The sequence below is a fragment of the Allobosea sp. P5_A5 genome (genome assembly GCF_056400625.1).
Genome location: NZ_JBFUKY010000009.1, coordinates 1 through 189,529 on the forward strand (window position 1 = coordinate 1; position 189,529 = coordinate 189,529).

At 65.4% G+C, this 189,529-nt stretch carries 182 protein-coding genes and 2 tRNA genes; 90 read left to right on the forward strand and 94 right to left on the reverse strand.

Annotated features, from left to right (window positions below; genetic code table 11):
• A partial coding sequence (locus AC1DR6_RS17115) for an HAD family hydrolase (RefSeq protein ID WP_476830461.1) occupies positions 1-350 on the forward strand: 350 nt, incomplete at its 5' end.
• A 44-nt stretch (positions 351-394) separates the two neighbouring features.
• Complete coding sequence (locus AC1DR6_RS17120; RefSeq protein WP_476830462.1) at positions 395-2,593, forward strand: FAD-dependent oxidoreductase; 2,199 nt, start codon at positions 395-397, stop codon at positions 2,591-2,593.
• Between the two features lie 35 nt (positions 2,594-2,628).
• Here AC1DR6_RS17120 and AC1DR6_RS17125 read toward each other — a convergent pair whose 3' ends face one another.
• The 8 genes from AC1DR6_RS17125 to AC1DR6_RS17160 form a co-directional block, all read right to left on the reverse strand.
• Entirely contained in the window at positions 2,629-3,126 is a 498-nt protein-coding gene (locus tag AC1DR6_RS17125; protein WP_476830463.1) for an Lrp/AsnC family transcriptional regulator, read from the reverse strand.
• Positions 3,127-3,206: 80 nt separating this feature from the next.
• Positions 3,207-4,535: an aspartate aminotransferase family protein gene (locus AC1DR6_RS17130; RefSeq protein ID WP_476830464.1), complete on the reverse strand. Its 1,329-nt coding sequence runs from the start codon at positions 4,533-4,535 to the stop codon at positions 3,207-3,209.
• A 166-nt stretch (positions 4,536-4,701) separates the two neighbouring features.
• Positions 4,702-5,823, reverse strand: coding sequence for a phosphotransferase (locus AC1DR6_RS17135; RefSeq protein WP_476830465.1), 1,122 nt, complete (start codon positions 5,821-5,823; stop codon positions 4,702-4,704).
• A 229-nt stretch (positions 5,824-6,052) separates the two neighbouring features.
• On the reverse strand, positions 6,053-6,820 hold the full coding sequence (locus AC1DR6_RS17140) for an FkbM family methyltransferase (protein WP_476830632.1): 768 nt from the start codon (positions 6,818-6,820) through the stop codon (positions 6,053-6,055).
• Positions 6,821-6,911: 91 nt separating this feature from the next.
• Complete coding sequence (locus AC1DR6_RS17145; RefSeq protein WP_476830466.1) at positions 6,912-8,066, reverse strand: NAD(P)/FAD-dependent oxidoreductase; 1,155 nt, start codon at positions 8,064-8,066, stop codon at positions 6,912-6,914.
• Entirely contained in the window at positions 8,063-9,427 is a 1,365-nt protein-coding gene (locus AC1DR6_RS17150) for an FAD/NAD(P)-dependent oxidoreductase (RefSeq protein WP_476830467.1), read from the reverse strand. Before AC1DR6_RS17150 ends, AC1DR6_RS17145 begins: the two co-directional genes overlap by 4 nt.
• Positions 9,420-9,728, reverse strand: a complete 309-nt coding sequence (locus AC1DR6_RS17155; protein WP_476830468.1) for a (2Fe-2S)-binding protein — start codon at positions 9,726-9,728, stop codon at positions 9,420-9,422. Before AC1DR6_RS17155 ends, AC1DR6_RS17150 begins: the two co-directional genes overlap by 8 nt.
• A 94-nt stretch (positions 9,729-9,822) precedes the next feature.
• Positions 9,823-10,647, reverse strand: a complete 825-nt coding sequence (locus AC1DR6_RS17160) for an IclR family transcriptional regulator (protein WP_476830469.1) — start codon at positions 10,645-10,647, stop codon at positions 9,823-9,825.
• A gap of 123 nt (positions 10,648-10,770) precedes the next feature.
• On the opposite strand from AC1DR6_RS17160, the gene AC1DR6_RS17165 reads away from it, so the two are divergent.
• The 6 genes from AC1DR6_RS17165 to AC1DR6_RS17190 all read left to right on the forward strand — a co-directional run bounded on the left by AC1DR6_RS17165 (position 10,771) and on the right by AC1DR6_RS17190 (position 18,146).
• Positions 10,771-11,544 carry an enoyl-CoA hydratase/isomerase family protein gene (locus AC1DR6_RS17165; RefSeq protein ID WP_476830470.1) on the forward strand — a complete coding sequence of 258 codons (774 nt, stop codon included), beginning with the start codon at positions 10,771-10,773 and terminating at the stop codon, positions 11,542-11,544.
• Between the two features lie 71 nt (positions 11,545-11,615).
• Positions 11,616-12,683, forward strand: a complete 1,068-nt coding sequence (locus AC1DR6_RS17170) for an ABC transporter substrate-binding protein (RefSeq protein WP_476830471.1) — start codon at positions 11,616-11,618, stop codon at positions 12,681-12,683.
• A gap of 20 nt (positions 12,684-12,703) precedes the next feature.
• The gene (locus tag AC1DR6_RS17175) at positions 12,704-13,762 is read left to right on the forward strand and encodes an ABC transporter ATP-binding protein (RefSeq protein WP_476830472.1); all 1,059 of its coding nucleotides are present in this window, start codon (positions 12,704-12,706) and stop codon (positions 13,760-13,762) included.
• Positions 13,759-15,513, forward strand: a complete 1,755-nt coding sequence (locus AC1DR6_RS17180; RefSeq protein ID WP_476830473.1) for an ABC transporter permease subunit — start codon at positions 13,759-13,761, stop codon at positions 15,511-15,513. The genes AC1DR6_RS17175 and AC1DR6_RS17180 overlap by 4 nt, the downstream gene beginning before the upstream one ends.
• A gap of 13 nt (positions 15,514-15,526) precedes the next feature.
• Complete coding sequence (locus AC1DR6_RS17185; RefSeq protein ID WP_476830474.1) at positions 15,527-17,062, forward strand: class I adenylate-forming enzyme family protein; 1,536 nt, start codon at positions 15,527-15,529, stop codon at positions 17,060-17,062.
• 1 nt (position 17,063) lies between these two features.
• On the forward strand, positions 17,064-18,146 hold the full coding sequence (locus tag AC1DR6_RS17190) for a hypothetical protein (protein ID WP_476830475.1): 1,083 nt from the start codon (positions 17,064-17,066) through the stop codon (positions 18,144-18,146).
• 40 nt (positions 18,147-18,186) lie between these two features.
• Here AC1DR6_RS17190 and AC1DR6_RS17195 read toward each other — a convergent pair whose 3' ends face one another.
• Complete coding sequence (locus tag AC1DR6_RS17195; RefSeq protein ID WP_476830476.1) at positions 18,187-18,627, reverse strand: hypothetical protein; 441 nt, start codon at positions 18,625-18,627, stop codon at positions 18,187-18,189.
• Between the two features lie 117 nt (positions 18,628-18,744).
• On the opposite strand from AC1DR6_RS17195, the gene AC1DR6_RS17200 reads away from it, so the two are divergent.
• Positions 18,745-18,975, forward strand: coding sequence for a hypothetical protein (locus AC1DR6_RS17200; RefSeq protein ID WP_476830477.1), 231 nt, complete (start codon positions 18,745-18,747; stop codon positions 18,973-18,975).
• 39 nt (positions 18,976-19,014) lie between these two features.
• On the opposite strand, the gene AC1DR6_RS17205 is transcribed toward AC1DR6_RS17200, so the two are convergent.
• Both AC1DR6_RS17205 and AC1DR6_RS17210 read right to left on the reverse strand, forming a co-directional pair.
• Positions 19,015-20,976, reverse strand: coding sequence for a hybrid sensor histidine kinase/response regulator (locus AC1DR6_RS17205; protein WP_476830478.1), 1,962 nt, complete (start codon positions 20,974-20,976; stop codon positions 19,015-19,017).
• A gap of 76 nt (positions 20,977-21,052) precedes the next feature.
• Entirely contained in the window at positions 21,053-22,543 is a 1,491-nt protein-coding gene (locus AC1DR6_RS17210) for an ATPase domain-containing protein (protein ID WP_476830479.1), read from the reverse strand.
• A gap of 311 nt (positions 22,544-22,854) precedes the next feature.
• Between AC1DR6_RS17210 and AC1DR6_RS17215 the strand changes: the two genes are divergently transcribed.
• On the forward strand, positions 22,855-23,946 hold the full coding sequence (locus AC1DR6_RS17215; protein ID WP_476830480.1) for a catalase family protein: 1,092 nt from the start codon (positions 22,855-22,857) through the stop codon (positions 23,944-23,946).
• A 38-nt stretch (positions 23,947-23,984) separates the two neighbouring features.
• A complete protein-coding gene (locus AC1DR6_RS17220; RefSeq protein WP_476830481.1) occupies positions 23,985-24,929 on the forward strand; it encodes a cation diffusion facilitator family transporter in 945 nt (314 codons plus the stop codon).
• A 10-nt stretch (positions 24,930-24,939) separates the two neighbouring features.
• Here the strand turns inward: AC1DR6_RS17220 and AC1DR6_RS17225 are convergent, their stop codons facing one another.
• The 9 genes from AC1DR6_RS17225 to AC1DR6_RS17265 are packed head-to-tail and all read right to left on the reverse strand — an operon-like array spanning position 24,940 to position 33,791.
• Complete coding sequence (locus tag AC1DR6_RS17225) at positions 24,940-25,647, reverse strand: SDR family NAD(P)-dependent oxidoreductase (protein WP_476830482.1); 708 nt, start codon at positions 25,645-25,647, stop codon at positions 24,940-24,942.
• A complete protein-coding gene (locus tag AC1DR6_RS17230) occupies positions 25,644-26,714 on the reverse strand; it encodes an ABC transporter substrate-binding protein (RefSeq protein WP_476830483.1) in 1,071 nt (356 codons plus the stop codon). Before AC1DR6_RS17230 ends, AC1DR6_RS17225 begins: the two co-directional genes overlap by 4 nt.
• A 49-nt stretch (positions 26,715-26,763) precedes the next feature.
• Positions 26,764-27,636, reverse strand: coding sequence for an ABC transporter permease (locus AC1DR6_RS17235; protein WP_476830484.1), 873 nt, complete (start codon positions 27,634-27,636; stop codon positions 26,764-26,766).
• Complete coding sequence (locus tag AC1DR6_RS17240) at positions 27,636-28,448, reverse strand: ABC transporter ATP-binding protein (RefSeq protein ID WP_476830485.1); 813 nt, start codon at positions 28,446-28,448, stop codon at positions 27,636-27,638. Before AC1DR6_RS17240 ends, AC1DR6_RS17235 begins: the two co-directional genes overlap by 1 nt.
• Positions 28,449-28,483: 35 nt before the next feature.
• Positions 28,484-29,686: a sialidase family protein gene (locus tag AC1DR6_RS17245; RefSeq protein WP_476830486.1), complete on the reverse strand. Its 1,203-nt coding sequence runs from the start codon at positions 29,684-29,686 to the stop codon at positions 28,484-28,486.
• The gene (locus AC1DR6_RS17250) at positions 29,686-30,837 is read right to left on the reverse strand and encodes an iron-containing alcohol dehydrogenase (RefSeq protein ID WP_476830633.1); all 1,152 of its coding nucleotides are present in this window, start codon (positions 30,835-30,837) and stop codon (positions 29,686-29,688) included. Before AC1DR6_RS17250 ends, AC1DR6_RS17245 begins: the two co-directional genes overlap by 1 nt.
• Positions 30,838-30,857: 20 nt before the next feature.
• Positions 30,858-31,898, reverse strand: coding sequence for a 4-hydroxythreonine-4-phosphate dehydrogenase PdxA (gene pdxA / locus AC1DR6_RS17255; RefSeq protein ID WP_476830487.1), 1,041 nt, complete (start codon positions 31,896-31,898; stop codon positions 30,858-30,860).
• Positions 31,895-33,022, reverse strand: a complete 1,128-nt coding sequence (locus tag AC1DR6_RS17260) for a four-carbon acid sugar kinase family protein (RefSeq protein WP_476830488.1) — start codon at positions 33,020-33,022, stop codon at positions 31,895-31,897. The genes pdxA and AC1DR6_RS17260 overlap by 4 nt, the downstream gene beginning before the upstream one ends.
• 1 nt (position 33,023) lies before the next feature.
• On the reverse strand, positions 33,024-33,791 hold the full coding sequence (locus AC1DR6_RS17265) for an HpcH/HpaI aldolase family protein (protein WP_476830489.1): 768 nt from the start codon (positions 33,789-33,791) through the stop codon (positions 33,024-33,026).
• A gap of 241 nt (positions 33,792-34,032) precedes the next feature.
• Here AC1DR6_RS17265 and AC1DR6_RS17270 point away from each other — a divergent pair, with 241 nt between their 5' ends.
• On the forward strand, positions 34,033-34,782 hold the full coding sequence (locus tag AC1DR6_RS17270; RefSeq protein ID WP_476830490.1) for a FadR/GntR family transcriptional regulator: 750 nt from the start codon (positions 34,033-34,035) through the stop codon (positions 34,780-34,782).
• A gap of 12 nt (positions 34,783-34,794) precedes the next feature.
• Here AC1DR6_RS17270 and AC1DR6_RS17275 read toward each other — a convergent pair whose 3' ends face one another.
• The gene (locus AC1DR6_RS17275; RefSeq protein ID WP_476830491.1) at positions 34,795-36,168 is read right to left on the reverse strand and encodes a sensor histidine kinase; all 1,374 of its coding nucleotides are present in this window, start codon (positions 36,166-36,168) and stop codon (positions 34,795-34,797) included.
• Entirely contained in the window at positions 36,155-36,820 is a 666-nt protein-coding gene (locus AC1DR6_RS17280; protein ID WP_476830492.1) for a response regulator, read from the reverse strand. Before AC1DR6_RS17280 ends, AC1DR6_RS17275 begins: the two co-directional genes overlap by 14 nt.
• Before the next feature lie 136 nt (positions 36,821-36,956).
• Here AC1DR6_RS17280 and AC1DR6_RS17285 point away from each other — a divergent pair, with 136 nt between their 5' ends.
• The 8 genes from AC1DR6_RS17285 (at position 36,957) to AC1DR6_RS17320 (ending at position 44,591) form a co-directional block, all read left to right on the forward strand.
• Complete coding sequence (locus tag AC1DR6_RS17285) at positions 36,957-37,775, forward strand: ABC transporter ATP-binding protein (protein ID WP_476830634.1); 819 nt, start codon at positions 36,957-36,959, stop codon at positions 37,773-37,775.
• Between the two features lie 17 nt (positions 37,776-37,792).
• Positions 37,793-38,659, forward strand: a complete 867-nt coding sequence (locus AC1DR6_RS17290) for an ABC transporter permease (RefSeq protein WP_476830493.1) — start codon at positions 37,793-37,795, stop codon at positions 38,657-38,659.
• Between the two features lie 187 nt (positions 38,660-38,846).
• On the forward strand, positions 38,847-39,863 hold the full coding sequence (locus tag AC1DR6_RS17295; protein WP_476830494.1) for an ABC transporter substrate-binding protein: 1,017 nt from the start codon (positions 38,847-38,849) through the stop codon (positions 39,861-39,863).
• A gap of 140 nt (positions 39,864-40,003) precedes the next feature.
• Positions 40,004-40,654 carry an aldehyde dehydrogenase iron-sulfur subunit PaoA gene (gene paoA / locus AC1DR6_RS17300; RefSeq protein ID WP_476830495.1) on the forward strand — a complete coding sequence of 217 codons (651 nt, stop codon included), beginning with the start codon at positions 40,004-40,006 and terminating at the stop codon, positions 40,652-40,654.
• A complete protein-coding gene (locus AC1DR6_RS17305) occupies positions 40,651-41,589 on the forward strand; it encodes an FAD binding domain-containing protein (protein ID WP_476830496.1) in 939 nt (312 codons plus the stop codon). The genes paoA and AC1DR6_RS17305 overlap by 4 nt, the downstream gene beginning before the upstream one ends.
• A 14-nt stretch (positions 41,590-41,603) precedes the next feature.
• A complete protein-coding gene (locus AC1DR6_RS17310; RefSeq protein WP_476830497.1) occupies positions 41,604-43,805 on the forward strand; it encodes a molybdopterin cofactor-binding domain-containing protein in 2,202 nt (733 codons plus the stop codon).
• 110 nt (positions 43,806-43,915) lie between these two features.
• On the forward strand, positions 43,916-44,245 hold the full coding sequence (locus AC1DR6_RS17315; protein ID WP_476830498.1) for a hypothetical protein: 330 nt from the start codon (positions 43,916-43,918) through the stop codon (positions 44,243-44,245).
• A 43-nt stretch (positions 44,246-44,288) separates the two neighbouring features.
• Positions 44,289-44,591 carry a hypothetical protein gene (locus AC1DR6_RS17320; protein ID WP_476830499.1) on the forward strand — a complete coding sequence of 101 codons (303 nt, stop codon included), beginning with the start codon at positions 44,289-44,291 and terminating at the stop codon, positions 44,589-44,591.
• 480 nt (positions 44,592-45,071) lie between these two features.
• Here the strand turns inward: AC1DR6_RS17320 and AC1DR6_RS17325 are convergent, their stop codons facing one another.
• Positions 45,072-46,094, reverse strand: coding sequence for a bile acid:sodium symporter family protein (locus tag AC1DR6_RS17325; protein ID WP_476830500.1), 1,023 nt, complete (start codon positions 46,092-46,094; stop codon positions 45,072-45,074).
• Between the two features lie 94 nt (positions 46,095-46,188).
• Between AC1DR6_RS17325 and AC1DR6_RS17330 the strand changes: the two genes are divergently transcribed.
• Positions 46,189-47,085 carry a LysR family transcriptional regulator gene (locus tag AC1DR6_RS17330; protein ID WP_476830501.1) on the forward strand — a complete coding sequence of 299 codons (897 nt, stop codon included), beginning with the start codon at positions 46,189-46,191 and terminating at the stop codon, positions 47,083-47,085.
• A gap of 139 nt (positions 47,086-47,224) precedes the next feature.
• Positions 47,225-48,139 (forward strand): GGDEF domain-containing protein, encoded by a 915-nt coding sequence (locus AC1DR6_RS17335; RefSeq protein WP_476830502.1) that lies wholly within the window; start codon positions 47,225-47,227, stop codon positions 48,137-48,139.
• Positions 48,140-48,166: 27 nt separating this feature from the next.
• Here the strand turns inward: AC1DR6_RS17335 and denD are convergent, their stop codons facing one another.
• The 7 genes from denD to AC1DR6_RS17370 all read right to left on the reverse strand — a co-directional run bounded on the left by denD (position 48,167) and on the right by AC1DR6_RS17370 (position 54,393).
• Positions 48,167-49,147, reverse strand: a complete 981-nt coding sequence (gene denD / locus AC1DR6_RS17340) for a D-erythronate dehydrogenase (protein WP_476830503.1) — start codon at positions 49,145-49,147, stop codon at positions 48,167-48,169.
• 42 nt (positions 49,148-49,189) lie between these two features.
• Positions 49,190-49,936 (reverse strand): SDR family oxidoreductase, encoded by a 747-nt coding sequence (locus AC1DR6_RS17345; RefSeq protein ID WP_476830504.1) that lies wholly within the window; start codon positions 49,934-49,936, stop codon positions 49,190-49,192.
• A gap of 25 nt (positions 49,937-49,961) precedes the next feature.
• On the reverse strand, positions 49,962-50,408 hold the full coding sequence (locus tag AC1DR6_RS17350; protein WP_476830505.1) for a GNAT family N-acetyltransferase: 447 nt from the start codon (positions 50,406-50,408) through the stop codon (positions 49,962-49,964).
• Between the two features lie 4 nt (positions 50,409-50,412).
• The gene (locus AC1DR6_RS17355; protein ID WP_476830506.1) at positions 50,413-51,126 is read right to left on the reverse strand and encodes a GNAT family N-acetyltransferase; all 714 of its coding nucleotides are present in this window, start codon (positions 51,124-51,126) and stop codon (positions 50,413-50,415) included.
• Complete coding sequence (locus tag AC1DR6_RS17360; protein ID WP_476830507.1) at positions 51,123-51,449, reverse strand: hypothetical protein; 327 nt, start codon at positions 51,447-51,449, stop codon at positions 51,123-51,125. The genes AC1DR6_RS17355 and AC1DR6_RS17360 overlap by 4 nt, the downstream gene beginning before the upstream one ends.
• A complete protein-coding gene (locus AC1DR6_RS17365; RefSeq protein ID WP_476830508.1) occupies positions 51,446-52,285 on the reverse strand; it encodes an isocitrate lyase/PEP mutase family protein in 840 nt (279 codons plus the stop codon). Before AC1DR6_RS17365 ends, AC1DR6_RS17360 begins: the two co-directional genes overlap by 4 nt.
• 245 nt (positions 52,286-52,530) lie before the next feature.
• Positions 52,531-54,393, reverse strand: coding sequence for an IlvD/Edd family dehydratase (locus AC1DR6_RS17370; protein WP_476830509.1), 1,863 nt, complete (start codon positions 54,391-54,393; stop codon positions 52,531-52,533).
• Positions 54,394-54,643: 250 nt separating this feature from the next.
• Here AC1DR6_RS17370 and AC1DR6_RS17375 point away from each other — a divergent pair, with 250 nt between their 5' ends.
• The 3 genes from AC1DR6_RS17375 to AC1DR6_RS17385 are packed head-to-tail and all read left to right on the forward strand — an operon-like array spanning position 54,644 to position 56,516.
• On the forward strand, positions 54,644-55,828 hold the full coding sequence (locus tag AC1DR6_RS17375) for a pyridoxal phosphate-dependent aminotransferase (protein ID WP_476830510.1): 1,185 nt from the start codon (positions 54,644-54,646) through the stop codon (positions 55,826-55,828).
• Between the two features lie 2 nt (positions 55,829-55,830).
• Positions 55,831-56,190, forward strand: a complete 360-nt coding sequence (locus tag AC1DR6_RS17380) for an NIPSNAP family protein (protein ID WP_476830635.1) — start codon at positions 55,831-55,833, stop codon at positions 56,188-56,190.
• Complete coding sequence (locus tag AC1DR6_RS17385; RefSeq protein ID WP_476830511.1) at positions 56,187-56,516, forward strand: DMT family transporter; 330 nt, start codon at positions 56,187-56,189, stop codon at positions 56,514-56,516. The genes AC1DR6_RS17380 and AC1DR6_RS17385 overlap by 4 nt, the downstream gene beginning before the upstream one ends.
• A 44-nt stretch (positions 56,517-56,560) precedes the next feature.
• On the opposite strand, the gene AC1DR6_RS17390 is transcribed toward AC1DR6_RS17385, so the two are convergent.
• Positions 56,561-57,379, reverse strand: a complete 819-nt coding sequence (locus AC1DR6_RS17390; RefSeq protein ID WP_476830512.1) for a DUF3108 domain-containing protein — start codon at positions 57,377-57,379, stop codon at positions 56,561-56,563.
• Between the two features lie 310 nt (positions 57,380-57,689).
• Between AC1DR6_RS17390 and rpmB the strand changes: the two genes are divergently transcribed.
• The gene (gene rpmB, locus AC1DR6_RS17395; RefSeq protein ID WP_476830513.1) at positions 57,690-57,977 is read left to right on the forward strand and encodes a 50S ribosomal protein L28; all 288 of its coding nucleotides are present in this window, start codon (positions 57,690-57,692) and stop codon (positions 57,975-57,977) included.
• 171 nt (positions 57,978-58,148) lie between these two features.
• On the opposite strand, the gene AC1DR6_RS17400 is transcribed toward rpmB, so the two are convergent.
• The 10 genes from AC1DR6_RS17400 to AC1DR6_RS17445 form a co-directional block, all read right to left on the reverse strand.
• The gene (locus tag AC1DR6_RS17400) at positions 58,149-59,144 is read right to left on the reverse strand and encodes an esterase-like activity of phytase family protein (protein ID WP_476830514.1); all 996 of its coding nucleotides are present in this window, start codon (positions 59,142-59,144) and stop codon (positions 58,149-58,151) included.
• Positions 59,144-61,039, reverse strand: a complete 1,896-nt coding sequence (cobT, locus tag AC1DR6_RS17405) for a cobaltochelatase subunit CobT (RefSeq protein ID WP_476830515.1) — start codon at positions 61,037-61,039, stop codon at positions 59,144-59,146. Before cobT ends, AC1DR6_RS17400 begins: the two co-directional genes overlap by 1 nt.
• A complete protein-coding gene (locus AC1DR6_RS17410; protein ID WP_476830516.1) occupies positions 61,036-61,452 on the reverse strand; it encodes a GNAT family N-acetyltransferase in 417 nt (138 codons plus the stop codon). The genes cobT and AC1DR6_RS17410 overlap by 4 nt, the downstream gene beginning before the upstream one ends.
• 30 nt (positions 61,453-61,482) lie before the next feature.
• Positions 61,483-62,466, reverse strand: coding sequence for a cobaltochelatase subunit CobS (cobS, locus tag AC1DR6_RS17415; protein WP_476830517.1), 984 nt, complete (start codon positions 62,464-62,466; stop codon positions 61,483-61,485).
• 168 nt (positions 62,467-62,634) lie between these two features.
• On the reverse strand, positions 62,635-63,786 hold the full coding sequence (locus AC1DR6_RS17420) for a glycosyltransferase family protein (RefSeq protein ID WP_476830518.1): 1,152 nt from the start codon (positions 63,784-63,786) through the stop codon (positions 62,635-62,637).
• Entirely contained in the window at positions 63,783-65,024 is a 1,242-nt protein-coding gene (locus AC1DR6_RS17425; RefSeq protein ID WP_476830636.1) for a glycosyltransferase family 4 protein, read from the reverse strand. Before AC1DR6_RS17425 ends, AC1DR6_RS17420 begins: the two co-directional genes overlap by 4 nt.
• 5 nt (positions 65,025-65,029) lie before the next feature.
• On the reverse strand, positions 65,030-65,692 hold the full coding sequence (locus AC1DR6_RS17430; RefSeq protein ID WP_476830519.1) for a class I SAM-dependent methyltransferase: 663 nt from the start codon (positions 65,690-65,692) through the stop codon (positions 65,030-65,032).
• 84 nt (positions 65,693-65,776) lie between these two features.
• Positions 65,777-67,636, reverse strand: a complete 1,860-nt coding sequence (locus tag AC1DR6_RS17435; protein WP_476830520.1) for an adenylate/guanylate cyclase domain-containing protein — start codon at positions 67,634-67,636, stop codon at positions 65,777-65,779.
• A gap of 13 nt (positions 67,637-67,649) precedes the next feature.
• On the reverse strand, positions 67,650-68,102 hold the full coding sequence (locus AC1DR6_RS17440) for a cyclic nucleotide-binding domain-containing protein (RefSeq protein WP_476830521.1): 453 nt from the start codon (positions 68,100-68,102) through the stop codon (positions 67,650-67,652).
• A complete protein-coding gene (locus AC1DR6_RS17445) occupies positions 68,099-70,834 on the reverse strand; it encodes an ABC transporter transmembrane domain-containing protein (RefSeq protein ID WP_476830522.1) in 2,736 nt (911 codons plus the stop codon). The genes AC1DR6_RS17440 and AC1DR6_RS17445 overlap by 4 nt, the downstream gene beginning before the upstream one ends.
• A gap of 283 nt (positions 70,835-71,117) precedes the next feature.
• On the opposite strand from AC1DR6_RS17445, the gene AC1DR6_RS17450 reads away from it, so the two are divergent.
• From AC1DR6_RS17450 to AC1DR6_RS17520, 15 genes are all read left to right on the forward strand, one after another.
• Entirely contained in the window at positions 71,118-73,019 is a 1,902-nt protein-coding gene (locus AC1DR6_RS17450; RefSeq protein WP_476830523.1) for an ABC transporter ATP-binding protein, read from the forward strand.
• Positions 73,016-74,968, forward strand: a complete 1,953-nt coding sequence (locus AC1DR6_RS17455; RefSeq protein ID WP_476830524.1) for an ABC transporter substrate-binding protein — start codon at positions 73,016-73,018, stop codon at positions 74,966-74,968. Before AC1DR6_RS17450 ends, AC1DR6_RS17455 begins: the two co-directional genes overlap by 4 nt.
• Positions 74,969-74,972: 4 nt before the next feature.
• Entirely contained in the window at positions 74,973-75,974 is a 1,002-nt protein-coding gene (locus AC1DR6_RS17460; RefSeq protein WP_476830525.1) for an ABC transporter permease, read from the forward strand.
• Positions 75,975-76,043: 69 nt separating this feature from the next.
• Positions 76,044-77,216, forward strand: a complete 1,173-nt coding sequence (locus AC1DR6_RS17465) for an ABC transporter permease (protein ID WP_476830637.1) — start codon at positions 76,044-76,046, stop codon at positions 77,214-77,216.
• A 20-nt stretch (positions 77,217-77,236) separates the two neighbouring features.
• A complete protein-coding gene (locus AC1DR6_RS17470; RefSeq protein WP_476830526.1) occupies positions 77,237-78,367 on the forward strand; it encodes a glycosyltransferase family 4 protein in 1,131 nt (376 codons plus the stop codon).
• Positions 78,364-79,161: a polysaccharide deacetylase family protein gene (locus AC1DR6_RS17475; protein ID WP_476830527.1), complete on the forward strand. Its 798-nt coding sequence runs from the start codon at positions 78,364-78,366 to the stop codon at positions 79,159-79,161. The genes AC1DR6_RS17470 and AC1DR6_RS17475 overlap by 4 nt, the downstream gene beginning before the upstream one ends.
• A gap of 119 nt (positions 79,162-79,280) precedes the next feature.
• Positions 79,281-80,573: a glycosyltransferase family protein gene (locus AC1DR6_RS17480; protein WP_476830528.1), complete on the forward strand. Its 1,293-nt coding sequence runs from the start codon at positions 79,281-79,283 to the stop codon at positions 80,571-80,573.
• A gap of 49 nt (positions 80,574-80,622) precedes the next feature.
• Positions 80,623-80,814 carry a twin transmembrane helix small protein gene (locus AC1DR6_RS17485; protein ID WP_076438475.1) on the forward strand — a complete coding sequence of 64 codons (192 nt, stop codon included), beginning with the start codon at positions 80,623-80,625 and terminating at the stop codon, positions 80,812-80,814.
• 146 nt (positions 80,815-80,960) lie between these two features.
• Positions 80,961-81,560, forward strand: coding sequence for an acyloxyacyl hydrolase (locus AC1DR6_RS17490; protein ID WP_476830529.1), 600 nt, complete (start codon positions 80,961-80,963; stop codon positions 81,558-81,560).
• Between the two features lie 58 nt (positions 81,561-81,618).
• Positions 81,619-82,200 (forward strand): cob(I)yrinic acid a,c-diamide adenosyltransferase, encoded by a 582-nt coding sequence (locus AC1DR6_RS17495; RefSeq protein ID WP_476830530.1) that lies wholly within the window; start codon positions 81,619-81,621, stop codon positions 82,198-82,200.
• 25 nt (positions 82,201-82,225) lie between these two features.
• Positions 82,226-82,924: a rhomboid family intramembrane serine protease gene (locus tag AC1DR6_RS17500; protein ID WP_476830531.1), complete on the forward strand. Its 699-nt coding sequence runs from the start codon at positions 82,226-82,228 to the stop codon at positions 82,922-82,924.
• Between the two features lie 162 nt (positions 82,925-83,086).
• Positions 83,087-83,833 carry an electron transfer flavoprotein subunit beta/FixA family protein gene (locus AC1DR6_RS17505; RefSeq protein WP_476830532.1) on the forward strand — a complete coding sequence of 249 codons (747 nt, stop codon included), beginning with the start codon at positions 83,087-83,089 and terminating at the stop codon, positions 83,831-83,833.
• A gap of 1 nt (position 83,834) precedes the next feature.
• The gene (locus AC1DR6_RS17510; protein WP_476830533.1) at positions 83,835-84,779 is read left to right on the forward strand and encodes an electron transfer flavoprotein subunit alpha/FixB family protein; all 945 of its coding nucleotides are present in this window, start codon (positions 83,835-83,837) and stop codon (positions 84,777-84,779) included.
• Between the two features lie 71 nt (positions 84,780-84,850).
• The gene (locus AC1DR6_RS17515; RefSeq protein ID WP_476830534.1) at positions 84,851-85,735 is read left to right on the forward strand and encodes a 3-hydroxybutyryl-CoA dehydrogenase; all 885 of its coding nucleotides are present in this window, start codon (positions 84,851-84,853) and stop codon (positions 85,733-85,735) included.
• 262 nt (positions 85,736-85,997) lie between these two features.
• A complete protein-coding gene (locus tag AC1DR6_RS17520) occupies positions 85,998-86,555 on the forward strand; it encodes an HNH endonuclease (RefSeq protein WP_476830535.1) in 558 nt (185 codons plus the stop codon).
• Between the two features lie 4 nt (positions 86,556-86,559).
• Here AC1DR6_RS17520 and AC1DR6_RS17525 read toward each other — a convergent pair whose 3' ends face one another.
• Positions 86,560-87,081 (reverse strand): disulfide bond formation protein B, encoded by a 522-nt coding sequence (locus AC1DR6_RS17525; protein ID WP_476830536.1) that lies wholly within the window; start codon positions 87,079-87,081, stop codon positions 86,560-86,562.
• Between the two features lie 6 nt (positions 87,082-87,087).
• Positions 87,088-87,699, reverse strand: coding sequence for a YqaA family protein (locus AC1DR6_RS17530; protein WP_476830537.1), 612 nt, complete (start codon positions 87,697-87,699; stop codon positions 87,088-87,090).
• Between the two features lie 218 nt (positions 87,700-87,917).
• Between AC1DR6_RS17530 and AC1DR6_RS17535 the strand changes: the two genes are divergently transcribed.
• Positions 87,918-88,002 (forward strand) — tRNA-Leu (locus tag AC1DR6_RS17535).
• An 83-nt stretch (positions 88,003-88,085) separates the two neighbouring features.
• Here AC1DR6_RS17535 and AC1DR6_RS17540 read toward each other — a convergent pair.
• The 7 genes from AC1DR6_RS17540 to AC1DR6_RS17570 all read right to left on the reverse strand — a co-directional run bounded on the left by AC1DR6_RS17540 (position 88,086) and on the right by AC1DR6_RS17570 (position 94,649).
• Positions 88,086-88,289, reverse strand: a complete 204-nt coding sequence (locus tag AC1DR6_RS17540) for a hypothetical protein (protein WP_476830538.1) — start codon at positions 88,287-88,289, stop codon at positions 88,086-88,088.
• A 45-nt stretch (positions 88,290-88,334) separates the two neighbouring features.
• Entirely contained in the window at positions 88,335-88,943 is a 609-nt protein-coding gene (locus AC1DR6_RS17545) for a peptidase S14 (protein ID WP_476830539.1), read from the reverse strand.
• Positions 88,944-89,118: 175 nt separating this feature from the next.
• Positions 89,119-90,012 carry a cation diffusion facilitator family transporter gene (locus tag AC1DR6_RS17550; protein WP_476830638.1) on the reverse strand — a complete coding sequence of 298 codons (894 nt, stop codon included), beginning with the start codon at positions 90,010-90,012 and terminating at the stop codon, positions 89,119-89,121.
• 243 nt (positions 90,013-90,255) lie between these two features.
• Positions 90,256-91,803 carry a malonate--CoA ligase gene (locus tag AC1DR6_RS17555; RefSeq protein ID WP_476830540.1) on the reverse strand — a complete coding sequence of 516 codons (1,548 nt, stop codon included), beginning with the start codon at positions 91,801-91,803 and terminating at the stop codon, positions 90,256-90,258.
• Between the two features lie 28 nt (positions 91,804-91,831).
• Positions 91,832-93,223 (reverse strand): malonyl-CoA decarboxylase, encoded by a 1,392-nt coding sequence (locus tag AC1DR6_RS17560; protein WP_476830541.1) that lies wholly within the window; start codon positions 93,221-93,223, stop codon positions 91,832-91,834.
• A gap of 96 nt (positions 93,224-93,319) precedes the next feature.
• Positions 93,320-93,631, reverse strand: coding sequence for a hypothetical protein (locus tag AC1DR6_RS17565; RefSeq protein WP_476830542.1), 312 nt, complete (start codon positions 93,629-93,631; stop codon positions 93,320-93,322).
• Positions 93,632-93,740: 109 nt separating this feature from the next.
• On the reverse strand, positions 93,741-94,649 hold the full coding sequence (locus tag AC1DR6_RS17570; protein WP_476830543.1) for an NAD(P)-dependent oxidoreductase: 909 nt from the start codon (positions 94,647-94,649) through the stop codon (positions 93,741-93,743).
• Between the two features lie 92 nt (positions 94,650-94,741).
• Between AC1DR6_RS17570 and AC1DR6_RS17575 the strand changes: the two genes are divergently transcribed.
• The gene (locus tag AC1DR6_RS17575; RefSeq protein WP_476830544.1) at positions 94,742-95,809 is read left to right on the forward strand and encodes a LacI family DNA-binding transcriptional regulator; all 1,068 of its coding nucleotides are present in this window, start codon (positions 94,742-94,744) and stop codon (positions 95,807-95,809) included.
• Positions 95,810-95,816: 7 nt separating this feature from the next.
• On the opposite strand, the gene AC1DR6_RS17580 is transcribed toward AC1DR6_RS17575, so the two are convergent.
• From AC1DR6_RS17580 to AC1DR6_RS17600, 5 genes are all read right to left on the reverse strand, one after another.
• A complete protein-coding gene (locus AC1DR6_RS17580; protein ID WP_476830545.1) occupies positions 95,817-96,719 on the reverse strand; it encodes an NAD(P)-dependent oxidoreductase in 903 nt (300 codons plus the stop codon).
• Between the two features lie 88 nt (positions 96,720-96,807).
• Positions 96,808-97,713, reverse strand: a complete 906-nt coding sequence (locus AC1DR6_RS17585) for a carbohydrate ABC transporter permease (protein ID WP_476830546.1) — start codon at positions 97,711-97,713, stop codon at positions 96,808-96,810.
• Entirely contained in the window at positions 97,706-98,662 is a 957-nt protein-coding gene (locus AC1DR6_RS17590; protein ID WP_476830547.1) for a carbohydrate ABC transporter permease, read from the reverse strand. Before AC1DR6_RS17590 ends, AC1DR6_RS17585 begins: the two co-directional genes overlap by 8 nt.
• 167 nt (positions 98,663-98,829) lie before the next feature.
• Positions 98,830-100,134 carry an ABC transporter substrate-binding protein gene (locus AC1DR6_RS17595; RefSeq protein ID WP_476830548.1) on the reverse strand — a complete coding sequence of 435 codons (1,305 nt, stop codon included), beginning with the start codon at positions 100,132-100,134 and terminating at the stop codon, positions 98,830-98,832.
• A 108-nt stretch (positions 100,135-100,242) separates the two neighbouring features.
• Positions 100,243-101,295 (reverse strand): ABC transporter ATP-binding protein, encoded by a 1,053-nt coding sequence (locus AC1DR6_RS17600; RefSeq protein WP_476830549.1) that lies wholly within the window; start codon positions 101,293-101,295, stop codon positions 100,243-100,245.
• 221 nt (positions 101,296-101,516) lie between these two features.
• On the opposite strand from AC1DR6_RS17600, the gene AC1DR6_RS17605 reads away from it, so the two are divergent.
• The 5 genes from AC1DR6_RS17605 (at position 101,517) to AC1DR6_RS17625 (ending at position 106,781) form a co-directional block, all read left to right on the forward strand.
• Positions 101,517-102,284 (forward strand): FadR/GntR family transcriptional regulator, encoded by a 768-nt coding sequence (locus AC1DR6_RS17605; RefSeq protein ID WP_476830550.1) that lies wholly within the window; start codon positions 101,517-101,519, stop codon positions 102,282-102,284.
• Between the two features lie 148 nt (positions 102,285-102,432).
• Complete coding sequence (locus AC1DR6_RS17610; protein ID WP_476830551.1) at positions 102,433-103,407, forward strand: 2-hydroxyacid dehydrogenase; 975 nt, start codon at positions 102,433-102,435, stop codon at positions 103,405-103,407.
• A gap of 221 nt (positions 103,408-103,628) precedes the next feature.
• On the forward strand, positions 103,629-104,408 hold the full coding sequence (locus tag AC1DR6_RS17615) for a tellurite resistance TerB family protein (RefSeq protein WP_476830552.1): 780 nt from the start codon (positions 103,629-103,631) through the stop codon (positions 104,406-104,408).
• Between the two features lie 127 nt (positions 104,409-104,535).
• Positions 104,536-105,474 (forward strand): UbiA family prenyltransferase, encoded by a 939-nt coding sequence (locus AC1DR6_RS17620; RefSeq protein ID WP_476830553.1) that lies wholly within the window; start codon positions 104,536-104,538, stop codon positions 105,472-105,474.
• The gene (locus AC1DR6_RS17625) at positions 105,471-106,781 is read left to right on the forward strand and encodes an FAD-binding oxidoreductase (RefSeq protein ID WP_476830554.1); all 1,311 of its coding nucleotides are present in this window, start codon (positions 105,471-105,473) and stop codon (positions 106,779-106,781) included. The genes AC1DR6_RS17620 and AC1DR6_RS17625 overlap by 4 nt, the downstream gene beginning before the upstream one ends.
• Positions 106,782-106,854: 73 nt before the next feature.
• Here the strand turns inward: AC1DR6_RS17625 and AC1DR6_RS17630 are convergent, their stop codons facing one another.
• The 3 genes from AC1DR6_RS17630 to AC1DR6_RS17640 all read right to left on the reverse strand — a co-directional run bounded on the left by AC1DR6_RS17630 (position 106,855) and on the right by AC1DR6_RS17640 (position 109,778).
• Positions 106,855-108,297: an aspartate aminotransferase family protein gene (locus tag AC1DR6_RS17630; RefSeq protein WP_476830555.1), complete on the reverse strand. Its 1,443-nt coding sequence runs from the start codon at positions 108,295-108,297 to the stop codon at positions 106,855-106,857.
• Entirely contained in the window at positions 108,294-109,298 is a 1,005-nt protein-coding gene (locus AC1DR6_RS17635) for an NAD-dependent epimerase/dehydratase family protein (RefSeq protein ID WP_476830556.1), read from the reverse strand. The genes AC1DR6_RS17630 and AC1DR6_RS17635 overlap by 4 nt, the downstream gene beginning before the upstream one ends.
• Before the next feature lie 111 nt (positions 109,299-109,409).
• Entirely contained in the window at positions 109,410-109,778 is a 369-nt protein-coding gene (locus tag AC1DR6_RS17640; RefSeq protein ID WP_476830557.1) for a DMT family transporter, read from the reverse strand.
• Between the two features lie 205 nt (positions 109,779-109,983).
• On the opposite strand from AC1DR6_RS17640, the gene AC1DR6_RS17645 reads away from it, so the two are divergent.
• The 4 genes from AC1DR6_RS17645 (at position 109,984) to AC1DR6_RS17660 (ending at position 114,558) form a co-directional block, all read left to right on the forward strand.
• A complete protein-coding gene (locus AC1DR6_RS17645) occupies positions 109,984-110,634 on the forward strand; it encodes a hypothetical protein (protein WP_476830558.1) in 651 nt (216 codons plus the stop codon).
• 352 nt (positions 110,635-110,986) lie between these two features.
• Positions 110,987-111,919: an ABC transporter ATP-binding protein gene (locus AC1DR6_RS17650; protein ID WP_476830559.1), complete on the forward strand. Its 933-nt coding sequence runs from the start codon at positions 110,987-110,989 to the stop codon at positions 111,917-111,919.
• Positions 111,920-111,960: 41 nt separating this feature from the next.
• Positions 111,961-112,728, forward strand: a complete 768-nt coding sequence (locus AC1DR6_RS17655) for an ABC transporter permease (RefSeq protein WP_476830639.1) — start codon at positions 111,961-111,963, stop codon at positions 112,726-112,728.
• Positions 112,729-112,935: 207 nt separating this feature from the next.
• On the forward strand, positions 112,936-114,558 hold the full coding sequence (locus tag AC1DR6_RS17660; RefSeq protein WP_476830560.1) for a peptide chain release factor 3: 1,623 nt from the start codon (positions 112,936-112,938) through the stop codon (positions 114,556-114,558).
• A gap of 104 nt (positions 114,559-114,662) precedes the next feature.
• Here AC1DR6_RS17660 and AC1DR6_RS17665 read toward each other — a convergent pair whose 3' ends face one another.
• A complete protein-coding gene (locus AC1DR6_RS17665) occupies positions 114,663-115,139 on the reverse strand; it encodes an Lrp/AsnC family transcriptional regulator (protein ID WP_476830561.1) in 477 nt (158 codons plus the stop codon).
• Between the two features lie 176 nt (positions 115,140-115,315).
• Between AC1DR6_RS17665 and AC1DR6_RS17670 the strand changes: the two genes are divergently transcribed.
• Together AC1DR6_RS17670 and AC1DR6_RS17675 are read left to right on the forward strand one after the other, a co-directional pair.
• A complete protein-coding gene (locus AC1DR6_RS17670) occupies positions 115,316-115,837 on the forward strand; it encodes a cysteine dioxygenase (protein ID WP_476830562.1) in 522 nt (173 codons plus the stop codon).
• 68 nt (positions 115,838-115,905) lie between these two features.
• Positions 115,906-116,493, forward strand: a complete 588-nt coding sequence (locus tag AC1DR6_RS17675; protein WP_476830563.1) for a glycoside hydrolase family 19 protein — start codon at positions 115,906-115,908, stop codon at positions 116,491-116,493.
• 21 nt (positions 116,494-116,514) lie between these two features.
• Here AC1DR6_RS17675 and AC1DR6_RS17680 read toward each other — a convergent pair whose 3' ends face one another.
• Positions 116,515-117,669: a trans-sulfuration enzyme family protein gene (locus AC1DR6_RS17680; RefSeq protein WP_476830564.1), complete on the reverse strand. Its 1,155-nt coding sequence runs from the start codon at positions 117,667-117,669 to the stop codon at positions 116,515-116,517.
• A gap of 106 nt (positions 117,670-117,775) precedes the next feature.
• Here AC1DR6_RS17680 and AC1DR6_RS17685 point away from each other — a divergent pair, with 106 nt between their 5' ends.
• Positions 117,776-118,288: a TspO/MBR family protein gene (locus AC1DR6_RS17685; protein ID WP_476830565.1), complete on the forward strand. Its 513-nt coding sequence runs from the start codon at positions 117,776-117,778 to the stop codon at positions 118,286-118,288.
• A 15-nt stretch (positions 118,289-118,303) separates the two neighbouring features.
• Here the strand turns inward: AC1DR6_RS17685 and AC1DR6_RS17690 are convergent, their stop codons facing one another.
• The 3 genes from AC1DR6_RS17690 to AC1DR6_RS17700 all read right to left on the reverse strand — a co-directional run bounded on the left by AC1DR6_RS17690 (position 118,304) and on the right by AC1DR6_RS17700 (position 120,328).
• Positions 118,304-118,678, reverse strand: coding sequence for a response regulator (locus AC1DR6_RS17690; protein ID WP_476830566.1), 375 nt, complete (start codon positions 118,676-118,678; stop codon positions 118,304-118,306).
• A gap of 127 nt (positions 118,679-118,805) precedes the next feature.
• The gene (gene hpt / locus AC1DR6_RS17695; RefSeq protein ID WP_476830567.1) at positions 118,806-119,363 is read right to left on the reverse strand and encodes a hypoxanthine phosphoribosyltransferase; all 558 of its coding nucleotides are present in this window, start codon (positions 119,361-119,363) and stop codon (positions 118,806-118,808) included.
• A 161-nt stretch (positions 119,364-119,524) separates the two neighbouring features.
• Positions 119,525-120,328: a DUF3426 domain-containing protein gene (locus AC1DR6_RS17700; protein ID WP_476830568.1), complete on the reverse strand. Its 804-nt coding sequence runs from the start codon at positions 120,326-120,328 to the stop codon at positions 119,525-119,527.
• Positions 120,329-120,634: 306 nt separating this feature from the next.
• On the opposite strand from AC1DR6_RS17700, the gene ftsE reads away from it, so the two are divergent.
• From ftsE to AC1DR6_RS17725, 5 genes are all read left to right on the forward strand, one after another.
• Positions 120,635-121,258 (forward strand): cell division ATP-binding protein FtsE, encoded by a 624-nt coding sequence (gene ftsE, locus AC1DR6_RS17705; protein WP_476830640.1) that lies wholly within the window; start codon positions 120,635-120,637, stop codon positions 121,256-121,258.
• Positions 121,245-122,210 (forward strand): cell division protein FtsX, encoded by a 966-nt coding sequence (locus AC1DR6_RS17710; protein ID WP_476830569.1) that lies wholly within the window; start codon positions 121,245-121,247, stop codon positions 122,208-122,210. The genes ftsE and AC1DR6_RS17710 overlap by 14 nt, the downstream gene beginning before the upstream one ends.
• A gap of 106 nt (positions 122,211-122,316) precedes the next feature.
• Positions 122,317-123,102 carry a YdcF family protein gene (locus AC1DR6_RS17715; RefSeq protein ID WP_476830570.1) on the forward strand — a complete coding sequence of 262 codons (786 nt, stop codon included), beginning with the start codon at positions 122,317-122,319 and terminating at the stop codon, positions 123,100-123,102.
• Positions 123,103-123,147: 45 nt separating this feature from the next.
• The gene (locus AC1DR6_RS17720) at positions 123,148-123,918 is read left to right on the forward strand and encodes a lysophospholipid acyltransferase family protein (RefSeq protein ID WP_476830571.1); all 771 of its coding nucleotides are present in this window, start codon (positions 123,148-123,150) and stop codon (positions 123,916-123,918) included.
• Between the two features lie 84 nt (positions 123,919-124,002).
• Entirely contained in the window at positions 124,003-124,392 is a 390-nt protein-coding gene (locus AC1DR6_RS17725) for a hypothetical protein (RefSeq protein ID WP_476830572.1), read from the forward strand.
• On the opposite strand, the gene AC1DR6_RS17730 is transcribed toward AC1DR6_RS17725, so the two are convergent.
• Positions 124,393-124,968, reverse strand: coding sequence for a gamma-glutamylcyclotransferase (locus AC1DR6_RS17730; RefSeq protein WP_476830573.1), 576 nt, complete (start codon positions 124,966-124,968; stop codon positions 124,393-124,395). It lies immediately after the preceding gene.
• Positions 124,969-125,085: 117 nt separating this feature from the next.
• Between AC1DR6_RS17730 and AC1DR6_RS17735 the strand changes: the two genes are divergently transcribed.
• Positions 125,086-126,126, forward strand: a complete 1,041-nt coding sequence (locus AC1DR6_RS17735; protein WP_476830574.1) for a DUF2125 domain-containing protein — start codon at positions 125,086-125,088, stop codon at positions 126,124-126,126.
• 114 nt (positions 126,127-126,240) lie between these two features.
• Here AC1DR6_RS17735 and rpoH read toward each other — a convergent pair whose 3' ends face one another.
• The 4 genes from rpoH to AC1DR6_RS17755 all read right to left on the reverse strand — a co-directional run bounded on the left by rpoH (position 126,241) and on the right by AC1DR6_RS17755 (position 132,100).
• Positions 126,241-127,137, reverse strand: a complete 897-nt coding sequence (gene rpoH / locus AC1DR6_RS17740; protein WP_476830575.1) for an RNA polymerase sigma factor RpoH — start codon at positions 127,135-127,137, stop codon at positions 126,241-126,243.
• A 218-nt stretch (positions 127,138-127,355) separates the two neighbouring features.
• Positions 127,356-128,405, reverse strand: coding sequence for an RluA family pseudouridine synthase (locus AC1DR6_RS17745; RefSeq protein ID WP_476830576.1), 1,050 nt, complete (start codon positions 128,403-128,405; stop codon positions 127,356-127,358).
• Positions 128,406-128,507: 102 nt separating this feature from the next.
• Positions 128,508-130,229, reverse strand: coding sequence for a heme biosynthesis HemY N-terminal domain-containing protein (locus AC1DR6_RS17750; protein ID WP_476830577.1), 1,722 nt, complete (start codon positions 130,227-130,229; stop codon positions 128,508-128,510).
• Between the two features lie 20 nt (positions 130,230-130,249).
• Positions 130,250-132,100 (reverse strand): uroporphyrinogen-III synthase, encoded by a 1,851-nt coding sequence (locus AC1DR6_RS17755; RefSeq protein ID WP_476830578.1) that lies wholly within the window; start codon positions 132,098-132,100, stop codon positions 130,250-130,252.
• Positions 132,101-132,379: 279 nt separating this feature from the next.
• Between AC1DR6_RS17755 and tsaD the strand changes: the two genes are divergently transcribed.
• The 7 genes from tsaD to AC1DR6_RS17790 all read left to right on the forward strand — a co-directional run bounded on the left by tsaD (position 132,380) and on the right by AC1DR6_RS17790 (position 139,375).
• Positions 132,380-133,465, forward strand: a complete 1,086-nt coding sequence (gene tsaD / locus AC1DR6_RS17760) for a tRNA (adenosine(37)-N6)-threonylcarbamoyltransferase complex transferase subunit TsaD (protein WP_476830579.1) — start codon at positions 132,380-132,382, stop codon at positions 133,463-133,465.
• Positions 133,462-134,460 (forward strand): NAD(P)H-dependent glycerol-3-phosphate dehydrogenase, encoded by a 999-nt coding sequence (locus tag AC1DR6_RS17765; protein ID WP_476830580.1) that lies wholly within the window; start codon positions 133,462-133,464, stop codon positions 134,458-134,460. The genes tsaD and AC1DR6_RS17765 overlap by 4 nt, the downstream gene beginning before the upstream one ends.
• Positions 134,461-134,470: 10 nt before the next feature.
• Complete coding sequence (locus AC1DR6_RS17770; protein ID WP_476830581.1) at positions 134,471-134,797, forward strand: hypothetical protein; 327 nt, start codon at positions 134,471-134,473, stop codon at positions 134,795-134,797.
• The gene (locus tag AC1DR6_RS17775; protein ID WP_476830582.1) at positions 134,797-135,207 is read left to right on the forward strand and encodes an EVE domain-containing protein; all 411 of its coding nucleotides are present in this window, start codon (positions 134,797-134,799) and stop codon (positions 135,205-135,207) included. The genes AC1DR6_RS17770 and AC1DR6_RS17775 overlap by 1 nt, the downstream gene beginning before the upstream one ends.
• Before the next feature lie 376 nt (positions 135,208-135,583).
• Positions 135,584-137,530: an acetate--CoA ligase gene (gene acs / locus AC1DR6_RS17780; RefSeq protein WP_476830583.1), complete on the forward strand. Its 1,947-nt coding sequence runs from the start codon at positions 135,584-135,586 to the stop codon at positions 137,528-137,530.
• Between the two features lie 186 nt (positions 137,531-137,716).
• On the forward strand, positions 137,717-138,427 hold the full coding sequence (locus tag AC1DR6_RS17785; RefSeq protein WP_476830584.1) for an AprI/Inh family metalloprotease inhibitor: 711 nt from the start codon (positions 137,717-137,719) through the stop codon (positions 138,425-138,427).
• Between the two features lie 261 nt (positions 138,428-138,688).
• A complete protein-coding gene (locus AC1DR6_RS17790) occupies positions 138,689-139,375 on the forward strand; it encodes a cold-shock protein (RefSeq protein WP_476830585.1) in 687 nt (228 codons plus the stop codon).
• Positions 139,376-139,506: 131 nt separating this feature from the next.
• On the opposite strand, the gene irrA is transcribed toward AC1DR6_RS17790, so the two are convergent.
• From irrA to AC1DR6_RS17805, 3 genes are all read right to left on the reverse strand, one after another.
• Complete coding sequence (gene irrA, locus AC1DR6_RS17795; protein ID WP_476830586.1) at positions 139,507-140,040, reverse strand: iron response transcriptional regulator IrrA; 534 nt, start codon at positions 140,038-140,040, stop codon at positions 139,507-139,509.
• Positions 140,041-140,236: 196 nt separating this feature from the next.
• A complete protein-coding gene (locus AC1DR6_RS17800; RefSeq protein ID WP_476830587.1) occupies positions 140,237-141,826 on the reverse strand; it encodes a DHA2 family efflux MFS transporter permease subunit in 1,590 nt (529 codons plus the stop codon).
• Positions 141,827-141,908: 82 nt separating this feature from the next.
• On the reverse strand, positions 141,909-143,114 hold the full coding sequence (locus AC1DR6_RS17805; RefSeq protein ID WP_476830588.1) for an HlyD family secretion protein: 1,206 nt from the start codon (positions 143,112-143,114) through the stop codon (positions 141,909-141,911).
• 166 nt (positions 143,115-143,280) lie between these two features.
• On the opposite strand from AC1DR6_RS17805, the gene AC1DR6_RS17810 reads away from it, so the two are divergent.
• The gene (locus tag AC1DR6_RS17810) at positions 143,281-143,925 is read left to right on the forward strand and encodes a TetR/AcrR family transcriptional regulator (protein WP_476830589.1); all 645 of its coding nucleotides are present in this window, start codon (positions 143,281-143,283) and stop codon (positions 143,923-143,925) included.
• Positions 143,926-143,932: 7 nt separating this feature from the next.
• On the opposite strand, the gene AC1DR6_RS17815 is transcribed toward AC1DR6_RS17810, so the two are convergent.
• The gene (locus AC1DR6_RS17815; RefSeq protein WP_476830590.1) at positions 143,933-144,874 is read right to left on the reverse strand and encodes a DMT family transporter; all 942 of its coding nucleotides are present in this window, start codon (positions 144,872-144,874) and stop codon (positions 143,933-143,935) included.
• A gap of 190 nt (positions 144,875-145,064) precedes the next feature.
• Positions 145,065-146,099: an aspartate-semialdehyde dehydrogenase gene (locus AC1DR6_RS17820; protein WP_476830591.1), complete on the reverse strand. Its 1,035-nt coding sequence runs from the start codon at positions 146,097-146,099 to the stop codon at positions 145,065-145,067.
• Positions 146,100-146,543: 444 nt separating this feature from the next.
• On the opposite strand from AC1DR6_RS17820, the gene AC1DR6_RS17825 reads away from it, so the two are divergent.
• Both AC1DR6_RS17825 and AC1DR6_RS17830 read left to right on the forward strand, forming a co-directional pair.
• The gene (locus AC1DR6_RS17825; RefSeq protein WP_476830592.1) at positions 146,544-147,659 is read left to right on the forward strand and encodes a hypothetical protein; all 1,116 of its coding nucleotides are present in this window, start codon (positions 146,544-146,546) and stop codon (positions 147,657-147,659) included.
• 88 nt (positions 147,660-147,747) lie between these two features.
• Positions 147,748-148,053, forward strand: coding sequence for a hypothetical protein (locus AC1DR6_RS17830; RefSeq protein ID WP_476830593.1), 306 nt, complete (start codon positions 147,748-147,750; stop codon positions 148,051-148,053).
• A gap of 67 nt (positions 148,054-148,120) precedes the next feature.
• On the opposite strand, the gene AC1DR6_RS17835 is transcribed toward AC1DR6_RS17830, so the two are convergent.
• The 3 genes from AC1DR6_RS17835 to pcaQ form a co-directional block, all read right to left on the reverse strand.
• On the reverse strand, positions 148,121-150,553 hold the full coding sequence (locus AC1DR6_RS17835) for a transketolase-like TK C-terminal-containing protein (RefSeq protein WP_476830594.1): 2,433 nt from the start codon (positions 150,551-150,553) through the stop codon (positions 148,121-148,123).
• 152 nt (positions 150,554-150,705) lie between these two features.
• Positions 150,706-151,095 (reverse strand): hypothetical protein, encoded by a 390-nt coding sequence (locus AC1DR6_RS17840; protein WP_476830595.1) that lies wholly within the window; start codon positions 151,093-151,095, stop codon positions 150,706-150,708.
• Positions 151,096-151,098: 3 nt separating this feature from the next.
• Positions 151,099-152,055, reverse strand: a complete 957-nt coding sequence (gene pcaQ / locus AC1DR6_RS17845) for a pca operon transcription factor PcaQ (RefSeq protein WP_476830596.1) — start codon at positions 152,053-152,055, stop codon at positions 151,099-151,101.
• Between the two features lie 103 nt (positions 152,056-152,158).
• On the opposite strand from pcaQ, the gene pcaD reads away from it, so the two are divergent.
• Complete coding sequence (gene pcaD, locus AC1DR6_RS17850; RefSeq protein ID WP_476830597.1) at positions 152,159-152,953, forward strand: 3-oxoadipate enol-lactonase; 795 nt, start codon at positions 152,159-152,161, stop codon at positions 152,951-152,953.
• A gap of 109 nt (positions 152,954-153,062) precedes the next feature.
• On the opposite strand, the gene AC1DR6_RS17855 is transcribed toward pcaD, so the two are convergent.
• The 13 genes from AC1DR6_RS17855 to AC1DR6_RS17915 all read right to left on the reverse strand — a co-directional run bounded on the left by AC1DR6_RS17855 (position 153,063) and on the right by AC1DR6_RS17915 (position 167,506).
• Positions 153,063-153,794 (reverse strand): ABC transporter ATP-binding protein, encoded by a 732-nt coding sequence (locus AC1DR6_RS17855; protein ID WP_476830598.1) that lies wholly within the window; start codon positions 153,792-153,794, stop codon positions 153,063-153,065.
• Positions 153,781-155,562 carry a branched-chain amino acid ABC transporter ATP-binding protein/permease gene (locus AC1DR6_RS17860; protein ID WP_476830599.1) on the reverse strand — a complete coding sequence of 594 codons (1,782 nt, stop codon included), beginning with the start codon at positions 155,560-155,562 and terminating at the stop codon, positions 153,781-153,783. Before AC1DR6_RS17860 ends, AC1DR6_RS17855 begins: the two co-directional genes overlap by 14 nt.
• The gene (locus AC1DR6_RS17865; RefSeq protein ID WP_476830600.1) at positions 155,559-156,434 is read right to left on the reverse strand and encodes a branched-chain amino acid ABC transporter permease; all 876 of its coding nucleotides are present in this window, start codon (positions 156,432-156,434) and stop codon (positions 155,559-155,561) included. Before AC1DR6_RS17865 ends, AC1DR6_RS17860 begins: the two co-directional genes overlap by 4 nt.
• Before the next feature lie 96 nt (positions 156,435-156,530).
• Positions 156,531-157,685 (reverse strand): ABC transporter substrate-binding protein, encoded by a 1,155-nt coding sequence (locus AC1DR6_RS17870; protein WP_476830601.1) that lies wholly within the window; start codon positions 157,683-157,685, stop codon positions 156,531-156,533.
• 238 nt (positions 157,686-157,923) lie between these two features.
• The gene (gene mmsB, locus AC1DR6_RS17875; protein ID WP_476830641.1) at positions 157,924-159,039 is read right to left on the reverse strand and encodes a multiple monosaccharide ABC transporter permease; all 1,116 of its coding nucleotides are present in this window, start codon (positions 159,037-159,039) and stop codon (positions 157,924-157,926) included.
• A 131-nt stretch (positions 159,040-159,170) separates the two neighbouring features.
• The gene (gene mmsA / locus AC1DR6_RS17880) at positions 159,171-160,718 is read right to left on the reverse strand and encodes a multiple monosaccharide ABC transporter ATP-binding protein (protein WP_476830602.1); all 1,548 of its coding nucleotides are present in this window, start codon (positions 160,716-160,718) and stop codon (positions 159,171-159,173) included.
• Positions 160,719-160,785: 67 nt separating this feature from the next.
• Entirely contained in the window at positions 160,786-161,850 is a 1,065-nt protein-coding gene (gene chvE / locus AC1DR6_RS17885; RefSeq protein ID WP_476830603.1) for a multiple monosaccharide ABC transporter substrate-binding protein, read from the reverse strand.
• 89 nt (positions 161,851-161,939) lie between these two features.
• Positions 161,940-162,872, reverse strand: a complete 933-nt coding sequence (locus AC1DR6_RS17890) for an SMP-30/gluconolactonase/LRE family protein (RefSeq protein ID WP_476830604.1) — start codon at positions 162,870-162,872, stop codon at positions 161,940-161,942.
• Positions 162,865-163,962, reverse strand: a complete 1,098-nt coding sequence (locus AC1DR6_RS17895) for an aldose epimerase family protein (protein ID WP_476830605.1) — start codon at positions 163,960-163,962, stop codon at positions 162,865-162,867. The genes AC1DR6_RS17890 and AC1DR6_RS17895 overlap by 8 nt, the downstream gene beginning before the upstream one ends.
• A gap of 4 nt (positions 163,963-163,966) precedes the next feature.
• Positions 163,967-164,893: a Gfo/Idh/MocA family protein gene (locus tag AC1DR6_RS17900; RefSeq protein ID WP_476830606.1), complete on the reverse strand. Its 927-nt coding sequence runs from the start codon at positions 164,891-164,893 to the stop codon at positions 163,967-163,969.
• Between the two features lie 2 nt (positions 164,894-164,895).
• On the reverse strand, positions 164,896-165,828 hold the full coding sequence (locus AC1DR6_RS17905) for a dihydrodipicolinate synthase family protein (protein WP_476830607.1): 933 nt from the start codon (positions 165,826-165,828) through the stop codon (positions 164,896-164,898).
• A gap of 45 nt (positions 165,829-165,873) precedes the next feature.
• On the reverse strand, positions 165,874-166,599 hold the full coding sequence (locus AC1DR6_RS17910) for a FadR/GntR family transcriptional regulator (RefSeq protein ID WP_476830608.1): 726 nt from the start codon (positions 166,597-166,599) through the stop codon (positions 165,874-165,876).
• Positions 166,600-166,828: 229 nt separating this feature from the next.
• Positions 166,829-167,506 carry a GntR family transcriptional regulator gene (locus AC1DR6_RS17915; protein ID WP_476830609.1) on the reverse strand — a complete coding sequence of 226 codons (678 nt, stop codon included), beginning with the start codon at positions 167,504-167,506 and terminating at the stop codon, positions 166,829-166,831.
• A 284-nt stretch (positions 167,507-167,790) separates the two neighbouring features.
• Here AC1DR6_RS17915 and AC1DR6_RS17920 point away from each other — a divergent pair, with 284 nt between their 5' ends.
• The 10 genes from AC1DR6_RS17920 (at position 167,791) to AC1DR6_RS17965 (ending at position 177,638) form a co-directional block, all read left to right on the forward strand.
• Entirely contained in the window at positions 167,791-169,338 is a 1,548-nt protein-coding gene (locus tag AC1DR6_RS17920; RefSeq protein ID WP_476830610.1) for an ABC transporter substrate-binding protein, read from the forward strand.
• Complete coding sequence (locus AC1DR6_RS17925; protein WP_476830611.1) at positions 169,335-170,288, forward strand: ABC transporter permease; 954 nt, start codon at positions 169,335-169,337, stop codon at positions 170,286-170,288. Before AC1DR6_RS17920 ends, AC1DR6_RS17925 begins: the two co-directional genes overlap by 4 nt.
• 30 nt (positions 170,289-170,318) lie before the next feature.
• Entirely contained in the window at positions 170,319-171,137 is an 819-nt protein-coding gene (locus AC1DR6_RS17930) for an ABC transporter permease (protein ID WP_476830612.1), read from the forward strand.
• A gap of 26 nt (positions 171,138-171,163) precedes the next feature.
• A complete protein-coding gene (locus AC1DR6_RS17935) occupies positions 171,164-171,991 on the forward strand; it encodes a creatininase family protein (RefSeq protein ID WP_476830613.1) in 828 nt (275 codons plus the stop codon).
• A gap of 79 nt (positions 171,992-172,070) precedes the next feature.
• Positions 172,071-173,126, forward strand: a complete 1,056-nt coding sequence (locus tag AC1DR6_RS17940) for an extracellular solute-binding protein (RefSeq protein WP_476830614.1) — start codon at positions 172,071-172,073, stop codon at positions 173,124-173,126.
• A gap of 67 nt (positions 173,127-173,193) precedes the next feature.
• Positions 173,194-174,249 carry an ABC transporter ATP-binding protein gene (locus AC1DR6_RS17945; RefSeq protein ID WP_476830615.1) on the forward strand — a complete coding sequence of 352 codons (1,056 nt, stop codon included), beginning with the start codon at positions 173,194-173,196 and terminating at the stop codon, positions 174,247-174,249.
• Positions 174,246-175,088: an ABC transporter permease gene (locus tag AC1DR6_RS17950; RefSeq protein WP_476830616.1), complete on the forward strand. Its 843-nt coding sequence runs from the start codon at positions 174,246-174,248 to the stop codon at positions 175,086-175,088. Before AC1DR6_RS17945 ends, AC1DR6_RS17950 begins: the two co-directional genes overlap by 4 nt.
• The gene (locus AC1DR6_RS17955; protein ID WP_476830617.1) at positions 175,085-175,873 is read left to right on the forward strand and encodes an ABC transporter permease; all 789 of its coding nucleotides are present in this window, start codon (positions 175,085-175,087) and stop codon (positions 175,871-175,873) included. Before AC1DR6_RS17950 ends, AC1DR6_RS17955 begins: the two co-directional genes overlap by 4 nt.
• A gap of 65 nt (positions 175,874-175,938) precedes the next feature.
• A complete protein-coding gene (locus AC1DR6_RS17960; protein WP_476830618.1) occupies positions 175,939-176,616 on the forward strand; it encodes an RraA family protein in 678 nt (225 codons plus the stop codon).
• A gap of 56 nt (positions 176,617-176,672) precedes the next feature.
• Positions 176,673-177,638: a 2-hydroxyacid dehydrogenase gene (locus AC1DR6_RS17965; protein ID WP_476830619.1), complete on the forward strand. Its 966-nt coding sequence runs from the start codon at positions 176,673-176,675 to the stop codon at positions 177,636-177,638.
• Between the two features lie 4 nt (positions 177,639-177,642).
• On the opposite strand, the gene AC1DR6_RS17970 is transcribed toward AC1DR6_RS17965, so the two are convergent.
• The 4 genes from AC1DR6_RS17970 to AC1DR6_RS17985 form a co-directional block, all read right to left on the reverse strand.
• Complete coding sequence (locus tag AC1DR6_RS17970; RefSeq protein ID WP_476830620.1) at positions 177,643-178,398, reverse strand: SDR family NAD(P)-dependent oxidoreductase; 756 nt, start codon at positions 178,396-178,398, stop codon at positions 177,643-177,645.
• A complete protein-coding gene (locus AC1DR6_RS17975; RefSeq protein WP_476830621.1) occupies positions 178,371-179,408 on the reverse strand; it encodes a ketopantoate reductase family protein in 1,038 nt (345 codons plus the stop codon). Before AC1DR6_RS17975 ends, AC1DR6_RS17970 begins: the two co-directional genes overlap by 28 nt.
• Before the next feature lie 92 nt (positions 179,409-179,500).
• The gene (locus AC1DR6_RS17980; protein ID WP_476830622.1) at positions 179,501-181,153 is read right to left on the reverse strand and encodes an ABC transporter substrate-binding protein; all 1,653 of its coding nucleotides are present in this window, start codon (positions 181,151-181,153) and stop codon (positions 179,501-179,503) included.
• The gene (locus tag AC1DR6_RS17985) at positions 181,150-181,701 is read right to left on the reverse strand and encodes a MarR family winged helix-turn-helix transcriptional regulator (RefSeq protein WP_476830623.1); all 552 of its coding nucleotides are present in this window, start codon (positions 181,699-181,701) and stop codon (positions 181,150-181,152) included. The genes AC1DR6_RS17980 and AC1DR6_RS17985 overlap by 4 nt, the downstream gene beginning before the upstream one ends.
• A gap of 136 nt (positions 181,702-181,837) precedes the next feature.
• On the opposite strand from AC1DR6_RS17985, the gene AC1DR6_RS17990 reads away from it, so the two are divergent.
• The 8 genes from AC1DR6_RS17990 (at position 181,838) to AC1DR6_RS18025 (ending at position 189,183) form a co-directional block, all read left to right on the forward strand.
• Positions 181,838-182,539 (forward strand): creatininase family protein, encoded by a 702-nt coding sequence (locus AC1DR6_RS17990; protein WP_476830624.1) that lies wholly within the window; start codon positions 181,838-181,840, stop codon positions 182,537-182,539.
• 22 nt (positions 182,540-182,561) lie between these two features.
• Complete coding sequence (locus AC1DR6_RS17995; protein ID WP_476830625.1) at positions 182,562-183,536, forward strand: ABC transporter permease; 975 nt, start codon at positions 182,562-182,564, stop codon at positions 183,534-183,536.
• Positions 183,533-184,411 (forward strand): ABC transporter permease, encoded by an 879-nt coding sequence (locus AC1DR6_RS18000; RefSeq protein WP_476830626.1) that lies wholly within the window; start codon positions 183,533-183,535, stop codon positions 184,409-184,411. The genes AC1DR6_RS17995 and AC1DR6_RS18000 overlap by 4 nt, the downstream gene beginning before the upstream one ends.
• Positions 184,412-184,571: 160 nt before the next feature.
• The gene (locus AC1DR6_RS18005; protein ID WP_476830627.1) at positions 184,572-186,281 is read left to right on the forward strand and encodes a dipeptide ABC transporter ATP-binding protein; all 1,710 of its coding nucleotides are present in this window, start codon (positions 184,572-184,574) and stop codon (positions 186,279-186,281) included.
• A gap of 28 nt (positions 186,282-186,309) precedes the next feature.
• Entirely contained in the window at positions 186,310-187,209 is a 900-nt protein-coding gene (locus tag AC1DR6_RS18010; RefSeq protein ID WP_476830628.1) for a polysaccharide deacetylase family protein, read from the forward strand.
• A 170-nt stretch (positions 187,210-187,379) separates the two neighbouring features.
• Positions 187,380-187,649, forward strand: coding sequence for a DUF6894 family protein (locus AC1DR6_RS18015; RefSeq protein ID WP_476830629.1), 270 nt, complete (start codon positions 187,380-187,382; stop codon positions 187,647-187,649).
• Positions 187,650-187,752: 103 nt separating this feature from the next.
• Positions 187,753-188,505, forward strand: coding sequence for a Crp/Fnr family transcriptional regulator (locus AC1DR6_RS18020; RefSeq protein WP_476830630.1), 753 nt, complete (start codon positions 187,753-187,755; stop codon positions 188,503-188,505).
• A 267-nt stretch (positions 188,506-188,772) separates the two neighbouring features.
• Positions 188,773-189,183 carry a helix-turn-helix domain-containing protein gene (locus AC1DR6_RS18025; RefSeq protein WP_476830631.1) on the forward strand — a complete coding sequence of 137 codons (411 nt, stop codon included), beginning with the start codon at positions 188,773-188,775 and terminating at the stop codon, positions 189,181-189,183.
• Positions 189,184-189,322: 139 nt separating this feature from the next.
• Here the strand turns inward: AC1DR6_RS18025 and AC1DR6_RS18030 are convergent.
• A tRNA-Met gene (locus AC1DR6_RS18030) sits at positions 189,323-189,399 on the reverse strand.
• Positions 189,400-189,529 lie beyond the last annotated feature (130 nt).

Here is a 189,529-nt window from a genome sequence, read left to right on the forward strand (position 1 = left end):
GCCAGGCCAGGGAAATCCCGCTGGTCATCCTCTCCAACGCGATGAACGACCAGATTCCGCACAACGTCGCCAGGCTCGGCGCGCCGTTCCACGCCGTCTACACGGCCGAGCAGGCCCAGTCCTACAAGCCGCGCATGCAGGGCTTCGAATACATGTTCGACATGCTCGGCTGCGGGCCGGAGGACGTCTGCCACGTCTCCTCCTCGTTCCGCTACGACCTGATGACGGCCTACGACCTCGGCATCAAGAACAAGGTCTGGGTCAATCGCGGCCACGAACCGCCGAACCCCTATTACGAATACACCGAGATCAAGGGCATCGATCAACTGCCCGGCGTCTTCGGCCTCTGAGGCGAAAGGCGCCTGAGGCCGGTCACCGAGGTGAACATCGTTCGATGACGACGCAAACGCTTGCCGGTCGCGTCACCGCCCTGTTCCGCTATCCCGTCAGTTCGTTGTCGGGAGAAGCGCTCGAAGAAGGCTGGCTCGGACCGGGCGGCATCGAGGGAGACCGATCTTACGGCCTCTTCGACCGAGAAAGCGGCATCCACATCTATCCGGCGCGCGATGCGCGCTGGAACGGCGCTCCGCTTCTGCACAGCCGCCTTGCCAACGAGGGGCTTGAAATCTCGACCGATGGCCGCGATTGGCACGGTGCGACCGAAGCCGGAATCCCTGCCCTCCTGGCTGAGCTGTTCGGTCGTCCGGTCGATCTGCGGCCCTACGACGACGTTTCCAGGCCGCGCTACAAACTCGCGCCGCTTCACCTCCTGAGCCTGCAATCGCTCGCGGCCCTGCGCGCCCGGTTGCCGGCGAGCCTGCTCGACGAGCGACGCTTTCGGCCCAATATCCTCGTCGATATCCCGGACGGCATCGGCGAAATCCCTGAATACGCTCTGCTCGGCCAGGAATTCACCCTGGGAGGCGTCAGGCTGCGCGGGACGACGCCCTGCGGACGCTGCGGCTTCACGAGCCTGCGGATCGACGAGCTCCCATCCGACCCCGAGGTGCTGAAGACGTTGCTGCGCCATTACGAGCGCAATTTCGGCATCTATTGCGAGGTCGTCACACCGGGCCCCCTTCGCCAGGGCGCCGCTCTCGTCGCGGACGTCGCCCCGCCCTCGATCGATCCCGTCATCATCGTCGGAGCAGGCCAGGCCGGCGCCATGACGGCGCTTGCCTTGAGGCGGCTGGGCTACGCAGGCAAGATCCGGCTCTACGGCGCGGAGCGCCATGCGCCGTATGAGCGGCCGCCTCTGTCGAAACGGCTTGTGATCGGCAAAGCCGCGCCGCATGTGGCGGTGCTGAGCCCCGGCAAGGCTGAAGAACTCGGCATCGCCGTGCATCTTGATACGCCCGTCGTGGCCATCGACCCCGATCGCCGCGTGATCGAGACAGCCGACGGAACCGAAGCAAGCTTTGCGACGCTGGTGCTCGCGACGGGCGGCATCGCGCGGCGTCTGCCCGAGATCGACCGGGGCTATGGACGCGTTCACGTCCTGCGGACCATCGAGGACGCCGAGCGCCTGGCTCTCGGTCTGGCGCCGGGCGGTCGTATCGCCGTGTATGGCGGCGGCTGGATCGGCATGGAGATCGCGTCGGTGGCCCGCGAGATCGGGGTCGAGGTGACGCTGTTCGCCCGCAGCCAGACGCTGGCGCCGCGCATTCTGCCGCCTGCGGTCGCGCAGGTGATGGAAGCCCTGCACCGCGAAGCCGGCGTTGTCCTTCATCTCGGGATCGAGCCGCGTTTTCGAGAGACAAGCGCTGGTGTCACCTGCGGCTTTGGCGCGGAGACTCTGACGGTCGATCACTTGGTCGTCGCCATTGGCATGGTCGCCAATGACGGGCTCGCCCGTCGTGCCGGTCTGGCTTGCAGCAACGGCATCCGCGTCGATAACGAGGGCGCGACCCATCGGGCCGGGATTTACGCCGTCGGCGACGCGGCGCAGCCCACATCCGGGCGCATCGAGAGCTGGCACAACGCGAACGTACAGGCCGAGCAGGTGGCGCGCCGCATCCTGCGGCTCCCCGCGCTGCCGATCGAACCGCCCCGGTTCTGGTCCGACCAGTTCGGACGGCGGATCCAGATTGTCGGCCGGCCCAGGCCGGATGCCTTGCTCGTCTCGCAGGAGGCTGGGCGTTTCTGGGACTTCGGGAGTTTCGCGATCGGCATCGACGCCCCCGAACAGATCCATCGGTTCTCTCGCAATCTGGCGATGGCGCCGCCCGAGCCCGCCGGCAGAGAGCCACCGCGCGACGCCCGTGGGAGCGCCGGCGTCGAACGACGCCTCTGCCGCTCGGACGAGATCGCCGAGGGCGAATTGAAGCGGATGCTCGATTCCGAGAGCAGCCCGCTCGCGGTCACGCGCCAGCGCGGTCGTGTCCATGTCACGAGCGACGATTGCCCCCATGCCGAGGCCTCGCTCGCCGCAGGCTTCGTCTCGGAGGGGCGCATCGTCTGTCCGCTCCATTTTGCCGAATTCGGCCTCGAAGACGGCAAACCCCATCATGCGCCGACCGGATGCGGCCATCTCAGGGTCTACCCGGCCAACGAGCGGGACGGCGAGGTCTTCATCCTCGTGGCGGAGCACTGACCGGCCTGGAACTCGGTACGCTCACGCGGCGAAGGTCACGCTCTGGCTTTGTCGGCCACCAACGACAGGGACGGTTTTCGAGGTCCAAACGGTTGCCTCAGGACAACCCGGTTCGAAAACTTGATGATGCCGATGTCGAGCTGCAGGAGATCATCGAGGATCGCGCTGAAATGCGAGATGCTGGGCGTGACGACCTTCAAGACATAGTCGCAGCCACCGGTCACATTATAGCATTCGACGATTTCAGGGCGTTGCTCCACGGTCTCCTCGAAAACGCGGAAGCTGTCGCGACGATGATCGCTGATGGTGATCTCGGTGAACACCGTGACGAAGTCGCGGATTGTCTCCAGCGCGATGTCGGCATCGAAACCACGGATCACGCCAGCCTCGTGCATGCGTTTCATGCGCGCGAGACAGGGGCTTGGCGTCAGGCCGACGGCGGCGGCCAGATCGACATTCGAGCAATGGCCATGTCGCTGAAGATGTTCGAGGATCTTCAGATCGAAGCGATCGAGCGAGACGAGGGACGACATCAGTTTACGATAACCCCGGAGCCTTCAACTCGCCACTGCGCTCTCGGCCCCGGCAACGGCTTCCATCGTCGATCCGCCGCTCAGGGCCGGCGAGAGGCCAGCGCGGCGCGCAGCGATGCCAGGAACCGGTCGACATGTTCGGCTTGGCAGATCAGCGGAGGGCGCACCTTGAGCGTGTCCTCGTTCGCACCGGTCGTGCTGATCAGGACGCCGTCGTCCCGCATCGCATTGACGATGTCGAGCGCCATCGCCCGTCGCTGCGGGCCAGCCATGCCTTCGTGGCCGATATCGATGCCGAAGAACAGGCCGGCATGCCGCACGGCCAGGATTCCGCTCGATACTCCGGCGATCGTCGCAAGGCCCTGACTGAGCCGCTCGCCCATGGCGACCACGCGTTCAAGAACGTGGTCACGCTGAAGGATGGTCAGAACCGCAGCGGCCGTAGCGATGCCGACGGTATTTCCGGCGAAGGTGTTCGAGTAGCGCGCAATCGCGCCGAAGCGGTCCATGGCTGCGCGTTGGCCGACGACTCCGCCGATCGGGAACCCGTTCCCCATCGGCTTTCCGAGCGTCACCAGATCGGGCACGACGCCATGCCGCTCGAAGCCCCACATATGGTTGCCGGTCCGCCCGAATCCCGGCTGGACCTCATCCGCGATGAAGAGTCCGCCCGCCTCGCGCACCGCCGCGATGCCCCCGGCGATGAAGCCCGGAGGGTCGATCCAGACGCCATCGCTTGAGAAGATGCTGTCGATCAGGATGGCCGCAACGCCGATCCCGCGCCGATCGAGGTCCTTGATGGCAGCCCGGACCTGTGCCTCGAAAAAGGCAGCGGCTTCGGCTTCCGGCACACCCGCCGGCCCCGGCAGCGTGACCATTCGCACCGAAGGGCTGAGTTTGACGGAGTCGCCGAGGTTGGGCGAGACCATCGCGGCAGCAGCGCTCGTGCCGTGATAGGCGTAGGACGAGACGATGATGCCGTCATGGCCGCTGACGAGCCGCGCGACCCTCAAGGCGAGATCGTTGGATTCGCTGCCCGTGCAGGTGAAGACCACGCGGTCGAGTTCGGCGGGAAAGGTCGCGACCAGCCGCTCGGCGTAATCGACCAGCCTGGGCTCGAGGTAACGCGTATTGGCGCTGATCCGCCCGGCCTGCTCCGCCATGGCCGCGTTCACTTCCGGGTTGCAATGCCCGAGCGAGGGAACGTTGTTGTAGAAGTCGAGATAGGCCCGCCCATCGGGATCGTAGAGCCACATGCCCTCGCCGCGCACGAAGTGGACGGGCTTGCGGTATTGCAGGCGGTAGGACGAGCCCAGCACCTTGTCGCGGCGCGCGATGAGGCTCGCTTCGCGGTCGGCGAGATCGGCTTCGCCGGGCGTATAGCGGTTCGGCATGAGATCGACGGACATGAGGCTCGCCTGTCACAAGGAGGTGGGTCGTCGGCAGAAGGTCGGGAATCCGGCCCTCTCGCCATGGGAGAACGGCGCTAGCAAAAAAACGGCGCTGGATTGTTATCTATCGCATTGCCTTCCCGCGAAACGTCGACGGCTTCGCGGGGATGATGGTCTCGCTCTGTCATGACGGCGACGTGGCGGCAACGACGGCTGCCCGTCCTTCCGGCGCACCGAGACGTCCGAGAATGGACAGGCCGCGTTCGGCGCGGGCAACGTTTTTTGTGATGTAGGGCGCATTCTCCGGGAAGAGATGCGCGCGCCAGTGGTTGACGAGGATCAGGGCGCTTTGGCGCGCCTTCATCAACCCGACGAGCAGGTCGGTCTCCAGCCCGGTCAGCGGAATCACCGAGGCATAGCCCGCGATCAGACTCTCCGCCCCTCCCAAAGGCAGCGCGGGATCGCTCACGACATGGCTTGCCGCGATGGCGAGATCCTGAATCCGCGGCCCCCAGCACCCATCGCCGAAGTCGATGAAGCCGACGCCCGCGTCGGCAACGAGCGTGTTGAACGGGCTGGGATCGTTGTGCGTGACCTGCCAATCGACCTCGCCGATCTTCGGCGCGACCATCCTGAGATAATCGGACATCGCCTGCCGGACCGCCTCCGCGATCGGCCCGGGGGCCAGATAGTGCTGGAGGTCCACCAGCCGGGGCCAGCAATGGATATGCCACAGTACAGGTCTGTCGACGGCAGGCAGGTCCCGATCGCCCAAGGCGAGATCGAGATGGGCCAGCGCCCTCCCAGCGGAGTGCAGCAGCCCGGGAGATATCGTCGCCCGGTACAAGGGCTCGCCCGGCAGCCGCGTCTGCAGGTAACCCCACAGCCCGTCACGCCTGAACATCAGTTCGCCACCGACCGTCGGGACAATCCTTGGCGAGACGAAACCAGGGGCCGCTTCGACCGCATGGATCGCGGCCGACTGAAACCTGAAGCTGTCGATCGCTTCGAGCTGGGACGATGCCTTCAGGATCAGCCTGCTTGTATCGGGAAGAACGACCTCGGCGGTGCTTTCCACCTCCGACGACAGCATGTCGACGCGGCCGCTCAGGCCGTATTCGCGGGCCAGCACATCGGCCAGAAGGTCGCCGTCGAGCGTGATGGGCGCGGTGGCGAGAATGGCGGCGGCGGCATCGAAATAGGCGTCATGGCCGCCTGTCGCCTGCTGCGTGCGCTCCCGGCCAAGCATCGGCATGGAGAAGAGATGCCCATCGAGCGCATCGTCAGCTTGATCGGCGCCCTGCAAGCCTTTCGCCCTCCTCATGACAGCATGACAAACATGCAAAATGCCCGATCTCGATCTGCAGGATCGTTCTTACCTCTGCTGTGATAGGCCCGTGGCGGTCGCGAGAGCTGCCGAAATCACCGGGTCGCGAGCGCATTGTTCTCGGCTGCATCAAGCTTCGGCAGAATGTGCGGCCAGGCCGGTTTCGCTTCGGAACACGGCTCGATTGCGCGCACGCTCGCGCCGCGGATCAGATGGTCAACCCGGCATAGACATCGCCGGAATTCGCTGATGCCGGCAGGCTGTCGAGGTAGGCGATAGCGTCCGCGCTTCCGACGGGTTTCGGCAGGGCAAACGCCAGGCTCTCGCCCTGCACCATGTTGAAGCGATAGGGACCAAGGCGGTGCAGGGTCTCGATACAAGTCTTCGCAACATCCCGCTGGAGGGTGGTGAACTCGAAGGAGATCGTCGCGACCTGCTGACTGAGCCCGGCCAGAACCTGCGCCTCCAACCCCTCGACATCGATCTTGATGAAACGCGGGAGCCCGTGGGTCGCGATGAGCTCATCCAGCGTGGTGCAGGGAACGCGAAGCTCCCCGTCCCACATCTGATCCTCCCATCCGCTTGCGCGCGATGCGGCCGCGATGAAGGCGGCCGAAGCGCTCGACACGGTCGGGTTGTTGCTGTTGATCCGCAGCGAGACCGAACCGACCCGGTCGCTGCAACAGGCTTCGATCAGCGTCACATCTGGGTCGCGGCCATGGATCAGGCGGATCGCCCGGGCCAGACCGGGCTGGGGTTCCAGGGCGACGACCTTGGCACCAAGCCTTCGGAAACAAGAAACGCGGTCGCCGACATGGGCGCCGATATCGAATGCGAGGGCGCCGGGCTCGACCAAGGTCCGATAGAACCGGTCCATGGTGATCCGACGCGCCGCATCGCCGTGATAAATCCGCAGGCTGCGGGCCACCGCCCGCGCAGTGCCCCTGGGATAGTTGATCGATCGCAAGCCTGGCATCGTGATCATGACCCCGGGATACCACCGATGAGAACGACGCGCTCTCGCGCGGCTCCCTCGAGTGCGCTGAAGCACAGTGGCGCCGCGCCGGTCAGTCGAATTCGCGCCGAAACTTGTCGCTCACCGTCGTTGTCGACGCAAACCGGCCGATCGAGAACGGTTCCAGCGGTGTCGGCGTCGCGCCGTCCAAAATCATCTCGGTCAGGCAGAGGCCGACACCGGGGCCTATCTGAAAACCGTGGCCGCAAAAGCCGAAGGCGTGGAACAGCCCCGGCGTCGTCTCGCTCGGGCCGATCACCGGGATCATGTCCGGCAGATAGGCCTCGATGCCCGACCAGACGCGAATGACATGGCATCGTGCCAGCGCCGGCGCGATCCGGGCCAATGCGCTCATGGCGGCAAGCGTCTTGGCGGGCGGTACCGGCGCGCGATTGGCCTGCGGGTCCGCCGCCGTTCGTGGATACCCGGCCAGGATGATGTTGCCGCGCGGAATCTGCCGGAAGATCACCGAGCCGTCGATCGCCTGCACGGATGGGCCGATCAGGTAGGGGAAGGGCTCCGTCACGAATTGCGGCGGGCCGGCCGGGAACAGCGGCGCCGTCTCGCAGAAGCGCTCGGCGATCGGAAGCGCCCAGGCGCCGGCACAATTGACGAGCACGCCGCAATCCAGCCTCTCGCCGCCAGCCAGCGTCAGCGCGTACCCGTCGCCTGAGCGCGCGACATCGCTGACGGGGGTATTCTCGCGGATGACCGCGCCATGACGCAGCGCCGCCCGTGCCACGGCGGGCGTCGCCAGCCGTGGATTGGCCGTCGCGTCCCGGGCCGAGTAAGTCGCGGCGACAGCTCGGTCGCCGAGCCAGGGGTAGCGCCGCCGGAGGTCGGTGGGCGCGAGACGCTCGATACCGAGGCCGTACGATTCCGAAACCGCCGCATAACTCTCGAGCTTTGCGGCCTCGGTCTCGTCATAGGCCATGTAGAGATGGCCGGTCTGCTCGAATTCGCAGGGCTCGCCGATCAGCCCTTCGAAATCCTCCCATAGCGCCTGGGATCGCAGCGACAGCGGATATTGTCCGGGAAAGCGCCCTTGCAGCCGCAGATTACCGAAATTGACCCCGCTCGATTGGGCGCCGACCACGCCTTTTTCGAGCAAGACGACGCGCTGCCCGCGCTGCGCCAGAAAGAAGGCGGTCCAGACCCCGACGAGCCCGCCGCCGACGATCGCGGTGTCGGCCGTGCGCGGGCTCATTCGGCCCCCGTCGCAGCCGAAAGCGCCACCGGCTTGACCGGCGCCTGACCGCGCAGGCGGCCGGCGGAAGCTCCGTCACCCCCAGCTTTCGCCGCAACGATCTCCTGCAGGGCCGGGCCGCAGACGCGGCCCTGGCAGCGCCCCATGCCGCAGCGTGTCATCGCCTTGACCCGGTTGACCTCGACGGGGCCCAGGGCCTGGTCCATCGCGGCGCGAACCTCGCCGACCGTGACGTTCTCGCAGCGGCAGAGCGTCACCTCGTCAGCCAGCGCGACGATCTGGCTCCGCGGCCATGCGAAAGCCCGGGACAGACCGCGCTGAAACGATCTCAGACGCTGGACGCGGCGCGCGAGCCGGCGCGTCGCCTCGCGATCCCCGCCGCGTCCGAGATCGGTCAAGAGCGCCTGCGCCGCCAAGGCCCCGCTGGCCTCCGCCGCGTCCGCACCGCCGATCCGCACGCCGTCGCCGGCGAGATAGAGGCCGCGCCCCGCCCGGCCCATGCCGTCGATCTTTGGCAGGAAGAGGCGGAAATCCGCATCATAGGCGAAGGCCGCGCCGGCCAGATCGGCAAGCTGGGTTTCGGGTTTCAGCCCATAGCCGAGCGCGATCGCATCGCAGGCGAAGCGACGCTCGCGGCCATCAGCATCACGCAGCAAGAGCGCTTCGACGCGCGTCGTGCCTTCCGCGGACATCGCCGTGACGCCATGCAGGATCGGTGTCCCGCCCCATCGCAACGCGGCCATGTAGGACAGCCCGCGCAGCAATGTCCGTGGCGCGCGCAGCAAAGCGGGCACCGCCGCGAGCTTCGCCGCAAAAGGCGTCGTGTCGGCAATGACGACAACGTCAGCTCCCATGTCGCGGTATTGTTTTGCGGCGAGGGAAAGCAGCGGCGAGGAGCCGAGGAACGCGACCCGGCGCCCGATCAGGCAACCCTGGTCCTTCAGGGCCACCTGCGCGCCGCCGAGCGTAAACACCCCCGGCAGCGTCCAGCCCGGCATGGGCGCGATGCGGTCCATCGCGCCGCTTGCGATCAGCAGCCGGTCGAAGCCGACGGTCGCTGCGCGTCCTTGCGTCAGCAGGTGCAATTGTCCGCCATCGATCGCCCAGACGAGCGTGTTCGGGCGATAGTCGATCTGCGGCAACAATGCCGAAAACCGCCGATGCACATCGGCATAGCGTCCAGCCTCGGACCCCATCAGCCGCGCCATGTCCAGCGAGAGGTCGTCGGCCGGCTTGCGATAGCCTTGGCCGCCGGCGCGCATACCCTCGTCTATCAGGATCGGCCTCAAACCGGCCGCGCAGATCGCCTCGCAAGCGGCGATGCCGGCAGGACCGGCACCGATGACGACGATCTCAGCCATGGGCCTGCGGGAAGGGCTGCGGCTGCGCGAACAGCTCCATGTCCTGGGCCGCCAAGGTCGTGCAGGCTCGGATGCGGCCTCCATCCGCCGTCCAGACCCAGCAATCCTGACAGGCGCCCATCAGGCAAAATCCGGCGCGGGGCTCGCCCCCGAATTCCAGCGTGCGAACCAAAGCGCCGTGCTGGAGCAGTGCCGACAAAACGCTGTCGCCTGTCGTCGCCGCGACAGTCTGGCCGTCGAAGCTGAAGCGCAACGGCGGCCCCGACCGCATGGCGACCCTGACGAATTGAGCCTCCGGCATCACCGTGCTTACCCGCTTTTATTTCAATACGATAACAATATGCGAATATTGATAACCCCAAAGAGATACTGTCAAGCCCGTTTCCCGACCGTCCTCAGATGCGGGAGATGGCGTGCGAGGCCGCGATGACCAGCGAGGAAAAACGCGAGACGACCTCTTCATGGCTATAGCGCGAGGTGGAGGTCGCTATGTTGATCGCAGCTTCCGGCAGACCGTTGTGATCGACGATCGCCGCCGCGATCGAGGCATCGCCGAGATAGACCTCCTCGAAAGCGGTGGCGTAGCCCTGCGCCGCCGACTGGCGCAGCTTCTCGCGGAGCGCCGCTCGCTGCCAGCTCGTCGAGGGCGTGTACGCCTTGAGATCGGAGGCATCGATGATCGCCATCGCCTCGTCCTCCGGAAGCCGGGACAGCATGGCGATGCCCGGTGCGGTGCAATAGGCCGGCATCCGCGTGCCGATGATGACGTCCGTGTTCAGGACGTGCCGGTTGAGAAAGCGCGAGACGAAGATGATCTCGGTGTGCTCGCGCACCGTGAGATTGACCGTCTCGCCGGTCTCCTTGCTGAGATGCATCAGGTAGGGCATCGCCCGATCCAGCAGGCGGCTGCTGCGGACGAAGTGATAGCCCAGATCGAGCGTCTTCGCCGTCAGCTCGAAGCGCTTGGTCTGCGCGTCCTTGCGGAGGTAGCCGAGCTTGGCGAGCGTGTGCGTGAAACGCTGCGCGGCGCTGACGTCCATGCCGGTCTCGGATGCCACCTGCGAAAGGTTGAGCGTCTGGTGCTGCCGCCCGAACGCCGACAGGACGCGGAACGCCTTCTCGACCGAATTGACCATCAACGCGTCGTCCTTGCGCGCGGCGCCATCGGGCCGGACTGCCGGCTCCCTGCGGACATTCGATTTGGTCTGCTGCGTGGTCATCAGGCCCGGTGCCCCCTTCCGCCGATCAATGGCCACGACGACCAGCCTTGACAAGGTGCGGCTTTCGCGCAGTATATTCAATAGGATTTATCGTATCGCGATAAGATGGTGTTGGAGAGCGGCATGAAGGACTCTGTTCTGGTCGAGGTGCGTGGGGCCGTCGGGATCGTGACGCTCAACCGCCCGCAGGTTCTCAACGCCTGGAACGCGCCGATGCGCTCGCGGCTGGTCGAATGCTTCGACGAGCTCGAGGCCAATCAGGACGTGCGATCCATCATCCTCACTGGCGCAGGCGAGAGGGCGTTCGGCGCCGGCCAGGATCTGAACGAGACCAAGACCTTCAATCCCGATCAGGCAGAGGCCTGGATGCATGAATGGGAGCGGCTCTACGACCGCATCCGCTCGCTTTCAAAGCCCCTGATCGCAGCCTTGAACGGCGTCGCGGCAGGCTCGGCCTTCCAGGTCGCGCTGCTCTGCGATCTGCGGATCGGCCATGACGGCGTCACGATGGGCCAGCCCGAGATCAACTCCGGCATCGCTTCGGTGACGGGGCCATGGATCATGAAGGAGATGATCGGCATCGCCCGCACCATCGATCTCACCCTGACGGGGCGGATGATGGACGCGCAGGAGAGCTTCCGCATCGGCCTGATCAATCGCATCGTCCCGCAGGATCAGGTCATGCCGGCGGCACTGGCACTCGCCGAGGAGCTGGCCGCCAAGGCGCCGGTCGCCATGCGGCTCAACAAGGCGCGCTTCCGCGAAGTCACCGAGGCCAGCTTCCGCGAATGCCTCGCCGCCGGCATCCGCACGCAGCGCGAGGCCTATGCCACCGGCGAGCCGGCGCGGATGATGGAGGAATTCCTGGCCAAGCGCGCCGCGCGCAAAAGCGCCTGACGGCGCGCGCATCAGACACTTCGATCACCCACGGGGAAATGCGGAAAACCGCTTGTAAAGGGGAGACGACGATGACCAGCAGGACCACTCATCCGACACGACGCACCGTACTGCACATGGCCGGCGGCCTCGCCGTTGGCTCCTTGGCGGCGCCCTATCTCGTCGGCACGGCCCGTGCCGCCACGCAGATCACGGTCGCCGATCCCGGCGGCCCCTTCGGCCCCGCCTTCCGCAAGGCCTTCTACGACCCCTTCGAGAAGGCGACCGGCAACAAGGTCGTCAACGTCGCCCGTGAGGCCGAGCCGACCGCGCAGTTCAAGGCGATGGTCGAGACCAAGTCCTACACCTGGGACGTCTGCACCTTGACGCTCTCGGCGCGGGACATCCTGAAGGCGCAGGGCCTGCTCGACCCGATCGGCTTCTCGCATGCCGACGTGCCTAAGCTCATGCCGGAGGCGATCTCGCCGGAGTTCATCGGCACGGATGTCTATTCGACGATCTTCGCCTACCGCACCGACACGGTGAAGAACGCGCCCGCGAGCTGGACCGACTTCTTCAACATCGAGAAGTTTCCAGGCCGGCGCGCGATGCGCAAGAACCCGATCGACAGCATCGAGCAGGCGCTGTTGGCCGATGGCGTGCCGCTCGACAAGCTCTATCCCCTCGACATCGAGCGCGCCTTCAAGGTCCTCGACAAGATCAAGCCGCATATCGCGGTGTGGTGGACCGGCGGCGCCCAGTCGACGCAGCTCCTGCAAAGCGGCGAGGTCGACATGACCACCGGCTGGAACGCGCGCCTGCAGGCCGCGATCGATGGCGGCGCACCGGCCAAGATCGTCTGGAATCAGGGCCTGTATTCGATCGAAGGCTGGGGCCTGCCCAAGGGCGGTCCGAAGGCGGATGTTGCGCGCCAGTTCGTCCGCTTCTGCTCGGACCCCAAGCAGCAGGCGATCTATACCGAGGCGCTGGCCTATGGGCCGACCAATCTCGACGCCTACCAGACGATCTCGCCCGAGCGCGCCAAACTCCTGCCGACCTCGCCGGAAAACCTGAAGCAGATGGCGATCGCCAACGAGAGCTGGTGGAGCGAAAATCGCTCCAAGGTGACCGAGCGGTTCAACTCCTGGCTCCTGGCCTGACGACCGTGACGAATGCCGGATTGACCGCGACCGACGCACGATCGGCGAAGCTCGTCGTCGAGCGCCTGTGCAAGCGCTATGGCGCGACCACGGCGCTCGAGCCGAGTTCCCTGAGCGTCGCCGAGGGCGAGTTCCTGACCTTGCTGGGGCCTTCGGGCTCCGGCAAGACCACGCTCCTGCAGCTCATCTGCGGGCTCGTCGAAGCCAGCGAAGGCAAGGTCGTGATCGACGGGCACGACCAGTCCTCGACCCCGGTCCACCGGCGCGACATCGGCCTCGTCTTCCAGCATTATGCGCTGTTTCCGCATCTTACCGTGTCGGAGAACATCGCCTTTCCGCTCAAAATGCGCGGCCGTTCGGGTGCGGAGATCTCCAGGCGGGTCTCCGAGACCCTCGACATGGTGCATCTCGGCCATCTCGCCGGGCGCTTCCCGCGCGAATTGTCCGGCGGCCAGCAGCAGCGCGTCGCTCTCGCGCGCTGCTTCGTCTACCAGCCCTCGATCATCCTGATGGACGAGCCTCTCGGCGCGCTCGACAAGAAGCTGCGCGAGCACATGCAGATCGAGATCAAGCGGCTGCATCGCGAGAGCGGGTCCACCATCATCTACGTCACGCATGATCAGGAGGAGGCGCTCGCCATGTCCGATCGCATCTGCCTGATGAACCACGCCCGGATCGAGCAGCTCGGCACGCCCCGCGAGATTTATGAGCAGCCCCGCACGGCCTTCGCCGCCGATTTCATCGGCCTTTCCAACATCTTCCGTGGCCGCTGGGACGGCAATGGCTCGCTGGAGACGGCGCATGGCCGCTTCACCCTGCCGCAAGGCGCCCGCGCCGATACGCAGGACGCCGCGCTGGTGATCCGCCCGGAGAACCTGCGCATCGGCCTGCAGGAGGGCAACAGCGTCAGCGGCCTCGTCAGCGAGATCGTCTATGCCGGCTCGGAAACACGCGTCATCGCGGCGCTCGAAGACGGCAGCCCGCTGGTGATGCGACTCGGACCCGACGATGCGGTGCCTGTGATCCACGAACGCATCGTCGCCGGCTGGGCTCGCGACAAGGCGGTGCTGGTCGCATGAGCGCGGTCAGCATGGCCGCACCGGCCCATCGCGCGCGCCGGCTGCGCTTCGGCGCGCTCTGGCTTGCCGTGCCTGGGCTGCTGTTCCTCGGCGTCTTTTTCGTGTGGCCCGTGGCGCAGCTTCTCGGCCTCAGCGTCATCGATCCGCAAAGCGGCGCATTGTCGGGCGCATCGTATCAGCGCATCGGCGCGACCGACGTTTATCTGCGCGTGCTCGGCATCACCTTCCGCATCGCCGGCTGGACCGCGATCTGGTCGCTGCTGATCGGCTATCCCCTCGCCTACTGGCTGGCGCGGATGCCCGGCCTGTTTCGCGGGCGGATGATGCTCTTCGTCATGGTGCCGTTCTGGACGAGCTATCTCGTCAAGACCTTTGCCTGGATGATCATCCTCGGCCGCAATGGCGTGATCAACTCGCTGCTGACCGGCTCGCATCTGATCGACAAGCCATTGTCGCTGATCAACAACGAGTTCGGCGTCATGGTCGGCATGGTGCACGCCATGGTCCCGCTGGCGGTGATGACGATGCTGCCGGTCATGACCGGGATCGACCAGCGACTGGTCCAGGCCGCGCAGACGCTTGGGGCAGCGCCGGCGCGGGCCTTCTGGTTGGTCTATTTCAAGCTCTCGCTGCCCGGCGTCGCGGCGGCGGGCTTGTTGGTTTTCATCTCATCGCTCGGCTTCTTCATCGTGCCGGCCTTCCTTGGCGGCAGGCAGGAGACGATGCTGGCGCAGCTGATCATCACGCAGGTGCAGGAGCTGCTGAACTGGTCCTTCGCAGGCGCTCTGTCGGCGATGATGGTGGCCGCTGCCCTTGTCTCCTGCGTCGTCTATGATCGCATCTTCGGCCTTTCGACGATTGCGGGCGGCTCGGCGCAGGTCGGCACCGGTCGCATGCGGAATCTCGGTCTCGCGATCCTGTCGGTCATCGCCGCAGCAGTCGCCAAGCTCGCCGATCTCGCCCACGCGGTCCTCGGCAAGCGGCTTTGCGCCCTGCTGCTGCCCGGCTTCTGCTGGCTGGTCATCGCTTTTCTGGTCCTGCCGACCCTGCTGGTCGTTCCGATCGCTTTTACCTCGTCGCAGTTCCTGTCGTTTCCGCCGCCGGGCTACGGGCTGAGCTGGTTCCGCACCTATTTCGAATCGCCGCTCTGGATTCAGGCGACGATCCGCTCCTTCGGCGTCGCCTTCGTCACCGCCTTCGTTGCAACCGCGATCGGTGGCTTCGGAGCGCTGGCGTTGGCCAACAGCCGGACACGCTGGGCCGGTTTGATCTTCGCCTTCTTCCTGGCGCCGATGGTCGTGCCGCGCATCGTCATCGCGGTCGGGCTGTTCTATCTTTTCGCAAGGCTCGGCCTGATCGCGACCGATCTCGGCCTGGTGATCGGGCACACCGTTCTGGCGATCCCGTTCACGCTGGTCACCATCGCGGCCGTGTTGAAGACCTATGACCAGCGCCTCGACCAGGCTGCGGCGACGCTCGGCGCCAATCGGGTACGCACCCTGACGGGCGTGACGATCCCGCTTGTCAAAGGCGGCCTTGTCGCGGCGTTCCTGTTCGCCTTCATCACCTCCTTCGACGAGCTCACCATCGCGATCTTCGTCTCCGGCGGCATCAAGACGACGCTGCCGAAACAGATGTGGGACGACATGATCCTGCAGCTGAACCCGACGCTCGCGGCGGTCTCCGTCGTCGTCTTCATCGTGGTGACGGCGATGCTGCTCCTCGCCGAACGCTTCCGTTCCTCGACCTGATCGACCCGAGACGATGACGCTTCCCGACGATACCGGCTTCCTGAGCCTCCTGACCACGCAAGCCGCAGCCGAGCCGCAGCGCATCTATGCGCGCTTTTGCGGGGAGCCGGTGACCTATGGCGAGGTCGAGCGACGCTCCGCCGCCTTCGCCGCTCATCTCCGATCGCGCGGAATCGTTGCCGGAGACCGCGTCGCGGTGATGATGCGCAACTCCATCGCCACCATCGCGGTCGTCTTCGGGCTGGCTCGCGCCGGCGTCGCCTGGGTGCCGGTCAATGCCCAGCAGCGCGGCGAAGGCCTGCGTTACCTGCTGACGCATTCGCGCCCGCGCCTCATCGTGGTCGATGACGATCTGGTTTCGCAGATCGGCGACGCTCTCCCTGCGGAGGCGGCTCTTCCGTTCATCGTGCATTCGCAAGGCGGAGAGCTCGACACCATCCTTGCCGAGAGCCGGCCTTTCGGCGAGCCCGCACCGGCGCCCGATGCCGTGTTCGCCATCATGTACACCTCCGGCACGACCGGCCGCCCCAAGGGCGTCATCGTCTCGCACCGCATGCTGCGGCTCGCGGCGGAAAGCGTCGTGAGGCTTTCGGACGCGAAAAGCGGCGATGTCTTCTTCGTCTGGGAGCCGCTTTATCATATCGGCGGCGCGCAGCTCCTGCCGCTGCCGATGCTCTGCGGCATCACGCTCGCCATGGTCGAGCGCTTCAGCGCCAGCCGCTTCTGGGAGCAGGTCGGGGCGGAAGGCGCGAGCCATATCCATTATCTCGGCGGCATCCTGCAGATCCTGCTGAAGCAGCCTGCGTCGCCGCGCGATCGCGAACACGGCGTGCGCATCGCCTGGGGTGGCGGCTGCCCCGCCGACATCTGGCCGCAGTTTCGGGACCGCTTCGGCATCGATATCCGCGAATGCTACGGCATGACGGAAGCCTCGAGCCTCACCACCTGCAACGTCACGGGCGTCGTCGGTTCCGTGGGCCGGCCGATGCCCTGGTTCACCGTCGCGCTCAAGGACGCGGATGGTCGCCTCGTGCCGCGCGGAGCGCGAGGTGAGATCGTGGTCGAGACCAGCATCCCGGGCGCGATCTTCCCCGGCTATCTCGACAATCCCGAGGCAACGGGCAAGGCGCTGCGCCCGGACGGATTCCACACCGGGGACCTCGGCTCCTTCGACGCCGCCGGAAATCTTTATTTTCACGGCCGGATGACCGACAGCGTGCGCTGCAGGGGCGAGAACGTCTCGGCCTGGGAGGTCGAGCATGTCGCCGCCGAGCATGACGCGATCGAGGATTGCGCGATGATCGGCGTTGCCGCCGATATCGGGGAGCAGGACATCAAGCTCTTCGTCAAGCCGCGCGATGGCACCGAAATCGACCCGCAATCCTTGTCGGACTGGCTGGGCTCGCGCCTCGCTCCCTACCAGAACCCGCGCTACATCGCGATCGTGCCGGATTTCGAGCGGACGGCGAGCCAGCGCATCATGAAGCACAAGCTCTCGCCCCATCTCGACGACTGCTGGGATCGCGCGGCGATGGCGACGGGGCGCTGATATGACCGGCTGCGATATTCTTGTTTCCGGCACCGGCGGCTTTGCCGCCCGGATCGTCTTCGACATGGCCGCGACGGCCGACGAGCCGGTCGCCGTCGTCATCGCCGGCCGCAACCGCGACAGGCTGAACTGGCTGCGCACGGCGGCCAACGCCCGCGCGGCCCTGTTCGGCAAGCCGGCCCGCTTCAGCACCTTCGAGATCGATCTGCTCGCGCCGGGCGCCTCCGATGAACTGCTCGCCGCGACCCTGCCGCGCATCGTCGTCCAGGCCGCCTCGATCCAGACGTCACAGGTCATCGCCCAGAGCGGGAACGCCTGGACGCGCCTCGTGGCGGAAGGCGGCCTCAGCGCCACCGCCGTGTTCCAGGCCTTGATCAGCGCGCGCGTCGCAGCCGCGATCACGAAAAGCGGCCGGCCGGTCACGCTGGTCAATTGCGGCTTCCCGGACGTGGTCAACGGCATGATCCGCGCCATGGGCCATGACGTGGCCTGCGGCATGGGCAACGTGGCGATTCTCTCCAACGTCTTCGCCGGCTCGCAGGCGACGCCACCCGGAGCCGACGTCAAGGTGCTGGCGCATTATCAGAACCTCGCCGCCTGGCGCCGAAAACCCGAAGAACGATCCGAGCGCCCGCCCCGTGTCTGGCTCGACGGCATCGAAGTGGCGGACGTTTATGGGCGCTTCGCGGACATCCAGCTGACGCCGGAACCGGTCATCGAGATTTCCGGAGCGAGCGGCGTTCCCATGGCCCTGGCGATGGCGGCAGGACGGGGCTGGCGCGGCCATGTGCCGGGACCTAACGGTCTTCCGGGCGGCTACCCCGTCACCCTCGCGAAGGGCACCTTGCATCTCGATCTGCCGGAAGGGCTCGGCGAGGCCGAGGCCATCGGCTGGAATGCCGCCTTCGAACAGGATAATGGGCTGGTGGTGGAGCCCGGCGGGCGGGCGCGGTTCACCGGCCTGCTCGGCGACATGCTGGAGCGGCATCTGCCGGAACTGCGAGGCGGCTTCGATGTCCGCCAGCTCGAACCCGTCTGCGACACGATGCTGGACCTTCGCGAGAAATTGCTTCGCACCGCATGAGAATTCCGCACCGGAACAGGCGCTGGTCGGAAGGACCCACTTAATCGGCACGACCAACCGTTCCGTCGCGTTCGACGCTAACCTTGCGCTCCCTCCCGTTCACGAGCGCTGTTCCGCTCCATCGCCCATCTGATCCGATGCTCAGATCGCGGGTTTCCGGATAGCCGCTTGCCGCGAGCTTGGCCCGCGCCTGCTGCTCCGAACGCATGGCATCCGGCTGAGCCGGTTCGGCAGGCGGCGCGTTCTGCGGCGGGCCCGAGGGCGAAATCTGTGCCGTGGCCGGCCAGGCCAGGACGAGCGCGATCAGGCAAAGGCTTAGTCGCATTATCGATCTCCTCAGCAGGTTTCGAGGCGAGCGGTCATCGGTGCCCCCTGTCCGCTCGCGGAAAGCCGCACGCTCCTGCACCGCCTCCCCGTCGGGGCGAAACCGCGTGGCGGCACGCCTGTTCCAGCTCGGGTCGAACTGTCCGATCATGTCCATTCGCGGGCGCCGCCAGATAGCCTCCCGCAAAATCGGCCCGACATCCGGCGAACACGCCGCAGCCAATCTGCGGATCGAATCACCGCGACGCGCGTTAACGCGTCTCGGGAGCGCAGCATGACCAAGCTTTATCTGACGACGGACGGTGAATACCGCGCCGCCCTTGCGCGGCTGGACGCGCTTGGCGTCGTCAGCGCCGATACCCCCGCGGCCGACGAGCTGAAGGACCTGATGTCCGCCATCGAAATCTGGGAAATGAAACACCCGGAAACGGAAACCGAGCCCTTTGAAGCGGACGACGATGGTAACGGGCAGGGAATGGAGGATGGCAGTGGAAGGAGCGGCTGATCGCCGAACGAACGCCTGCGAGTCTTGATCGAGGACCGATCAGCGCTCGAACAGCTTCGCGATTTCCTGGGAGAGCTGGCTCTGCGTGTAGGGCTTCGAGATGCGCGGAATGTCCAGCTCCATGCCGGACGGCAACTCGGCATATCCGGTCGCGAGCAAGATCGGCAGCGTCGGACGGGTCTCGCGAACTTTCGCCGCCAACTGCCCGCCATTCATGCCCGGCATCGAATAATCGGTGATGATCAGATCGATCGGCCTGCCGCTGTCGATGACCTTCAGCGCGTCCAATCCCGAGTTGGCCTCGATCACCGTGTGGCCGAGATCCTCGAGCAGATCCACTGTGCTCATCGCGATGAGCGCGTCGTCGTCGACCATGAGAATGGTGAGCATCTGAGGTTCCGATATCTGAGGGGCTGCGGGGGTTCTCGCAATGTCCGGGGCTGCGGCAGTCGCCACAGGCAGCCACAGTTCCGCGTCGGTGCCCTTGCCGGGGGCGCTCTTGAGCCGAAGCGCACCATGCAGCTGGATGGCCAGGCCATGGATCATCGAGAGCCCGAGCCCCGTTCCCTTGCCCAGTTCTTTCGTGGAGAAGAACGGCTCGGTCGCTTTGGCGAGTGTCTCGGCGTCCATGCCCGAGCCGTTATCTGACACGACCAGCCTGATATAGTCGCCGGCCGCGATGTCGGCATCGCCACGCGAAATGGCGCGGTCGGTTCTGACCGTGATCTCGCCGCCTTTCGGCATCGCGTCGCGCGCATTGACCACGAGGTTGAGCAGCGCGAGTTCGATCTGGTTGGCGTCGGCCAGCACGGCCGGCAGATCCTCTTCCAGCGCCAGATGCAAGACGACCCCGTTGCCGACCGACTTCGCCAGCAGATCGTGCACGCCCCGCACCAGATCGCCCAATGAAAGCGGGGCGAGCGCCAGGTCCTGGCGCCGGGCGAATGCGAGCAGGCGCTGGGTCAGCGATGCCCCGCGATTGGCACCCTGCATGGCGCCGTCGATCAGGCGGCTGGCGCGGGGGTCGTCGCCATGATGTTTCCGCAGCAGATCGAGATTGGCGATGACCGCCATCAGCAGATTATTGAAATCATGCGCGACGCCGCCGGTGAGCTGCCCGATCATTTCCATCTTCTGGGCCTGCCGGAGCTGCCCTTCCGCCTTTTCGCGCTGCGCGATCTCGGCCAGCACCTGCTGAAGCGCCCGCTCCAGCTCTTCCGTGCGCTGGGCGACGCGCTGTTCGAGCAGGTCCTTCGAGACGGCGCTGGCCTGCTCGGCCTCCTTGCGCTCCGTGATATCGAGCGAGACTCCGACGAGCCTCATGCGCCCTCGCCGGTCCGTGACGCGCCGGGCACGAATCTCGACCCAGTGCTGGCTGCCATCGGGCCAGACCACCCGGTACTCGATGGCGTAATCCTTGCCGGTCTCGATGGTCTCCCGCACCTCCACTCGCATGCGCGCCCGGTCGTCGGGATGGATGGCCGTCAGAAGATCCTGATAATCCAGCGTATCCGACGCTGCTCGACCGAACGAACGCCTGCAGGTCTCGTCGGTCGTCAGCATGCCGGTCGCGACGTCATGCTCCCACGAGCCAAGCCGCCCGGCCGCGAGCGCGGTTCGCAAGCGCAGTTCGCCTTCGTGAAGCTCGTCGATCCGCGCCCGCGCCTCGAACTGCCGATACCGGTTCTTAAGCGCGGTGTTGACGACACTTGCGAAGGTCGAGGGATGGAACGGTCGCTCGACGAAGGTGACGTTGCCCAGCGTGTCCGCCATCCGGGCAGCAGCCGGGTTGCGCTCGGGCCCGCCGCCCCGGCGCGTCAGAATGACGATGGGGAGATCCGACCAGCTCGGTTGCTGCTGGAGATGCGCCACGAAAGGCTGCAGATCGGCGCCGCGCAGCACCTCCTCGGTTACGATGACGAAACAGAGGTCCTCGTTCAGCCCGGCCACGAGTTCGACCAGCGTCTCGACCGGCCTTGGCGCCAGGTCAAGCTCGCGCAACAATCCTGCCGCGACGGATGTATCACGACCGGTCGGTGCACAGAGCAGAATATCCCTGGATCGGCTGTGGGGAATGTCAGCCACTCTCGCTGGTGTTCATGACCTGCCCGCCGGTGAGGATCGGCACGCCCCGAAGCACACCCTGGAAAGCAACCAAAGGCTCGCCCACGACCAAGCCGTTCCGACCCACCACGAACTCGCGGATGGTGTCCTCGTGCCGGCCGGTCCTCTTTTTGATCACCGAGATCGCTCGCCGGACTTTGCCGGCAGCCTCGAAATAGCGCAGCAAAATGACCGTATCGGCCAGATAAGTGACATCGACGGGGGACTTCATATCCCCGACGAGGCCATGCTGGGCCACTGTGAGGAAAGTGCTGGCGCCTTGCCGGTTGAGATACTGCGTCAACTCGTGAATATGCAGGATCAATGCGTTCTCATTCGGCATTGCCGCCTGGTAGCCATTCAGACTGTCGATCACGACAGTCTTAGCATTGGCTTGGTCAACCCTCGCTCGGACCCGATAAGCGAACTCTCCCGGTGACAACTCCGCCGCGTCGAGCTGCTCGATATGCAGATGCCCGGAGCGCTGCATGGCATGCAGGTCGATACCCATGACCTGCATGCGATCGAACAGCAGACCGAGTTCCTCGTCGAAAACGAACATCGCAGCATGCTCGCCGCGCTCCACCGCCTTCTGCACGAATTGTAGTGCCAGAAGGCTCTTGCCCGTGCCGGCGGGTCCAAGGACCAAGGTGCTGGACCCCTGTTCGATGCCGCCGCCCAGAAGTGAATCGAGTTCCTCGATGCCGCTTTTCTGCTGCCTGCGGTCAAATTTGGTCCGGTGCTCGTTCGAGATCAGGCGCGGAAACGCGACGACGCCACCGGTCGAGATGATGAAATCATGATATCCGCCCCGGAATTTCCGGCCGCGATATTTGCTGACCCGCAGACGTCGCCGCTCGGCGCCATAGTCCGGCGCGCTCTGCTCAAGCTGGATGACGCCGTGCACGACGCTATGAACGGTCTTGTCGAGCGTGTCGGTCGTCAGATCGTCGAGCAGCAGAACGGTCGCGCTGTGGCGTGCGAAATAATGCTTTAGCGCAAGAATTTGCCGCCGATAGCGAAGGGAGCTTTGCGCCAGCAGCCGGATTTCCGAAAGACTGTCGAGCACGACCCGCTTCGGCTGGATCTCCTCGAATTTCGCGAAGATCGCCTGGGTGGTTTCACCGAGTTCGAGATCCGACGAATACAGCAAGGTCTGCTGCTCGTCCGAATCGAGCAGGCTTTCCGGCGGCACCACTTCGAAGATCGTAATCAGATCATCGACAGTCCAGCCATGCGATCTTGCGCCGGCTTTCAACTCCTGTTCGGTTTCCGAGAGCGTGATGTACAGCCCACGCTCGCCACGCGCTGCGCCTTCCATCAGGAAGCTCAGGCCGACGGTGGTCTTGCCGGTGCCTGGGCTGCCTTCGAGCAGAAACACGTGTTCGGACGCCAGGCCGCCCCCCAGGATATCGTCGAGACCGGCGACACCCGTCGCGGCCGTACCCTCGTCAACCGTCGCCATGATGTCCCATCACCGCCTGCTTATCATTTGTCCATACGGTGCATTCCCAGCTCTGCATAACGTTTTTGACATGTGTTGACGCAGCGTCTTTTGGATCACGATTGCGAGGGTGGTTATGTGGAGATCGCCTTGAGTGATATGGGTAAAGAGCGCGATAAAGCCGGTCTTCAAGGGCTTTGCTCTTCTGGACGTCGAGGCGGCGCCCAGGTCGTCGTCGCGACTAGCCATGGATTGCGGTCGGGGACAGGCGGCCTTCCGGAACAAGCATCCAAAGCTGCGGTTGAGCATCAACCCCTCTACTGGAACTCGCCATGACCTCGTCCATCGTGCCGCTGCGTTTCGACCCCTCGCTGGAACGACCGGCAGCCGACGAGCCCGAGACGATCCGCGAGCTCGAAGACGCGCTGCGCGAAATCGGGGAGACGACCTTCGCCGATAGCGGCCACGGCAACCGCACCGTCCACGCCAAGAGCCATGCTCTGTTGCAGGGCGAGTTCGAGGTCATGGATGGTCTGCCTGATGCTTACGCGCAAGGCTTGTTCGCGCGACCGGGCCGATACGAGGCGATCATCCGCATTTCCACCAATCCCGGCGACATTCTCGACGACAGCGTCTCCGTTCCGCGCGGCCTTGCTCTCAAGATCGTCGGTGTCGAGGGTCCACATCTCGCGTCCGGCGAAGCGCTGACGCAGGATTTCGTCATGGTCAACGGGCCGGCCTTCCTGGCCGCCGAACCCGCCGCTTTCGCCAGAAATCTGTCGCTTCTCGCCAAGACCACCGACAAGGCTCCCGGTTTGAAGAAGGCGTTCTCTGCGGTGGCACGCGGCACTGAGACCGTCATCGAAACCTTCGGCGGCGAAAGCGCGACACTGAAGTCGATGGGCGGCCACCCCATGACGAATCCGCTCGGCGAAAGCTATTACGGCCAGACGCCGTTTCTTTATGGCGACTACAGCGCGAAGTTCTCGCTCCAGCCCGCCTCAGAGGCCCTCAAGCAGCTGACCGACGCCGAACTCGACGTCAGAGGCCGGCCCAACGGCATTCGCGACAGCCTGATCGATTATTTCCACGCGCATGGCGGCGAATGGGACTTCAAGGTCCAACTCCAGACCAATGCGGATACCATGCCGATTGAGGATGCCTCTGTGGTCTGGCCCGAGGACGAAAGCCCTTTCGTCACCGTCGCCAGGCTTACCGTCGCTCCCCAGGAATCCTGGAGCGAAGAGCGCTCGGCAAGGATCGACGACGGCATGTCCTTCTCGGTCTGGCATGCGCTGGCCGCGCACAGGCCGCTCGGCGGCATCAATCGCGCCAGGCGGCAGACCTATGAAATGTCGAAATCCATGCGCGCCAGCCAGAACGGTTGCCCTATCCACGAGCCGAGCGCGACCACGCGCTCCTGACCGAAGGCAGGCTTCGTACGGGTATATTCGAGATCGACATGGCCGCGCATACAGGCTCCAAAACCGTCATCTATGCTGCCCTGGCCGGCAACCTGCTGATTGCGGTGACAAAGTTCATTGCCGCAGCCTGGACCGGCAGCTCCGCGATGCTCTCGGAGGGTGTGCACTCCCTCGTCGATACCGGCAACGGATTGCTGTTGCTCTATGGGCTGAAGCGTGCGGCCAGGCCCCCCGACCTGACGCATCCCTTCGGCCACGGGCGGGAGCTCTATTTCTGGAGCTTCATCGTTGCGCTGCTGGTCTTCGCCGTGGGTGCCGGCGTGTCGTTCTATGAGGGCATCGCGCATGTCATAACGCCGCAGCACGCAACCAACCTGACGGTGAACTATGTCGTGCTCGGCCTGTCGATCCTGTTCGAGGGCTATTCCTGGCGCGTCGCGCTGAAGGAATTTCGGGCCGCCAAGGGCAAGCTGAGCTATCTCGCTGCCGTACGCCAAAGCAAGGACCCGAGCGTCTTCACGGTGCTCTTCGAAGACACCGCGGCACTGCTGGGCCTGTTCGTCGCCTTGCTGGGCATCACAGCCGCCTCCTGGTTTGACCGTCCGGAGTTCGACGGCGTCGCCTCGATCCTGATCGGCGTCATTCTCGCCACGACGGCGATCTTCCTGGCGCGTGAATCCAAGGCGCTCCTGATGGGCGAGGCTGCGTTGCCCCATGTGCAGGCGGAAATCCTGGCCGCCGTCAGCGGCGACCCCGACATCGAGCGCGTCAACGGCATGACCACGGTCCATCTCGGTCCCGATCAGATCGTCGTCGCGCTCAGTCTCGAGTTCAAGGACGACCGCTCCACCGGAGATATCGAGGATTGCGTCGAGCGCATCGAGGCCAGGCTGCGGACCCATCGCTCCGATATCGCCTCGGTCTTCATCAAGCCGCAGACCTCCGCCATCTGGCGCGAACGCAGGGCGAGGCTGGCGGACTAGGCGCTCGGTGTCACAGCGAGGCACCGCCACAGACCACGATAGCCTGACCCGTAATGCTGGCTGCGCCGTCCGACAGGAGAAACGCGGTCGTCGCCGCCACCTCCTCGGGCTTCACCAGCCGGCCCATCGGGGGCATCCTGGGTGCGACAGAGGCGCGCTCGGGGTCTTTCAGCATCGGCGTGTCGGTGGCGCCGGGCGCGACGACGTTGACCGTGATCCGGCGCGGCGCCAGCTCGATGGCGAACGAGCGCGCCATGCCGATGAGCGCGGCCTTGGTCGTGGCATATTGCGCCCGCCCGGCCGAGCCGCTGGCGGTGCGGCTGCCGATGAAGACGATGCGGGCGCCGTCCGGCAGTGCGGGAACGAGCGCCTCGACGATCTGCTCGGCAGCGTCGACATGCAGCCGCCACATCGCCTGCCCGTTGGCTGGGTCGAGCTGGCCGAGCATGCCGACGCGCAGGATGCCGGCGGCGTGGACGATCGCATCGACCGTACCGAGACCGTCGAGCGCCTGTGCCAAAGCCTGCCGATCGGAGATATCGACGGGCACATGACACAAGCCCTCATACGCGAAGGCAGGCGCATTGCGGCTGAAGCCGACGACGCCCCAGCCCTCGGCAAGCAACCGCTTTGCGATCGCTTCGCCAATCCCCGAGCTGACGCCGGTGACGAGCGCGCGCTTTGCGCGCCCGTCTGTGTCGGAAGCCGGATTGTTCATCCTGTGTAGGCGCGCGCCTGCGCCCTGATCTTCTCGACGTCGAAATTGTTGATCTCGTCGATCAGGTCGTTGGTGTAGATCCTATTGAAGTCCTTGATGTCGAGGTCGCTCATCTTCGCTTCGGTCACGAACTCGTCGACCCGGATCGAGCCCATCTTGGCCCCCTGATAGGGCGGCTCGTAGAGCTTGACCCGGCGGCTGACCGCTTCGAGCACGGACTTCACCGCCTGCTCCTCGCTCGAACCGCGCGGCGCGGTTTCCGGGTAGAGCTTCAGGAACGCCTTGGCTCCGGCTGCCGGGTTGGCCAGCATGAAATGCGAGGCCTTGGCGGTCGAGCGGCCGAAGCCGACGAAGGTGGCGCGCTCCTTTTCGATGCGGGGTTTGAGGCCCATCAGGAACTGGCCGCCGATCATCGGCAGGTTGGCCGGCCGCTGCACGAGCTCCATCGGAATGCCGGCGCCGTCGATGATGCCAAAGCCGGTGTCGTAATAAGCCAGCGCATCGATCGCGCCCCGCTGAAGCGCCACGCCTGCCGGCACGCCGGCGCCGACCGCGGTCCATTTCACGTCCTTGTCGGGATCGATGCCGAGCTGCTTCAGCACGTTGCGGGTGACCGGATATTCGGTGCCGCCGAAATCCGAGACGCCGATGTTCTTGCCCTTGAGATCGGCATAGCTCTTGACGGTCGAGCCCGGCTTGACCGCCACGTCCCACTTATAAGGATAGGTGTACTGGTAGAACCACTGCGACTGGCCCCATTCGCCCTTGGCGAGGATCGGCAGCGCGTAGGACGGCACGCCGATGCCGACATCGACATCCCCCTTGTCGGTCGCGACCTGGACGTTGGCGTTGCCGCCCAGCGCCATGCCCTGCACCTTGAAGCCTTCCTCGGCATTGTAGCCGAGCGCCTCGCCGATCAGCAGGTTGATGACGCTGGAGTTGATCGACTTCAGGCCCACGCCGACCTTCACGGTCTTGCTGGCCTGAGCGAAGGTGGAGCGCGGCCCGAGAGCCATCGCGCTGGCGAAGACGCTGCTTGCTTGGAGCCATTGCCTGCGCGTGATCATAATGTTCTCCCTTGAGTTTTGTTGGTTTTGATAGGTTTGGCTGACGACGTTACTTGCGGCCGCGTTCGCCCCAATGGACGATCTTCTTTTCCAGCCCGCGCACGATGCTGTGCAGCAGTATGCCCATGGCGCCGAGGATGACGAGCGCGGCAAAGACACCCGCGACGTCAGTCACGGCCTGCGCCTGGGTGATGACGACGCCCATGCCCTGCTGCGCACCGAGGAACTCGGCGACGATCGTGCCGAGCAGCGCGTAGACCACCGCCATGTCGAGCCCGGCGAAGATGAAGGGCGCGGCATTGGGCAGCTTGACGATGCGATAGGTCTCGAAGCGAGAGGCCGAAAGCGAGCGCATCAGGTCGATCCGCTCCGGCTCGACGGCGCGAAGCCCGGTGAAGCTGTTGATCAGCATCGGGAAGAAGGCGAGCAGGGCCGCGATCGCGATTTTGGACCCGTCACCGAAGCCGAACCAGATCACGATCAGAGGCGCGATCGCGACTTTCGGCAGCGATTGCAGCGCGAAGGCATAGGGCATCAGCAGCTTTTCGATCAGCCGGCTTTCGGCCATCAGCGAGCCCAGCGTCAGGCCGAGCCCCGAACCGATCGCCAGTCCGATCGCGGCATTCTTCAGCGTGCCCCAGAGCGGCAGGTAATAGCCGAGCGGGCTCGACGGGCTGACCGCGAGGCCCGACCACAGCGCCTTCCACACCGCGAGCGGCGTCGGCAAAATGTAGGACGGGACCTCGAGATATTTCACGGCCGCCGCCCATCCGCCGAAGAGGATGACGAGCCCGACCAGCGTGATCGCGGTGCCGTTGATGCTCGTGGCGTCCTTGTGCTTGCCGGCGACGGCCTTGCGCTGCGGAGCCGCCTTTTCGATCGCGACGGGATCGGCGACCAGCGTGGTCTGGATCTGGCTCATCACTCGTCTCCCGATGCGTTGAGCAGCCCGCGGATTTCCTTGGCGAGCGCCGGATAGGCCGGGTGGCTGATGATGGTGTCGTTGGAGCGCGGGCGCGGGATCGGCACTTCCAGCTCGCGGATGACGCGGCCCGGGCGGGCCGACATCACCACGACCCGATCCGCCAGAAAGATCGCCTCCGAAATCGAATGCGTGATCAGCATCACGGTCTTGCGGCTGGCCTGCCAGATGCGCTGCAATTCGAGGTTCATCCGCTCGCGGGTCAACGCGTCGAGCGCACCAAAAGGCTCGTCCATCAGCAGCACGCGCGGCGAGCGCACCAACGCCCGGCATATGCCGGCGCGCTGCTGCATGCCGCCCGACAGCTCGTAGGGGTAGCGGTGGCCGAAATCCTTCAGGCCCGCGACATCGAGCAGGCGGTCGATGTCCTCGGCCTGCCCGACCTGTTTGCCGCCGACGCGCAGGGGCAACGCTACGTTCTCTCGCACCGTCATCCAGGGCAGGAGATTCGCCGCCTGGAAGACGACACCGACATCGCGCGAGGGGCCGGTGATCGACTGGCCGTCGAGCGCCGCGTTGCCGCTGTCATAGTCGTCGAGCCCGGCGAGGATGCGCAGCAGGGTCGACTTGCCGCAGCCGGACGGGCCGACGACGCAGACGAACTCGCCGTCCTTGATGTCGAGATCGATATTCGACAGCGCATGGACCGTGCCGTCGGCATAAGTCTTTTCCAGCCCGCGGATCGAGATGAGGTCCTTCGCCGATGACGACTTGGCTTTGGTGATCGGACGGATTTCTGCGAGGGCAGCCATCAGCGTCTCCCTGTTTTTGGTTTTCTAAAGTTCGGTCAGCCGTGCTGCGCCCAGTCGGGCGAAACACGGACGTGCTTGATGGCGCGGCGCCAATAGGTGAAGGCGATCTGAAGATCGCCGTCCGGCGTCTGCGTGATCGACGGGTAGGAGAACTCGCGGTTCAGCCCGTCCTTCGAGTTGTTGGTCATGCAGTAGCCGTCGCCGGTTTCGAGATCGCGCCGAACCGGCCAGGTCCGCCCGCCATCGGCCGAGATCGCCAGCGTCATCGGCGCGCGCGGGGCGCCCCAGAAGGCGGTCTTTTCGAAGACCGGAGCGGGTGTCTGCCCGGCTGAGGCCGGCTCGTCATCCTCGATGTCGTCGTAGAGCCCGAGGCGGCGATCGGTAGCGTCAGCCCGGCTCGACGCGTTGAAGACCAGCGCGATGCGGCCATCAGCGAGCGCCGTCGCCTGGATCGACGAGTTGTTGTTGGGTAGCTCGGTCGGTTCCGGCGCCGACCAGTCGCGGCCATTGGTCGAGCGGCTGGCATAGATGAAATCGGCCCAGCGACTGCGATAAAGCGCGAGCAGCCCGTCGCCGGTCTTCACGATGTTCATGTGCACACAGCCCAGCGAGCCCGGCACGACATGCTCGCTCCAGCTTTGGCCCTCGTCGGTCGAAACGCGCACGGCGCTGACGTCGCGGTCCCCGACCCATTTCTGGCCGGGCACGCTCACGCAGTGGAAGACCGGAACCACCCAGGCGCCATCGTCCAGGAAGACGGGCGGCTGTCGCACGAAGAGGCCATGCCCCTGCGGTGCCTCGAAGAGCGTCTCGATCGAACCCCAGCTTGCGCCATGGTCGAGGGAGACGCGCTTGCGCACCAGGGCGGTGTCCTGATTGCCGGAAAGCTGCGCCGTCCAGATCAGCCAGAGTTCGCCCTTAGGCGTCGTGAACAGGATCGGGTTCTGCTCGGAGCGGCCGGGGTTGTCGGAGAGCTTTTCCGGTGTGCTCCACCGCTCGGCCCCCTTCGCAAGCCGCGAGAAATAGACCGAGATGTCGGGAATGCCTTCCTGCGTGCCGCCGAACCAGACGCAGGCGAGATCGCCATTGCGGAGAACCGCAAGGTTCGCCGCATGGTTCTGCACGCAGGGGCTCGGGATGTAGGCCTCGGTCCGCGTCGGATCGCCCTCGAGGGGATGCAAGACGCCGGTGCGTTGCGTAAGGCCAGCGGGCTCGACGGTGGTCGGGTGAGCGCCCATCAATAGGCCTCCTCGTAGATCGCGAGGATCTCGTCGCGAGAGATGTCGCGGGGGTTGTTGTCGAGCAGACGGCKGATGGCGTGGGCCTCGCTCGCCATGGCCGGCAGATCATCGCGCGGCACATTCAGGGCGGAGAGCTTCATCTCGCAGCCGAGATCGGCGCACCAGCGATGCGCGGCGGCAAACACCTCTTGCTCGCGCGAAGCCCCGTCGAGACCCAGCGCGGACAGGATCGCCGCCGTCTTTTCCGGAACGGCCGGAGTGTTGAAAGCGAGCGTATGCGGGAAGATCAGCGCATTGGCCGCGCCATGCGCGATGTGGTGGCGCGTACCGAGCGGATAGGCGACGGCGTGCCCCGCTGCGGTGTTCACCGGGCCCAGGCAGAAGCCGCCATAAAGCGACGCCAGCGAGAGACCGGCACGCGCCTCGATGTCCGAACCATCAGCGATGGCGCGTCCGAGGAAGCGGCCGACAAGTTTGACGCCCTCCAACGCATACATGTCGATCAGCGGATGCGCCTTCTTGCTGGTGAAGGCCTCGACGCAATGCGCCATGGCATCGACGCCAGTCGCGGCGGTGACTGTGGAGGGAAGCGTCAGCGTCAGGGCCGGATCGATGATCGCGATGTCCGCGAGCATGTGCAGGCTCTGCACCGCGAGCTTGTTCTGCGTCGCCGGGTCGGTGATCAGCGCGCGGGTGCCGGCTTCCGAACCGGTGCCGGAGGTGGTCGGCACCTGCATCAGCGCCGCGCCTTTGGCCCGCACCTTCTCGGGGCCGACGACCTCATGGAGCGTCTGGCCCGAGCCCGGCAGAACCGCGACGAGCTTGGCGAGATCCATTGCGCTGCCGCCGCCGAAGCCGATGACGAGATCGGGCTTAACCTTGGTAGCCAGCGCCAGCGCGGCTTCGAGATTGGGAACGTCCGGCTCCGGCTTCACGGTGCCGAAAACCGTGACCGCGCCTTTCAGCTCCAGCACATCCACGCGTCCCGCATTGAAGGCGTCGGCAACGACGAGAATGCGCTTGAAGCCTTGCGCGGCGGCCCAACGGCCGGCGAGCGCGGCGGTACCGGCGCCGAACTCGATGATGGACGGGCGCTGGATCGTAATCGGCGTCGCGAGACTGGTCGCCAAGGGCTGGCTTGCGTGCATGTTCATGGGACCCGGCCTCCTTACGCCGCGCTTTTGGCGGTGATGCCGCGCGCCGCGGCGAGCTTCTCGGCGTATTCGATGGCCTCGAGCAGGCTGAGCTCGTTGGCGATGCCCTTGCCGGCGATGTCGAAGGCGGTGCCGTGATCGACCGAGACGCGCACGATCGGCAGGCCGAGCGTGATGTTGACGCCCGACAGCGCGTCCCAGGTTCCGGTCTCGGGATTGATGTTGAAGCCCAGCAGCTTGACCGGGATGTGCCCCTGGTCGTGATACATCGCGACGACAGCGTCGTATTGCCCGGCGCGCAGCTTGACGAAGACCGTGTCGCCCGGCACCGGGCCGACCACGTCGAAGCCGTCGGCCACCGCCTTGGCGATGGTCGGAGCCGAGACGTCATCGTCCTCGCGGCCGAAGAGTCCGCCTTCGCCGGCATGGGGATTGAGCGCGGCGATCGCGATCTTGCGTCGACCGAGTTGGAGCGCCTGCAAGGCCTCGTCCGTGCGCTCGATCACATAGCGCAGGCGCTCTGGCGTCAGCTTGCCCGGCACGTCCTTGAGCGCGACATGGGTGGTGACGTGGCTGACGCGCATATTGCCGTGGGCGAGCATCATCACCGAGCCCTTCGACTCGGTCAGCGTCGCCAGCATGTCGGTATGGCCGGCGAATTTGTATCCGGCCTTGTTCAACGCTTCCTTGTTGAGCGGCGCGGTGACGATGCCCTGGATGCGGCCGGCCTGCGCAAGGCGCACGGCCTTCTCGACCGCGAGATAGGCGAAGCGTCCTCCATCGGCGCTGAGCACGCCGGGCTTGATCGGCTCGCCTTCCGGCCCGGCCTGGAGACAGGCGAGGTTGGGCCAGGCGCCCGTCTCCGTAACTTCCGGGATTGCGAGGCCGGCATCGATCATGCGATCCGCCTCGTGCAGCGCGGCATTGCTGCCGATGACGAGCAGCCGAAGATCGCCCGAGGCCAGACGGTCTTTCAGCTTGAGGCAGGCCTTGACGATGATTTCCGGGCCGACGCCGGCCGGATCGCCCATGGTAATGGCGAGATGAGGTGTCATGCTGCCGCTCCGGCAAAAGCCACGGCAGGAGCCGCGACGAGCTGTTTCAGGAGGTCGGGACCGCCAAAGGCCCCGGATTTCGAGACGATCGTAACGCCGTCCCAGCGGCCGCCGCGCAGAATCGAGCGCGGCACGCCAGGCATCATTTCGCCGATCACGTCGAGCCGATCGGCGCCCAGCGCCTCGCAGAGGCCGCGCAACGTCTCGCCGCCTGCCGCGATCAGCGTGCCCGGAGGCTCGAGCCTTGCGAGCAGATCCGCAAACCGGGCCTCGATCGCGGCAGCCGCATCGCGCCGCGAGGTGCCCGCCGGCAGATCGACGCTGGCGAAAACGGCGATGTCATCCGACAGCCTTCGCGCGATCTCATCGTAAGCCTGCCCATTTTTGCGATCGAGACGCATGTGCAAATGCTCCGTTCGCGCCAGCTGCACCCGGATCACGTCATGCTCGGAGCCGATCAGCCCGAGGATCGGGCGCGGCAAAACGGTCCGGACCGTCGATCCCAGGGCATCCGTCGCCCGCGCCAGCGCGGCCGCAAGCCCCGCGCTCCCCACCCAGAGCACGTCGTCGAGATGCGAGGCTGCGGCGACGACAGCGTCGAGATCAGCATCGGTTTCTGCGTCCCAGAAGCTAAGGCCGGCCGGAAGGGAGGCCCCGGCACGAAGCATCGCGACCCGGTGGCCGGCACGCTCCAGCGCGCCTGCCAGATCGGCCGGCACGACGCGCTCACCATCGCTCTCGCGAACATATTGCCGGCCGCCTCGCGTAATGCGCCGCTGCGCCGGAAAGGCGGGAGCGACGACGCAATGCCGCGGCTTCACGAGGCTCAGGATCGTGGCCAGCTCGACAGCCTCCTGCCCCCGCAACAGGCTGTCGATCTTCTTAAAGGCGAGACCGCTGCCGGGCGCGAAAAGCTCACCCGCAACGGCGGCAACCGAGGCGCATGCTTCCTCCGCCGTGGCTTCGCGAGAGCGGCTGTCGAGCGCGATCGCGCCCGCCGCCGGCCGTTCTCCACGCCAGTAGACCGCGACCGGCGCGGACGGAGACGCGAAGGCGGCGGCGCTGTCGAGCGCCCCGGTCAGGTCGTCCGCGAGCAGGCGCAGGGGCTGGCGGGCAAACGCCATCTCAGTCGCCCTTCACCGCGGATAGCAGCGAGCGGGCGCCGCGCGCCACGATCGTCGTGTCGTTGGCGACGCCGACGAAGTCGATGCCCTCGGCGACGCGGCGCTTGGCTTCCGCCTCGTTGTTGGTGAGGTAACCGGCCGGCTTGCCGATTGCCCTCAGGCGCTTGAAGCCGTCGTCGATTGCGGCCTGAACCTCGGGGGCCTGCGTGTTGCCGAGATGACCCATCGAGGCCGCGAGGTCTGCAGGGCCGATAAAGACGGCGTCGACGCCGTCGACCCCGGCGATCTCCTCGATCTGTGCCAGCGCCTCGGCTGTCTCGATTTGCACGATGACGCAGATTTCCTGCTGCACCTTCGCGAAATAGTCCGGGATCAGCCCGTAAGCGGCCGCCCGCGACGAGCCCGACACGCCGCGCACGCCATGCGGCGGATAGCGCGTGTAGCTGACGGCGCGGGCCGCCTCCTCGGCATTCTGCACATAGGGGAAGAGCAGCGTCTGCGCGCCGAAATCGAGCCAGCGCTTGACCAGCACCATGTCGTTCCAGGCCGGCCGCACGATCGGCTCGGCCGGCAGCGCTGCCATCACCTGAAGCTGCGCGACGATTTCGGAAGGCTCGTTGGGGCTGTGCTCGGTGTCGAGCAGCAGCCAGTCGAACCCCAATTGAGCGAACATCTCGGTCAATGCCGGGCTCGCAAAGGTCGAGAAGATGCCGAGCTGCTGTCGCTGGCCCAGATCGCGCTTGAAACGGTTCGTCCTGATGTCGGCCATCGTCCACCTGCTGGTTTGGATCCAGAGCAGCGAAACAGGAGAACGCCGAGACGAAGCCGCCGGCTGGGCGAGACCGAGAACGTTTCCTTTCGCCGGTCTCTTCGGACCTTGGCTCTATCGAAACCCAACTCGAACAACATGTCAACATGTTGTAATTTGGATAGCGATAAGATTCGAAATCCAGTGATTTTACGCGCATTGCCGATCCTCTTGACCAAGTTGTCATATCTTGTAAGGTCAGATGATGGATCAGATCATCTCACCGCGGGATCGCGAGGCGGGCCCGCCATCTCCTCTCGTTCAGCGGGTGCACCACCAACTGCGGGCGCGGATCGCCTCGGGCGAATACACCGCGAACTCGCGTCTGCCCGGCGAGCACGACCTGGCCGCGCTTTACGGCGTGTCGCGGCCGGTCGTGCGCGAGGCTCTGCGGCGGCTGCGCGACGACGGTCTGGTATCCTCGCGGCAAGGCGCCGGCACCTTCGTGCGTGGCGCGGAATCCGACCACAACAAGGCCATCACCTTTGCGCCTGTGGGCACCATCGCCGATGTGCAGCGCTGCTATGAATTCAGGCTCGAGGTGGAGCCCGCCAATGCCTTTTACGCCGCCAAGCGACGCAACGAGACGGCGCTTTCGGCGATCGCCAATTCGCTCGAAATGATGCGCGATACGACCCGCGCCCATGGCCACCGCGAGGACGCGGACTATGCTTTCCACATCTCGATCGCCGAGGCGGCCAACAACTATTTCTTCCTCTCCTCGATGCAGGCGCTGAAGGACCACATCAATGTCGGCATGAAGCTGCACGGCCTGTCGCTGCTCGGCCCGGCCGGCGGCCTTTTTGGCGTCCTGGACGAGCATGACGCGATCTTCGCCGCCATCCGCGATGGACGGGAGATCGAGGCGCGCGACGCCATGCGCCGTCATATCCAGGGCTCCTACGACCGGCTTTTCGAAGGCAAGGTGCTGGATCTGTCGCTGCCCGGCTGAGCGGGCGCCGGTTCAAGCCGTTTGCTGGCGGCCGATGAGCAGCCGCACCCGCGTCATCCCCTGCTCATGCGCAACAGCGAGTTCTCCGCGATGGGCACGGGCGACCTCCGCCGCGATCGCGAGACCGAGGCCGGATCCATCCGAGGCCTGTCCCTTGGCAAAGGGCAAGGCCAGTTCACTGAGCGCGGCCGGAAACCCCTCCCCGTCATCGGCGACCTCGACCCAGGCCCGCTCGGCATCGACGCCGACCGTCACGACCAGACGGCTGCGGGCGCCATGCTTCAGCGCATTGTCGATCAGGTTGCCCAGGGCTTCGCGCAGGCTCACCGCATCCCCCTCGACCACGGGATCGGAGGCAGCCGGCAGGAACGCGATGTCCACCTCGCGCGGCAAAGAAAGCGGCACGGCTTTGGCCAGCACCGCTTTGGCGAGCGGATTGAGCGCGACTTCGGTCGTTGCCATCGCGTCGCTCCGGTGGATCACCATCGCATGGTCGAGCAGTTGGCCCGTCAGTCGCCCGAGTTCGCTGCTGCGCTCGCGGATGCGGATAACCGCCTCCGCCTTCCGGCTCGCGGACGGCGTCGCCTGCATGATCTCGACCTGCGCGTCGAGGGCCGCCAGCGGCGTGCGGATCTGATGCGCCGCATCCGCGATGAACCGTTGCATCAGCGCCATGCGATCGGACAGTCGCCGCATGAAGCCGTCGATCGCGTGGACGAGGGCGCGGACCTCGACCGGCGGTTCGACTCCGATCGGCCGCAGATCGTCCGGGCGGCGCCCGGCGATGTCCCGCTCGATGCGCGCCAGCGGCTCCAGCGCGAGACGAACGGCCCAGCCCGTCGCAACCAGCGCGAAGACACTGACGAGGGCGATGATCGCCAGCGCCTTGAAGGTCAGGTCCCAGGCCAAAGCGCGCCGCGCCTCGACCGTCTGGGCGATCACGATCGTCGCCCAGCCGCGCGAACCCGAGAGGTCGATCTCGCGCGCAAGGGTGGCGATGCGCACCGGTTGGCCCAGATACACGCCGTCTTCGAGCACCGCGCCGCGACGCGACGCGACCGGATCGGCGTCGGAGGCCAGGTCTTCATAGCCGGCGACGACCACGCCGCGCGGATCGACCACCTTGTAAAAGACGAGATCGTAAGCCGAGAGGGTCGCGAGAGTGGAAACGGGTGGCTCGACCGCGATCGACCCACCCTGGACGAAGACATTCTCCGCGATCTGCACCGCGCCGCCGCTCAGCAACCGATCATAAGCCTGCTGCGCCGCGACCGAGGCCGACTGCCAGGCGACAAGCCCGAGCACGACCGCGCCGACGGCCAGCACCGCCGAGAGTACGGCCATGATGCGCAGCCGCAGCGAAAGCTGGAGGTCAGAGCGCCGCAAGCTGATAGCCCAGGCCGCGCAAGGTGCGGATTTCCACAGGCGCCTCGCCGAGCTTCCGGCGCAGCCGCGTGACGAACTGCTCGATCGYGTTCGGGCTCGCTTCCTGGTCGAAATTGAACAACTGCTCGACTAGCTCCTCCTTGGGCACGATCCGCTCCGGCCGCGCAGCCAGGATTTCGAGGACCGTCAGTTCCCGCCTGGTCAGGTTGAGCGGCCGGCCGTCGATGGTGGCGACGCGCCCGGCCCTGTCGATGGACAGCGGTCCGAACTGGAGAAGGTTGTCGGTCTGGCCGGCGCTGCGCCGTAGCAATGCGCGGGCGCGGGCTTCCAGCTCGCCATAGTCGAAGGGCTTGATCAGGTAGTCGTCGGCGCCGAGATCGAGCGCGCCGATCCGCTCATCGACGGCCGAGCGCGCCGTCAACACCAGCACCGGCGTCTTGAGCTTGCGCCCCCGCATCCCCTTCAGAATGGCGAGCCCATCCTGCCCCGGTAGGTTGAGATCGAGGATGACGAGGTCGTAGGCCTGCACCGCCAGCAGTTCGGCTGCGACCTGCCCGTTTGGCTCCCAATCCACGGCATGGCCGATCTTCTCCAGCCGCATCACCACGGCCTCGGCAATATCGGCGGTGTCCTCGACCACGAGCACGCGCAAGCGGAATTTCCTTTGCAGTTTCAGGAGTCAGTTTCGCGTCAGTTGCGAATGCTACTTCATTCGCCAAGCGCCCATAAGTGCGCCGGGAAACGATCGTCAAGGAGAGCCGATGCTTCAATCGACCGACACCACAGCCATGTCCGCGGGAGCCACAGCGGCGCCCGCATTGTCCCCGCTGCTGAGCGTGGACGGGGTGACGCTGCAATACAAGACGCCCGACGCCATCGTCACCGCGACGCGGCGCGTCTCCTTCGACGTTTATCCCTCCGACCGCTTCGTGCTGCTGGGGCCTTCCGGCTGCGGCAAGTCGACCCTGCTCAAGGCGATCGGCGGATATCTCTCGCCCGTCGAGGGCCAGATCAGCCTGAAGGGCCGCACGGTCTCAGGGCCGGGCCCGGACCGCATGATGGTGTTCCAGGAGTTCGACCAGCTCCTGCCCTGGATGACGGTGCGCGAAAACGTGGTCTTCGCTCTTACCGCGTCCGGCCGCGCCGGCAAGGCCGAGGCCGCTACCGCGTCCGGCCGCGCCGGCAAGGCCGAGGCCGCAGAGCGCGCCCGCTCCTATATCGACAAGGTCGGCCTGACTAAATTCATCGACAGCTTCCCGCACATGCTCTCGGGCGGCATGAAGCAGCGCGTTGCGATCGCGCGCGGCATGGCGATGGAGCCGGACGTGCTGCTGATGGACGAGCCCTTCGCCGCGCTCGACGCCCTGACGCGCCGCAAGATGCAGGACGAACTGCTGCGGCTTTGGGACGACACGAAGTTCACCGTGCTCTTCGTCACCCACTCGATCGAGGAGGCGATCCGCATCGGCACGCGCATCCTGCTGCTGTCTCCCCATCCCGGCGAGGTCAAGGCGGAGCTCAACAGCGTGCCGGCGCACGAGATGGGCACGGGCACGCAGGCCGCGCTCGAAACCCGGATCAACGACATGCTGTTCGCGCATCACTGAACGGGAGACGAAAACTCATGACCGATCTCGTCAGCTTCCGTCCGGAGATCATCCGCGACGTTCAATCCAGCGATGCCCCCGTCATCGCCAAGACCATCGGCGCGGCAGAGCGCATCTATCGCCTCGGCTTCGTCCGCAAGGCGCTGATCCTCGCCGTCCTCGCCATCGCCTGGGAGGCCTATGGCCGCTGGCTGGCCAACCCGCTGCTGTTCCCGACTTTCGTGCAGACGGTCGAGGCCTTCGTCGAAAACATCGCGAACGGTATCATCCCGGCGCGCATGATGGTCTCGCTGCAGACGCTGCTGATCGGTTACGGTATCGGCATCGCGCTGGCCGCCGTGCTGACGACGCTCGCCATCGGCTCGCGCATCGGCGCCGACCTGCTGGAGACGCTGACCTCGATGTTCAATCCCCTGCCGGCGATCGCGCTTTTGCCGCTGGCGCTGATCTGGTTTGGACTGGGCACCGGCAGCATCGTCTTCGTGCTGGTGCATTCGGTGCTCTGGGCGATCGCTCTCAACACCCATGCCGGCTTCCGTTCGGTCTCCAGCACGATGCGCATGGTCGGCCAGAATTACGGTCTGCGCGGGCTGAAGCTGGTGCGTCTGATCCTGATACCCGCCGCCTTCCCGGCGATCCTGACCGGCCTCAAGGTCGGCTGGGCCTTCGCCTGGCGCACGCTCATTGCGGCCGAGCTCGTCTTCGGCGTGTCCTCGGGTTCCGGCGGGCTGGGCTGGTTCATCTACGAGAACCGCAACCAGCTGGAGACAGCGAACGTCTTCGCCGGCCTCTTCACCGTCATCCTCATCGGCCTCTTCGTCGAGAACGTGATCTTCGCCACGATCGAGCGCAAGACGATCCGCCGCTGGGGCATGCAGCACTGACAAAGAGGTTCTCAGCCCTCATCCTGAGGGGGCTCGAAGGGCTGTCTCGCAGGATGCTCTAGGAGGCTCCGGAACCATCTGGAGCATCCTTCGAGACGCCGCTACGCGGCTCCTCGGGATGAGGGCTGGGTTTCGATACTTTACTCGCTCAACAGGCCGAACGGCCATCACCCGGAGGAAACCGACCATGAATTCCAAGACAGTCCTGCGCACCGCTTTTGCGGTGGCCGCGCTTGGGGCGACGTTCGCCGCTCCCGCCCGCGCCGAAGTGTCCGAAGTCCGCATCTCCAAGGGCTTCGGCATCCTCTATCTGCCGCTGATCGTGATGCAGGATCAGCAGTTCTTCGAGAAGCGCGCCAAGGCCGCCGGCCTGGGTGACGTCAAGGTCAACTGGCTGATGCTAGACGGCGGCAACGTCATCAACGATGCGATGATGGCCGGCACGCTCGACTTCGCCGGCACCGGCGCGCCAGGCTTCGTCACGCTTTGGGCCAAGGCCAAAGGCATTCCGGGCGTCGAGGTCGTCGGCGTTACCGGCATGAGTTCCACCTCGCAATGGCTGATGACCAACGACCCCAAGATCAAGTCGCTGCAGGACTTCACCTCTAACGACAAGATCGCGCTGCCGGGCATCAAGACCTCGCTCGCCGCGGTGACGCTGCAGATGATCTCGGCCAAGGTCTTCGGCGATGCGAACTATGCCAAGATGGACCCGTTGACGATCAGCCTGCCGCATCCTGAGGCGCTTGGCGCGCTCATCGGCGGCAAGACCGAAATCAAGGCGCATTTCACCTCGCCGCCCTTCCAGTACATCGAGGCCAAGGCGCCCGGCATCCACCGCGTGCTCAACTCGGTCGATTATCTCGGCAACATGACGCTGGACGTGACCTTCGCGCCGAAGAAATTCGTCGATGCCAACCCGAAGCTCACCCAGGCCTTCATCGACGCGATGGACGATTCCGCAGCGCTGATCGAGAAGGACAAGAAGCTCGCCGCCGAGATCTACGTCAAAAGCTCGAAGGTGAAGGTCGATGCATCCGAAATCCAGCAGATGATCGAGGACAAGGATTCGCGCTTTACCGCAACACCGGAAGGCGTGCTGCAATACGCCGAATTCCTTCACAAAGCTGGATCGATCAAGGTCAAGCCCGCCAAGTGGAGCGACATGTGGGTCCCGCAGATCGCCGGCCGCTCCGGCAGCTGACCTGATCAGAGGCGGCCGTCGCTTCGTCGCACGGCCGTCCGCTCCCGACGAAACGATCCATCACGTCCGCGTGATGGATCAATTGCCGCCATCACCCGTTCTTTGGTCTCATTCCAAATTTGAGACCGGGAAACGTGGATATGCCACCTGACCAGTTCAGCCTGACACGACGGGCTGCCGTCGCTGCGGGCGCTGTAACGATTGCGGGCGGTTTGCCGCCCTTCCAGGCCGAGGCCCGCACCTCTGCCACGAGCACGGCAAGCGCCGGCACGAACGCCGCCCATCATACCGTGGGCTTCAGCATCAACGGCAAGTACGAGAGCCTCAGCCTCGACCCGCGCGTGACGCTGCTCGACGCGCTGCGTGAGCATCTCCATCTGACCGGTTCCAAGAAGGGCTGCGATCACGGCCAATGTGGCGCCTGCACGGTGCTGGTGAACGGCCAGCGGATCAATTCCTGCCTCTCGCTTGCGGTGATGCACGAGGGTGATGAGATCACCACCATCGAGGGCCTCGGAGAGCCCGGCAACCTGCATCCGATGCAGGCCGCCTTCGTCAAGCATGACGGTTTCCAGTGCGGCTACTGCACGCCGGGCCAGATCTGCTCCTCGGTCGGCATGCTCAAGGAAATCGAGGCGGGCGTGCCCAGCCACGTCACCGCCGAGCTGGATCAGGTTGCCTTTTCCGACACCGAAGTTCGCGAGCGCATGAGCGGCAATATCTGTCGCTGCGCGGCCTATCCCAACATCGTCGCCGCGATCCGCGAAGTGCATGAGGGAGATCGCGGATGAGACCGTTCACCTACGAGCGCGCCGATAACGCCGCCTCCGCCGCCAAGGCGCTTGCCGGCAATCCCAACGCGAAGCTCATCGCCGGCGGCACCAACCTGCTCGACTTGATGAAGCTCGAAATCGAGACGCCGGCTCATCTCGTCGACATCAACCGCATCGGGCTCGACAGGATCGAGGAGACGCCGGAAGGCGGCCTTCGGATCGGCGCCTTGGTGCGGAACACGACGCTCGCGGCCGATGGCCGCGTTCGCAAGGATTACGCGGTGTTGTCACGGGCGTTGCTGTCCGGCGCTTCCGGACAATTGCGCAACAAGGCGACCACGGCCGGAAACCTGCTGCAGCGTACGCGTTGCCCCTATTTCTACGACACCAACACGCCCTGCAACAAGCGTCAGCCCGGCTCGGGCTGCTCGGCTCTGGAGGGTTTCAGCCGCAATCTCGGGGTTCTCGGCGTAAGCGATGCCTGCATCGCGACGCACCCATCCGACATGGCGGTGGCGATGCGCGTGCTCGATGCCACCGTCGAGACGACCTTGCCCGATGGCCAGACCCGCAGCATTCCGATCGCGGATTTTCACCGTCTGCCGGGTGAGACGCCACACATCGAGACCGAGCTGAAGGCGGGCGAACTCATCACCGCCGTGACGCTGCCGAAGCCCGTGCCGGGCAAGCATCTCTACCGGAAAGTCCGTGATCGCGCCTCCTACGCTTTCGCCACGGTTTCGATCGCGGCGATCCTGGGGGCGGACGGCACCGGCCGCTTCGCCTTTGGCGGACTCGCGCACAAGCCCTGGCGGGTGAAGGAGGCAGACGCCGCATTTGCGAGAGGCCCCAGCGCCGTGGCCGATGCCGCGCTCAGCGGCGCGCGCCCGACCAAGCAGAACGAGTTCAAGCTCGGCCTCACCCGTCGCGTTCTCGCGACCGTGACCGCCTGACCAGGATTTTCGCCATGGATTTCAGCACACCTGCCCTTGCGCCCAATCCGATCGATCAGGGCAAGGTCGTCAGCAAGCCGCTCGACCGCGTCGATGGCCCGCTAAAGGTCTCGGGCCGCGCCCATTACGCTTATGAATTTCACGAGGAGTTTCCGAACGCCGCCTATGGCTTCGTGGTCGGCTCGGCGATTCCGCGCGGCCGCATCGTTTCGATCGACACGAAGAAGGCCGAGGCCGCGCCGGGCGTCCTGCTGGTTATGACGCACGAAAACGCGCCCAAGCAGGACGGCGACGGCCAGCACAACGCACCGCAGCTCGCAGGTCCCGAAATCGAGCAGGCCGAGCAGGCCGTCGCCTTTGTCGTAGCCGAAACCTTCGAGCAGGCGCGCGCCGCCTCGAAGCTGGTCGATATCCGCTACGAGCACGGCAAGGGCGATTTCGATCTCGCGGCCGTCAAGGATTCCGGCGAACCGGTCAAAGAGGCTCCTGATTCGAAAGTGGGCGACTTCGACGGTGCCTTCGCGGCCGCCGCGATCAAGATCGACGTGACCTATACGACGCCCGACCAGTCTCACGCGATGATGGAGCCGCATGCCTCGGTCGCGCGGTGGGACGGCGATAAGGTCGTCATCTACACCTCGAACCAGATGATCCATTGGGCCCATGACGGCATCGCCAGCACCTTGCGGATGCCCAAGGACAAAGTGCGCGTCGTCTCCCAGTTCATCGGCGGCGGCTTCGGCTCCAAGCTCTTCCTCTATGCCGATCCCATCCTTGCCGCACTCGCCTCCCGCGCGCTCAAACGGCCCGTCAAGGTGGCGCTGACGCGTCCGCAGATCTTCAACCACACCAATCACCGCCCGGCGACGATCCAGCGCCTGCGCCTCGGCGCCGACAAGGATGGCAGGCTGGTCGCGGTGGGGCACGATGCCTATTGCGGTAACCAGGAGGGTGGCGAAGCGGAAAACGCCGCCGACCAGACCAAGCTGCTCTATCGCGGCGCCAACCGGCTGATCCGGACCCGGATGGCCGAGCTGCATCTGCCCAAGGGCGGTGCGATGCGGGCACCCGGCGAGGCGGTCGGCCTGTTGGCGCTGGAAGGCGCGATGGACGAACTCGCCGAGAAGACCGGCATCGACCCGGTCGAGCTGCGTATCCGCAACGATGTGCAATACGACCCTGAGAAGGGACCGGACAGGCCGTTCTCGTCGCGCAAACTGGTGGAATGCCTGCGCGAGGGATCAAGCCGTTTCGGCTGGGACAAGCGCAGCACCAGGCCCGGCACCACGCGCGACGGCCAATGGCTTGTCGGCATGGGCGTCGCCGCCGGCATCCGCAACAATCTGGTGATGCCATCCGGCGCGCGTGCGACGCTGGACGGCAAGGGCGAGCTGACCATCGAAACCCAGATGACCGATATCGGAACCGGCAGCTACACCATCCTGACGCAGGTCGCGGCCGAAATGCTGGGCCTGTCCGTCGAGAAGGTTCACGTCCGATTAGGCGACAGCGACTTTCCGGAATCCGCCGGCTCGGGCGGCTCATGGGGCGCCAACTCCGCCTCGGCCGGTGTCTACGCCGCCTGCATGGCCTTGCGGGGCGAAATTGCGCGCAAGGCCGGCATCAATTCCGACGATGCCGAATTTGCCGATGGCGAGGTTCGCGCCGGACAGCGCAGCATCAAACTGGTCGATATTGCGCGCGTCGCGCCGCTGACCGTGACCGACAAGGCAACGTTCGGCAAACTGACCAAGCAGTTCGCGCAGGCGAGCTTCGCCGCCCATTTCTGCGAGGTCGGCGTCGACGCGGCGAGCGGCGAGGTTCGTATCCGGCGGCTTCTAAGCGTCTGCGCGGCCGGCCGCATCCTCAATCCGAAGACCGCGCGCAGCCAGTGTCTCGGCGGCATGACGATGGGCATCGGCGCCGCCCTGATGGAGGAGCAGGTCGTCGATGAGCGCTTCGGCAAGTTCATCAATCATGATCTCGCCGAGTACCAAGTGCCGGTTCACGCCGATATTCCGGATCTCGATGTCGTCTTCCTCGACGAGCTCGACGACAAATCGTCTTGGCTCAAGGCCAAGGGCGTCGGCGAACTCGGCATCTGCGGTGTGGGAGCCTCCGTCGCGAACGCGATCTACAACGCCACGGGCGTGCGCATCCGCGACTACCCGATGACGCTCGACAAGATCCTGCCCGGCATGCCGGCCGCCATCTGAAAAGCGGCGCGGCATCACAACCGCGGAACCATCCCGGCAACCGCAGGTTTATTCATGCCGCGTTTATGCGCGGCATGCCCAGTTGGGCCATCGCAACCTGGGATATCAAAATGAACCGATTTGCCGTCCTTGCCATTCTCGGGTCACTGGGAATGGCCGCCGTCGCCACACCGTCCTTTGCGGGCGAGGCTTTACCGCCAGCGATCGCGCACCAGCTCGACGCCAAGCCGGCCGAGTTTACCGCCAGCGCCGCCAAGATGCGGCGCATGCAGATCATTCAGGACACCATGGCGCGCCAGCGCGGTTACGGTGGTCGTGGCCGGTATTACAGCGGCGGTCCGCGCTATGATCGCGGCCCGCGTTACGGCCGTCCCGGCGGTCCGCCGCCCGGCTATTATCGTCGCGGCTATGATGGCCCGGCGCCGGGCTATTACCGCTGACAAGCGGAACTCGATATTCGCGTTCAAAAAAGGAGACGACACCATGGAAAGACGCAATTTTCTTCTCGGTCTGCTCGGCCTTGCAGCTGGGTCGGCCACCATGGCCATTGCGGGCAAGGCAACTGCCGCTCCCGTGACCGGCTCGGCCGGCGCGCTTGTCGGCGCCACCGCTGAAGCCGACCGTGCGATGACGCTGCCCGACGGCACTGCCGTCGAGCACGCCCAGTACCGCGATCGCCCGTTTCGCGGTCGCATGCCCCGTGGTCGCCGCCGGCGCGAGATCTGCCGCGTGACGCGCAATCGGTTCGGTCGTCCGGTCCGGGTTTGCCGCACGGTTTGGAACTGAAGACAGGAGGGGCCGTCATGGCCCCTCCTTTTTGATCTGATATAGCGATGCCGGCCTCCTGAAATGTGGGCCGGCGTTTCCACATAGGCCGTTCGACATAACAGGGTGGGCAGAATGATTCGAATTTCGCTGGCGGCCGTTGCGGTCGCCTCTCTGGTTGCCGGCTGTGTCTCGAGCCAGCCGCAGCCTCAGCCCGTCGCGGCGCCCATGGGGGGCGTGGCCAAGCAGATCCTTCGGGACAATGGCCAACTGGTCCTGCCTGATGGCACGCGCGTGAACCCGGATCCGACAGGCGGCTTCCAACTGCCGAATGGAGATTATGTGCGCCGGGAGCGCGGATCCCTCGTGCTGCCGACCGGCGCTCGCTGCGCGCCCAGCGCAGGCGGTTATACCTGCCCCTGATAGGGCAGCCTTTAACCGGATGTGACAGGCATCGCCCGCGTCAGACGCGGGCGAAATCGCATCTGATGACCGGGAAGCTCAGACTTCCACCGGCTTCGGCATGACGGTCTGGGCGATCGGCTCGTCTTGCTCCTTCGGCCGGCGGGCATAGCGCTGCGCCAAGGTCGCGCAGGCGAAGAGCTGCGCCTGATGAAACAGCATCAGCGGTAGCACGATCAACCCCAGCGCCTGGCCGGGGAAAAGGATATTGGCCATCGGAATGCCGCTCGCCATGCTCTTCTTGGAACCGCAGAAGACGATCGCGATCTCGTCTTCCTTGGAAAAACCGAGACGGCGGCTGACGAAGGTCGTCGCAAACAGCACGAAAGCCAGCAGAACGACGTCGAGCAGGATGATCAGCCCGAGATCGCGCGCCGTCACCTGCGACCAGATGCCGGCGACCATGCCTTCGCTGAACGCGGCGTAGACGACCAACAGAATCGAGCCGCGATCGACCAGCGACATCACTGCCTTGTGCCGCAGCAGGAATGCACCGATCAACGGCCTCAGCACCTGTCCGACGACGAAGGGCAGGAGCAACTGCAAGGCGATGTCCTCGACCGCCTTGGTGCTGAAACCGCTGCCCTTGGAATCCAGCAGCAGCATGACGAGAAGCGGCGTCACCACCATGCCGAACAGGTTCGACACCGAAGCGCTGCACAGCGCCGCCGGAACATTGCCCCGCGCAATCGAGGTGAAGGCGATCGAGGACTGGACGGTGGAGGGCAGCACGCACACGAACATCACGCCCAGCGCCAGTTCCGGCGTCAGCCAGGCTCCGCAGGCCTTCGTCAGGATCAGGCCGAGAATCGGGAACAGAACATAGGTGCTGGCAAAGACAAGGGACTGCAGCCGCCAGTGCAGCAAGCCCTCCCACACAGCCAATGGCGAAAGCCGCGCACCGTAGAGAAAGAACAGCAATGCGACCGCGACCGAAACAGCGTCGCTCGCCACCGTCGCGCCAACGCCCCGCGCCGGCAGGATGGCGGCAATCGCGACCGTCGCGAGCAGCATGAGCAGATAGGGGTCGATCCCGAAGCGGGCGAGCGTGCGGCGAACCATGGTGCGATCCTCGATGTCGGCGAATTCATAGCAGCTGCGATGCCTATTTAGATCTATGCTGGACATGATTAGGGTCATCATGGATCATGATGATATGTCCGACGAATCGAAACCGCTTGATCCGGTGCTGCTGCGCAGCTTCCTCAAGGTCTGCGAGACCCGCAGCTTCACGGAAGCCGCGCGCCAGCTTGGCCTGCAGCAATCCTCGGTCAGTCAGCATGTCACGCGTCTCGAACGGCGTGTGGGAAGACGGCTGCTGGCGCGCGATACCCACGGCGTGCGCCCGACGCCGGACGGCGATGCTGTCCAGCCCTTCGCCCGCCAAATGCTGGAGGCCGGCAGCCGCATCGAGCATTTCCTCAAGGGCTCCACCCTGCGGGGCCGGCTGCGCCTCGGTGTCTCCGAGGATTTCGCATTTACCGCACTGCCCGACATCCTCGCCGAATTCGCGATGGAGCATCATGCGGTCGATCTCGAATTGACGGTCGGCCTCAGCGGTCGGCTCTACGAGCAATACGACGCCGGCGATCTCGACCTGATCTTCGCCAAGCGCCGCGCCGGCGACCAACGCGGCACGGTGGCCTGGGAGGAAAAGCTGGTCTGGGTCGGCCGGCCCGGCTCACGTGTCGCGGACGCGCAGGTTTTGCCGCTGGTGCTCTATCCGCCACCGAGCATCACCCGGGTGCACGCGTTGGAGACGCTGGAGCGCGCCGGGCGGCCCTGGCGCGTCGCCTGCACCAGCAGCAGCCTGGCGGGTTTGCGCGCCGCGACAGTCGCAGGCCTCGGCATCACAGCCCATTCCGCGCGGCTCATCCCGCCCGGCCTGGCGGAGGTGGAAGCTAGCGACCCATTGCCCGAGCTCGGCTCGATCGCGTTCGTCATCATCGGGGGCCAAACCCACGACGCAGGCGCCCGCGCGCTTGCTGCGAGCATCCTGTCGGGCACCAGCCGAATGTTGCCGGCGACCCCGCTGTCTCCACGTCGGTCATGACGACCGAAACGATCCTAACATACTGACAAAAAGTGCTTTTCCCTACTTCCCGATGATTTGATTCAAATGCGAGTAACCGCGCTTACCTTGCGTGAATCGGACCTTGCTACCCCCACAGCCTTGAGACGAAAGGCTGCCTATGACGATGCCCATTCTCCCGAAGCTCACCAGCGTTTTTAAGACATCGCTGCTGGCCCGCGCCTTCGCCGGCTGCTTCGTGGCTACCCACATTCCGATCATCGCGCTGATGGCCTATGTCGCCACCGGCGCCGCAATCAGCAGCACGGCGGTGCTCGTCATCACCCTTCTGGCAACGCTCCTCGGCACGGCGATCGCCTTCTCGATCATGCATCACCTGCTGACGCCCGTAGGCCAGCTGGCCAAGGATTTGCGCCGCTACCGCCAGGAAGGCCGCCTGCCGGCTCTGGCGAAATCGAGGCAGGACGACCTCGGCAGGCTGACCGACGAAATCCGGGATCTGATCGGCGCGCTCGATGATCGCATGGCAAGACTCAAGCGGCAGGCTTTTTCCGATCCGCTGACCGGGTTGGGCAACCGCCGCTGGCTTTCGGAAAACGCTGCGACCGAGATCGCGCGCGCCAAGCGCGAACGCGGCACGTTGTCGGTGATCGCTTTCGATCTCGACCACTTCAAGCGGGTCAACGACGAATACGGCCACGAGGCCGGCGATCAGGTGCTGATCGCCGTCGCAGAGGCGGCCAAGCCGGTTCTGCGCCCTTACGATCTGCTCGCGCGCATCGGCGGCGAAGAATTCTGCGCGCTCCTGCCCGGCACGGATCAACGCGGCGCGCAGCTCATCGCGGAGCGGCTGCGGAGCGCGATTTCATCGATTGCGCTCACCGATCTCCGGGGCCGGTGCGTCACCGCCAGCTTCGGCGTGTATGAAGCGCAGCTCCCGCAGCAGCGCTTCCGCGAAATGCTGCGGCGGGCCGACGAGCGGCTCTATGAGGCCAAGCGAGCCGGGCGAAACCGGGTCCATCCGGATCGAAGCATCGCGATTGCGCAGCTGGTCGGCTTGCCATCGGCCCCTTGAGCCGAGGGGCTCGCGAAACCCGGCGGTCTACTTCACGAATGTCCCGTGCAGTTCGTCCTCGATATGCACGCGGACGATCTCCTCGAAATTGCTTTCCGCTTTGAAGCCGAGAGCAAGAGCCCGCTGCGGATCGAAATTCTGCGGCCAGCCGGCCACGATCCTGTCGATCACCGGGTCGGTTTCGCGGCGGATGCGCTTCACCACGGTCTCGCCCGCGACCTTGCGCAGCGTCTCGATCTGCTCGGCGACGGTGCAGGAATAGCCCGGCATGGTCAGCGCCCGGCGCGGCCCGATCGCGGCCGTATCCATCGTCGCCGCGTGGAACAGGAAGCCGACCGCCGAGCGCGGCGAGGCGTGCCAATGCCGGACCTGATCGGACACTGGCAGCACCGCCTCTTCGCCGTTCAGCGGCTCGCGGATGATATTGGAGAAGAAGCCCGAGGCCGCTTTGTTGGGCTTGCCCGGCCGCACGCAGATCGTTGGCAGGCGGATGGCGATGCCATCGAAGAAGCCGCGACGGCTGTAGTCGCAGAGCAAGAGTTCGCCGATCGCCTTCTGCGTGCCGTAGCTCGTCAGCGGCGTCGTGAAGAACTCGTCCGCGATCTTGTCGTGGAAGGGCGCGCCGAAGACCGCGACCGAGGAGGTGAAGACGAGGCGCGGCGTATACCCCTCCGTGAGCCGGATCGCGTCGAACAGCGCCCGCGTGCCGTCGAGATTGATGCGATAGCCCTTCTCGAAATCGGCCTCCGCCTCGCCGGAGACGATGGCGGCGAGATGGACGATCACCTCCGGCCGCGTCGCGATCAGCTTTTCCGGTTCGCCCGCGATCGAGAGGTCGGACACCACCGCCTCGAAATCGAAAGGCGCGGCCGGTGGCGGCGAGGCCGGCACGACGTCCTGCGCCGTGACCCGCGTCACTGCCTTGCCGCCGAGCGAGCCGTCCCGCGCCAGCCGCTCGATGAATTTGCGCCCGACCATGCCGGCGCCGCCGAGAACGAGGATGTGCATCGCTGACCTCCCTAGACTGTTATTGTTGGAACGACGCCGCGCTCAGAGCGCGAAGCCGCCATCCGCCAGATGGATCTGGCCCGTGGTGTAGCTCGCCTCGTCGGAGGCCAGATAAACCGCCAGCCAGGCGATTTCCTCGGCCGTGCCGAGACGGCCCATTGCCTGCCGGTCGATGAAGGCCTGCCGCGCCTTGGCTTCCGTCGTGTTGGAGGACGCGGCAAGGTCCTTGATGCGCTGGTCGAGAGAGGGCGACTGGATGGTGCCGGGGCAGATCGCGTTGGAGCGGATGCCCTTCTTGATGAAGTCGGCAGCGACCGACTTGGTCAAGCCGATCACGGCCGCCTTGGTCGTGCCGTAAGCGTAGCGGTTGGGGATGCCGCGTACCGAGCCGGCGCCAGACGCGATGTTGACGATCGAGCCCGCGCCCTTCTCCAGCATCCCCGGCAGGAACGCCTTGATCGTACGATGCATCGAGGTGACGTTGAGATCGAAGGAGAAGTTCCAGGCCTTCTCGTCGGTGTCGAGCACCGTCCCGTGATGGACGAAGCCGGCGGCATTCACCAGAATGTCGATCGCTCCGACCTTCTCGGCGAAGGAGTCGACCGCTTTGGTCGAGAGCACGTCGAGCTTGCGCTTCTTCGCCTTCGGGATGCCCTCCAGCAGCGCCACGTCCTTGTCGGTCGCCCAAACGGTTGCACCCTCCGCGACGAAGGCCTCCGCAATGGCCCGTCCGATGCCCTGCCCCGCAGCAGTGACCACCGCGACCTTGCCCTTCAAACGCCCTGCCATGTCCGTATCCTCGTGTTCGATCGGCTTATGAGAAAATCTTGCGCATATGGACAACCCGCCGGTCGGGCAGGTCCTCATGATGCGTGACGGCATAGCCCTGCCGCTCGTACCAGGCGATGCGGGAGCTAAGCTTGGCGTGGGTGTAGAGATGCACCGAGGGCCGGCCGAGCGAACGGGCGCGAGCCTCGGCAAACCCCATCAGCGCGGCGCCGAGCTTGCGGCCGGCCGCTTGCGGCGAGACTGCGATGCTCCAGATCGTGAAATCGTCGGGCTCGATCTCCAGCACGAGCGCCGCCGCCAGCCCCGCCTCATCGTCGACGACCCAGACCTCGTGCTGGGCCAGAACCTGATGATAGTCCGCGATGCGCGGCAGCGAGGGCACGCCGATGATCGCTTCGTTCGGCAGATAGGCGGCCTCCGTCAGCGCGACGATCGCCGGGATGTCCGCAGGCGTGGCGCGACGGGGCTCCATGGCTTCAGGCCTGCGCCTTGGCGAGATCGCCGAGCGAAGCCTTCTGCCGGCCTTCCGCGTCGAAGTTCTCCGGCGCCAGCCAGGCCTGGAACAGCTTGGCCCGCGCGGGCCATTCCGAATCGAGGATGGAGAACCACGCCGTATCGCGGTTCTCGCCCTTCACCACCATATGCTGGCGAAACAGCCCCTCGAACCGGAAGCCAAAACGCAACGCGGCGCGCTTGGACGGCTCGTTCATGTTGTTGCACTTCCACTCGTAACGGCGATAGCCGAGCGAGAAACCGTATTCGCCGACGAGATAGATCGCTTCCGTCGCCGGCCGCGTCTTCTGCAAGGCCGGCGAATAGGTGATCCAGCCGACCTCGAACACACCGTGCGCCGGCCGGATCTCCATGATCCAGAGATGGCCCTTGGCCTTGCCGTCGGCCTTGTCGATCACTGCCAGCGGCACGATGCCGGCTTGATCGACCATCGATTGCAGCAGCGCGCGATAAGCTTGCTTGTCGGCTGGCGGGCGAGCCGGCAGCCAGTCCCAGACCTGATTGTGACCAGCGGTCGCCTCCCAGATGTCGTCGAGGTGCTTGGCGACATCGAGCGGCTCGAGGCGACACCAGCGCCCTTCCAGCACCTTGGCTGGCGGAAACGGTGGTGGCGCCCAATCGGGCGCCAGCTTGGCATTTGCGGGCGGTGCGATCGGGAGCATCGGATGAGGCGTCATGGTTTGGTCATCTCCTGCCAGCCCGCGAGATCGGTCGTGACATCCCATCCGGCACCGAGATCGGCCCGGATGGCCTCGGCGATCGCCGCGCCTTCCGTCTCCCAGGCGAGTTGCTCGACCGCGTCGGGAAAGCGCGAGCGTGCCTCGTCATCCTCCTCGTAAATCCCGTCGAAGGCATCCATCCAGGCTTCGAGCCGGTCGGCGATATCGTCGGACAGGCCGACATCCTCGGCATCGACCGCCTTGCGCTGCCCTTTGGCGTCGAGCGTCCACAGGCCGCTGCGTCCGAGCCAGGCCGGTGCGATGAGCAAAGTCTGGCTCACGAGCGGGACTTCAGATCGTCGGTGAAGAAAGGCTCAAGTGGCGCTGTGCCCTTATTGGCGACGAAACCGGCAAAGCTGCCCTCTTCCTTGATAAGCCGCGTCGATTCGATGAAGCCGGCCCACGCCGATCGTGCCGATGCGCCGCCTGTCGACAGGCGTCTGACACCAAGCGACGCAAAATCGGCCACGCGCAGACCCAAGTCGTTGAAGACGACGACATTGACCGGCTTGCCACCCGCCGCCTCGACGATGGCACCGATCTCCTCGGGCGTGCGCACCCACGGCGCGTACAGCACATCGGCGCCGGCTTCCACGAAAGCCGCAATGCGCCGCGTCACTTCCGGTAGCGGATCGGGATGGCCGGTCAGAAACGCCTCCGCCCGCGCGGTCAGCAGCACGCCCGAACCGGTCTCGTCGATCGCCCGGCGCGCAGCCTTGATCCGCTCGACGGCGAGTTCAAAGGGATACAGCGGATCGGCCTCACGCCCCGTCGCATCCTCGATCGAAAGTCCGGCGACCCCGGTCGCAACGCAAAGCTTGACGTTGGCGGCGACGCCATCCGGCGTGTCGGCATAACCGTTCTCGAAATCGGCGTTGACCGGTAGGTCGGGCACCGCCTTCACCATCTCGGCGATGTGGGCCAGCATCATGTCGCGCGGCACGTCCTGGTCGGCGCGGCCTTGCGTGAAGGCAAAGCCCGCGCTCGTCGTCGCCAGCGCCTTGAATCCCTGCCCGCGCAGCCAGCGCGCCGAGCCGATATCCCACGGGTTCGGCATCACGAAGCAGCCGCTTTCATGCAGCTTGCGGAAGGCTTCGACCGGCGCGGATTGGGTCATTTTAAATCGTTTCAGATGAGCCTGCGGGCGAGAGCCGCATAGTGTCCGGGGTGGAGGCTCTTGTCAGCCCCGCTGATGCGCTTCCGTTGGAGGGATGCGGTTGCGTCGGCGGAATGACAAAACACCAACACCGTTCGTCATGCTCGGCTTGTTCCGAGCATCCACGTCTCGAACACTGCTTTTGACCGGCGACGACGTCATGGTCGCCACGAGGGCGACCCTGACGTGCAGGCTGGAAACCGCGCTCAGTGATTGTCGCGCGGAATGCCGAAGGTCTTGTGGATCTTCTGGTATTTGACCGCCGGCTTCAGCACCATGCCCTCGGACAGCTCCCCGACGATGGCACGCTGAATTTCCTGCCAGGGCGTCTGGCTTGCCGGGTATTTATACCCGCCGGCGTCCTTCAACGCGGCTCTGCGCTGCTCCAGCTCCTCGTTCGGGATCAGGATGTTGGCCGTGCGCTTGTTGAGGTCGATGCGCACCCTGTCGCCCGTCTTCAGCAGCGCGAGCCCGCCGCCGGTCGCCGCTTCCGGCGAGGCGTTGAGGATCGAGGGCGAGCCCGATGTGCCGGACTGGCGCCCGTCGCCGATACAGGCCAGCGCCGAGACGCCTTGCTTGATCAGGTAATCCGGCGGCCGCATGTTCACGACTTCGGCCGCGCCGGGATATCCGATCGGCCCGACGCCGCGGATGAACAGCACGCAATGCTCGTCGATCGCGAGCGCCGGATCGTCGATCCGATGGTGATAATCCTCCGGCCCGTCGAAGACGATGGCACGGCCCTCGAAGGCGTTCGGGTCCTTCGGGTTCTCCAGATAGCGCTGGCGGAATTCCGGCGTGATCACGCTGGTCTTCATGATGGCGGAATCGAATAGATTGCCCGAGATGTTGAGGAAGCCGGAATGCGGCTTCATCGGCTCGTCATAGGTCTTGATGACGTTGCGATCGCCGGAGAAGAAGCCCTCGCAGTTTTCGGCCAGCGTGCGGCCATTGACGGTGATCGCCGGCTTGATCTTGCCCTTGGCGACAAGCTCCGCGACCACGGCGGGGACACCGCCAGCCCGGTAATAATCCTCGCCGAGATATTCGCCGGCCGGCTGCAGATTGACCAGCAGCGGAATGTCGTAGCCGATCGCCGTCCAGTCCTCGTTGTCGAGCTCCACGCCAATATGCTTGGCAATGGCGTTGACGTGGATCGGTGCGTTGGTCGATCCGCCGATCGCCGAATTGACGACGATGGTGTTCTCGAAAGCCTCGCGGGTCAGGATCCTGGAGGGAACGAGATCCTCCCAAACCATTTCGACGATGCGCCGCCCGGTGAGATAGGCCATCTCGTAGCGATCACGGTACGGCGCGGGAATTGCCGCCCCGCCCGGCAGCGTCATGCCCATCGCCTCGGCCAGCGAGTTCATCGTGGAGGCGGTGCCCATCGTGTTGCAATGGCCAGCCGAGGGCGCCGAGGAGGCGACCAGGTCGACGAAGCCGCGATAGTCGATTTCGCCCGCCGCCATCATCTGGCGCGCCTTCCAGACGATGGTGCCCGAGCCGGTGCGTTCGCCCCGGAAATTGCCGTTCAGCATCGGCCCGCCCGGCAGCGCGATCGCGGGAATGTCGACCGTCGCGGCCGCCATGATCTGCGCCGGCGTGGTCTTGTCGCAGCCCGTCGTCAGCACGACGCCGTCGAGCGGATAGCCATAGAGTATCTCGACCAGCGAAAGATATTGCAGGTTGCGGTCGAGCGAGGCCGTCGGCCGCTTGCAGGTTTCCTGGATCGGGTGGATCGGGAACTCGAACGGCACGCCACCCATCTCGCGGATGCCGTCGCGGATGCGCGGCGCCAGCTCCAGATGGTGGCGGTTGCACGGCGCGATATCGGAGCCGGTCTGGGCGATGCCGATGATCGGGCGGCCAGATTGAAGTTCGTTTCGCGAAAGGCCGAAATTCATCGTGCGTTCGATATAGAGCGCGGTCATGTCGGCATTGTCTGGATTGTCGAACCAGGCCTTGGAACGCAGCTGCTCCGGCTTGATGCGGTGAGGCGCCGTCTCATTGGTCGTCGCGACGGGGCGGTCCTGCCGCGGCACGTTGCTTTCGGGGGTCTTGGCCATCCCTCGTTCCTCTCCCGCGCCGGCCTCCGATGGGCCGGCGGCATCTTGTTTGAAACCTGTCGAGATTATCCGGCCCCGGCCGCTGCGCCGCAAGAGGCCCGGCGCGAAAAATCATACTATTTAGCATGCGCGGTTTGCATGGGGTTTCAGGGCCTCGATCGCGGACTTGCGGCTCGCGCCCGTTTGCGGTGAAGACTGCACGCAAGGCCGCCCGCGAGACGGCCATCGGAAGCGAGCTATCGAGGCTGCCATGACCCTGCATGTCGTCCCGTCCTTCTCCCGCATCGGCGAGGAGAACGCCTTCGCGGTGCTGGCGCGCGCCACTGAATTGCAGCGGCAGGACAAGGACGTGATCAATCTCGGCATCGGACAGCCCGATTTCGCGACACCGGACCATATCGTCGAGGCCGCGGTGAAGGCGCTGCGCGACGGACACCATGGCTACACCCCGGCCAATGGCATCCTGCCGCTGCGCGAGGCGGTCGCGGCCGATCTGCACAAGCGCTTCGATGTCGAGGTCTCGCCCGAGAGCGTGATGATCGTGCCCGGCGGCAAGGTCACCATGTTCATGGCGATCCTGATGTTCGGCGAGCCCGGCGCCGAGATCCTTTATCCCGACCCCGGCTTCCCGATCTATCGCTCGATGATCGAATACACCGGGGCTACGCCGATTCCCGTGCCGATGCGTGAGGAGAACGGCTTCGCCTTCTCGGCCGAGGAAACGCTGGCGCTGATCACGCCGAAGACGCGGCTGCTGATCATCAACTCGCCCGCCAACCCCACCGGCGGTGTCACGCCGAAGGCCGAGATCGACAAGCTCGTCGCCGGTCTTGGCCGGTTCCCGGACGTGGCGATCATGTCGGACGAGATTTACGACCAGATGGTCTATGACGGCGAACAGCACGTTTGCCTGCTGTCCTACCCCGAAATCCGCGACCGGCTGATCCTGCTCAACGGCTGGTCGAAAACCTATGCGATGACCGGCTGGCGCATGGGCTGGTCGGTTTGGCCGAAGCCGCTCTACGACAACGCTCGCAAGCTTGCGGTGAACTCGCACTCCTGCGTCAACGCGCCCGCGCAATGGGCGGGCCTCGCCGCCTTGACCGGCTCGCAGGATGCCGTCCACGCCATGGTCGCCGAATTCGACCGGCGCCGAAAGGCTGTGGTCGCCGGTCTGAACGACCTGCCGGGCGTGTCCTGCATCACACCCAAAGGCGCCTTCTACGCCTTCCCCAACGTCTCGCAGACCGGCTGGAAGGCCAAGAAGCTCGCCTCTGCCCTGCTGGAGGAAGCCGGCGTCGCCACCATCGGCGGCCCCGATTTCGGCGTCTATGGCGAGGGCTATATCCGCCTCTCCTATGCCAACTCGCTGGAGAACATCGAAAAGGCGCTGGAGCGGATGAAGACATTCCTCAGCACGACGAAGGCCGCGTGATCATGATTACCTGCCATCTGCGTTATATCGTCGATCCCTATCAGCTTCCGGCCTTCGAGGCTTACGGCAAGCTCTGGATCCGCCTTGTCGAAAAATTCGGCGGCGAGCATCACGGTTATTTCATGCCCTCCGAAGGCACCTCCAACGTTGCTCTGGCGAATTTCAGCTTTCCCTCGCTGGCGGCCTATGAAGACTATCGCAGTCGCGCTGCGAGCGATCCGGAATGCCTGGCCGCCATCGCGATGAACGACAAGGATCGTTTCATCGTCAGCTACGAGCGCTCGTTCTTCCGGCCGGTTTTCGAGGACGACCGAGGAGTTCGGCACGCTTCGAAAAAGCCCGACGATCGCGGGGCCGCGTGAGCTACCTGTATCTCGCCATCGCCATCGTCAGCGAAGTCATCGGCACCTCGGCGCTGAAGGCCTCCAACGAATTCACGCGGCTCGTGCCCTCGCTGATCACGGTCGTGGCCTTCGTCTGCGCCTTCTATTTCCTGTCGCTATGCCTGCGCACGATCCCCGTCGGCATCGCCTATGCAATCTGGTCCGGCGTCGGCATCGTGCTGATCAGCCTGATCGCGCTCGTCCTGTTCGGGCAGACGCCGGATGCCCCGGCGCTGGTCGGGATGGCGCTGATCGTCGCGGGCGTCGTGGTGATCAACCTGTTCTCGAAGGCATCGGCCCATTGAGCGACGCCTGGATGACAGATTGATAGAAGGTCGGCCCCGTCTCGTCAGTTCCTGGGTGCACTTGCGGTTGCACCCGGATCGACCTTGAAGCTCGAGGCCTCGATCACCGCCGTGCCGATCATCGTCTTCACCGAAATCCGGACAGGCACCATCACATCGGTGCCTGCCACAGGCGCGAGCCAAACCGTCATGTCCTTGTTCTCGGCCATGAACTTGGTGCTGGGCCTGAGCGCGCGATGCCCGGCGATCGGCACATAGCGCGCCTGGCAGATCGAGACCGGGCCGCTATAGCCCTCCAGCTTGACGCTGCGCGTGCCGGCGCTCGTCAGCTTGATGTCGTAGCGCGCAGCACCGTCGAAGATCGGCAGCGTGCGGTTGCAGACGCCGTCCTTTCCCTTGCCGCTGACCGGCATGATGAAGGCACTGAGCGGGTCGATGATGCTGCGGCGGTGGCTGTCGTCCAGCGGCACCCGGTCGGGCTTTTCGTCGATCGGCGGCTCGATATCGACGCCGGCCACTGCATTGTCGGCCAGCGCCATCCGTACGGTTCGGCTTTCGCTGCTGCTGGCGGAGCTGACCGCGAAGGTTTTCGGTGAGAGCTTGCCGCCGACCAGCGCGCCCGTGGCCGCGCCCGACCCACGCCCGCCGGTGACGCCGCCGGCGATTCCGGTCAGCTTCGCAACCATGTCGAGCTTGTAGTTCGACCCGTCGATCGTGCCGGCAAGTCCGGCCGTGCCGAAGGTGAGCCCCAGCAGCGAGACATCGTAGCGGGCCTCGATCGACGCGGCGCGAGCCGTGTCCGCCAGGAACGTGACGGTCAAAATCGCAGTGGCCAAGGATGCGGCGACGGCGGCGGGGTTCATCCAGTCTCTCCGGTACGACGCATGGACCACAGGAAATGCACGGCGATTCGGCCCGAATCGTGTCATGGCCGCAATCGATGCCGTGACGTGGCTTCAGGCAGCATCTGGCCAGCCTCTTTACGGTCCGTTAACGCTGATCGTCTGACCGGACATCCCGTAGTTTTCCGTGATGCAGGTACTTCTCCTTGACGCGCTTTGCTGGCTTGGCTATGGAACCGCGACTTCAATTTGACTTCCGGTGCTCGATGGCCGGCACGTCGCGTGTCGGCATTTTTGTTTGAGCGAAACCGGAAACGTAAGGAACGATATCATGGCCCGCCGTTGCGAACTGACCGGTAAAGGCACCCAGACCGGCCACCTTGTCAGCCACTCGAACCACAAGACGAAGACCGTCTTCCGTCCGAACCTCGTGAATGTGACGCTGCAGTCCGACGCGCTCGGCCGCTCGGTGCGCCTGCGCATCTCGGCCAACGCCCTGCGTTCGGTCGAGCATCGCGGCGGTCTCGACGCCTTCCTGCTCAAGGCGGCTGCGACCGATCTCTCGACGGGCGCGCTCGGCCTGAAGCGCGACCTTGAGAAGAAGCTCGCCGCCAACTGAGCGATTGAGCTTATTGAGTTTGAAGGAAGCGGCCGCGAGGCCGCTTTTTTCATTTAGCTCACCGTCATGGTCGGGCTTGTCCCGACCATCCACGTCTTGGTTCGTGCAACGCGGTGTTCAAGACGTGGGTGCTTGCCACAAGGGCAAGCATGACGGCAGCGCCTACGGCTCCTAGGCCAGCTCGAATTCCAGCAGCAGCGTGCGCTGGATGATCGAGAAATTGTCGTCCGAAATCAGGGTGAGGATCGTCCGCCCGTTTTCTAGATGGATCGACAGCCCTTCCATGTTGTCGATCTCGAAGCCCAAATCGGCCTCGATCAGCACCGCCCCGTCCAAAAGCGCGCCGGCCTTCGGATCAGCGAGCGCGATCCGGCGGATCCGCATGCCGACGCCACGCAGCGGCCGATACCAGCGCTCCAGCAGCAGCATGTCGCCGCCGGCCAAGAAGGCGAGGTCGGTGATGTCGTAGCCGCCCGGCCGCGCCACCTTGAAAAAGCCTGGCTCGCCATCGCCGAGCAACACGCCGAGCGTCGGCTCGTCTTCCTTGCCGGAGCGCTCCGAGATCGCGACGATAGCGCCCTTGTGCGGGCCGGCAGGCACGATCCCCAGCGCCTCCAGTCCGCGATTGCGTGGCAGCTTCTTGATCGCCGCCGGCACGGGCAAGGAACGCGCCCTTGCCTCGACGCCTTCGCGCGCCCAGTCGAAGCGCAGGATTTCATGCGTGCGCTCGACACCGACATAGGCGACGCCGCCGACGATCGCGAGGCTCTCGGTATCGAAGGATTTCGAGCGCGACAGCGGCCGGCCCGCAGGATCCAGCATCGCGGCCATCTCGGCGTGTTCAAGCGCGACGGGCTTGCCGCCCTCGGTCGCAACCTTCGCCGTCAGCCAATAGCCACGGTCGGTCAGCGAGACCAGATCGCGCCCGTCGAAAGAGCGCCAAAGCCCGGAAAATCCGCCAAAGCGCGGATGACTGCAGGATAAAACGAGCCCACCGCGAAACTGCAACGCGCCGAAGCGGCGCTTGTCCGGGCTGCGTGGCTCGAAAGCAGAGATACGGCGTGCGGAAATCTCGACCGGAAAGCGTGTCTGCTCGCTCGCCTGCGCCTGGCGCGGCAAAGCGAGGCCGGCGAGCCCGGCCAGCAAATGCCGCCGGTCGAGCCGCATCACTGCCGGCGTCGCGAGGCACCGGCCGCCGCGGCGGCGCCATCCTCCTCGAACAGCTCCGCCAGTTTCTCGGTCAGCACTCCGCCGAGCTCCTCGGCATCAACGATGGTGACGGCGCGGCGATAGTAGCGCGTCACATCATGTCCGATGCCGATCGCGATGAGTTCGACCGGCGAGCGGGTCTCGATCTCGGCAATGACATGCCGCAGATGCCGCTCCAGATAATTGCCGGCATTGACCGAAAGCGTGGAATCATCGACCGGCGCGCCGTCCGAGATCACCATCAGGATCTTGCGCTGTTCGGAGCGGCCGAGCAGGCGCTTATGCGCCCAGTCCAATGCCTCGCCGTCGATGTTTTCTTTCAGCAGCCCCTCGCGCATCATCAGGCCGAGATTCTTGCGCGCGCGCCGCCAGGGCGCGTCCGCCGACTTGTAGATGATGTGCCTGAGGTCGTTCAGCCGACCCGGATTGGCCGGCTTGCCCGATTGCAGCCAGGACTCGCGTGAAAGCCCGCCCTTCCAGGCCCGCGTGGTGAAGCCGAGCAGCTCGACCTTGACACCGCAGCGCTCCAGCGTCCGTGCCAGAATGTCGGCGCAGGTCGCAGCCACCGTGATCGGCCGCCCGCGCATCGAGCCCGAATTGTCGATCAGCAGCGTCACGACCGTGTCGCGGAAATTCGTGTCCGATTCCTGCCGGAAGGAGAGCGGCTGGAACGGGTCGAGAATGATGCGCGGCAGGCGCGCGGGGTCGAGCGCGCCCTCCTCCAGGTCGAACTGCCAGGTGCGGTTCTGCTGCGCCATCAGGCGACGCTGCAAGCGGTTGGCGAGCCGCGCCACCACGCCCTGCAAATGCGCGAGCTGCTTGTCGAGATAGGCGCGAAGCCGCGTCAGCTCCTCGGCGTCGCAGAGTTCCTCGGCCGTGACGATCTCGTCGAACTTCGCCGTATAGGCCTTGTAGTCGGTGGTCGGCCGGCCGTCGTTCTTGCCCTCGCGCGGACGTGGCGCCTCGCCGGCCTCCTCGGATTCGGAGTTCTCGTCCTCCTCCTCCCAATCGCCGGCCGGTGCGTCGCTGGCTTCCGAGGCACCGTCCTCGAGTTCCTCGGTCGCGTCCTCGCTGACCTCGACCTCGGACCGGTCGGACCCGCTCTGCTGCTCGGATTCGCCGTCCTGCTGATCCTGGTCCTCGGAGGACTGGTCCTGATTGTCGTCGTCCTCGTCCGATTCGTCGCCCTGGGCGCTCTGGTCGGCCATGTCGAGCGCTACCAGCATATCGCGCACGGTGCGGGCAAAGCCGCGCTGGTCTTCGATGGTCTTGGCCAGGCGGTCGAGATCGGTTCCGGCCTTGGCCTCGATCTGCTCACGCCACAGCTCGACGATCTTTTCGGCAGCCTTCGGCGGCTTGATGCCGGTCAGGCGCTCGCGCACCATCAGCGCCAGCGCATCTTCCAGCGGCGCATCGGCCCGGTCGGTGATCTCCTCGTAGCGCCCGCCGCGGTGGTAGCGGTCCTCCAGCATCGCGCCGATATTGCCGGCCATGCCGGTCATCCGCCGCGAGCCGATCGATTCGACCCGCGCCTGCTCGACGGCATCGAACACGGCGCGCGCCGCATCGCCTTCAGGCGCCGCGCGCCGATGCACCGAGGCGTCGTGGCAGGCGAGGCGCAGCGCCATCGAATCGGCATGTCCGCGCAGGATCGCGACATCGCCGGCGGTGAGCTTTCGCGGCGGCTCGGGCAGGCGCGCCCGTTCGCCCACAAGTGAAGGTTTGTCGGAGGCGAAGACGATTTCCATCTCCGGCCTGCGCGCGATCGCCTTCATCGCGCCCGAAACAGCCCGCTTCAGCGGCTCGGTCGGAGCTTCCTTCGGCGTGCCGGGCTTGCGGTTCGAGATGCTCATAGCGCCTTCGTGAAGTGATGCAGCGTCTGCCCGGCCACTGGATAATCCTCCATGCGGCCGTATTCGCGATAGCCCAGCCTCGGATAGAAGCCCGGCGCCTGGATGCTCATCGTCGAGAGAAACACGCCGCGCGCGCCATAATCCCGCGCCTCCTGCTCGGCCTGCACCAGCATGGCAGCGCCCCGTCCCGTTCCGCGCTGGCTCTCGTCGATCCAGAACAGATCGACATGCAGCCACTCCCATTTCAGCTCGCCGACGAGGCCGCCAACGATCGTGCCGGTCTCGTCGCGCAGGCTGATCGTCAGCGGCTTGCCGTTGCGTTCACCGACACGGATCTGGTTATAGGCGCTCAGGCCCCGCAGCACGGCCGCGCGCGTCTCCTCCTGATCGGGCTCGACGGTGATCGCGGCCATTTCGTCCCCTACGGCACCAGGCCTTGGCTCTCAGCTCAGCACGACGTTCGCAGCGCTCTCCGGCAGTTCCTTGCCGAAGGAGCGCTGGAAGAACTCGGCCACCAGCGTCCGCTCCATCTCGTCGCACTTGTTCAGGAAGGTGACGCGGAAGGCGAAGCCGACATCGCCGAAGATCGCGGCGTTTTCCGCCCAGGTGATGACGGTACGCGGACTCATCACGGTCGAAAGATCGCCGTTCATGAAGGCATTGCGGGTGAGGTCGGCGACGCGGACCATCTTGTTGACGGTGTCCTTGCCGTCCGGGGTCTTCTGATAATGCTTGGATTTCGCCAGCACGATCTCGACCTCGTTGTCATGAGGCAGATAGTTCAGCGTGGTCACGATCGACCAGCGGTCCATCTGGCCCTGGTTGATCTGCTGCGTGCCATGATAGAGGCCGGAGGTATCGCCGAGGCCGACGGTGTTGGCCGTCGCGAACAGGCGGAAGGCACCATGCGGCCGGATAACGCGCTTCTGATCGAGCAGCGTCAGCTTGCCGGCCTGCTCGAGCACGCGCTGGATCACGAACATCACGTCCGGGCGGCCGGCATCGTATTCGTCGAAGACCAGCGCGATGTTGTTCTGCAGCGCCCAGGGCAGGATACCGTCCTGGAACTCGGTGATCTGCTTGCCTTCCTTCAGCACGATCGCATCCTTGCCGACGAGGTCGAGGCGGGAGACGTGGCTGTCGAGGTTGACGCGGACGCAGGGCCAGTTGAGGCGGGCGGCGACCTGCTCGATATGGGTCGATTTGCCGGTGCCGTGATAGCCCGAGATCATGACGCGCCGGTTATGCGCGAAGCCAGCCAGGATCGCGATCGTCGTATCGCGGTCGAAACGGTAGTCCGGGTCAAAATCCGGCACATGCGGGTCGGTCTGCGAATAGGCCGGCACTTCGAGGTCGGAATCGATGCCGAAAGTCTGACGCACCGACAGCTTGATGTCGGGCAGGCCGGGCGCGGTCGTCGTCGTCATCTTCTAGTCTCCGGGCGCAAGGCTTTGACCGGGTTGAACCGGTTGCCCAGTGCCGACCGAGGAGGGAGGCGGATCATCCCTCATTAGAGCGAAAGGCCGGGACCGGCAATTCGCAAAGCTGCAACCCTGCCCTCGCAAACGGCATGCCGGCTTAAGGGGGCGCCTCATTCAACGCCGCGGATCGAGGAGCAGTTTCACGGCTGCGACAGCACGTCGCCCGTCATCGATCAGGATCGACGCCGTCGGAGCCGGTCGGGCCATTGCAACGACGGCTTCATCCGCGAGGCGCTGGGGCGTCAGCGTCTCGAGCCGGAGGCATGTCGCAAGCCTGGCCTGCGCCAAAGCTTCGGCCCTAAGCCCTTGTTCGGTCTCGCCGCCCGCATCGAACGGCACCACGATCGCAGGGCCCCCAGCCGTGACGAGGTCGAGCACGGTGTTGTAGCCGGCCTGGCTGACCGACAATGCACTCTTTGCGAGCAGCGTCGGGAAATCCGGGCGCGCGCGTTCGACCGCCACATGGGAAGGTGCGCAGGCCACGAGGTCCAGAAAAGCAGCCTCCGAGACGCCTCTGCCGACAAGAACGCGCCAGCGCCGGCCGGAAGGCGACAACCGTGCCGCGGCGAGCGCCAGCTGGAAAAGCGGCAGCGCAGCGGCCGAGCCTCCGCCGGAGACGATGATCTCTCTCTCCGCTTCCGAGCCCTCGACCCGTCCAAGAGGGCGCGAGACAGAGGCCCGCTCGGCGAGATACCCGACATAGCGCAGCTTTTCCGACAGCGGCGGCTTCACCGGCCATGATCGACCCAGCGGCAGCACCTTCTCTTCGCCATGGACCAGAACCGCGTCGAAGAGATCCGCGAGCCGGTCTTCCGCCTCCGCGATGCGCGACGGCTTCGGCGTGACGAGGACGTCGCGGATGGACGACAGCACGACGAGGCCGGGGTTGGCACGTCGGGCCGCTGCGATCAGGGCCAGGAATTCGCCGGCAAGCTGGCGTCGGCCGAACGGAAAATGCTCGGTGATGACGACATCCGGGCCCTGAGCAGACGCTTCCTCGAGCGCCGCGATGCGCGCCGCCATCCGGGATTGCGCAACCGGTATCCCGCTCTCGTCGAGCAGATTGCGAAAATCGACGCCTTCGACGCGCACCGGCGGCAATTGCAGAAAGGCGAAGGGTTCACCCTCCATCGAGCGCAGCGGCATCCCGCCGCTTGCCAGCGTCACCGCAAAACCGCCCGCCGACAGCGCCCGCGCCAGCTGGGCCGCCCGCACCAGATGTCCGCTGCCGAGCAGATGCGTGACGACGATCAGGACGGACCTCATGCCCCCTCGCCTGCGGAACCGCGCAGCAACGAGGCGATCCGGTCCAGACCGGCATCGGCAGAAAAAGCGCCGGTGAGCCGGGCAAAGGCGGCGTCACCCAACGCCGCCCGTCGATCCGGCGATGCGCCGAGTTCGGCCAGCGCGCCGGCAAGCGCCTCGGCATCGCCTGGCGGAACTAGCAGGCCCTCGACGTTTTGGCGCACGAATTCAGGGATTCCGGCAAAGTCGGTGGCGACGATCGGCAAGGCTTGGCTCGCTGCCTCCATCACCACATTCGGCAGGCCGTCGCGGTCGCCATCCCCTGCCTTTTTGGACGGCAGCACGAAAAGATCGGCCTCCCGAAGCGCTGCGATCACCTCACCCTGCGCCTTCGGTCCTGACCAGACGATGCGGTCTGCGAGGCCGAGAGTCTCCGCCTGCCGCTTCAGCTCCGCAAGCTTCTCTCCGCCGCCGATATGGGTCAGCCGCCAATTCAGCGTGCGAGGCAGCCGGGATAGGGCGCCGAGCAGATCGTCGAAACCCTTTTTCTCGACCGCCCGGCCGATGGTGATCAGGCGCAGCGGATCGGAAGGATCGGACCCGTCGCACCGCGACCGCACGGGCGGCGCTGGAAACCGCGCCAGATCGAGCCCGTGATACACCAGCACGACCTTGTCCGGCCGGTCGGCAAGGCGATCGAGCTCCCGATGACCGTCCTGGGTGCAGGTCACGCCCCAGGCGGAATCCGCGATCTTCTCGCGCTTTTCCCAATCCGGCGTCGTCCAGATGTCCTTGGCATGGGCCGAGAAGGACCATGTCAGCCCGCGCAACAAAGCGGCGTAGCGGATGACCGAGGCCGGGGTGTGCAGGTAGTGCACATGCAGGTGCCGAATGCTTGCCGGCAGCTCGCCAGCCATCACGCAGGCCTGCCCGAGGCGTCGCCAGCGGTTGCGCGAACAGTCGCGCGCAAGATCGCGCAGGAAAACGGGCAGCAGCCGTAAAACGCCGGGCCGCACCAATGCCGCCAGCAAGCCCTTCGCGACGCGGCCGGGATCGTCATGCAAATATTCTGGCAGATAGCGCACCGGCGCGGTGATCTGCCGATGCATCAGATGCTTGTCCGCATCGGTCGGGTGACGCAAGGACCAGATCTCGAACGCGAGACCACGCTGCTGCAACCCGAGCAATTCCTGCGCGATGAAGGTTTCCGACAGGCGCGGATACCCCTTCATCGCGATGGCGATGTGCGGCCCGCCCATCGAACTCATCGCCGCCCGATCAGCATGAAGCGGGTGTAGTTCTTCGTCGGCCGCGCTCCTGCAAACCAGATTTCGCCCAGGCCCACCTGCTTCTTGAAGGCCTCGAGCGAGGGTACGCAGCTGCGATGATCGGGCTCGCGATAATAATCGTTCGATTGCAGCAGCAGCGGCAGCCCGGCCGGCAGCGACGCGAGCCAACCCGGCACGTCCGGCAGATGCTCGCAGCTCGTATTGATCACGAGCCCGGGCTTCGGCCTCATCGCCGCAAAATCCAGTGTCGTCATATCGGCCGTAACGGCCCGGAAGCGGCCTGTTTCGACGTGGCGATGGTTCAGCGTTTCCGCCGTCCCCGCACAGCTCGGATCGATGTCCAGACTGACGACCTCGCTCAGATCGAGCCTGACATCGTCGAGCAGCAGCGCGCCGAGCACACCGTACCAGGCCCCGAGCACCCAGACCGGCCCGTCCGGCCGCGACATCGTTTCGGCAAGCGCCTCGACCAGCCATTGCTTGGAGGCGATCTGCTTGTGATTGCAGGCGATCGAGAGATCCGGCGGCGCGCCCTTGCCGTAGAGCCGGGCGATATCGGCGACGATGCGGTTGCCGGACAGCGCGGCCATCCCGCGCAGCAGATCGTGAAAGGCCTCGACGGGCGGTTCTGGCTTCATGGCTCGTTTGGGCGGGGGAACGGAATGCGCGACGCGGCGGACCATAGGCAGCCGCAGCATTGAAAGCCAGTACAGGACAAGACGTCAGGGTTCCGTGACAGGCTTTCGGCCGGAGACAGTCTCGTTGGGTTCGTCGGACAGCGCGAGGTCTGCCGCGGGCTTGGCTGCTTCCTTGTCCGGAGGGGTCTGCTCTTTTGGCGCCTTGCTGTCCTTTGGCGCCTTGCTGTCCTTGGCCGGCTCGCGCCTGTTGCGCTGCTCCGGCGCGCTGACGAAGCCGAAGGCGTTCAACGGCTTTTCGCGCCCCTTGATCGGCACCTTCAAGGGCATGGTCCCGGCATAGCTGCGCCCGCTGGCGCGGATCGTCTCCTCGGAGACCACGACATCGGCGAGCACGCGCCGCGTCGCCGATTCAAGCTGGCTCGCGATCATCACGGTTTCGCCAACGGTGATGTCGCGCCGGCCGAGATTTTCGTTTTCGACCGAGCCGGTGATGGTGTCGCCGCTATGGATGCCGATGCCGATGCGCAGGGGCAGGGGCAGCGCGGCACCGAACTCGCGGTTCAGCGCCTCGACCGCGCGCACGATGTCGGCCGCAGAGGCAATCGCGGATTGGGCTGCACGCGCGGGCGTGCCCTCCAGCCCGAACACGGCCATGAAGCCGTCGCCATAGAACGCGTCGATGCGACCGTCATGGGCTGTGATGGCCTGTCCCATCTCGTCAAAGAAGCGGTTGAGCAGCCCGATCAACTCCTGCGGCAATTGCCGCTCCGAGAGCGCCGAAAAGGCGCGCAGATCCGCGACGAGAACCGTCAGGCCGCGCTTGCCCATCATCGCGTCGGGCTCGAGCGTGCGGCCGGGCGCGGCGTTGAGACGCGAGGCCAGCAGGATCTGGACCTGCAGATCGTCGCGAGGCCTGATCTGGCAGGCCAGCCGCACCCGGTCGGGCGCCGAGATGCGTTTCAGCAACTTGGCTTCGTTCATGGTCGGAGGCGGGAGGCGATCGGCCCCGTCGACGACCAGCACCCGGCAGGTCGCGCAGCGCGCCCGCCCGCCACATAGCGCCGCATGCGGAATGCCAAAGCGCCGGAACATCTCCAGCACCGTCGGTCCCGGCGCGACCCGCTGCGTGCCATGGCCGACAAAGCGCATCGTGATCTGCCGCGTCGTCCGCACCCGGAACTCACGGATGCCGACGAACAGAATGAAGAAGCCGACGAGCCCGTAGAATGTCCCCTTCGCCGTCGTGACGTTGAAGCTGAACATCGCCTCCTGCGCCTGGGTCATCAACTCCGGCGGCAGACTCATTTGCATCGCTTCGCGTGCGCCGACCGAAAACCCGATCAACGCCAGCAGCGGCACCAGCACGGCACCGAGCATGAAGACATCGCGCCAATGCCGGTAGCTCTCTCGAGCGCGCAGCAGAAAGTGGATGCCGATGATGCCGTGAGTCCAGACCAGAAGCAGGAGCAGCGACTGCTTCAGCGCATAGTTGGGCCAGATCCGCCGCAAGACCGAATGATAGCTTTCATCGACGCCGTAATAGGCGCCCATCACCCGCGTCGTGATGATGTGATCGACCAGCAGCAGCGGGATCGTGAGGCCCAGCGCGATCTGCAGCATCTCCCGCACCGGCATCTTGAAGGTCCGCCGTTGGGCGACCCGCAGCAGCGCGAACAGCGGGTGGACCACGAAGGAAGCATAGAGCGCGACCGTGCCTGGCCAGCTGTGCCACAGCGCATAGCGCCAGGCCTGCGCCTCCTCCATCACGGCCAGGCCGAACACGCCGAGCGCATGGTTGAGGAAATGCGTGGTGGCGAAGGCCAGCAGGACGAGCCCGGAAACGAGACGGATGTCCCGGCTCCAGGAGGAAACCTGCTCCATGCCGGCGCTCATGCCGGCACCCATCGTGCCGCGTCCATCGTTCGAGGCGCGCGGAAGACTCATACGATGCTCCGCATCAAGACACGCTCTCGTCGTCGCTCAGCAGCACATTGGCGAGCCGCGCCACCCGGCCGGCAAGGTCGCGGCAGATGGCGAGACTGAACTCCGGGACGGTCTGCAACAATTCGAAGAACAGGTCGCGCGGGATCCGCAGCGCCTCGACGTCGCTCTTGGCGCTGACCCGGCCGACGAACCGCTCTCCGCTCAGCAGTGAGACGTCTCCGAAGATGCTGCCGGCTTCCTTCCGGAAGCGATGGCCGAGGCCATCGTCACGGTCCTGCGTGAATTCGACCTCGCCCTGCAGGATGACATAGACGCCGTCCGGTCGTTCGGTATCCCGCATAATCGCCGTGCCGCCGGAGAAACGCAGCCTTTCGCCCATCAGAGCGACGAGCTTGAGCCGCGAAGCCGGCAGATTCTGGAACAGGGGTAATGCCTTCAGGCAGCCGATGTCGTTTTCGAGTGTCATGACCGCGCCTCCATCTGTTCCAGCACCGGGGTTTGCGACGTCTCGCCACCGGCCTCGTCATCGGCAGCAGCGGAACCGTCCTGCTCGATCGTGCCTGCGGCTCCGTGGAATGCCACGCGCACGGGTGCCCCAGTCGCCAGTTTACCATCGGCGAGCAGAAGAAACAGCGTCTTTCCCGCGCAATAATCGCGCAGCCGGCTGACGATCTCTTCCGGCTCGTCGGAAATCGCCAGCAGGCCGCCGAGATCGAGCACGGCAATCTGCGGCGCCTTGACCAGTGCCTGAACCAGCGGCACCGCGTGTCGCAGCCGCGCCGGAAGATAGCGCCCCCTGATGCCGCTTTCCGTGTCCAGCCCCAGCCGATAGAGCGCATCCTCGAGGCCGGAGCGCTCCAGCGCACGATGCACCACCTCGGCAACCTGCCGCTCGGCTTCCGCTATGCCGTAGCCGATGCGCCCGAACATCAGGTTGTCGCGCACATTGGCGCCCAGCATCACCCTTTCGGGATCATAGAAATCGACATCGTCCGTGGCGTCGGCCGGCAGATGCGCCCTGAAACTGGCCCGCGCGCGCAGGACGCGACGCCGCAAGCGATCATCGATCAGATTAAGCCGGTGCTTGGGCTCGATATAGCCGAGTGCCAGTGCGACGAGGTCACGCTCGGTGGCCGGCTCCAGCGGGTAACGGACATCCTGCTTGGCCAGAATATCGGCAAGCTCGTTCAGGCGCTCGAAATCGAAGCCGGCGCCGAAGGAATAGCGCTCGAACAGAGCATGTCCCTGCGGCAGGCCGCTGAAGATTTCGACGACGGTCGAGACGATGCGCGCGCCCATCTCGGCGAGAGGCTCGATCAGCGCCTCCGCCTTCAGGATCGCGTGAGCATAGGGCTCGAACAGCAGCCCCATATTGTCGAAGCGCGGGCTGGTACGCGTGCCGAAGATCAGGTTTTCGGCCACGGTCGCATTGCCGTTGTAGCGGTCGAGGGCGAAGCGCTCGATCAGTTCGCCCAACTTGGCGCGCTTCAGCTCGGCGGCGACAGCCTGCCGCGCGGTGATGATGCGCCCCGTCGCCTCCTCGCTCAGCGGCGGCATGACCTTGCCGCCGAGCCCGAGCTGGTAGACGTCCTCCGTGCATCCGAACACATCGAGCAATTCGCGAACCCGCGCCGCGAGCGCCGGCGCGTCGGCCACGCCTGCGCCCTCGTAATCGGTCCAGTCTGCCTCGTAGGGAAAGGGCGAGTTGCCGGAACGGATCGACTCGATGAACCGCCGATGCTCCGGCCCGTTGACGTCCTGGTTGCGCTTCAGGGCCGGGCGCTGCCGTTTCAGCGGCAGCAGGATGTTGTCGCTGATCGAGCCGGCGATGAGTTCCGGCTCGTCGCCGGCATATCCGATGACATGGCTCGCGCGCTCGACCGACATGTCGGATAGCGGCTTGCCGTCGATGAAGACGCGGCCGGTGTAGTTTGTCGCCTGCCGTCCCAGGATCCGGCCCAGCACGTCCTTGCCGCCGCCATGCGGGCCGACGACCGCGACCACGCCCGGACGATGCGCCGCCAGCGAAAACGGCATCAGCAGCGGCTGGCCGCGATTGTCGAGCATCTGCAGCGACTCGATGCGGATCTCACCCTGCTCCGGCAGCGGCACGAAGCCATCTTCGTCCTCGAGCACCAGCGTGTCGTCGCTGTTGAACTGGGAAATGACCTGTTCGTATTTGATCGTCACGTCGTTGCGCTGCTGGTCCCAGTCGATCAGTTCCTTGATCGGCGGCGGCAGGTCGCGATAGGCGGCGATCACCGCCACGAGCTGGCCGATGTCGAGCCTGCCCTGCAGCGCGAAGAAACCACCGATCGCATAAAAGAAGAACGGCGTGATCTGCGCCAGCAGGTTGTTCAGGAATTTGACCGCGAATTTTCGCTTGTAGAGATCGTAGCGGATGTCGAAAAGCGTGCCGAGCCGCCCGGCGATATCGGCCTGGACATAGGCGGTCGCGCCATGGGCCTGGATCATCGGCCCGGCATCGACGATCTCGCCGATGCGCCCGGCGAGCGAGCGCGAGGCGATCTGCCGCTCGCGCCCGAGCCGCAACTGCTCGCGCCGCAGGATCGGAATGATGATCGCCTGAGCCAGCACGATCAGCAACGCGATCGAGCCCAGCCAGAAGCTCTGCGCCATGATGAAGATGAGCGCCGTCAGTGCCTGGCTGAGCAGGAAGACCGGCTGGATGAAGGCATCGCCGACGAAGGCTCCGACCGGCTCGACCTCATCCTTGATCATGCTGGCGATCTCGGCCGGCTTGACCGCGCGGATCTCCTCGGGCCGGAAGCGCATCAGCTGGCTGAACAGGTCGTAGCGCATCCGGCGCAGCATGCGCTCGCCCAGGATGCCCTTGCGAAGGTTCACGACATATTTGAACGCCCCGTTGATCAGGACGAGAAGCAGGAAATAGGACGACAGGCCGAGCAGCAGCCCGAGCTGGTTGACCTGGAGCCCGTCATACAGCTTGAACCCGGCCCCGCCGAGCCAGTCGGGCAGGTGGAACGACATCTCGAACAGCGTCGCGGTGGTCTTGCCGTTCTTGAAGGCGCCGCCCTGGATCGCGTCGTTGACGATGCGCTTGGGCACGTCGAACGAGGCCCAGTTGAACGGGATCGAGACAAGGATGATCAGCAGGACGAGGATCTGTTCGCCCCGGCTCTTCTGCCAGATGTAACGGAAGAGGTTGGAATCCAAGGCGCGATCCTGTCCGGACTGGCTAAGCCCGGTCTGCTTCACTTAGGCGTCGCAATGGCGATCGTCCATATCGGCAAACCGTCTCTGTGTCCGAATGACCGTTCGATTAGGACGATCGCGGTAACGCAGCGGCCCGCCGTCGCCCATCTGTGATCAGCGGCTGGCACATCCCTCATTCTGCCCGCGCAACCGTCAAAAGCCATTGGCAAGACGGAACTTTCAACGTCTAGTGGCGTCGGGGTTGCATAACCGCCATGGTCGAGGGTGAGCGTCGTTTCGGGTCATGGATATCCTGCGCGTCACGGATTTGCGGATCGGCTTCACCATCCACGGGCTCGCTCGCGATGTCGTGAAGGGCGTCAGCCTGCGCATCCCGGCAGGAAAGACCGTCGCATTGGTCGGTGAATCAGGGTCCGGCAAGTCGGTGATCTCGCAAGCGATCATGGGCCTGCTGCCACGCGCCGGCTCGGTCACGGGCGGCGAAATCCTGTTTCGCGACCCGGCGGCGCCGGACGCTGTCATCGATATCGCCGGTCTGCCGGCCGAGGGCTCCGGCATCCGCGCGCTGCGCGGCGGGCGGATCGGGATGATCTTCCAGGAGCCGATGTCCTCGCTCTCCCCGGTCCATACCATCGGCGACCAGATCCAGGAGGCGCTGCTGCTGCATCTCCCGGTCGGGAAAGTGGAGGCCCGCGAACAGATCGAGGTGATGCTCAAGCGCGTCGGCTTCAAGGACCCGCACCGGGCTTTTTCGGCCTACCCCTTCGAGCTATCGGGCGGCCTGCGCCAGCGGGCAATGTTGGCGATGGCGCTGATCTGCCGGCCGGCGCTGCTGATCGCCGACGAGCCCACGACCGCGCTCGACGTCACCATCCAGGCGCAGGTGCTCGACCTGATGCGCGACCTCCAGGCCGAGATGGGCATGGCGATCCTGCTCATCACCCACGACCTTGGCGTCGTCGCCAACATGGCCGACGAGGTGTTCGTGATCTTCCATGGCGAGATCATGGAACGTGGCACCGCGGAGGACATCTTCCGCCGCCCGCAGCATCCCTATCTCAAGGCGCTGCTGAACGCCTCGCCCCATTTCGACATGAAGGAGGGCGAGCGCTTGGTCGCCCTGCGCGAGGCCAAGCCCAGGCCGGCCTTGCATAAGCCGCCGGCGGCAGCCCCAGTGAAATCCGCCCCAGCCTCTGGCGGCGAAGACACGCCGCTGCTCAGCGTCAGCCACATCAGCAAGACCTATGTCACCGGTTCGCGCAGCTTTTTCGGCAAGGGCACGCAGACGGCGGTCAGGGCGGTGGACGATGTCAGCTTCGACATTCGGCGCGGCGAGTGCCTGGGTCTGGTCGGCGAGAGCGGTTGCGGCAAGACCACGGTCAGCAAGATCCTCATGCGCGCCGTCACCGCCGACGAAGGCGAGGTGATCTTCGACGACGGCCGCGATCGCGTCGATATGCTCGGCCTCAAGGGCGAGGCGCTGCGGGCCTTCCGACCGCGCGTGCAGATGATCTTCCAGGACCCGGTGTCGTCGCTGTCTCCGCGCATGACGGTGAAGAACATCCTGCGGGAACCGCTGATCATTCACGAGCGCGGCGAGAGGGAGGCCCAGAACGACCGCGTGAAGCAGCTGATGGAGGATGTCGGGCTCGATGTCCGCTTCCTGAACCGCTACCCGCATTCCTTTTCCGGCGGGCAACGCCAGCGCATCGGCATCGCGCGCGCGCTGGCGCTCGATCCCGATCTCATCATCTGCGACGAGCCTGTCTCGGCGCTCGACGTCTCGGTTCAGGCGCAGATCCTGAACCTGCTCAAGGACCTTCAGGCCGAACGCGGCCTGACCTTCCTGTTCATCTCCCACAATCTCGCGGTGGTGAACTATATGGCCGACCGCATCGCGGTGATGGCCAATGGCCGCATCGTCGAGATCGCACCCCGGCACCTGATCTTCACCGCCCCGGTGCACCCCTACACCAAGGCGCTGCTGCGCTCGGTGCCCTTCGCCGACCTCGACCGTAAGCTCGACTTCAAGCTGACGGCTCCGGGCGGCGCGTCCGACGAGAGGCACTGGACCCCGGCTTTCCGCAACGGCGAGACCGGCAGCGAGTTGTCCCATCTGCCGCTCGGCGATGGGCACTATGTGCTGGCGAGGTCTGACGCCGACCGCAAGGAGCTGGTCGCATGAGCGGCAGCGACACCCACCCGACCCGCCGCACGGCCCTGCTGATGGGCTCCGCCGCCCTGACGCCTCTCGCCTGGCCCCGACTCGGCCTGGCCGCGCAGGCGGGGGCGATCGACAGCCCCTATTTCGCGGAGCGGATCGCAGCCGGCGCATTGCCTCCGCTCGGCGAGCGCCTCCCGGATAATCCCCGCCTGATCGACATGGCCAAGCGTGGCCGCCTGCCGGGGCGCCATGGCGGCGATATCCGCATGCTGATGGGCGACCAGCGCGACCTGCGCATGATGACGCTCTACGGCTACACCCGGCTTGTCGTCTATGACGACGACCTCGAGCTCGTCCCCGACCTTCTCGAGGATTTCCGCGTCGAGGAGGGCCGCATCTTTACCCTGCGGCTGCGCGCCGGCCATCGCTGGTCGGACGGTTCGCGCTTCACGACGGAGGATTTCCGCTACTGGTGGGAGGACGTCGCCAACGACAAGCGGCTCTCGCCCGGAGGGCCGCCGCAATCGCTGCTTTCGGGCGGCGAACCCCCCGGAATCGAGATCCTGAGCGAAACCGAGATCCGCTATAGCTGGCGGGTCCCCAACCCGATCTTCCTGCCCGCGCTCGCCGATGCCCAGCCGACCTATATCTTCATGCCCTCGCAATATCTGAGGCAGTTCCACCAGCGCCATGCCGACAAGCAGGATCTGGCGGTCAAGGTCGCGGAAAACCGCGTGCGGGACTGGGGCGCGCTGCATGAGCGCAACTCGCGGATGTATCGCCCCGAAAACCCCAAGCTGCCGACGCTCGAACCCTGGCGCAACACCACGCCGTTGCCGGCGGAGCAGTTCGTCTTCGAGCGCAACCCCTATTTCCATCGCATCGACGAGAACGGCCGGCAGTTGCCCTATGCCGACCGCGCCACGATGACCATCGGCACCGGCTCTCTGGTTCCGGCGAAGACGGCGGCCGGCGAGGCCGATCTTCAGTCGCGCTATCTGCGCTTCGACAACTACACCTTCCTCAAGGACGCCTCGAAGCGGATGAACTTCGACGTCAAACTGTGGAAGCGGGCCGAGGGGTCCTTCTTCGCGCTGCTGCCGAACCTGAATGCCATCGACCCGGTCTGGCGCGACCTGAATCGCGACCTGCGCTATCGCCGGGCGCTCTCGGTGGCGATCAATCGCGAGGATATCAACAAGGTCATCTTCTTCGGCCTCGCCCGCGTCAGCGGGAACACCGCCTTGCCGGAAAGTCCGCTTTACGATGCCGGCCTCGCGAAGCTCTGGACGCAGCATGATCCGGCGCTCGCCAACCGCCTGCTCGACGAGATCGGCCTGACCAAGCGCGATGAGGATGGCGTGCGCCTGCTTCCCGATGGACGCCGCCTGGAATTCAGCATCGAGACCGCCGGCGAAAACACCGAGGAGACCGATATCCTCGATCTGGTGAAGCAGGACTTCATCGAGGTCGGCATCAAGATCTATCCACGTTCGGCGCAGCGCGACGTGTTTCGCCGCCGCATCGTCGCCGGCCAGACCGTGATGTCCGGCTGGGCCGGCATGGACAACGCGCTCGTCACGCCCGACATGGAGCCCGACGCGCTGGCCCCGACCTCGCCCGCGCAATATCAATGGCCGCGCTGGGGCCAGTTCATCGAGAGCAATGGTCGCGAGGGCGAGCGCCCGGCCCTGGCCGAAGCGAACAACCTCGTGCAGCTGTACCAGCGCTGGCGCATCAGTGTGACCCGGGACGAGCGCCGCGCAATCTGGAAGGAGATGCTCGCCATCAACGCCGACCAACTTTTCACCATCGGCGTCATCAACGGCACCTTGCAGCCGGTCGTGGCATCGCGCGATCTGCGCAATGTGCCGGCCGAAGGGCTCTACAGCTTCGAGCCCGGCGCCTTCCTCGGCCGCTACATGCCGGATGCCTTCTGGTTCGACCGCAAGACCCAGGGCGAGGGCTGATCGCGTGCTCTTCCGCTACATTCTGAAGCGTATCCTGGTGATGATCCCGACGCTGATCGTCACCAGTGCGCTGATCTTCACGGTCATCAACCTACCGGACGGGGATTATTTCGAGACGCTCGCGGCCGAGATGCAGGCCCAGGGCGAAAAGGCGGATATGAGCCGGATCGAGTTCCTGAAGAAGGAATACGGCTTCGACAAGCCGCCGGTGGAGCGCTACGTCCGCTGGGTCGCGGGCCTGCTGCACGGCGATATGGGGTACTCCTTCGAATACCAGCGTCCGGTGAGTGAGATCGTCGGCGACCGGTTGATCCTGACGATGCTGGTTTCCTTCGCGACCATCATCTTCACCTGGATCGTGGCCTTCCCGATCGGCATCTATTCCGCTACCCACCAGTACAGCTGGGGCGATTACGGCCTGACGTTCATCGGATTGATCGGGCTTGCCGTCCCGCATTTCCTGCTGGCGCTGGTGTTCATGTATTGCGCCAATATCTGGTTCGGGACCTCGATCGGTGGCCTCGTCGATCCGCATTATCTCAATCAGCCCCTGAGCTGGGCCAAGCTCAAATCGGTGCTAGAGCATCTCTGGATACCCGTCATCATCATCGGGGCCGGCGGCACGGCGGGCATGATCCGAGCGCTGCGGGCCAATCTGCTCGAGGAGTTGCAGAAGCAGTATTACGTCACCGCAAGGGCCAAGGGCCTGCCACCGGGCAAGGCGCTGCGGAAATACCCGCTGCGCATGTCGCTCAACTTCTTCATTTCCGACATCGGCGACATCTTGCCCTCGATCGTCTCGGGCGCGGAAGTGGTCGCCATCGTGCTGTCCTTGCAGACCACCGGCCCGCTGCTGATCCGGGCGCTGCAGAGTCAGGACATGTATCTCGCCGGCTCGTTCCTGATGTTTCTCTCCTTCCTCACCGTCATCGGCGTTCTGATTTCCGACATCGCGCTCGCCATGCTCGATCCGCGCATCCGCTTGCAGGGGACTGCGACCAAGTGACGGTGTTCACGTGACGGTGTGCGAAGTGACGGTGTGCGAAGTGACGGTGTTCACGTGACGGCGAGTTCGCTGAGGGATCTGCCACCGGACGGCGCGCCGCTGCCGCATGGCGCCTCGGACGCGCCGTTCGAGCCCTATGCCGTCGAGGCGATGACGCCCGAGCAGGAGCGGGTCTATCTTGCCTCCCAGTTGCGGCTGATGTGGTGGAAGTTCCGCAAGCACCGGCTCGCGCTGATCTCGGCCTTCGTGATCTTCGCGATCTACGGCATGGCGGCATTCGCCGAATTCCTGGCGCCCTACCACTATACGACCCGCAACACCGACTTCATCCGCGCGCCGGGACAGAGCATCCATCTGATCCACGAGGGCCAGTTTCTCGGCCCCTTCGTCTATCCCTACAAGCTCCAGCTCAACATGGAGAACTTGAAGCGGGAGTACACGGAGGACCGGACGAAGCCGGAAAAGCTGCGCTTCTTTTGCAGGGCGGACGCCTATGATTTCTGGGGTTTGGCCCCAGGCAATCTCCATCTCGTCTGCCCGCCCGAAAACGGCACTTTCTTCTGGCTCGGCTCGGACAGGCTCGGCCGCGACATGCTCTCGCGCATCTTCTATGGCGGGCGCATCTCGCTTTCGATCGGCCTGATCGGCATCAGCATCTCCTTCGTGCTGGGTATCATCATCGGCGGCATCGCCGGCTATTACGGCGGGCGCGTCGATCTTGTGGTTCAGCGCATCATCGAGATCGTGCAATCGCTGCCGCATATCCCGCTTTGGCTGGCGCTGGCGGCCGTGATGCCGCCGTCATGGAGCCCGATCGTCGTCTATTTCGGCATCACCGTGATTCTCGGCCTGATGGACTGGACCGGGCTGGCGCGCTCCGTGCGCTCCAAGCTGCTCTCGCTAAGGGAGGAAGATTACGTCGTTGCAGCGCAGCTGATGGGCGCCAAGCCCAAGCGCATCATCGCGCTGCATCTGGTACCGGGTTTCATGAGCCATCTGATCGCCTCGGCGACGATCACGATTCCCAAGACGATCCTGGGCGAAACCGCTTTGTCCTTCCTCGGCCTCGGCCTGCGTCCCCCGATCACCAGCTGGGGCGTGATGCTGAACGAGGCGCAGAACATCAATGTGGTGGCGCTCTACCCCTGGCTGCTTTATCCCGTCGTGCCGGTCATCCTGATCATCCTGGCCTTCAACTTCCTCGGCGATGGCCTGCGGGACGCAGCCGATCCCTATCGCTGAGCCGACCGCTCCCCAGCTCCGTGCGCATCGCCTTTCACACTCCGCTGAACCTGTACGATGACAGCGGCGTCTCGGGCGACCGGCGCATGGCCCGCCAGCTCGTCGCGGTGCTGCGGGACCTCGGTCACACCGTCGATCCGGTCGAAGCGCCGCGCGGTTATCTGCGCAGCGCCGATCCAACCTGCCTCGCCGACCACGAGGCGAAGGCGGCGGTCATCCGCGCCCGCCTGATCGAGAGCTGGCGCGGCGGGGCGTCGGCTGCGCCGGACCTCTGGTTCACCTATCACAACTATTATCGCGCCCCGGACCTGCTCGGCCCGCCCATCGCGAAGGCGCTGAACATCCCCTATGTGACGGCCGAAGCCAGCGACGCCGCAAAACGCGCCGAGGGCGATTGGGCGCCGCACACCCGTCTCGTCCGTGAAGGGCTCGATGCTGGCAACGTCCATTTCTATTTCACGGAGCGGGACCGGCACGGCCTCGAACCCTGGCGTCGGCCCGGCACCGCATTGCTGCCCTTGCCGCCCTTCATCGCCTTCGCGCAAGACCCTCCCTTGCCGGTGAACGGCAACGATCCCCCGCGCCTCGTAACCCTCGCGATGATGCGTGAGGGCACCAAGCAGAACAGCTATCTGGCTCTGGCTGACATCCTCGACCGCATCCGCGATGCCGATTGGCGCCTCAGCATCATCGGCGATGGCCGCCAGCGCGCAGCCGTCGAGGCGGCGTTCGCTGGCTTCCCGGCCGGCCGCGTCGACTTTCTCGGCCTGATCGACCGGGACCGCGCCCTGGCCGAAATGGCGCGCCACGACATCTTCGTCTGGCCCGGCGTAAGAGAGGCCTATGGTCTGGTCTATCTGGAAGCACAGGCCGTCGGCCTGCCGGTCGTCGCCTTCGACAGCGGCGGCGTCGCCGATACGGTCGCGCCGGGCAAAACCGCGCTTCTCGCTCCGGAGGGGGACGAGGAAGCCTTCGCGGCAGCGCTGATGCGATTGCTGCACGACGCAGCGCTTCGCCGAACCATGGGGCAAGCCGCCCGCCACTTCGCCCTCGGCCAACGATCGCCCAGGGGCGCGGCCGATCGGCTGACGGAAGGCCTCGCCATCGCCAGGGCCAATCATCGCGCCAAGCAAGCCGGAATCGCCCCGTGAAGAACGCGCTCTGGGCGCCCTTGCAGGCCGAACTCGATCTCTGGAGCGACGCTGGGCTTAAGGCAAGGCTGTGGCTGCGTGACGACGATGCCGTCTCGCCAAGCCCGGCGCTGTCGCGGCTGGCGGATGTTACGGAACGCTTCGCCGTTCCGGTGCTGCTGGCGGTCATCCCGCTGCTGGCTGAGCCAGCGCTGGCACCGAGCTTGCGCGCCATGCCCTTGCTGCTGCCGTGCCAGCACGGCGTCCGCCACCAGAACCACTCTGCGCAAGGCGGCAAGAAATCCGAATTCGGCGCCGAGCGCGACCCCGCGACCGTGGCGGCCGAGATCACCGATGCCGCCGAGCGCCTTCGCCAGCTTTTCGGCGGTAGCGTTGTTCCGATCTTCGTCCCGCCCTGGAACCGCATCGCGCCGACCCCCCATGCCGCCGGCCTGGCCTCCCTGGGCTTCCGGGCTCTGTCCTGCTTTCGCGGATACCGTCTCGGGGCGGATGACGGACCGGTTCTGCTCAACACCCATCTCGACGTGATCGACTGGCAGGGCGGGCGCGTCGGGCGCCGCCACGAGGCCCTCATCTCAGAGTTGACGGCCTTGCTCGAAGCCCGTCGGCTCGGGAGCGCGCCCGACGCGCCCGTCGGCATCCTGCTGCATCATCGCGACCATGACGACGTGGTCTGGAGCTTTCTCGACGATCTGCTTCGCCTGCTGGCGTCGCATCCGGCGATCTCCCTGGTCGACCCTCGCGCCCTGCTGCCCGACGGCCCTTTCTCTGCTGCGCCCGCCTCCGGACCTTGAATCTTGAGATACCAGCCGGCGCTTGGATCGCGTCGCTGGGCGCGCTATAACCCAACGGCAATCAGCTGCGTTCGCCTCCTCGGGAGGTCGTTGTGCCTTTCCCGGAGGACCGGCGTACCGTGTATTCCAACGTCGTCGACCTGCCTGGCGCCGATCGGGCGCAGCGTAGCCCCCATGCGCCGCGCGTCCTGATCTACAGCCACGACACCTTCGGTCTCGGCCATATCCGCCGCTGCCGGGCGATCGCCAACGCGCTGATCGCGAGCTACCCGCATATCTCGGTGATCATCGTCTCCGGCTCCTCGGTGATCTCCAGCTTCCAGTTCGGTGACGGCGTCGATTACGTTCGCATTCCCGGCATCGAGAAGCTCAGCGATGGCAGCTACCAGCCTCATCACCTCAATCTCGACCTCGACGACACCATCCGGCTGCGCACCGAGCTGATCAAGCAGACCGTGCTGACCTTCGACCCCGATGTCGTGATTGTCGACAAGGAGCCTGTCGGCTTGCGCGGCGAGATGAAGCCGGCGCTCGACATCCTGCGCCGCCGGGGCGCGCGAATCGTCCTGGGCGTGCGCGATGTGCTCGACGAGCCTGCCGCCGTGCTGGAGGAGTGGAGCGCGAGCGGCGCGCTCGAAGCCCTGGACACCCTGTACGACGACATTTTCGTCTATGGTCTCGAAAGCGTCTACGAACCGCTGGCCGGGCTGCCCAACCCCGAACGCTTCGCCAAGAAGATCCGCTATCTCGGTTATCTCAAGCGCGCGGTGCCGAGCCCGATGCCGCCCAGCCGCCATCCGCGCATCACCAAGCAGCCTTTCATCCTCGTCACGCCGGGCGGTGGCGGCGACGGCGCCGGCGTGATCGACTGGGTGATCTCCGCCTACGAGACCGACCCGACGATCGAGCTGCCGGCGCTGATCGTCTTCGGTCCGTTCATGTCGCGTGAGAACCGCAAGGAATTCGCCGAGCGGATCGCCGGCAATCCGAAACTGGAAGGCCTCGGCTTCGAGCCGCGCCTCGAACTCCTGATGAACCGGGCCCACTGCGTCGTGGCCATGGGCGGTTACAACACCTTTTGCGAGGTGCTCTCCTTCGACAAGCCGGCCCTGATCGTGCCGCGCACGCGCCCGCGGCTCGAACAGGCGATCCGCGCCATGCGCGCCGACGAGCTGAAACTAATCGACGTCCTGATGGACCCGACACAAACCGGCGACGGCGAACGCGATCCCGCCATCATGGCGGCGGCGCTGCATGCCCTGCCGAAGCGGTTGCCTCCTTCGCAGGCTTTCGTCCCGAACCTGCTCGACGGTCTGCCGGCTCTGTCGCGGGCCCTGGCCGCGGATCTTGCCGCCCCGGTGCGGGGCCGGGCGCGGGCGCAGGCCGAGCGGCCCTCCGACATTACGGGATAACCCGCGAATCGCGCTGGCAAAGCCTCCTCCGGCGCATTAAATCGTACGCATGACGCTCTCGAATACGCTCGTTCCCGTCGCGATCGGCGCGGTTGCCGTCGTGCTCCTGCTCGGGCTCATCAACATGATGCGCGGCGGCAGCGCCAACACCTCCCAGAGGCTGATGCAACTGCGCGTGCAGCTGCAGTTTCTCGCCATTCTGATCATCGTCTTCGTGCTCTGGTGGCGCAGCGGCGGCTGATATCGCATTCGCGGAAGCCCCTGCGAAGGCTCGGCTTTTCCCGCTTGTTTTATCGGAAAGGCAGCCCAAGCCCGGCAGGCCTCCGCCACATTCCCGACACGAGCATGTGTGCTTCATTAACGCCTGCTCACAACCTCTCGGTATCCATGGTTCGCGTCGCGTTGCTGTCTCTGGCCGGTTGTTTGGCTGCTCTGCCCTGCCTCGCACAGTCGCAGCCTCTGCCGTCCGGTGTCTCCAGCTACGCGCCGGCCGCCACCCCCGCCGCTCCCTCCTGGGAAACCCGAATCGGCGGCGGTTTCGCCTCGGTCGGCGGGCGTGAGAACGGACTTTTCAACCTCGGTGCCGAGGTGCTTTCGCCCCGCATCATTCCGCTTCAGGATCGCATCGCGTCGACCTTCATCCCGCGCTTCAATCTCGGCTCGAGCGTCAACCTCAACGGCACCCGCTACGCATATGCGGGAGCGACCTGGACCTTCGACGTCAGCCGCGACGTTTTCGTCGAGGCGAGCCTCGCCGCAGCCCTCAACGACGGCAAGACCGGAGCCATCGTTCCCGAAAATCGCCTGAGCGTCGGCTGCAATACCGGTACGCGCGAGGCCGCCGCTCTCGGCTTCCGCCTCTCCCGGAGCTGGAGCCTCGTGACGACGCTCGAGCATTTCAGCACCGCCGGCTGCTCGGGCCAACCCGGAACCGCCTCCCCGCGCGGCCCAGCCAATATCGGCGCCAAGCTCGGCTACACCTTCTGACACCCTCGGCGAGACGAAGCGCCCTTCCGCCCGGCGCGCCCCGCGCTATAAGCGGAGCATGGTCAAGCTCAACCGCATCTACACCCGCACTGGCGACGATGGCACCACAGGCCTGACGAGCGGCCCAAGGCGACCGAAATACGATCTGCGCGTCGAAGCCTACGGCACGATCGACGAGACCAATGCCTGCATCGGCCTGGCGCGCCTCCATGCTGCCATCGAAGATGCCGAGGTCGACGCCATGCTCGGCCGCATCAGCAACGACCTTTTCGATCTCGGTGCCGATCTTTCGACGCCCGCCTCCGACCAGCCGCTTGCGTTCGAGCCCCTGCGCATCATCGAGGCCCAGGTCGAGCGGCTTGAAGGCGAGATCGACCGGCTGAACGAGACGCTCTCGCCCCTGCGCTCCTTCGTGCTGCCAGGCGGCACGCCTGCGGCCGTCAATCTGCACCTCGCGCGCACCGTGTCCCGGCGGGCGGAGCGTCTGATGACGGAACTCGCAGCCACGGCAGGCGAAGCCGTGGGCGCGCCCGCCCTGAAATACGTCAACCGGCTCTCGGATTTCCTCTTCGTCGCCTCGCGCTACCTCAACGCCAAGGCCGGCGGGGATGTGCTCTGGGTGCCGGGCCAGAACCGCTGACATCGACAAGGCACGGCTGAAGCTGATGTTCGTTCCGCTCTATGACGGCGTGCCGCTGCGCTTCACACGCTCCGCCTTCGTCACCCATGCGCTGATCGGCATCTGCGCCGTGCTTCAGATCGCGCTCTGGCGCTGGCCGGGCGCGCAAGGCGAGATCGCGGTTCTGGCGGGTTTCGGGCTGATCCCCTCGGTGCTGTTCGGCGCGGCGCAACTGCCGGAGGGTCTGGTCCATGCGCCGGCCTGGCTCACGCTCTTCAGCAACATCCTGCTGCATGCCAGCTTCGCGCATCTGGCCGGCAACATGCTGTTCCTCTGGGTCTTCGGCGATAATGTCGAGGACGCGATGGGTCATGCCCGCTTCCTCGCCTTCTTCTTTCTCTGCGGGCTTGGCGGGTCGCTCGCCCATGCCGCGATGTATCCGCAATCCGATCAGCCGCTGATTGGCGCCTCCGGCGCGATATCCGGCGTCATCGTCGCCTATCTGATGATCTATCCGCGCGTCCGGGTCTGGGGCCTAGCGTTCAAATGGATCCCGATCCATATCCCGGCCGTCTACACGCTCGGTGGCTGGATCGTTTTCCAGGCCGCCTCCGCCTGGTTCGATCCGCAGGGCAATGTCGGCTGGTGGGCGCATCTCGGCGGGCTGGCTACGGGCGCGGCGCTGACGCCCCTCCTGATCCGCCGCGAACTGCGCCTGTTTGGACGCGCGGTCACCCCAAGCTGAGCCGGCTGCGCGCAGCGGTCGCATGTCCTCCGATGGCGTTGACAAGCGCAAAGGCCCATCGCTACGGTCCGACCGCATTCCAGCCGAGGGCCGCGTTGCCGCCATTTCGCCATCCAAGGCGGCGCGGCGCGCGGCGAATCTCTTCTGAACGGTGATCTGACGATGAAGATCCTGGTGCCCGTAAAGCGGGTGGTCGACTACAATGTGAAGATCCGCGTGAAGGCGGACGGCTCCGGCGTGGAGCTCGGCAACGTCAAGATGTCGATGAACCCCTTCGACGAGATCGCGGTCGAAGAGGCGCTGCGTCTCAGGGAAGCCGGCAAGGCGACCGAAGTGATCGTGGTGTCCATCGGTCCGCAGCAGGCTGCCGAGACGATCCGCACCGGTCTGGCGATGGGCGCCGATCGTGGCATCCTGGTGAAGGTCGACGGCACGGTCGAGCCGCTGGCCGTCGCCAAGCTCCTGAAGAAAATCGTCGAGCAGGAAAGCCCGGGGCTCGTCATTCTCGGCAAGCAGGCGATCGACGACGACTGCAACCAGACCGGCCAGATGCTCGCCGCCTTGCTGGGCTGGCCTCAGGGCACATTCGCCTCCAAGGTCGAACTCTCTGCCGAGGGCGTCGACGTCACCCGCGAGGTCGATGGCGGCCTGCAAACCGTCTCGCTCAAGCTGCCGGCGATCGTCACCACCGATCTGCGCCTGAACGAACCGCGCTACGCCTCCCTGCCCAATATCATGAAGGCGAAGAAGAAGCCGCTCGACGAGACGAGCGCCGAGACGCTGGGCGTCGATATCGCGCCGCGTCTCAAGGTGCTGAAGACGACCGAGCCCGCCGGCCGCTCTGCCGGCGTCAAGGTCGCCAGCGCCGCCGAACTCGTCTCCAAGCTCAAGACCGCCGGGGTGATCTGACATGGCCACGCTGCTGCTCGCCGATCACGACAACGCGACGGTCAAGGACGCGACCGCCAAGGCCCTGACCGCCGCGAAGGAACTCGGCGCACCCGTCCACATCCTCGTCGCCGGTGAAGGCGCCAAGGCCGCCGCCGATGCCGCTGCCAAGCTCGACGGCGTGGAAAAGGTGCTGCTGGTGGAAGGCGCGGCCTATGCGCACCAGCTGGCTGAGCCCCTCGCCGCGCTCGTCGCCAAGCTTGCCGAGGGCTACGACGCCATCGTCGCCTCCTCGACCACGACGGGCAAGAACGTGCTGCCGCGCGTTGCTGCTCTGCTCGACGTGATGCAGGTGTCGGACGTGATGAAGATCATTTCGCCCGACACCTTTGAGCGCCCGGTCTATGCCGGCAACGCCATCCAGACTGTGCAATCGGCCGACGCCAAGAAGGTCCTGACGATCCGCACCGCCTCGTTCCAGTCGGTGGGGGAAGGAGGCTCGGCGCCCGTTGAGACGGTTTCCGCCGGCGAAGACCCCGCTTTGTCCTCCTTCAAGGGCGAGGAGGTCGCCAAATCCGACCGTCCGGAGCTGGCCTCGGCCAAGATCATCGTGTCCGGCGGGCGCGCGCTCGGCTCCACCGAGAACTTCACCAAGGTGATCGAGCCCGTCGCCGACAGGCTCGGCGCGGCGATGGGCGCATCGCGCGCCGCTGTCGATGCAGGCTACGCCCCCAATGACTGGCAGGTCGGCCAGACCGGCAAGGTCGTGGCGCCTGATCTCTACGTCGCGGTCGGCATCTCCGGCGCAATCCAGCACCTCGCCGGCATGAAGGATTCGAAGGTCATCGTCGCGATCAACAAGGACGAGGAAGCACCGATCTTCCAGATCGCCGATTACGGCCTCGTCGGCGACCTCTTTACCCTCCTGCCGGAGCTCGACGCCGAGCTCGCGAAAATCGGCAAGTAACCGCTGAACGGGCCGCCCATCGGCGGCCCGCCTCGCTCCTGCGGGAGCATGACGGATATCGGGAACGGATCATGTCGGACAAGGCGATCAAGAAGATCGGCATCATCGGCGCGGGCCAGATGGGCAACGGTATCGCCCATGTCGCAGCCGTAGCCGGCTTCGGCGTGAAGCTGCACGATGTCGTCGAAGAGCGGATCAACGCGGCGCTGGCCACCATCGACGGCAACATGGCCCGTCAGGTCGCCAAGGGCGGCTTGCCTGACGAGGAACGCCGCGTCGCCATGGCTCGCATCGAGGCGGCGCCCGGGCTGGCGAATCTCGGCGACTGCGATCTGGTGATCGAGGCCGCTACCGAGAACGAGGAGGTGAAGCGCAAGATCTTCACCGCCGTTTGCCCGCATCTTCGCGCCGACGCGATCCTGGCCTCCAACACCTCCTCGATCTCGATCACGCGGCTGGCCGCCGCGACCGACCGGCCCGAGCACTTCATCGGCATCCATTTCATGAACCCCGTGCCGCTGATGCAGCTCGTCGAGCTGATCCGTGGCATCGCCACCGATGATGGCACCTTCGAGATCGCCAAGGAATTCGTCTCGAAGCTGCACAAGACCATATCGGTCTCGGAGGATTTCCCGGCCTTCATCGTCAACCGCATTCTGCTGCCGATGATCAACGAAGCCGTCTATACGCTCTATGAGGGCGTCGGCTCGGTCGATGCGATCGATACCGCGATGCGGCTCGGCGCCAACCACCCGATGGGGCCGCTCCAGCTTGCCGACTTCATCGGTCTCGATACCTGCCTCTCGGTGATGCAGGTGCTCTATGACGGGCTGGCCGATTCGAAATACCGCCCCTGCCCGCTTCTGGTGAAATATGTCGAGGCCGGCTGGCTCGGCCGCAAGACCAAGCGCGGTTTCTACGATTATCGGGGTGAGAAGCCGGTTCCGACACGCTGACGCCAGAGCGTCCGTTCCGGTCTGCGCCTGACTGTTGCCAGCGCCTTCTCGCAGCATCCCCTTCACATTCCTGTCGTCTCGCGCTTACATTGATCGCGGGGCGGGATTCGTCCCGCTGGAGCCTGGTCATCAGGTTAAAGCGACCTGGTGAGTGAGCCAGTCTCCGACGTAAAGTTGGTGCAACGTTTGGTCTGTTTGCTTCGCAGCCAGATCGAACTGTGCCCCGCGAAGCGGAGGTGCGACGGGTTTGACGGCGCATGTGATGCATCAGACGGCGTCGCCGGAGGGCTGCCCGGCGCTCGTCCTCAACGCCGATTTTCGGCCGTTGAGCTATTATCCGCTGTCTCTGTGGAGCTGGCAGGACACGATCAAGGCGGTCTTCATGGACCGAGTGAACATCGTCTCCGAATACGACACCGTCGTCCGCAGCCCCTCCTTCGACATGCGGCTGCCCTCGGTCGTCTCGCTGAAGAGCTACATCAAGCCCTCGCGGACACCGGCCTTCACCCGGTTCAACGTCTTCCTGCGTGACCGTTTCGCGTGCCAGTACTGCCATGCGCGCGACGAGCTGACCTTCGACCATGTCATCCCGCGCTCGAAGGGCGGACTGACGACCTGGGAGAACGTGGTCGCAGCGTGCTCCCCCTGCAATCTCCGTAAGGGCGACAAGATGCCGGCGGCAGCCGAGATGATCCCCGCGCAGAAACCCTTCGCGCCGACGATCAACGACCTGCACCGCAACGGCAAGCTGTTCCCGCCGAACTATCTGCACGAGAGCTGGCTGGATTATCTCTACTGGGATTCCGAACTGGAGCCGTGAGCCCTCAGTCCCGCCGCTGCAGCAGCCCTGCAGCGGCCAGCCCGAACAGCGCGGCGGAAACGATCGCGTTCCACCCCGCCAACGACAGCCCGAGGAATCGCCAGGCCGCCTCGGCGCAGGAGACGATTTTCACGCTCTGCAGCTGTCTCATGAGGTCCTGCACACCGGCTGTCGCGATACCGCCGCCGCAATCGCTCGGCCCCACAAACCAGCCCCATTCGACCCCGGCATGATAGAGGCCCAGGCCTGCGCTCAAGGCCATCAGCCCTGCCAGTGCCAGCAGCACGAACCATTGCAGCCTGGCCGAGCGAGCGACCACCGCTCCCACGACCGCCAGCGCTATCGCGGCGTAATGCGGCAGGCGCTGCTCGAGGCAAAGCTTGCAGGGCACCAAGCCGACGACGAGCTGGAAATACCAGGCGCCTGAGATCAGCGCCAGGCTGACGATCCCGATCAAACCGATCAACCGCAAGGGCGTCAGCAGCCGCGCCTCATTGGGCGATGATGTCAGAATGGTCGTCGTCATGGCGTCTCAGCAGGACAGGAGCTGGCCAGACCCTGCGACCAGCTTGAGGCCAAAATAAAGCAGGATCAGCAGGCCGGCCGCGACCACCGCGATCACTTTCAGGCGACGCTCGATGAAATGGCGGATGGAGTCGCCATAGCGCCGCAGCAGAAAGGCCAGCGCAAAGAACCGCGCTCCGCGCGCCACCACACAGGAGACGATGAAGAAGGTGAGCCCGATATGCACCGCGCCGGCCAGGATGGTCACAACCTTGATCGGCGGCAGATGGGCCAGCCCCGAGGTCGTCAGCAGGATCAGCGTCGTGTCTGGACCGGCGCAGGCGCGCAAGCTGTCGAAGGCATCGAGCTTGCCATAGAAGGCCAGCACCGGCCTCGCCAGGGTTTCGAACGCGTAATAACCGATGGCATAGCCCATGATGCCGCCGAGAACCGAGAACACCGTCGCGATCAGCGCCAGCCGATAGGCGCGAGCCGGCCGCGCAAGCGCCATCGGCACGAACAGCACATCGGCGGGAATCAGAAAGAACGAGCTTTCGACGAAAGCCACGGCACCGAGCCACAGCTCCGCCCGCGGCCGGGCCGCCAGCGACATCGTCCACTCGTAAAGGCGCCGGATCATCGCAAGCTCGACTGTGACGGGAGGTGGTGGGCGGGCACGGATGCGGAGGCTCTAGAGCATCACGCGGCAAAGGGGAAACACCACAGCCGCGAAAGATCGGCAGGACGTTCGGCGAAGCGCCCGCACGGCGATGGAGCCGTCCGCGACCGCGTTGTTTTCCAGCCGCAAGCCGATTGACCGGGACCGGCTCATCGCTATAGTCCGCCCGCCTGCAAGGGGCCCCTGTGGCGGAATTGGTAGACGCGCTCGACTCAAAATCGAGTTCCGCAAGGAGTGCTGGTTCGATTCCGGCCAGGGGCACCACCGCTTCGTTCCGAAGCCTCATCGGCTTTCGCCGAGCGCCGGGAGCGCAACGAGATCGCCGCCCAAGCGGATGTCTACTAGCGTCAGGCCTCCGAGCGATCCGGCGCCCCGACGGTCAGCGTGAGCTCCGGGACGCCCGACAGCCGGCGTGCCTCGAAACCCATCATCGCCATGCTGAGCTGCTCGAACTCGACGTCGTCCAACGTCTCGACGCTGGCTCGGGAGAGTTCCCCAAGCCTGAGCGCAGCCGCCTCATATTGTTCGTTGGTTTCGATGGTCACGGTCATGGCTCGCCTCGTCAGATGACGTCTTCGATCAGATGAAGTCTTGGATCAGATGACGTCTTGGATCAGCCCCAGCGACTTCGCTTCCTGAGCCTCGATGTACCAATTCTCCGGCGCGCGCCGCAGCACCTCGTCCATTGTAACATTCGAGCCCCGCACCAGGTTCTCGAAGCCCTCGTTTTCGATCGCGATCGAGTGCTCGATCTCGTTGAGCTTGGCCTTGAGGCTGGCGATACAGGTCTTGAGCGGCCCGTCGAGCGTCACCTGCCCTTGCAGCTTGCGCTCGTGGATCATGAGCCGCGTTCCACGCGTCAGATAGCGGTTCTGCCGGGCAAAGAAGCTCATGAAGGTGGCGCCCGCCGAATAGACTGCCGCTTTGCCCAAAAAGACGAAACGGCGGCCGGGATCGAGGTCGCTGTGGAAGCGGATATCCTCGCCCATCATCCGGGCCACCTCGGGATCGCCACCCAGCGTGCCGAGTTCGACCACGACCAGGCCCGAGGTCGGCGCGGCCGTCAGCCCCGCCCGAAAAGTGCCGTACATCTCGTCGTCGACGGTCCCGGCAAGCAGAATGGCGGGGTTCTTGAAATCAGCCGGGACCAGTGGCCTCTGCTGTGAATTCGGTTCCTGAATTTCCATGTCCTGTGACGAATCCACGGCAGCCGTCCTCGATCGATGCGCCCTACATGCGTCCCCTCAACGCAAGCGATCATGGCGCGTTCCCATCCACGGCGAATCGTCGATCCCCGACCGTGAGACTGGGCCGCCTGCCGAAATGCGCTGGCGTCTACGCAGTCAGGAGGACGGACGATCCCGAAGACGAGGTACGGTTCTACAGAACGACGATGCCCTTGTGCTTCGCCTTGCCCTCCGGCTCGACATGGATGTTGACGAAGATGCCGGGAAGGTCGGCCTTCAGCGCGTGCTCGATGCGATCGCAGATCTCATGCGCTTCGCAAACCGGCATCGAACCCGCGACGACAAGATGGAAATCGACAAAGGTCGCCTTGCCGGCAAGCCGCGTGCGCAAAGCATGAGCCTCGATCGAGCCTTCGGCATTGCGTGAAATGGTTTCCCGAATCCGCGCCAATTCGTCCGCCGGCGCGGACTCGTCCATCAGCCCGCTGACATTGTCGCGCACCACGCCCCAGCCGCTCCACAGCACGTTGAGCGAAACCAGCGCTGCCAGCGCGGCATCGAAGACCTTGATGCCGGTCACCACCACCAGCAATACGCCGACGAGGACGCCGACAGAGGTAACGACATCGGCAAACAGGTGCTTGCCGTCGGCGCTGAGCGCAGCCGAGCGATGCGCCTTGCCTTGCTTGATCAGGAACCCGCTCCAGAGCGCGTTGAGCAACGTGGCGCCGGCACTGATCATCAGGCCGAGCCAGGGCGCTTCGATCTGCCGGGGGTCGAGGAAGCCGTAATAGGCCTCCCGCAGGATCGCGAGCGCGGCGAGGATGATCATCGCGCCCACGATCGCCGCCGACATGTATTCGGCCTTGTAATGCCCGTAAGGGTGCTCCTCGTCGGGCGGGACCTCGGCGAAGCGGATGGCGACGATGGCGGCGCAGGCCGTGGCCACGTTGATGATGCTTTCCAGCGCGTCCGAATACAACGCCACGCTGCCCGTCGTCAGATAGGCGGCATATTTCACGCCGAGAACGACGATGCTGACAACGAGATTGCCCAGCGCGATCTGGTTGAGGGACAGGATCGGCATCTTCACGTCGTTCTCCGTAGCGGCAGGCCGTGCGAAGACGCTCCGATGGACCAAATACCCTCTCAAAGTCAAGAACACATAATAATGCTCTTACTAATCATTTGCATTAATAAGTATTAATCCATGCTTTACTTGCGGGCTGACGATCTATACCAATTCTACCCGATCGGAGTCCGACAGGCCGGCAAACAGCAGCGGCGCTAAAGCGCCACCGCCGAAATGACCAGGCAGGCGCGTGCGAGGTCAGGCTCTGGCGGCGCGCTTTGCCGCGTAGATGTCCCTGTACTGATCGCGCAACAGGTTCTTCTGCACCTTGCCCATGGTGTTGCGTGGCAGCTCATCGACGATGAAGACCCGCTTGGGTTGCTTGAATTTGGCCAAGCGCTCTTCCAACGCCCGCGCGATGGCCTGCGCCGAAATGGCGACGCCCGGCTTCAGCACGACAGCGGCGGTGACACCCTCGCCGAAATCCGGGTGGGACACGCCGAACACGGCGCTTTCCACCACTCCCTCCATGCCGTCGATCTCAGTCTCGACCTCTTTGGGATAGACGTTGTAGCCGCCGGTGATGATCAGGTCTTTGCCCCGGCCGAGAATGTAGACATACCCTGCGGGGTCGATCTTGCCGAGATCGCCGGTGATGAAGAACCCGTCCTCGCGAAACTCGGCCTTGGTTTTCTCGGGGTTTCGCCAATAGCCCTTGAAGACGTTCGGCCCCTTGACCTCGATCATCCCGATCTCGTCCCGGGGCAGTTCACGGCCGCTCTCCGGATCGACGACACGCGCCGAGACACCCGGCAGCGGATGGCCGACCGTGCCGGCGATCCGATCGCCGTCATAGGGATTCGAGGTGTTCATGTTGGTCTCAGTCATCCCGTAGCGCTCGAGGATGGCGTGGCCGGTCCGTTCGCTCCATTCGCGATGCGTCTCGGCTAGCAATGGCGCCGAGCCCGAGACGAACAGGCGGATATGCCGTGTCGCTTCCTTCGTCAGCCGCGCATCCTGCAGGAGCCTGACATAGAAGGTCGGAACGCCCATCATGGCGGTCGCGTCAGGAAGGTATTTGAAAACCTGGTCCGGATCGAACTTCGGCAGCAGGATCATCGAGGCGCCCGACAGCAGAACCACGTTCGTCGCAACGAAAAGCCCATGGGTGTGGAAGATCGGCAGTGCGTGCAGCAGCGTGTCGTCCTTGGTGAACCGCCAGGAATCGACCAGCGTCAGCGCGTTCGAAGACAGATTGTCGTGGCTGAGCATGGCGCCCTTCGAGCGCCCCGTCGTGCCCGACGTGTAGAGGATCGCCGCGAGGTCGTCGGGGCCGCGCACGACATCCTCGAAGCGGCCCGAGGCCGCCAGGACCTTGTCGGACAAGGTGCCGGCCGAGACGGTCGGCGACCGCCAGACGCCCAGCGTCTCCAGCCTGGCGCCGGCCTTCTCGGCAAACGGCGTCAAAGCGGCGGCCTTGGCCGGATCGCAGACAAAGACCGCCGGCTCGGCATCGCCGAGGAAGTATTCGATTTCGGCCGGCGTATAGGCGCTGTTCAGTGGCAGGAAGATGGCGCCGGCCCGCACGGTGCCGAGATAGAGCATCAAAGCCTCGATGCTTTTCTCGACCTGCACCGCGACCCGGTCGCCCGGCTTCACGCCCAGCGACACCAGCACGCTGGCGAAGCGGCCGGAGACGTCGACCATCTCGCCATAGCTGTAGCGGCGGCCGTCATCGAGCGTCGCGAAGAGCGCGTCGGGCGCCGGAATGCGCGAGCGGATCAGGTCGAAAAGGTGATTGGTCATGGTCGTCTCGTCCCCGGATTTCTTGTTGTCAGCCCTGGCTGATCCGTGCGGCAGCGGTTCCCGACGCACGCTTTTGGCGCGAACGTGCCGCCAGAGGTGCCGAGTTGAGTTTGCGCACGGCCGGCGCGGCCGCAATGGTGCCGTGCTGCGCAAAGGCCTCGTGCTGGGCTTCGATTGCGCTCAGGTCATAGAGGTAGTTCACCATCAGCCCGCCGCCTTGCTGCAACCCGTTGGCGGATGGATCGCCCTTCCAGTCGATCCGCTCGAGGCGTGCGCCATTGCCGAGATGAAACCGCGCGACCGGATCGACAGGCCGGCCGACCTCGCCCGCCTGCAGGAAATAATAAGCGGCCGCGGCCAGTTGAGCCTCGCGCAACCGGGCAGTCTCCTCCTCCGTCCGCGCCACCCAGCCGGGATCGAGCAGCGCCTCCAGTTCCGCCCAGGCGAGATCCGGACGCGCTTCGTCGTCGGTGGCCAACATGCGCTTGAGCCAGGCCATGAAGCCCGGCACCGGAGACAATGTGACGAAGCTGGTCAGCCCCGGCAGTTCGCGCTTCAACTCCTCGACCACCTGCTTGATCAGGAAATTGCCGAAGCTCACGCCCTTCAGACCCGACTGGCAGTTGGAGATGGAATAGAACACGGCGGTCGTCGCCCCGCTGGCGGGCAACGCTTCACGGCTGAGGTCGAGCAGCGGTCCTATCGCGTCCGGCATGGTCTTCGTCAGCGCCACCTCGACAAAGACCAGCGGCTCGTCGCCCATTTGCGGATGGAAAAAAGCGAAGCAGCGCCGGTCCCCCGGCGCCAGCCGGTTGCGCAGGTCGTCCCAGCTTTGAATGGTGTGCACCGCCTCATAGCGGATGATCTTTTCGAGGATATTGGCCGAGGTCGTCCAGTCGATCGCCTTCAGCACGAGAAAGCCGCGGTTGAACCAGGAGGCGAAGAGATGGACGAAATCGCGGTCGACGACGCCGAGCTCCCGGTGCTCCCGCAACGCCGTGAGCAAATCCTCGCGCATCCGGACCAGCGCTGCGGTGCCGCCCGCTGCGCGGTTCAGCCGACGCAACAGCTCTTGCCGCCGAGGCTCGGAGGCCTCGTTGAGGTTGGCCGCGTTCTCGGCGCTGGGCTCGGCGAGATAAGCCGCGACCGCAGGGTTCAGCCGCGCCGGATCCGGCCCGTAATCCGTCGCCAGCCTCCTCAGGAAGGCGAGCCGCGTCGACGCATCGGCCTTGGCATAGCCGGCCAGAAGCTCATGAGCGAGCGCGACGCCCGAAGCCTCGCCTCGCCCGCCGAGCAGATCCTGCGCCAGCAACGACAGGTCGGGCGCAAGCTGGCGGGATCCGAACCGCTCGAAGCCCACGAATTCCCGGCCGCGTGTGGTGATGCCCGCAACGAGCTCTTGAATGAAGTTGCGATTCATAGCGGGCAACGCTCCCGGTCTCCCCGTCGTCGGCGGACGATGGACGCCATCGGCCTTGCCGGCAACCCCCACCGTCGAGCCCCGATCCGTGGCCGGTCAGCCGCGCTTGTGAAAGCGCTCCCTGAGGCCAGCCCATTTCTCCGCGCTCCAGATCGTGAAACGCGCGACCGGCTTGCGCAGCACCGGAATGTCGCCGGCGAGCAGGAGCAGGCCGAGCGGCAGCATCCAGAGCCCCAGCCCGGGCAGGATCGCGAAAACGCCGCCGAGCATCAGCAGCACGCCCGCCGGCAGCCTGATCCAGCGCGACCGCGGATGACGCAGCCAGCGCAGGCCGGCGCCGAACCAGAGCGGCACCTCCTGCTCGAAGCGCCGGAACGCCTGTCTCAGTTCCTGCCGCCCGTTCGACATGCTCGCTCCCGCCCCGCCTGAACCGGACCAACGCGGTTCAGGCCCAAGCGTTCGCAGACCGATCAAAGACGTTAGCAAGCCGGTCCAAAGCGTTCGCGGCCGGCCCGCGCTATTTACCGGCCAGCGATGTCCCGTTGAGACCTGCGATCCAGTCCGAGATCATCGGCACGTAGTCCTCGCCCTTGCCGTTGGCGACTGCGGTGGCGAAGCTGTTCTTCACGGCATTGCCGACCGGATTTGCTACCCCGGCGGCATTGGCGACGCTCTCCAGATAGCGCACATCCTTCAACGCATTGGCGAGCGTGAACTTGTGCGCGTCCCGGTCGCGCTCGAGCACATACCGCATGAAGGTCTGGTAGAAGCCGCAATCCATCCGGCCGCCCCGGATCACGCTGTCGAAATTCGCTGGCGTGATGCCGATCTTCTGGCCGAGTGTCAGGGCCTCGGCATAGATCGCGGCGTAGCCCATCGACAGGAAGTTGTTGAGCAGCTTCATCTTATGCCCGTCCCCGACCGGGCCGACATGGACGATCCTTTCCGCCCAGGCCTCGCAGGCGGGCTTGATGCGCGCGAAGACCTCCGGGGCGGCCCCGATCATGGCCGAGAGCTTGCCCTCCGCCGCCTGTGCCGGTGTGCCGCCGAGCGGCGCGTCGGCGAGGTGCAGCCCAACCGCCTCCAGCTCCTGCGCCAGCCTGACCGTCACCGTCGGGTCCGAGGTCGAGCAATCCACGACCACCGTGCCGGGCGCAGCGCCGGCGATGATCCCGTCCTCGCCCCTGAGCACGCTCTCGACCTGCGCCGACCCCGTGACGCAGAGGAAAACGATGCGCGAGCGCGCCGCGAGCTCCCGCGCGGTGCCGGCCTCGACGGCGCCGGCCGCCACCAGTTCCTCGACCGGCTTGCGGTTGCGATGGCCCATCACCGTCAGGGCAAAGCCCTTTTCGAGGAGGTTGCGAGCCATCCCCGCGCCCATGAAGCCGATGCCGATGAAGCCGACCGTGTCCCGTTCCGTGCTCATTTTCAAATTCTCCCGGCTATCTGTATGAAAAAGCGAATGACAGGAGCGGCCGCAATCTTTGCAAGGCCGCCGGTTGCGATGACGGACCGCTCATGACCCAAGGCCCCACTGGGACCGGCCTCACGCAACCTCCCCAGGCAGCGACGGGGCGTGCCCGGGTCACGCTCCAGATCCTCGCGGACCGCCTCGCGGTCTCGACCGCGACGGTGTCCCTCGCACTGCGGGACTCGCCACTCGTGGCCGAGGCGACGCGCACCCGTGTTCGCGAGATCGCCCGCGCGATGGGCTACAGCTACAACCGCAGCGCCGCCGCCCTGCGGACCGACCGAACCAACATCATCGGCGTCGGCTTCCACGACATCACCAACCCCTATTTCGCCGAGCTGCTGGCCGCCATCGAGGAGACGACGACCGCGCAGGGGCGATCCGTGCTGCTGGGCACCTATGCCGAGGATCTGGAGCGTCAGCAGCGGGTCCTGAACACCTTGGCCGAATATCGTCCCGACGGCATGATCCTGTGCCCGGCCAGCGGCAGCACGGCCGAGAGCCTGCGGCCCCTCACCGATGCCGGGATACCGATCGTCCAGCTCTCGCGCGAATTGACCGGGCTCGATCTGGACTTCGTCGGCTCGGATGATCGGCACGGCACGTTCCAGGCGATGGAGCATCTGATCGGGCTCGGCCATCGCCGCATCGCCTTCATCTGCGCAAATGACGACATCTCCACCGGCCGTAATCGCTATGCGAGCTATCGCGAGATGCTGACGCGCCATCAGTTGTCGCATGATCCGGCGATCGTCTACTTCGGCATCGGGACGCGCGAGAACGGGCTCAGGGGCATCCAGCATGTCCTCGATGCGGGAGAGCCCCCTACCGCAGCCTTCTGCATGAACGACATCGCGGCTTTCGGAGCGATGCTCGGCCTGCGCCATCGCGGACGCGAGGCCGGGCGGGATTTCTCGATCGTCGGCTGCGACGACGTGAAGGAAGCCGCGCAATGGTTCCCGGCTCTGACGACGGTTCATAACTTCCAAAACGAGATGGGCGCGAAATCCGCCGCCTTCCTGCTCAACCGCATCGCCAACCCGTCGACGCCGCCACAGAGACTGACGCTGACGCCGAAGCTGATCGTCAGGGGCACGACCTGCGCGCCGCGCTGAACGCCGCTCAGGCATCGTCTTCAGGCTTGGCGTTGAGAGCGCGATAGGCGCGCACGACCTGGCTGTCGTCACGCCCGCCATGGCCGAGGCCGGACGCCGCCAGGAACATCTGATGCGCCGCCGCCGCCAGCGGCAAGGCGGCCTTCGCCGAGCGTCCGGCATCGAGCACGATCCCCAGATCCTTGACGAAGATGTCGACGGCGCTCGCGACAGTAGGCTCCTGCTCCTGCATGCGCGGACCGCGATCCTTCAGCATCCACGACGACGCGGCCGAGCCGCCCATGATCTGGAACAGCAGCCCGCCGTCGATCCCCGCTTTCTCGGCCAGCGACAACGCCTCGGCCGCGACCGCGATGTGCACCCCGCAGAGCAGCTGGTTGACGGTCTTCACCGTCGCCCCCTGCCCGGCCTTCTCGCCGACATGAAAGACTTTGTCGCCGAGCGCATCGAGCACGGGCTTAACCCGCGCGAAGCTCTCGGACGGCGCCCCGACCATGATCGTCAGCGTCGCGTTTCGCGCGCCGTTGACGCCGCCGGACACCGGCGCATCGATGAAGTGGCGCCCGGTTTTCGTAACCTCGGCTCCGATCGCCTCGGCATCCCCCGGCGAACAGGTCGCCATCAACACCACGGTCGCATCCGCCGCCAAGGCCGTCAGCGTGCCGGCCTCGAACAGCACGGCACGGGCCTGCGCCGCATTGACCACCATCAGCACCAGCGCGTCGGCGCCCTGCGCAGCCGCAGCGGCGCTGTTCGACGCTTCGCCCCCGGCGGCAGCGAGAGCGGCGCGCGCGGTCTCCCGCATGTCGAAGCCCCGTACCTGGAACTGGCGCTTCACCAGGTTCTCCGCCATCGGCGCACCCATGGCGCCCAGGCCGATGAAGGCGACGGCGGAGATAGGATTCGACATCACAACTCTCGGAAACGGGCGGGCACGGCCCATGCCGTGCCCGCGATCGACGATGATACCGGCATCAGCAGCCGGATGCCGGTATCGGCTACTCCTTCACTGCGCCGGTCAGCGAGGCGACGTAGTAATCGACGAAGAAGGAATACAGGATCGCGACGGGAATCGAGCCCAGCAGGGCGCCCGCCATCAGCGAACCCCATTGATAGACGTCGCCTTCGACGAGCTGGGTCAAAACCGCGACCGGAACCGTCTTCTTCTCCGCCGACTGGATGAAGGCGAGCGCGTAGATGAACTCGTTCCAGGACAGCGTGAAGGCGAAGATGCCGGCCGAGATCAACCCCGGCAGGGCGAGCGGCAAGGTGATGCGCCACAGCGTTTGAAGCCGCGTCGCCCCGTCGATCATCGCGCATTCCTCGAGCTCATAGGGGATCGACTTGAAGTAGCCGATCAGGAGCCAGGTGCAGAACGGGATCAGGAAGGTCGGATAGGTCAGGATCAGGGCAAGCGGTGAATCGAACAGTCCGAACTGGAAGATCAGCGTCGCCAGCGGAATGAACAGGATCGAGGGCGGCACAAGATAGGCCAGATAGATCGCCAGCCCGACATATTGCGAGCCCTTGAACTTCAACCGCTGGATCGCATAGGCCGCGAGCACGCTGGAGAACAGCGAGAGCACGGTGGCGACAGCCGCGACCATCATCGTGGTCCAGAGCCACTGCGGATAGTCGGTCTCGAACAGCAGCTTCTTGATGTTGTCGAGCGTCGGCGACCTCACCCAGAACGGGTTGTTGACCTTGTAGTCGAGCAGTTCGCCGTTTGGTTTGATGGCGGTGATCGCCATCCAATAGAACGGGAAGAGCAGGATGAAGATGAAGATCGACAGCGGCAGATAAAGCGTAATGAAGCGCCGCGGACCTGACGACCAGTCGATGACGCCTTCGCTTTCCTTGTCGACCAGGGTGGCGCGGGTGGCGGTGGCGGCGTGATCAGTCATTGGCTTCCCCCTGCTGCCACTTGCGTCGGGACAGGCCGAAATAGCTGAACATCGTCGCCATGATCAGGAAGGGGATCATCGCGACCGCGATGGCGGCGCCCTCGCCGAGCTGCCCGCCGGGAATGCCGCGCTGGAAGGCGAGCGTCGCCATCAGATGCGTCGCGTTGACCGGCCCGCCACGGGTGATGGCGTAGACCAGCTGGAAATCGGTAAAAGTGAACAGCACCGAGAAGGTCAGCACCACCGCCAGGATCGGCATCAGCATCGGGAACGTCACATGCCGGAAGCGCTGCCAGGCATTAGCGCCGTCAAGCATCGCCGCCTCGTAGAGCGAGGGCGAGATCGTCTGCAGGCCGGCCAGCAGGCTGATCGCGACGAAGGGAATGCCGCGCCAGATATTGGCCGCGATGAGCGAGAACCGCGCCGGCCAGGGCTGGCCGAGGAAGTCGATATAGGTGTCGCGCCAACCGAGCACATCGACCAGCACATAGGAGATGATCGAGAACTGCGCGTCGTAGATCCACCAGAAGGCGATCGCCGACAGCACCGTCGGCACGATCCAGGGGATCAGGATGATCGCCCGCAGCAGCGACTTCAGTGGCAGGCGGTTGTTCAGCAGTAACGCGAGCCACAAGCCCAGCGCGAATTTTCCGAAGGTCGCGAGCCCGGTATAGAGCAGCGTGTTCCAGACCGAGGTGATGAACACCCGGTCGTCCAGCAGCGAGATGAAGTTCTCGAAGCCGATGAAGCTTCCCGGCCGGCCGATGCGCGTATCGGTGAAGGCGAGCCAGATGCCCAGGCCCAGCGGATAGCTTAGAAAGACGAGCAGGAAGCCTGCCGCCGGCAGCAGGCAGATGAAGACCAGGAAAGGCTTGTAGTCGAACAGTCTCACCAGCCAGTTCTGCTGCAGGTGATAGACGGTTCGAGGATCGGCGGCAGCTACGGCCATGGCGCCCTCGCGTTGGGGTCGGCTGTCGCATCGGCCCGACGAAGGGAGGCCCGTTCGTCGCGCCCGATACGGTGGCGAATGAGGAGGCGCCCTCGTCGCACCCGGTGCGGCACGGCGAGGACCTCTCCCGGTTGCCGGCTTCGCCAGCAACCCTGTTCAGCGTTAGATCAGCTCTTGTAGTAGCGCTTGGCGCGACGCTCGGCCTCGCGCGCGGCTTCCTCCGGCGTCGCCTGGCCGGCGCAGACGGAGGCGACCATCTGCACCACGACATATTCGGCGTTGACGGTGCCGGCGGCCTCGTTGATCGAGCCCTTGTATCCGCTCCAGAGCGCGCGCTCCCAGGTGTCGCGATAGACCAGGATCTTGGGGTCGCTCTCCCAGACCTTGCTCTGCGCATAAGCCTTCAGCGGCTGGGTCCAGTAGCCGGACGATCCGGTCAGCCACTTGTCGTACTGGTCCTTCTCCATCATGAAACGGAGATATTCCTTGGCCGCATTCGGGTATTTGGTGTGCTTGAACACCATGGCGTTGATCACCAGCGCCGGCTCCGAGGGGCGGCCGAGCGGGCCGATCGGCATGGTGGCGTGGTTGAGGTCCTTGCCGATCGCGGCAGTCTTCTCGTCCTTCGAGTTCTTGATCGAGAAGTACAGCGACACGCCGTTCTGGGTCAGCGAGATTTCGCCGGCCGTCAGCGCCTTGTTGTTGCTGATGTCGAGCCAGGAGAGCGTACCGGGAATGAAGGTCTCGTAGAGCGCCTTGGCGTATTTCAGCGCCTCGATCGTCTCCTTCGAGTTGATCGAGACCTTGTTGTTCTCGTCGACCATGTACCCGCCATGGGTCCAGACGAGCCAGTTGCAGAACGAATTGCCGTCGCCGACCGCGTTGCCGAGAGCGAAGCCGGAGGGGTGGCCGTTAGCCTTGAGCTTGCGGCAGAGCGAAAGGAACCCGTCGAGATCCTTCGGGAAGGTGTCGAACCCGGCTTCCTTGACATGGGATTCGCGATAGACCGCCGGGCCGCCCGAGCCGCCCATCGGGATGGCGACCCACTGATCGGTCTTGTCCTTCTTGCCGTATTTCTCGGCGATCGGATACCAGCCGCCATATTTCTTGCCGAGATCTTCGGCGATCGGCGTCAGGTCGACCAGCTTGTCGGAGAAGATATGCGGATCATCGGCCCAGCCGACGACGACATCCGGGCCCGCGCCCGTATTCGCGGTCACCGCCGTCTGCGGTCGCAAATCCTCCCAGCCGGCATAGTCGACGCGTACCTGCACGCCGGTCGCCTTGGTGAAGGCTTCGGTGTTCTCGTCGAACATTTTTTGATCGCCATCGACGAACTTCGTCGGGCGCAGCACGCGCAGCGTCGCGCCCTTTTCGATGGTGGACTGCGCGATGGAGGGGGCCATCGGCAGGGTCGCGCCTGCGGCGACGCCCGCGCCACCGATCAATACGTCACGTCTTGAGATGCTCATCCTTAGGGTCTCCTCCATGAGAGCCGCGGAGAGCTGCATAGGCTCTCCGTCATGCACGGTTGCAGTCGAACATCAGCCGTTCGCGACCCCTCGAAGAGGCCGCGCCGGTCACATGCGCTTGCTGGTCTCCGCATCGAAGAGATGCGTGACGGCGATATCGGGCGTGATGCGGATCGTCTCGCCCGGCTTCGCCGTGATGCGCTCGCGGAAGACGCAGGTCAGGTTCTGCCCGCCGCAGCGCACGACGACCTGGGTCTCCGAACCCATCGGCTCGATCACCACGACCTCGGCCGCAAGCCCGTTGGCGTCGAGATGGATATGCTCCGGACGAATGCCGAACACGGCGGCCTTGCCATCGGAATTGACTGGGCGCCGTCCGATCGGCCAAACGACGCCGCCTTCAGTCTCGAAGCCCGCGGCTGTGATCTTGCCCTTGAGCAGGTTCATCGAGGGCGAGCCGATGAAAGCCGCCACGAACAGGTTCGCCGGATTGTCGTAGAGATCGAGCGGGGCGCCCATCTGCTCGATGATGCCGTCATGCATCACGACGATCTTGTCGGCCATGGTCATGGCTTCGATCTGGTCGTGCGTGACGTAGACCGTGGTGGTCTTGAGGCGCTGATGCAGCTCCTTGATCTCGGTGCGCATCTGCACGCGCAGCTTGGCATCGAGATTGGACAGCGGCTCGTCGAACAGGAAGACCTGCGGGTCGCGCACGATGGCGCGGCCCATGGCGACGCGCTGGCGCTGGCCGCCGGAGAGCTGGCGCGGATAGCGGTCGAGAAGCTTGTCGAGACCGAGAATTCCGGCCGCCTTGCCGACGCGCTGCTCGATCTCGGCTTTGGGCGCCTTACGCAGCTTCATCGAGAAGGCCATGTTGTCGGCCACCGTCATATGCGGATAGAGCGCATAGTTCTGGAATACCATGGCGATGTCGCGCTCCTTCGGCGGAACGTCGTTCACTACCTTGGGCCCGATGCGGATCTCGCCGCCGGAAATGTTCTCCAGCCCCGCGATCATACGCAGCAGCGTCGATTTTCCGCAGCCGGACGGGCCGACCAGAATGACGAACTCGCCGTCATCGATATCGATGTCGACGCCATGGATGACCTGCGTCGAGCCATAAGCCTTACGCACATCGGCAATCTGGACTGATGCCATGTTCTTGAACCCTGCTTCCGTTCCCGCATCGCCGTGGCGATGATTTATGATCGGCTTCTTGCGACCGAATGATGCAAGCGAGATGTGCGCGCAGGCGCAGTTGTATCCGCTTTGACCTGCGATAAAGTCATACGATTAGGGAAAGCCTGTCAAGCGCAGCGGCCGCGCCGCGCGCCGAAAAGAACGGGCCTCGGGAAACGTCGCGGGAGGAAGCGCCGGCCATGCGGATTCGCGACTTCTCGCGTCCCACGACCCTCAACCCCGACCGTCTCTTCGGCCAGGTCGCCCAAAAGCTCGCGGTCGCCATCATTTCGGGCGATGTTCAGGCGGGAAAGCTGCTGCCCAACGAAGACGATCTGCGCCTCGAGATTTCGGTCTCGCGCACGGCTTATCGCGAAGCCGTCAAGGTGCTCACCGCAAAGGGGCTCGTCGAGGCCCGCCCCAAAAGCGGGACGCGCGCGGCACCCCGCGAGCGCTGGAACCTGCTCGACACGGATGTGCTCTCCTGGCACTTCGAGGCCGACCCGAACGAGAAATTCATTCGCGATCTCTTCGAATTGCGTCGTTTTGTGGAGCCGAGCGCAGCGCGCCTCGCAGCGCAGCGACGCACTCCCGGCGACATCTCTCGCATCGAGGCCGCCTATCGCGCCATGGTCGACAACCCGCCCTATGCCGACGTCACGATCCGGGCCGACCTGGCCTTCCACGAGGCCATCTTCGGCGCCGCCCAGAACGCCGCGCTGCAATGCCTGGCCAGCGCCGTGATCGCGACGCTGCAATGGTCCATGCTGCTGAAAACGGGCGACGAGGTCGCCTATGTCGACTCGCTGCCGGACCACGAACATGTGCTGATGGCGATCGTGGAGCGGGATGGCGATCTGGCGGCGGCACGCATGGCGGGGCTCGTTATCGACAGCCTTAACACGACGCTCGCAGCCCTGGATGCAAACGTCGCGATCGCCCGAAACCGCTTGAATAAAGCATACTAAATAGCGCTCGCGTCAGCGTCGGCTTCGCGAGGTGACACGGCGCCCTCGCGGGATGACAATCGCACCCGCGCACGCCTAATCTCAGATCTAATCGATTCAGCCTCGATCCAGCAACGTTCCGTTCGACCAACTTATGGATAAAGCGACCATGCCCTCCGCCAATGCCCCCGAGATCGTCATGACCGGCCCGCTGATGGCTTACGCCGTCGATCAGTTGAAGGCGCGCTTCGTCGTCCACGAACTCTGGAAGGCTCCGGATCGCGATGTTTTCCTGAAGGATATCGCCGACCGCGTCCGCGGCGTCGCGGCCGGCGGTGGGCATAACCGCGTCGATGCCGCTCTGTTCGACGCTTTGCCGAAGCTCGAGATCGTCTCTAGTTTCGGCGTCGGCTACGATCATGTCGACGCGACCGAGGCCGGCAAGCGTGGCCTTATCGTCACCAACACGCCGGACGTCCTGACCGACGAGGTCGCCGACCTCGCCATCGGCCTGCTGCTTGCCACCGTCCGCCAACTCCCGCAGGTCGATCGCTATCTGCGCGAAGGCAAGTGGCTGAAGGCAGCCTATCCGCTGACCACCTCGCTGCGGAAGCGCAGCGTCGGCATCGTCGGCCTCGGCCGCATCGGCAAGGCTGTCGCTCACCGGATCGAGGCCTTTGGCCTGCCGGTCTCCTATCACGGCCGCTCGCGCCAGGCGGATGTGGATTACCGCTATTACCCCTCGTTGATCGACATGGCGGCCGATGTCGACACGCTGATCTCGGTCGCACCGGGCGGGGCCGCGACTCACCACATCATCAACGCGGAGGTCCTGAAGGCGCTGGGCCCGAACGGCATTCTCGTCAACGTCGGACGCGGTACGATCGTCGACGAGCCGGCGCTGATCAAGGCGCTGCAGGACAAGACCATCCTCTCCGCGGGCCTCGATGTTTTCGAAGACGAGCCACGTGTCCCGGCCGAGTTGATCGCCATGGACCATATCGTGCTGCTGCCGCATGTCGGGTCGGCCTCGGTGCACACGCGCGAACAGATGGGCCAGCTCGTGGTCGACAACCTCGCCTCCTGGTTCGAAGGCAAAGGACCGCTGACGCCGGTGCCCGAGACGCCTGTCCTGAAGGGGTGAGACATCGTGGCAGGGGACGATGGCACGGTCGTGCCATCGTCATGCCTTCTTCGCATGACTGTTCCGGCGCCAACTCAAGGCGCCGGAATTCGGCGGGGAAACCGACATGTTCAATGCAAAATCGCTGCTCGACGCTTTGGTCAGCGCGGGCAGCCAGGCTGTCACGCGCTCCGGCCAGCAAGGCGGGCAGCTCTCCGGTCAGCAGGGGGGGTCTGGGTGGCATGCTCGGCGGGCTGGCCGATCAGGTCCAGCGCTCGGGCGGCCTCGGCAACCTCGCCGGGCAAATCTTCAACCAGGCCAAAACGGGCGCCCGGGACGCGGCCCGACCGACCGGCGCGCAGCCCGGGCCGTCAGGCGCAGGCGGCCTGGACACAGATCAGCTGCTGGCGCAGGCCAAGACCATCTTCGCCAATAATCCTCAGCTCGCCAGCGCCGCGCTCGGCAGCCTGGGTGCGCTGGTCTTCGGGTCCAAAGGAGGACGCTCCGTCGCGATGTCGGCGGCCAAGCTCGGCGGGCTCGCCCTCATCGGGGGGCTCGCCTACAAGGCCTATCAGAGTTATCAGGCCGGCAAGCCGTTGCTCAATGGCAATCAGCAGCCGATCCTGCCCGCGCCGGCCGGCACCGGGTTCGAGCCGCAGGCGGCCAGCGAAAACACGGCGCTGACCTTCATTCGCGCGATGATCGCGGCGGCCGCCTCGGACGGGACCATCGACGAGACCGAGCGAAACACCATCCTCGCCGGCCTCAAGGAAGCCGGTCTCGATGCCGAGGCGCATCAGTGGCTTGCGAGCGAGATGGCCCATCCGGCATCGATCGAGACCCTGGTCGATGCAGCCGAGAGCCCCGAACTTGCGACGCAGATCTACGCGGCGGCGCGCCTCGCCATCGATCCCGATACCCCTGCGGAGAAGGATTTCCTGGCGGGTCTCGCCGGTTCGCTCGGGCTCGATGCCGAGCTCGTCGCCAATATCGATGCGGCTGCGGCCGCCGCCAAGGTCTGAAAAAAGCGCCGGCGGGAACAGCAAGGCGGCGTTAAGCACGCCGTCCAAATCGCGCGTGTCCGCCAAACCCATGCACGACCGCTTAGGAGTTCCCGGACGATAACTCCGGCGCCGGTACAACCGGCCGTTGCTGCGCGGGATCGCGAGCGGCGAAGCGGGAGCGGCGAGCCGGAACATGTCTGCAAGCGCCTTGATCAGGGCGATGCGTCCGCATCACTGGTTGAAGAACGGACTTGTCTTCGTCCCGATCCTTCTGAACCACGATGTCTTCGAATCCGGAGCGCTCTGGAGCGGCGCTGTCGCTTTCCTTTCGTTCAGCCTGCTGGCTTCGGCGATCTATCTGCTGAACGACATCAAGGATGTCGAAGCCGACCGGCGGCATCCGACGAAACGCAGGCGCCCGCTCGCGGCCGGCGAGATCACGGTAGGCCAGGCCTATGCGGCGGTCCCGGTCCTGCTGGCGGCAGCGTTCGGCCTCACGGCGCTGACGCCGCAGCCCCGGCACTTCCTGCTCGCGCTGCTGACCTATCTGTTTCTGGCGCTGGCCTATCTGCTGTTTTTAAAGCGCCGGCTGCTCGTCGACGTACTCGGGCTCGCGGCCTTGCACACGCTTCGTATCCTCGCCGGCAACGCCGCGGCCGGCATCCCGATCTCGTCCTGGCTGCTCGCCTTTTCGATGTTCCTGTTCTTGAGTCTTGCTCTGGTGAAGCGATACGCCGAGCTTCGGATCACGCAGGATCAGTCCGGACTGAAAAACGCCGGGCGGGGCTACCAGGCCGAGGATCTGGAGGCGCTGTCTCAGCTCGGCATGGCGTCGGGCTGCACCTGCGCGCTGATCATGGCGCTCTATGTCGACAGCGCCGCCGTGAAACAGCTCTACCGTCACCCCGAGCTGATCTGGCTGGTCTGCCCGATCGTGCTTTATCAGATGGCGCGAATTTGGTTTCTGGCGCGCCGCGGCCTGATGCCCGACGACCCGCTCGTCTTCATGATCCGCGACTGGCGCAGCCAGCTGATGGGGCTCGTCGTCGCCGGCATCATGGTCGCGGCGACACTGCTGCCGTGACAGGCGCCCGCAATTCCTATCGGTCCTGGGGCGGCCTAACCGGTCGGGACAGCCGCAGCGTCGACGCACGCGACTGGATGGACCATCCCGAGCGCTCCCGGACGCCGGTGCTCGCCTATGGCAATGGGCGCTCCTACGGCGATTCCTGTCTCATCAGCGATGGCACGCTGCTCGATACGCACGGTCTGCGCGAGGTGCTCGCCTTCGACCGCGAGACCGGTCTGATCACCTGCGAGCCCGGCATGACTTTCGCCGGGCTCCTCGACCTCGTCGTGCCAGCCGGCTGGTTTCCCCCCGTGACGCCCGGAACGGCCTTCGTGACGATCGGTGGCGCGCTCGCCAACGATGTCCATGGCAAGAATCACCACGTCGCCGGCACCTTCGGCCGGCATGTCCGCGCCTTCGAGCTGATGCGATCCAACGGCGACCGGATCCTGTGCGCGCCGGACGTTCATCCCGACCTCTTCGCCGCCACGATCGGCGGCCTCGGACTGACCGGGCTGATTACGCAGGTCACGCTGCAACTGATGCCGATCCACTCCGTGCTGATGGAGCAGCAGACGGTTCCCTTCGACGATCTCGACGGTTTTTTCGCTCTGGCTGCAGCATCCGATGCGACCCACGCCTACACCGTCGCCTGGATCGATGCTCTCGCGAGCGGTCGCAACTTCGGCCGGGGCATTTTCTTCCGTGCCAATCATGCTGGAGAGCCCGGCCCCTTGCATGCCGCGAGCGCACGCCCGCTGGCATTCCCCGTGAAGCCACCTTTCCCGCTGATCAACCGGACGACACTGCGCGCGTTCAACCTCGTCTACAGGCTAAGCCAGCGGGGCGGCGGCAACCGCCTCGTCTCCTATCGCCCGTTCTTCTATCCCCTCGACGCGATCAACCACTGGAACCGCGCCTATGGCCCGGCCGGCCTGCGCCAGTTTCAATGCGCCCTTCCGATGTCGCGAGCCCGCGATAGCGTCGAGGCGTTGCTGGCCAGCACCCTTGCCGCCGGCGAAGCCTCCTTCCTCACCGTGCTCAAGCTTTTCGGCGATCGGCCGTCTCTGGGGCTGATGTCCTTCCCCGTCGCAGGCGCGACGCTGACGCTGGATTTCCCCTATCGGGGCGCGCGCACCGATGCGCTTCTGGCGAAACTCGATCGGATCGTGCTCGATGCCGGCGGTCGGGTGAATCCCTACAAGGATGCGCGGATGTCGGCTGAGACCTTCCAGGCCTCCTTCCCGCGCTGGCGGGATTTCGCGGTGCATGTCGATCCGGGCTTCTCCTCCGATTTCTGGCGGCGCGTCAGCTCGTCCTGAGACCGCAAGTCGAACAAAAAAGGGGGCCAGCTCGCGCCGGCCCCTCTTTTTTAAGTTTCGGCATGCGCGCCGCTCAGCTCTTGCCGGCCGCGATCTTGCGCAGATAGCCCGTGACGATGCCGGTGACACCGCGCGCTAGCACATCCTCGAACGCGGCGAGGAACTGGTCGCATTGCTCGCGCGTGACGATCAGCGGCGGCTCCAGCCGGATGACGTTGCGGTTGTACTCGGTGAAGGCGACGAGCACGTCGTGTTCCTTCAGCAGCAGCGCTCCGATGAAGCCGCAGAGCGAGCCCTTCAGCTTGTCGTCGAGCAGCGCAACCATGTGCTTCAGCCCGAAGGGCATCGTCTCGCTGATGTCCTGGAACTCGATACCGATCATCAGCCCGCGCCCGCGGATCTCCTTGAGCAGCGTCGGGTATTTGATGCGCAGCGCATTCAGCCGCTCGATCAGGTAGTCGCCCTGCCGTTGCGCATTGCCCATCAGATCCTCGTCATAGAGGACGTTCAGGGCTTCGATCGCCGAGACGCAGGCCTCGCCCATGCCGCCAAACGTCGCCTGCGCGTGGATCAACGCGCTCTTCGGCTTGCCATAGGCCTTCATGTAGATCTCGCGGCGCGCGATCATCGCGCCCATCGCGGCCTTGGAACCGCCGAGCGCCTTGGCCAGCGCGGTCACATCCGGCACCACCCCGTCGCGCTCGAAGGCGAAGAACTGTCCGGTGCGGCCGAGCCCGCACTGCACCTCGTCGGCGACCCACAGCACGCCATGCCGGTCGCAAAGCGCACGCAGCTCCCGCCAGAAGCCGGCGGGCGCCTCGACGATGCCACCGCCTCCCTGGATCGTCTCCATCACGACGATTCCGATCGCCGGGTCGCTCTCCAGCGTCTGCCGAACCGCATCGATGTCGCCGAAGGGCACCTTGACCCGGTTCTCGACCAGCTTGAACTGGGACTGGTAAAGCGTCGAATCCGTGATCGAGAGCACGCCCTTGGTCTTGCCGTGGAACGAGTTCGCCGCGTGCAGGATCTTGGACTTGCCCGGCCCTTGCGCCTGTTCGGCAACCTTCAGTGCCGCTTCCATCGCCTCCGAGCCGGTCGAGCCGAGGAAGACCATGTCGAGATCGCCCGGCGCGATAGCCGCGAGGTTTTTCGAGAGCGCGGCGGCATATTGCGACATGAACGCCATGCAGATTTCATGGCGGTTCTCGTCCTGAAAGCGCTGCCTTGCCGCGACGATGCGCGGATGGTTGTGCCCGAAGGCAACCGAGCAGAAGCCGCCGAAGAAATCGAGGATCTTGCGGCCGTCCTTGGTGATGTAATGCATGCCTTCGGCGCGATCGACGAGGATCTTGTCGAAGCCGAGCAGCTTCAGGAAATGCAGCTGGCCTGGGTTGATATGGGCGGCGAAGAGGTCCTTCACCGTGACGGCGTCGAGGCTCTTGGCCTCCTCGACCGTATAGAGATTCGGGCGCTGCGGCACGGTTTCGATGTCCTTGAAGGCGGGCATGCTCATGCGGCGAGGCTCCTGCTGGCGGGGGCGGACGCCTCCTTCGCCTTGCGATATTCGGTATAGGCAGCGAGCAGCATATCCTCGTCGCGGTGCTGCGGCCGCCAGCCGAGCTCGCGCTTCGCCTTGGAGGTATCGAGGATGCAAATCTCGTCGGCGATCCTGTACTGTTCCGGATCCATGATCGGCAGGTTGACCGCGTCGAGCGCATCGAGCGTCAACTTGACCAGAGAGGCCGGCGTCGGCAGCAGGACCGACTTCGAGCCGGCATGCCGGATCAGGTCACCGAGAAGCTTGCGCACCGACGGCGGATCATCCGAGCCGAGATTATAGGCCTCGTTGGGAAAGCCCGCCTTCCACGCCGCGATGCAGGCGCTGGCGCAATCGAAGACCGAGATGAACTGATAGGGGTTCTTACCCGCGCCAATCATCGGCACCGGCAAATTCATGTCGATCAGCTTGAACAGCTTCACCAGAATACCGAGACGCCCCGGCCCGATGATCAGGCGCGGGCGGAAGATCGGGATGCGAAACCCCTTGGCGCGGTAATCCTCCGCCAGGCGCTCGGTCGCGAGCTTACTCTCGCCGTACTCGCCGAGCGGATGGGCCGGGTGGGTCTCGTCCTGCGGCACCGTGACCGAATGGCCGTAGATCATGTCGGTGGTGAAATGCACGAGCCGGTTCGCGCCGCGCGCTTCCATCCAGCTCAGGACGTTCTGCGTCCCGTGATAGTTCACCGGCCAGAAGAAATCGTGCCGCTCCGCGCGCGTCACAATCGGCGAGAGCATCTTGGCGGAAAGGTTGTAGACGACGTCCTCCGCCGAAAGCGGAACGCTCTCCAAGCTTGCCGGCACCGTCACATCGATGCGCTGGAAAGCCACCGCCGCATAATGTGCGTGGGCGCTCTTCTGGATATCAGCGACCAGCACGGTCTCGCCCATGGCCACCAGATCGGCCGCAAGCCTGGCCCCGACGAAACCGTCGCCGCCGATGATGACATGCTTCATCGCAGACGCCTCTTGGCCTGCACGCGAACCGGAATCGGCTGCAGCACGACCGGCGGCTCGAACACGGCGCCGAGTTTCAGGAACAGGCGAACGATCAGGTCCATGGTGCCCTCAGCTCTGTGCGATGAAGATGGTGCCCAGCACGATGAAGCCGATGCCGGCGATGCGCGCCGTGCCCAGATCCTCGTGGAAGACGAAATAGGCGTAGGCCGCGACCACGACATAGGCGAGGCTCAGGAAGGGGTAGGCGTAGCTGATCTGCACCTTGGAGAGCACGATCAGATGCGAGGCCATGCTGACGACGAAGGTGCACAACCCCGCGAAGACGAAGGGGTTGAAGACGACGCGGAAGACGGTGCCGAACAGCCCATCTGTGGGAATGTCGAAACCGCCGAGACCGCTCATCCCGCGCTTCAGCATGAGCTGGGCTGCGGCGTTGGTCAGCACCGTGAACAGGATCAGGGGGATATAGGAATTCATCCGGCAGGCCCGGCTCCTCTGGTTTCTTGCGAGCCATCAGTGCAACCGAAAGTACTTATGAGAGCTTAGGGGTCGCGGCAGAATTGGGCTTAGCGTTAAGAGGAGCCTGCCACGATCGACGAAAGCACGTTATCCTGCCTCGGCTCGGCAGGACTAGAGTTCAGTACTGATGCGGGCTTCAGGCGCTTGAACGGAGCGTGAGATCATGCCCCTGCCCAACCGCGTGAGGCCGGACGGCCAACTGTTCGCGGATGCTGCGCGCGGTCTGCTGTTCGGCAACCGCGGCGGCCGCTTCCACGACCCGCGAACGCGCGATCTACCGCGCCGCATCCAGGCAAGCCGGCAATGGATCTGCTGCGTGCTGTCCTTCAAGGGCCGCAGGCGGGAGGTCTGGAGCCAGGGCTACACCGAACTCTTCTTCTGCGACGAGGTGACGGCGCTGGCCGCCGGCCACCGTCCCTGCATGGAGTGCCGCCGCAAGGATGCGCTTGCTTATCGCGACGCCTTGGTACGGGGGCTCGGCCTCCGGCATGTGCCGCTCTTCCCCGCGATCGACGCGCTGCTCGATCGGGAACGGCTCGACGGTCGGGCCAAGCGCACCCACCTCCTTTCCGCCGAGACGCTGCCGGACGGAGCGATGATCGTCGCAGCATGCAGCGAAGACTTTCTTGCGCTGCGCGGCACGGAAGACTTCCTTGCGCTGCGCGGCGCTCTTGCACTTCCCTGGTCGGCCTCCGGCTACGGGACGCCGGTCCCGAGGCCCATCGGCGAGGTCGTCGCGCTCACGCCTCCGGCGACGCTCGCGGCGCTTGCACACGGCTATACCCCGGCCTGGCATCCCAGTGCGCAGACATAGCCGAACCGGGAACTTTCCGTGGCGCGCACGCGTTTCCGCAGCATCAATTTGTGAACGGGGGTGCTGCGATGCGTTCGATTCTTCTCTGGCTGGTAGGCGTTCCGATCCCGGTGATCATCCTGCTCTGGTTCTTCATGCGGTAAGCGCCGGAAAAGAGCCGTATCGAATGGCCGGGCCCTGCGCCCGGCCATTTTTTGTTGCGCTGATGCTTGCCACCTTCCGACCAGCCGTCACGCTTCGACCCGACGGCGCTCTTCGCAATTTCCTGAAGAACGTCCTCTTGCGATGCCGCACTTCGTCGCCACATGTCGGTGCCGCCATCATGCCGCCTGAAACCGGACGATTTCCCGCCATGTCCGCATCGCCTATTATCTCGGTCTCAGGCCTTTCCAAGACCTATGCGACCGGCTTCAGCGCCCTGAAATCGGTCGATCTCGAGATCAGACGCGGCGAAATCTTCGCTTTGCTCGGCCCCAACGGCGCCGGCAAGACGACGCTGATCAGCATCATTTGCGGTCTGGTGACGCCCAGCACCGGCACCGTGCTGGCCGATGGCCACGACATTCGTGACGATTATCGCGCGGCCCGCTCCGCCATCGGCCTCGTGCCGCAGGAGCTGACCACGGACGCTTTCGAGACCGTCTGGAGCACCGTCAGCTTCAGCCGAGGCTTGTTCGGCAAGCCAAAGAACCCCGGCTTCATCGAGCAGGTTCTCAAGGACCTTTCGCTCTGGGACAAGAAAGACACCCAGATCCGCCGGCTTTCCGGCGGCATGAAGCGCCGCGTCCTGATCGCGAAGGCGCTGGCACATGAGCCGCGCATCCTCTTCCTCGACGAGCCGACCGCCGGCGTTGATGTCGAGCTGAGACAGGACATGTGGCAGATGGTGCGCCGGCTCAAGGAAAACGGTGTCACCATTATCCTGACGACGCATTACATTGAGGAAGCCGAGGAGATGGCCGATCGCATCGGCGTCATTTCCAAGGGCGAGATCATCCTCGTCGAGGAGAAAACCGAGCTGATGCGCAAGCTCGGCAAGAAGCAGCTCAGCCTGCAGCTGCAGCAGCCCCTCGCGGCTTTGCCGCCGACGCTCGCGGAATTCGACCTCAGCCTTTCGGCCGCCGGCGACGAGATCGTCTACACCTACGACACCAAGGCCGAGCGCACCGGCATCACCACCCTACTGCAGGGCCTGGCGGAGGCCGGCATCCGCTTCCGCGACCTCAGCACCAGCCAGAGTTCGCTGGAGGATATCTTCGTCAGCCTCGTCAAGGAGCGCGCATGACCGCGACCACCGACCGCCGCTCCGGCGCCGACAGCGCGCCGATGCGCTTCAACCTGCGCGCCATCGCCGCGATCTTCCGCTTCGAGATGGCGCGCACCTGGCGCACGCCCTTGCAGAGCATTGTCTCGCCCGTACTCTCGACCTCGCTGTATTTCATCGTCTTCGGCGGTGCGATCGGCTCGCGGATGCAGTCGGTCGAGGGCGTACCCTATGGCGCCTTCATCGTGCCCGGCCTGATCATGCTGTCCCTGCTGACGCAGAGCATCGCCAACGCCTCTTTCGGGATCTACTTTCCGAAGTTCACCGGCACGATCTACGAGCTGCTCTCGGCCCCGATCGCGTGGTGGGAGGCGGTGATCGCCTATGTCGGCGCGGCGGCGACCAAGTCGATGATGCTGGGCCTGATCATCCTGCTGACGGCGGCCCTGTTCGTTCCGCTCAGGATCGAGCATCCGCTGATGATGCTGCTCTTCCTCGTGCTGACGGCAACGACCTTCAGCCTATTCGGCTTCATCATCGGCATCTGGGCGGACGGATTTGAGAAGCTTCAGGTCATCCCGCTGCTGATCGTGACCCCGCTCGCCTTCCTCGGCGGCTCGTTCTATTCGATCTCGATGCTGCCGCCCTTCTGGCAGAAGGTGACGCTGTTCAACCCGGTCGTCTACCTGATCAGCGGTTTTCGCTGGAGCTTCTACGGCATCGCGGATGTCGGCATCGCCACCAGCCTCGGCATGACGATGGTCTTCCTCGTCGGCTGCGTCGTCGCGATCGGCTGGATCTTCAAGAGCGGGTATCGGCTGAAGAACTAAACGCCCTTGTCATTCCGGGGCGGCCCGCAGGGTCGAACCCGGAACCCACGACCGGGTGAGAAACCTAAACCTTCGGTGCGATGCCGCTTAAATCGATAGTGCGTTGCCCAGTCGCGGGTTCCGGGTTCTTCGCTTCGCGAAGCCCCGGAATGACAGGCTGGGCGGGGACCGATTGACTTCACGCCCCCTTAAGTCTTCAAGCGCGCCATGACCGATCTTTCGACCCCAGATGCCGCCGCGGCCTCTGCCGCGCCGCATGAGCGCCGGCGCACCTTCGCGATCATCTCGCACCCGGACGCCGGCAAGACGACGCTGACAGAGAAGCTGCTGTATTTCGGCGGCGCCATCCAGCTCGCGGGCGAGGTGCGGGCCAAGCAGGGCCGGCGCCAGACCTCGTCGGACTGGATGAAGATCGAGCGCCAGCGCGGCATCTCGGTCGTCACCTCGGTGATGACCTTCGAATATGGCGGCCACGTCTTCAACCTGCTCGACACGCCGGGCCACGAGGACTTCTCGGAAGACACCTACCGCACGCTGACGGCCGTCGATTCGGCCGTGATGGTGATCGACGCCGCCAAGGGCATCGAGGCCCGCACCAAGAAGCTGATCGAGGTCTGTCGGCTTCGCGACATCCCGATCGTGACCTTCATCAACAAGGTCGATCGCGAGACCCGCGACCCCTTCGACCTGATCTCCGAAATCGAGAACACGCTCGCGCTCGATGTGGCGCCGATGACCTGGCCCGTGGGACGCGGGCGCGATTTCGTCGGCACCTACGATCTGAAAGCCAATACCTTCCGCCGCAACCAGAAGGGCGACGAGAGCGCGCAGGACCAACAGGTTTCAGGCTGGGACGATCCGCTGTTCGACGAATTGCTGCCGAACGGCCTGGCCGAGACCTGGCGCGAAGAAGTCTTCCTCGCCAGCGAAGGCCTGAAGCCTTTCGATGTCGAGGCTTTCCGCGAAGGCCACCTGACACCCTTGTACTGGGGCGCGGCGCTGCGCGACTACGGCGTACGCGACCTGATCGACGCTCTGGGGCTCTATGCGCCAAGCCCGCGCGCACAGATCGCCGACAAGCGCGAGATCGAGGCGGGCGAGCCGAAGATGACCGGCTTCGTCTTCAAGATCCAGGCGAACATGGACCCCAACCACCGCGACCGCATCGCCTTCATGCGCGTCTGCTCGGGCAAGCTGTCTCGCGGCATGAAGGCCAAGCTGGTGCGGACCTCCAAGCCGATGCCGCTGAATGCGCCGCAGTTCTTCTTCGCCCGCGACCGATCGATCGCGGAAGAGGCCTTCGCTGGAGATATCGTCGGCCTGCCGAACCACGGCACGCTGCGCATCGGCGACACGCTCACCGAGGGCGAGGACATCATCTTCAAGGGCGTGCCGAGCTTCGCGCCCGAAATTCTGCGCCGCGTGAAGCTCAAGGACGCGATGAAGGCCAAGAAGCTGCGCGAAGCCTTGCAGCAGATGGCGGAGGAAGGCGTCGTCCAGCTCTTCCTGCCGCATGACGGCGCACCCGCGATCGTCGGCGTCGTCGGCGCGCTCCAGCTCGACGTGCTCAAGGAGCGGATGGACGCCGAATACACCCTGCCGGTCGATTTCGAGCCATGCCAGTTCTCGATCGCCCGTTGGGTCTCATCGGACGATAAAGTGGCGCTGGCGAAATTCGTCGGACTGAAGCCTTCGGCCATGGCGGACGATCTCGACGGCGACCCGGTCTTCATGGCCTCGTCCCAGTTCACGCTGAAATACGATTCCGAGCGCGCGCCCGACATCACCTTTTCCGATGTGAAGGATTATCAGAAGGTCGCGAAGGGCTGAGGACGTCCCGACGTCATTGCGAGCGCAGCGAAGCAATCCAGGAGGGCAGCGCTCCACGTCCCCTGGATTGCTTCGTCGCTCGCTCCTCGCAATAACGGAGAGCCTTAGCCTTGCGTCGCGAAGCCCAGCGGGATCGCGGTCGTCGACTTCAGCTCCTCCATCGCGAACATCGAGGTCACGTCGCTGAGGTCGATGCGTGAAATGAGCTTCTTGTAGAGCGCGTCATAGGCCGTGATGTCGGAGACATAGGCCTTGAGCAGATAGTCGATCTCACCGCTCATCCGGTAGAAATCGACGATCTCCGGCAGATCATGCACCGCCTGGTGGAAGCGCTCCAGCCACTCCATCGAGTGTCGCGCCGTTTTCACCGCGATGAACACCGTCACGCCGGCTTGCAGCTTCTGGCGGTCCAGTAACGCAACGCGGCGCTTGATGTAGCCGCCCTCCTCCAGCTTCTGCACCCGACGCCAGCAGGGCGAGGCCGACAGGCCGACCGCTTCGGCAAGCTCGGCGAGCGGCAGGCTCGCATCTTCCTGCAGCCGCTCCAGAATACGCAGATCGAAGGAGTCGAGCTTCGCCATCAGACCCTACAAACCAGAATGGAGATTGCCTATTATATCTCTCGCTGGGAAATTAATTCCACAAACCGACTACAAACCGGCAAGCGATTTTACAGAGAGAAGAAAATTCTCGATCTTTGCAAACTCATTCCGGCCTTCCCCGCTTAAGATTTCCCTGTCGATCGAAGGGGAGCGGTATGCAGGGTTTTCTGAATGCAGAGCGTCGGAGCGCCGTTCTCGGCAGCCTGCGCAGCAGCAATGGCACCGAGACCCGCGACTATCTCGGCGCCGCCCGCAACGTGTTGCGCGAACTCGTCGCGATGCCGGACGTAATCCAGCGCCTGCCGCTCGAGCGGCGGGCGGGCACCTACACCCGCAACCTGCTCGCCGGCGATGATGGCGTCAGTGTCTGGGCGATCGTCTGGGGCCAAGGCGCAGCGACCTCCATCCACGACCATCATTGCTCCTGCTGCTTTGGCGTCGTCGCCGGCACCGTGACCGAGACCTGGTATCGCGCCATCGACGACACCCGCGCGGTGCCGACCGAGGAGCAGCACCGCCTGCCGGGCTATGTCGCATGCATGCTGCCAAGCGGCCCGAATATTCACCGCATGCGCAATTTTGGACCGGACGAGGCGATCTCGATCCACATCTACGGCTTCGATCACGAGGTCCACGCCTCCTCGATCGAAAAGGAATATGTCGCGATCGGCGGCTGAGCCGATCGCAGATTTATCCCCGCGACGGCCGACGACACGATGATGACCTGCCATCAGGGAGGTCATCCATGTCGCTCAAAGGTCTCGCCATAGCTATCCTCGGGCCCTCTCCGGCAGCGTCGCTCGCGGTGACGCAGGCGCGCCTGAGCGCGCTCGCGCCCAAGGCCAAGCCAGATATCGTCACCGCGATCGCCGACGACTTCGACAGGGTTGCCGGCGAGAAAGGGATCGCGACAAGGCTGCGCATCTGCCACTTCCTGGCCCAGGCCGCCCATGAGACCGACGGTTTCCGCACGCTCCAGGAGTATGGCGGCGCCGCCTATTTCCTGCGCTATGAGGGCCGCGCCGATCTCGGCAACACGCAGGCCGGCGATGGCCTGCGCTATCACGGCCGCGGCATCTTCCAGCTCACCGGCCGCGCCAATTACCGCCGCTTCGGCCGCCTGCTCGGCATCGACCTCGAAGGCGAGCCCGAGCGGGCGCGAGAACCGGCGGTCTCGCTTGCGGTCGCGATTGCCTACTGGAAAGAGCGCGGCATCGACGTCGCCGCCGATGCCGACGACGTCGTCGCTGTCACCAAACTGATCAATGGCGGCCGCAACGGCCTTGCCGAGCGGACGCGCTATCTGGAGAAGGCCAAGGCCATCTGGGACTGACGATCTGGGCCTGACGATGCCTCAGCGATGCCCGGCCTTCAGCGCCTGATCGAGATCGGCATAGAGATCCTCGATATCCTCGATGCCGGTCGAGAGCCTGAGCAGATCGGTCGGGCAAGGCGAGCCGGCACCTTCGATCGAGGCGCGATGCTCGATCAAGCTTTCCACGCCGCCAAGCGAGGTCGCGCGCTTGTAGAGTTCGACATGGGCCGCCGTGCCGATGGCGGCCTTCTCGCCGCCCGAGACCTGGACGGACAGCATGAAGCCGAAGCCGTTTTCCATCTGCGCCGCCGCGACATCATGGCCGGGATGCTGCGGCAGGCCGGGATAGAGCACGCGCGCCACCAGCGGGTGCGCCGCCAGCCGCTGCGCCAGCTCCATCGCGGCGGCGGATTGATGCTCCTGCCGGACATGGAGCGTGCGCATGCCGCGCATCAGCAGATAAGCCTCGAACGGTCCGAGGATGCCGCCCTGCCCGCGCCGGACCGTCTTCACCCGGTTCCAGAAATCGTCGTCCTCACGGGCGCAGAGTGCACCGGCGATCACATCGGAATGGCCGTTCAGCACCTTTGTCGCCGAATGCATCACGATATCGGCGCCCAGCGTCAGGGGGCGCGTATGCACCGGCGAGGCGCAGGTCGAATCGACCGCGAGCTTGGCACCGGCGGAATGGGCGATCTTCGCGGCGGCGGCGATGTCGGTGATGGTCCAGAGCGGGTTCGACGGCGTTTCGATCCAGACCAGTTTGGTCACGCCCGGCTTCACGGCGCTCTTGAGCGCTGCGAGATCATCCGTCTCGACGAAATCGATCTTGAGGCCCCAGCGCGTGCCTTCGGTCATCAGCCAGTTGCGCAGCGCCCAATACATTACCTTCGACGCGACGACATGGTCGCCCGGCGACAGCGCCTGGAAGACCGCCGTCGCCGCCGCCGAGCCGGAGCCGAACAGCAACGCACCGGCCTTCGCCTCCTCCAGCATGGCGAGCACGCTTTCGGCCTCGCGCGTCGTCTCGTTGTCGGGGCGCCCATAGACGAAGCCCGAGGAATAACCGTTATCGGGATCGCGGATATAGGTCGTGGCGACATGGATCGGCGGGACGACCGCCCTCGTCTCGGAATCGATCTTGCCCATCGCCTGCGCGGTCAGGGAACGGGGGTGGAGTGGGCGCTGCGACATCGCTGAGAAGTTCCATGAGGGACAGACATGCCATCTGGCGCGAGGCGCATGCAGGATGCAAGCCGGTCACCTTGCGGCACGCTCAACCCTCCCACATCTTGCTGTCATGACCGCGCTCCCCGGAACCACCTTCGTCGACCGCCGCCCTCCGATCTGGGCCGCGCTTGCCATCGCCATCCTGCCCGTCATTGCCGCTTCGCTGGCCGGCAGCGCCGCGACCCTCCCACAGATTCCGACCTGGTATGCGGGCCTGGTGAAACCGGCCTTCAATCCGCCGAACTGGATTTTCGGTCCGGTCTGGACCGCGCTCTATGCGCTGATGGCCTTTGCCGTCTTCCGAATCTTGCGCGTACCGGTCGGAACGCCCGGCCGTCGCCGGGCCTTGCTGGTGTATCATCTCCAGCTGCTGCTCAATATCGGCTGGTCTTTCGCCTTCTTCGGCGCCAACAGCCCGCTCGGCGGGCTTGTGGTGATCGTGCCGCTGCTGCTGGCGATCATGGCGACGATCGCCGCGTTCCGCCCGCTCGATCGCCTGGCCGCGAACCTGCTCTGGCCTTATATCGCCTGGGTTGCTTTCGCGACGCTGCTCAATGCCTCGATCTTCTGGCTCAATCGCTGAAGCGCCGTCGCGCGCTCAGCCGATCGAGCGCTCGATCACTTTCATCACGGTTTCGCGCAACTCCGCGATCGTGAAGGGCTTGGTCATGACCTCCTCGACGATGGTCTCGAGGCTCCTGGCCCGCTCGCGCTGCTCGGCATAGCCCGTCATCAGCATGATCGTCAGTTCGGGAAACTGCTGTTTCGCTGCAAGCGCCAGCGCGATCCCGTCCATCAACGGCATCCGGATATCGGTCAGCAGCAGATCGAAGCGACCTTGCTCGGCGACGAGGATGTCGAGCGCCTCGGCACCGTCGGATGCCGTGACGCAGGAGTGGCCGTCCATGCCGAGACCGCGCGCGACCAGCGTGCGCAGCGGTTCCTCGTCGTCGACCACCAGAATGCGCGACATGACAGATCCCGAGAGCGTATGAGAGCCAGACGGATCGAGATCCGCCTCAAGAAAACGCGGTAAAACAGAGAGATAGAGTATTTCCGCGATTCGGCGAACCTGGATGACCGAACCTGGATGACCGAACCTAGATGCCCGGGAGCCCCGCCTGGTCTTCCGTCTCGATGACCCCGACGAAGGGCAGCTGCCGGTAGGAATGCGCGACGTCCATGCCGTAGCCCACGACGAAGTAATCGGGGCACTCGAAGCCGACATAGTCGGCGCCGATATGGACCGCCCGCTTGCCTGGCTTCTCCAGCAATACCGCGGTCGAGACCGTCGCCGCGCCCCGCGCTGCCAGCAGATCCTTCGCGAAAGCGAGCGTGCGGCCCGATTCGAGGATATCGTCGACGAGAAGAACATCCCGCCCGCGCACCTCGCTCTGGACATCGCGCAGGATCTCGACCTGGCCGGTCGAGATCGTGCCGGTGCGGTAGCTCGACAGGTGCACGAACTCGACCTGCGGCTCGAGCCCGGCCCGATGCATCGCCCGGATCAGATCGGCCGCGAACATGAAGCTGCCCTTCAGCACGGCGACGACGAGCAGGTCCTTCGGCTTGGTGGCGGCCACCGCCTGCGCGATCTCCTCGTTGCGGCGCGCGATCGCCGCCTCGTCGTAAAGCACTCTGATCCGCCGTTCCGGCATGGTCTGTCCTGTTCCTGTGCGTCGTGGTCGCGAGGCTTCGGCCATGCCGATGCGCAACGCCTGATCGCTCGGTTGATAGCGCACCGCTCGGCCGCCGCAAACCACATCTGGCAAAGCCCAAACGGCATCCCAAGGCCGTGCCTTGGACGGCGAGGTCGCGTTCAGTGCGAACCCGCAACCTTTGTGCCGGCCTGGGGCGGGACGAAGCGAACCTCCACCGAGCGCCCCTTCTCCGGCGGAGAGGCCAGCCGCGCACGGAACCGCATCAGTTCGGCGGGTTCGAGGCTGCCGCGCGGCGGGTCGGTGGTCCAAGTATAGAGCGTCTGCCCGGCATCGTCTTGTACCGAGACCTGGATCGGCGGAACCTGGGTCTGGTCCTTGGCGATGTTGGTGACGTCGCCCTCGACGACGAGAAAGCGGTTCGCCCCGTCCTCGACCAGCCCGCTCTCGATCGAGCTCAGGCTGAGGCCCCTCGCATTCACCGGCAGCCCGGCCTTTTCGAACAAGGCAGCGAGTTGCGGCGCAGCCCGGACGACCAGATTGCGTTGCCAGACGAGGCCCCCGAGCACGAGCGCACCGACGATGGCGGCGGTAGCGGGCAGCGCAACACTGCGGCCGAACCGGACGGATGCGCGCTTCGCGGCTTTCGCCTTGCTGCGCGGCGGCTTGCGGCGCTCGGCCTCGACCGGTGGTGGCTCCTCGGGCACGGTGTCTGCCGCTGCGATCAACTGTTCGGCTTCGGCGGCGACGGCGGTGACCTCCGCCTCGATCGCCGCGGCGCGCTCAAGCTCCTCGGCGAGAAGCGCCTGTGTCTCCTCGGCGCTGGGAACCGGGGGCAACTCGGCGCTGGCGTCGACATGCCAAAGCGTCTGGCAGCGGGCGCAGCGCACCTTGCGGCCTTCCGGCCCCAGTTTGGCCGCGTCGAGCTCGTACTGGCTCGCGCATGACGGACAGACGATCAGCATGAAACGGCGTGGTCCCTGGCACTCCACCGGCGGCGCTTGCGTCGGCCGGATTGTGCCCGCTTCGGTCCGCGCCGGGCCAGCGACGAAGCGCGTCACATCGGCGCCAAACTGCTGCAGGCTCCGTATTGACGCGCTTTATGGTTAACGGGTCGTGAAGACTTGTGGACGCATGGTCGCGAGATCGCGCGCGTCGCTGTCTGCGGACTAGTATGGCATCGCGACGCGGAACCGCCGGCTGCGGTCCGCTTCGGCTTTGAATGAGGCAACCGGTTGGTTCGTTTCGAAAATGTCGGCCTGCGTTACGGCATGGGCCCGGAGGTGCTGAAGGACATCAACTTCAGCATCGAGCCGCGCTCGTTCCAGTATCTCACCGGCCCGTCAGGTGCCGGCAAGACGACGCTGATGCGCCTGATCCTGATGGCGCTGAAGCCGACACGGGGCCTGGTGAACCTGTTCGGACAGGATGCGTCGCGCCTGGAGGGACAGACCCTGACGGCGTTCCGGCGCCGCATGGGCGTCGTGTTCCAGGATTTCCGTCTGCTCGACCACCTCACCGTCTACGAGAACGTCGCCTTGCCGTTGCGCGTCATCGGCAAGGAGGAGGCCAGCTACCGGGCCGAAGTCGTCGAGCTGTTGCGCTGGGTCGGACTTGGCGAGCGCATGCATGCCGTGCCCGCCGTCCTGTCTGGCGGCGAAAAGCAGCGCGCCGCGATCGCCCGAGCGCTGATCGCGAGGCCGGAGCTGCTGCTGGCCGATGAGCCGACCGGCAATGTCGATCCTGGTCTCGGCCGGCGGCTGCTGCGCCTGTTCATGGAGCTGCAGCAGCTCGGCACCGCGGTCGTCATCGCCACCCATGATCTCAACCTGATGGAGATCTACGACGCGCCGCGTCTTGTCCTCGCCGACGGGCACCTCCATGTCGATGCCTGATCCCGTGGACGAAGAGCCCGATCACCGCGAGGAGCGCGCGCTGCCGGCCAATCTGCGGCGCCACCAGCCGCTCGTGCCCGTCGATAGCGTCGCTGGCCGCGCGCTGATGGCAGTAATCGCGATCCTGACCTTCCTGGCCTCGATCAGCGCCGGCGCGGCAGTGCTGGCGGCCCGCGCGTCCGACCAATGGCGTGGCGCGATTTCAAACGAAATGACGATCCAGATCCGCCCTGACTCCCAGCGCGACATCGAGGCCGACATCGCCCGCGCGGTGCGGATGGCGCAGGGGCTCGACGGCATCGAGAGCGTGCGCGCGATCCCGAAATCGGAATCCGACAAGCTGCTCGAGCCATGGCTCGGCACTGGGCTCGATCTGGTCGAACTGCCGGTCCCTCGGCTGATCGTCCTCAAGCTCAAATCGGGCGCTGCGCCGGATACCGCCCGTTTCGGGCCGGAGTTGCGTCAGGAGGTTCCGAGCGCCATCCTCGACGATCATCGCGTCTGGGTCAGACGGCTTTCGGCGATGGCCGGCACGATCATCGTCTCGGGCTTCGTCATCGTGCTGCTCGTCCTCACGGCAGCGGCGCTGGCCGTCGCGTTTGCCACGCGCGGCGCCATGGCCGGCAGCCGCGAGAGCGTCGAGGTGCTGCATCTCGTCGGGGCCGACGACAACTTCATCGCCCGCGAGTTCCAGAGCCGCTTCATCCGCCTGGGTCTTCGCGGCGGAGCCTTCGGAGGTGTCGCCGCCGTTCTCGCCATCGCGATCCTGGGCCTGCTTGCTTCCTACTGGAATACCGCGCCCGAAGCGGAGCAGTTGCAGGCGCTGTTCGGCGCCTTCGACATCGGGTGGGCAGGCTATGGCGCCGTCGTCCTCGTCGCCCTCATCGTCGCGGCGATTGCCGGTCTGGTGTCCCGCATCACCGTGCGCCACTATTTGAGGGCCCTCGCGTGAGCGCCCGTTCGCGCTTGGCCCTGCAAGGATTGCTCAAGACCTGCGGCCGCGATCGGCACGGAAACGCCGCGGTTGCGCCCGATTGCCGCTTTATCGTGCTAGCCTCATGGTCATGATCGGCAGCGGCAATGACCGCGTCAGCGCGGAAAGATCGGCAGCGACGCGGTCGCTGTCCTGGCCGCGCGCGCTCGGCTGGATCGTCCTGCTGGCGTTAGTGGCAGCGCTCGCCGCGCTCGGCTGGGACTATGCCCGCTTCGCCAGCGGCATCGAGGCGCGGGAACCCGTCGCCACGCCGCGCACCGACGCGATCGTCGTCGTCACCGGTGGTTCTCAGCGGGTCGGCGATGCCATCGGACTCCTGGGCGCCGACCGGGGCGCGCGGCTGCTGATCAGCGGCGTCAACGAAAAGACCAGCCGCGAGGAACTGGTGCGACTGAACCCCGCATCGCGCGATCTGCTCGCCTGCTGCGTCGACCTCGACTATCGCGCCCGCAACACCATCGGCAACGCCATCGAGACCCGACGCTGGGTGCGCCAGCATAAGTTCGGCTCGCTTCTGGTGGTGACCTCGAACTATCACATGCCGCGCACGCTCGCGGAATTCGCCCATGCGATGCCTGGTCTGCGCTTCGTCGCGCATCCGGTCGTCACCGATCAGCTCGACCCCACCGGATGGTGGCATCGCTGGGCGACCGTGAAGGTGCTGTTCCCGGAATACGTCAAGTTCCGCGCGGCGCGGCTGCGTAGCTTGTTCGAGAGCGACCCCGAAAGCTCGCGTTTGTCCGTGATCATCGGCGGCCGCAAGCCGATCTCGCCGAAGCCGGCGGACGCCATCGGCCCCGATGCCGAAAAACGGTCGCATCTGCGCGGTGGCCCGTTGCGTCAAGGGTGACGCGCGGAGCTTGACCGCGCCCGCGTCTCGCGCTCTTTGCGCGCCATGCTCCTGCTGCGCTCGCTGATCTTCAATGTCCTGTTTTACGCCAACCTCGTGCTCTGGCTGGTCTTCGGGACGCTGCCCGCTCTCCTGCTGCCGCGCATCGCGCTGTGGTATGTCGCGTTCGGCTGGGCCCGCAGCGCCCTGTGGCTGCAGCGCGTCGTCGCCGGCACGCGCTATGAAATCAGGGGGCTGGAAAACATTCCGTCGGGCGGTCTGATCGTCGCATCCAAGCATCAGTCCTTCTGGGAGACGTTCGCGCTCATGACGGTCCTGCGCAATCCGGTCTTCATCCTGAAGCGCGAGTTGATGCGCATTCCGCTGTTCGGATGGAGCCTCGCAAAACTTCGCATGATCCCGGTCGACCGGGGCGGACGCGCCAGGGCCCTGGCCGACGTCACCCGCCGCGCCAAGGTCGAGCTTGGCCAGAATGGCCGGCAGCTCATCATCTTTCCCGAAGGGACACGGCGTCCGCCTGGCGCGCCGCCGGCCTATAAATTTGGTGTCGCCCATCTCTACCGCGAGCTCGGCGTGCCCTGCGTTCCGGTCGCGCTGAACTCAGGTCTGTTCTGGCCTCGTCGCGATATCCTGCGCCGGCCCGGCACCATCGTCGTCGAGATCATGCCGCCGATCATGCCCGGCCTCGGCAAGGCCGCTTTCCAGGCCCGGCTGCAAGGCGAGATCGAAACAGCCAGCGACCGCCTGCTTGCAGAAGGACGCGCCGAACTGGCGGAACGCGGACTGGATCCGCTCGCCCATCCTGACAACCGCTGACAGCAGAGAAACCCGCCTGGCCTTGTAGAGCTTGACTTATCCCCGCTCGGTTCTCATTTTGTTCACAGCAAAAGGAGAACGGACATGGCCGCTGTCGCCTACCGTTATACGCCTGATCTGTTCGACGATCTCGTCACCGTCCGCGAAGCGCCTTTGCGCAGCACGGCGAGCCTCGGCGAGCGTCGCTTCACCGCCTGGCGCGGCCGTTCCGGACGTCGCTATGTCGCTTCGGTCTTCGCGGTGGACGATGTCCATGCCTTGGGGTTCACCGACGCGGTTCTTCTCGCCGTTACGGCCGAGCGCACCATTATCGCAGCGCGCGATTCCGGCCCCTTCGGGGTCGAAGCCGCGCTCGGACGCTGGCAGCGCTCGATCATGGAAGCCGGTGCCTGCGAGATCCATGTGCATCTGCTCGCCGAGGACGGCACCAGCCGCCGGGCAGCCCTGCTCGACCTGATGCCGGAGGCTGCCTGATCAGCCGCCGGACTTCGGGTGCGAGGTACCCAATCCCGGCACCAGCTGCCGCGCCAACGCCGTCAGCACCGGGTCATAGACACCCATCTTCCTGAGATGCTCGTAGGTCTGCAGCACATAGTCCGGGTTTTCGCCGGACTGTCCCCGTCCTTGCAGCACCAGCCTGAGCAGTTCCTCCGGCGCGAGCTTGCCGGCATATTGCAGGTGCTTGCGGTCGGCGACATAGACCAGCGCCGTGACCCGGCGTCCATCATCGAGGCGCACCGGCATCTCTCGCTCAAGATAGACCGACGTCGCCTGCTCGCGCGCCCTTAAATACGTCACCGTCTCCTGCGCGTCGGAAGCCAGCACGCGGAAGGCCATCCCCCGGCAGAGGCCGCCGCGATCGAGCCCGAGCACGAGCCCCGGCCGCTCCGGAGTGCCGCGATGAACATGGGAAAAGACGCAAAGCGACCGGTGATAGCCATAGAGCCGGGCGCTTGCGCTCTCGGCGAACGGAAAGCCCGGCCGCCAGATCAGCGAGCCGTATCCGAAAACCCAAAGGTCGCTCGCCTCGTTTGGTCCCGTCATCGCCATCCCATAATTTGGCCGCGCCGCCCTGCTTGATGCGGGGTCGTTGGCAGTCCGGCATTGGCAGGCGCGCAGAATGCGAGCTAACAAGCCGGATCGAGCCGCGCAAGGAACGCCACCCGCATGACCGATGCCCTTCCCACGCGCCGCCGCAGCCGCTTTTGGCTTTATGCGCCGTTCGCGCTGCTCGTCGTGCTGGCGGTGGCATGGTCCGGCTTCTGGTTCCATGTCCATGGCCGCGTTACGGACGAGATCGACAAGGCCTTGGCGCGCGAAGTCGCGCAGGGCCGGAACTGGACCTGCGCCAACCGCTCGATCGGCGGCTTCCCCTTCCGGATCGAAGTACGTTGCGACGCGCTGACGCTGACGTCGAGCCGCTGGGGCGAGGCTGTGCAGGTCACGACCGGTCCGGCCGTTGCCGTCGGCCAGATCTATTCGCCGGGGCTCGTCATCCTGGAGGTGACGAGCCCGGCACGCGCGACGCTGACCGAAGGCCGCACGCTCGACGTGGCCTGGAATCAGCTCGACGCGAGCCTGGCCTGGCGCCAGCCCGAGCGCTTCGCCCTCGTCGCTGCCGCACCCGCGATCACCCTGACCACACCGGGTGTCGGCACGGAGAGCTGGCGCGCGAGTGCTCTCGAAACGCATCTACGCCGTAATCCGACGCGGCCGGCTGCCGACCAGGCCGTCGATTTCGCCTTCTCCGCCAAGGGCACCGTGCTGCCCGTGATGGATGCGCTGCTGGGCACGCCGGACGCCGGCACGATCGACCTCGAAGGCACGCTGACCCAGTCAGAGGCCTTCCGGAAGGGCTTCAATCCGGATGCGCTGGAAACCTGGCGGAACGCCGGCGGCAGGCTTGATCTGGGTCGTATTGCGGCAACCAAGGGACCGGCGCGGATCGACGGCAGCGGACAGATTCTGCTCGATCCGACGCATCAGCTCGGCGGCAATCTTCAGCTCGCGGCGGCCGGCATCGAGCAGATCGGCGGCATGCGCATTGGAAACCTGATGGGCGGCCTCGGCGGGTTGCTCGGCGGCCGCGCTCCCGCGACGACCGCCGTGCCCGGCCTGACGCCGCTGCCTCCGATCTCGCTACGCGGGGGCCGCGTCTTTGTCGGCCCGTTCCGCCTGCCGCTGAAACCGATGCAGCCGCTGTACTGATCGACCCCTTCTTTTTTGGCGGGCGGATCTCTTCGACGCGCCCGCGGCACGCAGGCTACCAAGAAAAAAGGGGCGCCAAAGGCGCCCCTTTAAAACATTCGCCGGGAAGGCGGCTCAAGCGGCCGGCAGCGCCGCTCGGGGAGACTCGATGCGGGTGATCGCGTTCTTCACCGCGCCTTGCACCTTCTCGAAAGCCCGCACCTCGATCTGGCGCACGCGCTCGCGGGAGACGCCGAATTCCTCGGACAGCTCCTCCAGCGTGATCGGGTCCTCGGCCAGACGCCTGGCCTCAAAAATCCGCCGCTCTCGGGGGTTCAGCACATCGAGCGCCTCGTGGAGAGCCGTGTGACGATTGCTCGCCTCCTGCGAGTCAGCAAAGCGCCGCTCCTGGCTTTCCGAATCATCGACCAGCCAGTCCTGCCACTCGCCCTCGCCATCCTCGCGTACGGCGGTGTTCAGCGACGCGTCTCCGCCGAGGCGGCGGTTCATGTCGATGACATCCTGCTCGTTGACACCGAGCTTGGTCGCGATCTGCTTCACCTGGTCCGGGCGCAGATCGCCCTCGCCAAGCGCGGAAATCTTGCTCTTCGCCTTTCGCAGGTTGAAGAACAGCTTCTTCTGGTTTGCCGTGGTGCCCATCTTCACGAGCGACCAGGAGCGCAGGATATATTCTTGAATCGAAGCCTTGATCCACCACATCGCATAGGTGGCGAGGCGGAAGCCCTTCTCCGGTTCGAAGCGTTTGACGGCCTGCATCAAGCCGACATTGCCTTCGGACACGACCTCGCCGATGGGGAGGCCATAGCCGCGGTAGCCCATGGCGATTTTGGCGACGAGGCGGAGATGCGAGGTGACGAGCTTATGGGCCGCGTCCCGATCTCCATGCTCACGCCAGCTTTTCGCCAGCATGTATTCCTCGCTCGGTTCCAGCATCGGGAACTTGCGGATTTCGTCGAGATACCGTGACAGCCCGCCTTCGGCGGACAGGACGGGTAGCGAAGCACTCGCCATGCGCGTGTCTCCTCATCGTGGCCCCCGCTGGGCGGCAGGCCCACCGCGCGATCAACCTTCGCGCAGGTTACGGATGATGCAAGCAGGTCCAACGCGCCCGTGGCGCTAAAGTTCGGCTGGACCGATCACATGCGGCGCCCCCTTGGCCATCCGCATCCGAGAGACGCATTATATCCGATTTGACTCTGGCGGAAAGGTGGCAGCGAAGCCAGATTGTCTCACAGCCTCGCGAGCGCCGCTTGCAGATTCGCAAAGTCGGCCGGCGGCTCGGACTCAAACAGCATCTCTTCGTTCGTGGCCGGGTGAGCGAACCCGAGCATGGCCGCATGCAGCGCCTGCCGGCCAAGCGCCGAAAGCGCCGCCTGCGCATCCGCCGGCAGGCGCACGGCCTTGGTGGCGAATCCGGAGCCGTAGAGCTGGTCGCCCAGCAGCGGATGACCGATATGGCTCATATGGACGCGGATCTGGTGCGTGCGCCCGGTCTCCAGGCGACACTCCACCAGGCTCGCCAAAGGCTCTGTCTCGTCCAGCCCCTTCATCATCGGCGGGTAACGCTCGATCACGGTGATATGCGTGATCGCCTCCCGGCCACGCCCTTCCTTGACCACCGCCATCTTCTCGCGGTTGCGGTTGGAGCGTTCGAGGGGGGCGTTGATCGTTCCTTCGCGGAGACGCGGCGCGCCCCAGGTGATTGCGACATAAGCGCGCTGCAGCGGCCCCGTGCGGCCGTGGTCGGCAAACTGCTTGGCCAGCTTCTGATGCGCGCGGTCGTTCTTGGCGACGACGAGAAGCCCGCTGGTATCCTTGTCGAGCCGGTGCACGATTCCGGGCCGCCGCACCCCGCCGATGCCGGAAAGGCTGTCCCCGCAATGGGCGATCAGTGCGTTGACGAGGGTCCCGTCCTCATGACCGCCGGCAGGATGCACGACGAGCCCGGCCGGCTTGTCGATGACGATCAGATGCTCGTCCTCGTAGATGACCGTGAGCGGAATGTCCTGGCCGACCGGATCGGGCGCCCTGGCTGCCGGCATCGCCAGAGCGATCTCGTCGCCCTCCACGACCTTGCGGCTGCCATCGGTGAAGACGGCGCCGTTGAGCGTGACCCCGCCATCCTTGATGACCTGTTGCAACCGCGCTCGCGATATCTCACCGGCCAGCAGCGTCAGCGCCTTGTCCAGCCGCAGCCCGGCCTGCTCGGGCGCGACCTGCAACGTGACGATATCCGTACCCTGGCCACTGAGGCCGTGTTCGCCGAGATCAGACTTCATCGCGTCGCTATAAGGGTCCAGCGCCCGGATCGCACGTTTTTTCGCGCGAGCGACAGTCAGGCTTGGGAACCCTCAGTTCGCTTTTAAGCGAGGCGATGCGTTTTACCCAAACAGCCGAAATCCGCCCTTCTTGGGTTCGCCGGGCGAATCCGTGTCCGGCCCCGGATCGTCGGGCGCGTGAGGCACGGGGAAGATCACCGGCTTAGCAGTGGACACCGGCCGGGCCTCGGCGGAGCCAGTGGATGGCGCGGCAGCAGGTTTCTCCGTCGCTCCCAAAGTCTCCGATCCCAAGACCTCTGACGGCCCGGCTTCCGGCCGCGAAGGCTCGCCGGGGGTCGCGGAACCGACGGGCTCGTCGCGTGGCAAGACCGCATCGCCTGGGGCGACCGACGGCTTCGGTTCCTCGGGCAGCGGAGCGACGACAGCCGAGGTGACGGCGATCGGCTCGACGGTGGTCGTGGTGTGGGCGCGCGCTTCGATCAGCTTGGTCGTATCGTCGAGATCGGCCAGCACGTCGTCGATGGCGGCCGGTCGGCTGCCCAGCGTCGCAGGGGGCACGGTCCAGACGAAAGCATCGAGCCGCCCGCTGAGCGGCGAGACCGGCATCCAATGGTCGGAGACGAGGCCATCGGCGACCCAGGCGGCGTCGTGAGGAGCCCTTGTCGCGCGCGCCAGCCATTCCCGCACGCGGCCGGCGGCACCATGCTCCGCCTCTTCCAGCTCCGCCATCAGCAGGCAGGCGCGGACCGAGGGCCCGCCGGCAAGCAAGGGCTTCAGCGTCTCGCGAGCCTTCTCGAATTCCCGCGCCTGGATCGCCGCGCCGGAAACCACCAGCACGCTCTCCGGATCGGCAGGCCTCACCTTGGCGAGCGCATTGGCACGGCTCAGCCGGTCGAGCGCCGAATCACCCGGACGGACGTCGAGATAGGCCGCCGCGACGTCCGGATGCGGCGCCTCACGCCAGGCCGCCTCCAAAATCTTCGCCGCCTTCCGAATATCGCCACGCCCGGAGAGCATCCGGCCGGCGAGCGTCGCCGCGGGCGTCAGCCCCGGCGCAAGCTTGACTGCTTCGAGCGCGGCCGCGAGCGCGCGCTCCGGCTCGCTGTCGCGCGCCTCGATCGCCTCGGCAGCGAGCAGCACCGCGCGCTGGCGACGCGCCTCGGCCTTGTCCGCGAGACGAAGCGCCGCGCGACGCTCCACGGCGGTCCGCGCCGATTGCCAGTCCCCGGCATTGGTGTGGAAATCGAGCAGGGCGTCATTGGCCCACGCCAGCGAAGGCGAGCGGCGCACGGCATCGTCGGCGAAGGCACGCGCGGCCGCCATGTCGCCGCGCCGCTTGGCCTCGACGAACAGGCCACGCAGGCCAAGCACCCGCGTCTCCGACCGATCGAGCATGGCCTTGAATGCGGCCTCGGCCTGCGGACGATTGCCCGAGAGCTGCGCGGTCTGCGCTTCGAGCAGCAGCGTCAGCGGCTCGCTTGGTACGAAGCGGCGCGCCTCGTTGGTGTAGCGAGCGGCAGCGACAGGATCGCCGGCGCCGATGGCCACCATGCCTCGCGACACCGCCTCGAACCCGCGCGAGCGGCGGCGCGAGCGCGAAGACAGGCTGAAGGCCGTCGGCAGCCCGAAGACGAAGCGCAGGATCGCCCAAAGCAGGACGACCAGAAAAGCGAGGAGCACGACGCCGATCGCGCCGATCGCGACGCTGGTATCGATGCGGTAGCCCTGCCAGATGACCGAGATTTCACCGGGCCGGTCGGCGAGCCAAACGGCGCCGACGGCCAGGCAGGCGAAGATGGCGAGGTAGACGAGAACGCGAACCATGGACTTAGTCTATCCTCCCGTCAGCCGGCCGAGCCGAGCGCAGCGACCGCGTCCTGGCCGATCTTGGCAATCGCGGCATCGGCCGCCGCGCGCTTCTGCAACGCCTCGCCGAAATCCGCACTGGCACGGCGCGCCGGCTCGGGCAACTCCGCCCACAACGCCGCAGCCTTGACGATGTCACCGGACGCGATGGCGCTCTCCACCCGCAAAGGCAAGGTCGCCACATCATTCGAGCTGCTGTCGCCGACCGGGCGCACGGTGACGACGCGGCTGGCCAAACCCCAGAGCGTGTCCGTCCAACTGCCCGATTGCGGCGTTACCTCTCGCTGGAACATCGCACCATATTTGCGAAAGCTCGCCTGCAGCGCGTTGCGCGTAGGAGCGCCCGTGCTGGCCACGCTCGAAAGCGGCGTCACCTGCGCCTGGGCGACGCCGGCTTTCGTCAGCGCCGCGACATCTCCCGCGAAGGGCCGCCCATCCGCAAGCGCCCGCCCGATCCGCTCGCTCAGCACGATCCGTGCGGCGGCCATCGCCTCGGGGCTTGCGGCCGAAGCCGCCTTCGCCTGGACCTCGGCCGCGTCGAGACGAGCGGCGAGTTGGTCCACCTTCTGGCTCGCGGCAGCCGCAGCGGCTTCCGCGCGCTGGACGGCGGCGCCGTCAGCGGCCTGCCCCTGCGAACCGATGCGGGCGGTGAGCGCCTGGATATCGGAACCCGCCTTGCCGGAGGCTTCCACGGCGCTGCCGGCCTTGCGGTCGCTAGCGGCGACGCCGGCCTGGAGCGTATCGAGGCGCCCGCTCACATCGGCCAGCTGCTGTGCCGTGACAGCGGGCGCGCTGGCTCGCATCGCGAGCAGCATCAAACCGGCACCGACCAGCCCGCCGATCACGCCGGCAGCGGCTAAGGCTCCCCAGGGAAGCCCGCGCTTCTCAGCTCTTGCCTTGATGGGAGCCGCCTCGGCGGTGCCTTCGGAGGACGGCGGCGAAAATTCTTTCGGCAGGGCCTCGGTCGGCGCCACGGCCTCCGGGCCTTGCATGTGGGCATCAGCCGCGCCAACGACATCGTCCGCAACCGGTTCGGCCTTAAGCTCGATGGTCGGAGGCGTCCGTTGCGGGCTGGCGCGCGGCGGCACGATCGCCCCGTCGCGCGACGACGGCTGGCCGCGCTGCGAAACCTGCACGAGCGCGGCAAGCATACCGGCCTCCTCAGGGTGCTCGGCGACGAGCACGGTGCTGGCGCCGGCGGCGATCAGCGGAGAGGCAGCATCCGCAGAGATCACCACATGGGTAAGGTCGAGCGCGGCATCGGTGACGCCGGCCGCCTGCGCGAGCTTGAGGAAAGTGCCGGCACCGCGCGCAGAATAATGCAGCGCCGCGTCGGCCTTGCCCTCCGCGAGCGCCGTTTTGGCCACATCCGGCAGCACATCCACCGCCTCCGCGTCGTATGCCACCCATGACACGACTTCGTAGCCCGCCTGCGTCAGCCGGTCCGGCACATCGTCCTTGCGGTCTTGCCCGGCAATGAGCAGCAGCTTCGATGGCGCCGGCAGGGTGCGCTGGATCAGCGCGATCAGGTCTTTGCGATCGCCGTCGGCGCTGCGGGCATCATCCAGCCCTGCCTCTCGCACCTTGGCCGCAGTCCGCGCGCCGACCGTAAAGATCGGCAGTTCGCGCCAGGCCGCCGGGCCCTCGCTCAGCATCGGCACGGCATTTCCGCTCGTCACCACGATCGCGGCGAAATGACCTTGCGGCGCATCGGCCGCCAGTCGCACGACCTTGAACAGCGGCGCCACGAGCGGCTCGAAGCCATGACCCGCGATCGCCTGAGCCGTCCTTTCGGCATCGCTCTGGGGACGGAAGACGAGAACGCGCATTCATGACTCCTGACGGAACAGCCGATGATCACAGGACGTGCCGCGAACCGGATCGGTTCCCGCGATCGGGTCGCATTGCGGCGGAACGATGATGCGCGGCATTCCCTTTCCTCTTTCGGCGGCCGGACCGAAGAACTTTCCGCTCGGCTGCCCTGCGGCCCTGCTGGCTCTTGGCCTACCAGCCTGCCACGCACTATACGGAGGAATTGCTGGGGGACCACCGCCGGCTTGCGAGTTTCGCTATCCACGCCCGCCATCAGCAGGACAGCTCCGGCCACCATGCGCGTATTAGGGATCGAGACGACCTGCGACGAGACGGCGGCGGCGATCGTCTCGCTCGAACGCTCGGGCGAGAGCAAGATCCTCTCGAACGAAGTTCTGAGCCAGATCGCCGCCCATGCCGCCTATGGCGGCGTGGTGCCGGAAATCGCGGCACGCGCCCATGTCGAGGCGATCGATCGCATCATCGCGCGCGCTTTCGCGACGGCCGGCCTCAAGCCTTCCGAGATCGACGCAGTGGCCGCTGCTGCCGGACCGGGCCTTGTCGGTGGCGTCATGGTCGGATTGACAGCGGGCAAGGCGATCGCGCTGGCGCTGGCAAAGCCCTTCATCGCGATCAACCATCTCGAAGCCCACGCCCTGACGGCCCGCCTCACCGACAACCTCGCCTTTCCCTATCTGTTGCTGCTGGTGTCGGGCGGCCATACCCAGCTGCTCGCCGTGCGCGGCGTCGGCGACTATCTCAAGCTCGGCGGCACCATCGACGATGCGGTCGGCGAAGCTTTCGACAAGATCGCCAAGATGCTGGCTTTGCCCTATCCTGGCGGCCCCGCCGTCGAACGCGAGGCGGCGAAGGGCGATCCCGAACGTTTCGACTTCCCGCGCCCGATGCAGGGCCGGCCGAGCCCGGATTTTTCGCTGTCAGGCCTCAAGACCGCCGTGCGTCTCGTGGCCGAGCGCATCGCGCCACTGTCCGACAACGACGTGGCCGATCTCTGCGCTTCTTTCCAGGCCGCCGTCGTCGACGTGATGGTCGATCGCACGCGTGCCGGCTTGCGAGCCTGCAAGGCTGCCGGAATCGCACCCTCGACGCTGGTCGTCGCCGGCGGCGTCGCGGCCAATCAGGCGATCCGGGCCGGCCTGTCGCGGCTGGCGACGGAAGCCGGCCTGCCGATGGTCGCGCCGCCGCTCGCGCTCTGCGGCGACAATGGCGCGATGATCGCCTGGGCCGGGCTGGAACGGTTGCGCCTCGGTCTCGTCGACGACATGTCCGCCATCGCCCGCCCGCGCTGGCCGCTCGACACGCTCTCGGCCAAGCCGGAGGCGCCGGGCCCGCACGCCACCGATCCTGCTGCCGCCGGATGACGACCCCGCCGGCCTTCGCCGATATCGGCATCGTCGGAGCGGGCGCCTATGGCGCGGCGCTCGCGCTGGCCGCGTCGCGGGCAGGACGGACCGTGCGGCTCTGGGCGCGCGACGGGGCCACCGTCAAGGCGATCCGAAGCACGCGGCAGGCGCCTCGCCTGCCCGGCATCGCCTTGCCGGACACCGTCATGGCGACCGATGATCTCGCGAGCCTCGCCGCCTGCGACGCATTGATCGTCGCGGTGCCCACCCAGAATCTTCGCGAAGCCTGCCTCGCGATGGCCGCTACCCTTCCGCGAGGCGCTCCGGTCATCTCCGCCGCCAAGGGCATCGAACGGGCAAGCGGCCTGTTCGCGACGCAGATCATCGCCCGCGCCTGGTCCGGCGTGCCGACCGCCATCCTCTCCGGGCCGAGTTTCGCGGACGACATCGGCCGGGGCCTGCCCACCGCGGTGACGCTGGCGGCTGCGGACCCAATCCTGGCGCAGGGGCTCGCCGAAAGCCTGAGCTCCGCAGCCTTCCGCATCTATCATGCCGCCGATGTTCGCGGCGTCGAGATCGGTGGCGCCGCGAAGAACGTGCTGGCGATCGCCGCCGGCATCGCGATCGGCCTCGGCTTCGGCGAGAGTGCGCGGGCCGCGCTGGTGGCACGCGGCTTTGCCGAGCTGCGCCGCTTCGGCGAAGCGCATGGCGCCGAGCCCGAGACGCTGATGGGTCTGTCAGGCCTCGGGGACGTGGTTTTGACCTGCGCCTCGCCTCATTCACGGAATTTCGCTTACGGGCTGGCCTTGGGCGAAGGGCGCGTATCGGCGGGGGCGTCCAGCGGCAAGCTTGCCGAAGGGGTCTTCACCGCTCCGGTCCTGGCCCGTATGGCACGGGCCAAAGGCATCGAGATGCCGATCGCCACGGCCGTCGCCGATATCATCGCGGGCGAGATCGGCGTGCGCGAGGCAGTGGCTGCCTTGCTCGCCCGCCCGATCCGCTCGGAAGCTTAGGAGAAACTGCATGGCTGGGGATCTCTCGGATATCGGCAAGCGCGTCGCACGCGGTATCGCCGAGGTGAAACGGACCACGGGCACCGAACTCGTCGCTGAGAGCGGCCCGGTGCCGCTCGCCGGCCGCATCGCGACGCCGGTGATCCAGCACAGGAAACGGCGCGCCGAAGGCACGCATCGCTTCGTGCTGATCCTCCCCTTCGGCGAAGCCGAGGTCAGGGTCGAGCTCGACCCGACGGACTACGCGTCCTTGACGCGCGAGATGGTGCGATTCTGGAACGAGCAGGGCGAGGCCGCTTCGCAGCCGCCGGCGCCTCTGCAGGAGGGGGACGCCTGATGGCGCATTGGCTGATCAAATCCGAACCATCGAAATGGTCCTGGGACCAGCAGGTCGCGGCGGGGGCTAAGGGCACGCATTGGGACGGCGTCAAGAACCACACCGCCAAGCTCAACCTGATGGCGATGAAGCGGGGCGAGCAGGTCCTCTTCTACCACTCCAACGAGGGGCTCGAGGTCGTCGGCATCGTCGAGGTCATCCGGGAAGCCTACCCCTGGGAGGACGCCGGGCCGCCCTGGGTGCTGGTGGATTTCAAGGCTGTGAAACCGATGCCGAAGCCGGTGACGCTGGCGCAGGTCAAAGCCGAGCCCAGGCTCGAAAAGATGGCGCTGGTGACCTCTTTCCGCCTCTCCGTCCAGCCGGTGACGGACGCGGAATGGGCGCTGGTCTGCAAGATGGGCGGTCTCTGAGGCGTAGCGCTCCACGCGTCGAAGACAACGCGGGTCGTCCCGGACGCAGCGAAGCGGAGATCCGGGATCCATTCCGGAGCTTTTACCGGAAAGGTTCAGGAATGGATCCCGGGTCATCCTTCGGTCGCCCGGGATGACTTGCGATCACGATCCGCTTCCGAGATACGGTCCGCCGGTCGGTCTGGCGCCCGCCATGCTGCACCGCCGAAAGTCTGTGACACCAAAGTGCGAGCGCCCGCCTGCTTGCCGCAAGGGCGCCGCAGATTATGATGCGGCCCATTCGAACGCGTTGCCGATGACGCGACTTAAAAAACGAGACCGAGCCGGCGGCAAGCCGCCCATGCTCCTAAAAGTCTAGGGCCGAGGAGAAGCGTTCATGTCCGAGAAGATCTACGACGTCCCCGCCGAGTGGGCGCGGAAGGCCTATCTGGACGACGCCAAGTATCAGGAACTCTATGCTGCCTCGATCGCCGACCCGGACGCCTTCTGGGGCGAGCACGGCAAGCGCATCGACTGGTTCACGCCCTATACCAAAGTCCGCAACGCCAGCTTCGCGCCGGGCGCGGTCTCGATCAAATGGTTCGAGGACGGCATCACCAACGTCGCCCATAATTGCATCGATCGCCATCTCGACACACGCGGCGACCAGGTCGCGATCATCTGGGAGGGCGACGATCCCTCGGAATCCAAGAACATCACCTACCGGCAGCTTCATGCCGAAGTCAGCACCTTCGCCAACGTGTTGAAGGCGCACGGCGTCAAAAAGGGCGACTGCGTCACGATCTACATGCCGATGATTCCGGAAGCGGCCTATGCGATGCTGGCCTGCGCCCGGATCGGCGCCGTCCACTCCGTCGTCTTCGGCGGCTTCTCGCCGGATTCGCTGTCGGGCCGCATCGAGGGCGCGGAATCGGCCGTCGTCATCACCGCCGATGAGGGCCTGCGCGGCGGGCGCAAGGTGCCGCTCAAGGCCAATGTCGATGCCGCCGCCGAGAAGACCAAGGTGGACACCGTCATCGTCGTGCGCCGTACCGGCGGCGATGTCGCCATGAAGGACGGCCGCGACGTCTGGTATCACGAAGTGGCCGCCAAGGTCTCCGCCGACTGCCCGCCCGAACCGATGAACGCTGAGGACCCGCTCTTCATCCTCTATACCTCGGGTTCCACCGGCAAGCCGAAGGGCGTGCTGCACACCACCGGCGGCTATCTTGTCTATGCCTCGATCACGCATCAATACGTGTTCGACTACCATGACGGCGACATCTACTGGTGCACCGCCGATGTCGGCTGGGTGACCGGCCACAGCTATATCCTCTACGGACCGCTCGCCAACGGCGCGACGACGCTGATGTTCGAGGGCATCCCGACCTATCCCTCGATTTCCCGGTTCTGGGAGGTGATCGACAAGCACAAGGTCAACACCTTCTACACCGCACCGACCGCAATCCGGTCGCTGATGGGTGCTGGCGAGGAGCCGGTGAAGAAGACCAGCCGCGCCTCGCTGCGCCTGCTCGGTTCGGTCGGCGAGCCGATCAATCCGGAAGCCTGGGAGTGGTACAGCCGTGTCGTCGGCGACGACCGCTGCCCGATCGTCGACACCTGGTGGCAGACCGAAACGGGCGGCATCCTCATCACGCCCCTGCCCGGTGCGACCAAGCTGAAGCCCGGCTCCGCCACCCGCCCCTTCTTCGGCGTCGAGCCGCAGATCGTCGATGCCGAGGGCAAGGTGCTGGAGGGGGCGACCGAGGGCAATCTCGTCATCGCCGAAAGCTGGCCCGGCCAGATGCGCACGGTCTATGGCGACCACAAGCGCTTCGAGGAAACCTACTTCGCGACCTATCCGAACAAGTATTTCACCGGCGATGGCTGCCGCCGCGATGCCGACGGCTATTACTGGATCACCGGCCGCGTCGATGACGTCATCAACGTCTCCGGCCACCGCATGGGGACGGCCGAGGTCGAATCCTCTCTCGTCGCCCACCCCAAGGTCTCGGAGGCCGCCGTCGTCGGCTACCCGCACGACATCAAGGGCCAAGGCATCTACGCCTATGTCACGCTGATGGCGGGCGAGGAGCCGACCGAGCCGCTGCGCAAGGAACTCGTCGCCTGGGTCCGCAAGGATATCGGCCCGATCGCCTCGCCGGACCTTGTCCAGTTCGCGCCCGGCCTGCCCAAGACCCGCTCTGGCAAGATCATGCGGCGCATCCTGCGCAAGATCGCCGAGGACGAGTTCGGCGCGCTTGGTGACACCTCGACGCTCGCCGACCCCGGCGTGGTGGAAGACCTGATCGAAAACCGGCAAAATAAGCGTAAGGTCGGCTGAGGCAGCAAAATCTGTTGAAACGAGGATGGTGAGGCTGTCGCAGCCTGTCCTTCTCTTTCACGGCGCGTCCGGAACCGTTTGGCCTGACGAGGGTTCGCAAGCGGGGCGGTCTGCGCTAAAGCATGCTCATGCCGCGTTCATGATGAAATGATGATGCTGACGCAAAGTCAGATTGGCTGGGATCGAATGCGCCTGATAATGACGACCTCCGCGAAGCTCGCCGATACCGTCAGGCTTACCAAGGCCGTCGCATTGCTGCCCTTGCTGGCGCTGACCGCCTGTGCCGGTTCTCAGCGTTTTACCGGTCCGGTCGCAAGCGCTCCATCCTACAGCCAGCCTTTGCCATCGTCTCCGGCGATCAGTTCGTCGCCCGTCACGTCCGAGCCTTTGCCGCCTCCGGGCGGTTATCCGGCGGCCCCGCCAGCGACCGCCAGTGGCGGACTTCCGCCGCCGCAGGACCCGTATTTCAGCCCGAACCCCGGCATGCCTCAGGGCCAGTCCGCACCGCCTCTTGCCGGGCAGATCAGCCCTGCACCGGGGACCTCGGCGCCCCCGCCCGCCGCCGGCACCCAGGTCGCGGGATTGGGCCCGGCGCCCGCCACCACGCCCCGCCCCGCGAGCCGTGACGGCATGATCGGGAGCTGGACAGCCAAGGAGGCCACCGGTGGCACCTGCCGGGTGGTTCTCTCGAGCACGCCGACACTGGACCTTTACCGCGCCAGCGCTTCGGGCTGCGCCAACCGCGATCTTCAGAAGGTCTCGGCCTGGGACTATCGCGACGGCGAGGTCTATCTCTATCAGCAGGGCGGCACGGTCGCGGCGCGACTGCGCTCGTCCGGCAGTTCGCTCGACGGCGCGGTCACCAAATCGGGTGCGTCGCTCTCGCTCAATCGCTGACGGGCCGGGATTGCGCGGCCTGTCTCGGTACGACGCCGCCAGCTCTAGCTTCGCAAGGACGCGTTGCCGTCTTGCCTCGTCATTGTATCTTATCGATGCGCCAAGGACGCTCGATAGCGACGTGAACCCCGTTGAGAACAGCGCGACCAAAACGGCTGTCACACCCGAAAATACCATGCAATAATTTCACCGTGACCCCGATGACGGCGGGCCCGGCTTGAGCTACGCTGAACGCTCCGGTCACTCATTTCTTGAAGCTCCATGTTCGATCGTCGTCCACCCGCTGCCCAGCCTTTCGTCACTCACGAAAACATCGAAGCCAAGATCAAATGGTTCGACCCCGAAAAGGGGTTCGGCTTCGCATCCCCCTCGGATGGCTCCCCGGACGTGTTCTTGCACGTCTCGGCTATCGGCCCGCTCGACCAGCAGGCCTTGCAGCCGGGCGCGACCATCGTCGCCGACCTCGGCGAGGGACGTCGCGGCCTCCAGGTCGTTGCGATCCATGAAATCGATGCGTCAACGGCCAGCCAGAGCGCCCCTGCCCCGCGCTCCTTCGCTCCCCGCCCGCCCCGCGACCAGTTCGGCGGCGGTGGCTTCGGAGATCGCGACAGCAACCGGGGCGGCTATAGCGGTGGCGACCGCGGTGGCTATGGTGGCGATCGCGGTGGCTTCGGCGGCGGGGATCGCGGCGGCTTCGGCGGTGGCGGCGGCTTTCAGGACCGTGACAGCGGTCCTCTGGACGGCCCCTATGACGGCGCCGTGAAGTTCTTCAACTCGGATCGCGGCTTCGGCTTCATCGCGGCGGACAAGGGCGGGCCGGACGTGTTCCTGCACATCTCCTCGCTCGGCCGCAGCGGTCTCCAGCCGCCGATGGACGGGCAGCGCGTGCGGTTCTCCATCCGCGCCGGCCGCAAGGGCCCGGAAGCAGCGGATGTCAGCTTCATCTGAGCGCTCCACGCCCAGATCGTCCCGCATATAAGAAGGCCCGCCAATGGCGGGCCTTCTTATGATCGTCGTCGCTGCGGCCGGGTCGAAGGTCTCGGCCGTCAGCCTTTAAGACCACTCATGAGATGAGCGTATCACGCGTGGTGGCCAGAGATCCGCTTGCTCTCGACGATCGTTCCATCCGCCTGGCGCAGGCGGACGATGACCTCGACCGAGGAGATCTCCATGCCTTCGGGCGCTACCGGCAGGCCGGAAACGTGGATGGCCGAGCCCGGGATGTCGGTGACGGTCTCGTCATCCTCGTTGTAGAAATGATGGTGTTCGGAGACGTTGGTGTCGAAGAAGGTCTTCGGACCGGAAACCGAAACCTGCCGCAGCAGACCGGCCTCGGAGAATTGCCGCAGCGTGTTGTAGACGGTCGCGAGGGAGAGCGGCTCGCGGGCGCGCAGCGCCTCCTCATAGAGCATCTCGGCGCTGACATGCCGATCGCCCTTGGCGAACAGCAGCCAGCCCAGCGCCATGCGCTGACGCGTCGGCCGCAGCCCCGCTGTACGCAGGCGGGATTTGACCGCGCTGATCGGACACGAGGCCGGGCTCTTCTGGGGCCACGGAATATGCTCCGCCGCCACTGCCGACTGGTCACGATCCTTTCCGTCCAAGATGCTCATCACAAACGCCTTCCACTGGGCCGGGCTTGCCGGCACTACAGTTTAGAGAATATCCAAACTGCTGATATTGCTACCATATTTGTCGAAACTCTTGCTGAAAGTCAATGTCACAGACCCGCGATGAGCGCGCGGCACCCCTGTTTGCAGGGATATCCGCCTGAAAAGACGATGGCCGGCTTAGACCGGAAAGCGATTTTCAATGGCCACCGCCGGCCGCTCCGGGCTTGGGTGCCGGCGGCTTTCGCAGGAACAGCGTCAGGACGACCAGCGCTCCGAAGATTGCCGTCAGCGCCAGGAAGACGTCGCCGAACGCCATGATCAGTGCCTGCTTATGGGCCCGCTGGCTGATGATCTGTAGCGCCATGGTCTGCGCCGCATCGCCAAAATCGGCGAAGCTGCGGGTGGTGTTGGCGATCGCCTCCTCCGCCACCTGCCGCCCGGCTGAAACCATGGCGTGGAGGCGAGTGATATGCAGGTCGGTACGGGTGTTCAAAAGCGTGTTGATGACCGCCAGCCCGACCGCGCCGCCGAGATTGCGGGTCAGGTTGTACAGGCCCGACGCATTCTTGAGCTGATGCGGCGGCAGCGTGCCGAGTGCGATGTTGTTGATAGGCACCATGCACAGCATCAGCCCGCAGCCGCGCAGAACCTGCGGCAGGAGCAATTCGCGGAAGTCCCAGTCCGAGGTGATGTGCGACGCGATCCAGGTGCCGATCCCGAAGGCGCTGAACCCGATCATCATCATCACGCGCGGGTCGAGCTTGGCCGAAAGCTTACCCGCCACCGGCGCGGTCAGGAACATGCACAGCCCGGTGACGAACATCGTCTCGCCGATCATCAGCGCATCGTAACCGCGGATGCGCCCGAGATAGACGGGATAGAGATAGGTCAGCCCATACAGGCCGATGCCCATGCAAAACGAGAACAGCGAGCCGAAGGCGAAGTTGCGATCCTTGAAGGCGTAGAGGTCCACCAGCGGGTCGTTCCGCGTCAGGGCCCTCCAGAAGAACATGACGGCGCCGATCACCATCAGAACCGAGAAGAATATGATCTCGTGGCTTTCGAACCAGTCGAGCCGCGTCCCCTCCTCCAGCACATATTCAAGGCTGCCGAGAAAGGCCGCCATGCTGGCAAGGCCCAGCCAGTCGAAGCGCTTGATCAGGCTGTGGTCGGGCTTGTCGAAGTCGATCAGCGTCCAGGCTGCGAGCGTCACGCCGATGCCAGGCACGACATTGACGAGAAACAGCCAGTGCCAGGAGAAGGCATTGCTGAGGTAGCCGCCGACCGTCGGACCGATGGTCGGTGCCAGCGTCGCGACCAGCCCGATGATCGGGGAGACGATCGGCCGCTTGGAGGGCGGAAAGATCGTGAAGGCCGCCGCGAAGACGCCGGGAATCATGCCGCCGCCGATGAACCCTTGCACGGCGCGCCACAGGATCATTTCGTTGATCGAGGAAGCCTGCGCGCAGAGCACGCTGGACACCGTGAAGCCGGCTGCCGCGATCGAGAAGAACACGCGGGTCGAGAGCGCCCGGCTGAGATAGCCGGACAGCGGAATCATGATCACTTCCGCGATCAGATAGGCGGTCTGGACCCAGGCGATTTCGTCGGATGATGCCGAGAGCCCGGCCTGGATTTCGGCCAGCGACGCGGAGACGATCTGGATGTCCAGGATCGCCATGAACATCCCGAAGACCATCGCGATGAAGGCGAAGATCCGCTTCGTCGAAATAGCGTCTTCGGCGGGCCGGGCGCCGGCGCCCGGATTCAGGGTCGCAGTGGCCATGGCGGCCCGCCTTTCCTAGGGATGTCGGCCCATCCCCACACTCCGGCATCGTATGCCGGGCCGTGGGACGCAATCTGTCGCTTCAGCGTTGATTTTCGGGCCGCGGATCGATCGACACGACGACCGACATGCCCGGCCGCAGCAGGTGACGGGCGGTCTCGGCCTTGTCCAGCGTCAGCCGGACCGGAACGCGTTGCACGATCTTGGTGAAATTGCCGGTGGCGTTGTCGGGCGGCAGGAGGGTGAAGACCGAGCCGGTGCCGCCGGCGATGCCACTGACGGTGCCGTGGAAAACCTGGTCCGGCAGCGCATCGACGGTGATCTTCGCCTTGTCGCCGATCTTCAGGGGCGCGATCTGCGTCTCCTTGAAATTCGCATCGACATAGACCTGATCGAGCGGAACGATCGACATCAGCCGCTTGCCGGCGCTGACCAGATCGCCGAGCTGCATGTTCGTATTGGCAATGAGCCCGTCGATCGGCGCCGTTATTCTGGTGAAGCTGAGATCGCGCTCGGCCTTCTGCTCGGCGACCTTGAGCTCGTCAACCTGGCGCGCCGCCTCGAGCCGCTGGGCCTCCAGCACCTTGATGTTGGCCTGCGCCTGCGCGACGCCGGCCTTGGCGCTGGCCACCGAGGCGACAGCCTGATCGCGGCCCGCCGTCGCTGCGTCGAGCGTTGCCTGAGAACCAAAGGACTTCGCGGCGAGGCTGTTGGCGCGCGCATAGTCTGCCGCAGCGCGGGTGACCGAAGCCTCGGCCGATGTCTGTTGCGCCTGGGCCTGGACCAACCCGGCACGACCGGCCTCGATCTGGCTGTCGATGCGCGCGCCCGTCGCCAGCGCCGTCGCCGTCTTGGCGCGCGCACTGTCGAGCGCGATCCGCCAATCGCCGTCGTCGAGCGTCACCAGCGGCTGCCCGGCCTTGATCTCCTGGTTCTGCACGACCGAAACTGTCGCGATGTTCGCGGCCAGCTTTGCCGACACCGTCGCCATTTCGGCGCCGACATAGGCATCGTCGGTCGAGACGATGAAGCGCCCGGTGCGCCACCATTCCAGCCCGTACCACAGCCCGCCGCCGATCACGGCGGCTGCGACGAGGAGCAAAGCGCCGCGCTTCAGCGGGCTCTTGCCCTGCTTCTTGTCCGTCTTGGCATCGGCTTCGGGCTTCTGAGTCTCGTTGGCCGGAGCCTCGCGAGTTTCGCGTGCCACAGTCGGCTCGGATTGAGCCTCGTTGGCTTCGACCAGCTTCAGCCGGTCACGGCGCGGTTCGGGTGCGGTATCGGCAGACATGGTGCGTCCTGCTTCAATTCGAACCAGGCGGTTCGATTGCGCTTGAATTAGCGCGGGTCTTGACGCATATCAAGTCAAATCGAACCAGTTGGTTCGATTCTTTCCTGACCTGCGACGCGGAGTCGCACCCGTGATCTGGACCATGCACGCAAATTCCAAAACAATCGTGAAAACCGGCGCCCGCAATCGCCGTATCGCCGGCATGGATCCTGAGAAGCACCGCCAGATTCTGGATGGGGCACTGCAGGTGTTCACCGCGCGCGGCTTCGATGCCGCCAGCATGAACGACATCGCGGCCGCCGCGAATGTCTCCAAGGGCACTTTGTACGTCTATTTCGAGGATAAGGAGCATCTTTTCGTCGCGCTGATCCAGCGCGAGCGCGAAGTCCAGAAGCGTGGAGCGATCGCGGCGCTCAACGACGATTCCGACCCTGCGCGGGCGCTCGGCAATTTCGGCCGCTGCATCGTCCGGATGATCAACGGCAATCTCGCCGTCAGTGCCCATCGCGTCGTCATCGGCGTGGCCGAGCGCATGCCGGATCTGGGCCGCGAGTTTTACGAAAACGGTCCGATGCTCGGCTCGCAACTGATCGCCGGCTATCTCGACCGCATGGTCGCGGAGGGCAAGCTCGCCATCGACGATACCTATCTCGCCGCCGTGCAGTTTCTCGATCTCTGCCAGTCCACACTCACCCGCCCGAGGCTGTTCAATGCGATCGGCGCGCCTCCGAGCGAGGCCGAGATCGAGCGCGTCGTTCAATCGGCGCTCGCGATGTTCCTGGCGCATTACGGCGTGAAGCCCGCCGGTTGAGACGGGCTCAGCCGGCCCTGCCCGTCACCAGCCTCGCCCGCATCCGTTCGCGATGAGCGGTGTAGAGACCCGATGCCGCGATGATTGCGGCACCGACCCCGGTCCACCAATCCGGCAATGTCTGGAAGAGCAAAAAGCCGAACAGCGACGCCCACAGCAGCTGGATATAAGTGAACGGCGCCAGCAGGGAGGCTCCCGCATGGCGAAATGCGATGATCACCAGCCAGTGCCCGGCGGTCGAGACCGCTCCGATGAACAGACCGACCAGCGCGATCTCCCAACTGGGCTGGACCCAGTGCAGCGGCAGCAACAGCGTCGAGACGATCGCGCCGAAGAGGGTCGAGAACGTCACGGTCGCCAGCGGATTTTCGGTGCCGCTCATCATCCGCGTCACGATGAGTGACAAAGCCCAGATCAGCGCCGCCAGGACAGGGAGAAGCGAAGCCGGCTGGAAGCCGCTGCTGCCCGGCCGCACCACGACCAGGACGCCGACAAGCCCGACCAACGTCGCAAGCCAGCGCCGCCAGCCGACCTTCTCTCCCAGAAGGGGAATCGACAGTGCCGTGACGAAGAGCGGGGAGACGAAGCCCGTTGCCGTCGCATCGGCCATCTTCAGGTATTTCAACGACGAAACGAAGAGGATCGAAGAGCCGATAACGGCGACGCCCCGCAGCAGTTGCAGCCCGGGGCGCCGCGTCCGCAACGGCACTTTGCCGCGCTGGGCTGCCACGATCGCCAGCAGCAGTGCGCCCGAGGTGATGTAGCGCAGCCAGACGATGTGCAGCGCCGGCACGCTGCTCGCGAGATATTTCGAGGCTGCATCGCCCGCCGAAAGGAAGACCGTCGCCACCAGCATGATGCCGATGCCGGACAGGACATTGTCCCGCCGAAGCGACGGGTCGGCGACAGGCGGCGTCGGCGTGGGGCCGGGAGGTGAGGATGGCGGCAAGAGCTTGGCAAGGAACCGTTTGGAGCGGAGGCCCGCTCGATCCGGTCACCCTAGCCGTTTCGTTCGCAACGGCGCTGCGCAAATCGGACAGGCGGCGCATGCACCAGCGCCTTGCGATGGTCTGCCGACGAAATAAAAGAACCGGGCGAGGTTCGGATGTCTCGTCCCGCCCGGTTTTGGTCGGTAATTCTCAGGCCGCCTGCTTGCGCGGCTGGATCAGCTTGCGGTTGACCAGCACTTCCGCGATCTGGACCGTGTTGAGCGCCGCGCCCTTGCGCAGGTTGTCGGAGACGCACCAGAAGGCGAGCCCGTTTTCGACTGTGGCGTCCTCGCGAATGCGCGAGATATAGGTCGCGTCCTCGCCGGCCGCCTCATGCGGGGTGATGTAGCCGCCCGGCTCGTGCTTATCGATGACGAGGATGCCTGGTGCCGTGCGCAGCACCTCGCGCGCCTCGGCGGCGGTGATCGGCTTCTCGCACTCGATGTTGACGCTTTCCGAATGGCCGATGAAGACCGGCACGCGCACGCAGGTCGCGGTCAGCTTGATCTTGGGGTCGAGGATCTTCTTGGTCTCGACCATCATCTTCCACTCTTCCTTGGTGAAGCCGTCTTCCATGAAGACGTCGATCTGAGGAATGAGGTTGAAGGAGATGCGCTTGGGAAACTTCTTGGTGGTGACCTGACCGGCCGAGAACACCGCGCGGGTCTGGTTGAAGAGCTCGTCCATGCCCTCCTTGCCGGCGCCGGAGACCGATTGGTAGGTCGAGACGACGACGCGCTTGACGACGAAGCGATCATGCAGCGGCTTCAGGGCCACGACGAGCTGCGCGGTCGAGCAGTTCGGGTTGGCGATGATGTTCATCTTGCTGAAGCCGGCCACAGCGGCAGCATTCACCTCCGGCACGATCAGCGGCACGTCGGGGTGCGTGCGCCAGGCCGAGGAATTGTCGATGACGACGCAGCCCTGCGCGCCGATCTTCGGCGACCACTCCTTCGAGATGTCGCCGCCGGCCGACATCAGGCAGATGTCGGTATCGGAGAAGTCGTGATGCTCGAGCGCCTTCACCTTCAGCGTCCTGTCGCCGAAGGACACCTCGGTGCCGATCGAACGGGTCGAGGCCAGCGCCACCACCTCGCTGACGGGGAAAGCACGTTCGGCGAGAATGTCCAGCATCTCGCGGCCCACATTGCCGGTGGCTCCGACGATCGCGACCTTGAAGCTCATGAAACGGGTCCTTTGCGGTGGTTCGGTTCGGATCTCCCTTGGGGAGCCGAACCGGCCCGCATACGGACTGGCTCGGCAATCTGCCCCCGCCGGGGGGAGATGGACCCGGAACCGAGGCGAAGCGTCAGCGCGACGTGCCGGCTTTCCCGGACGTCGTTTTGGTCGTGGGTTTCGTCGTCGGACGGATAATCACGGAACCGATCCCGAAGGGCTGATGACTTCGCAGGGCGCAGCGCACCGGGCGCCGCAGATCTGTGAGAACACCTCCACGCCCGAAAAGTCAATCGGCGGCCTTCTGCGCCTTTTCAGGTTAACCCTGCTTCTTGACGCGCCATTCACGCTGACCCGCGTTTGAAGCCGCGCGGTAACCTCCGGGCGAGACTTAACCCGGCAACCTTTCCCCCATGCGACGAGGAATGCGGCTCCGTCGCGGGGAGTGACGGGTTGCGTCGATTTTCGGATAGGGCACGGCACCGCCTGGTCAGCGCGCGACAATGGGGAACGCCGCGTGTCGAAGCCGCGTGGCGCGTCATCCGGCCGGCCATCGACCGCGCACGCCGGATCGATGTGGTCACAGCCCTGATCGCCAGCGTCGATACCGTCGAATGGCTCTCGCGGAGCATCTGGCGCGGCCTGCGCCGGCTCGTTCCGCGCCATGGGCTCGGCCTGACCGGTGCCCTGCTCTGGCGCGGTGCGGCTGCTCTTGCCGGCATCGGCATGACGGCGGCGCTCGTCACCGGCCTTTCCGCCAAGGACGAGGACCAGACCCAGCTGGCCGCGCTCACGGTCCAGGACGCCGCCCGCACTGGGGGGCCGGCGGATCGACAGGCCACGACGGGCCCGATCCAGTGGGCACCCATCGTCAAACCGATCGCCATGTTCAATCTCGACGCGCCGGAATTCGCCCGCGCGGCTCCTGCCTATGCGGCGCGCAGCGGCTCGGGTGCGCGCGAAGACCTGCTGAGCTTCGGCGGCTTCGCGCAGGCCACGCCGCATCTGGCGCTTGCCGTGCGAACAGGGCGGCTCGACGGCGCCAACGCCGCTCCCTTCACGGTCGCCATAGCCCGGGAAGCCGCCGCGATGGCGTTATCGACGACGCGCAGCAGCCTTCCTGTCACGATCGAGACCCGGTTCGGTCCGTTGGAGACCGCCGATGTCGTTTTGAGCGACGGCACCGAGAGCCGTGGCTGCGTCGCCTTCCGCTCCGCTGGCGGCATCGATACATTCGCCTTGCGCGGCTGGTGGTGCGCGGCCGGCAAGCCCAGCGACCGCCGACAGCTCACTTGCCTCGTCGAACGCCTCGACCTGATCAACGCAGCCGGCGACCAGGCCTTGCGTGCTGCCTTTGCCGCCAGCGAATTGCGACGCAACGCGGCGTGCGAGCGCGCGCACCTCTCGGCCGCAGGGCGAAAGGCCTCCTGGCTTGACGCCGAAGCGCCGGCACCGGCCCTCAAGATAAAAACCGCGACAGCCGAGGCGTCCAGGGCCCTGCCGATCGCCCGAGAAAAAGCAGCCAAGCCGCGTGGCCGCAAGGCCCAACGGGCTGGGGCAAGCACCTAACGAAGTTGTTAACAGCGACGGGGTATCTTTCGGCCGCCTTCATGCGTTGGAAGGTCGAGACATGCGTCCGCCTTCCGGAGACCCCGCCATGACATCGTTCAAGCGCCTTGCAGCCATCATCACGATTGCCCTCGCGGGCTCGACCGCCGTGGCGGCCGTAGCCGAAGCGCAGAACCGGCGCGGACCGCTGCGCATCACCGTGCAGAAACGCAGCTATCTCGATCCCGGCAATGTGGTGCCGGTCGGCTCGCTGAACCGGTACGCGACGCAGCAGGCCTATGCGTCGCCAGTCTATTACAGCATGGGCGAACGCTTCGGCGAGGGCACGCTTCCGGGCCGCATCGGGGCTGGATCGAACCCATTCTCCGACAGCTTCTCGACCCCGCGCTACTGAGCGAACCGACGCCGGGTCGCAACCGACCCGGGCTTCCCTTTCTAACGAACCGGCAAAGCCAGTCTTTTCAGGCCGGCAGCGCCTTGAGATAGCGCACCGGCCTGCCCGGCGCGGCCGAGTTGGCGGCGTGCACGATCGCGTTCGCGTCGATGCCGAAATGGCGATAGAGGTCGGCGACCGTGCCGGTCTGGCCGAAATGCTCGACGCCGAGCGCCCTTTGCTTGTGGCCATGGACACTGCCGAGCCAGGCCAGGGTCGCGGGGTGGCCGTCCAGCACCGAGACAATCCCGCAATCGCGTGACAGGTCGCCGAGCAGCCGCTCGACATGGCTCGTGGCCTGACGATCGCCGCGTTGGCGCGCCCGTTCCGCCGCCTGCCACCCGGCGTTGAGCCGGTCGGCCGAGGTAATCGCGAGCAGGCCGACATCGCGCCGGTCCTCGGCCAGAAGCCCGACAGCCTCGATCGCCTCCGGCGCCACCGCGCCGGAATAAGCCACGACGACCGAGCAGTTCGGCCCGGGCTTGCGCAGCCAATAGGCACCGTCGATGATCTCCTGCGCCAGTTCCGGCGTCATCGCCCGGCTCGGCTGCTCGACCTGCCGGGTAGAGAGCCGCAGATAGACCGACCCGCCGGTTTCGTCGCGCAACCAAGTCTTCTCGCCTGAGCCCCGCTTCTCGCCCGAGCCGCGCTCGTCGAGATCGCCCTCACCGTCCTTCTGCATGTAGTCGAACGACCAGCGCATCATCACCGCGAGTTCGTCGACAAACGCCGGCTCGAAAGCGCAGAGCCCGTCCTGGCTCATGCCAATCAACGGCGTCGCGATCGACTGATGCGCGCCGCCTTCCGGGGCCAGCGTCACACCCGATGGCGTCGCCACGACCATGAAGCGCGCATCCTGGTAGCAGGCATAGTTCAGCGCATCGAGCCCCCGCGAGATGAACGGGTCGTAGAGCGTCCCGATCGGGATCAGCCGCTCGCCGAAGATCGAATGCGACAGGCCCAGCGCCGACAGGTTGATGAACAGGTTCATCTCGGCGATGCCGAGTTCGACATGCTGCCCCTTGGGCGAGAATTCCCATTTCTGCATCGACGGGATGCGCTCGTCCTTGAACGTGTCGGCCATGTCGGCTTTGGCGAAAAGACCGCGCCGGTTCACCCAAGGGCCGAGATTGGTCGAGACGGTGACGTCGGGCGCCGTCGTCACGATCCGGTCGGCCAGCGGCCCGCCGGTCTTGGCGAGATCGTCCAGCACCTTGCCGAAGCCCATCTGCGTGGACATCACCGGCTGGATGCCGGCCTCCAGTTTCGCCGGCACCGGCAGCTTCGGCGCGGACAGGCGCCGCCGCCCCTGGGCAAAGAACGGCACCTTTTCGAGGAAGCCCCGCAGCTCGCTCTCGGGCAGGTTCAACCCCTCGAACACATCCCATTCATGGCCCGGCCGAACGTTGCAGGCCTTGCGGAAGCCGTCGAGCTGTTCCTTCGTCATCAGCCCGGCGTGGTTGTCCTTGTGCCCGGCCAGCGGCAGGCCGAAGCCTTTGACGGTATAGGCCAGGAAGCAGACCGGGCGGTCATGGTCGATGCTCTCGAAGGCCTCGAGGATCGACGGCAGGTCGTGGCCGCCGAGATTGCACATCAGGGCGGATAGCTCGGTGTCGGAGCGCTTCTCGATCAGCTGCGTCACCGAGCCCTGGTCGCCGAGGTCGTCCATCAGCCGCTTGCGCCACGCCGCGCCGCCCTGGAAGGTCAGCGCCGAATAGAGCTGGTTCGGGCAGGAATCGATCCAGGCCTTCAACCGTTCGCCGCCGGTCTCCTTGAAGGCGGCCTGCTGAAGGGAGCCGTATTTCAGCGTCACGACATCCCAGCCGAAATTGCGGAACATCGTCTCGAAGCGGTCGTAGAGCCCCTCGCGGATCACCGCGTCGAGAGACTGGCGATTATAGTCGATCACCCACCAGGTGTTGCGCAAGCCATGCTTCCAGCCCTCCATCAGGGCCTCGAAGATATTGCCCTCGTCGAGTTCGGCATCGCCGATCAGCGAGACCATGCGGCCCTCCGGCCGACCCAATCCCCAGCCATGCGCCCGGACGTAATCTTGCGTCAGCGAAGAGAACAGCGTCTGCGCAACGCCAAGTCCGACCGAGCCGGTGGAGAAATCGACGTCGTCGATGTCTTTCGTGCGGGACGGGTAGCTCTGCGCGCCCTTGTACCCCCGGAAATTCTCCAGCTTCTCGCGCGTCTGGAGCCCCATCAGATAGTTGATCGCGTGAAAGATCGGCGAGGCGTGCGGCTTGACGGCCACGCGGTCCTGCGGTTTCAGCGCCGCCATATAGAGCGCGGTCATGATGGTCGCGAGAGAGGCGGACGAGGCCTGGTGCCCGCCGACCTTCATGCCGTCGCCATTGTCGCGCAGATGGTTGGCATGGTGGATCGTCCACGAGGCCAGCCAGAGGATCTTCTTTTCCAGCTCGGCCAGAAACGGCAGGCGCGGATCATGTGTCATCGTTGAAGCCCAGACTCCCCAGTGTCACGATGATGCACGGATCGGCCCGGCAGCACGAGCCAAAATGCGCCTAAGCGGGACGCGATTTTAGCGCGTTCAACCCTGCAAGACCGGGAGTTTAGCGAGAACCACCAAATTTACGGCAGCGACCTTCAACGCGCTGCGCGGGTCGCAGGCCGGGTTTCGCGAAAGGAAGCGACCACGGCCGTCGTCAGGTCGGAAACCGAATCGCATTTGTCGGCGATCAGTCTGACGACGACCCGCCCCAGCCGGGCCTTCGCATCCGTTTCGGTTTCGAGACCGAGGCGGATTTCATCCTCCAGCACGGTCCAGGCGCGCGCCTGCACCGCTTCGGCCACAAGCAGCTGCTTGGAATTCAGCACCCCGGGAAAGCTGAAACTGGGGCCTGGAAGCGAAGGCGCGGGCATGGTCATGGCTGCCGATATAAGACGGGCTGGCGAGTGGGCAAGGCCGAGCGTACCAACCATGACGAACGGTCCTGCCGCTGCTGACAATTCTTGCCGACGAGCCCGGTTCCACATCGGTCACGGCACGCGGGGAAGCGGCGCAGATCGGTCGGCCGCGAGCGCGCGCAGCTCGGCGACGAGAGACTGGGCGGGTGGCGGCAGAATGGTATCGATCCGCGTGGTCAGCCCGACGGGCCCCAGCGTATCGGCGGTGTCGGCCGGCAAGAGCGCGAGAAGCCCCTTCTCGACCTCTTCCGCGACAACGCCTTCCGAAATGAACCAGACCGCATCGCTGAGCAGGAGATAATTGCGCGCGAAAGCGTCCGAAACGGTCTCGATCACCCCCGCATCCGGTTCGATCGCATGAGCGATCAGATAGCGCTCCACGGTGGAGCTGATCACCGAGCCCGGCGGCGGCAGCAGCAGCTGGAACCGGGCAATGGCCGCCAGATCGAACAGGGGCTCTTGCAGCAGAGGGTGGCCCGGCCGCACCACCAGCCCGATATGCTCGGAGTACAGATGCTCGAACGAAAAACCGCGCATCGTCTCGGGATCGGCCATGCGCCCGATGACGAGATCGACATCGCCGAGCCGCAGCTGCGACATCAGCACCTCATTGGGTCCCGTCACGACGCGCGGCCGCATCGTGCCGTAGCGGGCGCTTACGCGCGCCAGTGCCGTCGGCAGCACCCGCGCCGACACGGTCGGCAGCGCCCCCACGGTAAAGGCGATCTCGCCATCCGCGCTGCCGCGCCCCACCATGCCGACGCCCTGCTTCAGCGCGGTGACGCTGGCGCCGGCATAACGCAGGAAAACTTCGCCATGGTCGCTCAGGATCATCGAGCGACGCCGGTCCTCGAACAACGGCACGCCGAGCACCGCTTCCAGCTCGTGCACGGTCTTGGTCGCCGCCGGCTGGCTCATGCCGAGATGCGCGGCGGCCTTCACGACGCTTTTCAGCCGCGCGACTTCGAGAAAGCAGATCAGGTGCCGCAGCTTGATCCGCCGATCCAGAGGGGCCGTCCGCTGGGGCATGCTGGCGATAACCATCGGGTTATGAGGGAGATGTCGATTGCGACTTAACATGAGCGGGCCGGCAGGCGATATTCGCAACCACACGACGTTTCGAGGATAGTCCATGGCCTTCGCACGCATCGGCAGCGGTATCGTTCACTGGCGGGAGACAGGTCCGCGGGACGCGCCGCCGGTCATCCTCGCGAACTCTCTCGGGACCGATTTCCGCATCTGGGACGAGGTCGCGGCGCGGCTCGCGAGCTCCTGGCGGGTGATCTGTTACGACAAGCGTGGCCACGGCCTGTCGGAGGTGCCGCCTGGGCCCTACCGCATCGCGGATTTCACCGACGATCTCATCGCGCTGGCCGACACCCTCGGCCTATCCCGCTTCTCCCTCGTCGGTCTCTCGATCGGCGGGTTGATCGGGCAGGATCTCGCGGTTCGTTATCCCGAGCGGCTGTCCGCGCTGGTGCTCGCCGACACGGCGCCGAAGGTCGGCACGACTGAGAGCTGGACTGCCCGGATCGACGCCGTGCGCGCCAACGGCCTCTCCGCCATCGCCGACGCCGTGATGGAGCGCTGGTTTACGCCGGCCTTCCATCGCGAGAAACCTGCCGAACTGGCGGGCTGGCGCAATCTGCTGCTTTGCCAGCCCGCCGCCGGCTATATCGCGACCTGCGAGGCGTTGAGCCAGGCCGACCTGACCGCCACCACGGGAGCCATCGCCGCCCCGACGCTCGTCGTTTGCGGCGACAGCGACCAGTCGACACCACCGGAACTGGTCGAGGCCATGGCCTTACGCATTCCGGGGGCTCGCTTCAGCCTCATCGAAGGCTGCGGTCATATCCCACCGGCAGAACAGCCGGCGATCCTAGCCACGCTGATCGACGGCCATTTGTCGTTGCACGCACGCGGCTGAGGGTTGGGCCGGCAGTCGCGGCGGGCGCTGTGATAAGCGCCCCCGAAAGCGGCAAGCGACACACGCCACAGGGAAGGCCCGCGCCACCGCGATCGCGCGAAGCACCTGTTTACGCTGCCGCAGTCCGTCCGCCGAGATAAGCCGCCCGGATCTCTTCGTTCGACCAGAGCTGTTCCGGCGTACCGGAGAGCACGAGCTTGCCCGTCTCCAGCACATAGCCGCGATCGGCCACCGAAAGTCCCATCCGCGCGTTCTGCTCGACCAGGAGCACAGTGGTGCCGCGCCGCCTGATCTCGGCGATGATCGCAAACACGGCCTGCACGATCACCGGAGCCAAGCCCAGCGAGGGCTCATCCAGAAGCAGGATACGCGGCTTCGCCATCAGCCCGCGCGCGACGGCCACCATCTGCTGCTGGCCGCCCGACAGCGTCCAGCCCAGCGCATCGGCAAAGCGCCGAATGTCGGGAAACAGATCGAACGTCTCGTCGGCCTCACGCCTGATCTGTGAAATCGCCAGGCCTTTGCGGTTCGAAGCGCCGAGCATGATGTTTTCGCGCACGCTCAGCCCCGGAAAGACGCGCCGCCCCTCCGGCACATGGGCGATCCCGCGCTTGACGATGTCCTCGGGCTTCAGGCCAGCGATCGATTGACCGTCGAACAGAATGTCACCCGAGGTCGGCTTCGCCAGCCCCGAAATCGCGCGCAGCGTCGTCGACTTGCCGGCGCCGTTGGAGCCAAGCAGCGTCACCACCTCGCCGGCCTCGACCGTCAGCGAGACACCGTCGACGGCCTCGACCTCGCCATAGCGGACAACAAGGGATTTGAGCTCAAGCAGCGACATCGGGAGCCGTTCCAAGATAGGCCGCGATCACGTCCGGATGCTTCAGCACGTCGGCCGCCTGTCCGTCGGCGATGCGACGGCCAAAATTCAGCACGGTGATGTGCTGCGCCACCTCGGTGACGAGCGTCATGTCGTGATCGATGATCAGGATGGTGAGCCCGCGTGCCGAGATGCGTTTGAGCAGGTCGCGCAGCTCGACCTTCTCGGAGGAGTTGAGGCCAGCGCCGGGCTCATCCAGCAGCAGCAAGGCCGGATCGCCCGCGAGCGCCCGCGCGATCTCGACGGCGCGCTGATGGCCGTAGGAGAAGTTCGCCACGACTTCGTCGGCACGGTCCTCCAGCCCGACGAAGGCGAGCGCGGCGCGCGAGCGGGTAAGCGTTGCGCCCTGATCGCCGCCCACCGGACTGCCCGGCCGCTCTGCCCCGACCATCACGTTCTCCAGCGCCGTCATGGAGCGCCAAAGCCGGATGTTCTGGAAGGTACGTCCGAGCCCCGCCGCCGTGCGCGCATGGGGCGGCAGGTTCGTGACATCCTTGCCGTCGATCTTGATGGTTCCGGACGTGGCCCTGTAGAGCCCGGAGAGCACGTTCAGCGTCGTCGTCTTGCCGGAGCCRTTGGGCCCGATCAGCGCGTGGACGCCACCGCGCCTGATCGTGAGATCGACCTCGTCGACGGCTTTCAGGCCGCCGAAATGCTTCGAGAGGCCCCGCACCTCCATCACCGTCTCGGCTCCGCTTCCGCCCCCGGACAGTTTGAGAGCGTCACCGGAGACGGTCGAAACGACGGCACGTTTGAAGCGGTCGAACTGGTGGCGCACAAAACCCCAGATGCCGTCCGGCATGAACAGCACGATCAGGATCACCGCCGCGCCGTAGATGGCGAGATACAGCCCCGGAATGCTCTTCAGGAAGCGCAGCCACTCGGGGATGAGGATCAGCAACCCGGTGCCGATGGCGGCCCCGATCGGCGAGGCGACCCCGCCGAGCAGCACCATCGTCAGGAACACGACCGATTCCGCAAAGGAGAACTGGTCCGGGCTGACATAGGAAAAGCCGCCCGCAAACAGCGCGCCGCCAACGCCACCAAGCACCGCCGAAAGCGCAAAGGCCGTGACCTTGGTGCGGTAGACGTCGATGCCGGCGACACCTGCCGCCAGCTCGTTGTCGCGCACCGCCCGCATGGCGCGGCCGAGCCGCGTGTCGCGCAGCTTCCAGACGAGGAAGCCGAGCACCGCGAGCATGAAGATGCAGAAGGCGAGATAGGCCGAGCCGTCGGCCAGGAAACCGGGGCGCGGAATGGCGCGCACGCCGTCCGGCCCCTTGGTCACCGGAATCCAGTTGATCAGGACGAGCGTGACGATCTGCTGGAACGAGATCGTCACCATGGCGAGGTAATGCCCGCCGAGCCTCAGCGTCGAGGCCCCGAGCAGCGCGCCGAAGCCGGCCGCCATGCAGGAGCCCAGCAGCAGGCAGACCCAGAAATTGACGCCGTATTCGGTCTGCCCGATGCCGACGGCATAGGCGCCAAGCCCGAAGAAGGCGGCCTGCGCCAGATTGATCTGTCCGCACAGCCCGAGCACGATCGTCAGGCCGAGCACGGCGATGGCGTAGGTCGTCGCCTGCAGCGAGATGTTCAGGACATAGCCGGTCTTCGGCACGACGAGCGCAAACGCGATCGCCAGCGCTACAAGCACGATATAGGCCGGCAGGCCCCAGCGGATGCTTGGGCGTACGACAGCGGCAGCCTCGGTGGTTGCGGTCGTGCTCATGCCTTTTCCGCCACCCGCTCGCCGAAGATGCCTTGCGGCCGGAAGATCAGGAAAGCGATCAGCACGAGAAAGGCGAAGCCGTCCTTGTAGGGCACCGAGATGTAGGCCGCCCCGAAGGTCTCGATGACGCCGAGCGCGAGCCCGCCAATGATTGCCCCGGTGACGTCGCCGAAGCCGCCGATGATCGTCGCGGCGAAGGCCTTCAGCGCGATCGTCGCGCCCATGCCGATCGAGACGAACAGCACTGGCGCCACCAGAATACCCGCGATACCGCCGATCACCGCCGAATAGACGAAGGTGATCATGATCATGATCGCGACGGGAATGCCCAGCAGCGAGGCCATTTCCTTGTCCTGCGAGGTCGCCTGCAGCTTCTTGCCGAGCAGCGTGTGCTCGAAGAACCAGTATTGCAGCGCCACCAGCAAAGCGGTGACGACGATGATCAGGACGTACTGGTTGTCGAGATAGACCGGCCCGAGCATGAAGCCCGGCGAGTCGAACCAGCCCGACAGCACCTCCGGCTCCGGCCCGTGGATCGCCAGCGTCGTATTGGCCATGAAGATCGAGGCACCGATCGTCGAGATGATCACTGGCAGATAGGTGCGGTGCCGCAGCGGATAATACACCGCGAGATTGAACACCGCGCCGAGCGCTCCCATGCAAATGAGCGCGGCGATGAAGGCGACCCAATAGGGCAGCCCGATCTTGACGGAGAACACCACCATCAGGAAGGCGGCGACCATCGAGAACTCGCCCTGGGCGAAGTTGACGACGTTCGTGGCGCGGAAGATCAGCACGAAGCCGAGCGCCACCAGCGCATAGACCGAGCCGATCCCGATTCCGGTAAAGAGAAGCTGTAGGGCGAGATCCATCTGTCGTCCGCTGTTTCAGGGAGGCGGGCCCTCCCCGCGTCCGGCGGGAAGGGCGATGGGTCGAAGCGGCCGCGTCAGCAGCCGGTCGCCGGCGGATCAGCCGAGATTGGGCGTGAAGTCGATCCGCTTGTCGAACTTGATGTCGCCCTTCTCGTTCTTGACGATGTTGTAGCCGTGCAGGCCGTCACCGTTCTTGTCGAAGTTGTATTCGCCCTCGGCGCCCTTGTGGCCGCGGATCGCGAGCATCGCCTGGCGCACCTTTTCCGGCTCGGTCGAACCGGCCTTGTTCATCGCCAGGGCGAGGCAGGTGACCGCGTCGAAGGTCCAGGAGGACTGGTTGTCCGGCGCGACCTTGCGCACGTCGCGATAGGCCTTGCCGAAGGCCTTCGAGGCCTCGCTGGAATCCTCGGCATAATCGGCGACACCGAAGGTGTTGTAGAGCGCGGGTCCCGCGAGCTTCAGCGCCGAGACGTTGACGATCGAAGGCGACCCGACCCACGGGATGGTGACGCCGAGCTGGCGCAACTGCCTCGCGAAGATGCCGAGGTCGGTCTCGAAGGTGAAATAGGTGCCGAGCACATCGGCGCCGGACTGGCGCACCGCCAACACGACGGGCGTGAAGTCCTGGCTCTGGTTGGCATAGCCCTGCTTCAGCGCGAGCGTGCCGCCATTATCGCCGAGCGAGTCTTCCAGCGCTTTGGCGCCTGCCGTCCCGAAGGCGTCGGTCGAATGGACGATGGCCCATTTCTTCTTGCCCAGCTCCTTGCCGCCATATTGGGCGATGACCTTGCCCGAATAGGAATCGTTCGGCCGGAAGCGGAACAGCCAGGGGTTGCCGAGCTTGGTCAGCGCCGGATCGGTGCCGCCGAAGCCGACCGGCTTGCCGATCTTCAGCATGTCCGGCGCCATCGCATGCATCTGCGTCGAGCGGATCGAGCCGAGAAAGGCGACGATCGAGGGCTCGCTGGCGAGCTTGGAGAAGGCCAGCACGGCGCCCGGATTGGTCGTCTGGTCGTCCTCGAAGATCAGCTCCAGCGGCTTGCCGAGCACGCCGCCGGCCTTGTTGACCTGTTCAAGCGCGATCTTGGCACCGCTTTGTGCGAAGGAGCCGGATTCGGCGGCAGCGCCGGTGATCGGCACGACCATGCCGATCTTCACGGTCGCGCCCTGCGCGAAGGAGCTGCGAATGAGAGCCGGAGCCGCGACGGCCCCGGTCAATGCAGTGGTAAATCCGCGGCGGGTCAAAAGCATCTTCATTCCTCCCTTGCTGGCTCAGGTCTTGGCGCCCGGCCTAGCGTTGCTAAATCGATTTATACCTTCGTCGAATTCATGCGTTCATTCGGTCTGAAGCGATCGCGCCGAGCGCATATTCGCCAATGTTTTCAAGGCTTGAGAATAAGTATGGCTTTTTCGTCTGGCGATTGCAATGCGCGAAAGGGCGGGTGCCTCGCACCCGCCCTTTCTGATGCGCAGGAATGCAGCAGCCGGCTCAGGCGCGACGCTGGTTGTAGACGTCGAGGCAGACCGCGCCAAGCAGCACGATGCCCTTGATGACCTGCTGGTAGTCGATGCCGATACCCATGATCGACATGCCGTTGTTCATCACGCCCATGATCAGCGCGCCGATTACCGCGCCGCCGACTTTGCCGACGCCGCCATAGGCCGAGGCGCCGCCGATGAAGCAGGCGGCGATGACGTCGAGCTCGAAGCCCAGCCCGGCCTTGGGCGTCGCGGTGTTGAGCCGCGCCGCGAAGATCAGGCCGGCGAGCCCGGCCAGCACACCCATATTGACGAAGGTCATGAAGGTCAGCCGCTCGGTCTTGATGCCGGAGAGCTTGGCCGCCCGCTGATTGCCGCCGACAGCATAGACCTGCCGGCCGATGGTCGTGCGCCGCGTGACGAAACCATAGAGCGCGATCAGCAGCGCCATGATGACGAGCACGTTCGGCAGGCCGCGATAGGACGAGATCAGATAGGCGACGTAGATGACGAGCCCGGCGAAGACCAGGTTCTTGGCAACGAACAGCCCGTAGGGCTCGACTTCGATACCGTGCTGCTCGTGCCGGGCGCGGGCCTTGAAGCTCATATAGACCAGCCCGAGGGCCAGGATCGCCCCGATCGCCAGGGTCGTGGGATAAAGCACGCCGACACCGGGGAAGCCTTCCGGAATGAAGCCGGAGGAGAGCTTCTGGAACTCCGGCGCGAACGGCCCGACCGACTGGCCTTGCAGCAGTGCTAGCGCCAGCCCCTTGAAGACGAGCATGCCGGCCAGCGTGACGATGAAGGACGGGATCTTGAAATAGGCAACCCAATAGCCCTGCATCGCGCCGATCGCGCCGCCCACGGCGAGGCAGATCAGCGTCGCGGGAATGAAGTGCATGTTGAGCTTCACCATCAACACGGCCGCGACCGCGCCGACGAAGCCTGCGACCGAACCGACCGAGAGGTCGATATGCCCGGTGACGATGACCAGCAGCATGCCCAGCGCCATGATGACGATGTAGCTGTTTTGCAGGACGAGATTGGTGAGGTTCAGCGGCCTAAGCAGCGTGCCGTCCGTCGCGACCTGAAAGAACACCATGATCGCGAACAGCGACAGCAGCATGCCGTATTCGCGCAGATTGTTTTTCCAGAAGGCGCCATGGCCGGCGCGTGCGGCGGCGGCGGGTTCTCGCGTCGCGGTGTCTTGCGCGATGGTTTGTTGGGTCGTGATGTCTTGAGTCATGGTCTCTTGGGTCATGGGCGCAAGCCTCCTTGCCTGGCGTCCTTGCGCATGATCGAGCGCATGATCTTTTCTTGTGTCGCCTCGGCGCTGGAGAATTCACCGACGAAGGCACCTTCGTTCATCACGCAGATACGGTCGCAGATCCCCAATAGTTCCGGCATCTCCGAGGAAATCACGACGACACCCTTGCCGGAATCCGCCAGCGCATTGATGATCGTATAGATCTCGTATTTGGCCCCGACATCGATGCCGCGTGTCGGCTCGTCGAGGATCAGCAGCTTCGGATCGGTGAACAACCATTTCGACAGCACCACTTTCTGCTGGTTGCCGCCGGAAAGCTTGCCCACCTCCTGATACACGCTGGACGAGCGGATGCGCATGCGCCCGCGATAGTCATTGGCGACCTTCAGTTCCTTCATCTCGTCGATGACCTGCGACGAGGCGATGCCGTCGAGATTGGCGAGCGAAACGTTGCACTTGATGTCGTCGGCCAGCACGAGGCCGAGCTCTTTGCGATCCTCGGTGACGTAAGCCAAGCCCGCATCGATCGCCCGGCGCACGCTCGACAGGTTGACCGGCTTGCCCTCCAGCCAGGTCTGGCCGCTGATCTTCTGGCCATAGGAGCGCCCGAACAGGCTCATCGCGAATTCGGTGCGGCCTGCGCCCATCAGGCCGGCGATGCCGACGATCTCGCCGCGCCGGACCTCGAAATCGACATGGCGCACCATCTGCCGCTCGGCGTGGAGGGGGTGGTAGACCGACCAGTTCTCGACCTTGAAGATCACCTCTCCGATCTGTGGCTCGCGCTTGGGGTAGCGGTGCTCGAGATCGCGATCGACCATCTTGACGATGATCCGGTCTTCCTCGATCTCGCCGTCGCGGCAGTCCAGCGTGTCGACGGTGCGCCCGTCGCGTAGCACCGTGAGGCGGTTGGCGACGCGGGAGACCTCGTTCAGCTTGTGCGAGATCAGGATCGAGGAGATGCCCTGCGCCCGGAATTCGATCAGCAGGTCGAGCAAGGCCGCGCTGTCGCTCTCGTTGAGGCTCGCGGTCGGCTCGTCCAGGATCAGCAGCTTGACCTCTTTCGACAACGCCTTGGCGATCTCGACGAGCTGCTGCTTGCCGACGCCGAGATCGGTCACCAGCGTGTCGGGGTCCTCGCGCAGGCCGACCTTGGCGAGCAGCTCCAGCGTGCGCTTGTGGACGGCACCGCGGTCGATCACGCCAAAACGCGACGGCGGATTGGCGATGAAGATGTTCTCGGCRATSGAGAGCAGCGGGATCAGCGCCAGYTCCTGATGGATGATRATGATGCCTTGCGCCTCGGAAGCCGTGATATCGCGGAAACGCTGCTCGGCGCCTTCATAGATGATCTGCCCCTCATAGGAGCCATGCGGATAGACCCCGCTCAGAACCTTCATCAGCGTGGATTTGCCTGCGCCGTTCTCCCCGACCAGAGCGTGGATTTCGCCGGGCTCGACGGTGAAGGTTACATCGGTCAGCGCCTTGACCGTGCCGAAGCTCTTGCTGATCCCGCGCATTTCCAGGATGGGACTCATGCCGTTCTCCGTCCTTGGGCAAGAGGCGCCGGCCCTCGACGGGCCGGCGCCATCGCTTGTCTCGAGATCAGTTGACCTGGCTTTTCTTGTAGTAGCCGCTGTCGATCAGGGTCTTCTCCCAGTTGCTCTTGTCGACGACGACCGGCTTCAGCAGGTAGGACGGGATCGTCTTGACGCCGTTCTCGTAGGTCTTGGTGTCGTTGACCTCGACCGTCTTGCCGCTCAGCGCCGCGTCGACCATGTCGGCGGTCACCTTGGCGAGATCGCGCGTGTCCTTGAAGATGGTCGAATACTGCTCGCCGGCGAGGATCGACTTGACCGAGGGCACCTCGGCGTCCTGCCCGGTGACGATCGGCATCTTCATGTTGCCGCTGCCGTAGCCGACACCCTTGAGCGAAGACAGGATGCCGATCGACAGACCATCATAGGGCGAGAGCACGCCATCGACGCGCTTGTCGGTATAGGCCGCGCTCAGCAAATTATCCATGCGAGCCTGGGCGGTCGCAGGGTCCCAGCGCAGTGTCGAAACCTTGTCCATGCCCATTTGCCCGGAGGCGACCTTGAGCACGCCCTGGTCCATCAGCGGCTTCAGCACCGACATTGCGCCATTATAGAAGAAATAGGCGTTGTTGTCGTCCGGCGAGCCGCCGAACAGCTCGATGTTGAACGGCCCCTTGTTCTCGGGGATACCGAGCCCCTTCACCAGGGACTGGGCCTGCAGCACGCCGACCTGAAAATTGTCGAAGGTTGCGTAATAGTCGACGTTCGGCGTGTTCCGGATCAGCCGGTCATAGGCGACGACCGTGATGCCCTTGTCCTTGGCCTGCTTCAGCACGTCCGACAGCGTCGTGCCGTCGATCGAGGCGACGACCAGCACCTTGGCGCCCTTGGTCACCATGTTCTCGATCTGCGAGAGCTGGTTGGGAATGTCGTCGTCGGCATATTGCAGGTCGGTGTTGTAGCCGCGCTCCTTCAACACCTTCACGATGTTGTCGCCGTCGGCGATCCAGCGGGCGGAGGCCTTGGTCGGCATGGCTATGCCGACGGTCGCCTTGCTCTGGGCCGATGCCGCGCCGGTCAGCGCGACGGCACTGAGAGCGAAGGCGGAAAGAAATGTCGTCAGGCGTTTCATGTTGAAGTCTCCCGTTGATTTTTTCGGTGGCTGATCTGGTGTCGGCGTTCGCGCGATGCCCTAGGGCGGCCGCGCGGGGGGATCTCCTGTCATCGCACCCCCAATTTGACCCGGGGCTCGGCCTTGCCGGCGACCCCGAGGTCGATCAGGAACGTGCGGCCGGAATGAGGATCGCTCGCCTGAGCGGCGTCGTCCATGCCCTCAAAGGCTGATGTCACGAGCAGGCTCGCGAATCCCGGCCCGACGAAGACCGGGCAGCTCGTCTGACGCGCTGGCAAGGCGATCCGCCGCAAAGGCGTCCCGTCCGGAGAATAGGCCTGGACGCAACCGCCGCCCCAATGGGCGCACCAGATGTTTCCTTCGGCATCCGTCACCGCGCCGTCGAGCCCGCCCGGGCCGTCATGTTTTAGGAACAGCTCGGGCTGGCCGAGCGGCAGACCGGTCGTGGGATCGAGCGCGACACGCGTCAGCCGGTTCTCGCGGGTATCGGAGAAATAACCGGTGGCACCATCCGGCGAAAAGCAGATCGCGTTCGGGATCGTAATCCCCGTCACGAGCGTTTCGATCCGCCCATCATGCAGTGCGTGGATTGACCCCTGCCCCAGCTCGGCGCTGCGCCCCATCATCGAAAACCAGAGCGTTCCGCTCGGATGCACCCGCGCATCGTTGGAGCGGGAGGGAACGGCGCTCTCCGGCATGGCGCAATGAAGCGTCAGCGCCCCGGTCTCGGGGTGCCGCAGATAAAGCCCATCCTCGGCCACCAGCAGTTGCCGGCCGTCTTCGAGGAAGGCAAGCCCGCTCGCCATGACCGGCAAGGCATGGACCTTCACAGCCCCGCTCGTCAGATCCGCCTCGTGAAGGCGTTTCTCAAGGATGTCGAACCACCAGGCGGTATGGCTCGCCACATCATAAGCCGGCCCCTCGCCGAGATGGCAGCGCGCCGCTTCCAGCATCTGGATCGGCAAGTCTTCGAGTGGCGCGAGCGAGGCCCCTTCCGACGAAGACCGGGTTGTTTCAGGCATCGGGCGCCTCCCCCTCGACCGTGAAGAAGCGCAACATCGAATGGTGTCGATAGGTCTCGCCGGGGTCGAGCCGCGTCGAGGGAAAATCCGGACGGTTGGGCGCATCCGGAAAAGCCTGCGGCTCAAGGCAGAAGGCGTCGGACTGCCGATGCAGGCGGCCGTATTTTCCCGCGACGGTCCCGTCGAGCATGTTGCCGGTGTAGAGCTGCAAGCCGTGCTGGTCGGTCAGCAGTTCCAGCCCGCGCCCGCTGCCGGGGTGGACCACCCGCGCCGCCAATCTGGGCTCGACCGTTCGTCCGCCCGAAAGTCGGTAGCAATGGTCGTAGCCATGGCCGAACTGCAGTTGCTCATGCTTGTCGCGAATGCGCGCACCGATGGGCGCGCCGTTGCGAAAATCGAAGGGCGTGCCGGCAACCGGCACCGGCCCGCCATCCGGAATGAGCCCGGCATCGACGGGCAGGATGCTGTCGCCGAAAATGGTGAGGTCGTGGTCGAGAATGCTCTGCGCCTGCTCGACGCCACCCAAATTGAAGAAGCCGTGATGGGTCAGGTTGACGACGGTCGGCCTGTCCGTCGTCGCCTCGAACTCCAGCGCCAATGCGCAGCCGCCGACGACGCGATAGGTCAGCCGTGTCGTCAGCGTGCCGGGAAAACCCTGGTCGCCATCAGGGCTGACATGGCGCAGCGTCGCGAAAGGCTCGGACCCCTCACCCACATCCTCGACGATCCAGAGCGCGCGGTCGAAGCCTACGCTCCCGCCATGGAGGCAATTTGACCCGTTATTGGCCGGCAACTCGTAACGCCCGCCGTCGAGAGCGAAAGCAGCGCCGGCGATGCGGTTGGCATAGCGCCCGATCGTCGCGCCAAAGAAGCTACGCGTGGAAAGATAGGGTTCGAGCCTCTCGAAGCCCAGCACGACGTCCGCCCGCTCGCCATTCCGGTCGGGCACATGCAGCGCCTGCACGGTCGCGCCGAGCGTGATGATCGCGACCTCGAACCCGGCCTCACCGCGCAAGGTGAGACGCTCGACGGGAGAGCCGTCCGGCATCCGGCCGAAGTCCTCGCGAAGAAGGGGCGCGGGCGCATCCATCGCGTCAGCCCTCGAAGGCATCAACGGTGCGGCGCCGGCCGAGCAGGAAGGCATCCGCCACTAAAGCCAACGGCGCCAGATCGACATCGCAGCGGCTCTCGCCGATGAGGTCGACGAAGCGGCTGTAGATGCCGGCATATTCGCGCTCGGTCTCGTCGATCAGGCTGCGCCCGTCATGGAAAAGCTTCGCGCCGCCGCTCGACAGCAGCAGCGTGCCGCCATCGCTCTCGACGCGGATGTCCCAGCTCTGCTCGCCGGTCTGAAGGAAGTCGAGGGCCATCGTGATCGGCAGGCCCGATGCCCCCGCAAGCTCGAGATCGGCGGCGATCGGCGCATGCCGGTTCGCCGGAAATGCGAGATCCGCCGCCTTGACGAAGACCGGCTCGGGCAGGATCGCGGTCAGGATCGAGAGCGCGTTGATCCCGGGGTCGAACACGCCGAGGCCACCGGGCTCGAAGATCCAGTCCTGGCCGGGATGCCAGACCCTGACATCCTCCTTCCAGGTGATCGCGACCGAGCGCGGCGGGTGCTTCGCCAGGAATTCGCGCGCCGGTGCCACGGCCGTGGCGAAGCGCGAATGCCACGTCGTGAACAGCGTCAGGCCGACCTTTTCGGCGGCCGCGATCAAGGGCGCGAGTTCGCTGACGGTCGCGCCCGGCGGCTTTTCCAGCAACACATGCTTGCCCGCGGCCAGCGCGGTCGCGGCCAGCGCGTGGCGCCCTTGCGGCGGCGTGCACAAGGCCACCGCGTCGATGGCGACATCGCTGGCGAGCATCGCTTCCAGCGTTTCGAAATGCGGCACGCCGTCGAGGCTGGCGTTGCGGCTGGCGATGGCGGTCAGTTCGATGCCATCGGTCGCGGCGATGGCCGGCAGATGCTGATCGCGGGCGATCTTGCCGAGACCGACGATGGCGAGGCGCAGCGCGGCCATGCTCAACGGCCCCAGCGCAGCACGACAGGGTCGAGCCGCCTGGCGATCTCGATCAGCCCGGCCCGCGTCGCGGGATGCATCACTGGCAGCGGCGCGCGCACGGTCTCATGCGCGATCACGCCGCCTTCCTTCATCAGCGCCTTGCAGGCGGCGAGCCCGCATTGCCGGTTCTCGTAATTGATCAGCGGCAGCCAGCGCTGATAGGCGTCCATCGCGGCTTCCCGGTCCCCGGCGAAATAGGGGTCCGTGATCTGGCGGATGCCGTCGGGATAGCCGCCGCCGGTCATCGCGCCGGTCGCGCCGGCATCGAGATCGGCCATCAGCGTGATCGCCTCCTCGCCGTCCCAAGGGCCTTCGATCGCCTCGCCACCCGCTTCGAGCAGCGCGCGCAGTTTGGCGGCGGCCTGTGGCACCTCGATCTTGAAATAGGCCAGGTTCTCGATCTCGCGGGCCATGCGGGCAAGGAAGGGCACGGAAAGCGGCGTGCCGGCGACAGGCGCGTCCTGCACCATGATCGGGATCGAGATCGCATCCGAAACGCCGCGATAGAAATCGTAGATGGCCGCCTCGGGCACCCGGAAGGTCGCGCCGTGATAGGGCGGCATCACCATCACCATCGCCGCGCCCAGATCCTGCGCGCGGCGCGAACGCTCGGCACAGATCGCGGTCGAGAAATGCGTCGTGGTGACGATGACGGGGACACGGCCGGCGACATGCGCCAGCACAGCCTCCATCACCCGCTCGCGCTCCTTATCGGTCAAAACGAACTGCTCGGAGAAATTCGCCAGGATGCACAGCCCGTGCGAGCCGGCATCGATCATGAAGTCGATCGCGCGCTTCTGCCCTTCGAGGTCGAGCCGCCCTTCCGCATCGAACACGGTCGGCGCGACGGGAAAGACGCCTTTGTAGCGGGCCCCGGCTGTAGCAGTGGTCATCGAAATCGTCCTGTCTGGTTGAAGGCGTACGGCAGCGATCGGTGGTCAGTTGACCGGCCCGTGGCGTCGCAGCCCGTATGTGATGACATGGGTCATGGCGTCGGCAGCCGTGGCCGGGTCCCCCGCCGCGATGGCGTCGACGATCCGCTGGTGGGAATCGACCGTGAACTCGTAATCATCGGCATCTCCCGGCGCACTGAGCTGGAAGGAGGCGCGCAAGGCCGCCTCGATCATCGCGCCGATCGAGCGCATGAACGGGTTGCCCGCCGCGTTGGCGACTGCGACATGCAGCGCGACGTCGGCCTCCGCGAAAGCGGCCGTTTGCCGGGCAGCCTCGCGCCGCATCCGGTCGATCGCGTCCTGCATCGCCCGAAGATCGGTTGTGGTCCGGCGCTGCGCTGCCAAGCTTGCCGCGCGCGGTTCGATCGCCTGGCGGATTTCCGCGATCGAGACGAGGAAACTTCGGTCGACCCCGGCATCCAGGTGCCAGGCCAGCACGTCGGGATCGAACATGTTCCAGGACGATCCGGGGCGCACCACCGTGCCCACGCGCGCCTTGGTGCTCAGTAGCCCCTTGGCGACGAGCGTCTTCACGGCCTCGCGCAACACCGGCCTGGAGACGCGAAAGGCCAGCGTCAACTCGGCATCACCCGGCAGCTTGGCGCCCTCGCCATAGCGCCCGGTGATGATGTCGATGCCGATGCTGCGCGCGATCTCGGCGTGGTTGGAATGGCCGCGCCGCGCAGGGATGGAGACGATGCGCGAGTTCATCTCGCGAGAACCCGGCGTTAACGGCCGCGACAGGCAGTATCGGAAAACCCTGGGGTTCTTGCGTTCCGCACCGGCATGGCGTCTCTCCGTTCGCTGTGCTTGAATACGCCTCTGCCGGGCGCCTTGCCTGAGACAGTGGCACAAGCCACGGCGGCTGAATAGTCATATTGTTTGACTATTGCTGCGGACAGCCGCTCGCCGGCGAGTATGCAGCCAGGCCGTGCCCGGCTCAGGCCTGCTGAGGCAGGCGCGATATGACACCCATGACCGGGCGCAGGTGCTGTTCAAGTACGGCCAGCGCCTCGGCCTCGTTCCAGCTGCGCAACGCGGCGAGCAGCGCCTCATGTTCCCGGCTGATCCGGACCGTGCGGCTGGGATCGGTGCTGATCGCGGTCATTGCGACGCGCTGCTGCCGCGCGCCGAGCGACTGGTAAAGCTCGGAAAGAACGCCATTTCCGACCGCCGCGACCATGACGAAATGAAAGCGCCGATTGAGCTCGATCCGCCCGAAATGATCGCCCTGCGGGAGCCGCTCCAGTTCGCCGAGAATATCCGACATCTCCGCTGGAAGCGGTATTTCCTCCCGGCAAATGCGGCCGATCGCATGACCCTCGATCATCCGCCTGGCCTCGTACAGATCAAGCAGCTCTTGCGCCGTGACCTGGCGCACCAGCGCGCCGCGACGCGGCAGAAGGTCGATGAAGCGCTCGGCCTCGAGCCTGTGAAAGGCCTCCCTCACCGGGGTGCGGGACACACCCATCGCTGACGAGATTGCCTCCTCCTCGACGAAGGAGCCGCCGGCGAAGCGGCCGCGCAGGATCTGTTCCCGGACATAGAGATACACCCGCTCCCGCGCCGGCCGGCCACGCTCGGCGCTCACGTCATCGTTCGGGTCTATTACCGCCATGGCCGCATCCCCCTCGTCGTCTCTGCGACTTTGGTGGTAGACTCATAAAAATCCGCCACGTATACATGATGCATCAGAAGCGAGGGGCGCGTCCAGTGGAGGCGTCACCGACGCCCGGGAACGACGATCGTGCCTTTATCGAGAGTGATGCAGCAAGGATCGGACCGTCTCCGGCGGCATGCAAGCCGCTGCGACATCCCGAGCCCCGGCATCATCCTTGCTCGTCATCGATCCCCGGTCGTGACCCGCTGAAGCACCGGAATGCAGCTGCAGAGGATCAGACGATGAGCATTTCCCGCCGTTCTCTCCTTGGCGCAGGTCTGGCCAGTTCCTGTCTCGCTGTCCCCGCTCTGGTTTCGCCGCTTTTCAGCCGCGCCGCCCGCGCCCAGGCTTCCGCCGGCATCATCCGCTACGGCCTTTCAGCCTTTCCCCCCAATCTTCAGCCCTGGGTCTCGACCGGCGCGTCCGCCGGCACGGTGAAGATGCTGATCCACCGCAGCCTCGTCTCCTACGGGCCGGACGGGAACCTGCGCGGCGAACTCGCCGAGTCCTGGTCGCATGAGGACGACGGCGCCTGGGTGTTCAAGCTGCGCCAGGGCTGCGTCTTCCAGAACGGCGAGCCGGTCACCGCCGATGATGTGAAGTGGTCGATCGAGCAGATCGGGGCTGAAAAATCGACCGCCTATATGCGCACGCAGTTCCAGCAGATCGAGCGCATCGAGATTCCCGATCCCGTGACGGTCAAGCTCTACACCAAGGAGCCGCAGGCGACGCTGCCGAGCTGGTTTGGCAATTACAACACCTTCATCGTCTGGCGGAAATCGCCGGCCAACGAGCCCGTCGGCGCCGGCCCCTTTCGGCTCGTCGGTCAGGAACGCGGCTCCTCGATGGACCTCGCGCCCTTCGACAAGTTCTACCGTCAGGGCGTCCCGAAGCTGAAGGGGATCAAATTCGTCGTCTATGCCGACGAGAACCTGCGCAACGCCGCGCTGATGTCGGGTGATGTCGACATGATCGAATACGTGCCCTGGCAGTCCATGGCCGCCGTCGAGGCCGATCCCCGCCTGAAGCTCGACGTGCAGGAGGGCCCGTTCATGGATGTGCTCTTCAACGGCGCCAAGCCGCCCTTCAACGACCCGCGCGTGCGCCGCGCCGTCGCCCATGCGATCCGCCGCGAGGACATCGTCAAGGCCGCCTTCTTCGGCCGCGGCAAGCCGCTCGAAGGCGTGCCGATCGTCGAGGGAACGCCGTGGTACGATGAAAAGCTCGCTCATGGCTGGAACTACGACCCCGCCCGCGCCAAGGCGCTGCTGGCCGAGGCCGGCTTTGCCAATGGTTTCCAGACCACGCTGCTCGCCACCGCGCAGTTCGGCATGCACAAGGACACCGCCGAGATCGTGCAGCAGCACCTCGCCGCAGTCGGCATCCAGTGCGAACTGCAGCTGCCCGACTGGTCGACCCGCGTCAGTCGCGGCACGCGCGGCCAATATGATATCGCGATCCACGGCGTCTCGGCCGACAACAACGACCCCGACGGGCTGACCGTGGTGCTCGACACCTCGCTTTCGCCGAGCCATGGCCGCTCGTTCAAGGTCGACGCACCGCGCACCATCGCCGCGCTGGCCAAGGGCCGCGCCGAGTTCGATCAGTCCAAGCGCGTCGCGATCTACAAGGAGATGCAGGCGGCCGCGCTCGAGGAGGTGCCGCTCGTGGGGCTGGCCTGGCGCCAGCAGGGCTACGGCATGGCGAAGAACATCTCCGGCTTCGTCAACCTGCCCGGCGCCCTTTCCAACTCCTCCGGCAACATGCTCGAGCAGACGACCTTCGCATGAGCGCGGCCTGGCTCACGCGGCGGATGCTGCTGACGCTGATGACGGCATGGCTGGTCGCGACCATCGTCTTCCTGGCGTTGCACATGGTGCCGGGAGATCCAGCCGAGCTGCTTTTGTCCACGTCCGGCTCGATGCCCGACCCGGCGACCGTCGCCGAGTTGCGCGAGAAACTGGGGCTGGACCAGCCCTTGCTCACCCAATATGGCCAGTTTCTCGCCGGGCTGCTTCACGGCAATCTCGGCAACTCGCTCGTCGATGATTATCCCGTCCTTCAGGAAATCGGGCTCAGGCTGCCCCGCACGCTGGAGCTGATCCTTGCGGGTACGGTGATCGCCGTGATCGTCGGCATCCCGGCCGGCGTTTATGCAGCGCTGCATCGCGGCGGGCTTTTCGATCGCGCCGCCTCCTGGGTGACCGCCTTGCTGCTGGCCGTACCTGTCTTCGTCGTCGGTACGCTGCTGGTGCTCCTCTTCGCGCAGACGCTGCGGTGGATGCCGGCCGGCGGCTTCATGCCGATCACGCAGGACCCCGCCCAGCATCTCAAGCTCCTGGCCCTGCCGGCGGTCGCCATCGCCAAGGGCCTCGCCGCCGTGCTCTTCCGCATGACGCGGGCCGCGACGCTCGATGCGCTGGCCCATGATTACGTCCGCACGGCCCGTGCCAAAGGCCTCTCGCCGCGCCGGGTGCTGACCGTTCATGTACTGCGCAACGCCATGAACCCGGTCGTCACCGTGCTAGGCCTGCATATGGGCACGCTGCTCGGCGGCACCGTGCTGGTCGAATACGTCTTCAATTGGCCGGGCCTTTCGACCCCGTTGCTGCGCGCCGTGGAAAGCCGCGACTATCCGATGGTCGTCGGCATCATCCTCACCATCTCCGTGCTCTTCCTGCTCATCAACCTCGCGGTCGAGCTGGTCCATGCGGCGATCGATCCGAGGGTCCAGGCATGATCCGGGTGCAGGCATGAGATGGGTGCAAGCATGAGGCGGCGTGGAGCGGCCAAGCTCGCCATCCCCGGCGCTTTCGTCTGTCTTATCCTGCTGCTCGCGCTCGCAGCGCCGCTGCTGCCGCTGCCGGACCCGGTCCGGCAGGACATCGGGCGCCGCCTCGCGGGGCCGATGGCGGGGTCCTGGCTGGGCCGCGACGAGTTCGGCCGCGACGTGCTCTCGCGCCTGATCTGGGGGGCCCGCACGAGCCTTTCCGTGGCGTTTGCCTCGGCGCTCTTCGCCGGGCTCGTCGGCGTCACGCTCGGCCTCATCGGCGGCTGGGCCAAGAGCTGGAGCGCAGCCCTGACAGTGCGCAGCGTCGAGATCATCATGTGCTTCCCGCCGGTGCTGCTCGCTTTGCTCGTCGTCACGCTGCTGGGGCCGGGTGCCGCGACGCTGATCCTCGTGCTGTCGGTGCTGTATGTGCCGGGCTTCGCTCGCGTGACCTATGCCGAGGTGCTGGCGATCAAGGGGCGCGAATATGTCGAGGCCGCCCGCGCGCTCGGCGCGAGGCCGGGGCGCATCCTGTTCCGCACCGTGCTGCCGAATATTGCCGGGCCCTTGCTCGTTCAGTTTTCGCTCGCGGTCGCGGCGGCGGTGGTGCTCGAAAGCGGCCTGTCCTTCCTCGGCCTCGGCGTCGTGCCGCCCGCCCCGTCCTGGGGTCTGATGATCCGCGGCGCGCGCACGACGATGGAACAGGCGCCACTGCTGCTTCTCTGGCCCTGCGCCGCCCTGACCCTCACGATCCTCGCGATGAACCTGCTCTGCGACGCGATGCGCGACTGGCTCGACCCGCGCACCGCCGATCATTGAACCAAGCCTAAGGGAAGGAAAACACCATGGCAGCCAAGACCGATCCGCTGGTCCATATGGGGACCATCACCGGCGGGGAAGCCCGCAAGATCCTGGACTCGAACCCGGTCATCCTGCTGCCGATGGGCAGCCATGAGGACCAGGGTCCGCATGCCCCGATGGGCGACTATCTTCTTGCCGAGAAGATCGCCGAACTCGCGGCGATCCGCGCCAGCAACAGCGGAACGCGCACGCTGGTGGCGCCTGTCCTGCCCTTCGGCGGCGCCGACTGGTTCGGCGCGATGACGGGCGGCATCGCCATCTCGCAGGCGACGCTGACGCAGGTCATCGCCGAAATGGTGGAATCGCTCCATCGCAACGGCCTGACCCGGATCATCGTCATCAACGGCCATGGCGGTAATGTCGGACCGATCGCGGAGGTCGCGCGCGAGCTTTACCTGCGCGAACAGATCGTGTTGCCGAGCCTGTATCTGTGGCGCATCGGCTACGGCCTGCTGCCCGGCATCCTGGGGGGAGCCGACAAGGCGGCCGCCGTCGCCGGCCACGGCTCCGACCCGCTGACTTCGATCGGGATGCACCTGTTCCCCGAGCTGATCCGCAAGGACCTCATCCCGGACGGCAAGCCGTTGAAGAAGGACCCGGTGCTGGGCCTGCCCTTCACCGGTCTCGGCACGGCGAGCTTCGAGGGCCATGAGGTCGCGATGCCCAACGAATACGACGAGGTCTATAATCTCGGCGTCGCCAAGGGTGACCCCCGCCTGTGCTCGGCCGAGACCGGCGTGGCGCTGACCGAAAAGCTGACCGATATCTGCGCGCGCTTCATCACCCATTTCGCCGCTAAGGTCTCGGCCTGACGATGCTGCCTGCCGTCGCCTTGCGCCACGGCAGGCATCCGATTGCCCGCATCCGCCCAATGACATGCTGGAGAGCCCGATGCCGACACGCCGCCTTGTCCTGAAGACCGGCCTCGCCACCATCGCGATGCCGGCCGTGCTGCGCGCCCAATCCTTGAGCGGGCAGATCACGCTGATGTCCTATTCCGGGATCTTTCAGGACAACTACACCAAGGCGGTGATCGAGCCCTTCTTGGCCGCCAACCCCGGCGTGAAGGTCAACTTCGCCCCGGGGGGCAGCTCGGCCCAGATGGTCGGGACTGTCCGGGCTCAGAAGGCCGATCCGCAGGTCGATGTTACGATCATGGACGTCACCACCTCGACCATCGGCAATCTCGAGGGACTGTTCGAGAAGCTGACGCCGGCGGAATTCCTGGTGCTCGACGAGCTGCTTCCGGAAGCGCGGGCGGCGGGCGGCGAGTTCGGTCCGGCCGTCACGTTCGATCATCTCGTGCTCGTGTCCGATGCGGGGCTGCAACCCCCACTGGCCAAGCTCGCCGATCTCTGGCGCCCCGAGCTCAAGGGTCAGATCGCACTCTCCGCCCCGCCGAACATCCAGGGTCTGGCCCTGACCGCGATGGTCGAGAAGATGGAAGGCGGCGACTATCGCAAGTCGATCGATGCGGCGATGAAAAAGCTCAAGACGCTCGCCCCCTCGGTCAACACCTTCGAGCCCAATCCGGACGGCTACTCCCTGATCCTCAACGACGTGGTCAAGGTCGCGACCGGCTGGAACGCGCGGTCGCAGCTCTATGGCGACCAGTCGAACGGGAAGATCGTCTCGCTGCTGCCGCCTGAAGGCTCGGTCTTCCAGATCAACACCATCAATCTCACCGCCGGCTCGAAGAACCGCCCGGCCGCTGCCGCCTTCGTCAAACACGCCCTGTCGCAAGCGGCGCAGAAGGCCTTCACCGAGCGTATGTTCTACGCGCCCGCCAACGCCAAAGCGCAGATCGATCCCAGGGCCGCGGCTCGAACCGCGGCCTCACCCGAAAACCGGGGGCGCATGATCGCGGTCGACTGGAACGAGATCCTCAAGGTGCGCGACCAGTGGAACAATCGCTGGCGCCGCGAAGTGATCTCGGCGGCGCGATGAGCCGGGTCCGCAGCGTCATGCTCACCCTTGTCCCGACCATGACGGACCAGCCCGGAACACCTCGGTCATGAGCTATCTCGAACTCGCCGGCCTGCAGAAACGCTATGGCGATGCGCTCGCCGTCGACGATGTCTCGCTCAGCGTCGCCAAGGGAGAGGCCGTTGCGCTGCTCGGCCCGTCCGGCTGCGGCAAGACCACGACCTTGCGGATGCTGGCCGGATTGATCGAGCCCGACAGGGGCACGATCACGGTCGATGGAGCCGAGATCACCCGCCTCCCCGCGCATAAGCGTAACATGGGCTACGTCTTCCAATCCTATGCGCTGTTTCCGCATCTGTCGGTGGCACGCAACGTCGCCTTCGGGCTCGAGGAGCGGCGGCGGCCCAAGGCCGAGATCGTTCGGCAGGTCGAGGAAGCCCTGACATTGGTGCGCCTCTCCGGCCTCGGCGCCCGCCGCCCCCGCGAACTCTCCGGCGGCCAGCAGCAGCGCGTCGCGCTGGCGCGTGCMCTCGTCATCCACCCATCCGTTCTGCTCCTCGACGAATCCCTCTCGAACCTCGACGCCAAGCTGCGCGATGCGATGCGCCACGAGATCCGCTCGATCCAGCGCTCGCTCGGCATCACAACGCTCTTCGTCACCCATGATCAGGTCGAAGCGCTGACGATGTGCGACCGCGTCGCGGTGATGCATCGCGGCCGGATCGCCCAGATCGGCACGCCGGAGGATATCTACGAGCGTCCCGCGACCCGCTTCGTCGCCGAATTCGTCGGCCGGGCCAATGCGCTTGCCGCCGAACGCGGCGCCGACGGAACGGTGCGTCTCTGGAACGAGCCTCTGGCCCTGCCGGCGCCGGCGGACGGCCCTTTTGATGTCTTCGTCCGCCCCCAGCGCATGCATATCCTGCCGCTGTCCGAACCTGTCGGAACGCATACCGTACGCGTCACCGGCCGGGTCCTGCGCAGCGTCTTCGTCGGAGATCATGTCGAGGTGCTGGTGGAGGGCGCGGGCGGGCAGCTGACCGTTGAAATGCCCTCGGGCTCGCCGGCACCGAGCGAGGGCAGCGAGGTCGCGGTGGTCTGGCCTGCGTCGGAAACCCGAATCTTTGCCCGCGAGGCGCCATGAGCGCCGCGCGTCGCCTGCCGCTGCTCCTGATCCCCGCCGGGCTGTTTGTCCTGGCGATTTATGTCTGGCCGACGCTGCTGCTGCTGCGCAACGCCTTCAACGAAGTCGGCCCGACCGGCGCGATGGTGGATGCGCTCTCTTTGAAGACCGCGAGCGACACCTTCGCCGACGGCTTCACCTTCGAGCTGACCTGGAACTCGCTCTGGCTGTCATTGACCGCGACGGCCATCGCGCTCGCCCTTTCCTACCCGCTCTCGCTGTTTCTCTTCCGCACGACCTCACGCTGGCGCGGCATCCTCGCCGTCATCGCCATCCTGCCCATGCTGATCTCGGGCGTCGTGCGCGTCTTCGGCTGGCTCGCCATTCTAGGCGATCGCGGCCTCGTCAACGGGCTGCTGCAATCGCTCGGGCTGATCTCGGCGCCGCTGAAGCTCGTCTTCAACTGGACCGGCGTCACCATCGGCCTCGCCGAAAGCATCATGCCCTATATGATCCTGGCGCTGCTCGCCGGCTTCGGCCAGCTCGACCGCACGCTGGAGGAAGCTGCCCGTTCGCTCGGCGCCTCGCCTGTCCGCACCTTCCTGCGCGTCACCCTGCCGCTCAGCCTGCCGGCGATCGTGCTCGCGGCCGGGCTCGGCTTCGTCCTCTCGATGTCGGCCTACATCACTCCCAAGCTGCTCGGCGGAGGGCGCGTCTTCGTGCTGGCGACGGAGATTTTCGAGCAGGCGACGACCAACACCAACTGGCCCGTCGCGGCCGTGCTGGCGCTCTACACTTTGGCGCTGCTGCTGGTCTTGCTGGCGCTGTCCAACAGTCTAGCCCGGAGCCTGAGGCGATGAACGGCGCCGGTCCTGTCCTTTCGAGCCTTGCCGCGCTCGTCTACGCGCTGATCCTGGCGCCGATCATCGTCGTCTTCGCGCTCGCCTTCTCGGCCGATAGTTTCATCGTGTTCCCACCCTCCGCTTATTCGCTCCGCTGGTTCGAGGCGCTCGCCCATCATGGGCCGCTGCTTGCGTCTCTCTGGCTCAGCGTGCAGGTCGCCTGCGTGGTGACGCTGGGCTCGTTGCTGGTCGGCGTGCCTGCGGCGCTGGCTCTGGCCAAGGGCGAATTCCGCGGCAAGGATGCGCTGACCGGTTTTTTCCTGGCTCCGCTCCTCTTGCCGACGCTGATCACCGGCCTCGCCTTGTTGCTCTTCTTCACACCGCTCAGGCTCACGGCGACGCTGCCGGGCCTCGTGCTCGGCCATATGACGGTGACGGTGCCTTTCGTCATCCGGATGATGGCGACATCGCTCGCCAACCTGCCCCATGACATCGAGGCGGCCGCCGCGACGCTCGGCGCCACGCCGTTGCGGGTTGTGCGGCGGGTGACGCTGCCGCTGGCCGCGCCGGGGCTGATCGCCTGCGCCTGCCTGTCCTTCCTGCTGTCCTTCGACGAGACGGTGATCTCGCTCTTCATCTCAGGCCCGCGCGCCTCGACGCTGCCGGTCGAAATGGTGCGCTATGTCGAAGGCCGCACCGATCCGCTGATCGCGGCACTCTCCGTCGTTCTCATCATCGTCACGCTGATCATCGTCGTCACGGTCGAGCGCCTTGTCGGCGTCGCCCGCGCCGTCGGAAGATAATTTGCAAGCATCATGTCGTCCGAAAACCGGTTCCCACTTTTCGGCATCATGCCCAGGAGAAACCCATGCCTGATTATCGCATCGCCCCCATGCCAGAATCGCTTCCCACTGCCCTCGTCGAGAAGCTGCAGAAGGTCGAGACCGCGACCGTCGGCCATTCCCAGCACTGGGGCTTCATGGATCGTGGCATCCAGCCGCTGCTGCGCACCAAGCGCATCGCCGGCGTCGCCGTCACGCTTGCGATTCCCGGCCAAGACTCGACCCTGCTGCATCACGCGCTCGGCCTGCTGCGGCCAGGCGACATCCTCGTCGTTGATCGGCTTGGCGACGACAAGCATGCCTGCTGGGGTGGCGGCGTCACCGTCGCGGCCAAGGCTGCGGGCGCGGCCGGCGGCATCGTCGATGGCCCCTGCACCGACCTCACTGAGATTCAGGATTCCGATTTCCCGATGTGGTGCCGCGGCATGTCGCCGATCACCACCCGCCTCTACAATCTCGGCGGCACGCTCAACCACGCCATCTCCTGCGGCAACGTGCCGGTGAAGGCCGGCGACGTCATTCTCGCCGACGAATCTGGCGTGCTGGTGCTGCCCCGCGACGAGGCCGAGGCTATCGCCGACACCGCCATCGCTCGCCAGGCGCGCGGCGAGAAGACCCAGGATCGTGTCAGGGCCGGCGAAAAGCTCGGCGACATCTCCGGCGCCACCAAAATGGTGCTCGACGCGCTGGCTCAGAACGGCTGACCAACCGTCTCCCGCCGACACGAAAACCGACTTGTTTCCACGACCGGAAGATCTCCATGCCTGAGACGATCGTTCTCCTCGATATGACGACCCCCGAGCGCGCCGACCGCCTGCGCGAATTGCTGCCCGAGGGCTTTGTGCTGAACCACGGCACGGCGCGCGGCGACGAGCACATGAAGGAGATCATCGCTGAAGCCGACTACGCCATCGCAGGCCAGGTCGCCGTCTCCGGCGAGGTGCTGCGGGCCGGGCGGAAGCTGAAGCTTCTTCACAAATGGGGCGTCGGCTACGACAATATCGACATCGCCACGGCCAAGGAACTCGGCATCAAGGTCGCGCGCACGACGGGCTCGAACGCCTTGCCCGTCGCCGAATTCGCGCTCGGGCTGATGCTATCCTCGCTGCGCTTCATCGCCTATGGCCATCAGGAACTGAAGAAGGGCCATTGGGCCACAGGCAAGCTGCCGGGCGAGACCTTCATGCTCTCGGGCAAGACGGTCGGCATCGTCGGCTTCGGCGCCATCGGCAAGAACGTCGCCAAGCTTCTCAAAGGCTTTGGCTGTACGATCCTCTATTCGAAGCGCACGCCGCTCAGCGCTGCCGAGGAGGCCGAACTCGGCGTCCGTCATGCCACGCTGGCGGAGATTTTGGCGCAGGCCGACGTCGTCTCTCTGCATTGCCCGCTGACGCCGGAAACGACCAATCTGATCGACGCCGCCGCTCTCAAGGCGATGAAGAAGACGGCCGTTCTCGTCAACGTCGCGCGCGGCGGTGTCGTCAACGAGGCCGAGCTGGCCGCCGGCCTACGCGCCCGCGAGATCGCCGGCGCCGCCATGGACGTCTATTCGATCGAGCCGCTGCCGCCGGAGAGCGAGCTGCTGACCCTCGACAATCTGGTGGTCACGCCCCACCTCGCCGCCATGGCCGCCGACAACTTCGCACCAACGGTGAAGCGGATGTTCGCCAACATCGCGCATGTCTCGCGCGGCGAACCGGTGCCACCGCTCGATCTGGTGGTCTGACCGCTTAGGAGCGTCCGCCATCGACGGAGAGGATCTGGCCGGTCACCCAGCCGGCCTGCTCACCCAGAAAGAACAGCGCCGCCTGCGCGATATCACTGGGCGTGCCGAGGCGGCGGGTATGGATGCTCTCGAGCAGCCGCTTCTGCCCCTCGGCTCCGTAGCTCGCCCATTGTCGTTCGGTCGCGGGGTTTGACCGGACGAAGCCCGGCGCCACCGAATTCACGGTGATGCCGTGCGGGCCGAACTCCCAGGCGAGCTGCTTTGTCAGCCCGACGAGGGCGTGCTTGGCGCTGGCATAGGCCTGGATGCCCGTGAGGCTCGGTCGCAGACCCGCGCCGGATGAGATCGTGACGATCCGGCCATAACCCGCCTTGCGCATGACCGGCACGGCCGCCTGCGCCAGGAAAAATGCCGCATCCACATTGGCTGCGAAGATGACGCGCCAATCCTCTTCCGAAATCTCCTCGATCGGCCGCCCGACCTGCCCGCGCACCCCGCCGGCGGCATGGACGAGCAGATCGAGCCCGTCATCCGTCTGAACGATGTCGCGTATGAGAGCCTGCGCCGCCCCGGCCGAACCGAGATCGGCAGCATGCGCCGTCGCGCCGATTTCGGCAGCGGTCGCGGCGACCCCGGTTTCGTCGATATCGGCCAGGTGGACACGAGCGCCGGCTCCCGCCAGCGCGATCGCAATGGCGCGGCCGATGCCTTGCGCGGCGCCGGTGACGAGGGCTACGCGGCCGTCGAAGCGGTTTTGCATGTTGTGAGCAGAACTTTCAGTGTCTCGAAGGCCATCGGGCGGCGGCCATCCTCGATGTCATGGATCAGCGAGACCAGCATCTCGATGGCTGGCGTCGCGACGCCTGCCTCACGGCCGAGCTTGCCGATGATGCCGATCTGCGGATCGACCTCCGTCTTGCGCTTTCGCACGGCGAGGTCGCGCCAGATGCCGGAATGGGTCTTCGCCGTCTGCGAGGTGTAGTCGGCGAGCCAGCGGATCGTCTCGACCTGCGGCCCTTCCGGCGCGTCCGGCGCGAAGACCATCGGGTCGAACTGCCCGAAGCCGAGCGATGTGACGCCGCGCGCGGCAGCGACCGCTCCAACCTCGCGACCCAGCGCCAGCCAGACCGGCAGCCGCTGCGGATCGGCGAAGTTCGCCGACATCGCATCGTCGGTGAGCGCGGTGCCGAATAGCATCGCGCCGTAGGCGAGCTTGCCCCAGAGAAAACCGAAGATGTTATCGGTCAGGATGGCATCGGCATCGAAAAGCCCGAGCAGTCGGTGCATCTCAGCCGCGCGCTCCGTCTTCATGCCATCGAGTTCACCCACGACGACCGCACCGCGATTGCCATAGAGAATTTCGCCGTCCCTCAGCCAGTCGGCGCCGAAATTGACGAAGCAGCCCATGGTGCGCTCCGCCCCGATCGCCTTGGCGATGGCGAGTTCGTTCAGCCCGTTTTGGGCCGAAAGCACGAAGCCGTCCTCGGCGAGATGCGGCGCGAGCTGTGCCAGCGCGGCCTCCGTCGCTCCGGCCTTCACCGCCAGAACGATCCGCTCGTAGCGCCCGGTCAGCTCCTGCGGCGTCACAGCAGGAACGACCTGCCGGAACGCCTCCACAGGTCCCGTGATGGACAGCCCTACCGTGCGGCAGGCCTCGACATGGCCGGGCACGATATCGACCAACAGCACCGGCACACCGGCACGCGCCCAATAGGCGCCGAGGGTGCCGCCGATTGCGCCTGCGCCCCAGATCAGGATTGGTTCGCTCATCTTACCCTCGACCTGGCCCGGCCTAGACACCGTCTCAATGAAACGGGCGCCGGATCACGGCGCCCGCCTGTATTGGCTGGCGTTCTGTTGGCTCACTTCTTCGCGGGCTTGATGTCCATCGCCAGCGTGTCTTCGTCGACGCGCGGGGTGATCGTCACCTTATCCTTCTGCATCGCCCAGGCCGAACCGACCGAGGTGATGGACAGGCGCGGACGATCCTTCGCGACGATGGCCGCGACATCCGACAGCATCTTGTTGCGCTTGGCCTCGTCCATCTCGACGCCGGCATCCTCGATCAGCTTGTCGACCTCGGCGTTCTTGTAGCCGAGCAGGTTGAAGGCGCCGAGCTTCTTGGCCGGATCGTTGGAATGCACCAGCGAGGACAGCGTATAGTTGGCCTCGCCCGTCAGCGTGCCCCAGCCCGACATCGCCATCGAATATTCCGAGCGGGCGCGGGCCGGGAAGAACACCGCGCCGGGCTGCGCATTCGCGACAACCTCGATGCCGATGCGCGCCAGCATCTGCGCGATCGAGGTGCCGACCTGACGGTCGCCCGGCAGGCGGTCGTTGGTGAACGAGAAGGTCACCTTGAAGCCGCTGGCATAACCCGCCTCCTCCATCAGCTTCTTCGCCTTGGCGAGGTCGGGCTTCAGCGCGGGCAGCTCCTTGTTGAACCCCGCGATGGTGGCCGTCACCAGCTGGTTGGCCGTCGCGCCGAGGCCCTCCATGGCGATGTCGGCGAGCACCGGGCGGTCGATGGCGAGGTCGATCGCTTCGCGCACCTTCGCGTCCTGCAGCGGGTTTTTCGGCAAGGCGGAGCCGTCCTTGGCGGTGACCTGCGGGGCCTTGTCGCGCAGGTCGAGCTCCATGTTGAACAGGTACACGCTGTCGACCGTCGCGACCGCGAGCTTGGCATCGCGCTTCAGCGTCGGCACGTCGGAGGCCGGCGCGCGCACAATGATATCAACCTGACCGGCCTTGAGCTGCGCGACGCGGGCGGCGTCGTTCGGCAGTTCCTTGCGCACGACTTTCGCCCACGGCTCCTTGTCGCCCCAATAGCCATCGAACCGGTCGAGCACGAGCTGGTCCTTCGGCGTCCAGGAGACGAACTTGTAGGGGCCGGTGCCGATCGCCGCCTTGCCCGTGTTGAACGCCTCGTTGGCGCTGTCCTTGGTCAACCCGGCGGCGGCCGTATGCGAGACGATGAAGAGGCGGATGAAGTCGTTCGGCAGGTTCGGCGCCGGCCCGTCGGTAACGACCTGTACGGTCAGCGGGTCGACGATCTTCACCTCCTTGACGCGGCGAACATAGATCGTCGTTGGATTGGGCCCGGCCACGACAGGAATGCGCTCGATCGAGAACTTGACGTCCTCGGCGGTGAAATCGGAGCCGTCGTGGAATTTGACGCCGGAGCGCAGCTTGAACTCCCAGACATTCGGCTCGATCGCCTTCCAGCTCGTCGCCAGCCGCGGCTCGAGCTGCAGCTTGTCGCCGGACCAGACCAGCGTGTCGAAGACATGCTTCAGCGCCTCGGCATGGGTGCCGGTCGCGGTGTAGTGCGGATCGATCGATTCAGGGCCGGCCCGGACGCCGATGGTCAGCGTCTGCGCGAGCGCCCCGGTCGAGACGGCGGCGCCGAGAACGGCGGCAAAAGCCGCAAGGCGAAAGCTGCGGGCGAGTGTGCTGCGGGCAAGTGTGCTGCGGGCAAGTGTGCTGCGGGCAAGTGTGCTGCGGGCAAGTGTCATGGGGTCGTTCCTTCGTGTTCGAGTTCATGGGGCCAGGCCGGAGATGCGATGACGAGCTTGTCCAGCAGCATGCAAAGCTGGCGCTGCTCGTCCTCGCTGAGGCAGGCGAGCATCGCCTTCTGCTGCTGCAGCATCAGCGGCATCGTTTCGTCGAAAATCTTGCGGCCGGCGGCGGTGAGATGAAGCACGTAACTGCGCAGATCGCCGGGGTCGGCCTCGCGCTTCAGCAGCCGCCGTTGCAGCAGCTTCTGGATCGCGCGGGAGAGCGTGTTCTTGGGCAGGCCGGCCGAGGCGACGATATTCTTCGCCGCGACGCCCTCGCGCAAGCCAACAGCATAAAGCGCGACGAAATCGGGGCGGACCATGCCGTAGCGCGTCTCGATCCAGCGATAGACCGGGTCGTTGAAGCGGAACGCAACGAAATTGAGCCGGAACGAGAGCCAGCAGGGATTGTCCCACAGCTTCGTCACCACCAGCGGATCGAGCACCGACAGCGCCGCGATACGCTCCGGATCGACCTGCGACACTGACGTCGGCGAACGCCGCATGCGACCCCCATCCATTTGGTTCCAAATGGAACTTGACGCTCCGTGATGCGGGAGTCAAGGATGCGGTGGCGTGAGACGCAAAGCTTGGTCTTTCGCCATTGTTCACAGCAAACACGCCTGAAGCAAGGATCGCGCCGTGCTGGTCGCCGAGATGAACTGGATGCAGATCGAGCAGCAGGCGAAGCGGGACGATCGCTGCGTCCTGCCGCTCGGCAGCGTCGAGCAGCACGCCTATCTGAGCCTGGCGACCGACGTGATCCTCTCCGAGCGCGTCGCACGCGATGCGGCCGAGCCGCTCGGCATCCCGGTCTTCCCGGTTCTGGCCTATGGGCTGACACCAGGCTTCCTGAATTTTCCCGGCAGCATCTCGCTGCGCCTCTCGACCTATGCGGCGCTGCTGCAAGACCTCCTCGACGGATTCTACCGCTCCGGCTTCCGCCGCATCGTGCTGGTCAATGGTCATGGCGGCAATTCGCCGGCCCAGAATTTCGCCACCGAATGGCTTGCTGATCATCAGGACGCGGCGGTGCGTCTGCACAACTGGTGGGCGGCTCCGCAATTCCACGCGGCCGTGAAGGCAATCGATCCGGCCGCCTCGCATGCGTCCTGGATGGAGAACTTCCCCTGGACCCGGCTGGCTGATGTCGCCATGCCGGATACACCGAAACCACCCTTCATTCCCGCGCAATACCAGGCGGCGAGCCCGGCCAAGCGCCGTGAAATCCTCGGTGACGGCAATTTCCACGGCCTCTATCAGCGGCCGGACGAGGAGATGTTGCATCTCTGGCAAGTCGGGGTGGAGGAGACGCGCGCCGCGATGATGGAGAACTGGCCGTGAACGCGCGCCGGAGGCCCGCTCGATGCTAGGGCACATCACCGGCCGCCTCGCCCAGGCGCTCGTCGTCATGCTGGTCATGTCGGCGCTGGTCTTCGTCGGCGTCTATGCCATCGGCAATCCCATCGACGTGCTGATCGGCCCTGATGTCAGCCAGGAACTGCGGCTTCAGACGATCGCTCGCTACGGCCTCGACCTGCCGCTCTGGCAGCAATATTTCACCTTCCTCGGCCGTGTGCTGCACGGCGATTTCGGCCGCTCCTTCGTCTTTGGCATGCCGGTGATGGAGCTGATCCTGTCGCGTCTTCCAGCGACGCTGGAACTGACTTTGGCCGCGGTCTTCGGCGCGGCATTGATCGGTATCCCTGCCGGAATCTATGCCGGCTACCGGCCCGACAGCCTGCTGGCGCGCGCCATCATGACCGTCTCGATCCTCGGCTTTTCGGTCCCGACCTTCTGGATCGGCCTCGTCCTGATCATGACCTTCGCGGTGCAGTTGCAATGGCTGCCGGCCGGCGGGCGCGGCGACACCGTCAGCATCCTTGGCGTGCCATGGAGTTTTCTGACGCTGAACGGCCTCAGCCATCTGCTGCTGCCAGCGCTCAACCTTGCTTTGTTCAAGCTCGCGCTGATGGCGCGCCTGGCACGCGCCGGCACCCGTGAAGCGATGCTTTCCGACACCGTGAAATTCGCCCGCGCCGCCGGCCTCTCGGAATGGACCGTGCTGAGGCGCCATGTCCTGCGCCTGATCGCGATCCCGTTGGTTACGGTGTTCGGCCTCGAATTCGCCTCGACGCTGGCTTTCGCCGTCGTCACCGAGACGATCTTCTCCTGGCCCGGCATCGGCAAGCTGATCATCGACTCCATCCAGTCGCTCGACCGTCCCGTGATGGTCGCCTATCTGATGCTGGTCGCCTTCGTCTTCATCACCATCAACTTCCTCGTCGACCTCGCCTATGTCGGGCTCGATCCTCGGCTCAGAAAGGGAGGCGCACGATGAAGGACGCTTCACCCGCCGCACGCTTCTGGGCCGAATTCCGCGAGAGCAAGACCGCCGTCTTGGCGCTGGCCGTGGTGGTGCTGATGATCGGCATCGCCATCTGCGCGCCGCTCGTCGCGCCGCAGGACCCCTACGACCTCGCCAATCTCTCGCTCTCCGATGCTCGCCGTCCGCCCGGCTTCGTCGGCGAAGGCGGCTACACCCATTGGCTCGGCACCGACGCACAAGGGCGCGACCTGCTTTCAGCCATCCTCTACGGCTTGCGCATCTCGCTGGAGATGGGCTTGGTCGCGGGCGCCGTCGCCTTTTCCCTTGGCGTCACGCTCGGCATCGGCGCGGCCTATATCGGCGGGCGCTGGGAAGCCTTCATCATGCGCATCGTGGATCTGCAACTGGCCTTTCCCGCGATCCTGCTGGCGCTGGTGCTCTCGGCGCTGCTGGGGCAGGGCAAGCTCCAGCTCATCGCCGCGCTCGCCGCCGCGCAATACGCTTACTTCGCGCGAGCCGCCCATGGCGCGGCCTCCGCCGAGCGCGGCAAGGATTATGTCGAGGCCGTGCTGTCGACCCCCCTGCCCGGCTGGCGCGTGGTCTGGCGCCATATCTTCCCGAACTGCCTGCCGCCGCTGATCGTGGTCGCAACAGTGCAGGTCGCCAACGCGATCGCGCTGGAGGCGACACTCTCCTTCCTCGGCGTCGGCCTGCCCGTGACGGAACCTTCTCTCGGGATGCTCATCGCCAACGGCTTTCAATACATGCTCTCGGGCCGTTACTGGATCTCGATCTACCCCGGCATCGCGCTGATCATCCTGATCGTCGCGATCAACCTCGTCGGCGACCGCGTTCGCGATCAGGTCAATCCGAGGCTGAAGCGATGAGCCGGTTCGGACACATCAGCCCTCATCCTGAGGAGCCGCGCAGCGGCGTCTCGAAGGATGCTTCAGGGGGTGCTGCCACCACACACTGGACCATCCTTCGAGACGCGCCTGCGGCGCTCCTCAGGATGAGGGCTGAGACAAATCTGTGGTTGAAGCAGCGATGAGCGACGCGCCTCTTCTGGAGGTCTCGAACCTCGTCACCCATTTCCACACGCGTGCAGGCATCGTGAAAGCCGTCGATGGAGTCTCGTTCGCGCTGAAGCGCGGCGAGGTGATGGGCCTCGTCGGCGAATCCGGTTCAGGAAAAAGCATCACCGGCTTTTCCATCATCGGCCTGATCGACCAGCCCGGCCGCATCGAGCAAGGCTCGTCGGTGACGCTCGAAGGTCGTGAACTGGTCGGCCTTTCCGGTTCGGAGCTGCGCAAGATTCGCGGCAAGCAGATCGCGATGGTCTTCCAGGACCCGATGATGACGCTAAACCCGATGCTCACCATCGGGACCCAGATCCGGCTGGCCCTGGAAGCCCATGAGAGCGTGTCGTCGGCTGAAGCGCGCAGGCGGGCCATCGCCGCGCTGGCGCAGGTCCGTATTCCCGACCCCGAGGGCAAGGTCAATTTCTACCCGCATCAATTCTCCGGCGGCATGCGCCAGCGCGTCGCCATCGCGATTGCCCTGCTGCACCAACCCCGGCTGATCATCTGCGACGAGCCGACCACGGCGCTCGACGTCTCCGTGCAGGCGGAGATCCTCGGCGAGATGAAAGAGCTGGTCGCCGAGCTCGGCACCGCGCTGATCTGGATCAGCCACGACCTTGCCGTCGTGGCCTCGCTCGCCGACCATGTCTGCGTGATGCGTCACGGCAAGATCGTCGAGACCGGGCCGACGCTGGCCGTGCTGACCCGCCCGCAGCATGCCTACACGCAGGCCTTGCTGGCCGCTTTGCCATCCCGGTCGGCACCCGGCACGTTGCTGGCCGGCGGCATCGGCGCGGATGTCGCGCCACCGCCGCGCATCGCACGAGACGCCGCCGCGAATACTGCGAATGCGACGCATTACGTCACGATCGATCATGTCGCCAAGCGGTTCACTCAGACACCCGGCCTGTTTCGCAAGCTCGCGCAGAGGGCCGGCCTCTCGAAGCCGCCAGCCGCCGTGCAGGCAGTCGATGGCGTGACGCTCGAACTCCGGCGTGGCGAGGCGTTGGGCCTCGTCGGCGAGTCCGGCTCGGGCAAATCCACGCTCGGGCGCATCGCCGCCGGCATCTATGCGCCCGACAGTGGCAGCGTCCGCATCGCCGGTGCGCCGATCATGAGTTCAGGTCAAAGCCCGCACAAGATCACGACGCAGGTGCAGACGATCTTTCAGGATCCCTTCGCCTCGCTGAACCCGCGGATGACGGTGGGTGACAGTATCGCCGAAGGTCCGATCGCTCATGGCCTGATCGGCCGCGCGGAATCTCGGACCTACGTCTCGCAATGGCTTTCCGCCGTCGGACTCGACCCGGCCTTCGCCGCCCGTTATCCGCACCAGTTCTCCGGCGGTCAGCGCCAGCGCGTCGCCATCGCGCGCGCGCTGGCGATGCAGCCCGATGTCGTCGTCTGTGACGAGCCGGTTGCCTCGCTCGATGTCTCGATCCAGGCGCAGATCATCAACCTTCTGATCCGCCTGCGCCAGGAACTCGACCTGACGCTGATCTTCATTTCGCATGACCTTTCGGTGGTGCGCCACCTCTGCGACCGCGTCGCAATCATGTATCGCGGCCAGATCGTCGAGACCGGCCTGGCCGGGGAGATCTACGACCATCCGCAGCACGATTACACCAGGCGGCTGCTCGCCGCCGTGCCGGTCCTGCCGGTCGCTTCCGCATAAGAGTATGCCGCACAACGAGGAAAACCCGATGTCCCAGCCCGAGCAACTCCCCTGGCAATGGCCGGAAGAAGTCTGGCGCGGAAAGGTCGAGCGCGTTCGCGCCGGACGTAATCTCAAGCCGGCAAAATGGCCGGATGGTGCCCGTTGCGCCGTCGCGCTCTCCTTCGACGTCGATCACGAGACCAACGAGCTCCGCGACGGTGGCAACTCGGTCGGCCGCCTCTCCTGGGGCCAATACGGCAACCGCGTCGGCATTCCCCGCATCCTGAGCCTGCTCCAACGTGAAGGTGTCCGGGCAAGCTTCTTCGTTCCCGCTGTCACCGCCCTGCTCTATCCTGATGAGCAACGGCGGATCGTCGGCGAAGGTCACGAAATCGGTCTTCACGGCTGGATCCACGAGGTCAACACCGCGGTCCCTGCTGCCGACGAACGCGAGCTTCATCTTCGTTCGGCCGACACCCTCGAAAAGGTCACGGGCGTGGGCCCGGTCGGCATGCGCACTCCGTCCTGGGACTTTTCCGAAGTCACGCTCGCCATCGAGCGCGAACTCGGCCTGCTCTACGATTCGTCGCTCTTTGCCGACGACGACCCCTATGAACTCATCGAGAAGGGCGAACCGACCGGCATGGTCGAACTGCCGGTCGAATGGATCCGCGACGACGCGGTCTATTTCAACATGAACCGGTTCCAGGCCCTGCGGCCCTACACTTCGCCTGAAGCGGTCTTCGATATCTTTCGCCGCGAATTCGAAGGCGCTTATGCCGATGGCGGACTTTTCCTGCTGACGATGCATCCTCACGTCATCACCTATCGCTCGCGCATCTGGATCCTCGAGGAACTGATCAGGCTCGCCAAGAGCAAAGGCGATTGCTGGTTTGCGACCCATGCCGAGATCGCTGCCTATGTGAAGGACCATGCGGGGCTTTGAGTGACGGTCAAAAGCGCGCGACGATGAGATGGCTCGCATGCGGCTCAATGTGAAAAGCCGCACGGTCTGAAGTCGTCAAAGTGCCGAGGTCGCCAAAGTGCCAATCGCAAAGGCTCGGCGGTCGAGCTTATCGGCCCGGAACCTCGGCGTCGCCAAAGCATTGACCGTCCATGGAGCGCTATTTCATCGATACCCACGACGGAACTCACGCTCACGTCGATCATGAGGGTCTGGATTTTTCGGACGCCGAAGCGGCACGGGTCGCCGCGCTCTCCGCGCTCCCGGACATGGTGAAGGATCATACATCGAATGGCGACGACCGGCGTTTTCTGGTGCGCGTCAGGAACGACCGTGGCACCGCGATCTATCATGCGACGCTGACGCTTTCGGGCGGATGGAACGAAGGACAGACCGATCCGCTCGCAGATGACTTCGACTGACTATGTGTGCGGGAATTGCGGCAAGTGAGACGGCTCTCGTCCGTCGACCCGAGCTGGTCGCTCTGGGCCAAAATTGTCTTCGCCCGCAAACTGGAACACTGCGATGATGGAACCCTTCACGAGCGGTACAAGCGTACTGGATGCGCTGATCCGGAAGCTATCGACGATAGCCTTGCTTTCGGCCGAGGAGAAATCCGCCGTTCGTGATCTGCCGGTCATTGTGAATAGGATCGGAGCGCAAGACACGATCGCACGCGAAGGCGACAGGCCGGTTCATTGCGTGCTGGTCGGAAGCGGCTGGCTTTGCCGGCACAAAATGACGCCGGGCGGCAAACGCCAGATCGTCTCGCTGCACCTGCCCGGCGACATGCCCGATCTGCAAAGCCTTCTGCTGAAGGAGATGGATCATTCTCTGTCGGCCATAACACCGGCCACTCTTGGACTGATCCGCCACGACCACATCAACGATCTTCACCTCAGATATCCGAACCTCGCCAAAGCGATGTGGCGGGATACGCTGGTGGACGCCGCGACGTATCGCGACTGGCTGCTTGGCGTCGGCCGCCGAACAGCCGAAGAAAGAATGGCCCACCTTTTCTGCGAAATGTACGTCCGCTCGCGCGCGGTCGGTCTGGTTGCTGATGAGGCGACGTGCGACTGGCCGCTTTCGCAAGCCGAGATGGCCGATGCGCTCGGCCTGTCGCTGGTGCACGTCAACAGGACCTTGCAGACGCTGAGGAGCCAAAGCCTCGTCACGCTGTCCAAGGGGCGGCTTGAGATCAAAGACTGGGACGGGCTGTGCGAGCTCTCGGGCTTTGACCCAAGCTATCTGCATCTCATCAAGCCGCCGGCTTGATCGGAGCGCCTCGTCGGATTCGTGGGATCGATTGGCTACGGCAATCCCAAGGAGCGAGATCAAGTACTGAATGCTGTCTCGCCTTATATCAGAAATTGCATTCCGAGCGTATATGCCACACACAATTGTGCTGTAAGCCAGCAACTCGAATCTGGGTTACTTTCAACCGCAGATTGAATTAAAAATCTGGCGAAGATTTGGCTGGTGGAATAGCGTTGTTCTTTTAGCGCCATTTGCCTCGTGGTCGAAGAATGCCGGAAAGCTGCGATGTCCGATAAGATGAAATCGATCAATCGCCATATCGGCGGCCGATTGAAGATGTTGAGAGCGAAGCTCGGCCTTACGCAAACCGATGTCGGCAATATCCTCGGTGTCACCTACCAGCAGGAACAGAAGTACGAAAACGGCTCCGGCCGGCTGACAGCGGAATCTCTATGCCTGCTCGCAAAAGGGTTGCGGGTCGACATCGGCTACTTCTTCGAGGGTCTCTCTCTATCCGAACATCGCCCAGGCTTCTCCGACGAGCGCACGGAGTATGTGGCGGAGCCCGGAGCCTTGAGCGATGCGGAACGTCTGGACAAGGCGTTTTCGCGCCTAAGGTCGCGAGCTTCGCGCCTGCAGGCTATCGCCCTGGTGGAACTGGTCGCAGACAATTACGGGATCGGCACCTCGGACTAGTGTTTATCCTGACGGTGCGGATTGCGCCCTCGCCTGGCGACGTCCCGGGCGTTACGCTTGCTCCCAACCTCGCTCGGCTGCACGCAGCGTGTTCCGCGAGCAAAAAACCCCGCCGCTGGAGCGACGGGGTTTTGTATTTTGGTTGCGGGGGCCAGATTTGAACTGACGACCTTCAGGTTATGAGCCTGACGAGCTACCGGGCTGCTCCACCCCGCGTCAACGGTATTGGCCTTTGGTATCCTGGGAGCGTTTGTGCTTTTCCGGAACCTTGGCTTTAAACGATCACGCGGCGGCGACGAGAAGTCGGCCGCCGCGTGATTGCGTGTATTTTGAGATTGTGATGAGG

Bases quoted from the DNA above. Each gene is read 5' to 3' on its own strand.
- AC1DR6_RS17320 (WP_476830499.1), top strand. From the start codon at position 44,289: ATGGAAAGACGCAATTTTCTTCTCGGTCTGCTCGGCCTTGCAGCTGGG.
- AC1DR6_RS17635 (WP_476830556.1), bottom strand. From the start codon at position 109,298: ATGAAGCATGTCATCATCGGCGGCGACGGTTTCGTCGGGGCCAGGCTT.
- AC1DR6_RS17455 (WP_476830524.1), top strand. From the start codon at position 73,016: ATGAGCGGCAGCGACACCCACCCGACCCGCCGCACGGCCCTGCTGATG.
- AC1DR6_RS17985 (WP_476830623.1), bottom strand. From the start codon at position 181,701: ATGCGGCGTTCGCCGACGTCAGTGTCGCAGGTCGATCCGGAGCGTATC.
- AC1DR6_RS17235 (WP_476830484.1), bottom strand. From the start codon at position 27,636: ATGAGCCAGATCCAGACCACGCTGGTCGCCGATCCCGTCGCGATCGAA.
- hpt (WP_476830567.1), bottom strand. From the start codon at position 119,363: ATGCCGGAACGGCGGATCAGAGTGCTTTACGACGAGGCGGCGATCGCG.
- AC1DR6_RS17615 (WP_476830552.1), top strand. From the start codon at position 103,629: ATGCTCGGCGGGCTGGCCGATCAGGTCCAGCGCTCGGGCGGCCTCGGC.
- AC1DR6_RS17185 (WP_476830474.1), top strand. From the start codon at position 15,527: ATGACGCTTCCCGACGATACCGGCTTCCTGAGCCTCCTGACCACGCAA.
- AC1DR6_RS17685 (WP_476830565.1), top strand. From the start codon at position 117,776: ATGACCGCGCTCCCCGGAACCACCTTCGTCGACCGCCGCCCTCCGATC.
- AC1DR6_RS17710 (WP_476830569.1), top strand. From the start codon at position 121,245: ATGTCGATGCCTGATCCCGTGGACGAAGAGCCCGATCACCGCGAGGAG.
- AC1DR6_RS17290 (WP_476830493.1), top strand. From the start codon at position 37,793: ATGACCGATCTCGTCAGCTTCCGTCCGGAGATCATCCGCGACGTTCAA.
- AC1DR6_RS17680 (WP_476830564.1), bottom strand. From the start codon at position 117,669: ATGTCGCAGCGCCCACTCCACCCCCGTTCCCTGACCGCGCAGGCGATG.
- AC1DR6_RS17210 (WP_476830479.1), bottom strand. From the start codon at position 22,543: ATGGCGACGGTTGACGAGGGTACGGCCGCGACGGGTGTCGCCGGTCTC.
- AC1DR6_RS17325 (WP_476830500.1), bottom strand. From the start codon at position 46,094: ATGGTTCGCCGCACGCTCGCCCGCTTCGGGATCGACCCCTATCTGCTC.
- AC1DR6_RS17970 (WP_476830620.1), bottom strand. From the start codon at position 178,398: ATGCAAAACCGCTTCGACGGCCGCGTAGCCCTCGTCACCGGCGCCGCG.
- AC1DR6_RS17505 (WP_476830532.1), top strand. From the start codon at position 83,087: ATGAAGATCCTGGTGCCCGTAAAGCGGGTGGTCGACTACAATGTGAAG.
- cobT (WP_476830515.1), bottom strand. From the start codon at position 61,039: ATGAGCATCTCGAACCGCAAGCCCGGCACGCCGAAGGAAGCTCCGACC.
- AC1DR6_RS17195 (WP_476830476.1), bottom strand. From the start codon at position 18,627: ATGGACATGATCGGACAGTTCGACCCGAGCTGGAACAGGCGTGCCGCC.
- AC1DR6_RS17790 (WP_476830585.1), top strand. From the start codon at position 138,689: ATGTTCGATCGTCGTCCACCCGCTGCCCAGCCTTTCGTCACTCACGAA.
- AC1DR6_RS17140 (WP_476830632.1), bottom strand. From the start codon at position 6,820: ATGCCAGGCTTGCGATCGATCAACTATCCCAGGGGCACTGCGCGGGCG.
- AC1DR6_RS17940 (WP_476830614.1), top strand. From the start codon at position 172,071: ATGCCGACACGCCGCCTTGTCCTGAAGACCGGCCTCGCCACCATCGCG.
- AC1DR6_RS17865 (WP_476830600.1), bottom strand. From the start codon at position 156,434: ATGGATCTCGCCCTACAGCTTCTCTTTACCGGAATCGGGATCGGCTCG.
- AC1DR6_RS17895 (WP_476830605.1), bottom strand. From the start codon at position 163,962: ATGGATGCGCCCGCGCCCCTTCTTCGCGAGGACTTCGGCCGGATGCCG.
- AC1DR6_RS17765 (WP_476830580.1), top strand. From the start codon at position 133,462: ATGACGACCCCGCCGGCCTTCGCCGATATCGGCATCGTCGGAGCGGGC.
- AC1DR6_RS17995 (WP_476830625.1), top strand. From the start codon at position 182,562: ATGCTAGGGCACATCACCGGCCGCCTCGCCCAGGCGCTCGTCGTCATG.
- AC1DR6_RS17485 (WP_076438475.1), top strand. From the start codon at position 80,623: ATGACGCTCTCGAATACGCTCGTTCCCGTCGCGATCGGCGCGGTTGCC.
- AC1DR6_RS17590 (WP_476830547.1), bottom strand. From the start codon at position 98,662: ATGGCCGTAGCTGCCGCCGATCCTCGAACCGTCTATCACCTGCAGCAG.
- AC1DR6_RS17375 (WP_476830510.1), top strand. From the start codon at position 54,644: ATGACCCTGCATGTCGTCCCGTCCTTCTCCCGCATCGGCGAGGAGAAC.
- AC1DR6_RS17515 (WP_476830534.1), top strand. From the start codon at position 84,851: ATGTCGGACAAGGCGATCAAGAAGATCGGCATCATCGGCGCGGGCCAG.
- AC1DR6_RS17365 (WP_476830508.1), bottom strand. From the start codon at position 52,285: ATGACCCAATCCGCGCCGGTCGAAGCCTTCCGCAAGCTGCATGAAAGC.
- AC1DR6_RS17270 (WP_476830490.1), top strand. From the start codon at position 34,033: ATGATGGATCAGATCATCTCACCGCGGGATCGCGAGGCGGGCCCGCCA.
- AC1DR6_RS17240 (WP_476830485.1), bottom strand. From the start codon at position 28,448: ATGGCTGCCCTCGCAGAAATCCGTCCGATCACCAAAGCCAAGTCGTCA.
- AC1DR6_RS17950 (WP_476830616.1), top strand. From the start codon at position 174,246: ATGAGCGCCGCGCGTCGCCTGCCGCTGCTCCTGATCCCCGCCGGGCTG.
- AC1DR6_RS17720 (WP_476830571.1), top strand. From the start codon at position 123,148: ATGCTCCTGCTGCGCTCGCTGATCTTCAATGTCCTGTTTTACGCCAAC.
- AC1DR6_RS17785 (WP_476830584.1), top strand. From the start codon at position 137,717: ATGCGCCTGATAATGACGACCTCCGCGAAGCTCGCCGATACCGTCAGG.
- AC1DR6_RS17965 (WP_476830619.1), top strand. From the start codon at position 176,673: ATGCCTGAGACGATCGTTCTCCTCGATATGACGACCCCCGAGCGCGCC.
- AC1DR6_RS17260 (WP_476830488.1), bottom strand. From the start codon at position 33,022: ATGGCGTTTGCCCGCCAGCCCCTGCGCCTGCTCGCGGACGACCTGACC.
- AC1DR6_RS17160 (WP_476830469.1), bottom strand. From the start codon at position 10,647: ATGACCACGCAGCAGACCAAATCGAATGTCCGCAGGGAGCCGGCAGTC.
- AC1DR6_RS17890 (WP_476830604.1), bottom strand. From the start codon at position 162,872: ATGCCTGAAACAACCCGGTCTTCGTCGGAAGGGGCCTCGCTCGCGCCA.
- AC1DR6_RS17520 (WP_476830535.1), top strand. From the start codon at position 85,998: ATGCATCAGACGGCGTCGCCGGAGGGCTGCCCGGCGCTCGTCCTCAAC.
- pcaD (WP_476830597.1), top strand. From the start codon at position 152,159: ATGGCCTTCGCACGCATCGGCAGCGGTATCGTTCACTGGCGGGAGACA.
- AC1DR6_RS17645 (WP_476830558.1), top strand. From the start codon at position 109,984: ATGCCCCTGCCCAACCGCGTGAGGCCGGACGGCCAACTGTTCGCGGAT.
- AC1DR6_RS17840 (WP_476830595.1), bottom strand. From the start codon at position 151,095: ATGTGGAACCGGGCTCGTCGGCAAGAATTGTCAGCAGCGGCAGGACCG.
- AC1DR6_RS17820 (WP_476830591.1), bottom strand. From the start codon at position 146,099: ATGAGCTTCAAGGTCGCGATCGTCGGAGCCACCGGCAATGTGGGCCGC.
- AC1DR6_RS17755 (WP_476830578.1), bottom strand. From the start codon at position 132,100: ATGCGCGTTCTCGTCTTCCGTCCCCAGAGCGATGCCGAAAGGACGGCT.
- AC1DR6_RS17570 (WP_476830543.1), bottom strand. From the start codon at position 94,649: ATGAGCACGGAACGGGACACGGTCGGCTTCATCGGCATCGGCTTCATG.
- AC1DR6_RS17370 (WP_476830509.1), bottom strand. From the start codon at position 54,393: ATGGCCAAGACCCCCGAAAGCAACGTGCCGCGGCAGGACCGCCCCGTC.
- AC1DR6_RS17770 (WP_476830581.1), top strand. From the start codon at position 134,471: ATGGCTGGGGATCTCTCGGATATCGGCAAGCGCGTCGCACGCGGTATC.
- AC1DR6_RS18010 (WP_476830628.1), top strand. From the start codon at position 186,310: ATGTCCCAGCCCGAGCAACTCCCCTGGCAATGGCCGGAAGAAGTCTGG.
- AC1DR6_RS17435 (WP_476830520.1), bottom strand. From the start codon at position 67,636: ATGAGTCTTCCGCGCGCCTCGAACGATGGACGCGGCACGATGGGTGCC.
- AC1DR6_RS17690 (WP_476830566.1), bottom strand. From the start codon at position 118,678: ATGTCGCGCATTCTGGTGGTCGACGACGAGGAACCGCTGCGCACGCTG.
- AC1DR6_RS17975 (WP_476830621.1), bottom strand. From the start codon at position 179,408: ATGAGCGAACCAATCCTGATCTGGGGCGCAGGCGCAATCGGCGGCACC.
- AC1DR6_RS17150 (WP_476830467.1), bottom strand. From the start codon at position 9,427: ATGGCTGAGATCGTCGTCATCGGTGCCGGTCCTGCCGGCATCGCCGCT.
- AC1DR6_RS17380 (WP_476830635.1), top strand. From the start codon at position 55,831: ATGATTACCTGCCATCTGCGTTATATCGTCGATCCCTATCAGCTTCCG.
- AC1DR6_RS17580 (WP_476830545.1), bottom strand. From the start codon at position 96,719: ATGTCGAATCCTATCTCCGCCGTCGCCTTCATCGGCCTGGGCGCCATG.
- AC1DR6_RS17870 (WP_476830601.1), bottom strand. From the start codon at position 157,685: ATGCTTTTGACCCGCCGCGGATTTACCACTGCATTGACCGGGGCCGTC.
- AC1DR6_RS17400 (WP_476830514.1), bottom strand. From the start codon at position 59,144: ATGCGGCTCGACCGGCGGCATTTGCTGGCCGGGCTCGCCGGCCTCGCT.
- AC1DR6_RS17120 (WP_476830462.1), top strand. From the start codon at position 395: ATGACGACGCAAACGCTTGCCGGTCGCGTCACCGCCCTGTTCCGCTAT.
- AC1DR6_RS17125 (WP_476830463.1), bottom strand. From the start codon at position 3,126: ATGTCGTCCCTCGTCTCGCTCGATCGCTTCGATCTGAAGATCCTCGAA.
- AC1DR6_RS17650 (WP_476830559.1), top strand. From the start codon at position 110,987: ATGTCCGCATCGCCTATTATCTCGGTCTCAGGCCTTTCCAAGACCTAT.
- AC1DR6_RS17420 (WP_476830518.1), bottom strand. From the start codon at position 63,786: ATGAGGTCCGTCCTGATCGTCGTCACGCATCTGCTCGGCAGCGGACAT.
- AC1DR6_RS17610 (WP_476830551.1), top strand. From the start codon at position 102,433: ATGCCCTCCGCCAATGCCCCCGAGATCGTCATGACCGGCCCGCTGATG.
- AC1DR6_RS17830 (WP_476830593.1), top strand. From the start codon at position 147,748: ATGACATCGTTCAAGCGCCTTGCAGCCATCATCACGATTGCCCTCGCG.
- AC1DR6_RS17500 (WP_476830531.1), top strand. From the start codon at position 82,226: ATGTTCGTTCCGCTCTATGACGGCGTGCCGCTGCGCTTCACACGCTCC.
- mmsB (WP_476830641.1), bottom strand. From the start codon at position 159,039: ATGCTGCTGTCGCTGTTCGCGATCATGGTGTTCTTTCAGGTCGCGACG.
- AC1DR6_RS17575 (WP_476830544.1), top strand. From the start codon at position 94,742: ATGACCCAAGGCCCCACTGGGACCGGCCTCACGCAACCTCCCCAGGCA.
- AC1DR6_RS18025 (WP_476830631.1), top strand. From the start codon at position 188,773: ATGTCCGATAAGATGAAATCGATCAATCGCCATATCGGCGGCCGATTG.
- AC1DR6_RS17145 (WP_476830466.1), bottom strand. From the start codon at position 8,066: ATGAGCCCGCGCACGGCCGACACCGCGATCGTCGGCGGCGGGCTCGTC.
- AC1DR6_RS17525 (WP_476830536.1), bottom strand. From the start codon at position 87,081: ATGACGACGACCATTCTGACATCATCGCCCAATGAGGCGCGGCTGCTG.
- AC1DR6_RS17285 (WP_476830634.1), top strand. From the start codon at position 36,957: ATGTCCGCGGGAGCCACAGCGGCGCCCGCATTGTCCCCGCTGCTGAGC.
- irrA (WP_476830586.1), bottom strand. From the start codon at position 140,040: ATGAGCATCTTGGACGGAAAGGATCGTGACCAGTCGGCAGTGGCGGCG.
- AC1DR6_RS17600 (WP_476830549.1), bottom strand. From the start codon at position 101,295: ATGGCATCAGTCCAGATTGCCGATGTGCGTAAGGCTTATGGCTCGACG.
- AC1DR6_RS18000 (WP_476830626.1), top strand. From the start codon at position 183,533: ATGAAGGACGCTTCACCCGCCGCACGCTTCTGGGCCGAATTCCGCGAG.
- AC1DR6_RS17295 (WP_476830494.1), top strand. From the start codon at position 38,847: ATGAATTCCAAGACAGTCCTGCGCACCGCTTTTGCGGTGGCCGCGCTT.
- AC1DR6_RS17170 (WP_476830471.1), top strand. From the start codon at position 11,616: ATGACCAGCAGGACCACTCATCCGACACGACGCACCGTACTGCACATG.
- AC1DR6_RS17330 (WP_476830501.1), top strand. From the start codon at position 46,189: ATGTCCGACGAATCGAAACCGCTTGATCCGGTGCTGCTGCGCAGCTTC.
- AC1DR6_RS17155 (WP_476830468.1), bottom strand. From the start codon at position 9,728: ATGCCGGAGGCTCAATTCGTCAGGGTCGCCATGCGGTCGGGGCCGCCG.
- AC1DR6_RS17225 (WP_476830482.1), bottom strand. From the start codon at position 25,647: ATGAACAATCCGGCTTCCGACACAGACGGGCGCGCAAAGCGCGCGCTC.
- AC1DR6_RS18020 (WP_476830630.1), top strand. From the start codon at position 187,753: ATGATGGAACCCTTCACGAGCGGTACAAGCGTACTGGATGCGCTGATC.
- AC1DR6_RS18015 (WP_476830629.1), top strand. From the start codon at position 187,380: ATGGAGCGCTATTTCATCGATACCCACGACGGAACTCACGCTCACGTC.
- rpoH (WP_476830575.1), bottom strand. From the start codon at position 127,137: ATGGCGAGTGCTTCGCTACCCGTCCTGTCCGCCGAAGGCGGGCTGTCA.
- AC1DR6_RS17605 (WP_476830550.1), top strand. From the start codon at position 101,517: ATGCGGATTCGCGACTTCTCGCGTCCCACGACCCTCAACCCCGACCGT.
- AC1DR6_RS17490 (WP_476830529.1), top strand. From the start codon at position 80,961: ATGGTTCGCGTCGCGTTGCTGTCTCTGGCCGGTTGTTTGGCTGCTCTG.
- AC1DR6_RS17700 (WP_476830568.1), bottom strand. From the start codon at position 120,328: ATGCTGATCGTCTGTCCGTCATGCGCGAGCCAGTACGAGCTCGACGCG.
- AC1DR6_RS17355 (WP_476830506.1), bottom strand. From the start codon at position 51,126: ATGACGCCTCATCCGATGCTCCCGATCGCACCGCCCGCAAATGCCAAG.
- AC1DR6_RS17495 (WP_476830530.1), top strand. From the start codon at position 81,619: ATGGTCAAGCTCAACCGCATCTACACCCGCACTGGCGACGATGGCACC.
- AC1DR6_RS17540 (WP_476830538.1), bottom strand. From the start codon at position 88,289: ATGACCGTGACCATCGAAACCAACGAACAATATGAGGCGGCTGCGCTC.
- denD (WP_476830503.1), bottom strand. From the start codon at position 49,147: ATGCACATCCTCGTTCTCGGCGGCGCCGGCATGGTCGGGCGCAAATTC.
- AC1DR6_RS17925 (WP_476830611.1), top strand. From the start codon at position 169,335: ATGAGCGCGGCCTGGCTCACGCGGCGGATGCTGCTGACGCTGATGACG.
- AC1DR6_RS17715 (WP_476830570.1), top strand. From the start codon at position 122,317: ATGGTCATGATCGGCAGCGGCAATGACCGCGTCAGCGCGGAAAGATCG.
- AC1DR6_RS17805 (WP_476830588.1), bottom strand. From the start codon at position 143,114: ATGTCTGCCGATACCGCACCCGAACCGCGCCGTGACCGGCTGAAGCTG.
- AC1DR6_RS17565 (WP_476830542.1), bottom strand. From the start codon at position 93,631: ATGTCGAACGGGCGGCAGGAACTGAGACAGGCGTTCCGGCGCTTCGAG.
- AC1DR6_RS17220 (WP_476830481.1), top strand. From the start codon at position 23,985: ATGGCCGCGCATACAGGCTCCAAAACCGTCATCTATGCTGCCCTGGCC.
- AC1DR6_RS17310 (WP_476830497.1), top strand. From the start codon at position 41,604: ATGGATTTCAGCACACCTGCCCTTGCGCCCAATCCGATCGATCAGGGC.
- AC1DR6_RS17390 (WP_476830512.1), bottom strand. From the start codon at position 57,379: ATGAACCCCGCCGCCGTCGCCGCATCCTTGGCCACTGCGATTTTGACC.
- AC1DR6_RS17745 (WP_476830576.1), bottom strand. From the start codon at position 128,405: ATGAAGTCTGATCTCGGCGAACACGGCCTCAGTGGCCAGGGTACGGAT.
- AC1DR6_RS17655 (WP_476830639.1), top strand. From the start codon at position 111,961: ATGCGCTTCAACCTGCGCGCCATCGCCGCGATCTTCCGCTTCGAGATG.
- AC1DR6_RS17775 (WP_476830582.1), top strand. From the start codon at position 134,797: ATGGCGCATTGGCTGATCAAATCCGAACCATCGAAATGGTCCTGGGAC.
- AC1DR6_RS17200 (WP_476830477.1), top strand. From the start codon at position 18,745: ATGACCAAGCTTTATCTGACGACGGACGGTGAATACCGCGCCGCCCTT.
- AC1DR6_RS17410 (WP_476830516.1), bottom strand. From the start codon at position 61,452: ATGGCCGCGATCACCGTCGAGCCCGATCAGGAGGAGACGCGCGCGGCC.
- AC1DR6_RS17245 (WP_476830486.1), bottom strand. From the start codon at position 29,686: ATGGGCGCTCACCCGACCACCGTCGAGCCCGCTGGCCTTACGCAACGC.
- AC1DR6_RS17800 (WP_476830587.1), bottom strand. From the start codon at position 141,826: ATGGCCACTGCGACCCTGAATCCGGGCGCCGGCGCCCGGCCCGCCGAA.
- cobS (WP_476830517.1), bottom strand. From the start codon at position 62,466: ATGACGACGACGACCGCGCCCGGCCTGCCCGACATCAAGCTGTCGGTG.
- AC1DR6_RS17335 (WP_476830502.1), top strand. From the start codon at position 47,225: ATGACGATGCCCATTCTCCCGAAGCTCACCAGCGTTTTTAAGACATCG.
- AC1DR6_RS17550 (WP_476830638.1), bottom strand. From the start codon at position 90,012: ATGCCGATCCTGTCCCTCAACCAGATCGCGCTGGGCAATCTCGTTGTC.
- AC1DR6_RS17595 (WP_476830548.1), bottom strand. From the start codon at position 100,134: ATGAGCATCTCAAGACGTGACGTATTGATCGGTGGCGCGGGCGTCGCC.
- AC1DR6_RS17750 (WP_476830577.1), bottom strand. From the start codon at position 130,229: ATGGTTCGCGTTCTCGTCTACCTCGCCATCTTCGCCTGCCTGGCCGTC.
- AC1DR6_RS17425 (WP_476830636.1), bottom strand. From the start codon at position 65,024: ATGGGCGGGCCGCACATCGCCATCGCGATGAAGGGGTATCCGCGCCTG.
- AC1DR6_RS17905 (WP_476830607.1), bottom strand. From the start codon at position 165,828: ATGACCACTGCTACAGCCGGGGCCCGCTACAAAGGCGTCTTTCCCGTC.
- AC1DR6_RS17315 (WP_476830498.1), top strand. From the start codon at position 43,916: ATGAACCGATTTGCCGTCCTTGCCATTCTCGGGTCACTGGGAATGGCC.
- chvE (WP_476830603.1), bottom strand. From the start codon at position 161,850: ATGAAACGCCTGACGACATTTCTTTCCGCCTTCGCTCTCAGTGCCGTC.
- pdxA (WP_476830487.1), bottom strand. From the start codon at position 31,898: ATGACACCTCATCTCGCCATTACCATGGGCGATCCGGCCGGCGTCGGC.
- AC1DR6_RS17555 (WP_476830540.1), bottom strand. From the start codon at position 91,803: ATGACCAATCACCTTTTCGACCTGATCCGCTCGCGCATTCCGGCGCCC.
- AC1DR6_RS17560 (WP_476830541.1), bottom strand. From the start codon at position 93,223: ATGAATCGCAACTTCATTCAAGAGCTCGTTGCGGGCATCACCACACGC.
- AC1DR6_RS17900 (WP_476830606.1), bottom strand. From the start codon at position 164,893: ATGGCCGCGCTGCGCCTCGCCATCGTCGGTCTCGGCAAGATCGCCCGC.
- AC1DR6_RS17675 (WP_476830563.1), top strand. From the start codon at position 115,906: ATGTCGCTCAAAGGTCTCGCCATAGCTATCCTCGGGCCCTCTCCGGCA.
- AC1DR6_RS17670 (WP_476830562.1), top strand. From the start codon at position 115,316: ATGCAGGGTTTTCTGAATGCAGAGCGTCGGAGCGCCGTTCTCGGCAGC.
- AC1DR6_RS17920 (WP_476830610.1), top strand. From the start codon at position 167,791: ATGAGCATTTCCCGCCGTTCTCTCCTTGGCGCAGGTCTGGCCAGTTCC.
- AC1DR6_RS17130 (WP_476830464.1), bottom strand. From the start codon at position 4,535: ATGTCCGTCGATCTCATGCCGAACCGCTATACGCCCGGCGAAGCCGAT.
- ftsE (WP_476830640.1), top strand. From the start codon at position 120,635: ATGGGCCCGGAGGTGCTGAAGGACATCAACTTCAGCATCGAGCCGCGC.
- acs (WP_476830583.1), top strand. From the start codon at position 135,584: ATGTCCGAGAAGATCTACGACGTCCCCGCCGAGTGGGCGCGGAAGGCC.
- AC1DR6_RS17910 (WP_476830608.1), bottom strand. From the start codon at position 166,599: ATGAACTCGCGCATCGTCTCCATCCCTGCGCGGCGCGGCCATTCCAAC.
- AC1DR6_RS17440 (WP_476830521.1), bottom strand. From the start codon at position 68,102: ATGACACTCGAAAACGACATCGGCTGCCTGAAGGCATTACCCCTGTTC.
- tsaD (WP_476830579.1), top strand. From the start codon at position 132,380: ATGCGCGTATTAGGGATCGAGACGACCTGCGACGAGACGGCGGCGGCG.
- AC1DR6_RS17935 (WP_476830613.1), top strand. From the start codon at position 171,164: ATGGCAGCCAAGACCGATCCGCTGGTCCATATGGGGACCATCACCGGC.
- AC1DR6_RS17215 (WP_476830480.1), top strand. From the start codon at position 22,855: ATGACCTCGTCCATCGTGCCGCTGCGTTTCGACCCCTCGCTGGAACGA.
- AC1DR6_RS17735 (WP_476830574.1), top strand. From the start codon at position 125,086: ATGACCGATGCCCTTCCCACGCGCCGCCGCAGCCGCTTTTGGCTTTAT.
- AC1DR6_RS17660 (WP_476830560.1), top strand. From the start codon at position 112,936: ATGACCGATCTTTCGACCCCAGATGCCGCCGCGGCCTCTGCCGCGCCG.
- AC1DR6_RS17510 (WP_476830533.1), top strand. From the start codon at position 83,835: ATGGCCACGCTGCTGCTCGCCGATCACGACAACGCGACGGTCAAGGAC.
- paoA (WP_476830495.1), top strand. From the start codon at position 40,004: ATGCCACCTGACCAGTTCAGCCTGACACGACGGGCTGCCGTCGCTGCG.
- AC1DR6_RS17305 (WP_476830496.1), top strand. From the start codon at position 40,651: ATGAGACCGTTCACCTACGAGCGCGCCGATAACGCCGCCTCCGCCGCC.
- AC1DR6_RS17630 (WP_476830555.1), bottom strand. From the start codon at position 108,297: ATGAGCATGCCCGCCTTCAAGGACATCGAAACCGTGCCGCAGCGCCCG.
- AC1DR6_RS17180 (WP_476830473.1), top strand. From the start codon at position 13,759: ATGAGCGCGGTCAGCATGGCCGCACCGGCCCATCGCGCGCGCCGGCTG.
- AC1DR6_RS17450 (WP_476830523.1), top strand. From the start codon at position 71,118: ATGGATATCCTGCGCGTCACGGATTTGCGGATCGGCTTCACCATCCAC.
- AC1DR6_RS17855 (WP_476830598.1), bottom strand. From the start codon at position 153,794: ATGTCGCTGCTTGAGCTCAAATCCCTTGTTGTCCGCTATGGCGAGGTC.
- AC1DR6_RS17640 (WP_476830557.1), bottom strand. From the start codon at position 109,778: ATGAATTCCTATATCCCCCTGATCCTGTTCACGGTGCTGACCAACGCC.
- AC1DR6_RS17930 (WP_476830612.1), top strand. From the start codon at position 170,319: ATGAGGCGGCGTGGAGCGGCCAAGCTCGCCATCCCCGGCGCTTTCGTC.
- AC1DR6_RS17265 (WP_476830489.1), bottom strand. From the start codon at position 33,791: ATGGCCGACATCAGGACGAACCGTTTCAAGCGCGATCTGGGCCAGCGA.
- rpmB (WP_476830513.1), top strand. From the start codon at position 57,690: ATGGCCCGCCGTTGCGAACTGACCGGTAAAGGCACCCAGACCGGCCAC.
- AC1DR6_RS17915 (WP_476830609.1), bottom strand. From the start codon at position 167,506: ATGGCGGTAATAGACCCGAACGATGACGTGAGCGCCGAGCGTGGCCGG.
- AC1DR6_RS17530 (WP_476830537.1), bottom strand. From the start codon at position 87,699: ATGATCCGGCGCCTTTACGAGTGGACGATGTCGCTGGCGGCCCGGCCG.
- AC1DR6_RS17430 (WP_476830519.1), bottom strand. From the start codon at position 65,692: ATGAAGCCAGAACCGCCCGTCGAGGCCTTTCACGATCTGCTGCGCGGG.
- AC1DR6_RS17350 (WP_476830505.1), bottom strand. From the start codon at position 50,408: ATGGAGCCCCGTCGCGCCACGCCTGCGGACATCCCGGCGATCGTCGCG.
- AC1DR6_RS17725 (WP_476830572.1), top strand. From the start codon at position 124,003: ATGGCCGCTGTCGCCTACCGTTATACGCCTGATCTGTTCGACGATCTC.
- AC1DR6_RS17960 (WP_476830618.1), top strand. From the start codon at position 175,939: ATGCCTGATTATCGCATCGCCCCCATGCCAGAATCGCTTCCCACTGCC.
- AC1DR6_RS17955 (WP_476830617.1), top strand. From the start codon at position 175,085: ATGAACGGCGCCGGTCCTGTCCTTTCGAGCCTTGCCGCGCTCGTCTAC.
- AC1DR6_RS17980 (WP_476830622.1), bottom strand. From the start codon at position 181,153: ATGACACTTGCCCGCAGCACACTTGCCCGCAGCACACTTGCCCGCAGC.
- AC1DR6_RS17665 (WP_476830561.1), bottom strand. From the start codon at position 115,139: ATGGCGAAGCTCGACTCCTTCGATCTGCGTATTCTGGAGCGGCTGCAG.
- AC1DR6_RS17190 (WP_476830475.1), top strand. From the start codon at position 17,064: ATGACCGGCTGCGATATTCTTGTTTCCGGCACCGGCGGCTTTGCCGCC.
- AC1DR6_RS17345 (WP_476830504.1), bottom strand. From the start codon at position 49,936: ATGGCAGGGCGTTTGAAGGGCAAGGTCGCGGTGGTCACTGCTGCGGGG.
- pcaQ (WP_476830596.1), bottom strand. From the start codon at position 152,055: ATGCCCCAGCGGACGGCCCCTCTGGATCGGCGGATCAAGCTGCGGCAC.
- AC1DR6_RS17230 (WP_476830483.1), bottom strand. From the start codon at position 26,714: ATGATCACGCGCAGGCAATGGCTCCAAGCAAGCAGCGTCTTCGCCAGC.
- AC1DR6_RS18005 (WP_476830627.1), top strand. From the start codon at position 184,572: ATGAGCGACGCGCCTCTTCTGGAGGTCTCGAACCTCGTCACCCATTTC.
- AC1DR6_RS17730 (WP_476830573.1), bottom strand. From the start codon at position 124,968: ATGGCGATGACGGGACCAAACGAGGCGAGCGACCTTTGGGTTTTCGGA.
- AC1DR6_RS17585 (WP_476830546.1), bottom strand. From the start codon at position 97,713: ATGACTGATCACGCCGCCACCGCCACCCGCGCCACCCTGGTCGACAAG.
- AC1DR6_RS17835 (WP_476830594.1), bottom strand. From the start codon at position 150,553: ATGACACATGATCCGCGCCTGCCGTTTCTGGCCGAGCTGGAAAAGAAG.
- AC1DR6_RS17165 (WP_476830470.1), top strand. From the start codon at position 10,771: ATGAAGGACTCTGTTCTGGTCGAGGTGCGTGGGGCCGTCGGGATCGTG.